The following is a 226,969-nucleotide window of genomic DNA, read 5'->3' on the forward strand; positions in this document are numbered from 1 at the left end:
CAAGGCCGACGGCTACATGGACAACCTGAAACTGGTCACCGTGTCGCAAGACCAGGCGCCGGTGCAGGTCGAGCTCAACGGTCTGACCCTGGCCAGCAACCTCACCAAGAGCAGCTACGGCTACTACACCGGGGAAAACACCCTGGAAGTGACCAGCAGCAAAACCACCTTCGGTGCCAAGCCGATGGTGCTGGGCGTGAAGAACTTCGAAATGAAGAACCGCACCGAAGAAAGCGGCAGCAACGCCTCGGGGCGTGCCGACTACAAAATCGGCGAAGTGACGCTCAACGACAAGAAAGTCGGTTCGGCGGCCATGGCCATGAGCCTGAAGAACCTCGACATTCCGTCGACCATGTCGCTGATGCAGATCTACCAGACCAAATTGCAGCCATACGAAAAAGCTGCCGCCGAGGCCGCCGCGCAGGGTTTGCCGGCACCGGAGCTGAATCTGACCGAAGCGGAAAACGCCCAGGTCAAAGCCGATCTGCAGAAGTTGCTGGCGGCCGGCCCGCAACTGGCGCTGGAGAACCTGTCGTTCAACACCGCCAACGGTGAAAGCCGCGCCAATCTGGTGATCGACCTGACCAAGCCGCAATCGATGGATCTGCCGCCGGATCAACTCGGCAAGCAACTGATCGCGCTGCTCGACCTGAACATTCAGGTATCCAAGCCGATGCTGGTCGATCTGCTCAGCGTGCAGGCGCAACTCGATGGCCAGACTGACGCCAAAGCCATCGTCGACCAGTCCAAGGAAGCGGCGGACATGTTCGCCGGCATGGCGGTCGGCTCGCAACTGGCTGTCGCCGACGGCACCAACGTGGTGACCAAACTGCATTACGCGGCCAATCAGGTCGAATTCAACGGCCAGAAGATGACCGTCGAGCAGTTCATCGGTTTCCTCATGAGCAAGTTTGCCGGCGTCACCCAAGAGCAATAAACCCAACCGCGCCCCCCCCCAGACGCCCGGCCCCTGTGTGAACAGGCGCTGGGCGTTTTGCTGTACAGATTTTGTACAGATGGACCGATTCTGAACAAATATTGCGTTGTGAAAATTCGCTCTCGCTTGCGTGCAGACTGCCTCACCAAGCTTGGCCGAAGGCTGTTTTTGTCGGCCACCGTTACGAATGGGCAAGGAGGGCATTGCGACCCGGCTGGCCATGTAAGGATGCTGACAAATGCCGCGTATTGATGGCCCTGTATTACATCGTGGTTTACGCCCTTTGTTCCGATTCGCCCTGTGCAGCCAGTTGCTCTGGCCGCTGCTGGCGTTGGCCGACACACCCTACGACGAGATGGTGCGCGATGCCCGGGCCGGGCATTACACGCCTGCGTTGACCGTGCTGCGTCAGGTGCCGCCTGGCCAGGCCAGCGACGGCCAGGTCAGCGATCATCTGCAAATCGCCAGTTGGGCCGGGCTCGATGCCGAAGTGGTCAAGGTCTATGAAACCCAAGGCCGTGACCGCGTTCTGCCGGTGCAGGCGCTGACTGCCGTTGCGCGTGCCTATCGCAACCTCAAGCGCTGGGATCAGGCCATCCAGGTGTACAACAAGGCGCTGGCGCTGGAGCCGGACAACGCCGACCTGCAACTGGGTCTCGCGCTGACCCAGGCCGATTCCGGCAAACCCGATCAGGCCGTCACCCGCGCCCAGGCGCTGGTCGCCGCCAAACCCGACGATCCGTCACGCCGTCTCGCCTTGGGCTACGCACTCGGTCGCGCCGGCAAACAGTACGACGCACTCTTCGAATACGATCAGGCCTTCATCCGCGCCGGCAACAAGCCGGAAGTTGCCCGCGAGTACGTGGTCGCCCTGCAAAAGGCCCGCCTGCCAGAACCGGCGCTGCGGCTGGCCAGTCAACGTCCCGGCCTGATTGATCCGGTGACCTTGCGCCGCCTGGAAGGCGATCTCGCCGCCGAACGCGTGCGCCTCGCCGAACTGGCCACCCGCAGCGAGAAGGAACGCTACGTCATCGCCGACCGCGCGCTGGCCGATTACGACAAATTGCTCGCAACCTGGACCCCTGACGCCACTGCTCACGATGACGTGACGCGCTGGCGCATCGACCGCATGGGCGCGCTCAAGGCGCGGGCGCGCACCGCCGACGTCATCAGCGAATATCAAAAGCTGCAAGCCGAAGGCGTGGAGATTCAGACCTATGCCCTGCGCTGGGTGGCAGCGTCTTATCTCGATCAGCGTGAGCCCGAGACTGCCACCGATCTGTATCGCCAGGTGCTTTCGGCGCCGGACGCCGATGTCGGTGATCGTCTTGAGGACAGCACTGCGCTGTATTACTCCTTGCTAGAAAGCGACCGCGCCGATGAAGCGCGCAAGGTCGCTGAAGACGCAGCGAAAGCCCAGCGTCCGCGCGTCGAGCTCAAAGGTCTGCCCATCGGCAACCCCAACGATGAATGGATGGACGCCCAGCAACTCGCCGCCCAGGCCGGCACCTATGGTTCCGACCTGCCTCACGGTGAAGAGCGTTTGCAGACGCTGGTCGATCAGGCGCCGGGCAACCTTGGCTTGCGTCTGGCCCAGGCCGATCTTTACCTCGCCCGACAGTGGCCGCGCCGCGCGGAAAATCAGCTCAAGGAAACCGAAAGCATGGCCCCGCGCGATGCCGGCCTGGAGGTCGCTCAGGCACGCACCGCGATGGAGTTGCAGGAGTGGCGGCAGAACGATGCGCTGGTCGACGACGTGGTCGCGCGCTATCCGGACAACCGCCAGGTGCAGCGTCTGGCTCGCGAACGGGAAGTCCATGACATGGCCGAACTGCGCGTCGAAGCCTACGGCGGCAAGGCCAACGGTGGCGGCAGCGGCGATGCCGGTGCGGTCAGCGGCAGCCGTGATTTCGGTATCCAGAGCACGCTGTACAGTCCGCCGATCAACGAAGACTGGCGTGTCTTCGCCGGGGCCGGTTATGCCACCGGTGATTTCGCCGAAGGCACCGGCCACCATCGCTTCCAGCGTGTCGGCCTGGAACGGCGCACCCGTGACATGACCCTCGAAGCCGAGGTGTCGAATCACGATTACGGCTTCGGTGACAAACAAGGCGCACGCCTGGCGATAGCCCGCGACATCAACGATCACTGGCAGTACGGCGGCAGCCTCGAATACCTCTCGGCGGAAACGCCGCTGCGCGCGCTCAACAGCGACATCAAGGCCAATGGCGGCAGTGCGTTCCTGCGCTGGCGCGCCAACGAAAGTCGCGAGTGGCGCGTGTCGGTCAGCCCGTCGCACTTCAGCGATGGCAACAACCGCGTCGAAGCCTTGGTGACCGGGCGCGAGGGTATCTACACCGCGCCGAACATCCAGGTCGACGCTGGTCTGGAAGTCGGCACCAGCCACAACTCGAAATCCGACGACGTGCCCTACTTCAACCCGAAGTCGGACTTCAGCGTGATGCCGCTGGTCAACGTCAACCACGTGCTCTACCACCGCTACGAGACTTCCTGGAGCCAGCAATTCCAGGCCGGCGCGGGCACTTACAGTCAGCGCGACCACGGCACCGGCGGCATGGCATTGCTCGGTTACGGCCAACGGTACGCCTGGAACGACGTGTTCGATGTGGGCGGCATGTTCAGTGTGATCAACCGGCCTTATGACGGTGATCGGGAAACTGATCTGCGTCTGCTTGTCGACCTCACTTTCCGCTTCTAGAAGAGTTTGAAGATGCCTTTTATCTCGCGTTTCATCCTTCTGCTGGGAGCGCTGCTGGTCAGCGCCTGCGCCCAGCAAGCCCCGGCCTTCGCGCCGCCCTCCGAGCGCCCGGTCGCGGCCAGTGAACAACCGTGGCCAAAAAACCACGTGCTCGGCATCGCCTATCACGATGTCGAAGACCGTGATCCTGATCAGGCCGTGGTGGCGGTGCGCACCGAGCGCATGATCGAGCAGCTCGCCTGGCTGCGCGAGAACGGCTACAAACCAGTGACCGTCGACCAGATCATGGCCGCACGCAATGGCGGCCCGGAGCTGCCGGCGAGAGCGGTGCTGCTCAGCTTCGACGACGGTTACGCCAGCTTCTATACCCGCGTGCTGCCAGTGCTGCGCGCCTACAACTGGCCAGCCTTGCTGGCGCCGGTTGGCACCTGGATCGACACGCCGCTCAATCAACCGGTGGATTTCGCCGGCACGCCGCGTAACCGTGAGAACTTCCTGACCTGGCAGCAGATCCGCGAAATTTCCAGGTCCGGGTTGGTAGAGATCGCCGCTCACACCGATGCCAACCACAAAGGCATCCTTGGCAACCCGCAGGGCAACCTGCAGCCGGCCGCCGCGACCCGGCGTTATGACCCGGTGACCAAACGCTACGAATCCGAAGCCGATTTCCAGGCGCGCATTCGCACCGACGTGAAAAACATTTCCGAGAAGATCCGCAAGGCCACCGGTTACAAACCACGCGTCTGGGTCTGGCCGTACGGCACCGCCGACGGTACGTCGCTGACCGTGGTTGGCGAGGAGGGCTACGAAATGGCCCTGACCCTGGACGACGGCCTCGACACCCTCGATAACCTGATGAGCGGGCCGCGCTTTCTCGTCGCGTCCGATCCTGATGGCGAGCATTTCGCCAACAGCATCGTCTCGGTGCAGGCCGAAGCGCCGATGCGCGTGGTGCATGTCGATCTCGACAACGTCTACGACCCGGACCCGGCCCAGCAGGACATCAACCTCGGCAAACTGGTGCAGCGCATGGCTGACCTGGGCGCCAGCACGGTGTTTCTGCAAGCCTTCGCCGATCCCAAGGGCGATGGTCTGGTGCATTCACTGTACTTCCCCAACCGTCACTTGCCGATGCGCGCGGACCTGTTCGACCGCGTCGCCTGGCAACTGCGCACCCGTGCCCATGTGAAAGTCTTTGCATGGATGCCGGTGCTGAGTTTCGAACTGGATTCGAAGCTGCCGCGTGTAACCCGCTGGGACCCGAAAACCGCCATCACCTCGGTCGACCCGAAGCAGTACAAACGGCTGTCACCGTTCAATCCCGAAGTGCGCAAGATCATCGGTGAAATCTATGAAGATGTGGCGCGGCTGACCTCGGTCGACGGCATTCTCTACCACGACGATGCGGTGCTCTCGGATTTCGAGGACGCCAGCCCGGATGCCCTGAAGGCCTATGCCGCTCAAGGTCTGCCGGGTTCGATTGCTGCGCTGCGCGATGATCCGGCGGCGATGCAACGCTGGACGCGTTTCAAGAGCCGCTACCTGATCGACTTCACCAACGAACTGACCGCGAAAGTCCGTGCGATTCGCGGCCCGCAAGTGCTGACGGCACGCAACATCTTCGCCGAACCGATGCTCAATCCGGAGAGCGAAGCGTGGTTCGCGCAGAACCTCGACGACTTCCTCGCCACCTACGACTGGACGGCGCCAATGGCCATGCCGTTGATGGAAAAACAGACGCTGGCCGAGTCCGGCCCGTGGCTGGAAGAACTGGTCGCCACGGTGAAGAAACGTCCCGGCGCGCTCAACCGCACCGTGTTCGAATTGCAGGCGCGTGACTGGAACCAGAAGGATCAGGCCGATATCGACGCCGTGCATCTGGCGGACTGGATGGGCCGGCTCAAGCGTCAAGGCGCAACCAGCTTCGGTTACTACCCGGACAACTTTCTCGACAACCTGCCAGACCTGAAAACCGTAAGGCCTGCACTCTCCAACAAATGGAATCCATAACATGCTGGATAGACTGTTAGCCCTGCTTGTTCTGGCGATTGTCCTTGGCGTTCCGCTGGGGCTGATCTTCCTCGTGACCGGCCAGTTCCTGATGTCGTTCGTGTTCTTCTACCCACTGTTCATGTCCGGGTTGTGGATCGCCGGCGGCCTGTATTTCTGGCTGCACTGGGAGCGCCACTGGCCATGGCAGGACGACACGCTGCCGCCACCGCTGGAAGGCGAGCCGCTGATTTCGATTCTGATTCCTTGCTACAACGAAGGCGATAACGCTGCCGATACCATTTACGCGGCGCTGGCCCAGCACTACCCGAACATCGAAGTGATCGCGATCAACGACGGCTCCAAGGACAACACCGCCGAAGTGCTCGATGCGCTGGCCAAGGAAGATCCGCGACTGCGGGTTCTGCATCTGGCGGAAAACCAGGGCAAGGCTGTAGCCCTGCGCATGGGCGCGATCGCTGCGCGCAGCGAGTATCTGGTGTGCATCGACGGCGACGCCTTGCTCGCGCCGAACACGGCGGCTTACCTGGTCGCACCGATGCTGGATAACGCACGTCTTGGCGCAGTGACCGGCAACCCGCGCATCCGCACGCGTTCGACCTTGATCGGGCGGGTGCAGGTCGGCGAGTTCTCCTCGATCATCGGCCTGATCAAACGTACGCAACGGGTCTTCGGGCGCATCTTTACCGTCTCCGGGGTGATCGTCGCGTTCCGCCGCACCGCGCTGAACCGGGTCGGCTACTGGAGCCCGGACATGATCACCGAAGACATCGACATCAGCTGGAAGCTGCAACTCGATCACTGGAGCATCTTCTACGAACCGCGCGCCCTGTGCTGGATCCTCATGCCGGAAACCCTCGGTGGCCTGTGGAAGCAGCGTCTGCGCTGGGCTCAGGGCGGCGCCGAAGTGCTGTTCAAGAACATTCGCGGCATCTGGCAGTACCGCCATCGCTACCTGTGGCCGCTGCTGTTCGAATACTGCCTGTCCACCGGTTGGGCCTTCACTTTCCTGCTGTCGGTGATTTTCTGGGGCATGGGCAAGTTCATGGTCATGCCCGACGCGATCGCCGTGGATCACCTGATGCCACCGGCCTTCACCGGTCTGTTGCTGGCGTTTGTCTGCCTGGTGCAGTTTGCCGTCAGCATCGTCATTGACCGGCGGTATGAGCCGGGTCTGGGCAAGACCATGTTCTGGGTGGTCTGGTATCCGTTGGTGTTCTGGCTCGTCAGTCTGCTGACCACCCTGGTCAGTTTCCCCAAAGTGTTGTTCAGCCAACACAAAAAACGCGCGCGCTGGGTCAGTCCTGATCGGGGCATTCGCCCGCTGGGCGACGACCAGGAGGAAGTCATCAAATGAAAATTATCCGCACTCGCCAGCGGCCCTTTCTGGTGGTGATCGACGTGATCCTCACCGTCCTGGCCTGGGTTGGCCTGCTGTTCCTGCTGGTACGCGGGTTATGGCCGTTGATCGAAACCACCGGCGGCCCGCGCATCGATCATTCGGCGTTCGACGCCTTGGGCACTTTGCAGGTTTATATGTGGGTGGCGCTGGTCAACGCGGTGATCCTGATCGGTTGGGCGCGTTACCAGCAACGCAAAAGCCGCAGCTTCGCCCAGCGCCGTTTGCCGTCGCCGGTAATTGGTGATGAAGGTCTGAGCAAGAGTTTCAAGTTGTGCGACGAGCGTTTCCAGAAACTGCGCACGCCGGGGGTGATGACCATTCATAACGATCAGGACGGCGACATCAGCCATGTGGAAACGCATTTCTGGCCGTTACAGCAGCAGGCCTTGCCCGCGCCGCTGGGGCAACAGCGGGTGATCTTTCTGCATGCCGATGGCGATGATCAACGCGAGCCGGTAAACCGCCTGACGTGACCTCCACTGTAGGAGCTGCCGAAGGCTGCGATCTTTTGATTTTGCTTATGTAAAAACAAGATCAAGAGATCGCAGCCTCGTTGCACTCGTCAGCTCCTACAGGACCGGTGTCAGGCCTGAATCAGCGTCCAGGCCTCTTTGATCCGCAGAGGTTGCTTCATCCGCTCGGCCAGCAGCGCCATTGCGCGTTGCTTGTCGCAGGCCACCGCCGCAACGACGATGCCGTCTTTTGCAAACAGGCCAATGAACGGCGGCTGTTCCGGCTCACCGCTGAACTCGACCTCGTCCCATTCCTGCGCGTGGCCGAGATAGTCGTAGTTCTTGCCAAAGTGGTAGGTCCAGAAAAACGGCACATCCAGATAATGTTCCTCGCCACCGAGCATGTTGGCCGCAGCGATGCGCGCGTGTTGCTGGGCCAGGCGCCAATGCTCAATGCGGGTTGGCTGGCCGTTCAACGGAAACGTGGCGATATCACCGATGGCCCACAGGCCATCGCTGACGCGCATGCCGTCATCGACACGCAAGGATTGGTCTTCTTCCTTGGGCAATGATTCGAAAGGTTCAGTGGCCGGGTGAACGCCGACGCCGGCGAGAACCAGATCTGCCGCCAGCTTCAAGCCATTATCGAGCAGCACGCCCTCGACCTTGTCCTCGCCAAAGATCTCCGTAGCCTCGTGTTCGCTGATGAACTTCACCCCGTGCTCTTCGTGCAGGGCGCGAATCGCCTTGCCCACGGCCTCGCCGAATTGCTTGGCAAACGGGATTGCATGGCGTGCCAGCACGGTGACGTCGAGGCCGAACTCGCGCAGGGCTGAGGCGCATTCGAGAGCAATAAAACTGTCGCCGATGATCACCGCGCGCTGGCCCGGTTGAGCGGCGTTGATGATCTGTTCAGCCTGTGCTTTCGAACGCAGGACGAAGACGTTGGCCAACTCGGCACCAGGCAACTGCAATGGATTGGGCGCGCCACCGGTGGCGAGTACAGCGGCGTCGTAGCGCAGGATGCCGCCGTTGTTCAGATGCAGCGTTTTGCCTGGGGCGTCGAGTGAAGTTACTTCGCCTTGCACGCGCTCAATCCGTTGCGCTTGATAGAACGCCTCATCGCGTAGCGGCGGCACTTCTTTCGGCGACATCTCCCCGGCGAGAACAAATTTGCTCAACACCGTGCGGTCGTAGCCGGCATCCGGTTCGCCATCGACCAGCACGATGCGTCCGCCGAAACCCTTCTCCCGTAGCGCCGCCGCGCAAGCCGTGCCCGCCGCCCCGGCGCCGACCACCACGAACGTTCTTGGGTCGTCAGCGGGCGGGGTGTGCGGGTCGGGCAGGGGCTGGTCATCGACCCAGACTTCATCGCCGCGCAACTCCAGCGGATAGCGCTTGAGACTGTCCAGCGATGGCGGCTCGCACAGGCCACCGTCCTCGGCGCGGTACGCGGCCTTGTGCCAGGGGCAGATCAACCTGCCGTGACACATCGCCCCCTCGGCCAACGGTGCGCCGGCATGTGGACACAGGCCCTGAAACGCCCGCAACTCGCCGTTGGCACGCAGCAGGACGATCTTGCAGTCGCCGATTTCGACTTGCAGGCCACGGTCTTGCGGGACATCGGCGAAACGGGCGACACGGTGCAGGGACATTTTCGGCTTCCTCGCAGGCATTTCTCTTGTGAGTTGGCGGCGCCGCGCGAGGTTCAGCCATTTGCTACTGCCAAGGCACGAACGGTACAGCTATAGTTTGCGGGCCGACGACGGCCTCACTGCACAAGGTGCTCCCGGAATGACCCGATTGACCTCTCTCAACCCATGGCTGGCGGCCATCGCCGTGACCCTTTGCGTGCAGTTCCCGGCACAGGCCCAGGAGCGCTTCACCCTGAGCATCCCCGGCGTGTCGGATAACCGTCTGTTCACCTCGGCAGCAGCAAGTGACGCACCCGGTTGCGGCGGCAAGAACCAGTCGCCGGCGCTGAGCTGGAACGCCGGCCCGGCCGGGACCCAGAGTTACGCCATCGTCATGCACGACCCGGATGGCCAGAAAGGCCTGGGCGTCGATCACTGGATTCACTACGGCATCAAACCCACCACCCACCAGATCGCGGCCGGCGTCGGTGCCAAATCCGCCCTCGAAGGCGTCGGCGGCACCAACAGCAAAGGCAACACCCATTACATGGGCCCATGCCCGCCAGTGGGCGATAGCGCGCACCACTACATCATCCAGATCTACGCCCTCGACCTCGCCCCGGACGCCCTGCCGGCTGGCCTGACCCGCGCCGAGCTGATGGAGAAAATCAAAGGCCATGTGCTGCGCAACAGCAGCGCGGTGCGGCGTTATCACCGCTGAGGCTCGGCCGCTCACGGGCGGCTGACTGCCCTGATTCCCCAGCCATTTGGCATTGCCCTGCGAAAACGCGCACTATCGAGCCATTGCCAATGCGCTGGAGGACACCGTGGCAGCAAAAATCGACCGCATCGCCCAGCTACTCAACTGCCCGGAAAAGGGCGAACAAATGCGGCGTGCAGTAACCGAGACACGTAAGGAATTTCTGCTGAATCAACCGGAAGAAGACCTCGTTGAAGAAGACGAGGTATTTGACGAGGCTGAGGAGGAGGGGGATGACGACGATGAATATGACGAGTTTGACTGGACGACGGAGTGACGGCGTTCCAGCGATCTTGTCATCGCCCACAAAAAAGCCCCGGACCATCATAGTCCGGGGCTTTCTCGTTTGATTCATGGTGCACCAGGCGGGATTCGAACCCACGACCCCTGCCTTCGGAGTCCTAAAAGCCGACGTTTAGAATCAATACGTTAGCGCGGATTAGCTGGGAAATCAAAGGGTTGTATTAGCTTGGGTTAGCAGGTTTTCGCCTCGTTTAGCTGGGCGAGTGTGGCAAATTTGTGGCATTCCGGTCAGTGGTTAAGCCTCTCCGGACATCTATTGACTGGACTCATCCAAAGTAGCCAGTTGTGAAGCGCATTAGGCGGCCAAAAGCGAACTGATTAACTTCTGCTAGGTATGAAGCTCGAGGTTATCTAAGGAAGCAGGGGGCGATTCACCCCCATTTTTCATGATGCGCTGTCCACCATCTGGCTAAGCGTTGCACAGTGGATTGGCAAGTCAGCCAACCGCTTGTTAGAGAGCCCAATAGAGATGGCAGGAGCGCAGATTGCTATTTTCTGACGTCATCTTTCTAGTTTCAGCAGCCTAAGTATTTCGGCAGGCTTATCCCATTCACCGTATGGGAACCAGATGGGTGTAATTCCGTGATCTGCCATATACCGGTCTCTTTCAATTCGTTCATCTGCATCGTTGGGCGCCACCATAATCGCAAAATGCTCTGGCAAGAACTCCGGCGCGGAGTCATGAGCTTCTTTCAAAACAGTAAGGTATCGATCAGAGATAAGGCTGCATCCAACGAAAAGAACGGTAAAGCTCCCGAAAATCCTCTTTAGAGCATTAGGTATGGGGAGAGTGTAATCAATTACTTCATTACCGTATCCGAGGTTATACTCGGCCCGCGTCAGTATGCGATCCCGCTGCTCATCGATATTCCCATGCAGCTTTAGGAGGTACTTATCGCTTCGGTATATGGCTTTCAAGAATCTTCCAGTGCTATCCCTGCCGACGACCTTCTCCTCAAATGGGTGTTTTTCAGCGTGGCACTTTTCTAAGACACGATCAAAGTTTGTGGTTATGTAGCAGCCATCAAATAGGCCCATTAGCTCTAGAGAGGGGCTTAGAGATGGGCTTATGCGGCCGCCCTCAAATTGAGTCGTGAAATCCCTTTGGAAAACGTTGATGCTTAAGCGTGTTATAACTTCGTCCATGAGCTGTTCGTGTTGCCCGTTTCTTAATCGCGCCTTTACATCAGCTTCATCAAATCCAGAGCGGATCGCTTGACTAATTATGTAGTCGGACCACGCAGGGCAGCCCGCGGATACCGAAAATCCCGCGCCAACAAAAGGAACTACAGTTGCTCGATGCCTCACCAAATTGAGGAGCTTGTCATACGCACCATCGTTAGTTGGGAAGTCGCCAAGCATTAATACTTCGTGGCGCTTGATAGCGATGTCATCCTTAACTAACTGCCGGTACGTTGGGAGGTCCGAGACAAATAGTGCGGCGCTCACTGGGGAAATTGGTTGTTCTTCGCCGTCGGGTTTTCGAAGGATAAGTTCATATCCTTCGATGTCTCCATCATCTAAACGTCTGTTAAAGTCATCATTTAACTCAAATTCTTGGCTCTCGGTTGCGTGCTCGGCATAGTGGAAAAGTAAATCCCTAAGATTCATTGTGCTACCCCGATCTTAAACACCGCATCTGTAAGGTCTAGCTGGGTTGTCTTAGCAAGGCTGAGGCTGGCCTTGAGATGGTCGCACAGGGTCACCAGCTCATCGACTTTTTTGGTGATGCGTTGTTGCTCAAGCGTAGGGCTCAAAGGAACTAATAACTCTTCCCACTTCGAACGGTTTATGATCGGTGTTGCCGATCCCGTTGACTTCCGAATGATCGAATCATAAAAAATATCGGTTGATACAGCAGCGAAAAGATATTTTGATGAAACAAAAATTGGCCTTATTGAGTTTATTTGCTGATTGAATGCCAGTCTTTTGTCCACAATCGCCGCCTTCCCAATGGAGCCTCCAATGCAAACCATGAGAATGTCATTTGGCACGGCCTCCATGCTTTCAAACAAGCCTTCTTCTGAGACTGATTTCTCAGAAAGAAGCAGCTTGCCCTGAGGTGAGATCTGGCCCGGTCCAATAAATGGAATATTTCCCTCGAAAAACTCTGGCTGACTTGTGCTAGGTGTCTTCCCGGTTGAGCATATGCCAACTTGACCAAGTCTTACCCACTCCCATCCCTTAGGCAAAGCAAAGGGCTTTTCCTCTTCGCTAATCGGTGGCTGGGGTTTTTCCTTCTTGATTTTGCGCTCCTTTACCAGCTTCGCTTTTTCGGCGGCGATTTTCTTCAGAAGCTCACTGGCGGGTTCTTCGTTGGGGTCTTGCAGGACGAGTTTTCCCATCACGGCCAGTTGCAGAATGGTCTGCTTGAGCCGGTCGATGCTCTGTTCGGTGGTGAACAGGGTGTTGAAGTGGGAGGCGATGCGTTGCCAGGCGCTGGTGACTTGGGCGTTGTTATTCGCTTGAGTGAGACCAATAAGCAGGGCTTCTACCAGCGTTTGGTGGGCAGTACGACTGCTTTCAGTCTGCTGCTCCAGCTGATCACACAGCGCCATTAGTTCGTCGACTTTGGCGACAATGCGGTGTTGTTCGGCTAACGGGGGTAGCGGGATCGTTATCGCATCGACATCACTCAAGCGAAAACTATTCTTTACTCCTCGCTGTGGTTCATTAAATTGAAAAGATGCAAGTGGGGAACGCAATACTTCAGGGAAATACCGACCTCTGCACAATGGAAGAAATCTAACTAGGCACGTGTGTTGATTTATGTAAGCTTCACCAAAGTCTTCGGGAATCCTGCCCAAATTTCCTACTTCGCCGGTTATCGAGATAAGCAGGTCGTGCGCTTCTAGCCGTGTTCGATTTCCTTCACCGTTTTGAGGAGGATTCACGAATCTTAGGTTATCTAGTCGAAGCTCATAGCTGCCCTTTGATAGGTTCCCCATAGTTACGAATATGGCGCCATCATCAGAAAGGTACTGGGCCCAATCACGAGATCCAGATGTTATGAGCTGAGAGACGTTCGAAATTCTCGCCCACTCCCACCCCGCCGGCAACGCAAACGGCTTTTGCTCTTCACTAATTGGGGGAAGCGGCTTTTCCTTCTTTATTTTGCCTTCCTTTACTAGCTTCGCTTTTTCTGCAGCGATCCTCCTTAATAACTCACTGGCAGGCTCGTCGCTCGGATCTTGAGGCACCAGCAGGCCGCGCACGGCAAGCTCCAGAATCAGTTCGCGAAGTTTCTTGATGCCGTAAAGTTCGATCTTGTTGGAGGAGCCCCTGCCAGCGGCAGATTTGCGCTTGATGGTAGAGGTCCATAGGTCCAGATGTTGGGTAACGAGTTGCTCAACAGCCACCATGTTCATTTCTCTCCAGCCAAAGCAGCTGCCAGAATTGCCCTGAGTTGATCGCGTAGGCTCTGGATTTCCGCCTGCTGGGCCTCAAATTGGGCCAACAGCTCTTCTGGGTCGTGGCTAATCTGCTCGCCCACATGCGGATTCTTGATATCGAGGTTGTAGCTGCGGGCGGTAATGTCCTCGATACTCACCTTCCAGGCCTGCTGGGTTTCTATGCGGGTCTTGAAGCTATCGGCCTCGCTGCCCCACCATGCACGCTCGGTCTCGAACTCTTCAAACTGCATGGGACGGGACTTGTTGTAGCTGCTCACGCCTTCCGGGTAGGGGTGCTCGTAGAACCACACTTCCTTGGTGGCTGGCCACTCGCTTTCCGGCTTCTTGGTGAAGAAGAGGATATTGGTTTTGATGCCTGTGTAGGGATTGAACACGCCATTAGGCAGGCGAACGATAGTGTGAAGGTGGCACTGTTCCAGCAGTATCTGTTTCAGGCGGGTTTTCATTCCCTCCCCAAACAGGAAACCATCCGGAAGCACCACGGCAGCTCGGCCATTATTCTTCAGCAGCTTTACCACCAGGGCCATAAACAGGTCCGCGGTTTCGCGGGTGCGCAGTGTGGCAGGGAACTGGTTTTCCACGCCGTCTTCTTCCATGCCGCCAAAGGGGGGGTTGGTGACAATTACGTTCACCCGGTCGGCCTCGCCGTAATCCTTATAGGCACGGCGACTGAGCATGTTGTCGTGCTCGATCTGGGTGGGTGTATCAATTCCGTGGAGAATCATGTTGGTGGTGCACAGCATGTGTGGCAGGGCCTTTTTCTCCACACCGTGAATGCTGCCGACCATCACGGCTTCGTCATCGTTGTTTTTTACATACTTTGCGCGCTTGTGTTCGATGGTGCAGGCGAGAAAACCGCCGGTACCGCAGGCCGGGTCCAGTACGCTTTCAGCCAGTAACGGGTCCACCCGATCCACAATGAACTTAGTGACGGCACGCGGAGTGTAGAACTCGCCGGCATTGCCCGCGCTTTGCAGGTCTTTGAGGATCTGCTCGTAAATGCTGCCGAAGGTGTGGCGGTCCTGTGTGTTGTTGAAGTCGATCTCGCAGATCTTGTTGATGACCTGTCGCATCAGTGTGCCCGACTTCATGTAGTTGTAGGCATCTTCAAAAACATTGCGAACCACCAGTGCCCGTGCACCGGTTTCGCCGCTAACGTTTAGCTTGGTTTTCAGGGTGGGGAAGAGTTGCAAGTTGATGAAGTCGCTGAGCTCGTCGCCGGTCATGCCCTCAGGATCAACTGCCCAGTTGCGCCAGCGCAAGTGCTCGGGAAGGGGGGATTTGTAGTCATCTTCCAGCAGTTCAATTTCGGCTTCGCGGTCATCATAGATTTTCAGGAAGAACATCCATACCAGCTGGCTGATGCGCTGCGCGTCGCCATCCACGCCGACGTCCTTGCGCATGATGTCCTGAGTGGATTTGATAATACCGCTGACGTTACTCATTTAATTTCCTGAGGTCTTTAAGGGGGCTGTCTGGATCAGTTGGCTTGTTTGAAAAGCTCGTTTTCCAGCGCCTGAACTGCTTGTTCGTAATTAGCTTTGCCGCCGAACACACCGTTGATGATTTCCATCGGAGTGCCGATCCGCTTGAAGGGGTCGAGCTTGAGCACATTATTGTTTTCAATGCTGGCGACGCCTTCGTCGGCATATTTGTCCAATAGAGCCTCCAGTACGGCGCGGGCTTGCTCACCATACTCGATGAAGTAGTTGCGCTTTTTCACGTTGCTGGCGCGTTCACGGCGGGTTAGCGGCGGCTGGTCGAAGGCAATGTGGCAGATCAGGTCGAAATCGCCGTAATCATTGCCCACTTCCTGCGCCAGCTTTGGCAGCTCAATGCCGTATTCGGCCAGCGCCTCGATAATTGCCGCCTTCTTTTTGGCACCGCTCCACTTCTGCAGAAAATCATCCAGCGAGGTGAACTCCTTGCGAATATTCTTACGGCTGTAGTCGCGGTAGCTTTCGGTGACCATCTGGCCGTCTTCGCCTAGGAATTCCACCCGCTCGTTGAGGATACGGACCTCTACGCCGCTTACATGGAATTTCCTGACACCCTCGTCCTCCTCGCCGTCATCGCCTTCGTCCTCTTCATCCGGCATCGGATCCGGCGGTACCGGGTCATCACCATCATCCGGTTCGTAGATCACCACGGGCTCGCCATCAAAGTCTGGGTCTTTGAACAGTTCAGTGGCGCGCTTAAAATCCATGATGGTGAAGAAATACTTGTTCTTTGACTCCTCGATGCGGGTGCCACGACCGACGATCTGCTTGAAAGTGGTCATGGAGTTCACGGTTTTGTCCAGTACGATGAGCTTGCAGGTCTTGGCATCCACCCCGGTGGTGAGCAGTTCCGAGGTAGTGACAATCACCGGGTATTTGCTTTCCGGATCTATGAAATTATCCAGCTCGGCCTTGCCCTCTACGCTGTCACCGGTGATGCGCATCACGTACTTGCTGTTTTTCTTGGCCAGCGGCCCAGCGGCATTGACAATGGCCTTGCGCATGCGCTCGGCGTGGTCGATGTCTTCACAGAAGATAATGGTTTTCTGGTAAGGATCCGTGGCGAGCATAAGCTTCATCACCCGCTCGGCCACTAGCTTGGTGCGCTTGTTCAGCACCAGTATGCGGTCCATGTCGACCTGGTTGTATTCGCGCTGCTCGATCTCATTGCCGAGGTCATCCTTCATACCGGGCGGTGGTGTCCAGCCGCGGATGTCCTTGTCGATGTCGATGCGCACCACCTTGTAGGGGGCGAGAAAACCGTCCTGGATACCCTGCTTCAGCGAGTAGGTGTAGATCGGCTCTCCAAAATAGGTGATGTTGGAAGCGTATTTGGTTTCCTTCGGTGTGGCGGTCAGACCGAGCTGGATCGCGCCGTCAAAGTACTCAAGGATCTCCTTCCACGCGGAATCCTCGTTGGCGCTGCCGCGGTGGCACTCGTCAATCACGATGAGATCGAAGAAATCCCGCGAGACGGTTTTGAAGATCTTGTCTTCCTCATACGGGCCGGTGAGCGCCTGATACAGCCCCAGATATACTTGGTAGGAGGGGTCTATCTTGCGGCTCTTGATCTTGGTCATCACCGGGCCAAAGGGCTTGAAGTCGTTGACCAGGGTCTGGTCGGCGAGAATATTGCGGTCCACCAGAAACAGGATGTGCCGTGCTTTCTTGGCCTTCCATAGCCGGTAGATGATTTGGAAAGTGGTGTAAGTCTTGCCGGTGCCGGTGGCCATGACGAGCAAGAGGCGTTTTTTACCCTGCGCTACCTTTTCCACAACACGGTTGATGGCTTCGGCCTGGTAGTAACGCGGCTCCTTGTTGGAGCCATCGTCGTGATAGGGCTCGGTGACCAGTGCTTCCTGTTCGTCTTCAATTCCGCGAAAGAGCTTGTAGCGCGCCCAAAGCTCGTCCGGTGAGGGGAAGCCTTCCAGCGCAAATTCGATTTCTATGTCTTCGCCTGGAGCCGCGGACTTGTTGTGGCTGGCAAAGCCGTCTCCATTGGAACTGAAAGCGCAGGGCACCTCTAGGATATCGGCATAACCCAACGCCTGCTGAAGTCCATGGCTGACAGTGAAGGTATTGTCTTTGGCCTCCACCACCGCCACCGGTACGCCCTTCTCCTTCTGTAGGACGTAATCCGCAAACTTCTTCTTCTTCTTGTTGCGAGAGGACAAGTTGCCACGCACCACCACCGGGCCAGGTGTGAGGGTGACTTCTCGACGGATCTGCGTCATTTCATCCCAGCCGGCCTTGGAAAGGGCTGGGGTAATGAACTTGGCTTTGATGTCCGCTTCGCTGAGCTCTTTCTTTTCTTTGCTATCCATTGCTTTCTCATTCGACTGACAGCACCTGTGCGCTTAAACACGGCCGTATTGATTAATCCGGTAAAGTTTACCGAGTTGCTACGTACTTTCTAGCCTCGCTCGATGCCAAATCGACAGCTACAGAAGGCAGGGGTGACGTGGTCGTCGCTCAGTACCTATCGGTTTGTTTGGCGCATTTGCATTTCTCCACGCATGCGATGATTTCCGGAGATGCCAACAGCTGGATAAGGGGAAGCAGGTGACGCCTACTGCTGGGCCTTCCATCCGGCTCGGAGAATTATTCAAAACAGGCCAAAGCTCGTCGCTAGCTTGGGGGGAGTGAATAGGGCCTGCCTCGTTGGAGAACTCAATGCCTCATAGTTAGGCCAGTATCGTTTGGTGGGATTCGTTTGCTTTTGGCCGATTTCTGCCAGCATGCCGCATGCAAGTGGGATTGGATGCATACATTATCCCTTGGAAAGTGCTTGCTCATACGTTTTTGAAAAGCTTGAGAGATCAGTCTTAAGGACGAGACAAAGATCGCGGAGCTGAACAATATCGAGCCTTCTGACTCCTCGTTCCACATCACTCATAAATGACTGCGGTCTTCCCAGGGCTGCGGAGCACTGTGCTTGAGTCATACCGGACTCGACGCGCATACGTTTCAATACTTGAAGAAAAACTTCGTGCTCACGTCGATAGATCGCTTTGGTCATGGCCGCGTATCTGTAGGGGCGGCCTGCCAAGCTATATCTGCTTTTAAGATATCTGATTATCGGATATTTTATTATTGAGCATTTGCAATGAGGACAAGTGATGAGGCAGATTTGGGAGCTACTTCGAGTGCTTTGGATTGTTGGAGGCCTACCGGTTGGTGGGTTGCTGCTGGTTGTGGTGGTTTTGTGCGGTTTCAACCTACCGTTCTTTTTGGGATTTTCTGACGGTGCTGATCCGGCCATTCGATGGTTATTCTGGGCTCTGGCTTTATACTTCGTCGGAGGGGGCTGGTTGTTTTGGCGTGTTAACCAACGATATGCGGATAAGCTGAAGCAACTGGTTGCAAGTTTCCGTAATGCAGGTTTTCAACCGCAGCTCGAAGTATTCGCAAAAATTAACGATGCCTACCTCGGTATCGATGGTTCTGCACGCAGGCTGCTGGCCTATCCAGTCAAAGGCGCAGAGCATTTCTTTAGGTTCGATGAAATTAATTCTTGGCGGATCGTCCCGGTAGGGAAACACAATCATCGGTTGGAGGTGCTGACCAGCAATCTTGATGTTCCTGTGTTCAGCCTCGTTTTGAGGCCGACAGAGGTACTCGATACTGAGGCTAGACTCGATACCTTGCTTGGCACCTAGTGGCGGCGCTGGACTACCGTTCCTGAGAGTCAGTTCATCATTCAGTAGGAGCAATCTATGAGCAATCCCGTCAGAAGCACTCCTGTGCTGACAGATATCATTCGACTGGAGCAGGCGAATGCGGTGATGCGCTCGGCTAATCTGGCCCTTGCACGCGATGATGTCGCCACCCTTTCTGCTCTCGGATTCTCTGTTCAGCACATCGGAGAGCTTAAGAAAAAAGGTGGATTCCGCTCTTCCTCGATGGCACAAAACACAAGAATGATTACACGCCTTCGTAAGATGGGAGACTCGTATGCTCAGTAACAGCACGCCGTTATCTATCGCTGCCAATGTGTTGGCGCGTGCGACCCTTGAATCTGTTCTGCGCTCTCCGTCTTATCACGCCCGTGGCTGGCAAATACTTGATCGTTGGGCGTTTGACTGTCCAGAGCAGCTTCGTAAGCTGGAGGCGGACGGAGAGGTCATCTTGTTGGGAAGATTGTTGGAGCAACAGGAAATCGAGCATCAAGTGCTCAGCTCGATGGCAGGGTTGGAGCAGTGCAGTCATGGTCTAGCAGAGTACGAAGTCCTCGCATTGCGTGACATAAACACGGAGCTGTGAATCAGTAGAGTGCCAACTATTTTTTCAACACCCGATACGCTTAATGGCTTCGGTGATCTCAACCAAGATATTTGCGTACTCCTTGGAAAGCGCGCCGTTGCCCTCTGTGAACAGATGCTTCTGAAGGCCACCTAGGCGCCGCAATTCATTGATTACGTGGGAGTCAATTTTGCTTCTGGTCTGTCGCTTCAATGCGGCGGCCAGCACGAACTGACCAACACTCATTCCGCTGTCGTGGGCTTTCTCGCGTACCAGTGCTTCTTCTTCCTCGAAACAACGAATTGCCGGCAGCCATCCTGTGCGTCGGCGTTGTTCGCTAAGGCTCATGAGCTTTCCTTTTCCAGGTGTTGGGGTCTCGGGGCTTGCCCTGAGTAGGGAAGGTAGGCAAGCAAAGGGAGTGTAACGACTGGTGCGCGCCGATTGTGAGTCGCCAGGAACTGGCGGTATCACAAACCCTACCTTGTCCTAGTCTTTCCTCTCAAAACTCAGATGATCTTTGCACTAACCGGTTAAGTCCGGGATGCAAGAGGCGTTGGCATTTAGGAGACACTACAGGTACGGAAAAAAGGCGAATTTAAAACGATTACATAAGCAAAGAATGCATTAGCCATAAGGGCTGAAGATGCGACGATTGGATGGCGAGAAAGACGCTAGAGCGACAGATAGGATTTACCGAATTGCCCCTGGCCTTGAGTGACTTTCTGATACCGAGGGCGGGTATAAACAGCATGCGTGCACGCTTGACGTTGATGAGCGTGAGACGATTTTGGGACGGTTGTGGTGATGCGGAGGCACAAAGGCTACAGTGATGAATCTGAGGTGGCTATTTGACACTGGTGTGTAGATCTCAGGTAATTCTCTCGAGATACTTTGGAGATAGTTATGGAACAGTCCAGTGATTCCGAAAGTAGCTTCGCCGAGATTATGGATCTGAAGCGCTCCAATCGTGAGCGGTTGATCCGTGCTATCCAGAACGCCTCCCCCGAAGAGCTCGAGATTTCTGCTCAGCGCATCAAGGAAGTTCTGCTTGACTCTGTTAATCCAAGCCAGCGCCGACAGCGCATTGCCCCGCCAGCGTTCGCTAAGAGCTAATAGCTCCTCACGTAGCGAAAGATTCTTGCGAGAGTGGCGGCATGCGGGTCGTCGTTTTCATTGCGGAGTTCGCAGGTTTCACAGAGTAGTGCGAGATCATTATCAATTAATGATCAGGCTGGCTGCGACTGCTCAGGCTCTGCATGGGCGGTCGTAGGCAGCAGCTGTCTTTTGAATTCACTCCACGATCATCAGGCACAGACCTCAAACATAATTTTCCAAACTCCGGATAACATGCGGCTTACCACATTTGCCCACGCTGGCAACCTTGCGAAGGGAATCCTGATGTCCGTTCCTACATACGACAAATTCATTGAGCCGATCTTGCGCTACCTGGCGGCGAATCCGGAAGGCGCGACAGCACGCGACGCGCATGAAGCTGCTGCCCAGGCTTTGAATTTATCTGAATCACAGCTTCAAGAGCTGATTGCGAGTGGGCAAGCGACCTATAAGAACCGCGCTGGATGGGCTCACGACCGTCTCAAGCGCGCAGGGTTATCCTCCAGCGCCAAACGAGGCTATTGGAGGCTCACCGAAGCTGGCACTGCTTATTCTACACAGCACCCGTCACCGCTCACGGCGGATCAGGTTGAACAACTCGCCATCCGCTTCATGGACGTGAAGCTTAGGAGCCCCACAGATGCCGTCCCACTAGATGGGCTAGAGCAGGGTGCAGATACACCGATATCAGCAACTGTGAGCCCGGACGATCGGTTGGAACAGGCTCTGCGTGAGCTACGCGATGCAACAGCAGCGGATCTACTGGATAACTTGCTACAAGTCAGTCCCAACCGCTTCGAAGTTATTGTGCTCGACGTGTTGCACAGCCTTGGCTACGGGGCTAGCCGAAACGATTTGCAGCGTGTTGGTGGTAGCGGAGATGGCGGAATTGACGGGATAATTTCGCTTGATAAGCTCGGGCTGGAAAAAGTCTATGTCCAAGCAAAACGCTGGCAAGGCACTGTAGGCCGTCCTGAGTTGCAAGCTTTCTATGGAGCACTTGCCGGGCAAAAGGCCAAGCGAGGGGTATTTATCACTACGTCGGGTTTCACTGCCCAAGGCATCGACTTTGTCCGCTCAGTGGAAGGCATGGTGCTGGTGGATGGCATCCGACTGGTCAATCTGATGATGGATCACGAGGTTGGGGTAACGTCCCGGCTTCTAAAACTACCGAAACTGGATAGCGATTACTTCGACGAGGAATGAGGATTTTGGACCTCGTCATAGTTTCTCGGCACCGGGGGCGGCGCTAGTAAACGAGCACTGGACACTAGTGCTCCGATGATCAAAAAACCATTATCAATCAGACTCCAGCTCGGTGCTTAGGTGGATGCCCATCACCTTTGACTTGCGATATTTCAGCGGCTCCGCATTGATCTCCAGGGCGACAAGTCGACTTGCAGCGATGACTAAGCTGTTGAAGCGGTCATTGTGAACGGCGACATATACGATGAGTTTTTTGCCAGTCGCCTGCATGGAACCGATGCAGCGAGGAACCGACTTGTCGCTTAGGAGTAATGGGTCAACGTATAGGTAGCATTCTAGGGCTGGGTATTTAAATGCTTCAGGGTATCGGACGGAGCCGTAAAGCTTGATCGCAGTATGCTCTGAATAATGGTGACCGATTGGCCTGGTATCGGTCGGCGTGGCCATGCTGAACGACCAGGACATATCCCACCCCCATATCCGAGCTTGGCAAATTATCCGCTCAACGGTGGTACGACTCCGGTTAGCCATAGCATTCATCTTCCGCGTTTGAGCCGGCTGCGGACATTCCCTCTACTGCTCGTTAGGGGCTGAACTTCCGTCCGAGATCCGATTATTACTGATTAGGTTCAGATTAGTTTTAGAGGGGCACATGCTGCGGCCTTTGTGCTGTCAGGCTGACAGGCACTATTGACTGTGGATAGCCTACCTTTTGGAACGGGCTACGCTACCCGCCGTAACGGTAAGCGTTACCTGCCAGAACGGTATTCTCTACCCGCTAGAACGGCACGCATCATTTTTGTTCTTTCCACCTTCATGAGATGTCGGAACTGTGTCTGGCTTTCCTGTCTTTGGACGTGTACCAAATCGCCTCGAATGGCGTACTCGAATGATTTACCGTGTTTGTTGTAGGCAGCGCTCAAAGCGTCGAACGCGCGACATAACGTTTGGGTAAATTTCCAGATTTCGCGGGCTTCGCTTCCACAGAGCTGGTGCAGCGTGCTTACTTTTAGTCCGTAAGCTTTTGCATGGCTCGAATAAAATCCATGAAGCCATTGGGCGAGTGGCTGGCCATCCAATGCAGACCGAATACTCCAATCGATGTAACTGAAGCCAGACTTGGAGAACAGTGCGTTTAGCCTGGCGTCAAGGATTACGACGTATTCCAAGCTATTCTCGTCCTTATAGAAGTGCTTGATCAGGCTGCCGGTGTAGGAAATATCACCCTGCACTACCTCAACGGTGCACGCTGCCAATCGCAGCACGCGATCGTGCAGCAGTTTCCTATTCTTACCCGTGTCGGTCTTTTTCATGAGTTTAAGCACGCCGTAAGCCTTGTAGCGGAGCTCCTGGCCTAGCCTTTGCCGTCGAGAGAGGTGCAACACGCTTAGCCATACGGAAAGGTCAATCTGGTCGAGACGCGTTCCTGTATAAGAAATCTGCACGCCCCCGATTGAGTTAATCGCCACCATTTTTAGATCAGTCCGACTGCCCTTCCTTACTGCTCCGAAAAGGGCCGACCGCAAGAACGCATTCGGTACGCCGCGAACCTCATCCGGCCATGTTCTCAGCGTTGGGGTTGTAATCGCAGGCTTTGGCTTGAGCTGCGCCTTGTTAGCAGCTCTTGCTCGAGCTTCAAGTTTGGCGAGTTGTGCAAGACGCCTGCTCCCTGAATTCGTGATGTCATTCGTACGGAGCTCTGGCGGCATTAGCGGCTCGTTTATAAACGAAGTGACCACTGCTTAATTTTGAATGGAGGCAGGTGTGCGAGTGCTCATTTTCTAGCCTCTACTTGCTCTTTTTTTGTAGGGCGGCCAACTCGATTTTCTGGCGTAGTTTTTAACACTGCCTTGACTGGCGAAGCCGAAGCGCATTCGGGACCATGGCGCATCCACTGGCGAAGATCGCCGAGACGCCAGCGTAGCCGCGATAGTCCCGGAAGGGGATCAAGCCCCGGCAGTTTGCGCTGACGCACGGTTAACACGCTGAATCCTGTTAGCGCCGCGACCTCGGCTACGCCTATCAGCACGTCATCTGAAAGCTTCTGGATTTTTTGAATGGTTTCGTAATCGACGCTCATCACTACTGTCGCTCGGTTGCTATGGAGTACGTGCAGCTTTCGCCAATCGAGGACCGATCAACTAGGACACCTTTTTGACAGATGCGGCTGTTAGCCAAAGAATGGGTACATGCAGCCATCATCCTTTGAATCCGATATCAATCCCGAAGAAGTCTTTCAGCTCGTTTTCCGTGAGATAGAAAATCACCAGGAAACCGGTCGGAAAAACTTTGTTGTCCGTGTTCCGGTGGATCTGGTGGAGTACCTGTTCTCCGGGATATTGCAGAAGTCTGGTATGTCGAAGGTCGCGCTTGAGCGATTGCTTACGGACCTCGGGATTTACGGTTTCAAGGACGCAGATGGGCGGATTCTGCGGCGGTATCTGAGTGGCCAAACGCGCATGGCTTGGGATACCTACCAGCGGCTGTTGTTTTGGGCTTTATCGAAGGCGTGGGTCAGCGATTGGGTTTTTCGTGACTTGCTGCTGAGGACGTATCTGCGGGAGGCGGCTCAGCTCAGTGCGCGCAATATTCTGAACACTCTAAAGCGCCGGGTATCGATCTCGGACTTAACCCGTGAGCAGGTTATCGAGTGTTTCAACGAGGTCTATCTGCTTAAGCAGAGGGAGCGCGAGGAGATCGCGCTAAACCGTGTTCGAACGGATTCAGAGCTCAGGGAGCTAGCGCGCTCCCTGAGGCTTGAGATTATCGACTGACTGTCAGGCTGGCTTCGCCGTGAGTTCTTCTGCGGTGATGTTGTAGTGCTGCTTCAGCATGGTTACTTCACTGTAGCCCGTCAGGAACTCAAATTAGATTGGTCAATGGATAGGCTCCAGCAGCTCGGAAACATTTTTAAGCGCTCTAAGCCATTCACGATCAATGAGCGCCTTCAGTTCTTCCTGCAATTTTTGACGAGACTCATTATCGAACCATTCGCGGTTATGGATGGCTACGCGAGATTTGTATCCTGGTCCCAATCCCCATTCGTGCATGCAAGCCTGCCAGAAAGCGGGGTCGTCTTTTAATGCGTCTTTGAATACTGTTTGACCCATTAGTTGGGTTTTGCGCAAGAGATCTTCATAGCTTGTGATCAGAACCCGTTCTGCTTGTGTAATAAGTTCTTTTGCCTCTGTGTAGCGGGGGGTTGCAGCCAGCAACCTGCAGTGCCCCGTGAATTGCTCTACGATCTTGCTAAGGGCGACAACGGCAATACGGCGGGCGCCGTAACCGATGTGGTGAGAATAGCTAAGTTGAGCCCATTCCCCTTCTCGTCGAACAGCGGCTCTTACTGTGGCCGCATAAGCGATTTGTATCTGGGCCAGCAAGCTTTCTTCGACCTGGGCATTTACTGTGGGTACAGAATCATTGGCGTTTATCCAGGTATGTAACGTTTCGCTGGCATCTCGAAGTACTGCTCGAACTCGCTCTTCGCCATGATTTTTCAATACCTCGCGTGCGCCATTCGTGGCGGCCAAAGTCCGCGCTCTGAACGCTCTTCGAGCTTCAGTTAACCTTGAAATTAAAAAATCTTGAGCTTGATTGGCCGTATCCTCATTCGCGTTATAGAAGCCAATGGCCAAGTCGTGCAAGCCGAGGGGCTCGAGAGCCAAAGAAGCCTGCTCCGCTTTCAAGTCATAGCCTTCATCGGCGGATTCCACCGGAGTTCCGGTCGCGTCATCTTTCATCGCCATTGCTTCGCTTGGGCGCGGAAGCACTAGCAGGGCAGCATTAATGTCTAAGTGCCTCACTCCAGCGTCTTTCGCACGTTCGAGCAAGAGCCTGGCCTCGGCAGACGGAGCGTTGTTGAATGGTGAGCAAAGCACGGCGAGAGTATGCGGGTCATCCAAATGAACCTCGATATCCTCTCGCGCAGCAGTCCGGTCAATACCCTTGGTATCGATGATGCGAACTGTCAAATCAGTAGTGTTGAGCAGGCGGTCAGGAACAACTACTTCAATGCGCTTTGGAAGGGTGACTTCTGGATGTCTTCCGTTGTTAATCGCAGAGAACGTGTCCCTTAGCCATACCTTGGGTGACTTTCCAGATGCGCTGTCATACCAAATGTCCCGGCGGTCTCGGCGATGGAGCTCCATGCGGCTCAGAACTTCAACGAGAAACTCGCGAGGTGTCTTGTATATCTCTGCTAGCTCCTTTGCCGGGTCTTTGAGGATGCGTTTTCCATCTGCACCTTTTAGGCGCTGCACGGCCAAGCCAGCCATGTTGCGCAAAGCTCGGGCAACTTCCTTTGAAATGCCTTGCGACTCAGCCGCACCGTCATCGTCCTGATGCGCATTACTTTTCAGAATGTGGTCTACAAGATCGCTTACGTCCTGCCGGATTTCATCATCGCTTCTGGGTTCAATTAGAAGGCCATAGTCTGGGCCTGTACGCAGATGGACTTCGCATACGGTGATCCCGCCACCGCCTACCTCAAGAATCGGAGTAGGTGATCCGTCTTCTTTTGGGAACACTAAGCCAGTCATTTGGCAGATTGCTGTGGATTTACCCACGCCGATACTGCCGATAAAGGCTATCTGGTGGTCACGCTTTAGGAGGAGGCCTGCGCAGCGATTTAACTCTTCAATGTATTCAGAAAGACGGCTTTCAAACGCATGAGGTGTGTCGGGACGATTGCGAAGCTCAACGAGCTCTGCAGCGACCAGTTCTGCTTCCCATAAAATCTCCTGCTCGGGATGATCAAGGGGAGGGCGTGGTAGCACAATCCAATTCCTTTGGAGTGCTTGTGCAAGGTCGGTAGCCTCAGGTGTGCCGATTTGCATCAGGATGTCCTGAGCTTCCGCGGCTGTAATAGAGCGCTCACCACTTTCTATACGTGATAAGACAGCGGGGCTCAAAGAGACGCGTTTTGCTAGCTCTCCTTGTTTGAGGCCGGCTCTGTCTCGAACCTGCATGAGATGTCTTCCGACTTCAGCAGATCCTGCGGAGGTTTCTTGCTCGTTCATGGGCACACCTATGAAATGTTGTTAGCTGATTGTGGCAACATTTCATTTTTAATCAATTAAATTATGAAAAATTTCTTAAGGCGTAAATTGCTCTCGGTTGGCTTCATAGGTGTATGGGGTAGCTGGCTGTGCAAAATTCTGTCCGTCCTCAATTCGCGGAATCGCCCTTGGGATGCAGATCGTGAGTAGGTTATCGAATGTCTTAAAGTGGTCACGAGCTAGCTTCAACTGCTCGAACGATGAGCAAAGCAGCGAGCGGGCACACTCCCAAGGCTTGAATGATTTTCAAGCAAGTTTCGCCGCGAGTTCCTCTGCTGTGATGTTGTAGTAGCGCTTTAGCATGTTCACCTCGCGGTGTCCCGTCACGCTGGCAAGCTCGATCAAATTGGGAAGTTTGGTGGCCAGCCGGCAGGTGGCCTCATGGCGTAGGTCGTGGAAACGCAGGTCGAGCAGAAAGTCTTCCTGGGGCGTTACCAGGGCGCGTTCGCAATCTCCTAAGTATTTCGTCCTTGCTCGCTCCAAACCGCGTGTGAAGGCCTTCTTGAGGGCGTCTGCGGTGGTGGGGAAGACTCTGCCGCAAAGTGAACGCGGCAAATCCTTTAGCAGCTGAATAGCTCTCGGGGAGAGTGGGACGGTTCTTGGTAGCCCGTTCTTGGTCGCTGGAAGATGTGCGGTTTTACGATCCAAATTCACATGCTTCCAGCGCAACTCGAATAGCTCGCCACGGCGCATGGCTGTCTCAATTGCGAGTTGCACGATCGACCGTATCCAAGGATTGTGCGAAGCATCTGCATAGGTGCCATCTGCACGGCGCTCCCGAAGCTCCAAAGCGCCTAGGATGTACTGCTCCTCAATCGGGTCCAGGCGTCGCGAGCGTTCGTCGTTATAGCTAGGGCGGCTGACCATCCGCACCGGGTTCTCAGCGAGGTGAATTCCCCATTCCCGGCGAGCGACTTCAATCACGCACTGAAACAAAGCCAGCTCACGTTTTACCGTATTGCCCTTCCGGATCTTCAGGCGTTCGTCACGGTAGCGGGCAAAGTCGGAGGAGGTGAGGGTGGCGACGATGCGTGTCGCCAGCGGGTGGCGCTTAAGCGCTTCCAAGCGTTTGATTTCCGAGTAGGCACCTTTGTGCTTCGGAGCGATTTCGGAGATGTAGCGATCAATGAGTTGATGAAAGGCGGTGCGTTCAGCCTCGACGCGAGAGACAAAAATGCCTCGGTCGATTTCGCTTTCGATCATGCGCGCCCAGGCTTGGGCATCGGCTTTGGTTTCGAAGGTTTTTCTTTGGGCTGGATAGCCCTTACGACGGATTTGCGCTTCCCACTGATACTCGCCGCGATTCCTGATTGTTGCCATTTCGACCATTCCCGCCACGTTCAAGTGTGGCAAATTTGTGGCAAAAACGACTTTCAGGACTAGGACAGGTTTCTGTCAGGAGCGCTATCCCCTTGTAATACAAGGGAAAGAAGATGGTGCACCAGGCGGGATTCGAACCCACGACCCCTGCCTTCGGAGGGCAGTACTCTATCCAGCTGAGCTACTGGTGCGGCGGGCGACATCATACCTAGGTCGGCTCGGGGCGTCCATGCCGGGTTTGGCGGGTTTTGTCAGTGTGCGTGTCGGCGCAAAATCGCTGCATTCCTTAAAGCGGTAACGTCCTGCAAAACCCTCGCTTGGCGCTTTGGCGGGGTTGATCTAAGGTTTTTCCTGCGGCACGGGTTTTCAGTACGTTGATCTGAAAAGCGGCATTTTTGTTCTTTTTTTCGAACGACCTATTGTCCTTTACCCCCTTTGAACCTACGATCCGTTTGAGATTTCAAACGCTCTTTGGCGGGATGTTGCAGCGCAAGTGCGCCCGGTCGTGCACTGTTGATGCGCCACAATCCGCTCACTGATTTCCCTGACGGCAGCCTTGCGAGGCGCCTTTCTACAATCATAATTTGCTCCGCGCAGGCCGCGGTGCTGTTAAGGAAAGCCGACATGCAGCTTAAAGACACCCAGTTGTTCCGCCAGCAAGCCTTCATCGATGGCGCTTGGGTCGATGCCGACAACGGTCAGACGATCAAGGTCAACAACCCGGCCACCGGCGAAATCCTCGGCACCGTGCCGAAGATGGGCGCCGCTGAAACCCGCCGTGCCATTGAAGCTGCTGACAAAGCGCTGCCGGCCTGGCGTGCGCTGACCGCCAAAGAGCGTGCCGGCAAGCTGCGTCGCTGGTTCGAACTGATGATCGAGAACCAGGACGACCTCGCGCGCCTGATGACCCTCGAGCAAGGCAAGCCGCTGGCCGAAGCCAAGGGCGAAATCGTTTACGCCGCATCGTTCATCGAGTGGTTCGCCGAAGAAGCCAAGCGCATCTACGGTGATGTGATTCCGGGCCATCAGCCGGACAAGCGCCTGATCGTCATCAAACAACCGATCGGCGTCACCGCCGCGATCACCCCGTGGAACTTCCCGGCGGCGATGATCACTCGTAAGGCCGGCCCGGCGCTGGCCGCCGGTTGCACCATGGTGCTCAAGCCAGCATCGCAAACTCCATTTTCCGCTTTCGCCCTGGCCGAACTGGCTCAGCGCGCGGGCATTCCTGCGGGCGTGTTCAGCGTGGTCTCCGGCAGCGCTGGCGACATCGGCAGCGAGCTGACCAGCAACCCGATCGTGCGCAAACTGTCCTTCACCGGCTCGACCGAAATCGGTCGCCAGTTGATGGCCGAATGCGCCAAGGACATCAAGAAAGTCTCGCTGGAACTGGGCGGCAACGCGCCGTTCATCGTGTTCGACGACGCCGATCTGGATAAGGCCGTCGAAGGCGCGATCATTTCCAAGTACCGCAACAACGGCCAGACCTGCGTCTGCGCCAACCGTCTGTACATTCAGGACGCGGTCTACGATGCGTTCGCCGAGAAGCTGAAAGTGGCTGTGGCCAAACTGAAGATCGGCAACGGTCTGGAAGACGGCACCACCACCGGCCCGCTGATCGACGAAAAAGCCGTGGCCAAGGTTCAGGAACACATCGCTGACGCCGTAAGCAAAGGCGCCACCGTACTGGCGGGCGGCAAGGCGATGGAAGGCAACTTCTTCGAGCCGACGATCCTGACCAACGTGCCCAAAAACGCGGCCGTGGCCAAGGAAGAAACCTTCGGTCCGCTGGCGCCGCTGTTCCGCTTCAAAGACGAAGCCGAAGTGATCGCCATGTCCAACGACACCGAATTCGGTCTGGCTTCTTACTTCTACGCGCGTGACCTCGGCCGTGTGTTCCGTGTCGCCGAAGCGCTGGAATACGGCATGGTCGGCGTCAACACCGGGCTGATCTCCAACGAAGTCGCGCCGTTTGGCGGCATCAAGGCTTCGGGCCTGGGTCGTGAAGGCTCCAAGTACGGCATCGAAGACTACCTGGAAATCAAATACCTCTGCCTGGGCATCTAAGCCGGGAAAGGGATCGCTGCAAACGCAAAGGGCACGAGAGCGCTGTCCCTTTGCGTCGTTTCAAACAGGAATTTTCTCTGCGGCCAGGAACGCCGTGGCAGTCGATCATCGCATGCTGCTACCGCCGATTTCTCCCGCTTCATCCTTGAACCACGCCGCCCGATGAGCGGCGAATGAGGACTGTAATGAGCAAGACTAACGCTGAACTGATGGCCCGCCGCACCAATGCCGTACCTCGTGGTGTTGGCCAGATTCACCCGATCTTCGCCGAGTCGGCAAAGAACGCCACCGTGACCGACGTTGAAGGTCGTGAGTTCATCGACTTCGCCGGCGGTATCGCTGTACTGAACACCGGCCACGTGCACCCGAAAATCATCGCCGCCGTGACTGAACAGCTGAACAAGCTGACCCACACCTGCTTCCAGGTGCTGGCTTACGAGCCCTACGTTGAGCTGTGCGAAAAAATCAACGCCAAGGTGCCGGGTGATTTCGCCAAGAAAACCCTGCTGGTTACCACGGGCTCCGAAGCCGTCGAAAACGCCGTGAAGATCGCCCGTGCTGCTACTGGCCGTGCCGGCGTGATCGCGTTCACCGGCGCTTACCACGGTCGTACCATGATGACTTTGGGTCTGACCGGTAAAGTCGTGCCGTACTCGGCGGGCATGGGCCTGATGCCAGGCGGCATCTTCCGCGCGCTGTATCCGAACGAACTGCACGGCGTGAGCATTGACGATTCGATCGCTTCCATCGAGCGCATCTTCAAGAACGACGCCGAGCCGAAAGACATCGCTGCAATCATCATCGAGCCGGTGCAGGGCGAAGGCGGTTTCTACGTCGCGCCGAAGGAATTCATGAAGCGTCTGCGCGCTTTGTGCGACCAGCACGGCATCCTGCTGATCGCTGACGAAGTGCAGACTGGCGCTGGCCGTACCGGCACCTTCTTCGCCATGGAACAGATGGGCGTTGCCGCCGATCTGACCACTTTCGCCAAGTCCATCGCTGGCGGCTTCCCGCTGGCCGGCGTGTGCGGCAAGGCCGAATACATGGACGCCATTGCTCCGGGCGGCCTGGGCGGCACCTACGCCGGTAGCCCGATCGCTTGCGCCGCTGCGCTGGCAGTCATGGAAGTGTTTGAAGAAGAGCAACTGCTGGACCGCTGCAAGGCTGTCGGCGAGCGCCTGGTCACCGGTTTGAAGGCGATTCAGGCCAAGTACCCGGTCATCGGTGAAGTGCGTGCGCTGGGCGCAATGATCGCGGTCGAGCTGTTCGAAAACGGCGACAGCCACAAGCCGAACCCGACTGCCGTGGCTGCCGTGGTGGCCAAGGCGCGTGACAAGGGCCTGATCCTGCTGTCCTGCGGCACTTACGGTAACGTGCTGCGTGTGCTGGTTCCGCTGACGTCGCCAGACGAGCAACTGGACAAAGGCCTGGCGATCATCGAAGAGTGCTTCTCTGAACTCTGATCCGCTCGCGTGACCCGCTCGACAAAAACCCGCTTCGGCGGGTTTTTTTCGCTCCTTGAAACACATCGGACGGGTTTGCGCTGTATCGAATCGCCAGCATTGGCTAAGGTTCAGACATTGCAAGGAGAGCGCGCATGACTGCCGTTGATTTACCCGCCGTACCCCGGGTGTTGATTGCCGAGGCCGATCCCTGGTCCCGTGACCTGCTCAAACAAGTGCTGCTCAATGTGCGCTGCGATGCGCGCCTGGATTTGTGTGCCGATGGCCAGCAGGCAATGTCGTTGCTCAGCGAGGTGCCCTATGACCTGGCCATCGTCGATTGGGAGCTGCCTGGCATCGACGGATTGCATGTGCTGCGCAGCGTCCGCCAGCGCAAACGCAATCCGCCGTTGCCGTTCATTCTGATGAGCAGCCGCAACGACAGCGCCAGCGTGCGCGAAGCGATTCCGCTCGCGCCGACGGCGTACCTGACCAAACCGTTGAACATGGAAGGCCTGACCGAACGCTTGCAGGGGTTGCTGCTCAACGCTGGCGAAGCAGTGGTTTGCGAAGTGCCGGCACTGGCGCCGGGCATGACCCTGTCGGTGTTCCTTGAACGGCGTCGCGAGCAGGCCGATGGCGCGCCGTTGATGACCGACGTGCAAGTGGCGGTCAAGCGCAGCCTCAATCCCGAGGGGCTGGACCTCAAACTGCTGGAAGAAGAGGTCCGCACCGATCCGCAGATTACCGCCGTGCTGATCGCAGCCGCCAACAGTGCCGCGCAACACTACGGCGCGCCGGTGCAAACCCTGGCCCAGGCGCTGCACCGACTCGGCACCGGGCAAAGCATGAACCTGATTCTCGGGCTGGCGCTCAAACGCAGCGCGCGGCTCAGCGATCCATGCCTGGCGGATTACGCCGAGCGCTATTGGGGGCTGTCACTGCACACGGCGGAATACGCCCGCACGCTGGCGCGCCTGCTCGATCTCGATCAGGAGCGCTGCTATTGCGCGGGCATGCTGCATCGGCTCGGCGATCTGGCGCTGCTGCGCTGCCTGCAGGAATGGCAGCAGGCCGGCGGCGAGCTGGACGAGTTGGAGGAGGTCGGTGAAGCGTTGGCGAAGTTTGGCGCCTCTTATGGCTCGGCATTGCGCACCCGCTGGCGTCTGCCGCTGGAGTTGCGCGAATTGATTGCTTCGGCCTACCAGCTCGGTGGTGGCGTTTACAGTCGCGAGGCGCTGGTGATGCACATGGCTGCGCAGATGGCGCGGCTGACCGAGCACGAAGGCGTAGAGGAGCTGGCGAAGAGCCGGACGGCGCGGTTGCTCAAGATCGGGCTGCCGGAGTTGATGCGGATGCGCAAATGACAGATCACCACATTCCAATGTGGGAGCGAGCCTGCTCGCGAAGGCGCCAGCGCAGGCAACATTTTTGTTGAAGGTGCAGGCCTCATCGCGGGCAAGCCCGCTCCCACAGGAATTGCGGCAGCCACAAAATACGGATCAGGCCGCAATGATCCGGTTCTTGCCCTGCCGTTTCGCCTCGTACATCGCGGCATCCGCGCGGGCGAACAGGCTGTCCAGGCTCTTGTCTTCGTCGGTGAGGTTGGTCAGGCCCTGGCTAACTGTGATGCTGAATGCTTGGCCGTCGTGGTTGAAGCGCAGTCGCTGGATCTCCTGTTGCAGGCGCTCCGCCACTTGCACGGCCATCTCCGGCGCGCAGCCGGGAAACACCGCGGCGAACTCCTCACCGCCAATCCGCCCGAACAGGTCGCCACGGCGCAATGAGCCGCGCCCGCATTCGGCGATCCGTTGCAGCACATTGTCGCCTTCGGGGTGGCCGTAGCTGTCGTTGATCACTTTGAAATCGTCGATGTCCAGCAGCAGGAAGGCCAGCGGCGTGCCTTGGCGGCGCGCCTCGGCGAACTCGCGGTGGGCGCATTCGAAGAAGTGGCGGCGGTTGCTGCTTTGCGTCAGCACATCGGTGGTGGCCAAGCGTTGCAGCTCGGTTTCCATATGTTTTTTGTCGGTGATGTCTTCGGCGATGCCGACGATGATCACCGGCTGCCCGGGCTCGTCCTGGCGATTTATAAAGCATTTGTCGCTGAGCCAGCGCACCTGGCCATCGGCCGCGATGATGCGGTACTCGCGATCTTCCACCGCACCTCGGTGCAGGACTTCGGCGAGGCTCTGCTCGGCGTACTCCAGATCATCGGGGTAAATGCTGTCGCGCCATTGGTTGTAGTCCGCCAGCAACAACGCGGCGGAACGGCCGAAGATCCGTTCATAGGCCGGACTGACGTACAGCACCTGGCGGGTTTCCCAGTTGAAAGCCCAGAGTACGGCGTTGACGCTGACCAGCAGCGAACTGATCAATTGTTCGCGCTCGCTCAGGCGCGCAACTTCGCCTTGCGCGTGCATCAGCGCCATCAGCGTTTGCGCGGCCTCGGGCCATTGGGTGAAGGATGTGTCTTTCTGGTTGTTGTTGACCATCGGCACAAATCTCAAAGGGCGCGCCGCAATGTCGACAACGGCCACAGGACAACCCGCCGGAATGGCGAAGTGTCTTTGAGATAGAGGATTTTCGGCGAAGTTCCCGGCCATTACCGAGTCCCGCCGGGCGGCGGGGTTAAGGAGGCGACGTGTGCAACGAGGCTGCGATCTTCGAGATCACAGCCTCGTTGCAGGTCAGGCAGTCGCAGGACGCAGCGAGTAGGTTTTCAGCTGATCAGCAAAGTCACGCAACGACTGGATGCCACTGGCCTCGGCCTCGTGAATCCATTCCTTGATGGCGGCCAGCATGTCGTGGCCATTGGAACTGGTCTTGACCCAGATCTGCTGCAAAGCCAGGCGTTTTTCGTAGATCACTTTCAACGCCTGGCTGTGTTCGAGCATGGTCTGGATGCGCAGGTGATGACGGTCTTCCAGCAGGCTGGTTTCCCGCGACAGCAGGCGTTTTGCCCGGTGGAACTGGTGACGCACCGAATGATCGACCTTGGCCAGCTCTTGCTTGACCAGCGGACCGATCACCAATTTGCGGTATTGGGCCATGATCTGGAAGCGGTTGTTGAGGATCGCCATGGCGGTGTCCATGTCCAGGCTGCCCTTGCCTTCGACGCGGTGGGCAATCGGTGCGACCCGCTGCACCTTGGCCAGGCGCAGGAAGCAGAAGACCTTGATCCACGCCCAGCCGAGGTCGAACTCCCACTTCTTCACCGACAGCTTGGCCGAGTTGGGGTAGGTGTGATGGTTGTTGTGCAGCTCTTCGCCGCCGATCAGGATGCCCCACGGCACCAGATTGGTTGCCGCGTCACGGCATTCGAAGTTGCGGTAGCCGACGGCATGGCCCAGACCGTTGATCACGCCGGCGGCCCACACCGGAATCCACATCATCTGGATCGCCCAGATGGTGATGCCGATGGTGCCGAACAGCAGCAGGTCGATTACGCCCATGATCGCCACGCCCAGCAGCGGATAGCGGCTGTAGACGTTGCGTTCAATCCAGTCTTCCGGGCAGTTCTTGCCGTAGATGCGCAGGGTTTCCGGGTTCTGCGCTTCGCTGCGATACAGCTCGGCGCCGGTGCGCAGCACCGTGGACAGGCCCTTGATGACCGGGCTGTGCGGGTCATCTTCGGTTTCGCATTTGGCGTGGTGTTTACGGTGGATGGCGGTCCACTCGCGGGTGTTCTGCGCCGTGGTCAGCCACAGCCAGAAACGGAAAAAGTGCTTGAGACCCGCATTCAGCTCGAGCGAGCGGTGGGCCGAGTAACGGTGCAGATAGACCGTGACGGCAACAATCGTCACATGGGTCATCAGCAGGGTGACCGCGACCAGTGACCAGGCCGACAAGCCAAGAAAACCTTCGTACCACATAGGCTATAGGGCCCTCGATAAAGATAAAAACAGCCGTTGCATTATCACTAAGCACACAGATAAAACCAGTCGCCCTTTCAGATAAGAAGTCGCTGAATGTTTCTTCACCTATAATTCCAACCTTTTTGTAGGGACATGGACGGCCGAATGTCTGCGACTTACCGCGATGCCTTGCGTGCAGCGCTGCTCTACCTCGTACTCGCCGCCGTGTGGCTGCAGGTTTCCGATCATTTATTAAGCAGATTCTTCGATGACTCCAGTGCGCTGGCCCGCTGGCAACTGATCAACGGTTATTTGCTGGCAGCGGTCAGCGCCGGGCTGATTTTTCTGGCGCGGGCGCGGCTGTGTCGGTTTCTCGGCATCGGTGCCCGCCTGCGCGAGCGCCACAGCGACCGGGAGCGCCTGCGTCAGGCGGCCGCCGTGTTCGATTGCACCCGCGAAGGCGTGCTGGTAACCGATCACCGTGGTCTGATCGTTCACGTCAACCGCGCCTTTATCGAGATCACCGGTTATCGGCGCGACGAAGTCATCGGCCAGCAGCCGAGTCTGTTCAAGTCCGGCCATCATCCGCCGGGCTTCTATCAGGCGATGTTCGCCACCCTAGAGGCTGAAGGTGAATGGAGCGGCGAGATCTGGAACCGGCGCAAGACCGGCGAGATTTATCCACAGTGGCAGACCATTCGGGTGATTCACGATGATTTCGGCCGGCTCAGCCATTACGTGGCGGTGTTTTCCGACATCAGTGCGATCAAGGATTCCGAGTCCGAGCTCAAACACTTGGCGCATCACGATCCGTTGACCGATCTGCCCAATCGCCTGCTGTTCAGCGACCGCGCCGAGCAGGCGCTGGCGTCGGCACAGACACACAAGCGTGGCTGCGCGCTGCTGATGCTCGATCTGGATCATTTCAAGATGATCAACGACAGCCTCGGGCATAACGTCGGCGATCGGTTGCTAAAAGCGGTGGCGACGCGTTTGCAGGAACTGTTCGGCCACGGCATTACCTTGGCGCGGCTCGGCGGTGACGAGTTCGCGGTGCTCGCGGAAAGTTGTCCACAGCCGGCCCAGGCCGCCGCGCTGGCGCAACGGACTCTGGACGCGTTGAAGGAGCCGGTGCTGGTAGATGGCGATCAACTGTTCATCAACGCGAGCATCGGCATCAGCCTGTTTCCCAGCGATGCCCTCAGCGCCGAGCAGTTGTTACGCAATGCCGACAGTGCGTTGTTCAAGGCCAAAAGCAGCGGGCGCAATGGCTACGCGCTGTACACCGAAGAACTGACCGCCCATGCCCAGCAACGGGTCGAAATCGCCTTCGAGCTGCGCCGCGCACTGGAGCAGGAGGAACTGCGCGTCTACTACCAACCGGTGCATGACCTGCAAAGCGGCCGTCTGGTCGGCGTCGAAGCACTGGTGCGCTGGCAGCATCCGCAGCGCGGGCTGGTGTCGCCGGCGGAATTCATTCCGATTGCCGAGCGCACCGGGCTGATCGCCGAGATCGATGGCTGGGTGATGCAGCAGGCCTGCCGACAGATGTGCCAATGGCAGCAGAGCGGTGTAGTGCTGGCGTTCGTCGCGGTGAATGTCTCCTCGCGGCTGTTTGCCCGACGTGAGCTTTTCCAGCAGGTAGCGCAGGTGCTGCACGACACGGGGCTGGATCCGGCGTATCTGGAACTGGAAGTTACCGAAAGCGCGGTGATGGATGATCCGGAAGTGGCGCTGGAACAGATGCATCGCTTGCGCGAGCTGGGTGTGCGTCTGGCCATCGATGATTTCGGCACCGGCTATTCGTCGTTGCTGCGGCTCAAGCGCCTGCCGGTGCAGAAACTCAAGATCGATCAGGGCTTCGTCGCCGGGTTGCCGTGGGATGAGGATGACGTGGCGATTGTCCGGGTGATCATCGCGCTGGCGCGGAGCATGGGTATGCAGGTGCATGCCGAGGGGATCGAGCAGGCTGAGCAAGCGACATTTCTGTTGGCGCAGGAATGCGATCTGGGGCAGGGCTACTGGTTTGGGCGGCCGGTGTCTGCGGATCGGCTTGATTGGGCGAAAACGCCATTGATTGGCTGAAAAGGCCTATATGGCTATCACCGACCTTGTGGTGAGGGGATTTATCCCCGTTGGGTCGCGTAGCGGCCCCAAGAAATGGGACTGCTACGCAGTCCAACGGGGATAAATCCCCTCGCCACAAGTTCTTTTGACGACTTCAAATCAGCGCAAACCCCTTGCCCACTCTCATATTGTTTTCTGGTTATATAAACATTCTTAAATAGTCTTTTTAAGAATATCCGTGCCTCTCTTATATTGCTCCCACGCCGAACGCAGTGCCGCCCACTGCCAGGCAAATCCCCTTCAAAGGAGCAGCACCATGAGCGCATCCCTTCGCAGCGTTGACGGTCAGGACGAAGCCACGATCTTGCGTGAAATCCAGAGTGCCCTGCGCGATCTGCGGTTCGGCGCAGTGGAGATCACTGTGCACAACGCGCAAGTCGTACAGATCGAACGCAAAGAGAAATTCCGTTTGCAGCAACCCGGTAAGCAACCGGGCTGAGCTGAAGATCAAAAGATCGCAGCCTTCGGCGGCTCCTACAGGGGGCTGTGTGCAGGAGCTGGCCAAGGCGGCGATCTTTGAAACGGGACCGATTCCAGCAATACATAAGAACAAGCCACCACCAGGAATTCCAGGAGCTTTCACCATGTCGTCGATTCGCCGTTATGCTTTGGCCGCGCTGGCCAGTGCCGTGTTTGCCGGTTCCGCCGTTGCCAAGGATTACGAGCTGCTCAACGTGTCGTATGACCCGACGCGCGAGCTGTATCAGGAATACAACGCCGAATTCATCAAGTTCTGGCAGCAGGATCATGCCGGCGACACGGTGAAAATCCAGCAGTCCCATGGCGGTTCGGGCAAGCAGGGCCGTGCGGTGATCGACGGTCTGCGTGCTGACGTGGTGACCCTGGCCCTGGCCGGTGACATCGATGAAATCGCCAAGCTCGGCAAGAGCCTGCCCGCCGACTGGCAGAAGCGTCTGCCGGAGGCGAGCACGCCGTACACCTCGACCATTGTGTTCCTGGTGCGCAAGGGCAACCCGAAAGGCATCAAGGACTGGGGCGATCTGGTCAAGAACGATGTCTCGGTGATCACACCAAACCCGAAAACCTCGGGTGGCGCGCGCTGGAACTTCCTCGCCGCGTGGGCCTATGGCTTGAAAGCCAACGGCGGAGATGAAGCCAAGGCCAAGGAATACGTACAGACCCTGTTCAAGCACGTGCCGATCCTTGACACCGGCGCCCGTGGTTCGACCATCACCTTCGTCAACAACGGTCAGGGTGACGTATTGCTAGCCTGGGAAAACGAAGCGTTTCTGGCGCTGAAAGAAGACGGCGGCGCAGACAAGTTCGACATCGTCGTGCCGTCGCTGTCGATCCTCGCCGAACCACCCGTGGCGGTGGTCGACAAGAATGCCGAGAAGAAGGGTAACGCGCAGATCGCCGAAGCCTACCTCAAACATCTGTACAGCCCGGCCGGCCAGGAAATCGCCGCGAAAAACTTCTATCGTCCACGTGACAAGGACGTAGCGGCCAAGTACGCCCAGCAGTTCCCGAAACTGGAACTGGTGACCATCGACAAGGACTTCGGCGGGTGGAAATCCGCGCAGCCGAAATTCTTCAACGACGGCGGCGTGTTCGACCAGATTTATCAGGCGCAGTAATCTCGCCTTCAACCGGCCTGATGTCTGGGCACATGACATGTGGGACTGAGCTTTTGTGGTGAGGGGATAAGTCCCCTCACCACAGGGCTCACTCCCACATTGATGCGTTTTCAACCAGGGACTTTTATGTCGCGTCGTATCTCCCCCGTCATACCCGGCTTCGGGCTGACGCTGGGTTACACCTTGGTGTACCTCAGCCTGATTGTGCTTATCCCGCTGGCGGCGATGTTCGTCCACGCCGCCCAGCTGACCTGGGATCAGTTCTGGACGATCATCTCCGCACCGCGGGTGCTGGCGGCGTTGAAGCTGAGCTTCGGTACCGCGCTGTGTGCGGCGATCATCAACGGCATCATCGGCACGTTGCTGGCCTGGGTGCTGGTGCGCTACACCTTCCCCGGGCGCAAGGTGATCGATGCGATGATCGATCTGCCGTTCGCCCTGCCGACCGCTGTGGCCGGTATCGCGCTGACCGCGCTGTACGCGCCGGCCGGGCTGGTCGGGCAGTTCGCTGCCGATCTCGGTTTCAAAATCGCCTACACCCCACTGGGCATCACCCTCGCACTGACCTTCGTCACGCTGCCGTTCGTGGTGCGCACGGTGCAACCGGTGCTGGCCGATATTCCCCGTGAAGTCGAGGAAGCGGCGGCGTGCCTGGGTGCGAAGCCATGGCAGGTATTTCGCCACATTCTGGTTCCGGCACTGCTGCCCGCCTGGCTGACCGGTTTTGCGCTGGCGTTCGCGCGTGGCGTCGGCGAGTACGGTTCGGTGATTTTCATCGCCGGCAACATGCCGATGAAAACCGAGATCCTGCCGCTGCTGATCATGGTCAAACTCGACCAATACGATTACACCGGCGCTACCGCCATCGGCGTATTGATGCTGGTGGTTTCCTTCATCCTGTTGCTGCTGATCAACTTGCTGCAGCGGCGCATCGAAACCCCATAAGGAGGCGCGAACATGTCCCAATCGTCCATTGCGGCCGCCTCTTCGGCCAACGCAGCGCGGCGTGGCAGCGCCACTTCGCGCAGAGTCCTGATCGGTCTTGGCTGGCTGATCTTTTTCCTGTTTCTGCTGCTGCCATTGTTCATCGTGGTGTCGCAGGGTTTGAAGAATGGCCTCGGTGCGTTCTTCACCGCGATCTTTGAGCCGGACGCGCTTTCGGCACTGAAACTCACCGTATTCGCGGTGCTGATTTCGGTGCCGCTGAACCTGGTGTTCGGCGTCAGCGCGGCGTGGTGCGTGAGCAAATACTCGTTCCGTGGCAAGAGCATGCTGGTGACGCTGATCGACCTGCCGTTCTCGGTGTCGCCGGTGATCGCCGGTCTGGTCTACGTGCTGATGTTCGGTGCGCAGGGCCTGTTCGGGCCGTGGCTGCAGGATCACGACATCCAGATCGTCTTCGCCCTGCCGGGCATTGTGCTGGCGACGATTTTCGTCACCGTGCCGTTCGTGGCCCGTGAACTGATTCCGCTGATGCAGGAACAAGGCACCCAAGAGGAGGAAGCCGCGCGCCTGCTCGGTGCCAATGGCTGGCAGATGTTCTGGCACGTCACCGTGCCGAACATCAAGTGGGGCCTGATTTATGGCGTGGTGCTGTGTACCGCGCGGGCCATGGGCGAGTTCGGTGCGGTGTCGGTGGTTTCCGGGCACATTCGCGGGGTGACCAACACCTTGCCGCTGCACGTCGAGATCCTCTACAACGAATACAACCACGTGGCCGCGTTCGCCGTGGCGAGCCTGTTGCTGATCCTGGCGCTCTTCATCCTGCTGCTCAAGCAGTGGAGCGAAAACCGTATCAACCGCCTGCGCGCCAGCGCCGCGGAGGAATAATTCATGTCGATCGAAGTGCGTAACGTCAGCAAGAATTTCAACGCGTTCAAGGCGCTGGACAACATCAGCCTGGATATCCACAGCGGTGAACTGGTCGCGCTGCTTGGCCCGTCGGGCTGCGGCAAAACCACCTTGCTGCGCATTATTGCCGGTCTGGAAACCCCGGATCAGGGCAACATCGTTTTTCACGGCGAGGACGTTTCCGGCCACGATGTGCGTGATCGTAACGTCGGTTTCGTGTTCCAGCATTACGCCTTGTTCCGCCACATGACGGTGTTCGACAACGTCGCGTTCGGCCTGCGGATGAAACCGAAAAACCAGCGCCCGAGCGAAAGCCAGATCGCCACCAAGGTTCACGAACTGCTGAACATGGTGCAACTGGACTGGTTGTCGGATCGCTACCCGGAGCAGTTGTCCGGTGGCCAGCGTCAGCGCATCGCGTTGGCCCGTGCCCTGGCGGTGGAACCTAAAGTGCTGCTGCTCGACGAACCGTTCGGCGCCCTCGACGCCAAGGTGCGCAAGGAACTGCGGCGCTGGCTGGCGCGGTTGCACGAAGACATCAACCTGACTTCGGTGTTCGTGACCCACGACCAGGAAGAAGCGATGGAAGTCGCCGACCGCATCGTGGTGATGAACAAGGGTGTGATCGAGCAGATCGGCTCACCGGGCGACGTCTACGAAAACCCGGCCAGCGATTTCGTCTATCACTTCCTCGGCGATTCGAACCGCTTGCTGTTGAGCGACGACAACCACGTGCTGTTCCGCCCGCATGAAGTGTCGTTGTCCAAGCATGAGCTGGAAGATCACCATGCCGCTGAAGTGCGCGATATCCGGCCGTTGGGCGCGACCACGCGGGTGACGTTGAAGGTTGAGGGGCAGACGGATTTGATCGAGGCCGAAGTGGTGAAAGACCACGACAGCCTGATCGGGTTGGCCAAGGGTGAAACCCTGTTCTTCAAGCCGAAGGTCTGGCAGAAAGTCGCCAATATTTAAAGGCAAAAGCTTCGCGAGCAGGCTCGCTCCCACAGGGAAAACTCATTCCAAATGTGGGAGCGAGCCTGCTCGCGAATACGATCTAGACAGCAGCGCGATTCGGATTGACCCGCACCACCCCCGCCCGCAACTCGATCTCTTGTTTCAATTCCTGCCGCATCCCCAGCAGAAACGCCAACTCAGCCACAACGAACAACGGCCCGACAATCAGCCCGCTGATGTCATCGACAAACGCCGGTTTGCGCCCCTCATAGTGATGCCCGACAAACTGGATCACCCAGCCGATCACGAACATCGCCAGGCCGCTGCTCAGCCAGACCATGGTGCTCTGCTGCGCCAGTGCATGCCCGGCCCACACCGACAGCCCCATCAGTACTGTCATCAACACGCCAAGCTTCAACTCCAGACGCAGGTAAAACCACGCCGAGGCCAGCGCCACCACAACGGCTGGAGATATCCACAGCCCGCCCAGCTCCCACTGCGGCCGTGACAGCAGGACAGCCACCGCCACCACGATCAGCGGAATGCCGATAAAGTGGCTGGCAATGTTGCGCGGGTCGCGGTGGTAGGCGGCGTATTGACTGAGGTGGTCGACGAGGCTTTTCATTGTTGTTCCTCCAGTGGGGTTGAATGCATCATCCCTCGGGATCCGCGTTCGCTCTGTCGGGCAGGCGACACTCCAGGAGTGGTTATGCAAATTCGTGCACGGTTGCTCAGCGGCCAGTGGTTCAGCCATTTGCCTGCATCTTTTCAGGATAGCCTGCTGGCGCTGGCCCGGGAGCGGCGGCTGACGGCGGGACAACGACTGTTCCAGCGTGGCGATGCGCCGTGCGGTCTGTATGCAGTGCTCGATGGCGCAGTGCGCATTGGCGCGGTCAGCGAGCAGGGCAAGGAGGCCTTGCTGAGTCTGGTGGAAGCGCCGCACTGGTTCGGCGAAATCTGCCTGTTCGATGGCCAGCCTCGCACTCACGATGCCTATGCAGTCGGGTCGTGCACCTTGCTGAATGTTCCGCAAGCGGCATTGCTCAAATTGCTCGACGAACAGCCGCAGCATTGGCGGCATCTGGCGCTGCTGATGAGCCACAAATTGCGCTTGGCCTTCATCAATCTCGAACAGCTGAGCCTGCTGCCAGCCCCGGCGCGTCTCGCCCATCGGCTGCTGATGATTGCCGAAGGCTACGGCGAACTCGACGCACCACGCCGGACGCTGCAACTACCGCAGGAGCAGTTGGCGGCGATGCTGTCGCTGTCGCGGCAGACCACCAATCAGATCCTCAAGGATCTGCAGGGGCAGGGGATTATCGGGCTCGCATACGGCGAAATCGAAATTCTCGATGCGGTGAGATTGCGTGCCTTGGCCACGATCTGAAAACTGAAACCGATCCAATGTCGGAACTGGCACCTGTGGCGAGGGGATTTATCCCCGCTGGGGCGCGAAGCGGCCCTGAAAAAAGGCACTGCTGCGCACTCCAGCGGGGATAAATCCCCTCACCACAAAGGCTCACTCCTACGAAGGATCTGCGTTTGGATTACGAACCGCGATAGGTCGAGAAACCGTACGGGCTCAGCAGCAGCGGGATGTGGTAGTGCTGATCGGTCTGCTTGACCTGGAAGATCACCGGAATTTCCGGGAAGAACGTCTCGTGCTTGATCTTCTGGTAGTACTCGCCGGTCTTGAACACCACGCGGTATTCACCGGCTTCGAATGGCTGTTTGGCCGGGAACAGTTCGGCGATCCGCCCTTGTTCGTTGGTGGTACCTTGGGCCAGTGGCTGCCAGTTTTCGCCGACGTGTTTTTCCAGGGTGACGTTGATGCCCGGTGACGGCAGGCCGTTTTCCAGGTTGAGCACGTGCACGCTCAGCGGATTGCCGGCGGCCATCGTCAGGCTGGAAACAGCACTCAGGCCGAGGGCGGCGAGAGTCATGCGCAGGGTGGTCATGGTGGATCTCCTTAGTGGGAACGGGTGATGGTCAGGCCGGCTTTGTCGGCGGCGGCGCGGGCGCAGTTTTCGTCTTGCTCACCGCCGCCGGAACCGGCCACGCCCATGGCGCCGACCAGTTCGCTGCCGGCGAACAACGGAATGCCGCCGCCGAGCAAAAGCAATTCATCGAGGGTGTTGAGGTTGGCGGTTTCCGGGTTGCTGCGGGCGCGCTCGGCGAACAGCCGCGTCGGCGTCTTGGTCGACAGCGCGGTGTAAGCCTTGCGTTGGCTGGCGGCGGTGTTGTGCGGGCCAACGCCGTCACTACGCAGAGTCACCAGCAGGTTGCCGCCACGGTCGAGCACCGACACCGTGCCGGTGCAACTGCTCATCGCCTTGTCCGCCAGCCAGCGTGCGGTTTTCAGGTCGAGATCGGCGTGGCGCGGCAGTTCTGGCGTGGCACTTGCTGCGCCGCTGAGGCCGAGGATCAGGCTGGCGACAAGGTATTTGACGGTCATGTGCAGGCTCCGGTTGGGAAGGTCTGCACCTTAACCGGCGCACTTCGTCAGAACTCCGTCAGGCGGATTACAAGTTTGTAATGGGCAACGGCGCCGAACACGCCTAGCCTGTGTACCTGATCAATCGAGGTGTGCCATGCGTTTGCTGGTCGTAGAAGATGAAGCCAAAACCGCCAATTTCCTCGCCAAGGGCCTGGGCGAGTCGGGTTTCGCCGTGGATGTGGCGCTCAATGGCCTCGACGGCCGCTATTTTATCGAGCAGCAGGAATACGACCTGATCATCCTCGACGTGATGCTGCCCGGCCTCAACGGCTGGCAATTGCTCCAGCTGATTCGCCAGCGCGGCGCCACACCGGTGCTGTTTCTCACCGCCAAGGACGCTATCGAAGACCGTGTGCGTGGTCTTGAGCTGGGCGCAGATGACTACCTGCTCAAACCCTTCGCTTTCGCCGAACTGCTCGCGCGCGTGCGCACGCTGCTGCGGCGCGGGCCGATGCGCGAAGCCGAGTCGTACAGCATCGCCGACCTGGAAATCGACGTATTGCGCCGACGGGTCAGTCGCGGCGGCCAGCGCATTGCCCTGACCAACAAGGAATTCGCCCTCTTGCAACTGCTCGCCAGCCGCCAGGGCGAAGTGCTTTCGCGCACGCTGATCGCCTCGCAAGTGTGGAACCTGAATTTCGACAGCGACACCAACATGGTCGAAGTCGCCGTCCGGCGTCTGCGCGCCAAGGTTGATGATCCGTACATGCCGAAACTTATCCACACCGTGCGCGGCGTCGGTTATCAACTGGAAGCGCCGGACGATGTGGAGTAAGTCGATCGCCTGGCGATTGGCACTGGCCTTCGCCATGGTCTGCGCGCTGGTGCTGAGCGCAATCGGCGTGTTTCTCTACCGCTCGCTGGCCTCGGAATTGGCCTTTCGTGATGACATGGCCTTGCTCGGTCGCCTCGAGCAAGTACGCGCCTTGCTCGCCGACAGCGACAGCCTCGACGCCTTGCAGGCACGGCCACGGTTGTATCAGAACATGCTCGGTAATCTCGACAGTCTGCTGCTGGTGCGTCGGGCCGACGGCTCCAGCGTGATCGCGATCAACCCGCGTCAGCGTGAACTGCCCGCGCTCAATGCATTACCGCGAGAGCAAATGCCGCAGCGCCGTGACGTGCTCACCTGGCAGGCCAGCGACGGCGCCGAATTGGCCTTGCTGTCCGGCCAGGCCCAAGGCCCCAACGGTGAAACCCTCACGGTGATCGCCGGCAAAGTGCTCACCGAGCGTGAGCAGATGCTCGGCAGTTATCGCCTGCGTCTGTACCTGTCCGTCGGCCTCGGCGCGGTGCTCGCGTTTGCTCTGGGCCTGTTATTGCTGCGGCGTGGCTTGCAGCCCTTGCATCAGTTGAGCGAAGCGGTGCGCAGTATCGATCTGCGCAGCCTCGATCGACGCCTGCCTACCGAGGGCACGCCGACCGAACTGCGCGAGCCGGTGCACGCGCTCAACACCATGCTGGCGCGGCTGGACGACAGCGTGCAGCGCCTGTCGCAATTCTCCGCCGACCTCGCCCACGAAATCCGCACCCCTCTGCACACCTTGCTCGCCAGCAACGGCCAGGCCCTGAACCATCCGCGCAGCACGGCCGAATATCAGGAAGTGCTGGCCTCGAACATGGAAGAGTTCGAACGGCTCAAGCGCATGGCCGAGAACCTGATGTTCCTCGCCCGCGCCGAACAGGCCGAACGTGCGCTCAATCTGCATACACTGGACTTGCGCAACGTCGGCGACGAACTCTGCGATTACTTCGAAGCCCTGGCCGATGACCGCGACCTCCAACTGCAAAACCGCATGCACGGCGAATTGCTCGCCGACCAGCAACTGCTGCAACGCGCCCTCGGCAACCTGCTGGCCAACGCCGTACGCCACGCCGACCCCGACAGCCTGATCAGTCTGCAACGCCGCGATGAACCGGGTATGTGCTGGCTGCAAGTGCACAACCACGGCCCGGTCATCGCGCCTGAGTATCTGGGCAAACTGTTCGACCGTTTCTACCGCGTCGATCCTTCACGTGCGGAACCGGGAGATTCGGGTGGGCTGGGTTTGGCGATCGTGCAGTCGATCATGCAGTTGCATGGCGGGCAGGTGCGGGTGAGGAGTGATGTGGGGGGGACGGTGTTTGAGTTAGGGTTTGCGGGGCGGTGTTAAGACGTTAGCGATGGCTGACCATCTACGCTAAGCTCAATTAATTGCATTGCTTATGATGCAGTTAATTTTTTTTAGTGGATTTGCATTGTAAACAATGCATCTGGGGCGGTGATGGAAAAAATTGGCGAGTTGATCAGAAGCTTGCGTAAGGCTGAAAAGCTGTCCCAGCAAGCTTTGGCGCAGCAATACGGCATGAGCCGCGCAACAATCTCGGGGATTGAAAACAACACAATCTCGGAAATCGGTCTGCGTAAAGTCGAAGCGATTCTTAACGGATTCGGCTACGGATTGGCCGCAATCCCCCGCGCCTCTCGACGGCCGACACTCGACACGCTGCGCAAGGTGAACTTCCATGACTGAGGCATTGGACCGCTTGCAGGTCTGCGTCGGCGGCCATGAGGTTGGAAGATTGGGGCGCGGGCACGCAGGTGTCGACAGCGTGTTCAGCTATCGGGACGATGCGATTGATGAAAATGCCGTTTCGCTGACCATGCCGACACGCCTGGAAAGTTATGGTTATGAACGCGGCATTCATCCGATATTCGAGATGAATCTTCCTGAAGGTGCGTTGCGCGATGAGTTGGTCCGGCGTTTCAGCAAAGCCGTGCGCGGCTTCGATGACTTCGCTTTACTAAGTATCGTCGGCCCTCATCAACTCGGGCGTCTTTCGATCGCGAGCGCATCGACAACTGATCGTCCACCTGAAACCTCGCTGGCTGAATTGTTGGTTCATGACGGTGCGCAAGGTTTGTTCGAGGATCTTTTGCAGACTTACGGGCAGTATTCCGGAGTTTCAGGCGTGCAGCCCAAAGTGTTGGTGCGTGACAGTGCCGCTGCAATAGACCGACTGACGCACCGAGGCTCGACTCATCTGGTCAAAGCCTTCCGTGCCGAAGAGTATCCCGAGCTGGCAACCAACGAATATTTCTGCCTGCGCGCTGCGCAACTTTGTGGCCTCGACGTGCCGCATTTCGAACTCAGCGAGCATGGCAAGTTTCTCGTCATCGAGCGTTTTGACTTGAGCGACACCGGAAACCTCGGTTTCGAAGACTTTTGCGTGCTCAACGGCTGGCCGTCGAAGGCCAAATACGATGGCTCTTACGAAGGAGTCGCACGGCAGATCAAGGCGTTTGTTTCGCCCTCATTACTCAAGCACGCACTGGAAGCTTTCTTCAAGATTGTCGCTTTATCGGCGGCATTGAAAAACGGCGATGCCCACCTGAAAAACTTTGGCGTGCTCTATGAGGATTGTGGCGAGCGCGCATTGGTCAGGCTGGCTCCGGCGTACGACATCATCACCACGTCGGTGTACATCAAGAGCGATAGCATGGCACTGCTGTTGGGCGGTTCGAAGGCGTGGCCCAAGCATAAAATGCTTACCAGGTTTGGTCGTACGGCCTGCAATCTAAGTGAAGCGCGTTGCAACCAGTTACTGCAAATGGTCGCGCAGGGTGTACAGCAAGCGCTGGGCGAAATGGCGGAGTACAGCGCAAATCATCCTGCCTTCGCAGAGGTGGGCGCTGCAATGATCGAACAATGGTCGGCCGGTCTGGCGCGCAGCCTGCGCAACAGTTGAAACTCAGCGCAACTGATCGCGAAACTGCCCCGGCGTCATCCCGGTCCAGCGCTTGAACGCGCGGCTGAAGCTGCTGGTGTCGGCGAATCCCAGCAGATAGCTGACTTCACTCAAGGAACACTGCGGGTCACGCAGGTGCAGCAACGCCAGATTCTCGCGGCTTTCGTTGAGCAGGGTATCGAAGCGACAACCCTCATCCGCCAGATGCCGCTGCAGGCTGCGCAGGCTCAGGTGCAAGGCCTGGGCGATGCGCTCGGCGCTCGGTTCGCCTTCGGGCAGTTGTTCTTCAATGGCATCGCGCACCTTGCGCTCCCAGGTCAGCGGTTTGAGCTGGGCGAGGGTGCGTTTGAGTACGGCTTCGTTGTGCTCGGCCAGTTCCGGGTTGGCGTCGTCGAGGTGGCTGTCGAAGTCGCCGAGGGCGAATTCCAGGCGGTCTTCGGTGGCGGAAAAATACACTGGCGCGCGGAAGACTTTGTGCCATTGCTGGGCATCGCTCGGTTCGGGGCGGCGCAAGTACACCGCCAGCGGTGCGTAGTCACGGCCGAGGCGATTGCGGCAGGTGCGTACGTAGATCGCCGCGAAGGCGTCGATGGCTTCGACGGCCGGCGCCGGGTTGCCGGGCGGGATTTTCAGGCGAAATTGATAACGGTCATTGCTACGGCTCAGCTCCAGCTCCAGCGCATCGCTGACCACTGGGTGATAGCGCACGATGCGCTCGAACACTTCGCGCAAGCTGCCGCTGGCCACCAGCGCATAACCGAGCGCGTGGAACGTGGTCGGGCTGACGAAACGCGACACGCGCAAGCCCAGCGCCGGGTCGCCGCTGGCCTGCACGGCGAGTGCCCACAAGCGCGTGGTGCCGGACAGCGGATAGCGCGCGTTTGGGTCGTCCATCAGCGCTGGGTCGAGCCCGGCCTGTAGGCACAAGGCAAGGCTGTCCAGCCCGAGCGCGTCGAGTTGTTTGCGCAAGGCGCGGGTCCAGCTGGCGAGGGAGGTCGGTTCCTTCATGCTGATTGGCGCGTCCGGTCAACAGGTTGGCGTTCTTGGCTAGCGCGGATCGAACCCCGGCAAGGCACGATGCATTCATCTTAGACCCGAGGATGGAAGCATGGACGGTACTTCTGCAAGCCCTGAACGACTGAATGCGGCGCAGCGCTCGGTACATATTCGCCAAGTGGTGTTGGCCAAGGGTGCGCAATTGCGTGAGCGCTACCCGATTCTTCAGCATCAGGACGCCCTCGGTGCGGGGATTCTGGCGTTGGCGCTGGCCGGGATGATCGGCTCGGCGGCGCTGTACATCACTGGCCATATGGCCTGGTGGGTGTGCCTGCTGTTCAATGCTTTTTTCGCCTCGCTGACCCATGAGCTGGAACACGACCTGATCCACAGCATGTACTTCCGCAAGCAGCGCGTGCCGCACAACCTGATGATGGGCCTGGTCTGGCTGGCGCGACCGAGCACGATCAACCCGTGGATCCGTCGTCATCTGCACCTCAACCATCACAAGGTTTCCGGCACTGAAGCCGACATGGAAGAGCGCGCAATCACCAATGGCGAGCCGTGGGGGTTTGCCCGTCTGCTGATGGTTGGCGATAACGTCATGTCGGCGTTTATCCGCCTGCTCCGCGCCAGGACCTGGGCACACAAGTGGAGCATCGCCAAACGCGTGCTCAAGGTCTACGCACCGCTGGCGCTGCTGCATTGGGGCGCGTGGTATGTGTTTCTCGGCTTTCACGCGGCCAATGGCATTGCGCATTTGCTCGGCTCGCCCATCGAATGGTCGGCCACCACGCTGTCGGTGATGCAGGTGATCGATATCGCCGCCGTGGTGATCATCGGCCCCAACGTGCTGCGCACTTTCTGCCTGCACTTCATCAGCTCGAACATGCATTACTACGGCGACGTCGAACCGGGCAATGTGCTGCAGCAATGCCAGGTGCTGAACCCGTGGTGGCTGTGGCCGTTGCAAGCGTTCTGCTTCAACTTCGGCAGCAGTCACGGGATTCATCATTTCGTGGTCAAGGAGCCGTTTTACATTCGTCAGATGACCGTGCCGGTGGCGCACAAGGTGATGCGCGAGATGGGCGTGCGGTTCAATGATTTCGGCACGTTTGGCCGGGCGAACCGGTTTGTGCGCGGAGATGAGGAAGTGGTGTCCGGGGAGGCGGTGGAGGCCTGAAAGATGCCCCTCACCCTAACCCTCTCCCAGGGGAGAGGGGACTGATCTAGCTGTTTATGCTGGATACATCGACCTGAAATTTCGAGCCGACCTCAGGTTGGAAAAGCATGAAGATCTGCTCCCTTTCCCCCTCCCCCTCAGGGAGAGGGCTGGGGGTGAGGGGGGCTTTTGATCTTGGTTCAATCCGGCTGAAACGGCGAAGCACTGAGGATCACCCCGGTCTCTTCTACATACCGCTGCCAATGCCCGATCAGGTCAGTGAGTTTCTGCGGCTGACTCAACGCCAGATCATGAATCTCCCCTGGATCATTCGCCAGATCATAAAGCTGCCAGGTCGCTGGCCCGACCGGCCCGGGGATCCATACCGCTTTCCACGAGCCCTGGCGAATCGCCCGGCGTCCGAACAATTCCCAACCGGTGACCGTATGCTCGTCATGCACCTGCGCGGTCTCGCCGGACAGGAAGCCCAGCCACGACTTGCCGCGCAGTGGCGCCACGGCTTTGCCTTTCCACTGTTTGCCCGGATGCCGCACGCCAGCCAGATCGAGAATGGTCGGGGTGATGTCCATCACCGTGCCGAAACCATGGCTGATCTGCCCTTTCAGCGGCAATTGTGGATAGTGCAGCAGCGCCGGCACGCGGATCCCGCCCTCGGTGGTGAAAGCCTTGAACAAGCGTGACGGCGCGGTTGCCACTTGCGCCCAGTTCGGCCCGTACCAGACGTAGGAATTGGCCCGGCCGATGTTGTCGAGGCTGTTGTCGTAATGCTGGTTGAGGTAGGTCATCAGCTCCGGGCCGAATTTGGGGAACGCTTCCAGCAGCGCGCCTTCGGCACCGTTGTCGGACATGAACAGGATGAAGGTGTTGTCGAGCTGGCCTTGCTGGCGCAGGTAATCGACGACCCGGCCGATGTTCCAGTCCATGCGCTCGACCATCGCCGCGTAGACCTCCATGGCTCGTGCGGAAATCTGCCTTTGTTCATCGCTCATCGCGTCCCACTGCGCGCTGAGCTGAATCAGCGGGTGCGGTTCGACGTCTGCCTCGATCAGACCCAGTGCCTTGAGTTTTTCCAGGCGTTCGAGGCGCAGCACTTGTGGGCCGGCGTCATAGCGGCCACGGTATTTCTCGACGATCTCGGCCGGTGCCTGCAGCGGCCAGTGCGGCGCGGAGAAGGGCAGGTAAGCGAAGAACGGCCGGGTCTGATCGCGTTCCTTGAGGTACTGCAGCAGCTTGTCGCCGAAGGCATCGGAGGAATAGAAATCCTTCGGCAACTCGTCAACAAACTGATCGTCCTCGATGTACAGCGCCGGGGTGGATTTCAGCAGGCCCGGCGTTTGCTCATCGTAGGTCGGCTCGAAACCATAGTGGTTGGCAGCGCCCGGCAACAGTGAAAACGAGCGCTCGAAACCGCGCGCATGGGGCGCCAGTTCAGCCTTCAGACCCAAATGCCATTTGCCGCTCATCAAGGTTTGATAGCCGGCCTCGCGCAGCAGCTCGGGCAGGGCGACGACGCGGTCATTCAGGTAGCCTTCGTAGCCAGGTTTGCCGATCAGTTCCGGGGTCAACGCTTCGGCCATGGTGCCGATGCCGGCGATGTGGTGATCGGTGCCGGTCAGCAGCATCGAGCGCGTCGGCGAGCAGGTCGGTGCGGTGTGGAAATCGGTCAGGCGCAGACCGTTCTCGGCCAGCGCATCGAGGTTCGGCGTAGCGATTTCGCCGCCGAACGCACCGATGTCGGAAAAGCCTAGGTCGTCGGCCAGAATCACTAGAAAGTTGGGACGTTGCGGCATCGCGAAACTCCTGTTCAGCAGGCAATGAACGTCAGCGGCAGATCGCGGATCTGCACCGGTGCGCTCGGTTGGTAATGGTCATCACTGGTCAGCTCGTGCAGCAGTTCTTCGCGCAGCTGATGAAAGTCGTAACTGCTGCGCTGGCGCGGGTGCGGCAGGGCGATGTCGACCACTTGCTTGATCCGCCCCGGACGCGGCTCCATCACCACCACGCGATCGGCCAGAAAAATCGCTTCCTCGACATCGTGGGTCACCAGAATCGTGGTGATCTTTGCTCGTTCGCGGATTGCCAGCAGTTCGTCCTGCATTTGCTGGCGGGTCAGTGCGTCGAGGGCGCCGAAGGGTTCGTCGAGCAACAGGATTCGCGGGCTGGCGACGAGGCCGCGCGCGATCGCCACGCGTTGCGCCATGCCGCCGGAGAGTTGATGCGGATAGGCTTGGGTGAAATCACTGAGGCCGACCAGTTCGATGAAATCCTTGATGCGTTGTTGTTTCTGCGCCCCGCTCAGCGGTTCATTGACCAGGCCCAGGCCGATGTTGTCGGCGACTGTCAGCCACGGAAACAGACGATGTTCCTGAAAGACGATACCGCGCTCGCCGCCGATGCCGCTGACGGCCTTGCCATCGACACTGATGTGCCCGCGAAACTCGGTGTCGAGGCCGACCAGCAAACGCAGCAAAGTGGATTTGCCGCAGCCGCTGGAGCCGACGATGGCGACGAATTCGCCCTCGGCAATGTCCAGGTTGAATTCGCGAATCGCCTCCAGTTCGAAACCGTTGACGGCGAAGGATTTGCCTACGTGGTTGAAGCTGACAATCGGTGCGTTCATGCGTGTCTCCAGCGGGTCGCGCGAATTTCCAGGCGTTGGCCGATCAGGTTGAGCAGGGCGCCGGTGAGGCCGACAAGCAGCATGCCGGCCATGATCAGATCCATGCGCAACAGCTGCTGCGCGCCGATCATCTGGCTGCCGATGCCGCCATTGGACGGCATGAAATATTCAGCGCCGATGGTGCCGAGCCAGGCGTAGATCAGGCTCAATCTGAGCCCTGCGAAAATCCCCGGCGCAGCACCGGGAAGGACCAGTCGACGCAGGCGCTGGCCGAGGCTCAGGCGCAGCACTTGCGCGGCTTCGTTGAGTTGCGGCGAGAGGTTGGCGACGCTGCGCTGGGTGGCGACGAACAGCGGAAAGAAAGCAGCGAGGGCGACAAAGACCCACTTGGCCAGTTCGCCGAGACCGAACCACGCGGTGAGCAGTGGCACCCAGGCGAAAATCGCAATCTGCCGCAGTGCGGCGAGTGTCGGGCCGAGCAGGCGTTCGCTGAAACGCGACAGGCCGAGGAGCAAGCCCAGGGCGAAGCCGAGGCCGCCACCGATCAGCAAGCCGCCCAGGGTGCGGCTCAGGCTCAGCGCCATGCCGTTGACCAGCGTGCCGTCGAGCAGTCCGTCCCATGTCGTGCTCAGCACAGCCGCAGGGCTGATCAGAATATTCGCGTCGACCCACTGCTGATCATTGGCCGTTTGCCAAAGCGCCAACAAGCCCAGCGGCAACAGCCACGGTTGCAGGCGTTGCCAGCCCTGATAGCGCGGGCCGCGAGTGATTTGCGCGGTGGCCGGGTGCGGCCAGTGCACCAGTCTGCGGTCGAGCAGGCCGATGCCGCGATCCATGGCCACACCGATCAGACCGATGACCACGATGCACACGAACACGATGTCGAGCATGAACAGCTGCCGCGCCCAGACCATCAGATAGCCGATGCCTTCACTGGAGGCCAGCAGCTCGACCGCCAGCAACGAGGTCCAGCCGGCGGCGAATGCCAGGCGCACACCGGCCATGAACGCCGGCAACGCCGCTGGGAGCACCAGACGCCGAATCAGCAGAAGCGGCGGCAGGCGCAGCACGGCGGCGGTTTCGCGCAGTTTCGGTTGCGCATCGCGCACGCCAACCAGTGTGTGCAAGGTCACCGGCACCACAATGGCCTTGATCAGCACCACCAGTTTCAGCACTTCGCCGATGCCGAAGAACACCATGAACAGCGGAATCCACGCCAGCGTCGGCACCTGCGCCAATCCGGCGAATGTCGGAAAAACCAGGCGCTCCAGACGTCGACTGAAGCCCAGTGCGGCGCCAAGCACCGCGCCGGTCGAAACGCCTGCCAACAAGCCCCAGAACAACCGTTGCAGGCTGATCCACAAATGACTCCACAACTCGCCTTGGGCCAGTTCCACAGCGCTGCTCCACACCAGCGATGGCGCCGGCAGGATCTGCTCGCTCATCCACTGATTGCGCGCGGCCAGCCACCACAGGACGAACAGGCTGACGGGCAACAGCCAGGGCAACAGGCGTTGATTCAGGCTCGGCCAGGTGCGACGGCTTTTCAGCGGCGGCGCGGCCAGCGGCAGGCTGAGCAGAGATTGACGGGCCATGGGTGACCTCCGTTGTCGGGTTGCATGGCGAACCGCTTTTCATGTGGGAGCGAGCCTGCTCGCGAATGGCTGTTTCAGGCAGCACTGATGTCGGCTGGTATGGCCTATTCGCGAGCAGGCTCGCTCCCACACTGGGTTTCGTCATATATGAAACTGATCTAACAAAGTTGCGTTCGATGCTATCGGGAGATAAGCGAATCCATTTAAGGCTTGCCTGCTTACGCGCATCCAATGCATTCGAAGAATATTTTCGATGCTGTTAATGCATATCGCGCTGCAAACCGCACACGCCCTCGCTTAGCTCATATGGATATAAAAATGTGCATTTATAGTATTTAAGTGAAGGTGTGCATCCGGCCTACTTTCGGCTCCTCAGCGATCAAGGAGCCGCACCCATGAACCTTCCCTTCAAACGAATCATCAGCCTGCTGGCCGCCCCGGCGCTTGCAGGCTTTCTTGCGCTTGGCGCCCAAGCCGAAGAACTCAAGGAAATCCGCATCGCCGTGCCCGACCTCAGCGCCGGCACTCAACACAGCGGCGGCGGCATCGTCGATGTGCTGCGCGATCAGCAGATCTTCGAAAAGGCCTTCGCCGAGCAGGGCATCAAGATCCAGTGGAGTTTCTTCAAGGGCGCCGGGCCGGTGATCAATGAGGCGTTTGCCAATGGGCAGGTCGATCTGGCCTATCTCGGTGATCTGGCCGCGATCATCGGCAAGTCCAACGGTCTGGACACGCGCCTGCTCAGCGCCACGGCGCGTGGGGTCAAGCAATACCTCGGCGTGGTGCCGGGCTCGGGAATCAAGACCTTGCAGGATCTCAAGGGCAAACGCGTGGCGATCTTTCGCGGGACGGCGACGCAGCTGTCGTTCGATGCGGCGCTGGCCAGTCAGGGCCTGAGCGAGAAGGATCTGAAGGTCATCAATCTGGATTTCAACGCGGCGGTTTCGGCACTCGCGGCCAAGCAGATCGATGCCTCGTGGGGCAGCTCCGCGCTGAGTGCCTTGCAAGCCAAAGGCCTGGCGGAATTGCCGCTCAACACCAAGGACCTTGGCGGCGCTGGCAGCGTGCAGGCGGTGCTGCTGGGTAATGGCAAGTTTGTCGACGCCCATCCTGAGGTCATTGCGAAACTGCTCAAGGCGCAGCAGCAAGCGGTCGAGTGGCTGACGCAGGACAGCAACAAGGACGCCTATGTGCAGCTGGTATCAGGGCTGGCCAGTTATCCGCCGGTGATTCTGGCTCAGGATCTGAAGGACCAGAATCTCAGTGAGATTTTCCCGTCGACACTGGATCCGGTGTTCTTGAGCGGCCTGCAGGACAAGGTCGACCTGGCGGCGCAGCAGAAGCTGATTCGCAAGCCGTTCAAGATCAGCGATTGGGTGGCGCCAGAGCTTTCTGCAGCCAGGCTTTAGCTTCCAGATCGTTCCCACGCTCCGCGTGGGAATGCAGCCGAGGACGCTCCGCGTCCTTTGTGACGCAGAGCGTCACGGGATTCATTCCCACGCAGAGCGTGGGAACGATCGGCGTGTGCCACGAAGGTTTTCAGACGGCGACGCTGACGTCCTGCCGATCCAACGCGATCAACGTCTCGATCATTGCCCTCGCTGCTGGTGATAGTCGAAACCCGGTGCGGCTGACGATGCCGCAGCGCGCGTTCATCGTTTCGAGGTTCTGCGGCAGGTTGCGCCAGTGCAGCAGCACCAGCGAGCCCTTGGCGACATCCTCGGCAAACGCCTCCTCGGTACCGACACCTATCGCATTGGATTGCAGCACCACTTTGACCAGTGCCGGAAAGTGCTCGGTCTCGATGGTCGGCGAGAAATCGATGCGCCCGCTGAGATTCGCCAGCAACTTGCGAATGCCCGGCGGGATCAGTGTGGCGGCCAGCGGGTAGTCGAACATGTCGTTGGTCGACAGGCTTTCCTTGGCCAGCAACGGATGCCCCGGCCGGCAGAAAAACACGCCGCGCTTGGGCGTCAGCGGTTGCGTCTGGAAATTCGGGTCGGACTCGAAATGGCGGATGTCGGCGATGAAGAATTCGATCTCTTCGCGGCTCAGCGCACGGCTGAGTTTTTCCCAGTTATCCACTTGAAAACAGGTGCGCACTTTCGGGTGCGCATTGATGAACTGCGCCACCGCATCCGGCACCAGTTTCACTGCCGGCGCCGGGCCGCAGCCGAAGTGCACTTCGCCAGCGTCGAGCTTGGTCATCTGCGTCACTTCGGCGCTGAGCAAAGCTGCGCCCTGCACCAGGCTCAGGGCGTGTTGCAGCACCACCTGGCCTTCGGGCGTAGGGCGCAGATCCTTGTTGCCGCGATCGACCAGCACGCAACCGAATTCCTGCTCCAGCCCCTGAATGCTGCGGCTGAACGCCGGTTGAGTGATGCCCATGGCGTCTGCCGCACGGACAAAACTGCGGTGTTCGTTAAGGGCGATGAAGTAGCGCAACTGGCGAAGATCCATATGCTTTTCCGGCATCCTAAAAATAGCTCGAAGGCATTTGCGACGAGGGTTGCTTGAGGTTTTAAATGCAAGCTCTTATTCCGTCAACGAAGCATGTGATTATCTATTAGATGTAAATGGAATATAGATAGAGCGTTGTTTCGCTGCCGTCAAAACCGCAAGCCGTCGATGAGGGTCTTCCCATGAGCAATGCCGCACTCGCTGTAAAACCCGTTTCTCACGCGCTGGAAATTCACCCGGTGGCCGGTCGTATCGGTGCCGAAATCCGCGGCGTTCACCTGTCCGGTGAGCTGGACGCCGCCACTGTCGAAGCCATCCAGCAAGCCTTGGTCGAATACAAAGTGCTGTTCTTCCGCGAGCAGACGCAACTCGACGATCAGCGTCAGGAAGCCTTTGCCCATCTGCTTGGCGAACCGGTGGCGCACCCGACCGTGCCGGTGCGTGAAGGCACTCGCTACCTTCTGGAGCTGGACGGCGCCGAGGGCCAGCGCGCCAATTCCTGGCACACCGACGTGACCTTCGTTGATGCCTATCCGAAAGCATCGATCCTGCGCTCGGTGGTTGCGCCGGCATTCGGCGGCGATACGCTGTGGGCCAACACCGCGACCGCTTACAGCGGTTTGCCGAGCGAGCTGCGTGAGCTGGCCGACAAACTGACCGCTGTGCACAGCAACGAGTACGACTACGCCGGGGCGAAGCCGGACGTCTCGGCAGAGAAGCTGGAGCGCTATCGCAAAGTCTTCACCTCGACCGTCTACGAAACCGAGCACCCGGTGGTGCGCGTGCACCCGATCAGCGGCGAGAAGAGCTTGCTGCTGGGGCATTTCGTCAAACGCATCAAAGGTTATTCACAGGCCGATTCGGCACACCTGTTCGGCTTGCTGCAGAGCCATGTGATCCGCCAGGAAAACACCGTGCGCTGGCGCTGGCAGGCTGGAGATGTGGCGATCTGGGACAACCGCTCGACGCAGCATTACGCGATTGATGATTACGGCACCCAGGATCGCGTGGTGCGCCGGGTGACGCTCAAGGGCGAGGTGCCGGTGGGGGTGAATGGGCAGCGCAGCCAGACCATCAAAGGTCGTGATTGAAGATCAAGAGCCCCTCACCCCAGCCCTCTCCCAGAGGGAGAGGGAGCCGACCGAGTTATCTCGCGTTATGCATCGACCTGAAAGACCTTATCGATTATGGATTCGGTGAAGCTGGATCAGGTCGGTGCACCTCTGAAATATCCCCCATTCAGTCCCCTCTCCCTCCGGGAGAGGGTTAGGGTGAGGGGCTCTTCCCGCTACCAAACACCAATCTGAACAACCTTCTCGGTTTCCGGTTCGCCATAACGAAACCGCTGCCCGCGCAAATCGATCTCCGGATGGCTGATCGTCGTCCGCCGCTTCAACCCCCTCATCCACTCAAACAGATATCCGGCATGCTCCTCGCGCACCGCCGCGTATGCCGGGTCCTCACCCAGATCATTCAGCTCCTGCGGATCATTCAACAGATCAAACAGCTGCGGTCTAAACCCGTCGTACGCCAGGTATTTCCAGCGCTCGCTGCGCACCATGGTCATGCGGCAACGGTCGATCGGCTGGCCGAGACGTTCCCGCGCCGGGGCCTGGAAGGCGTAGTCGTATTCGCTGATTGCATAGCGGCGCCAATCGGGATTTTCCCCGTGCAGCAACGGGATCAATGAACGCCCTTCAAGCCGATGCTCTGCTGCCGGCAATCCCAGTGCTTGAAGAAATGTCGGCAGCGCATCGATGGTTTCTGCCAAGCGCTCATCGACAGTGCCGCGAGTGACATCCGCCGCCCCCCGAGGATCGCGCACGATCAACGGCACACCCACCGCCTGCTCCAGCAAAAACTCCTTCTCGCCGAGCCAATGATCGCCGAGGAAATCGCCGTGATCGCTGGTGAACACGATCAACGTGTCATCCCAGCGCCCGTTGCTCTGTAGAAAATCGAACAGTCTCCCCAACTGATCATCCACTTGCTTGATCAGGCCCATGTAGGTGGGGATTACATTCAATCGTACTGAATCGCGGGAGAAGTTGCGGCTTTCCTCATGTTGGCGAAAGGCAGTGTATACGGGGTGTTTGCTGGCTTCGGAGAGCGTCGCGCGGATCGGTTGCAGAATCGATTTCGTACTGTACAAGGCGTGGTATGGCGACGGTACGATATATGGCCAATGTGGTTTGATGTACGAGAGGTGTAAACACCAGGATTTCTCGCCTTGCTCAGCGATGAAGTCGATGGCCCGAGTTGTAGTGTAGACAGTCTCTGAGTGTTGCTCGGGAATTCGTGCTGGCAAATTCGCATGACGCATTTTCCAGCCGCTGAGGATTTCACCGTTCTCGCCTTCGGCGGCATTCGCCCAGTCGTGCCAGGGATTCTTGCCATCGAAGCCCTGCGCGCGCAGGTATTGGGTATAGGGCGCGGATTCGCGCTTGTCGTCGAATGACGGATCGTCGGGGTAGATGCCGTCGTGGCGCAGGTACGGTTCGAAGCCGAGCTCATTGAGCAACTCGGCTTGCGCGCTTTGCGGGTTGATCGCCAGCCGCTGCAAGGCGTCGACATTGGCCGTCGCATGGGTCTTGCCGACCAGCGCGGTGCGGATGCCGTGAGGTCGCAGGTAATCGCCGATCGTTAATTCATCCAGCGGCAACGGCACCGAGTTCCAGGCCACTTGATGACTGCTGACATAGCGCCCGGTGTAGGCCGACATCCGCGACGGGCCGCAGATCGTGCCTTGGGTGTAGGCACGGCTGAAACGAACGCCTTCGGCAGCGAGGCGATCGATGTTCGGTGTGTGCAGATACGGGTGTCCGTAGCAGGACAGGTAATCGCGGCGCAGTTGATCGCACATGATGTACAGCACGTTGCGCACGGGGTTGGATGGGGTGGGCATGGAGTTCACCGGTCAGTGGGACAGGTGAGGGTTTTCGCTGTCGGTGAGGGTGTTCGGCAAGTGCATTTGGGGAATGAGTTTTATGCAGGGTATGCATTGGTGCCTGCGCTGCCGCTATCGCCGGCAAGCCAGCTCCCACATGTAATGGGGGGTTCACATTATTTGTGCTCGGCGTGAACCATGTGGGAGCTGGCTTGCCAGCGATAGCGGTGGATCAGACAGCGAGATTCTGCAGCGAACAAACCTCCTCATCATGCTGATCAATCTCTTTGATCTGCTCGATCATCGCTTCGGCTAACGGTGACAACCGATACCCGGCGCGGCTGACAATCCCATAGCGGGTGTACAGCTCCTCCAGATCATCCGCCAGGCCTTCGATCTTCAAACAGACCAGCTCACCCTTGGCCAGATGCAGCGCATCGGAATACGCGCCGACAATTCCGATCGCCTCCGAACGCAGCACCACGCTCAACAGCGTCGAACCGTTTTCGCATTCCACATTCGGGGTGAAATCAGGGCGGCCGCTGAGGTCGACGATGACCTTGCGCAGGTTCGGCGGGCGAATGCTTACGGCCAGTGGATAACTCAGCAACTGCTCGGCGGTGATGCGTTCGAACGCCGTCAGCGGATGCCCGGCGCGGCAGCAGAAATTCCATTTGCGCGCCCGCAGGCGGTGGGTCTGGTAATCCGGGTCGGCCTCGAATTGTCGGGTATCGGCGACGAAAAATTCGAACTCTTCGCTGAGCAGGCGTTTGCTCAGGCTCTGCCAGTCATCGACCTGAAACTGCACCCGTGCTTTCGGGTAGCGACCGATGAACGCGCCGATCGCGCGCGGGATCAATCCGGCCGCCGGCGCCGGCCCGCAACCAAAGCGCAACTCCCCGGCTTCGAGGCCGTTGAACTGGCTGATCTCGTTGGCCATCTGCTGCGCACCACTGACCAGTCGCCGTGCGTGTTCGAGCAGCACATGGCCCTGTTTGGTCGGCGGCAATTCCTTGCGCCCACGGTCGACCAACTGACAGCCGACGCTGTGTTCCAGTGCTTGGATGCTGCGGCTGAATGCCGACTGCGACAGGTTCACCGCCTGCGCGCCAGCGACGAAGCTGCGTTGTTCAGCGAGCGCGATGAAGTGACGAAGTTGGCGCAAGTCGATATGCATTTTTCACATAAAAAATATCCGGGAAATGCATTGGATATGCATTAGGTCGACTCCTTATAAAGGCAATCTCTTATGCAGTAAATATTTGTAAATCCATAAATAAATAACTTAAAAGAATATGCAGCGCTGAAGATGTCTGTGTGTTTTTTGACCAGGAGCCGCGCCATGAGTCCGTTGAACCTTGCGTCCCCCCCATCAACCCGACGGCTCAAACGCCTGCCTTTGGCCCTGTTGCTGGCAGGCAGCGCCAGCTGGACTCACGCTTATGCCGCAGAAACCGAAACACCGGCGCCGGTTCCGGCAGGCACAGCGGCGGCCAATGGTTCACAGCTGGAAACGGTGACCGTCACCACCCGCCGCCGCGAAGAAAGCTCGCAAGACGTGCCGACGCCGATGAGCGTGGTCAGTGGGCAGAATCTGGAGACGCAACGGGTTTACCGGATTCAGGATTTGCAGCAACTGGTGCCCAGCGTCAACGTCGCTTACATGCATGCGCGGCAGTCCAGCGTGTCGATCCGTGGCCTCGGTAACAACCCGGCCAGTGATGGCCTGGAAGGCAGCGTTGGCCTGTACATCGACAACGTTTATCTGGGCCGTCCGGGTATGGCAGTGTTCGACTTGATGGATATCGAGCAGCTTGAGGTCTTGCGCGGGCCGCAGGGCACGCTGTTCGGCAAGAACACCACCGCCGGGGTCATCAATATCAGCACCCGCGCGCCCAGTTTCACGCCTGAGCGCAGCATCGAAACATCGGTCGGCGAGGACGGTTATTTCCAGACCAAGGGCACGATTTCCGGGCCGCTCAATGATGAGTTGGCCGGACGTTTTTCCGCCTATCGCACGCGCAGTGACGGCGACATCAAGAACGAATATGACGGCCACGACCTCAACGGCGGCTCCCGCGAGGGCTTCCGCGCGCAGCTGTTGTTCAAGCCCAATGAAAATTTCAATCTGCGCTGGATCGGCGATTACAACGAAGAAGATTCCAGTGCCGGCACCCGCGTGCTGTACAACACCGGGCCGACCATCAACGGCGTCAATCTGTATGAATCGCGGGCCAGCGCGGCCGGGGCGACGCTGGTCAACGGCCGGCATCGCAAGGTCAATCTCGACAATGACCAGCACGTCACCGTGCATCAGGGCGGCACGTCGGTGGAAGCCAATTGGACGTTGCCGAGCGACTTCACCCTGACCTCGGTCAGTTCGTATCGCTTCTGGAATTTCACCCCGCGCAACGACGATGGCCTCAACGTGCCGGCCAGTTACAACGCTGGCGTGTCGGTGGAAGACAAACAGTATTCGCAGGAATTTCGCCTGGCCTCGCCCAAGGGCGAGTTCTTCGATTACGTGGTCGGCGCCTACTATTTCGGCTCGGACCTGGACAACAAATCCTTCGCCTATTACGGCCCGCAAGCGGATATCTGGAACGGCACGCCGGCAGGCGCCCTGGCCAACGTCAGCAGCGTCGGCAACGGCCATATCAAGACCGACAGTTTCGCCCTGTTTGCCCAAGGCACCTGGCACCTGAGCGAGCGGCTGGATTTCACCGCCGGGGTGCGTGGCACCTACGAGGAGAAAAACGCCTCGGTCGGCCGCAACGCGCCGGTCGGCGGTGTAGCTGTGGCCGGCGCGGCAGCCAATGCGCGTCGCGGCCGTGCCGGCGTCTACGATTCCGGAGACTTGAATCAGTACAGCTCCAGCCCCTCGGGACTGCTCAACCTGAGCTATCGCATCACCGACGATGTGCTCGGTTACGCCACGCTGTCCCACGGCGAGAAATCCGGCGGGGTCAACCTTGCGGTCGGCTCCGCACCTACCGCTGGCGCCGACTCGTTATTGATCGGCACCGAGCGCGCCAACAACGCCGAACTCGGCTTCAAAAGCACCCTGTGGGATCGCCGCCTGCAACTCAACGCCAACGTGTTCTGGACCCAGGTCAACGCTTACCAGACCAACGCCTACGACGCCGCCAACCGCGTGCAATACCTGACCAACGCAGGCTCGGTGCGCTCGCGTGGCATCGAGTTCGAAAGCAGCTTGGTGCCGCTGCGTGGCCTGACCCTGAATTTCAACGGCTCGTACAACGACGTCAGCTACCTCTCGTACAAGGATGCGCCGTGCCCGCCGGAAGTCAGCCAGGCCCCGGGTGCACCGGCCTCGTGCGACCTCAGCGGCCATCAAGTGGTCGGCGCGTCGAAATGGATCGGCAACGCCAACGGCGAATACAAATGGAATCTGGCTAACGGCTTCGAACCCTACGTCACCGGCAGCTATGCGTTTCGCTCCAAAGCGGTGGGCACGGTCGAGGATTCCGATTACGGGCAGATACCCAGTTACGCGGTGGTCAACCTTTCCACCGGCCTGCGCGGCGATTTCAATCAGGGCCAGTGGGATGTCTCGCTGTGGCTGAAGAACGCCTTCGACAAAACCTACTACACGACCCTGTGGACCGGCGGTAACGGCGGCTATGAAGGCCTGCTCGGCACCCCGCGAACCCTCGGCGTTACCGGTCGCTACGACTTTTAATTGAGCTTTCAAGGCGCTGACCTGGACATGGCCGTTCAACCAATCCTCAGCGGCGCCGGCAAGCAGACGCAGCTGATCGACAGTGACGGCGGCAATCGCGCCTAACGTCGGCATTCAGCGAACCAAAACCAGCGTTTTAAGGCGTTAACGGATGCCGTATCCGAATACTTTTCATGCCGCAAAAGCATGAGGTTTTTGGCAGATCGCTGCAGCCCTTGTGGTGCGCGGCTTCGGTGAAAACGGGCGATTTGCATATTCCTTGAAGGCCTATGCATAACGTCAAAGATTACTTTCGGTGATAAGCGACCACAGCCAATGATTGCCCCATCGACTACGCCGTGGGGGCTTCAAGAATGGCGGGTCGATCGCTTTGGCTCGTAGAACGAAAGAGACCGCAGGGAGTTGAACAATGGGCAATGTCCAGACCGCCGCCAGCGCAGGGGAATTGCTGTGGCGGCACACGCCGGGTGGCGAACTGGTCGATCTTGGCCGGCCGCACCGGATGCCGTTGGGACAGTTGCGTTTGCAACGTGCGCCCAAGGGCATTTTGAGTCGGCGCGAAACCCTTCTGCTCGGTGTGCTCGCGTTGATTGTGCACGGTGCGGTGATTTATTGGGTCAGCCAGAAACCGACGCCGGTGCTGCCGGTGGTACCGCCGGAAATTCCGCCGATGACTATCGAGTTTTCTCGCCCGGCTCCGCCCGCGCCGCCGGTTGTTGCGCCGCCACCACCGGCGCCCGTGGTCGAGCCGCCACCGCCAGTGGAGGACGAGTTGGCGGTGAAACCGCCGCCGCCCAAGCCGATCGCCAAACCCAAACCGGTGGTGAAACCGCCGCCCAAACCGGCGCCAAAGGCAGTAGAGCAGCCGCCAGCGCCAGCGCCAGCGAAACCGATAGCGCCCGTCGCCGCACCAGCGCCGGCTGCGCCACCGGCACCGGCGCCCGTTACCCCGGCTTCAGCCAACGCTGCGTATCTGAAAAATCCGGCGCCGGAATACCCGTCGCTGGCCCAGCGGCGCGGTTGGGAAGGCACGGTGTTGTTACGGGTGCATGTGTTGGCCAGCGGTAAACCGGGCGAGATCCAGATTGCCAAAAGCAGTGGCCGGCAGCAGCTCGACGACGCAGCGCTCAACGCTGTAAAGCGCTGGAGTTTCGTTCCGGCCAAGCAGGGTGATGTCGCCCAGGACGGCTGGGTCAGCGTGCCCATCGATTTCAAGATTCATTAAACCGAAACCAAATTCGCGCGAAATGTTTACACGAGGGAACACATCATGACGTTACTGGCATCTCCACTGGAATCCATCGAAAGCGCGGTGATCTGGCTGCTGGTGGTTTTTTCCGTTGCCACTTGGGGCCTGGCGTTGCTCAAGGCTGTGCAGTTCGGTCGTCTGAAAGCGCAGGATCGGCGCTTTCACAAACGTTTCTGGGCGGCGTCGAGTCTGGATGCCGCGGCAGAGTTGAGCGAAACCCAGCCCGGCGCCGCAGCGCGAGTGGCGCAGGCTGGCTATGCAGCGATCCAGGTGGGCGAGGCGCCGCAGGCGAATGATCTGAGCCAGGCGATCAACCATCAGGATCGCCTCGAGCGTGCCTTGCGCCAGCAGATCGTCCGCGAACGGCGTTCGCTGGAAACCGGTCTGGCGGTTGTCGCGAGTATCGGCAGCACCTCGCCGTTCATTGGTCTGTTTGGCACGGTGTGGGGAATCATGGAGGCCTTGAAAGGCATCAGCGCCGCCGGTTCGGCGAGCCTGGAAACGGTGGCCGGGCCGATCGGTGCGGCACTCGTCGCGACCGGCGTGGGCATCGCCGTCGCGGTGCCGGCGGTGCTGGTTTACAACTATTTTTTGCGAAGGCTGAAACTGACCGCCGCGGATCTCGATGACTTCGCCCACGACTTCTACAGCCTGGCGCAGAAGAGCGCGTTCCGCGTGCTGATCCACCCGACCGCACACAAGGTGGCAACGTCGGGCAACGCGGCAAAAGTGAAGGAGGCCTCCTGATATGGCCTTCTCCACGCAAGACACGGATGAGGTGCTCAGTGAAATCAACGTGACGCCGCTGGTAGACGTGATGCTGGTGCTGCTGGTGGTGTTTATCGTCACCGCGCCGCTGCTGACCAACGCGATCCCGATCAACCTGCCGAAGACCGAAGCGGTGGCGCCGGTCGAGCAGAAGGATCCGCTGGTGGTGAGCATCGACGGCGTCGGCAAACTGTTTATCAACAAGGACGAGATTCAGCCCGACTTGCTCGAATTCAACCTCAAGTCGGCCAAAGCCAAGGACCCGGAGGTGCGCGTGCAATTGCAGGCCGATGACGGGGTGAATTACGGCGAAGTGGCGCGAGCCATGGCTTCGATCGAACGGGCGGGGATTACCAAGTTGTCGGTGATTACTGCGCGGTGACAGATTTCGTTTTTCCGGGGCCGTCTCCTTGGCAGGGTGCGGCCCTTTTTTTGCGTTCAGTTTTTGAAAAGCCCCTCACCCTAGCCCTCTCCCGGAGGGAGAGGGGACTGACCGGGTTGTCTGGCGGCTATACACCGATATGAGAAATCCAGTCGAACTCAAGATTTGAAGAGCCTGAAGATCAGCTCCCTTTCCCCCTCGCTCCTTGGGGGAGAGGGCTGGGGTGAGGGGGAAGAATCTCACGCCCTACACAGATCACATATTCGATACAGGTCTTAATAAATAGCTTCTTATTCCTTAACGAATATAACTCCTCTCCCTATACTCGACCCGGAACAGACACGACGCAGGAGAGCTTCCCCATGCGCAACGAATCAATCCGCTACCTGATTGTGCCGGGCTGGCAAGGATCGCCAGAAGATCATTGGCAAAGCCATTGGCAGAACAGCCTGCCGAACAGCGCACGGGTGGAACAGGCCGATTGGCTGACGCCGCGCCGTGAGGACTGGGTCGCCGCGCTGGCCGAAGCGATTGCCGCCGACAGCACGCCGGTCATTCTCATCGCTCACAGCCTCGGCTGCATCACCGTTGCCCACTGGGCGGCGACTGCGCCGCTGCAATACCTGCGTCAGGTGCGCGGGGCGTTGCTGGTTGCGCCGGCCGATGTCGAGCGTCCTGCCTGTGCGCCGGCACTGCGCAATTTCGCGCCGATCCCGACGGATCTTTTGCCGTTTCCCAGTCAGGTCGTCAGCTCCGACAACGACGCCGCCGTCAGTGCCCCGCGCGCGCTCGAACTGGCACGCAACTGGGGGGCGGAGGCGGGGATTCTTGCCGGTGCCGGGCACATCAACGTCAAGTCCGGGCATCAGCGTTGGGAGCAGGGTTTCGCCTATCTCTATCGCCTGCAAAACCGCCTGGAAGACCACGCCCGCCGTCGCGCCTGATCTAATTTTTCAACGCCCCCGTCGGCTGGCGGTTTTGGGCGGGAGCCTACCATGAGTTTTGAAACCTTCGGTCAGCCCTTGCTGACCTTTCCCGATGCGGAAAAGAGCCCCCTGAGCATTCGCGCCAAGGCGCTGGTGTTCGTCGACCCACGCTCGCGGCAATTGCGCGAGGAGTTGGAGCAGTTGGCTCCCCGTTCGATTTCAGTGTTGATTCGCGGTGAGACTGGCACCGGTAAAGAGCTGCTCGCCCGGCATATCCATCGCGCCAGTGACCGCAGCGGTCTGTTCGTTTCGGTGAACTGCGGCGCGATCAGCCCGACCTACGCCGACGCCGAACTGTTCGGCTACGCCGCCGGCAGCTACAGCGGTTCGGCCAGCAGCCGCGCCGGCTGGTTCGGTTCGGCCAACGGCGGCACCTTGTACCTGGATGAGATCGGCGATTTGCCGCTGCCGATTCAGGTCAAGCTGCTCGCGGCGCTGGAAAATCACGAAGTCACCCGCGTCGGTGCGCATCAGCCGAGCCCCGTGGATGTGCGTCTGGTGGCGGCGACCAGCATCGATCTGGCCCAGGCCGTGGACGCCGGGAAATTTCACGAGCGGCTCTATCACTATCTCAGCGAGGGTCATCTGGAGCTGCCGGCGTTGCGCGCGCGGACCGGCGACATCCTCTCGCTGGCCGAGTATTTCCTTGGCATCTACAGCCAGCGTCTGGACCTGCCCGTGCCGCTGATCAGCGAAGCCGCGCAACATGTGCTCGAACAACACGGCTGGCCGGGCAACACCCGCGAACTGGAAAACGTCATCCACTTCGCTCTGCTGGTCAGCACCGGCGACGAGATCCTGCCGGAACATCTGAACCTGCCTGACGCGTCTGCGCCGCAGGTTCAGATCGAACGTCTGGTGAGGCAGACCCACATCGGCGGTAGCAGTGCAGAGCGTAAGGCCTTGAAAGATTGGCTGATTCGCTTGAGCGAGGCGGTATAAGCATTTTCTTCAGCATGAACAAAATGGAATATGAAGCTGAATAAACGTTATTGTCCGGGAATAAAAAATCCGGGTATTGTCCGCCTCACGCCAGCGATATCACTTCACTGGCACACGTATTAAATGCCGTCGTCGATGACGACCGTGATTTTCGATAAGGACACTGCATGAAAAAGGTTCTGTTGTTTACCGCATTGGCGGCTGCGCTGACGGCTTCTTTCGCCAACGCCGGCGAGAAACTGGTGGTTGCCGCAACGCCGGTGCCCCACGCTGAAATCCTTGAGCTGATCAAACCGACCCTGGCCAAAGAAGGCGTCGATCTGGAAATCAAGGTCTTCACCGACTACGTGCAGCCGAACGTACAGGTTGGCGAGAAGCGTCTGGACGCCAACTACTTCCAGACCAAGCCGTATCTGGACAGCTTCAACCAGGGCAAATACAAGGATGACAAATCCAAGTACCTGGTGACCGTGCAGGGCGTACACGTTGAACCGTTCGGTGGCTACTCGAGCAAGTACAAAACCTTGGCTGAACTGCCGGATGGCGCCACCATCGCCATCCCGAACGAAGGCAGCAACAGCGGCCGTGCGCTGATCCTGCTGCAGAAGGCCGGTCTGATCGAACTGAAAGATCCGAAAAACGCTCTGGCAACGCCGAAAGACATCGCCAAGAACCCGCACAACTTCAAGTTCAAGGAACTGGAATCGGCGCTGCTGCCGCGCGTGCTGAAAGAAGTTGATCTGGACATGATCAATACCAACTACGCGCTGGAAGCCAAGCTCAACCCGCAGAAAGATGCGCTGGTGATTGAAGGCGCTGACTCGCCATACGTGAACTTCCTGGTGGCCCGTGAGGACAACAAGAACAGTGACGCGATCCAGAAACTGGCCAAGGCCCTGACCAGCCCGGAAGTCAAAGCCTTCATCGAGAAGAAGTACAGCGGCGCGGTATTGCCGGCGTTCTGATCTGACGCTTGAGTGAATCCGCTTCAGACGTGAAAACGCCGATGGCCAGTGATGGTCATCGGCGTTTTTGTGTGTCTTGAAAAGCCCCTCACCCTAGCCCTCTCCCAGAGGGAGAGGGGACCGATTGGGGGATGCTGTAGAGGCCCGCCGACCTGTTCGTGCGTCGCTGAATCCATAATCGACTCGGTTCGTCAGGTCGATGTACGACGAAAGACACCACGGTCGGCCCCCTCTCCCTTCGGGAGAGGGTTGGGGTGAGGGGCTTTCGACTTACGCTGTAGTCTTCAACGCCCGGCGCAACGCCCTGAGCAATTTCACGATGTCCTGCGGATCCAGCCGCTGCGGCACTTTTACGTCCATGTTGTTCTTCCTTGTGGTGGATGGGCCGGAGAGTCTGGCCAAAAGCTGTGGGTCCTTGGAGGTCTTTCCTGAAAAAAAGATCCGTCCTACAGCGCAAGGAAAAATAGCCGTCTTATTCCTTCCCGGCAAACCCGCAGAATAATGTTTAAGCGAGATGAATGTGGGCAGCCCAGATGGGCTAAGCAAAATTCGGTCACCCAATATGTGCGCAAAGAGCTGAGTGATGACACCCGGCCTGAGAGTGTGATTGGTGAAGGGGGCAAGTGGTTGGGGTGATTGCCCGTTGGATCAGCGGTGAGGCTCGCCCCTCACCCCAGCCCTCTCCCAAGGGAGAGGGAGCCGATGTCTGGGCTTTTCAAAATCAGGTTCGACTTCAGGCTTTCAGGTCGGCGTAACTCTCGCAAACAACTCGGTGAAGTCCCCTCTCCCTCTGGGAGAGGGTTAGGGTGAGGGGCTTTTCGCTGGCACCCTCAATCCGGCCACTGCCACGCCGGCTCATCCAGCACCCGCTGCCCGACAATCCCGGTCTGGCCCAGCGTCTTCTCCAGCACGATGCAATTGCATTCCGGGTCTTCCTGCAACGCCGAGATCAATCGTCGCGCATGTGACACCACCCACACCTGACACTGCTCCGAAGCGCGAATGATCAGCCGCGCCAGCGCCGGCAGCAGGTCCGGGTGCAGGCTGGTTTCCGGTTCGTTGAGCACCATCAGCGATGGCGGTCGTGGGGTCAGCAGGGCGGCGATCAGCAGCAGATAACGCAAAGTGCCGTCCGACAGCTCTGCCGCTGACAGCGGTCGCAACAAGCCTTCCTGATAAAACTCGATAGCGAAACGGCCACCGGCCAACAATGCGATATTCAGCCGCGCGCCGGGAAACGCATCGCTGATCGCCGCGCTCAGTGCTTGCGGATCGCCAATCTCGATAATTGTCTGCAAGGCCGCCGCCAGATCACGGCCATCGTGGTGCAGGACGGGCGTGCGCGTGCCCAGTTGCGGCTGACGCACCGGCGCGTCGGCATCGCTGCGAAAGTGATCATAAAAGCGCCAGCGCCGGATGAATTCGCGCATCTGAAACACTTCCGGCGAGCTGCGCAGATTGCCGACCTGATCGAACAGGCTGTCGAAGTTCGGCGTGTGTTGCGCCAGCACATCCCAGGCGCGACCTTCACGGGCGCGGATCATCGGGCCGTTGCGGTCGACCAGCAGGCTCGCCGGGCGAAACACCGGGCCGGCCCAGATGCACTCACGCTTGATTTCCGGGTCGAGGGAAAAGCATGAAGTGCTCGGCTCCGGCAGGCCCAGGCCGATGGCGTAACTGAAATCCTCGCCGGCAAATCCCAGGCGCAACCTTTTCACGCCTTGGCGCACCGTCGGCTCGATCGCCACCTCACCGTTGCGCATGCGCCGGCTGATGGTTTCCGGCCCGGCCCAGAACGTCGATTCCAGCCCGCCCTCACGCGCCAGTGCATTGACCACACCGCCCTGGGCGGTTTCCGCCAGCAGGCGCAAGGCGCGGTAGAGGTTGGACTTGCCGCTGCCGTTTGGCCCGGTAATCAGGTTCAGGCGCCCGAGCGGAATCACCAGTTTGTTGATCGAGCGGTAATTGGCCACGGCCAGGGTGTTGAGCATGAAATCCTTCTCCGGGTCACTGCGATACGCGGGCAGCATACCTTTAATGAGATAAATCTGGTGTTGGCGTCCGCAACCGTGGAACCCTGTTCTAAGCTCTGAAGTCGTATCGTCTCGACAGCAGCATTTAAGGCCAAGGAGTGTGCATGGCGGGTCCCGGATTGAAAGTGCTGATGGCCGTGAGCGCCATGGCGTTGCTCACCGCTTGCGGCGACAAGAAGCCTGCTGAGGAATACTTGCCACGGGTCTTTGTGCAAGAGGTCGAACCGGCCAACTACGCCGCAGCGGTGACCCTCACCGGTGATGTGCAGGCGCGGGTGCAGACCCAGCTGTCATTTCGCGTCGGCGGCAAAATCATCCAGCGCATGGTCGATGTCGGCGACCGCGTCACGGCCAAACAGGTGCTGGCCAAACTCGATCCGAAGGATCTGCAGACCAACGTCGATTCCGCTCAGGCCCAGGTCGTCGCCGAACAGGCCCGCGTGAAGCAAGCGGCAGCCGCTTTCGTGCGTCAGCAAAAACTCCTGCCCAAGGGCTACACCAGCCAGAGCGAATACGATTCGGCACAAGCCGCGCTGCGCAGCAGTCAGAGCGCATTGAGCGCGGCGCAGGCGCAGCTGGCCAACGCCAAGGACCAGCTCGGCTACACCGCGCTGATCGCCGATGCACCCGGGGTGATCACCGAGCGCCAGGCCGAAGTCGGCCAGGTGGTGCAGGCCACCGCGCCGATTTTCAGTCTAGCCCGCGATGGCGACCGCGACGCGGTGTTCAATGTCTACGAATCGCTGCTGGCCGAGCGTCCGTCCGATCGTTCGATCGTGGTCAGCCTGCTCGACAATCCCGAGATCAAGACCACCGGCACCGTGCGTGAAATCACGCCGTCGGTGTCGGCGCAATCGGGCACCGTGCAGGTCAAGGTCAGCCTCGACAAGCTGCCGCCGGGCATGCAACTCGGTTCTGTGGTCAGCGCCACCGCAAAAGGCACCGGCAAATCGGCGGTGGAACTGCCCTGGTCGGCGCTGACAAAAAACGTCAGCGACCCGGCGGTATGGCTGGTCGATGACAAGGGTGAAGCGCAGTTGCACACGGTCACGGTCGGTCGCTACCTGACCGGCAAAGTGATCATCAGCGAAGGCCTCAAGGGCGGCGAGAAAGTCATTGTCGCCGGCGGCCAGTTGCTGCACCCCGGCATGAAAGTCGAGATTGCCGAAAACACCTACAAGGATCTGCAACCGGGAGCGCAGCCATGAAGCGCCTCGGACTGTTGTGCATGGCGCTGCTGCTGGGCGCCTGCTCGGAAAAGGAAACCCCGCCGGAACCGGTACGTCCGGTGCTCTCGGTCACGGTCAAAGCGCTCAACGAAGAAAGCCTCGGACGCTTTGCCGGCAGCATTCAGGCGCGTTACGAGAGCAACACCGGTTTCCGCGTCGGTGGACGCATCGCCAGCCGCAACGTCGATGTCGGCGCCGAGGTGCAGAAGGGCACCTTGCTCGCCACCCTTGATCCGTCCGATCAGCAAAACCAGTTGCGTTCGGCGCAGGGCGATCTGGCGCGGATCCAGGCGCAGCTGATCAACGCGCAGGCCAATGCACGCCGTCAGCAAGCGCTGTTCGATCGCGGCGTCGGTGCGCAGGCGCAACTGGACGTCGCCAACACCGATCTGAAAACCACTCAGGCCTCGCTCGATCAGGCACGCGCGGCGGTCAGCCAGAGCAAGGATCAACTGAGCTACACCGAGCTGCGCTCCGATCACAAAGCCGTGGTCACCGCGTGGAACGCCGAAGCCGGGCAAGTGGTAACTGCCGGCCAACAGGTGGTGACGCTGGCGCAGCCGGACATCAAGGAAGCGGTGATCGATCTGCCCGATACGCTGGTCGATCAGTTGCCCAGCGACGTGGTGTTCTCGGTGGCCGCGCAACTCGACCCGAGCATCAACACCACGGCGATCATCCGCGAGATCGAACCCCAGGCGCAAAGCGCCACGCGCACCCGCCGCGCGCGCCTGACCCTGTCGGATACGCCGGACGGTTTCCGCCTCGGCACCGCGATCAGCGTGACCCTCAGCTCGGCGATCAAGCCGCGCATCGAACTGCCGGTGACGGCGTTGCAGGAAGCCGACGGTAAAACCCGGATCTGGGTCATCGACACGCAGAACAAAACTGTCAACCCGCGCGACGTCAGCGTGGTCAGCCGTGGCGACAACAGCGTGGTGCTGGCCGGTGGCGTGCAAAACGGCGAGCGCGTGGTCAGCGCCGGCGTCAACAGTCTCAAACCCGGACAATCGGTAAAACTTGACGAGGACAGTCAATGAAAGGCTCTTTCAACCTCTCCGAATGGGCCTTGAAGCACCAGTCATTCGTCTGGTACCTGATGTTCGTCGGACTGCTGATGGGGGTGTTCTCCTACTTCAATCTCGGCCGCGAAGAAGACCCGTCATTCACCATCAAGACCATGGTGATCCAGACCAAATGGCCGGGCGCGACCCAGGAAGAAACCCTCAAGCAGGTCACCGACCGCATCGAGAAAAAACTCGAAGAGCTCGATTCCCTCGATTACGTGAAAAGCTACACCCGCCCCGGCGAATCGACGGTGTACGTGTACCTGCGCGACACCACCAGCGCTGAGGACATTCCGCAAATCTGGTACCAGGTGCGCAAGAAGATCGACGACATTCGCGGCCAGTTTCCCCAGGGCATTCAGGGGCCGGGGTTCAACGATGAGTTCGGTGACGTGTACGGCTCGGTCTACGCCTTCACCGCCGACGGCCTGACCATGCGCCAGTTGCGCGATTACGTGGAACAGGCGCGGGCCGAGATCCGCAACGTGCCGGGGCTGGGCAAGATCGAAATGGTCGGCCAGCAGGACGAAACGATTTACCTGAATTTCTCCACGCGCAAACTTGCCGCGTTAGGTATCGACCAGCGCCAGGTGGTGCAGAGCCTGCAATCGCAGAACGCGGTGACTCCGGCCGGGGTGATCGAGGCGGGGCCGGAGCGGATTTCCGTGCGCACCTCGGGCCAGTTCGAGTCGGAGAAAGATCTGGCCGAGGTCAATCTCAAGCTCAACGATCGCTTCTATCGTCTGGCCGACATCGCCGAGATCAGCCGTGGCTACGTCGACCCGGCGACACCGGAATTCCGCTTCGACGGCAAACCGGCGATCGGCCTGGCGATTGCCATGCAGAAGGGCGGCAACGTTCAGGAATTCGGTAAGGCGCTGCACGAGCGAATCGACCAGCTCACCGCTGACTTGCCTGTCGGCGTCGGCGTGCACACCGTTTCCGATCAGGCGGTGGTGGTGGAAGAGGCCGTCGGCGGTTTCACCAGCGCGCTGTTCGAAGCGGTCATCATCGTGCTGGTGGTGAGCTTCATCAGCCTCGGCGTGCGCGCCGGTCTGGTGGTGGCCTGCTCGATTCCGCTGGTGCTGGCCATGGTCTTCGTGTTCATGGAATACAGCGGCATCACCATGCAGCGGATTTCCCTCGGCGCGCTGATCATCGCCCTCGGTCTGCTGGTGGACGACGCGATGATCACCGTGGAAATGATGGTTACGCGCCTGGAAATGGGCGAGAGCAAGGAGCAGGCGGCGACGTTCGCCTACACCTCGACGGCATTCCCGATGCTCACCGGTACGCTGGTGACCGTCGCCGGTTTCGTGCCCATTGGTCTCAACGCCAGTTCGGCGGGTGAATATACGTTCACGCTGTTTGCGGTGATTGCCGTGGCGATGATCGTCTCGTGGGTGGTGGCGGTGTTCTTCGCACCAGTGATTGGCGTGCACATCCTCAGCGACAAGGTGAAGGCCCACGATGCCGAGCCGGGTCGCGTCGGTCGCGCCTTCAACGGTGGTCTGTTGTGGGCCATGCGCAATCGTTGGTGGGCGATCGGCGTCACCGTGCTGTTGTTCGTGCTGGCGGTGTTCTGCATGCGTTTCGTGCAGAACCAGTTCTTCCCCGCTTCCGACCGCCCGGAAATTCTGGTCGACCTGAACCTGCCGCAAAACGCCTCGATCGACGAAACCCGCAAGGCGGTGGACAAGCTCGAAGCGACGCTCAAGGGCGACCCGGACATCGTGCGCTGGAGCACTTACATCGGTCAGGGGGCGATCCGTTTCTACCTGCCGCTGGACCAACAGTTGCAGAACCCGTACTACGCGCAACTGGTGATCGTCAGCAAGGATTTCGAAGCCCGCGAGGCACTCAGCCAGCGCTTGCGTGAGCGCCTGCACAAAGACTTCGTCGGCATCGGCAGCTACGTGCAGGCTCTGGAAATGGGCCCGCCGGTGGGGCGTCCGATTCAGTATCGAGTCAGCGGCAAAGACGTCGATCAGGTGCGCAAACACGCCATCGATCTGGCCACCGAACTGGACAAGAACCCGCACATCGGCGAGATCATTTACGACTGGAACGAGCCCGGCAAAGTCCTGCGCATCGACATCGCCCAGGACAAGGCGCGGCAACTGGGACTGTCGTCAGAAGATGTGGCCAACCTGATGAACAGCATTGTCAGCGGCTCACCGTTGACCCAGGTCGATGACGATATCTACCTGATCAACGTGGTCGGTCGCGCCGTGGATTCCGAGCGCGGTACCCCGGAAACCCTGCAGAACCTGCAGATCGTCACGCCGAGCGGCACCTCGATTCCGCTGCTGGCGTTCGCCACCGTGCGCTATGAACTGGAACAACCGCTGGTCTGGCGTCGCGACCGCTTGCCGACCATTACCATCAAGGCCTCGGTGCGCGACGAGATTCAGCCTACCGATCTGGTGAAACTGCTCAAGCCGTCGATCGATGCTTTTGCCTCGAAACTGCCGGTCGGCTACAAGGTCGCCACCGGCGGCACGGTCGAGGAAAGCGGCAAGGCCCAGGGGCCGATTGCCAAGGTGTTGCCGCTGATGCTGTTCCTCATGGCAACGTTCCTGATGATCCAGTTGCACAGCGTGCAGAAGATGTTCCTGGTCGCCAGTGTGGCGCCGCTGGGGTTGATCGGCGTGGTCCTGGCGCTGGTGCCGACCGGCACGCCGATGGGCTTCGTGGCGATCCTGGGGATTCTCGCGCTGATCGGCATCATCATCCGCAACTCGGTGATTCTGGTGACGCAGATCGATGAGTTCGAGCAGAAAGGCTATGCGCCGTGGGACGCGGTGGTCGAAGCCACCGAACACCGGCGCCGACCGATCCTGCTGACCGCAGCGGCAGCGAGCATGGGCATGATCCCGATCGCCCGCGAAGTTTTCTGGGGGCCGATGGCCTACGCGATGATTGGCGGCATCGTCGTGGCGACCCTGCTGACGCTGCTGTTCCTGCCGGCGCTGTATGTGGCCTGGTACAAGATTCGCGAGCCTGAAAAAGAATCTTCCTGAAGCAAAAGCAAAAGATCGCAGCCTTCGGCAGCGCCTACAGGGAAACGCATTCCAACGTAGGAGCTGCCGAAGGCTGCGATCTTTTGATCTTCAATCAACTCGACGCCACACGCTCGCCAGCCACGGCTGCTGTTCGCGCGGCAAGCCCGCAGGCCGGTAATAATGCTCCAGCTCGACAAACCCCGCCGCCGTCAGCAACCCGCGCCAGGCCTCGAGATCGTGATACGAGCCGTAGCGCGGCCCGTTCCAGCCCTCTTGGTTGTCGCCACGCGGATTGGAACTGAACAGCACGCCACCCGGTTTCAAGGCGTCGTGCAATTGCCCCAGCACTTGCGGCAACACCTGCAGCGGCACATGAAACAGCACGGCATTGGCGAAGATCCCGTCGAAGCGCTCGGCGGGTAGATCAAGCTTGAGAAAGTCCTGCTGCCAGACTTCGCAACCGCTGTCTTCGCGGGCCATGCGCGCGAATTCCTGTGAGCCATCAAGGCCGATCGCGACGTGGCCCATGCGCGTGAAGGTTTGCAAATCCCGCCCCGGCCCGCAGCCGAAATCGAGAATCGTGAAAGGTGCTTCACCGTGAATGTGGCGCAGCAAGGCCTCGATGTTCTGGCTTACATCGTGGTCACGAGTGCCTTCACGGAAATCCTCAGCCACCGAGTTGTAGTGACCAAGGGTGGTGGCGGTGATCTGTTCGAGGTCGCTGGGCGTTTGCTTCATGATCGATGCTGTATTGGCGGCGTGAGGGCGGACTATAAGCCTTTTCACCGGCAAAAAAACGCCGCCTGCGCTGGGGCCAGTGCAGGCGGCAATGGGTGCCAGGCTTCAGTGCTGCTTCGCTCCCAGACAATCGATCGAGCGGTCCATCATCGCCTTGGCCATTTCCAGCAGATGCCAGACCGAAAACACCATGGCCCGATCCGCGCCCCCGAGCTGGTCACCGCATTGATGGACGGTCACCGAGGCGCAGCGCAGCAGATCGGCAACATACAGTTGGGCGTCCTCCAGCGTCACATCTTCGCTGATGCTGTAAACGCGTTTCTGTCCCGCCAACGTGACCTGATTGCCGGCCAGATGCGAGTCGACGGCGCGGCACAGTGCAGAGCGATCCTTGAGCAAATCCTCGGTGAACCGCTTGCTTGAGGTAAGGCTGAGTGGCGGATCGGCAAGATTTTTTTCCATGGGTAAACTCCTGACTTCAAGTGGGAGCCAACCATTTCGCGACTAAACGAGCAGGACGGCGGCTGCACGCGGATCAGTCGCCGGCCGGACAACTGAATCCAGTCACCGCAAAACAGTGACGACCGGAGATTAGCTACAGGATATTTCGGGTACAAGCGGGCAAAATATTCTAGGAATCGTCCTGCAAACCCCCGTGGTTCGGGCTGGCGAAACGACAAAAGTGGTGTAGGAAGCATCTGATTTTTGCGAAGGGCGTTGCCTAAGATAACGCGATCACAAGGGCCTGATTGATGGCCACCTGCCGCCATCGACCTTAGCGCTTATTCAGTCCTCGCGCCAGCCTGTCTGAATGACCGCATGGGTGCGCAAACCTGAATGCAACTGGTAGTTCTTACAGTATCGGGATGGAGAAAACTGGTTCAGTCTCGGCGTATAGACATCAGGGACTCGCGTAGCCGTGAATACCCGCCATGACACCGCCACTCCGACCTTGTCGGTCATTGACCCGCGCGCACTGGTGGTTCGCAGCGTTGCCTATTGCCGACACCCGGATAAAGCCGACATCGAATCGCGCATCACCCGGCAGATCTTTGATGAGGCGGGGCGTCAGGTAGCGTCGTGGGATCCGCGTTTGTACGGCGTTGCGCCCAAGCCGAATCTGGCCACACTCTACGCATTGAGCGGTCAAGACTTACTCGCAGACAGCGTCGACGCCGGTTGGCAGGTGCGGCTGTTGAATGAAGCGGGCTCGATGTGTTCTGGCTGGGATGCGCGGGGCAGTCAGAGTCACCGCCAATACGACGATCTGCTGCGACCGCTAGCCCTCACCGAGCAGGCGCACGACGGGCAGCCTCGCGTGGTCGAGCGCTGGACCTATGCAAAAGCCACCGATGATCACGCACAGCACAACCAGTGCGGTCGACCAATCCGCCACGACGACCCGGCCGGCAATCGGCATTTCGATGGCTACGGCCTCGGTGGCGCAGTGGTGGTGGAGTCGCGACGCTTTTTGATCGAGCTCGAGACGCCTGACTGGCCGCTCGAACCCGACCGGCGGGATGACTATCTCGAGGAAACAACCTACGTCACCCGGCAGACTTTCACTCCAACCGGCGAGTTGCAGCATCACACCGACGCGGTTGGAAACCTCAGAACGCAGCATTACAACATCGCCGGGCAAGCTTGCGCGACCAGGCTGTTGCAGGCCGGCGAGGGCAGGCAGCCGAAGTGCCTGGTCAGCGCGATTCGCTACAACGCGCAGGGTTAGATCGAAAGCGAAACGGCCGGCAACGGCGTCATCGCCCGCGCCGAATACAGCCGCGATGACGGCCGGTTGCTGAGACTGCTCGCCAGTGTCGGCACGCATCCTCCGTTGCAGGATCTGAATTACGTCTACGATCCGGTGGGCAACATCGTCAGCCTGGAAGATAAAACCCAAGCCGTGTCCTGGCTCAACAATCAGCGCATCGATCCGGTCAGTCGGTATCGCTACGACAGCCTTTATCAACTGGTCGAGGCCAGCGGCTGGGAAGTCAGCCAGCCCAGTCATGGCCCGGCCTTGCCTGAGCTGCTGCCAACGCCGCTGGATCCTAATCAACGGCGCAACTACACGCAGAAATTCGACTACGACGCAGCGGGCAACCTCATCACTCGCCATCACAGCGGTGCGCCGGGTTTTTCGATGTACACCTCCCATCGCAGCAACCGAAGCCTGGCGCAGCGCGACGATGGTTCCTTGCCCGGGGAAGCGGAGATAGCGCTGGGATTTGATCCGGCGGGTAATCAGTTGGAGTTGCAACGTGGTCAGGCCATGTGCTGGAACGTACGCAATGAGTTGAGCCGGGTTGTGTTGCTGAAACGTCCGAATGAAAGCGATGACTACGAATGTTATGGCTACGACGAGCCGGGGCATCGGTTGCGTAAAACGACTGTCAGCCAAGCGTCCGGTCAGACGCTGACGGTAGAAGTTCGTTATCTGCCGGGGCTTGAGATTCATCGCGAAGTCGATGGTGTCGAGCGACATGTCTTCAGTGTCGACACCGGGCGCAATCAGGTACGACTGCTGCACTGGCCAAGCGGGGTGGAAAGCGACCAACTGCGTTACAGCCTCAATGATCATCTTGGTTCCAGCGCGCTGGAATTGGATGATGGTGCGGGGATTTTGACTCAGGAGCACTATTACCCGTTTGGTGGCACGGCGTGCTGGGCGGGTAAGAATTCATTGACGGTGAAAAACAAAACGATTCGCTACTCAGGCAAAGAGCGGGATGCGACCGGTCTTTACTATTATGGATATCGTTATTACGCGCCGTGGTTACAACGCTGGACAAGTCCCGATCCTGGCCGAGATATCGATGGAATCAATCTTTACGCAATGCTAGGAAATAGTCCGCTGATTTTCGTTGATGAACAGGGGACGGTCAGAGGTTTGAGTAGCGTTTTGAGCGGCGAAAGTGACGCGGAGCATGCGCGCAGGGCCCATTTCAAATTGCATTTGCTCCCCAGCATCATGGCTAGAAAGGACACGGATAAGAGTTCTGCCATTGGCAAAATTAAAAAGCTGGCGCGCATCCAGAGCGATGTGGCTGCGGATGAATTGCTGGAAGCCGCTGTTGATGTCATATCCAGGGCGAAACTGACTTTCAATATCAATCCGGAAAGCATCCCTGATCTAGAAGGTGATGGCCTCATGAATATGTGGCATCAAGGGGTTAAACCAGGTTTTGCAACGGAGATCCGGGATGGTTTCGAAATGGGCATGTTTGACTATGCTCATTCCCCTTCCAGAATAATAAAAGAGTATGGCTCGCTAGATCATCCGAAATTCAATGGGGATTTCAGGCCTGTTTATGGGGCTTTGAAACTCTCTGCCGGTCTGGCCAGCGCGGGTGGCGCTTCAGCCTATGGGGCTGCTGCCTTCCATCTGAAAGATGAGTCACGTAAATATATGACGTTGACCGGAGTCGACAGCTTTGATCTGAAGCCTTCAATCAATAATCTGGCTTCATTTGGAAATCTGTATCCAGTGTTTCACCAAATGCAATCCAAAACGTGGCAAGTATTGACAAGGATTATGTCGGGTGTCGAAACGGGTCTGGCTTCGCCTGATGAGTATGTGGAGTGGCAATCTCATAACAGCGTGAAGTGGAAAGACATGACGAGTCTGATTTTTCAGACAAGAGAAAACATGGAAAACACGCTTGATCAGGGAAATACCCGGGCTTTTCTGAAAAAAAATTCGATTACTCCAGGTTATGTCGGGTGAACACTCACGGTAGCGCCACCAGTTCGCATCCGATGGTGGGCGCTGGCGTCCCAGCCATCGGAAGCAAAGAGTCTGCTTCACCGCTTGTTCAACCCCCGAGCCAACCGATCCCCACCCAACTGAATCACCGCCACCAGCGCCACCAGCAAGACGATCACCGTCAACATGATCTGGCTGTCGAAGCGCTGATAACCGTAGCGGTAAGCGATATCCCCCAGCCCACCAGCACCAATTGCCCCAGCCATGGCCGACGAATTGATCATCGTCACCAGGGTGATGGTGAAACCGCCGACAATCCCCGGCAGCGCCTCGGGCAGCAGCACATGCCAGACGATATGCCAGCGCCGGCAACCCATGGCCTGCGCGGCTTCGATCAGACCATGGTCGACCTCGCGCAGACTCACTTCGGCGATCCGTGCGAAGAAGGGCGTTGCGGCGATTGTCAGCGGCACCACAGCGGCCCACACGCCATAGGTGGTGCCGACGATCAGGCGGGTGAACGGAATCAGCGCAACCATCAGAATCAGGAACGGGATCGAGCGGAACAGATTGACGAATGCACCCAGCGCACGGTTCAACAGCGGCGCCTCATAGATCCCGCCCTTGTCGCTGGTGACCAGAATCACCGCCATGGGAATCCCCGCCAGCAGCGCGATCAACGACGACACGCCAACCATCAGGAAGGTGTCGATAAAACCCTGCAGCAAGCGATCAAACCACATAGCCCAATACCTCCACTCGTTGCGCCCATTGCCCGGCGCGTTCGCGCAATTGCCCGGCGCTGAACGCCGAGCCGCTGACGGCCAGCAACAGCTGCCCCAGTGCGTGACCCTGAATCCTTTCCACGCCGCCCTGAAGCAGCTTCACTTGGCCACCCAACGCCGCAAACAACGCGGCCAGATCCGGCTCATCAGCGGCACTGCCGGTGAACTGCAAACGCAACACCACCGCTGCATCAGACGCCGTGGATGCCGCCTGCAAACGGCTTTGCAATTCTTCCGGCAAGGCGTGTTGCAGCGGCGCGAGCAAGGTCTGGCTGACCTCGTGTTGCGGATTGCCGAACACTTGCCACACCGGCCCTTGCTCGACCGCATGGCCATGCTCAAGCACGACGACGCGATCGCAGATCTCGCGGATCACTGCCATTTCGTGAGTGATCAGCACAATGGTCAGGCCGAGGCGTTTGTTGATCTCGCGCAACAGGCCGAGGATCGACTGCGTGGTCTCCGGATCGAGTGCCGATGTCGCTTCATCGCAGAGCAGAATGTCCGGGTCATGCACCAGCGCGCGGGCGATGCCGACACGCTGCTTCTGCCCGCCGGAGAGTTGTGCCGGGTAGGCCTTGTGCTTGCTTTGCAGGCCGACCAGTTCGAGCAGTTCGCGCACCTTGTTGTCGCGCTGTTCCTTCGGCACGCCGGCGACTTTCAGTGGCAACTCGACGTTCTGCCAGACGGTCTTGGCCGACATCAGATTGAAGTGCTGGAAGATCATGCCGATACGCCGGCGCAGAGCGACGAGGCGGTCTTCATCGAACTCGCCGATATCGACCTGATCGATCAGCACCCGCCCCGACGTTGGCTGTTCCAGGCGATTGATCGTGCGGATCAGCGACGACTTGCCGGCGCCGCTGCGGCCGATGATGCCGAACACTTCACCACGCTGAATCGCCAGGTCGATGCCCTGCAAGGCCGCGACCGGACCTTGCCGGCCGTCGTAGGTTTTGCCCACGCCAATAAAGCGTACGTGGGCGCGATTCAACTCGGGGTGCAGCTCGGTTTTTTCAGCATTGTGTGGCTCTGGAAGCTCCAGTCGCCGTTGGATCGCGGCAGTCATGTTCAGCTTTCCCAACCGGCCTGATAGAGCTTGCCGTGGGCCTTGTCCAGTGCCGCGCGAACGGCCGGCGAATGCTGATAGATGTCGACGAACTTGATCAGGCGCGGGTCGGTTTTGCTCTTCGGCTGGATGACGAACTGGATCACGTATTCCTTGTGATCGAGACCGTCGAACAGCAGTGCCGAGCCGGCATCGAAGGTCTTCGCCAAGCGGATATAGGCTGGATAACCCTGGACCAGGTCGGCGTCGTCGTACGCGCGCACCAGTTGCACGGCTTCGACCTGAAGAATCCTGATCTTCTTCGGATTGGCGACGATGTCGTCTTCGGTGGCTTTGTAGCCGACGCCCGGTTTCAGGCTGATCAACCCGGCCTTGGCGAGCAATTGCAAACCGCGTCCGCTGTTGATCGGGTCGTTGGCGATGGCGACGCTGGCGCCTTCGGGCAGCTCATCGAAGCTTTTGTATCGCTTCGAATACAGACCGACGTTGTTAATGATCCCAGGAGCGAATGGCACCAGATCGAAACCGGACGCGGCTTTGGCGTTTTCCAGGAACGGAATGTGCTGGAAGTAATTCACATCGATGTCGCCAGCGGCGAGGCTGACGTTGGGCGCGATCCAGTCGGTGAATTCCACCAGTTCGACTTGCAGGCCCTGTTTGGCGGCCTCTTCGACGGCGGCCTCCAGCGGAATCGCAAACGCGGCGGTGGTGCCGATTTTCAGCGGCGCATCGGCAGCAAACACCGCCGAGCTGAACAGGCCGAAGGCCAGGGCCAGTGCTTTGACTGGGTGGGACAGGGTTTTTTTGGTCATGATGAGTTTTCCAGTCAGTGCATAAGATTTGTGGTGCCTGTTGTGGCCTCATCGCTGGCAAGCCAGCTCCCACAGGTTTTGTGTGCGCCGCAGACCCTTGTGGGAGCTGGCTTGCCAGCGATGCTTTTAGCGTCGGTACGAAGAGCCGGCATGTTGCTCAGGCAACTGCGCCTCACCGTGAAACAACTTCTCGCGTAAGGTCCCGCCCTCATATGCAGTCTTGTACGAGCCGCGCCGCTGCAGCTCGGGAATCACCAGTTCGATGAAATCGACATAGCTTTCCGGGGTGACGATGCGGGTCAGGTTGAAGCCGTCCAGACCGGTCTCGGCGATCCACGATTCGAGTTCATCCGCCACCTGCTCGGGCGAGCCGACCACGGTGATGTAGCGGCCACCGAGGGCGTGCTGGTCGAGCAATTTGCGCCGTGTCCAGTCGTTGTTCTGCAGGTTTTTCGTCGCCGACTGAATCGCGTTGCTCTTCACGTACTGGATCGGTTCGTCGATTTCGTACTGGGCAAAGTCGATGCCGGTGGAGGCGGAAAAATGCGCCACGCCGGCCTCGGCACTGGCGTAACTCAGGTACTCGGCATGCTTGGCCCACGCCGCTTCTTCGGTGGCGCCGACGATCACATTGAGGCCCATGAACACCTTGATGTCTTGAGGATTGCGCCCGGCTTCGACCGCGCTGGCACGGACCTTGTCGACCTGCACTTTGGTCGATGGTTTGTTCTGGCCGCTGATGAATACGCACTCGGCATGACGCCCGGCGAAGAGCAAGCCGCGATCGGAGCTGCCGGCTTGGAACAATACCGGCGTGCGCTGCGGTGACGGCTCGCAGAGGTGATAACCCTCGACCTGATAGAACTCGCCCTTGTGCTCGACCTTGTGCACTTTTTCCGGATTGGCGTAGATACGCTCCTCGCGGTCGTTGAGCACCGCGCCGTTCTCCCAACTGCCTTCCCAGAGCTTGTACAACACCTGCAGATACTCTTCGGCCTGGTCGTAGCGGCGGTCATGTTCGACCTGTTCGCGCAGGCCCATGGCTTTGGCGGCGCTGTCCAGATAACCGGTGACGATGTTCCAGCCGACCCGGCCGCGACTCAAATGATCGAGCGTCGACATGCGTCGGGCGAACAGATATGGCGGCTCGTAAGTGAGATTGGCGGTCAGGCCGAAGCCGAGGTTTCTGGTGACGGCTGCCATCGCTGAAACCAGTAGCAGCGGATCGTTGACCGGCAACTGGATCGACTCTTTCAGCGTGACGTCCACCGAGTTCTGGTAGACGTCGTAGACGCCGACGATGTCAGCGATGAACAAACCATCGAACAATCCACGCTCAAGCAACTGCGCCAGTTCGGTCCAGTATTCGATCGTGTTGTAGCGGGTCGAAGTGTCGCGCGGATGCGTCCACAGGCCGTGATTGATATGGCCGATGCAGTTCATGTTGAACGCGTTGAGCAGAATTTTCTTTTTCGCAGCGCTCATCAGATCGTCCCTCGCAGCGGAGGGTTTTCGTCGTTGAGGTAATAATTGCCAACTGCGTGATATTTCCAGCGCACTGGGTCATGCAGGGTATGCACTCGGGCGTTGCGCCAGTGGCGGTCGAGGCCGTGTTCACTCAGCGTCGCCTGGCTGCCGGCCAGTTCGAACAGGGTGCTGCCGGCGGCGAGGGAAATTTCCGTGCTGATCGCCCGCGCTTCGGCAACCGCGATCGATGCGGCGGCGACGGTTTCGGCGTTGGTTTCGGCTTGCGCGGCATCGAGGATTTCGCCGGCACGTTCGAGCAAGGCTTCGGTGGCGTGCAACCGAATGCTCAAGTGGCCGAAGCTCTTCAATGTCAGCGGATCTTCGGTGGCCTTGTCGTTGCCGGAATCGATCCACGGACGGGTTTTGCTGCGCACGAAATGCAAGGCATCTTCGAAAGCGGCGCGGGCAATGCCGGTGTCGATCGCGGCGTGGAGAATCTGCGCCAGCGGGCCGACCGTGGTCGGGCGTTCGAAAGCGCTCTGGAACGGCAGCACATCTTCAGCCGCTACATAGACATCTTCGAACACCACCGAGCCACTGCCAGTGGTGCGCTGGCCGAAGCCGCTCCAGTCGTCGATCACCGTCAGGCCCTTGCTCTCGCGCGGGACGAAGGCCAGTTGCTGTACGCCGTTTTCATCGACCACCGACGTCGGAATGCGCTGCGCGTAAATCGCCCCGGTCGAGTAGAACTTGCGACCGTTGATGCGATAACCAGCGCCGTCGCGTTCGAGGCTGGTGACGCGGTCGTGAGCGGTTTTGGTGCCCAGTTCTGCCAGCGCATTGCCGAAGCGTTGACCGGCGAGGACCTCGGCGTACAGACGTTGTTTCTGTTCATCGCTGCCATTCACGCGCAGCACTTCCAGTGCGTAGAAATGGTTCTGCGGAATTTGCCCGAGTGAACCGTCGGCCTGCGCAATCAGGGCGATGACTTTGGCCAGGGTGACGTTGGAAACACCTGCGCCGCCATATTCCTTCGGCACGCTGATGCCCCACAGGCCGGAGCGGGAAAACACTTCCAGTTCTGCCAATGGCAGGCGGCGTTCGCGGTCGCGCAGGGCGCTGTCGCGTTTGAAATCTTCGGCCAGGTCGCTGGCGACGATCAGGGCTTGCTCATCGCTGGTGATGAGCGCGACGTGATGGGAAAGCGTCATAGGGGGTTCTCCAGATGACTGGTCGTCTCAGATCCAGGAATGGCGAGCCGGCAAAGTGCCGTTCAGGCGATAGGCGCCGACTGCGTGATATTTCCAGCGCACCGGGTCGTGCAGGGTGTGCACGCGGGCGTTGCGCCAGTGGCGGTCGAGGTTGAATTCGGCGAGGGTCGCGCGGCTGCCGGCCAGTTCGAAGAGCTTTTCGCTGGCCAGCAGCGAGATCTCGGTGGTCAGTACTTTTGCTTCAGCCACGGCGATCGAAGCGCGAGCAGCGGACTCAGCAGTGAGTGGCGCCGCGTGAACCTGATCAAGCACTTGTCCGGCCTTGCGCAGCAGCGCTTCGGCGGCGTGCAGTTCGATTTTCAGTTTGCCGATATCGGCGATCACGTAGAGGTCATCGCTGGCGCGCTCGACCTTGGCGTCGATCCATGGCCGCGCGCGGCTTTTGACGAAGTCGATGGCGTCGTCGATAGCACCGCGTGCGATGCCGGCGTCGATGGCCGCTTGAATCAGCTGCGACACTGCCCCTTGGGTGTTCGGCTTGTCGTTGATCTTCCAGTTGTCGATGACCAGGCTCGACTCGACGCGCACGTTGTTCAGCAGGATCGTGCCGCTGGCGGTGGTGCGCTGGCCGAAACCCGACCAGTCATCGACGATGCGCAAACCTGGCGTGCCGCGACGGACGAAGGCCAGCACTTGCTTGCCGTCATCGTTGAGCGCTTTCACCGCGACCCAGTGGGCGAACAGGGCGCCGGTGGAGTAGAACTTCTGGCCGTTGATCACGTAGTCGTCGCCATCTGCACTGATTCGCGCCTTCAGTTCCAAGGTATTTTTCGTGCCGCGTTCCGGGCCGGCATTGCCGATGCGCCAACCTTCCAGAACACTCTGGAACAGCTGCTTTTTCTGCGCTTGGGTAGCGGTGCCGAGCACCAGATGGATGATGCCGAACTGGTTTTGCGGAATCTGTCCGAGCGCCGGGTCGGCGGCAGAAATGATCGCGAATACTTCAGCCAATGTGACGAAGGAAACCTGCGGGCCACCGTATTCGCGCGGGATGGCAATGCTGCCCAGACCGCTGCGGGTGAACTGTTCGATTTCCGACCATGGCAGCTTGCGCTGACGGTCGCGTTTGGCCGCCTGCACGCGGGCGGCCTGCGCCAGCTCGTGGGCGGCCTTGATGGCTTGAGCGTCGTTGCGCAGTACTTGCGCGGGCAACAACAGTGGGGCGATGTCCAGATCGGACTGCAGATTCGCATCTGCCAGACTGGACATCAGTGCCGCTCCCTGGCTGCACGCAATGCCCTGGCGATCTGCACTGGGGTGATTGTGTTCCGGACCATACCTACCTCACATCTCATGAAAAACGCCGCGAAGGGCGGCGATTGAAAGAATGTCCGGTGGTCCGGTGCATATACCCTAAGCGTGTATAAAAATTAAATGAACTAACTTTTAGGAATATGCATAGAAGGGTGGATGTTCGGCTTGGTTAACGAGGTTCAGGTGAGAGATAACTGACCTCCCACCTTGAGCAGGTCTCACTTGGTACGTGATTCAGCGGCCTTGAATTCGGGCTTCAACGGGACTTTCACGTACGGATTCACGCAACCGATTTTCAGTGTGCGCGGCGGTGCCCAGCGCGAGTTGTTACCGACCCGGTCGAGGATGCAGTACGTCACGTCCAGCCGCAGGTCTTCGCCCGCTTCGACAATGACCGCCGGTGGCACCCAGACCTGAATCGGCAGCCCGACATCGGCCGCAGTGAGCGCCGCCAGATCCATGCGCACATCGCCCCAGCGCAGGGTGATGGCGTCGTCTTCGGCCATGTTCAGATAAGGCTCGATAGTCAGCGGCACGCCGCGTTTGATCTGGCTGGGGTTGACGCCCTGGCGGCGAATCGCTTCGGGGATGATCACCGGTGCCAGTTGCTGGTTTTCATCTTCGCAGTGCGCAGCGGGCTGGCCACCCGGGCAATCGAGTTTGACCTGTATCCGCGTCGTTGCCGAAAGCGCGGGGCCCTGGCCGACCTGCATCACGCGGTAGTGAATGCGCGCGGTGCCATTGGCAATGAAACTCTCCGGCACCCGCAGGCTGACCGACTCGCCCACATCGGCCGCGCTGAGGACTTTCGAAGCGACATAACATTTGTTCCAGAACAGTTCGATCAGATCGCCATCGTCCATGCCGCAGTAGGGCGGCACGTCGATGAGCAGGTGAGCTGCCGTTGCCAGGTTGATGCCGGTTTTTTGTGCGCATGCCAGCGTTGGCGCTGCAAGTTCGGGTGTGTGCGAAGTGCGGGTCATCGGTTTCTCTCCTTGAAGTCTTGCAGCGAAATCCGTTTCTGGAAAACAAAAAAGGCGCGAATCAACTGGCAATAAAAGCGACAAGTATTTGCTCGGTATTAGTGCGGGTTGTTTGAACTAATGGGCGCCGGTTGCCGACTAGATAAAAGTCTGCGGAGAGGGGTGTCAATAGAGGGGATTAGTTAATGCGTAAATTACAAGTTAATCAGAAAGCTCCTACGTCATCGAGGCACTAAGCCTAGGCGTAAGCGCGAAATCAGCTACAGATAAACAGCGGTTTCGCGGCGTTTTGTGCGGGTTCGTTCACCGGCAAACGTGTGGAAATATGACGAGTCGAGAACGTGCGTCATCGTTGCGCAATGTATATCTGCGCGCACAAGTAATAAATGTTTAGAAGAATGAAATGCCGGGGGAGGGATAACTTCCGTCCGTGGAAGTTGAGGGCTGTGGCAGAGAAAGTTCTCAGGCGTGATTCAGAAACTTGCTGAGAAACTGTTTGGTGCGTTCTTCTTTCGGGTTGGCAAACAGTGCCTTGGCTTCACCTTGTTCAACAATTACGCCCTTGTCGAAAAACACCACGCGATTGGCCACGTCACGGGCAAAACCCATTTCATGGGTGACAATCACCATGGTGCGATTTTCTTCGGCAAGACCGCGAATGGTCGCCAGCACTTCGCCGACCAGTTCCGGGTCGAGGGCGGAGGTCGGTTCGTCGAACAGAATGACTTCCGGCTCCATCGCCAGCGCCCGGGCAATTGCCACGCGCTGTTGCTGTCCACCGGAAAGCCGGCGCGGATACGCGTCCTCCTTGCCGGCAAGCCCCACTTTGGTCAGCAGCTTTTTACCCAGAGCAACTGCCTGGTCGCGCGGCATCTTCTTGACCACGATCGGGCCTTCGATGACGTTTTCCAAAGCGGTGCGATGGGGGAACAGGTTGAAGTTCTGGAACACGAAGCCGACGTGCTGGCGCAGGTTGCGCACCAGGCTTTGCTGCTGGTTCAGCGGGCGGCTGGTATCGATTTCGATATCGCCGACCTTGATCCGGCCGCTGGTGGGTTCTTCGAGGAAATTCAGGCAACGCAGGAACGTCGTTTTCCCCGAACCACTGGGACCGATGATCGCGACGACTTCGCCTTCCTTTACCTCAAGGTCGATGCCGTTGAGCACGACCTGTCCCTTGAATTGCTTGGTCAGTTTTTCCACGACAATCATCGCGTCAGGACTCCTGGTCGTGCCGATTGACCCGCTCTTCCAACTTGTTCTGCAAGTGCGAAAGCACCGTGGCCAGAATCCAGTAGATCAGCGCGGCGGCAAGATACATGGTGAAGACTTCAAAAGTCCGGGCGGTAATCAGCTGCGCCTGACGGAACAGCTCCGGCACCTGAATGGTCGCGGCCAGCGCCGTGTCCTTGACCAGCGAAATGAAGCTGTTGCCCAGCGGCGGCAATGCCGTGCGCATCGCTTGCGGCAGGATGGCCCGGCGCAGGGTCTGCGCGCGGGTCATGCCGATACTCGCAGCGGCTTCCCACTGACCGCGTTCGATCGAACCGATCGCGGCACGGAGGATTTCACAGGCGTAGGCGGCCATGTTCAGCGAGAAACCGATCAGCGCTGCTGGCAGCGGATCAAGCTCCATGCCCAGTTGCGGCAAGCCGTAATAGATCACGAACAACTGCACCAGCAACGGCGTGCCGCGAAAGAACGACACGTAGATGCGGGCCAGCCAGCTGACCGATTTGAAGCGCGACAGGCGCATCAGCGCGAGGCCGAAGCCCAGCAGCAGACCGAAGAACATCCCGCCGAGGCTGAGGACTACCGTGTAGTACGCGCCCTTCAACAGAAAGGGCGCGGAATCCAGCGCGAGTTGGAAAGCCTCTTCCATTATTTAGTGACGTCTGCGTTGAAGTATTTCTTCGACAGTTTCTCAAGAGTGCCGTCAGCACGCAGTTCGTCGAGCGCCTTGTTCACCGCAGCCAGCAGTTCAGGCTCGCCTTTGCGCAGGGCGATACCGGATTCCTGACGCGAGAAGGCCTCACCGGCAGCCACGGTTTTCGGGGCTTTCTTGGCGTATTCGAGGGCAGCCAGACGGTCGATCAGGATGGCATCGGTACGACCGTTGTTGAGGTCGGCGAACTTGGTCGGATCATCGTCGTAGGTGCGCACGTCAGCGCCCGGCACGTTGGCGCGGACCCACTGCTCGTAGTTGGTGCCCAGGCCGACACCGACTTTCTTGCCGGACAGGTCAGCGGCGGTCTTGATGTTCAGCGCCGACTCTTTGCTTTTCAGCACGAGGGCCTGAATGCCGGAGACGGTGTAGGGTTCGGAGAAGTCGTACTTCTTCTTGCGCTCGTCGGAGATGGTCACTTGGTTGACCACCAGATCCAGACGCTTGGATTCCAGTGCGGCGAGGATGCCGTCCCATTTGGTCGGCTGGATCTTGGCTTTGACGCCGAGTTTCTGCGCCAGGGCTTCGGACAGCTCCACTTCAAAACCCGACAGCTTGCCGTTCTCGTCGACATAGCTGAACGGGGGGTAAGTGCCTTCCAGGCCGACGTTGAGAACGCCCTTGTCCTTGATCTGTTGCAACTGCTCACCGGCCACTGCCTGACCGATCAGGCCGGCGCTCAGTGCCAGACCCAGCGAACCGACCAGCAGAGTGCGACGTAGTGCGGAAAAATTCATGACAAGCCCCTGTGTTTTCTTATGGAAGACGCTTAAGGAATGTAGGCAAATTGGTGATTTGGACGACAGCGCTATCCTGCCTTAGAGCAGCTTAAGCGTCTCGCCCGAAATTCGCCTGCGGCGAGACTATAAGATGTGATCGTTAGACTTGAAAATACTTAATATCAATTTTGATATTCACTTTCTGCATAAGATCATTCCCACGCTCTGCGTGGGGAACAATCACCATCTCTTGATCTGCTCTTACAGAAAATCCTTGTAGGCAAACAACGCTGGCGCGCCCCCGGTGTGCAGGAAGATGACCGGGCCGTCATCGAATCGCTGCCGGCCAATCCCGTCTAACAGGCCGGCCATGGCCTTGCCGGTGTACACCGGGTCAAGCAACAGACCTTCCTGAGCCGCCAACAGTTTCACCGCCGCCAAAGTCCCGGCATTCGGTTCGCCATAACGTGGGCCGAAATATTCGTCCCACAGCTCGACCTTGAAGCTGGCCGGCAACTCGACGCCCAGCAGCTCAGCGGTGCATTCGGCCAAACCCTGAACCTTCGGGCGCTGATCTTCTTCACTGCGCGAAACGGTCACGCCGATCACCGGCAGTTGCGGCAGCACCTCACTCAGCGCCAGTCCGAGACCACTGTGAGTACCGGCACTGCCTGAAGCCAGCACCACAGCGGCGAAATCGAGGCCGCTGTCCTTGATCTGCTCGGCCAGTTCCAGCCCGGCGCGCACATAACCCAGAGCACCAAGGGCGTTGGAGCCGCCGATCGGCACCAGATACGGCTTCTTGCCGTTGCTGCGCAGGCGCACGGCGAGGGCGGCCAGTTGTTCGTCGGCATTGTCGAGGTTGTCGACCAGCTCGACTTTGGTGTCGAAAAGATCCAGCAGTAAGCGGTTGCCGTTGCCGGTGTAATTTTCGTCATCAGTGCCCAGCGGGTTTTCCAGCAGCGCCACACAACCGAGGCCGAGTTTCGCGGCCAGCGCGGCGGTCTGGCGCACGTGGTTCGATTGCAGCGCACCGGCCGTGATCAGCGTGTCAGCACCTTGCGCGAGCGCGTCGGCGGCCAGGTATTCGAGTTTGCGCAGCTTGTTGCCGCCCATCGCCAGCGGCGTCAGGTCATCGCGCTTGACGTACACCTCGCGACCAAGCCAGGTGGACAGGCGTTCGAGTTTTTCCAGCGGAGTAGGGTGGCTCAGCAGTTCGAGACGGGGGAAGCGTTGCAGCTGTTGTTTGATCATGAGTCCGTACTGGCGCAGAAGAATGAAAGGACTATAGGCACGCGATTTTGCCCGGGCAACCGCCAATCGCTTATAGCCAAATGGACTGAGGCCAGCACTATCGGTTCTTAATTCGTCGGCAAAGGCATGCCGTAAAGTAGGCGCCGATGACGCGGCCAGACAGTCCGGCCGCCCGTGAGGAGTCTTTACCGTGAGCGAGCGTTCCAGCCATTGGCAATTGCAGACCATCGTCAGCCAGCTGCGCAGCGCGCGGGATCAGTGGCGCGCACAGAATGGCCGGGCTTCAGGGGAGCAGGGCGGCCGCGAATTGCCATCGCGAGCGGCGATGGCGGAAATCCTCGAGGCGCTGTGTGGCGCGCTGTTCCCGATGCGTCTGGGGCCGGTCGATCTGCGTGAAGAAAGTGAAGACTTCTACGTCGGCCACACGCTTGATGTAGCGCTCAATGCATTGCTGGCGCAGACGCGCCTGGAGCTGCGTTACGTTGCCCGCCACAGCGCGCAGGACGACAGTGAAGTCGAGACCCGCGCCATTCAGATCGTGCAGGATTTCGCCTTGGCCTTGCCGGGCCTGCGCACGCTGCTCGACACCGATGTGCTGGCGGCTTATCACGGCGACCCGGCGGCACGCAGCGTTGACGAAGTGCTGCTGTGCTATCCGGGCATTCTTGCGGTGATTCACCATCGCCTGGCGCACCATTTATACCGTGCCGGGCTGCCGCTGCTGGCGCGGATCAGCGCGGAAATCGCGCACTCGGCGACGGGCATCGATATCCACCCGGGCGCGCAGATCGGCCGCAGTTTCTTTATCGATCACGGCACAGGCGTAGTGATTGGCGAAACCGCGATCATTGGCGAACGGGTGCGCATTTATCAGGCGGTGACTTTGGGTGCCAAGCGCTTTCCGGCGGATGAGGACGGCCAATTGCAGAAGGGCCATCCGCGTCACCCGATCGTTGAGGATGACGTAGTGATTTACGCCGGGGCGACGATTCTCGGACGGATCACCATCGGCAAGGGCTCGACCATTGGCGGCAACGTCTGGCTGACGCGCAGTGTGCCGGCGGGGGCGAATCTGACGCAGGCAAATCTGCAGCATGATGACGGGACGCAGAAGTAGGCCGTGGAATCCTTTTCCCCTCACCCCAGCCCTCTCCCGGAGGGAGAGGGGGCCGACCGAGGTGTTTTGCGTCATACATCGACCTGAAATACCGGGTCGATTATGGATTCGGCACGGTTTCCTCAGGTTGGCGCACATTCTGAACATCCCCCAATCAGTCCCCTCTCCCTCTGGGAGAGGGTTAGGGTGAGGGGCTTTTGATTCTTGCTTGGCGCAGTGAACGAATCTCACAAAACCCGCGTCATAAACCTCCTCGGGCGCTGTAGGAAACCTACCGCCCAGCCCTGCGATTAGTCCTTACCGCCCCATTCATGTTTAACTTGAACGTTCATTCAAGTTAAACCGGTGGTTCGCTGCCCGCTCACAACAGGAGGCTTGCCTTTGCTGAGTCCGATCATTTCAGCCACGTTTCAACCCTTCGAGGTGCACCTTTCATGAGTGCATCGTCTACCCCCGCCAGCGGTCTGGTGCGCATGAATCCGCCGGTGTTCTACTTCGCCGCGACGGTCATTCTGCTGTTTGGTCTTGTCGTCATCGCCATCCCCGAGCAGGCCGGCGCCTGGTTGCTGGAAGCGCAAAACTGGGCGGCCAACACGGTCGGCTGGTACTACATGCTCGCGATGACCCTGTATCTGGTCTTCGTGGTGGTCACCGCCTTATCCGGCTACGGCAAGATAAAACTCGGTGCCGACCACGACGAACCCGAATTCAGTTACCTGTCCTGGGCCGGCATGCTGTTCGCCGCCGGGATCAGCATCACGCTGTTTTTCTTCTGCGTCTCCGAACCGCTGACCCACATGCTCCAGCCACCGCAAGGCGACGCGGGCACGGCGGATGCGGCACGCCAGGCGATGCAGATCCTGTTCCTGCATTGGGGCCTGCATGGCTGGGGCGTGTTTGCCTTCGTCGGCATGGCGCTGGCCTATTTCGCCTATCGGCACAATCTGCCGCTGGCCCTGCGTTCGGCGCTGTATCCGCTGATCGGCAAACGCATCAACGGCCCGATCGGCTATGCGGTGGACGGCTTCGGCATCATCGCCACGGTGTTCGGTCTTGGTGCCGACATGGGCTTCGGCGTGCTGCATCTGAACTCCGGGCTGGACTACCTGTTCGGCATCGCCCACACGCAGTGGATTCAGGTCGGCCTGATCACGCTGATGATGGGTGCGGCGATCATTGTGGCCGTCTCCGGCGTCGACAAAGGCGTGCGGGTGATGTCGGACATCAACATGCTGCTGGCCTGCGGGCTGCTGCTGTTCGTATTGTTTGCCGGGCCGACACAGCACCTGCTCAACACCCTGATCCAGAACGTCGGCGATTACCTCGGCGCGCTGCCGATGAAGAGTTTCGACCTCTACGCCTACGACAAACCGAGCGACTGGCTGGGCGGCTGGACCGTGTTCTACTGGGCCTGGTGGATCGCATGGTCGCCGTTCGTGGGCCTGTTCATCGCGCGGATTTCCCGGGGCCGCACCATCCGTGAATTCGTCTTCGGCGTGCTGTTGATTCCGCTCGGTTTCACCTTGGCGTGGATGTCGATCTTCGGCAACAGCGCCCTGGATCAAGTGCTCAATCACGGCATGAGTGCGCTGGGCATGTCGGCCATCGACAATCCGTCGATGAGCATTTATCTGCTGCTGGAAACCTATCCGTGGAGCAAGACTGTCATCGCCGTGACGGTGTTCATCAGCTTCGTGTTCTTCGTGACCTCGGCGGATTCCGGCACCGTGGTGCTCTCCACCCTGTCGGCGAAAGGCGGCAACCCGGATGAAGACGGGCCGAAATGGCTGCGGGTGTTCTGGGGTGCGATGACCGCGCTGATCACCAGCGCACTGCTGTTTTCCGGCAGCATCGATGCGTTGAAGTCGGCGGTGGTGCTGACCTCATTGCCGTTCTCGTTGATTCTGCTGCTGATGATGTGGGGCCTGCACAAGGCGTTCTATCTGGAGTCGCAGAAGCAGATCGCGCAGTTGCATTCGCTGGCGCCGGTCTCCGGTTCGCGGCGTGGCACCGGTGGCTGGCGTCAGCGCCTGAGTCAGGCCGTGCACTTCCCGTCCCGCGACGAGGTGTACCGCTTCATGGAAAGCACCGTCCGCCCGGCGATCGAAGAAGTGACCGCCGTGTTCGTCGAAAAAGGCCTGCACGTGGTTACCCAGCCGGATCCGGCGCATGACAACGTCAGCCTGGAAATCGGTCATGGCGAGCAGCATCCGTTCATCTATCAGGTGCAGATGCGCGGCTACTTCACGCCATCGTTCGCGCGCGGCGGCATGGGTTCCAAGCAACTCAACAATCGCCGCTACTACCGCGCCGAAGTGCACTTGAGCGAGGGCAGTCAGGACTACGATCTGGTCGGCTACACCAAAGAGCAGATCATCAACGACATCCTCGACCAGTACGAACGGCACATGCAGTTCCTGCATCTGGTGCGTTGACCGACGGCTGCGCGCCGGGTCTGCTCAGGACTCGGCGCTCAGCAGCATGAACAGCACCATTGCTGCTGCCGGCATGCCGAATACCGCGCTGCCAAGCGCTATTTCCGTACCCAGCGGCCGCCCGCATGAACTACGCCGACTGCGCCATTGATCAGGGTCATCGCAAGCCATAGCGCTGCGAAGCGGTAGGCCATGGTCTGGCGGCTGAAGCCAATGGGGGTCGCCGATGTAAAGCATCAGTGCGAGCAGGACCAGGCCGGAGAAAGTGATGATGGTGATGTGCATGGCAGTTTTCGCCTGGTGAATGGGTGTTGCCTGATTGGCCGCCTTCGCGAGCAGGCTCGCTCCCACAATGGATCTCGGCTGGACATGAATTTCATGTTCACAGGAGAACTCTGTGGGAGCGAGCCTGCTCGCGAAGGGGCCAACTCGGTGTCACTTTGAGCATGGCCAATCCAGCGAGGCTGAAGCGCAGGAAAAAATGTGAAACGTTTCAGCAATTGGTCGAACCGGAGGTCGGCGTCGCGCCGCTTGGGCGTATGCTGGACGGGTTGTTCAGAACTGAATATGAAGGCCGCACGCTGCGGCAGAACCTGGGGCTGGTTCGACCTGCAAATCGCTTTGCATGATTGATGGGGCTTTTGTGGCGAGGGGATTCATCCCCGTTCGGCTGCGAAGCAGTCGTAAAACCAGCGCATTCGGTACACCAGATTCACCGAGGTTTCAGGTTTTGGGGCGGCTTCGCCACCCATCGGGGATAAATCCCCTCGCCACAAAGGTGTCCGGTTTCTGATGACTAAAAGACAGACAAGAGAGGATTCGATGACTTACACCGCTGCCGAAAACCGCTACGACTCCATTCCTTACCGCCGCGTCGGTCGCAGCGGTCTGGTGCTGCCGGCCTTGTCGTTGGGCCTGTGGCACAACTTTGGCGACAGCACGCCGATCGAGACCCAGCGTGCCTTGCTGCGCACCGCGTTCGATCTGGGCATCAATCATTTCGATCTGGCCAACAACTACGGCCCGCCATACGGCAGCGCCGAGATCAATTTCGGTCGCCTGCTGCGCGAAGACTTCAAGCAGTATCGCGACGAGCTGATCATCTCCAGCAAGGCCGGTTGGGACATGTGGCCCGGCCCGTATGGTCAGGGCGGCGGTTCGCGCAAATACGTGCTGGCCAGCCTCGACCAGAGCCTGCAACGCCTCGGTCTGGACTATGTGGACATCTTCTATTCGCACCGCTTCGACCCGGACACCCCGCTGGAAGAAACCGCCAGCGCCCTCGCCACCGCTGTGCAGCAGGGCAAGGCGCTGTACATCGGTATCTCGTCCTATTCCGGGGTGAAAACCCGCGAGATGGCCGCGCTGCTGAAAGAATGGAAAGTGCCGCTGCTGATTCATCAGCCGGCGTACAACCTGCTCAATCGCTGGGTGGAAAAGGATCTGCTCGACACCACCGATGAACTCGGCACGGGCGTCATCGCGTTCACGCCGCTGGCGCAGGGCTTGCTCACCGACAAATACCTCAACGGCGTGCCGGCCGATGCGCGAGTCAATCGCCCGGGCGGCGGCTCGCTGCAGGCTTCGCACTTGTCCGAGGCCAACATCGCTCACGTGCGAGCGTTGAACGAGATCGCCCAGCGTCGCGGCCAGAGCCTGGCGCAACTGGCACTGGCGTGGACCCTGCGTGATCCACGAGTGACCTCGGCACTGATCGGCGCGAGCCGGCCGGAGCAGATCATCGAGAACGTCGGGGCGCTGAAGAATCTGCATTTCAGTGCTGAAGAGCTGGCGGAGATTGACCGGTTTGCCCAGGAGGGCGGGATCAATCTTTGGGAGAAGCCTTCGACGGCGGAGTGAGCCACCCTCACCCCAGCCCTCTCCCAGAGGGAGAGGGAGCCGACCGAGGTGTCTTGCGTCTTACATCGACCTGAAATACCGAGTCGATTATGGATTCAGCAAAGTACGTTCAGGTCGGCGTACTTCTACAGCATCCCCAATCAGTCCCCTCTCCCTCCGGGAGGGGTTAGGGTGAGGGGCTTTTGCCTTTAAAAGGGCTCAGCGAAAAAACGGCACATCCCCCAACACCGTCGCCCGCTGCATCACCCGCCGCGCCGGGCGGTAATCATCCACCGCGTAATGCTGCGTCACGCGGTTGTCCCAGAAGGCGATGTCGTCCTTCTGCCAGCGCCAGCGAATGGTGAATTCCGGCCGTGTCGCGTGGGCGAACAGAAACTTCAGAATCGCCTCGCTCTCGGTTTCCGACAATTCGTTGATCTTTGAGGTAAATCCTTCATTGACGAATAGCGAGCGCCGCCCGCTCACTGGGTGGGTGCGAATCACCGGGTGCGACAGCGGCGGATTCTTGCGCCGCGCTTCTTCCCACTGCGCCAGCGCCTCAGGCGTGTTGCCGTAGCGCTCGAGCGGAAACGATCGGGTGAAATCGTGGGTCGCTGTCAGCCCTTCGAGCAGGGTTTTCATCGGCACCGACAGCGCTTCATATGCCGCGATTCCGCTGGCCCACAACGTGTCGCCACCGAACTCCGGCAGCAACTTGGCGCTGAGCACTGCGCCCATCGCGGGCGTTGGCAGGAAGGTCACGTCGGTGTGCCAGATCGCGTTATCGCGCACGTCGGTGACGGCGGTGTCGAGGATCAGCACTTCCGGTTGTTCCGGCACGTTCGGGTAGATCGGGTGAATGTGCAGGTCGCCGAAATAATGCGCGAAGCGTGCCTGCTGTGCCGGCTCGATCGGCTGGTTGCGGAAGAACAACACCTGATATTTGAGCAACGCCTGTTCGATGGCGTCGCGGTGTTCCAGGCTCAGCGGCTGGCTGATGTCGACGCCACTGATCTGCGCGCCGAGGGCCGAGCTTAACGGGGTGATGTTGAGGGTGCTCATGGTCTTTCTCTTCAATTCGGTGAAACCACCCTTTGTAGGAGCTGCCGAAGGCTGCGATCTTTTGATCTTGTTTTGGTCAAAACCAAAGTCAAAGATCGCAGCCTTCGGCAGCTCCTACAGGTGTGATTCAAAAATGCTTCAGTGCGCCTGGCCGTGCCATGGCACCAGTCTGCGCTGCAATGCGCGCAGGCCCATTTCCATGGCGAAGGCGATCAGGGCGATGACCAGAATTCCCAGCACCACGACATCGGTGACCAGGAATTGCGCGGCCGACTGCACCATGAAACCCAAGCCGCTGGTGGCAGCAATCAGTTCGGCCGCAACCAGGGTCGACCAGCCAACCCCCAGGCCAATGCGCACGCCGGTGAGAATGTCCGGCAGAGCGCTGGGCAGAATCACATGGCGAATCAACTGCACGCGCGTTGCGCCCAACGACTGCGCCGCGCGCAGTTTTGCTGGATCAACCGTGCGCACACCCGTCGCGGTGGCAATCGCAATCGGCGCAAAAATCGCCAAGTAGATCAGCAGCACTTTCGACAACTCGCCAATGCCGCACCAGATCACGATCAGCGGCAGATACGCCAGCGGCGGGATCGGGCGGTAGAACTCGATCAGTGGATCGAGCACACCGCGAGCGATGCGGTTGGCGCCAATGGCAATGCCCACCGGCACGGCGGTCAGAATGGCAAAAACCAGACCAAGGCCGATGCGGCTCAGGCTCGCGCCCAGGTGCTGCCATAACGTCGAATCCATGTACCCCGAGGTCGCCAGCAACCAGCCCTTTTGCAGCACGGCAGAGGGTGGCGGCAGGAACAGCGGTTCGATCAGGCCGGTCGCGGTCACCGCCCACCAGATCGCCAGCAGGCCGAACAGGGTCAGCAGGCTGATCCAGCGAGTGCTGAGGCACCGGCGCACCGGGATGCTCACCGAAGGTGTTTTCACCGCCGCAGCGGAAACGTCGTAACTGCTCATGCGCGCTCCTGCCGGGGTACGGCGCTGCGTTGCGAGAAGACTTTGCTCAGCACGTGCTCGCGGGTTTCGATAAAACGCGGATCGGACTTGATCGCGCGGGCCGACTCGCCAGCGGCATAACGCTGACCAAAATCCAATTGCAGGCGCTCGACGATCTGCCCCGGATTCGGTGCCAGCAGAATCAGGTCCGTGGCGAGGAACACCGCTTCTTCAATGTCGTGGGTAATCAGGAAAACCGGTTTGGCAGTGCGCTGCCAGACTTGCAGCAACAGCTCCTGCATCTGCTCGCGAGTGAACGCATCAAGCGCACCGAACGGCTCATCCATCAGCAGCACGCGCGGATCGGCGGCGAGGGCGCGGGCGAGGCCGACGCGTTGTTTCTGGCCACCGGACAATTGCCAGATGCGCCGGTCTTCGAAGCCGGCAAGATCGACCAGCGCGAGCATTTCACGGGCGATTTTTTCCCGCTTGTCCTTGCCGACACCGGCCAGTTCGAGGCCGAAGGCGACGTTGGCCAGTACGTCCTGCCAAGGCAATAAAGCGTCGTCCTGAAACACCACGCCACGTTCGGCGCTCGGGCCTTTGACCGGCACGCCGTCAAGGGTGATGCGCCCGGCACTCGGCTCGACGAAGCCGGCAATCAGGTTCAACAGCGAAGTCTTGCCACTGCCGGACGGGCCGAGGGCGACCAGCAATTGCTGCGGCCCCAGGGTCAGAGAAATATCCGCCAGCACCGGCTCCGGGCTGCCCGGGTACTGTGCGCTGATGCGCTCCAGCTGTAGCAAGGCCATCGCTGTATCTCCCGATCAGTTGGTGATGTATTTGGCGCTGACGTAAGGCGCGTAGTCCGGCAGCACGGCTTCGACCTTGCCTTGCTCCTTGAGGAACGCGGCGGTGTCGGTGATGGCTTTGGTGGTCGGCGCGCCGAGGTCACTGACCTGATCTGCCGCCAGCGGGTAGACGTTGCCCTGCAACAGCAATGGAATGTCGCTGGCCTTGGCGCCGGAGAGTTTGACCAGTTTGTCGACGTTGCTCTGGTTGGCCAGCCAGGCCTGCGGATCCTTGCGGTAAGCGGCGTAGGCGTCGAGGGTGACCTTGGCGAACGCGGTGACGATTTCCGGGTGCTTTTCGGCGAAGTCTTTGCGCACGATCCACGCGTCGAAGGTCGGCGCGCCGAACTTGGCCAGTTCGCCGGAAGTGATCAGCACTTTGCCGTTCTCCTTGGCGACGCCCAGTGCCGGATCCCACACGTAAGTGGCGTCGATGTCGCCGCGTTTCCATGCGGCGATGATGGCTGGCGGCGCGAGGTTGAGCACGGTGACTTTCGACGGGTCGATGTTCCAATGCTTCAGCGCGGCGAGCAGGCTGTAGTGCCCGGTGGACACAAACGGCACGGCGATTTTCTTGCCGATCAGATCCTGCGGAGTCTTGATGCCGGAACCGTCGCGCGCGACCAGTGCTTCAGCGGCGCCGATCTGCGTGGCAATCAGGAAGGTTTCGACCGGCACTTTGCGCGTGATCGCGGCGGTCAACGGGCTCGAACCGAGATAGCCGATCTGCACATCGCCGGACGCGATGGCGGCTATGATGTCGGCACCGTTATCGAATTTGCGCCAGCTGATATCGGCCTTGGTGGCTTTCTCGTAGGCGCCGTCGGCCTGAGCGACCTTGGCCGGGTCGACGGTAGTCTGGTAGGCGACGGTGAGATCGGCCGCCTGGGCCAGGAAGCTTGCAGCGGCCAGCGAGGCGGCGGCGAGCAGGCGAAGCGGGAAATTCAGTTTCAATTGAGAGCTCCAGATCAGGCGACCGAATGTCGGCATGAGTGGAGACTAAATGATCTAAGAATCGCGAAATAAATAACTTTTTCGAATGAGCTTATGAGCGGAAAAATCTAAGGATAGGAGAGGGTGTGGGGATTTCGGATGATTCGTTCGACGTCAGAACTTTGCCCCCTCACCCCAGCCCTCTCCCCCAAGGGGGCGAGGGGGAAAGGGAGCTGATCTTCATGCTTTTCAAGGCCTGAGTTCGGCCCGGTATTTCAGGTCGGTGTAGCTCGCAAGAACAACGCGGTCAGTCCCCTCTCCCTTTTGGGAGAGGGTTAGGGAGAGGGTTAGGGTGAGGGGCTTTTAATTGCTGATGGCGAGGATGCTCGCCTGATACGCGCCAACAAACACATCGAAATCGCCAACCTCGTTCTGTTCAAGCTCGGTCTGCTGCGCCAGCGATGCGCGCGCCAGTTCTTCAAACTTCGCTTGCTCGTCAGCCGCCAAAGGCTCGCTGCGGAAGAACTCGGCGTGGGTCTGGCTCTGGCGCAGGGAGAACTGCGCAAAGCTTTCCTTGTGCTCAGCCATGGCCGCCAGCACCTGCGCCGATGGGGTCAGGGACGGGTCGTTGACCTTGGCCAGTTGCGCATCCAGCGCCTTGCTGTGGGCATCGCCGCCGACGCTCTGGTCGAGCATCGCCGCCAGCGGAGCAATCTGTTCCAGCAGTTCGGCCGCCCATTGCTTCATCTCGACCGGTTGACCGTCACGCTGCAATTGCAGGCCCGGACGGCGACCTTCCTTGACCACGCTGAGGAAGTTCGAGGTGGCGTTGCCGCACGAAGTGTTGGTCAGCAGCGGGCTGTCGTTCAGCGCGCAGTACAGCAGGAAGGCGTCGATGAAGCGCGATTCGGTGAGGTCGATGCCCATCGGCAGAAACGGGTTGATGTCCAGGCAGCGCACTTCGACGTACTGGATGCCGCGCGCCATCAGCGCCTGGATCGGCCGCTCGCCGGTGTAGGTCACGCGTTTCGGGCGGATGTTGGAGTAGTACTCGTTTTCGATCTGCAGGATGTTGGTGTTGAGCTGCACCCACTCGCCATCCTTGTGCGTGCCGACTTCCACGTATGGCGCGTAGGGCGTGGCCACGGCTTCGCGCAGGCTGTCGGTGTAGCTCGCCAGGTCGTTGTAGCACGGTGTCAGGCCGGCCTGGGCATTGCTCTGATAACCGAGATCGCTCATGCGCAGGCTGGTGGCGTACGGCAGATACAGCGTGTCCGGATCGAGCTGCTCGAGCTGATGCGAACGCCCGCGCAGGAAGCCGGCGTCCAGCGCCGGCGAGGCACCGAACAGGTACATCAGCAGCCAGCTGTAGCGACGGAAGTTGCGAATCAACGCGATGTAGGAAACCGATTGGAAATCGCGGTCGGTGCCGACGAAACCTTCGGCCTCGCGCAGCAATGGCCAGAGCTGTTCCGGCAGGGAAAAGTTGTAGTGAATCCCGGCGATGCATTGCATGGTCTTGCCGTAACGCAGGGCCAGGCCCTTGCGATAAACGTACTTGAGCTGACCGATGTTGGAGGTGCCGTAATAGGCGATCGGAATATCTTCCTCGGCCGGCAACGGGCACGGCATCGATGGACTCCACAGGTACTCGTTGCCGAGTTTGCTGTAGGCAAAACGATGAATCTTGTCCAGGCTCGCCAGCGTGTCGGCAGGATCCGGCAGGGCAGGCGTAATGAATTCCAGCAGCGACTCGGAGTAGTCGGTGGTGATCTGTTCGTTGGTCAGCGCGGAACCCAGGGCTTCGGGGTGCGGCGTTTGCGCCAGGCGACCTTCACTGGTCACGCGCAGGCATTCACGTTCGATACCGTGCAGGCACTGCTTGAGCAGAGAGAGGTTAGCGCGCTCGCCGAGCAGAGCCAGGCGGCGGTTGAGAAGTTCGCTCAATTTGGATTCCTTCACGCGTCAGTCGCCCCAATATGGGGGTGGGCAAGACGGTCTACAAGGGTGAAGTTGAAACTGGCGTTATCGCCTGGTTTTCTAGCCTGTCAGCCGCACACATGAACCCGTAGGAGCTGCCGAAGGCTGCGATCTTTTGATCTTGCTGTTGAAAAACAAAATCAAAAGATCGCAGCCTTCGGCAGCTCCCACAGGATTCGTTGCGCCGAAATTAACTCAAAATGATGAGCAACATCTACAGGACAGCGAAGGTGCCTTGCGCTTTTGCGACCAGTTTGTCGCCCTGCACCACCTCGGCTTCGACCACCAGCGTGCGCCGGCCCGGGTGGATCACCCGCGCCGTGCACAGCACCTCGCCGTCGGAAACGGCGCGGATGTAGTTGATCTTGCATTCGATGGTCGCACTCTGCTGATCGAAGCCATGGCTGCTGGAACAAGCCAGGCCCATGGCGATGTCGACCAGACTGAACAGCGCGCCGCCGTGCAGTTTGCCGCCGCGGTTGCGCAGTTCGGGCTCAAGCGCCAGGGCGACTTGCGCCACCCCGGTTTCGAGACTGTGCAGGCGACAGCCCAACAGCTTGAAAAACGCGCTCTCGACGAGCCCGGCCGGCATTTCCATCAGCGTTTCTTCAACTGCTTGGCGTTGGCGAACAGCGAGGCCATCGCATTGTTCACCGGCGCGGCGGTGGTGGTTTCCTTGCGCGGCGCGTTGCCCGAAGACTGGCGCGGTGCCGAGCCCGGACGCGAGCCACGGGCGCCATCGATTTTCTCGCCGGGAGTGTCGCTCATGCGCATCGACAGACCGACGCGTTTGCGCGGGATATCGACTTCCATGACCTTCACTTTCACCACGTCACCGGCCTTGACCGCTTCGCGCGGGTCCTTGATGAACTTCTCCGACAGCGCCGAGATGTGCACCAGACCATCCTGATGCACGCCGATGTCGACGAATGCACCAAATGCCGTCACGTTGGTCACCACGCCTTCAAGGATCATCCCCAGTTGCAGGTCCTTGAGGTCTTCGACGCCTTCCTGGAATTCGGCAGTCTTGAACTCCGGACGTGGATCGCGACCGGGTTTTTCCAGTTCTTGCAGGATGTCGGTGACGGTCGGCAGACCGAACGTTTCGTCGGTGAATTTCTTCGGGTCCAGACGCTTGAGGAACGCGGCATCGCCGATCAGCGAGCGAATGTCGCGGTCGGTTTCAGCGGCAATGCGCTGCACCAGTGGATAGGCTTCCGGGTGCACCGCCGACGAATCCAGCGGGTTGTCGCCGTTCATCACGCGCAAGAAACCGGCGGCCTGTTCGAAGGTTTTCTCGCCCAGTCGCGCGACTTTCTTCAGCGCTGCACGGGTCTTGAACGCGCCGTGTTCGTCACGGTGAGCAACGATGTTCTGCGCCAGCGTCGCATTGAGGCCGGAAATCCGTGCCAGCAAGGCCACGGAGGCGGTATTCACATCCACGCCCACGGCGTTTACGCAGTCCTCGACCACGGCGTCCAGACCGCGCGCCAGTTTCAGCTGCGAGACGTCGTGCTGGTATTGGCCGACGCCAATGGATTTCGGATCGATTTTCACCAGCTCGGCCAACGGATCCTGCAGGCGACGGGCGATCGACACGGCGCCACGGATCGACACATCGAGGTCCGGGAATTCCTTGGCCGCCAGTTCCGACGCCGAGTACACCGAGGCGCCGGCTTCGGAAACCATGACCTTGGTCATTTTCATAGCTGGATATTTTTTGATCAGCTCGATTGCCAGCTTGTCGGTCTCACGGCTGGCAGTACCGTTGCCGATGGCGATCAGGTCCACCGAATGCTTGGCGCATAGCGCGGCGAGGATGGCGATGGTCTGATCCCATTTGTTGTGCGGCACGTGCGGGTAAACCGTGGCGTGGTCGAGCAGCTTGCCGGTCGAATCGACCACGGCCACCTTGCAGCCGGTACGCAGGCCCGGGTCGAGGCCCAGCGTCGCGCGCGGGCCGGCCGGAGCGGCCAACAGCAGGTCGTGCAGATTGTGCGCGAAAACGTTGATCGCCTCGGTTTCGGCGCCATCGCGCAACTCGCCGAGCAGGTCGGTTTCCAGGTGGGTATAGAGCTTGACCTTCCAGGTCCAGCGCACCACTTCACCGAGCCATTTGTCCGCCGGGCGGTTCTGGTTCTGGATGCCGAACTGCTGAGCGATCATGCCTTCGCAGGGGTGAATCGTGCCGGGCAGCTCATCGCCGACTTTCAGCGCGGAGCTGAGAATGCCTTCGTTGCGGCCACGGAAAATCGCCAGGGCACGGTGCGATGGCATGCTTTTCAGCGGCTCGTCGTGTTCGAAGTAATCACGGAACTTGGCGCCTTCCTCTTCCTTGCCGGCGATGACGCGGGCACTGAGGATCGCTTCCTGTTTGAGGAAATTACGCAGCTTTTCCAACAGGCTGGCGTCTTCTGCGAAGCGCTCCATGAGGATGTACTTGGCGCCTTCCAGCGCAGCCTTGACGTCGGCCACACCTTTTTCGGCATCGACGAAGCGTGCGGCTTCGGTTTCCGGCGTCAGGTTCGGGTCGTTGAACAAGCCGTCGGCCAGTTCGCCGAGGCCGGCTTCGAGGGCGATCTGGCCCTTGGTGCGGCGCTTCTGCTTGTACGGCAGGTACAAGTCTTCGAGACGGGTTTTGGTGTCGGCGAGCTTGATGTCGCGTTCCAGAGCAGGGGTGAGCTTGCCTTGCTCTTCGATGCTGGCGAGGATGCTGATGCGCCGTTCGTCGAGTTCTCGCAGGTAGCGCAGGCGCTCTTCCAGATGACGCAACTGAGTGTCATCGAGGCTGCCGGTGACTTCTTTCCGGTAACGGGCGATGAAGGGGACGGTAGAACCTTCATCGAGTAGCGCGACGGCCGCTTCGACCTGTTGTGGGCGTACGCCGAGTTCCTCGGCGATGCGGCTGTTGATGCTGTCCATAAAACCACCTGACATAGTATGAAAGCAGGCTCGCAGGCACGCAGATAATGGCCTGGAGGCTGATTGAGCGGCTGGAAAATTGCCGCTGCCTGGATCAAGAAGCTGCCCATTGACCCGTGAAATCGAACAGTTACTGCACAGGGCCGGAAAAAATACCGGCCACTTACGGTAACGATTCAGACGTTGCCTGGCGCAAAACGCCGCGCATTATAACCAGCGTTCTGTCATTCGGGGGCGTTGCAGGCTGTAGGCATAAACCTCGGTTTTCTGGCAGTGAAGGAAAAATCTGCTAACAATGCACACGGTGCGTATAACGGCAGCTACGCCATAATGCGCGCCGAGCTAAAAGGAGCATCCAATGAGCAGCACAGCACAAACTGCTGAAGGCGAAAAAATTCTTATCGTTGATGACGATCCGGGGCTGAGCAGCCTGCTGGAGCGTTTCTTCGTCAGCAAGGGCTACCGTGCCCGTACCGTTCCGAACACCGAGCAGATGGACCGTCTGCTGGCGCGTGAAGTGTTCAATCTGGTCGTTCTCGACCTGATGCTGCCGGGCGAAGACGGCCTGACCGCGTGCCGCCGTCTGCGCAGCGCGAACAACCAGATTCCGATCATCATGCTCACCGCCAAGGGCGATGAGCTGAGCCGTATCAAGGGCCTTGAACTGGGCGCCGACGATTACCTGGCCAAGCCGTTCAACCCGGACGAGCTGATGGCGCGGGTCAAAGCGGTATTGCGCCGTCAGGCCGCACCGGTGCCGGGCGCGCCGGGCAGTGAAGACGAAAACGTCACCTTCGGTGATTACGTGTTGTCGCTGGCGACCCGCGAGCTCAAGCGTGGCGATGAAGTGCACATGCTCACCACCGGTGAGTTCGCGGTACTCAAGGCGCTGGTGATGAACGCCCGTCAGCCGCTGACCCGCGACAAGCTGATGAACCTCGCCCGTGGCCGTGAATGGGATGCGCTGGAGCGTTCCATCGACGTGCAGATCTCGCGTCTGCGCCGCATGATCGAACCCGATCCGTCGAAACCGCGCTACATCCAGACTGTCTGGGGCGTGGGTTACGTGTTCGTACCGGATGGCACCGCCACCAAGTGATCGGTGATTTGTAGGAGCGGGTCTGCAAGGCTCTGGTCGCACGGCCATTGCCACAGACTCGCAATCCGCAATATGCGAGCATTGCTCGCTCCTGCAAGTGTGTAGCGGTTAAAGATGAAAACCCCCGTCTGGTTCCCCCAAAGTTTTTTCTCCCGCACCCTCTGGCTGGTGCTGATCGTCGTGCTGTTTTCCAAGGCGCTGACCCTGGTTTATCTGTTGATGAACGAGGACGTGCTGGTGGATCGCCAATACAGCCATGGCGTCGCTCTGACGCTGCGCGCCTATTGGGCCGCCGACGAAGAGAACCGCGCAAAAATTGCCGATGCCGCGACCCTGATTCGTGTGGTCGGCGCCGGTGTGCCGGAAGGCGAACAGCACTGGCCGTACAGCGAAATCTACCAACGTCAGATGCAGGCGGAACTGGGTGCCGACACCGAGGTGCGTTTGCGCATGCACTCGCCGCCGGCATTGTGGGTGAGGGCACCGAGCCTGGGCGATGGCTGGCTGAAAGTGCCGTTGTATCCGCACCCGCTGCGCGGCCAGAAGATCTGGAACGTGCTCGGCTGGTTCCTCGCCATCGGCCTGCTTTCTACGGCGTCGGCATGGATTTTCGTCAGCCAGCTCAACCAGCCGTTGAAGCGACTGGTGTATGCCGCGCGGCAACTCGGCCAGGGCCGCAGCGTACGTCTGCCAATCAGTGATACGCCGAGCGAAATGACCGAGGTTTATCGCGCCTTCAACCAGATGGCCGAGGACGTCGAACAGGCCGGACGCGAGCGGGAGCTGATGCTGGCGGGGGTTTCCCACGACTTGCGGACACCGCTGACGCGCTTGCGCCTGTCGCTGGAACTGATGGGCGATCACACCGACCTCACCGACGACATGGTCCGCGACATCGAGGACATGGACGCGATTCTCGACCAGTTCCTCGCGTTCATTCGCGACGGTCGTGACGAGTTGGTGGAAGAGGTCGACCTCAGCGATCTGGTGCGCGAAGTCGCCGCGCCATACAACCAGAACGAAGAGAAAGTGCGCCTGCGTCTGGAACCGATCCAGCCGTTCCCGCTGCGTCGTGTGTCGATGAAACGCCTGCTCAACAACCTGATCGGCAATGCCTTGAACCATGCCGGTACCGGCGTTGAAGTAGCGGCGTATGTATCGGGAGATACCAGCGCGCCGTATGTGGTCCTTAGCGTTATGGACCGTGGCGCGGGTATTGATCCGTCCGAGCTTGAAGCGATCTTCAACCCGTTTACCCGAGGTGATCGGGCTCGCGGTGGCAAAGGCACCGGGCTGGGGCTGGCGATCGTGAAAAGGATTGCGGCGATGCATGGCGGCAATGTCGAATTGCGCAACCGGTCCGGGGGGGACTGGAAGCGCGGGTGAGATTGCCGTTGGGATTGATGTTGCCCCGAGATGCGGTGTAACGGCGGAAAAAAGATCGCAGCCTGCGGCAGCTCCTACACGAAATGCATTCCCCTGTAGGAGCTGCCGAAGGCTGCGATCTTTTGCTTTAGCCCTTGCCCTTGGTGCGGGTCATATTCGGCCCGCCATTCTTTTCCAGATGCTCGATGATGATTCCGGCGACATTCTTGCCCGTAGTGGTCTCGATGCCTTCCAGTCCCGGCGACGAATTCACTTCCATCACCAGCGGACCGTGATTGGAGCGCAGGATATCCACACCCGCCACCGCCAGGCCCATGACCTTGGCAGCGCGTAACGCGGTCATGCGTTCTTCCGGGGTGATCTTGATCAGGCTGGCGCTGCCGCCGCGATGCAGGTTGGAACGAAACTCGCCCGGTTTGGCCTGGCGCTTCATTGCGGCGATCACCTTGTCGCCGACCACGAAGCAGCGGATATCCGCGCCGCCGGCTTCCTTGATGTATTCCTGGACCATGATGTTCTGCTTGAGACCCATGAACGCTTCGATCACCGACTCTGCCGCCGTGGCTGTTTCGCACAGCACCACGCCGATGCCCTGGGTGCCTTCCAGTACCTTGATCACCAGCGGTGCACCGTTGACCATGGCGATCAGGTCGGGAATGTCGTCAGGCGAGTGGGCAAAACCGGTGACCGGCAAACCGATTCCGCGCCGCGACAGCAGTTGCAGCGAACGCAATTTGTCCCGCGAACGGGCAATGGCCACAGACTCGTTGAGCGGGAACACGCCCATCATTTCGAACTGACGCAACACCGCGCAGCCGTAGAACGTCACCGATGCGCCGATCCGCGGGATCACCGCGTCAAAACCTTCCAGCGGTTTGCCGCGGTAATGGATCTGCGGCTTGTGGCTGGCAATATTCATGTAGGCGCGCAAGGTGTCGATCACCACCATTTCATGCCCGCGCTCGATTCCGGCTTCGACCAGACGGCGGGTGGAATACAGACGCGGATTACGCGACAGCACAGCGATCTTCATGCAACACCTGTGGAGGAGGTAGATACCGGGAACACCGGCTTGTCTTGTACATATTTGATGCCCGGATTGACCACCAACTGGCCATCGATCAGGGCTTTGGAACCGAGCAGCAGGCGATAGCGCATGGACTTGCGGCAGGCCAGAGTGAACTCCACCGGCCAGACCCGATCACCCAGGGCCAGCGTGGTGCTGATCACATAGCGCACCTGCGCATGGCCGTTGGAACTCTTGATGGTTTTGCGCGTGACCAGCGGCGCTTCGCAGCGCCGGTGACGCAACTGCACCACCGTGCCGAGATGCGCAGTGAAGCGCACCCATTTCTCGCCGTCGCGTTCGAAAGGCTCGATGTCGGTGGCGTGCAGGCTGGAGGTGCTGGCGCCGGTGTCGATTTTTGCGCGCAGGCCCGCAACTCCCAAACCCGGGAGCGCCACCCACTCGCGCAGACCGACAACGGTCAAATGATCAAATGTCTTCAAAGAAAAAAACCAAGGGTTAACGCTTCCAGGCCCCGTCCGGCACCTGGGCCAACGCTTTGAACGCAGGTCTGGCGAACCAGTAGCCCTGCATCAGGAATATTCCACAGTCCGCGAGGAAATCCCGTTCCCCGGCGCTTTCTATGCCTTCGGCAATGACTGTAACGTCCAACTCCGCACACATTGTGACAATCCCCCGAACGATCACCTGACGGACACGGTCCTGGTCAACATCGCGGATCAGCGCCATGTCGAGTTTGATCAGATCCGGTTGGAAATCAGCCAACAGATTGAGCCCCGAATAGCCGGCACCAAAATCGTCGATGGCGGTCTTGAAGCCGAATTCGCGGTATTCACGCAGAATATTGGTCAAATGGCGATAATTATCTACGTGCTCGATTTCCAGAGTTTCGAAAATCAGTCGGTCGATCGGAAAGTTGTGTTTGCGTGCGGCCTCCAGTGTGCTGCGAATGCATAGCTCTGGACGGTAGACGGCGTTGGGCAAAAAGTTGATCGACAAGTGTGTCTGCATATTAAGGCTCGCTGCGCCTTCGATGGCGCGGGTCCGGCAGAGCTGGTCGAAACGGTAGCGGTTGTCTTCTGTAACCTGATTTAACACCGACAGTGCACCTTCCCCTGACACGCCTCGCACTAGCGCTTCGTGGGCAAATACCGATTGATCGCGCAGGTCGACAATCGGCTGGTAGGCGAAGGCAAAATCGAAATCCAGCGGTTCGCTTTGCTGGCAGCCCTGGCAACCGCCCCTGGGTGAGGTCAACGAAGTTGGAAATTTAGTCACGCGGTCACTCCAGGCCGGTCGGGCGGCGAAGATCACAGTCAATCTGGAGGGCCGAGTTCTTGCGCCCGACAGAAACGGTAGTACAGTTCCGACTACTGGCTGAGCGAGGAATTCATATGGGACAGAAGCAGGAGGAGGACGACAAGGTCCGTCTCGATAAGTGGTTATGGGCGGCGCGTTTCTACAAGACGCGTGCTCTGGCCAAAGCAGCAATCGAAAGCGGCAAGGTGCATTGTCGTGGCGAGCGCTGCAAGCCGGGCAAGGAGCCGCGCATTGGTGATGAGTTCGAGATTCGCACCGGCTTCGAAGTGCGCACGGTGAGGGTCGAGGCATTGTCGATCGTGCGTCGTGGCGCACCCGAGGCGCAAACCTTGTACGCGGAGACCGAAGCGAGTGTCGCCAAGCGTGAAGCGGCTGCGGCGATGCGCAAGGCGGGCTCGTTGGGCGTGAGCACCGATGGCAAGCCGAGCAAGAAGCAGCGGCGGGATCTGTTCAAGTTTCGCGGTAGCAGCAACGAAGATTGAAACGTTGTGCCGGCCTCTTCGCGAGCAGGCTCGCTCCCACATTCGATCGAGTCGTCTGTGGCAGCGAGCCTGCTCGCGAATCGAGTACGACGCGGTATCAGGCGCTACGCACCACACTCATCCGCGACACCATCGGCAGCTTGCCCAGCAACGCGAAAATCGGCGCGGTCAGCTTCAACCAGAAGTTCGACGCGTGATAGGCAAACGGCGTGTAGTAACCCCAGCCCAACGCCCACACCGCCAGCAGCAAGCCGCCGATGTAGTCGTCCTGACCCCAATGCGCGCCGGCCACCAGACGCGGCAACATGAACAATACGGCCAGACCCCAGACCGTTAGAAATTGTCCGACGGTGCGGCTGAACACGCCCATGAACAACGCCCAGATCAACAACACCGAGGCATGATCACCGGGGAAACTCTGGCCGGAACGGTCCTTCAGCTCCCAGGTTTTTTCCAGGTGCGGAAAGTAATCGCTGATGTGCACGGCGCCCTCAAGCACCATTGACGGGCTGCTGTGCTGCCAGCCCATGTGATCGGCGAATTTGGAAAACAGCGCGCGGATCACCACCATCAGCAGCAGGATCGAGAAAAAACCGAAGAACGCGCGACGCACGTCGATCGCCCTGAAAACCCAATCGCCCTTGATCAGCAGCGTCAGCAGAATCAGTCCGACGACGATGTCGAACGGGCGCAGACTTGCAATTGCCCAGATGTGGAGCCATATCGGGTTGCTGGCCAGCGGCGCATTCAACGAGCGGAACAGCCACTCGTCGAAAATCACACACAGCATCTGACCGGTAGGCCATAACCAGAAAGCCAGTAGCGCCAGCGGCACTACGTTACACAGAACCAGCCGGCCGAGGTTCCACCTTGATTGGAACAAACCCGGATTGTTCATAAAATGCCTCCCATGGCGAAAAAGCGCCGGCACCAAAAAAAGTGCCAGCAAGCGCAAATTTTCACGTTTTGTAACCATTTTGTCATCACATTCAGATACCCAGACCTATGACCGACCTAGCGGATACCGATTTCACTCAACGCTTCATCTTCGATGACAGCGACACTCGCGGCGAACTGGTAGCGCTGGAGCGCAGCTACGCCGAAGTCCTCGCCAAACACCCGTACCCGGAGCCGGTCGCGCAGTTGCTCGGCGAACTGATGGCGGCCGCGTCGTTACTGGTCGGCACGCTCAAGTTCGATGGCTTGCTGATTTTGCAGGCGCGCTCGGAAGGGCCGATTCCGCTGCTGATGATCGAGTGCTCCAGCGAGCGTGAGATCCGTGGTCTGGCGCGTTACAACGCCGAGCAGATCGCGGCAGACGCGACCCTTGCCGACTTGATGCCGAACGGTGTTCTGGCCCTGACCGTCGACCCGACTGTTGGTCAGCGCTATCAGGGCATTGTTGATCTTGACGGCGAAACCCTGTCGGACTGTTTCACCAACTATTTCGTCATGTCGCAGCAGGTTGGCACGCGCTTCAAGCTCTTCGCCGACGGTCGTCGTGCCCGTGGCATGTTGCTGCAACAACTCCCCGCCGATCGCTTGAAAGACGAAGAGGACCGCGCCGCCAGCTGGCAGCATCTCACCGCGTTGGCCAGCACTCTGAGCGCCGATGAATTGCTCAGCCTCGACAACGAAACCGTGCTGCATCGCCTGTACCACGAAGAGCAGGTACGTCTGTTTGATGTGCAGCATCTGCGCTTCAGTTGCAGCTGCTCGCGGGAACGCTCCGGCAATGCGCTGGTCAGTCTTGGGCTGGAAGATGCGCTGGCGCTGGCCGCCGAGCAGGGCGGCAAAGTCGAGATAGATTGCCAGTTCTGCAATCAGCAGTACCTGTTCGACGCGGCCGATATTGCTCAATTGTTCGCTGGCGCGGGCGTCGATACGCCGTCAGATACCCGTCACTAAAACGGTTCAGCGCAGGTAAATTCACTGCGTAATGACGGAATATCGCCGTTACGACGGGAGGACCCTACTCTTTTTGGGCTTTTCTGGCATAATCCGGCCCACTTTTTTCGCGGTAGTAGTGCACGACTTTCTACTACAAAACGTTTGGAGCACACTCGGCCACTGGCCGACGGGGAACCTCATGACGCAAGCCAATAACGCCGTGTACACCGATCTGAGTGTTGATGATCTGGTAAAAGAAGCCCTGAATCGCGGTGAAGGCGAGCTTGCCGATACCGGCGCTCTGGTTGTTCGCACCGGTCACCGCACCGGCCGCTCGCCAGTCGACCGTTTCATCGTTGAAGAGCCTTCCACCCAGGCCGCTATTGCCTGGGGCCCGATCAACCGCAAGTTCCCGGCCGACAAGTTCGATGCCCTGTGGGCTCGCGTCGAGGCCTTCAACAACGCGCAAGAGCACTTCGTTTCCCACGTGCATGTAGGCGCGGCGGAAGATCACTACCTGGCCGTGAAAATGACCACACAGACTGCCTGGCAGAACCTGTTCGGTCGTTGCCTGTTCATCAACCCGGCCCAGTACAACCCGGCTGGCCGTGAAGAATGGCAAGTGCTCAACGTTGCCAACTTCGAGTGCGTGCCTGAGCGTGACGGCACCAACTCCGACGGTTGCGTGATCATCAACTTCGCGCAGAAGAAAGTGCTGATCGCTGGCATGCGTTACGCCGGCGAGATGAAGAAAGCCATGTTCTCGGTGCAGAACTTCCTGCTGCCGGCCGCTGACGTGCTGCCAATGCACTGCGCTGCCAACATCGGCGAAGACGGTGACGTGACCCTGTTCTTCGGTCTGTCGGGCACCGGTAAAACCACCCTGTCGGCCGACGAAAGCCGTTACCTGATCGGTGACGACGAACACGGCTGGGGCGAAGGCGTGGTGTTCAACATCGAAGGCGGTTGCTATGCCAAGTGCATCGACCTCTCCGAGAAGAACGAGCCGGTTATCTGGAAAGCCATCAAGCACGGCGCGGTGCTGGAAAACGTCGTCATCGACGACGCCAAGCACGCCGATTATGCCGATGTCAGCCTGACCCAGAACAGCCGCGCCGCCTACCCGCTGGAGCACGTTGCCAAGCGTTCCGAGAAGAACCTGGGTGGCGAGCCAAACGCGGTGATCTTCCTGACCTGCGACCTGACCGGCGTACTGCCGCCAGTGTCGATCCTCAACGAAGAGCAAGCGGCCTACCATTTCCTTTCCGGCTACACCGCACTGGTGGGCTCGACTGAAATGGGTTCGGGCAGCGGCATCAAGTCGACCTTCTCCACCTGCTTCGGCGCACCGTTCTTCCCGCGTCCGGCTGGCGAATACGCCGAACTGCTGATCAAGCGCATCCGCGGCTTCGGCTCCAAGGTCTACCTGGTCAACACCGGCTGGACCGGCGGCGGCTACGGCGTCGGCCAACGCTTCAACATCCCGACCACCCGCGCGGTGATCGCAGCGATCCAGAGCGGCGCTCTGATCGGTGCTGCCACCGAGCACCTGGACACCATCAACCTCGACGTGCCTCTGGCCGTACCAGGCGTCGACACCAACCTGCTCAACCCACGCAACACCTGGGCTGACAAGGCGGCGTACGACGAGGCAGCGAAAGCACTGGCCGGTCTGTTCATCGAGAACTTCAAGAAGTTCGAAGTGAGCGACGCGATCAAGGCGGCTGGGCCGAAGTTGTAAGTAGTAGTTTGCAGTGAATAAAAAACCGCCCTTTGGGGCGGTTTTTTCATGGGCGAAGATTTGGGTAAGCTCATCTCAACGGCGGTTCGTCACTTGCCATGTAGCAGTATTCATTCATTTTTGGCCTGATACGGCCAGAGTAATGCCACTCAACAGTACTGCAACATGATCCTCTAATTAAGGCCATTGCTGCCGTGCATGCATGACACGCAGCACTTCCACCCGGTCTTTTTTGATTGCGTAGACGATGACGTAGTTGGCGGCCGCAACGATTTCACGTGTTCCGAGGACCCTGCCCTTTCGGTACAAGGTTGGGCGCTGTCTTGCTATTTCCCCTTTTGATTCGAACATTTCATCGAGATCCGCAGCAGCGTCTGGGTTGTCCTGACCGATTCGGTCCATTATCCGGTCTCGGTCAGCAAGCGCTTCCGGGCGCCAGACCAACCTCATCAGCGCCCTCGTTGACGCAGGGCATCACGCTTGGCGGCGAATATTCGGCGAGCATCTTCATCGCTGATACTTGGCCTTGGATCATCGATGCTGATCTGCACCTGTCGCTTGAACCATTCCTCATAAGCGGCCGCTTCATGGGTTTGTTTCAACGCTTCAGAGCGATCAGGCCTGGCGTAGGTTTTCAGTTGCAGCGGGTCATAGCCGGAGGCATCCACGTTGAATTGGCTGATGCCCAAGCCCTGCAGATAGGTCACAAGCGTCTCCAGCCTCTTGAACAGGCGCACCTGACCACTGCGTTGTGCTGTCAGCGCGCATTTGCGGCTGCCTTGCCGAATCTCGACCGACCAGCCTCCTGGTTTCGCGACGATAATTGTGCCGCTCACAGAACCGTTTTCGACCAAGCGAACGAGGGCGCTGTGATCGATGATTTCAGTGCTGGCCATAAATGCGAGCCCTTCGCTGAGTAATGGCTCCCATCGTACGCAATCAATAGTAGTTTGCAAATTTTGACTCCTGGTGCTGGACACGGCGTGTGCAGCGATGATGTTTCGTTTGTTACTTGGCCGGGGGCATCTGACTTGCAGCAGGTCCCAGCCGTCCTGTGTCAGCAGGTACAGGGCGTGGGTGATGTGGGTGTCGCTGCCAAAGCAGCGACACCCACGACTATAGGTTCGCACCACCCGCTCGCGATAGCCGACAAGGCATTGCGTGAAGTAGGAACGGGACGAACAATTCGCCAGACGTTGCTACCGATTCTTAAACGCTTTTCAACGCAAATGTTGGTAGCCAGAAATATCCAGCAGGCTTGTGGTCAGTCCTGTTGCCGGCCGGTAGATCGTGCCTTTGACTGCCGAGAACGGCACGCCTTTGCTGCCCAGCGAGACATAGCGCTCGCCTTTGTCCTGTTCGGTGAAATAGGTGTAGGACTGGCTGTGCATCTTCTTGTAGCGGGCTTCGTCGCTGACGATGGTGCCGGTGAAGCGCAGCAGGTCGGCATCGCTCAGATTGAGCGTTTTGCTCAGTGGCACGCCCCAACGCTTGAGGCAGATTTCCGCCAGATGGCGAACGATGCGGCCGGGCTCGATCAGCGCCTTGAGGTCGCTGCTGTTGGTGGGATCGCCGCCGAGGGCCGTGGCGTTGCCGGCGAGGGTGGCGTGGCGACCGGCCATTGGATAGATCGAGGTTTTGGTGCCGGTAGCGGTTTGCGGGATCACGCAGCTGAAGCCTTTTGAGCGCTCGTCGCGGGCATAGAAGGCGATGTATTCCTTGACGTTGGATTGAAGTTTGACGCGGTTTTCCTGGAAGTTGCCGATGCCCGGGACTGGATCAATCGCAAATATATTCACCGGAATATGTTTGAGTGCAGCGTCCTGGAACATCGCATTGGCGAGCATGTGGCAACTGATACCGCCACGGCTCCAGCCGACCAGATTGACTCGCGCAGGAATAACGCCGTCCTTGCGGAAAGTCTTGATGATTTGTTCCTGCAACTTCTGTTGCGTGATACTGCGATCGCCATAGTTATACTGGCGCCAGAACCAGGAGCCCTCCACTTTTACATCTTCAATAGGAATGCCTGCGGCTTTCAGACGGTTATATTCTAACTCGGTCAGTTGTTTACGCTGCCAGTCGCATTTGCCTTTGATAATGTTCACAGCGTGCTGCACGTTTTCATCCCAGCCTTTGCCGAACAGGGTGCCGGAAAGGCCGTATTCAGAGGTCTTGGTGAACAGGTCGTCGGCTTGCAGATTGCCGCTGCCAGGGCCATCGACGACGATCCACTCGGCAAATTCGCGTCCGCTGTGGTGTGCAGCGAGCGTAGAAACGATTTCGCCGTCCCAGAAGCTTTTATGTTTGTCATCAAATTTGTTGGAGCCGGTGCCGCAGAAAAATATTGTTAAAGTTGTCATTTCGTTGCTCTTGCATATGTATAAGAGCAGTCAAGTTAGTTTTAGGTGGTGTAAAAAATAAAGGGCGCTGTTGTATCTGTGTTTGTAATGTGAAGTTTGTTATATATATGTAGCTGAGCTTTTCGAAAGTATGTCGAGGCGCTTCGATTGTTAAACGCTTGGTTTTCGCTTCCCATGTATCATTCAGTATCGATTCAACCCCGACCTTTTCTCGACTCGCTGCGATCGCCCGCTAGGCTTTGGGCATGGCAGCAGTCAAAGGAGTGACAGTAAATGCACCACACCCTGGAACAGGTTTTTGGTTATCCACAGTTTCGCCCCGGTCAGGAGGCCGCTGTCAGCGCGGTGCTGGCGGGGCGTTCGGCGGCGGCGATCTTTCCCACCGGCTCCGGCAAATCGCTTTGCTACCAACTGCCGGCACTTTTACTGCCACACCTGACATTGGTGGTCTCGCCGTTGCTGGCGTTGATGCAGGATCAACTGGCGTTTCTCAAGTCCCGCGGCATCTCGGCAGGCAGTATCGATTCGGCGCAGAGCCGCGAGGATGCCAACGACGTCATGGCCCGTGCGCGTTCGGGCGAGCTGAAGATTCTGATGATCTCCGTCGAGCGGTTGAAGAACGAGCGCTTCCGCAATTTCCTGCAGCAGGTGCCGATCTCGTTGCTGGTGGTCGACGAGGCGCACTGCATTTCCGAATGGGGCCACAACTTTCGGCCGGACTATCTGAAACTGCCCGACTACCAGCGTCAGTTCAACATTCCGCAGGCTTTGCTGCTCACCGCCACGGCGACACCAAAAGTCATCGCCGACATGCAGGCCAAATTCGCCATCGCCCCGGCAGATGTGGTGACCACCGGATTTTACCGGCCTAACCTCAACCTGCTGGTCGAGCCTGTACGCGGTCAGGACAAGCGTCGGCGTCTGGTCGAATGGATGAGCGCGCGTCCCGGGCAACCGAGCATTGTCTACGTGACGTTGCAGAAGACCGCCGAGCACATCGCCGAGCATCTTCAACGCAACGGAATCCAGGCCGAGGCATACCACGCAGGTTTGCCCCACGATCAGCGTGAAGACATTCAACGCCGCTTCATGGCCGGGCAGTCCAATTGCATTGTTGCCACCATTGCCTTCGGCATGGGCATCGACAAGAGCGACATCCGCAACGTCGTGCATTTCGATCTGCCCAAATCCATCGAAAACTACAGCCAGGAAATCGGCCGCGCCGGGCGTGACGGGCAGCTCTCCGACTGCCTGGTACTGGCCAACCGCGACAGCCTCAATGTGCTGGAAAATTTCGTCTACGGTGATACGCCCGAACGCGACGGGATTCATTATGTGCTCGAAGAGCTCAAAGCCTCAGTGCCGGACGGACAATGGGAGTTTTTGCTTGGGCCATTGGCGGATCAGAGCAACATTCGCTCGTTGCCGTTGAAGACTTTGCTGGTGCAGCTGGAACTGCGAGGCCTGATCGCGCCGCGCTACGCTTATTACGCTGAATACCGCTTCAAATATCTGCTTGAGCCTGAAGCATTGCTTCAGCGCTTCGAAGGCGAGCGCAGGGATTTCGTTGCGGCGATCATCAGGACGTCCACGCGAGCACGCACCTGGGCCACAGTAGATTTCGAAGCGATGTTTTCGCAGTATTCCGCCGAGCGCAATCGCGTGGTGACAGCGCTTGATTACTTCCAGGAAAAAGGCTGGGTCGAGCTTGAAAGCAAGCAAATGACCGAGGTTTACAGCCTGCTGCAAAGTGATTTTGCCAGCGACGCCCTGAGCGCTGAGCTGCACGAGTATTTCACCCGCCACGAACAGACTGAAGTGGCGCGGATTCACGCCATGCTTGAGGTGTTTGCCACCGAACGCTGCCTGGGTTATCGCCTGGCCGAGTATTTCGGTGACCACAATGCCCCCGAGCGTTGTGGCCATTGTTCGGTATGTCACGGCCAGATCGCGCGGTTGCCGGAGCCGTCGCCATTGCCGCCGCTTGTGGATAAAAACTTCGCGCAGCTGTGTGGTGAATTTATCCACAGGCATGAGCAGCAAACAGGGCGTATTCCATCGGCCGAACGCCTAACGCGGTTCCTGTGCGGAATCAGCGTGCCGTTGTTCACCAAACTCAAGGCGCGGGCGATACCGGGTTTTGCTGCGTTGGAAGAATACCCCTACGCGCAGGTTCGCGAGTGGGCGCAAGAGCACCTTTGATCCCTGTAGGAGCTGCCGAAGGCTGCGATCTTTTGATGTTGATTTTTTCAAGATCAAAAGATCGCAGCCTTCGGCAGCTCCTACTTCAAGTGTCATCAAGGCAGAGCCTCCATCCATCCGCTGAATGTCGATCATCACGCTAATAAACTTCAAAAACCGCCGTTGCCTGACTAAGGTTGGAATCTGTCTTCGGGCCACCCACAAGAGAACAACATGAGCCAGACATCCTTCGAAATCCAGCAAGCTGCCGTGATCGGCGCGGGCACCATGGGCCGTGGCATCGTCATGTGCCTGGCCAATGCTGGCGTGAACGTGCAGTGGGTGGATAACAATCCACAGATGCTTGAGCAGGCGCTGACGACGGTCGCCGAAACCTATGCACACAACGTGCGTCAGGGCCGCATCGATCAGGCCGAAGCGGGTGCGCGAATTGCTCGCGTATCAGCAGCGGCGGATTACGCATCGATTCGCAATGTCGATCTGGTGATCGAAGCGGTGTACGAAAACCTTGAACTGAAGCAGAAGATCTTTCGCGAGCTGGATGGCTTGCTCAAGCCCGAGGCTTTGCTGGCGAGCAACACCTCGGCGCTGGACATCGACGCCATCGCGGCTGCGACCCGGCGCCCGGAACAGGTGCTGGGTCTGCATTTCTTCAGCCCCGCGCACATCATGAAATTGCTGGAAATCGTGCGCGGTGCGCAGACCTCGCCAGCGGCGCTGGAGGCCGCGCTGGCACTCGGCAAGCGCATGGGCAAGGTCAGTGTGGTGTCGGGCAACTGCCACGGTTTTATCGGCAACCGCATGCTGCATCCGTATGTACTGGAAGCGCGCAAGATGCTTCTCGAAGGCGCTTATCCACAGCAGGTGGATACCGCGCTGCAAGGCTTCGGCTTCGCCATGGGGCCGTTTCGCATGTACGACGTGGTTGGCATCGATCTGGAATGGCGTGCTCGAGAGCTAGCTGGCAAGGGGCAGGATGCGCCCGAAGTTCAGGTGGATAACCGCCTGTGCGAGATGGGCCGGTTCGGGCAGAAGTCCGGTAACGGTTATTATCATTATGAGCCGGGCAGTCGCCAGGCCGAGCATGATCCTGAGGTCGATGCATTGGTACTGCGGGTCAGCGAAGAGCTGGGTTTCCAGCGTCGCGACATCGGTCCCGAAGAAATCGTTGAGCGCTGTTTGCTGGCTCTGGTCAACGAAGGCGCGAAGATTTTGCAGGAAGGCATTGCCGGCTCGGCCCATGACATCGATCTGGTGTACTTGAACGGCTATGGTTTTCCAGCGGATAAGGGTGGGCCGATGGCGTGGGCGGATCGGCAGGGGCTAGCGGATATTCATCAGCGCTTGCTGGCGCTGGAGACACGCCAGGGCGATCAGTGGAAGCCGGCGCGGTTGATTGGCGAACTGGCGGCGCAGGGGAAGGGGTTTGCTGATCGTTGACACCAGTCGGCTGTGCTGACGCCTTCGCGAGCGGGCTCGCTCCCACAGGTAAAGTGTTCGTCATCACGATCAAATTCAATTAAGAGAATGCGAGAACCCTGCATGAATCAACGCTGCGACTACCCCCACTTCCAGCCCATCACCACACGCTGGCATGACAACGACGCCTACGGTCACGTCAACAACGTTACCTACTACAGCTTCTTCGACACGGCGGTGAATACCTACCTGATTCAGGTCGGTGGCCTGGATATTCATGACGGCGAAGTGGTGGGGTTCGTGGTCAGTTCCGCCTGCGATTACTTTGCCTCGATCGCTTTCCCGGATCTGATCGAGATCGGACTGCGGGTCGGCAAGCTGGGCAACAGTTCGGTGCAATATGAATTGGCTGTGTTCAAGGTCGGCGAAAGCGAGGCGTGTGCGGCGGGACGGTTCGTGCATGTGTTTGTCGATCGGGCGAGCAATCAGCCGGTGCCGATTCCTGCCGGTTTGCGCGGGGCGCTGGAGCGGCTGGTGGTCTAGACGCGCAAAAAAAATCGCAGCCCAAAAGCTGCGATTTTTTTGTTCAAGCCTTCGCCTTAGTGGTGGCGATAGTACTTGTGATGCTTGCGGTGGCCGTAGGCATGGCCGCGACCTGGATGACCACGGTCGCGGTAGTAGCGACGGTCATCATGGCGACGGTCGTAACGACGATCATCGTCGTCACTCTTGTTGCCCATGTAGTTACCCAGTGCACCACCTGCGCCGCCACCAGCGGCGGAGCCGATCAGGCTGCCGGTGGTGCCGCCGAGACTACGGCCAACCACGTTACCGCCGGCTGCACCCAGTGCACCGCCGATGGCCGCTTCGCCACGGCTGCGCTTGTCTGCACCGACCGCACTACCACCCGCGCCGCCCAGGGCTGCGCCGATGGTGGAACCTGTATTGCCGCCTAACGATTGACCGACGACCGAGCCAAGAACCCCGCCCAATGCGCCGCCCACACCTGCTTCGGTGGTGCCTCCGGCAGAAGCGAAGCCACTGACCAGGCCAAGGGACAACAAGAGAATCGAGGAGAACTTCATAGAGGATGAGCCTCAAAGGGATGACGGCGCCGATCCTGAGGCTCTGCATTGGGCGTGACAATCAAAATCCGACGAATAACACGACTTGTATACAATAATGCAAGTTACTGTTTTTTCACCGGAACTTAACCGATTTTCGCCGGTCTTTAGCTACTTCGGACAGGCCGTTTTCATGCAGAAACGGCCTTTTTTGTGGGCGGTCGAAAATCTTTGCCACGGCAGATCTGTTGACAGGTCGATCGCACTCGCGAGCAGGCTCGCTCCCACCTTTGAAATGCATTCCAAGTGTGGGAGCGAGCCTGCTCGCGAAGGGGCCGGATCTGGCTCCGCGGTTAAGCGGATTTAGCCATGATCAACCCAGTCTCACTCGCCGCTTCCAGCCGGATCGCAATGAACTTCGACGTCGGCGTGTGGCTGCCATCCCCCGTACTTTCCAGCGGCACCAGCGGATTGACCTCCGGATAGTACGCCGCCGCCTGCCCCGCAGGAATATCGAACGCCAACAATGTAAAACCTTTCACCCGACGCTCGCGACCGTCGTCCCAGATCGACACGATGTCGGCCTTCTGCCCCGGACGGAAGCCCAGGCGAATGATGTCGGCCTCGTTGGCGAACAGCACGTCACGCTGGCCCTTCACGCCACGGTAGCGGTCGTCGAGACCATAGATCGTCGTGTTGTACTGATCGTGGGAACGCATCGATTGCAGGATCAGATCCGGCACCTGCCCAGTGGCACGGGTGCGTTCGTGAACCAGATCTTTCGGCAACTGGTTGGCGCGGAAATTGGCACGGCCCGATGGCGTATTCCACTTGCGGGCGCCAGCCGAGTTGCCCAGATAGAAGCCGCCCGGGTTTTTGATCTTGTCGTTGAAGTCTTTGAAACTCGGGATGGTGTCGGCGATCAGTTCGCGAATGCGCCCGTAATCGGCTACCAGCCAGTTCCAGTCCACCGGTTGGCTGCCCAAAGTCGCGGCAGCGATGCCGGCGATGATCGACGGCTCCGAGCGCATCTGGTTCGACAGCGGCTGCAACTGGCCGTTGGAAGCGTGGACCATACTGAACGAGTCTTCCACGGTCACCGCTTGCGGGCCTTCGGTCTGGATGTCGATGTCGGTACGGCCCAGGCACGGCAGGATCAGCGCGTCTTTACCGTGAGCGAGGTGGCTGCGGTTGAGTTTGGTGCTGATCTGCACTGTCAGGTCGCAGTTGCGCAGTGCTTCGAAGGTGCGCGAGCTGTCCGGCGTGGCCTGGGCAAAGTTGCCGCCCAAGCCGATGAACACCTTGGCGCGACCTTCGGCCATCGCATGGATTGCCTCGACCACGTTGTGACCGTTATGACGCGGCACCTTGAACTGGAAGCGACGCTCCAGCGAATCGAGGAACGCCACCGGTGGACGCTCGTTGATGCCCATGGTGCGGTCGCCCTGCACGTTGCTGTGACCACGCACCGGGCACAGACCGGCGCCAGGTTTGCCGATATTGCCGCGCAGCAGCATCAGATTGGCGATTTCCTGAATGGTCGGCACCGAATGACGGTGCTGGGTGATGCCCATGGCCCAGCACATGATCACGTTCTTGCCTTTGGCGTACATGCGCGCAGCTTGCCCGATCTCGACCAGGGTCAGCCCCGATTGCTCGACGATCTGCTCCCACGAGGTGTCATCGACAGTGGCGAGGTACTCCAGCACGTTGGCGCTGTGGGCATTGAGGAAGTCATGATCGAACACCGCTGGCTCACCAGCTTTCTGCGCATCGCGTTCCCATTGCAGAAGGAACTTGGCCATGCCGCGCAGCACCGCCATGTCACCGCCGAGTGCCGGGCGGAAGTACGCAGTGTTGGTCGGCTTGTCGCCGTTGGTGAGCATTTCGATCGGGTGCTGTGGATGCTGGAAGCGCTCCAGACCGCGCTCTTTCAGCGGATTGATGCACACCACCTGGGCGCCGCGTTTCACCGCTTCACGCAACGGTTCGAGCATGCGCGGATGGTTGGTGCCAGGGTTCTGGCCCCAGACGAAAATCGCGTCGGCGTGTTCGAAGTCGTCGAAGGTCACTGTGCCTTTGCCGACGCCGACACTCTGCGCCAACGCTACGCCGCTGGCCTCGTGGCACATGTTCGAACAGTCAGGGAAATTGTTGGTGCCGTAAGCCCGCACGAACAGTTGATACAGATACGCCGCTTCGTTGCTGGCACGCCCCGAGGTGTAGAACTCTGCCTGATCCGGGCTCGGCAGATTGCGCAGGTGCTTGCCGATCAGAGCGAAGGCATCTTCCCAACTGATCGGCTTGTAGCGATCGGACTCGGCATCGTAGACCATCGGCTCTGTCAGGCGACCCTGATATTCCAGCCAGTAATCGCTCTGCTCCAGCAGCGAAGTGACGCTGTGCTTGGCGAAGAATTTGGCATCGACGCGACGCTTGGTCGCTTCCCAGTTCACCGCTTTGGCGCCGTTCTCGCAGAACTTGACCATGCCGCTCTCCGGCGAATCACCCCAAGCGCAACCCGGGCAGTCGAAGCCGCCGTTCTGGTTAGTCTTGAGCATCATGCGCAGGTTTTTCAGGGCGTTGTCGCTGGTCAGCCACGCCTGGGCCACACTGATCAGGGCGCCCCAGCCGCCGGCGGCACCTTTGTAAGGCTTGTAGCGCGGGACAGGTTTCTGGTCGGCTTGATGATGTTGGCTCACGCTTGATTCTCCATCGCGGGGCTGTACACCCGCGGCGCACTTTTCTGCGGCAGGTGGATGAGATTGAGGTTGTGGCGCCGGGCCCATTGCACGGCAAGGCCGGTAGGCGCCGACAGGCTGACCAGGGTCTGGATGCCGGCACGCAAGACTTTCTGGATCAATTCGAGGCTGCAACGGCTGGTGACAATCGCCAGCCCGCCCTCTGTGGATATCTTCTGGCGGATCAGTCCGCCGATCAGCTTGTCGAGGGCGTTATGCCGACCGATGTCTTCACGACCGAGCAGCAGTTCACCACTGGCGTTCATGAACACCGCCGCGTGCACCGCGCCGCAGTGCTGACCGAGCGGCTGGAACGCGCCGATGCGCTGGCGCAAACCGTCGAGCCATTCGATCGGTGGCAAGGCTGCGCCCGGCAATACCTTGAGATCAGGCAGTGCCTGTTCGACCGCTTCGACGCCGCACAGTCCGCAGCCGCTGGTGCCGGCCAACTGCCGACGCTGCTGTTTGAGGTTCCAGAACGCGCGGTTGGCAATGGTCACTTGCGCGTATTGCGCCGAGCCTGCGCCTGTCAGTTGCAGATCGTAGATATCGCTGGCGTCTTCGATGATGCCGCTGCCGAGGCTGAAGCCGACAATGAAGTCTTCCAGATCGGTCGGGGTCACCAGCATCACCGCCTGGCTGATGCCGTTGTAGGCGATCGCCAACGCGACTTCCTCGGCCAGCGCGGTGCTGGCCGATGCCTCAAAGGGTAGATCGCTGTAGCTGTAGGTCTGGCTGGCGGCTGGCGCGGGCGTTTCAATTGCTGGCGCCGCGCAGGCTGGGCGCTTGGCGTTCATGGCATCACCGACGGTTTGATCTAGGTCAAGACTAGGCGCGGCAAGTTGTCGCGTCTAATCGCTATTACCGATCTACCGATAGATGCCGTCGATCAAGCGTCTTTTGACGATTTCTGATAAAGCGCGAAACAGGCTTCTGCCAGCGCTGAACGCGGCGCCCCACGGCGCATGATCAGGCCCAGCGGGGCGAGGGTGTGGGCATTTTCGATCGGTTGCAGGCGCAGGTGATCGGCGAGGGTTTCCGCGCCGCCGTCGAGGGGCATGATTGCGCAGCAAAAACCGCCGTGGACTGCTTGCAGCAGTTGATGCACGGCGTCGGTTTGCAACAGCGGTTGCGGCGTCAGGCCACGGCTGTGGAAGTTGTGGTCGATGGACTGGCGAAAATGCATGCCGCTGGTGAGCATGCACAGCGGCAGTTCGATCAGCGATTCCCAGCTCAGGGGTTCATCGCCGAAACTGAACGAGCGCTCGTCATAGAGCAGGCCCATGCGCGTCTCGTTGAAGGCCAGCGAATCGAAGCGCTCGCTGTCCAGACGCTCCAGATACGACACGCCAATGTCGATGCGGTTGTTCGCCAGGTGTTCGAGCACCTGCTCGGAGCTCAGCGAAGACAGCTCGAAACGCAGGTCCGGGTGCGCCGCGTGCAGTCGTTGCATCAGCGGCAAGGGATCGAAACTCGACAGCGGCACCACGCCCAGGCGCAGCGTACCGATCAGATTGCCGCGACAGGCCGCCGCTTCCGCCTGCAAGCCGTCATAGGCTGCCAGCACCGTACGCGCCCACGCCAGCACGCGTTCGCCCGGTGCGGTGAAGCCTTCGAAGCGCTGGCCGCGATTGACCAATGGCAGGTCGAGTTCTTCCTCGAGGCTGCGCAAGCGCATCGACAGGGTCGGCTGGGTGATGTGGCAGCGCGCGGCGGCCTGGCCGAAATGGCGGGTTTCGTCGAGGGCGATGAGGAATTTCAGTTGCTTGATGTCCATCTTCGCTCCGGGCGGTTGGCGGGGTGTGGCGATTCTACCGCCAGCGGCGCGGCAGCGTCATTGGTCGGACTGGAACCGGGTTTGGCCGGGGTGGTCTAGGCTTGGACGACTGGAACCCAAATCAAGGAGTGTGCGCTATGAGTCTGTTGAGCTTTGTGAAAGAGGCCGGTGAGAAGCTGATTGATCTGTTGACCCCAGGCAATGCCAATGCGAGTGAGCAGTTGAAGGAACATATCAGCAAGGTCGGGTTGGGCAATCCCAACGTGCAGGCGACCGTGGATGGCGACAAGGTGACGGTGACCGGTGAAGTGGCGAGCCAGGAAGAGAAGGAAAAGATTCTGCTCGCGGTGGGCAACATTGCGGGCGTAGGCAGTGTCGATGATCAGATCACGGTGACCGGACCGGTCGTCGTGGCTGCCGAGTTTGTCGAGGTCAAGGCAGGTGACACGCTCAGTGCGATCTCCCTGCGCGTCTATGGCAATGCCAACCAGTACCAGAAAATCTTCGATGCCAACAAACCGATGCTCAAGGATGTGAACAAGATCTATCCGGGACAAAAACTGCGCATTCCGAAATAACGCAGTCATGTAGGAGCTGCCGAAGGCTGCGATCTTTTGACTTGGACTTTAAAAAAAGCAGATCAAAAGATCGCAGCCTGCGGCAGCTCCTACAGGGGTCAAAGCCCTGCAATCAAATCGCGGTAATCCTCGACTGCGGCAAACTCCGCCGTGTCCTTCGGCCCTTTGCGGCTGTCCGGTTCTTTCACCGCCAGCAAGTGCGCCACGCCAAAATCCCGCGCACTGCGCAGGATCGGCAAGGTGTCGTCGATAAACAGGCTGCGCGCCGGGTCAAAACCGATGTCCGCCTGCAAGGCATCCCAGAACTGCGGGTTCTCCTTGGGATAACCGTAGTCATGCGAGCTGATCAGCCGCTCGAAGTACGGCGCCAGTTCGATCCGTTCCAGTTTCAACGACAGCGAATCGCGGTGCGCGTTGGTGATCATGATCACCCGTTTGCCGGCGCGTTTGATTGCGCCGAGAAAGGTATCGGCATCGGCGCGCAGGGCGATCAAGTGGGCAGTTTCCTGTTTCAGTTCGCGCACCGACAATTTCAGTTCCGCGCTCCAGAAATCCAGGCAGTACCACTGCAACTGGCCAGCGTGGCGCTCGAACAACGGCTGCAATTCCAGCTCGGCCATGGCCCGGCTGATGCCGTGCAGTTCGGCGTAGCGCTGGGGCAGGTGTTCGAGCCAGAAATGGTTGTCGAAGTGCAGATCCAGCAGCGTGCCGTCCATGTCGAGCAGGACGGTATCGATCTCGGACCACGGTAAAGAAGGCATGGCAACGTCTCGAACGGTGAAAAGATATCCGACGCAAACAATCGGGAAAGCCGCGTTATAGTAGCGCGTTCACGCCAAGGAGCTTTGCATGCGCCAGAAACCCACCGTACTCGCCCGCGAGATCGTCGCCACCAGTCGCCTGTTTCGCGTCGAAGAACTCAAGCTGCGATTTTCCAATGGCGTGGAGCGCACTTACGAGCGTCTGGTCGGCAAGGGTGCGGGCTACGGCGCGGTGATGATCGTCGCGATGCTTGATGCCGAACACGCAGTGTTGATCGAGGAATACTGCGGCGGCACCGACGAATACGAACTGTCTCTGCCCAAAGGCCTGATCGAGCCGGGCGAAGACGTGCTGGCGGCCGCTGAGCGGGAACTCAAGGAAGAGGCCGGTTATGGCGCGCGTCAACTGGAACATCTGACCGAGCTGTCGCTGTCGCCCGGTTACATGAGCCAGAAAATCCAGGTGGTGCTGGCCACCGACCTGTATGAAGAGCGGCTGGAAGGTGATGAACCGGAGCCGATGCGGGTCGACAAGGTCAACCTGCGCGAACTGTCGGCGCTGGCGCAGAATCCGCAATTTTCCGAGGGCCGCGCCTTGGCGGCGCTGTATTTGACCCGTGACCTGCTGAGCCAGCGCGGGGTGTTCAGCTATGAGTGAGACGTCGATGAATTTTCCCCATCCGCTGATGGCACCTGTGGTTGCGCTGGCTTTACAGGCTGGCGAGGCGATTCTGCCGTTCTGGCGCGCCGGCGTTGAAGTCACGGCCAAGTCCGATGATTCGCCGGTCACGGCCGCCGACCTGGCCGCCCATCACCTTATCGTTGCCGGGCTGACGGCGCTGGATCCGAGCATTCCGGTGCTGTCCGAAGAGGACGCCGACATCCCGCAAAGTGTTCGCGCCGGTTGGCAGCGCTGGTGGCTGGTGGATCCGCTGGACGGTACCAAGGAGTTCATCAGCGGTAGCGAGGAATTCACCGTCAACATCGCGCTGATTGAAAATGGCCGGGTGGTGTTTGGTGTGGTGACGATGCCGACCAACGGTCGTTTTTATGTCGGCGGCGCCGGATTTGGAGCCTGGCGTGGCGACGAGGGCGGTACGCCGACGGCGATTCAGGTGCGCGATGTGCCTGCGCCGGGCGAGGCGTTTACCGTGGTCGCCAGCCGTCGACATTCCAGTCCCGAGCAAGAGCGTTTGCTGGCCGGGTTGAGCGCCAGTCTTGGTGAGTTGCAACTGGCCAATATCGGCAGTTCCTTGAAGTTCTGTCTGTTGGCCGAAGGTGCTGCTGATTGCTATCCGCGACTGGCGCCGACTTCGCAGTGGGACACGGCGGCAGCGCAGGGCGTGCTGGAAGGGGCGGGGGGCGAGGTGCTGGATTTGAAGGGTGAAGCGTTCAGTTATCCGCCGCGAGAATCGCTGTTGAACGAGTTCTTTCTGGCGCTGCCGGCGAAGGCTGCGTGGCGCGGACGGTTGTTGGAGTTGGCCCGAGGCTAACTGCCTGATCCGCAATTCCCCTCACCCCAGCCCTCTCCCCCAGGAGAGGGAGCCGACCGAGTTGTCTGGCGCTATGCATCGACCTGGAGAATCGAGTCGATTGTGGATTCGGCGAAGCAGTTTCAGGTCGACGTAAATCTGTAGCATCCCCGTATCGGTTCCCTCTCCCTCGGGAGAGGGCTAGGGTGAGGGGCTGTTGATCTTCAACGGTGCAAAACGTACTGCCCGGTAAATCTCACCGCCTCGTCCTCACTTCCCGCATTCAGTATCCGCGTATCCAGCGTCAGCCGCGCCCGTCCATAACGCCGATACATCGCCACAAAGCGTTTCCACACCGCGGCCTCCGGCGCCGGGCAAATGGCCATGGCGTCTCCCGTCACCGGCAGCGGATAACTGATCTGCCCTTCCTGAATGACGATATGTCCGTCGGCAATCCCTTCTTCCTTCAAACGTAAATGCAACCAGCCCCAACCGGCCAGCACCGCTGCGCAATACAGGCTGCCGCCAAACATGGTGCTCTTGTGATTGACGTTGGGCGCGAGCGGCAGGTGCAGGCTCAGTTGCTGCTCGCGCCACTCAAGCACCTCGAGGCCCATTTCGGCGGTCAGCGGAATGTCGTGATGCAGCACCGTTTGCAGGTATTCGCTTTCGCTGCTCATTCGTTGTCTTCCCCGTGGCTGCTGTCGCCGAAATTCAGACCGTGTTTGCGCAGCTTGTCATGCAGGGTCTTGCGCGGAATACCCAGAGCTTCGGCGAGGCTGCGCACCGAGCTGTGCGAGCGCGCCAGTTCGGCGGCTATCAACGATTTTTCGAAGTTTTCGACTTGCTCGCTGAGGCCGCCGCTGACCACTTCTACAGGCGCGCCGCCGCTGCCATCAGCGCTGTTGTCCAGTGCCAGTTCAAGGCCGAGGGCGAAGCGTTCGGCGGCATTTTGCAGTTCACGTACATTGCCTGGCCAAGTGTGGCGCAGCAGCAGGGCGCGGTGTGCCGGTTGCAGCTCGTGGGGCGGCAAGCCGTGACGGGCGCTGGCTTCATCGGCGTAATGCTGGAACAACACCAGTGCGTCTTCGCCGCGTTCGCGCAACGGCGGGATGCGCAGCGGCGCGACGTTGAGGCGGTAATACAAGTCGGCGCGGAAGCGGCCCTGATCCGCCGCCTGGCGCAGGTCTTCCTTGGTCGCGGCGATGACGCGGATGTCCAGCGGGATCAACTGATTGCCGCCCAGGCGCTCGACGACCCGCTCCTGGAGCATGCGCAGCAGTTTCACTTGCACGTCCATGCTCATGCTTTCGATTTCGTCGAGAAACAGCGTGCCGCCGTTGGCGAATTCGAATTTGCCGATGCGACGCTTCTGCGCGCCGGTGAAGGCGCCGGGCTCGTGGCCGAACAGCTCGCTTTCCACCACCGATTCGGCCAGGGCGCCGGCGTTGATCGCCACGAACGGGCCGTTGCGGCGGCTCGACAAATCGTGCAGCGCGCGGGCCACCACCTCTTTGCCGGCACCGGTTTCGCCGAGGATCAGCACGTCGGCCTTGGTCGCCGCCAGCGCGCCGATCTGTTCACGCAGGCGCAGCATTGGCGTCGAATGGCCGACCAGCCGAGCGCTCAATTCGTTGCGGTCGCTCAAGGCCAGACGCAGGCTGCGGTTGTCCAGCACCAGCCGCCGTAGCGCGAGGGCGCGACGGACGCTGTCGAGCAGTGCATCGCTGGCAAAGGGCTTTTCCAGAAAATCGTAAGCACCGGCGCGCATCGCTTGCACTGCCAGCGGTACGTCGCCATGGCCGGTGATCAGCAGCACCGGCAACTCGGGATCCTGTGCATGCAACTCGCTCAACAGTTCGAGGCCGTCCATGCCCGGCATACGGATGTCGCTGACCACCACCCCCGGCCAGTCTCGCTCAAGTTGCGCGGCCAGCCCTTTGGCTTCGGACAGCGGCAGAATTTTCAGGCCGGCCAGGTCCAGGGTCTGGCCGAGAGCCTGGCGCAAGTGCGGATCGTCGTCGATCAACACTACCTGGATGCGATTGTCGATGGTCATGCACTTCGATCCTCGGACGGTTGCAGGCTGACTCCGGGCGCGCCGGCGCGCAGGCGCAGGGTAATCAGGGCACCGCCTTGTTTGTGGTTGGCGAACGACAGCTCGCCACCAAAGGCGCGCATCAGCGTTTCACAAATGGCCAGTCCCAGACCCAGACCCTGTGTGCGGGTCTTGGTGGTGTAAAAGGGCTCGCTGGCGCGGCCAAGAGCTTCCATGCAGAACCCGGGGCCATTGTCGCGAATGTACAGATTGACGCCGTCGGCGGTGGCTTCGGCACTCAGCCACAACTTGCGCGGCGGGCCTTTTTCGGTGAGCGCATCGAGGGCGTTGGCCAGCAGATTGCCGAGCACCTGGCGCAGTCGGGTTTCGCCGGCCTCGACCCACAGCGTGGCTGCGGGCAAGTCGCGGATCAGTTCGACTTCCATGCTGCGGCGACGTTTGGCGAGTAATGCCAGCGCATCGTCCAGCGCCGGTTGCAGAGCGACGCTTTCCGGTGCGTGGCGATCGCGCCGAGCGAAGGCACGCAAGTGGGCGATGATCGAGGCCATGCGCCCGGTCAGTTCGCTGATCAGCTTGAGGTTGCCGCGCGCGTCCTCGGTGCGCTGATGATCGAGCAGCACTTCGGCGTTTTCCGCATAACTGCGAATCGCTGCCAGCGGTTGATTGAGTTCGTGGCTGATACTCGCCGACATGGTCCCCAGTGCCGACAATTTGCCGGCCTGAACCAGATCGTCCTGAGCGCGCACCAGCTCCTGCTGGGCGTGCTCGCGCTCAAGCACTTCCTGCTTCAAACGGCGGTTGAGGCCTTCCAGATCGCTGGTACGTTCGGCCACCCGGCCTTCCAGTTCGCGGCGCGCCTTGGCCTCGAAGGCGATGCGCTCCAGATAATGCCGGCGACGTTGCATCATCAAACCCACCAGCAGCATCACCACCAACAGTGTGGCGCCGCCGATCGCGACCACCGTGCGCACCGGACGATCAATCAGCGTGCGCGGGGCGAGGATGCTCACGCTCCAGCCGGTCTCGGCGATGTCGTGGGTCTGCGTCAGCCAGGCGTCAGGGCTCAGGTTCAGCGGCCGGGGTTCACGGGTCGGATAGGGCTGGATCGCAGTGATCGCGGCGCGCTCGGCATCGCTCAACTCGCGAGTGGAGCGGAAACGCCATTCCGGGCGCGACGTCAGGATGACCACGCCGTTATGGTCGGTCACCAGCAGTTGTTCCGGGGTTTTGCCCCACAGGCTTTCCGTGTGGTCGAGGTCAACCTTGATCACCAGCACGCCGATGATTTTCTCGCCGCTGCGCACAGCCGCGGCGAAGAAATAACCGCGCTTGGCCGAGGTGGTGCCGAGGCCGAAGAAGCGTCCGAGGCGCCCGGCCATGGCTTCACTGAAATACGGGCGGAAGGCGAAGTTGCGGCCGACGAAGCTGTCGCGTTTGTCCCAGTTCGACGCCGCCAGTGTCTGGCCGGAGGTGTCCATCAGATACATGACTTCAGCGCCGGTCTGCGCAGCGATGTTTTTCAGCAGGCGATTGGCGTTGCCTTGGGTCACGCCGTCGTCCGGCGCACCGAGCACCGCGCGCAGGGCCGGCAGATCGCCGAGAATCTGCGGCAACACTTCATAGCGATGCAGGGTGCCGAGTAGGTTGGCGACGTACAGATCGAGGGTCTGGCGATTCTGTCCGGCGAGTTCGCTGCGGTAATAGCGTTCGGCGAGATGTTCCAGCGGCCACAGCAGCGGCGCCAGGCACAGGGCCAACAGCGCGAGGCTGCGCCAGCGGGGTCTGCGGGGAAGCGGTGGTTTCATGTGCCGGATACGCCTGAGGTGACAGGCGCATTATGCCCGGCCTCAGGCGAAGACGTCAGCGTCCTTGAGCAGCGCAGCCGCCTGGTCCTTGGCCGACAGCTTCGGCGCTTCCTCCAGTTGCCAATCGATGCCCAGCGCCGGATCGTCCCAGCGAATGCTGCGCTCGGAAGACGGGTCGTAATAGTTGGTGGTCTTGTAGAGAAATTCGGCGAACTCGCTCAGCACCACGAAACCGTGAGCGAAACCTTCCGGTACCCACAGCTGGCGATGGTTTTCCGCCGACAGGCGCACCGCCACCGACTTGCCGAAATGCGGCGAACTGCGACGGATGTCCACCGCCACATCAAGCACTTCACCCGCGGTCACGCGAACCAGTTTGCCCTGGGTGTTCTGCAACTGGTAATGCAGGCCACGCAGCACGCCTTTTTGCGAGCGCGAATGGTTGTCCTGCACAAATTGCGTATCCAGACCGGTGGCGTCCTGAAACGCTTTGGCATTGAAACTCTCGTAGAAAAAACCGCGCTCGTCGCCGAACACCTTGGGTTCGATGATCAGAACACCGGGCAGATCGGTGGTGATGACATTCATGAGGATTTCCATAGACAGGTGTGAATGGCCGACATTCTTGCGCAAAGTGCTGCAGGGCGCGAGCGTTCGGTTTGAATTGGGCCGTTCAGTCACGCTGGGGGTTGCGTAACCGCCAAGGCAATGGCGATATAAGCGCCTAATAAAATTTCAGGGGTCGTTTCATGCCGCTCGCCACGTTGATTCATCGCGCCAGTTTGCCCGGTCCGCAGGTTTCAGAGGCGCAGGCGCTGCAATGGCTGGCCGAACATTACGGGCTCAGCGGCACGTTGCAGGCGCTGGGCAGCCAGCAGGATCTGAATTACCGCGTCGACAGCGCAAATGGGCGCTTCGTGTTGAAAGTCTGTCGTGGCGACTACGCTCTTGTGGAACTGCAAGCCCAGCACGCAGGCCTCAATTATCTGGCCGAGCAGTCGGCGATCAAGGTGCCGCGCGTCATCGCAGCCAATAACGGTGCGGATCTGTTGTCGTTGCAAGCCAATGGCGAAACGGTGCATGTGCGGTTGTTGGAGTACATCGACGGGCAGCCGTTGACCGATTTCGATCATCTTGGCCAGGACGTGGTTGCCGGGTTTGGCCGACTCTGTGGCGAGATGGATCTGGCGCTCGCAGGCTTCGATCACCCGGGCCTTGAACGCACCTTGCAGTGGGACGCGCGTCACGCCAACGCTTTGATCAGTCATCTGTTGCCGGTGATCTCGGACGTGCAGCAGCGTGCGGTGATCAGCGCTGCCGCCGAGCAGGCCGAGCGCCGTTTGCAGCCGCTGCTGGACAAGCTGCCGGTGCAGGCGATTCACATGGATATCACCGATGACAACGTCGTCTGGGCGCGTGATGCCCAGCGGCATTGGCAATTGCAGGGGGTGATCGACTTCGGTGATCTGGTGCGCACCTGGCGCATCACTGATTTGTCCGTGACCTGTGCGGCTTTGCTGCATCACGCCGATGGCGATCCGTTTGTCATCCTGCCGGCGGTCAAGGCGTATCACGCGGTCAATCCGTTGCAGTACGCAGAACTGCAAGCGCTGTGGCCCTTGATCGTGGCGCGGGCGGCGGTGCTGGTGCTCAGTGGCGAGCAACAGGTGAGCATCGATCCCGCCAATACTTATAGCCGCGACAATCTCAGCCACGAGTGGGAAATCTTCCGCGTCGCGACCTCGGTGCCACTGGAGCTGATGGAAGCGGCGATTCTCACCGCCGTGGGACAGACCGTGCCGGAGGCTGAAAACACAGAATTTGCACCATTGTTGCCCGGGCTGGTCGGGCGTGAATTTGCGCTGATCGATCTGGGCGTGTTGAGTCCGCATTTCGAAGCGGGCAATTGGGAGCAGCCGGGCATTGATCAGCGCTTGCTGACAGAAGCAGCAGCGGTCCATGGGCTGGCGGCGACGCGTTATGGCCAGTACCGCTTGTCACGCACCCGCCCGGACAGTGCGACTGAACCGGATACGTTCCCGTTGCATGTCGAATTGCGTGTGCCGACCGGAAGCGAGGTGCAAGCACCGTTCCCCGGCGTTCTGAATCAAGCGGCAAACGGGGCGCTGCAACTCGATGGCCCGCAGTTCAGCGTTCGCCTGTGGGGCGTGACGCCAGTTCTTGGCCATGACGCGGCACTGGATCGAGGCCAGAAGCTCGGTACGGTCACGGGCCCGCTGCTAGTGCAGATGTGCCGGGGAGCAGAACTCGACGCGCCGCTGTTCTGCACGCCGTCCCGTGCATCCGCATGGCAGGCGGTGTGCCCGTCACCGGCGACTTTGCTCGGGTTGGCCTGCGACGCCGAGCCTGAGCTGGACGCGAAAACCCTGCTCGAACGCCGCGATGCCAGTTTTGCCCGCACGCAAAAACACTATTACGTTGACCCGCCCCGCATTGAACGCGGCTGGCGCAATCACCTGATTGATATGCAGGGCCGCTCCTATCTGGACATGCTCAACAACGTCGCCGTCCTTGGTCACGGCCACCCGCGCATGGCGACGGTCGCGGCGCGGCAGTGGTCGTTGCTCAATACCAATTCGCGTTTCAACTACGCGGCGGTCGCCGAGTTTTCCGAGCGCTTGCTGAAGCTGGCGCCGAAGGGCATGGATCGCGTGTTCCTGGTCAACAGCGGCAGTGAGGCCAATGACCTGGCGATTCGTCTGGCCTGGGCCTACAGCGGCGGGCGCGACATAATCAGTGTGCTTGAGGCGTATCACGGCTGGACGATCGGCGCCGATGCGGTATCGACGTCGATTGCTGACAACCCGAAGGCGCTCGAAAGTCGCCCGGACTGGGTGCACCCAGTGCCGGCGCCGAACACTTATCGCGGCGAATTCCGTGGCGCGGATTCGGCGCCGGATTACGTGCGCAGCGTCGAACATCACCTGCAAAAACTGGCCGAGCAAAAGCGGCAACTGGCCGGTTTCATCTGCGAGCCGGTCTACGGTAATGCCGGGGGTATTTCTTTACCGCCGGGCTATCTGCCGCAGGTGTATGAAAAGGTCCGCGCGCAGGGCGGGGTGTGCATCGCTGACGAAGTGCAGGTCGGTTACGGGCGCATGGGCCATTTCTTCTGGGGCTTCGAAGAGCAGGGCGTGGTGCCGGACATCATCACCATGGCCAAAGGCATGGGTAACGGCCAGCCACTTGGCGCGGTGATCACCCGCCGGGAAATCGCCGAGGCGCTGGAGGCCGAAGGTTATTTCTTCTCGTCGGCGGGCGGCAGTCCGGTCAGTTGCCAGATCGGCATGGCGGTGCTGGATGTGATGGAGGAGGAAAAGCTCTGGGAAAACGCCCAGGTCGTCGGCGGTTACTTCAAGGCGCGCCTGGAAGCGTTAATCGATAAACATCCGCTGGTCGGCGCGGTGCACGGCTCCGGGTTTTATCTGGGGCTGGAGCTGATCCGCAATCGGCAGACGCTGGAACCGGCAACCGCCGAGACAGCGTTGCTGTGTGACCGCCTGCGCGAGTTGGGGATCTTCATGCAGCCGACGGGCGATGACTTGAACATCCTCAAGATCAAGCCACCGATGGTGACGTCGCGCCAGAGCGTGGATTTCTTCGTCGAAATGCTGGATCGGGTGTTGAGCGAAGGTCTGTAAGCAAGGCACATCCCCTTTGAGAGCGAGCCTGCTCGCGAAAGCTGTGTATCAGTCGCCACATGCGGTGACTGACACAGCCCATTCGCGAGCAGGCTCGCTCCCACATTTGTTTTAACTCTCAAGTTCGATTTGTATCGATTTAATTAGCGTTCAAGCGAAGAGATTACTTATTTAGAGCTTTTAAAGCCGATATTTATCGGTTATAAATTCGCCATTGCTCCGGCATGGCGATCTCTTGTCCGGTGCGCGCGTTTTCTTTTCGGTTGAATTCTTCGACCGTCAAAGCACTAGCCCGGAGATGATTCATGAGCCGTATCGTTACCGTCGCCGCCACGCAGATGGCCTGTTCGTGGGACCTGGAAGCCAACCTCGAAACCGCTGAAAGACTGGTCCGTGAAGCCGCCGGCAAAGGCGCGCAGATCATCCTCATCCAGGAACTGTTCGAGGCACCGTACTTCTGCCAGAAGCCCAATCCGGATTACCTGCAACTGGCAACGACGGTTGAAGAAAACGTCGCCATCAAGCATTTCCGGAAAATTGCCAAAGAGCTGCAAGTGGTGCTGCCGATCAGCTTCTACGAACTGGCCGGGCGTGCACGCTTCAACAGCATCGCGATCATCGACGCCGACGGCAGCAACCTCGGGATTTATCGTAAAAGCCACATTCCGGACGGCCCGGGCTATCACGAGAAGTATTACTTCAACCCGGGCGACACCGGCTTCAAGGTGTGGAATACCCGTTACGCGAAAATCGGCGTCGGCATCTGCTGGGACCAGTGGTTCCCGGAAGCGGCGCGCAGCATGGCCCTGCAAGGCGCGGAAATTCTCTTTTATCCAACCGCGATCGGCAGCGAGCCGCACGACAAGACCATTTCTTCGCGCGACCACTGGCAGCGAGTGCAGCAGGGCCATGCCGGCGCCAACCTGATGCCGCTGGTTGCCAGCAACCGCATCGGCAATGAAGAGCAGGACGGCTACGACATCACCTTCTATGGCTCTTCGTTCATCGCCAACCAGTTCGGCGAAAAAGTGCAGGAGCTGAATAAAACCGAAGAAGGTATTCTTGTGCACACGTTCAACCTCGACGAGCTGGAACATATTCGCAGCGCGTGGGGTTCATTCCGCGACCGCCGGCCGAATCTGTACGGCGCGTTGAAAACCCTCGACGGTTCCCTGGAGTCCTGATGACCACATTGAAAAGTACCCCGCGCGCCGACGGCTTCTACATGCCGGCCGAGTGGGCGCCACAAACCCAGACCTGGATGATCTGGCCCGAGCGCCCGGACAACTGGCGTCTGGGTGGCAAACCGGCGCAGGCCGCGCACGCCACAGTGGCCAAAGCCATCGCCCGCTTCGAGCCGGTGACCGTTGCCGTCTCCGCCGGCCAATACGAAAACGCCCGCGCGCGCCTCGACGTGCCGAATATCCGCGTGGTGGAAATGTCCAGCGACGATGCCTGGGTTCGTGACAGCGGCCCGACCTTCGTTATCAATAACCATGGCGAAGTGCGCGGTGTGAACTGGGATTTCAACGCCTGGGGCGGTTTCGATGGCGGCCTGTATGCACCGTGGAACCGTGATTCGCAGGTCGGCGGCAAGATCCTCGAGATCGAACGCAGTCCACGTTACCGCACCGAAGGTTTCGTGCTCGAAGGCGGTTCGATTCATGTCGACGGCGAAGGCACGCTGATCACCACCGAAGAATGCTTGCTCAACCGCAATCGCAACCCGCACCTGAGCCGCGAAGAAATCGAAGCCGTACTCAGCGACAACCTGTCTGTGGACAAGATCATCTGGTTGCCGGATGGCTTGTTCAACGATGAAACCGACGGCCATGTGGATAACTTCTGCTGCTACGTGCGTCCGGGCGAAGTGCTGCTGGCGTGGACCGATGATCCGCAGGATCCGAACTACCCGCGCTGCCAGGCCGCGATGCAAGTGCTGCAAAGCAGCACCGACGCCAAGGGCCGCCCGTTCACGGTGCACAAAATGCCGATTCCGGGGCCGCTGTACGCGACCGAAGAAGAGTGTGCCGGCGTCGATGCGGTGGACGGTTCGCAGGAGCGCAACCCTTCCGTGCGCCTGGCCGGCTCCTACGTGAACTTCCTGATCGTCAACGGTGGCATCATCGCGCCGAGCTTCGACGACCCGATGGATGCCCCGGCCAGGGAAATTCTGCAGAAGCTGTTCCCGCAGCACGAAGTGGTGATGGTGCCGGGCCGTGAACTGTTACTGGGTGGCGGCAATATTCACTGCCTTACCCAACAGCAGCCAGCGCCGCACAAAGAGTGAGTTGAGTCGTAACAGCTTGAGTTGATTAACAAATCAGCCAGGCAATGATTAGCTCGCTCAGCATGAAAGCAAGCCCGCGGCCCGTCAGGACCGCGGGCTTGTTTGTATCCGCCGGTCGACATTCGAGTCGCCTTGGCATAGCTCTTGTATTGCTCCTGATGCACTAGGGAGGGAGGGGAACTTCAACAGTTCTGTCACAAACCTTGGATAACGTAGCCGCTCACGAACGGGGAGAGAGCGCTGAAATGAACGCCGAAGTGAACGTAATCAGCGAGCGGACTGTGCATCCCATGGCCGTCAACGGCGAATCGCTCCAGCTTGTCGCGCACTGGTTGAAGTCCAATGGAACGCGTCAGATCAGAGAACCTGATCCGCGCCGGATGATGATCGAGCGTTACCCCGCTGGCCTGTTCAGCGAGGCCGAGCTGGAAGCCTTGTGGGATGTGATGGAAGGATAGGAACAACAGGGATTGGTCAAAAAGCGCTGCCGGGATGGCGGCGCTTTTTTTGGCCTGATTTTTATCCACAGGCATTCAAAAGTGGGAGCGAGCCTGCTCGCGATGACGTCAGCCCTGCCAATGACTTTATGCGCGTTCGCGAGCAGGCTCGCTCCCACAGTTCAGAACTCCCTGCTTAACCTCATTTTTCTGCAACCGCCCAGCAAAAAAATTACGTTTCTTAGACGTTTTTCGCCTATTTAAAGACGATTCTTGAAATTGACACACAGTTCAGGGCGCGGCTACGATTCGGCCCAACGCCTGTGGCTAACCGCCATGACTCAAAATAAGGAGCAGGCCCGCCAGGACGTTACGTCGGCGGGCTTTTTTGTTTCGGGGTGAATACAAGAGTGCAGAAAGCGCCGTTTCAGCCGTTCGACACAGCGCGTTTCAACCCGTAATAAGGAAAACAAAATGTTGAACAAGCGAATCAGTCTGATCGCACTGGGGATGTTGAGTGCTACACAGGCCATGGCTAACGACCAGGCCGAATCCAAGGGTTTCGTTGAAGACAGCAGCCTTAAAGTGCTGTTGCGCAACGCCTACATCAATCGTGATTACAAAGACGGTAACAAGGACAAGGCCGAATGGGGCCAAGCGGCCATCGTTACGTTCTCGTCGGGCTTCACCCAAGGCACCGTCGGTGTCGGTGTGGACGCTTTCGGTCTGTACGCATTGCGCCTGGACGGCGGCAAGGGCCGTAGCGGCGCTGGCGGCATCGACTTCTTCAAACAGGAAAATGACGGTCGTGCGAACCACGACATCGCCAAGGGCGGTGCTGCGGTCAAGTTTCGTGTATCCAACACCGTGTTGACCTATGGCGACCAGATGCCGGCCCTGCCGGTGCTGAGCTACGACAACGTGCGTCTGCTGCCGGAAAGCTATACCGGTACGTTGATCACTTCCCGTGAAATCCAAGGCCTGGAATTGAACGCCGGGCGTTTCACTGCCGAGTCGCGCAAAAGCGATGAAGGCCGTGACAGCGGCGGTCTGAAGTCGATCAACGTGTTGGGCGGCAGCTATCAGTTCACCGAACACTTCAAAGGCGCGCTGTACGCCTCCGACGTTGAGGACGTCTTGAAGAAACAGTACGTGAACGCCAACTACGTGATTCCGTTCAACAAGGATCAGTCGCTGACCCTGGATTTCAACGGCTATCGCACCAAGCTGGACAGCTCGTACGTACGCGAAAACACCGTGCCGGGCGAAAGCATCGTCACCGGTCGCGACAACAAGATCTGGAGCCTGGCAGCCACCTTCGCCACCGGCCCGCACTCGTTCACCGTGGCGCATCAGCGTTCTACTGGCGACAGCAACCTCGGTTACGCCTATGGTGGCTACCAGAAAGATCAGGGCCGTGTTGGCGACGGTGGTAACTCCATCTATCTGGCCAACTCCTACTGGTCCGACTTCAACGCCGAAGACGAGCGCAGCTGGCAGCTGGGTTACGGCCTGGACTTCGGTTCGTTCGGCGTTCCGGGTCTGAGCTACAACTTCGCTTACGTGCGCGGCGACAACATCACCACGTCCACCAGCGAAGGCGGCACCGAGCGCGAAATTTTCAACCAGTTCAAGTACGTCGTGCAGAGTGGCCCGGCCAAAGACTTGAGCGTGAAGTTGCGCAGCTCGATCCTGCGCGTGTCGCAGAAATCCAGCGAGTACAACGTCAGCGGTAACGAGCTGCGTGTATTCGTGGACTATCCGATCAACATCTTCTGATGATCGATCCGCTGTAAGAAAAATGAGAAAACCCCGATTCGTTCGGGGTTTTTTTTCGCCGGTTTTTCAGCGAAAACCGCAAATAACCGGTGTTCTTGTCATGTAAAAGTCGTTTTTCAAGCGCTGCAGATTCCGTTTCAAGCAGTGCTTCAAATGCCTGAAATTCTTTCTCATGGACGCAAATTCTCCACCCAATAGATTAGGGCGTTCAACGCAGCGGAGAATTTGGTAATGATCGTTTTGAACAGAGAAGTGGGCGAATCGCTACGGCGCGACAAGTTTGTCAACGTCCAGGGTGGTGACTTCAATCTCTACGGTCATTTTGCCGACTTCGTCAGACTGACCAAAAGTTGGGAAAACATGGAGCCAGACAGCTACTACGGTCAGGCCGAAGCCGGCATGCGTTATCGTCGTTACAGCGACTTTGAATACAACCCGAAAACTCGCGAGCTCAAGCAACTTGAGCATCGCGCCTATGTGCAATCGAAAGAGAACAACGCTTACGTCGGTGGCGTGGTGCGCCACTTCCAGGACTTTTCCGAGGAAGTGATCTCCTCGCCGGTGATGCGCAGCCTGATCGACACCGATTTCGAAGTGTACAAAAGTGTCCTGCCGGAAGAGTTGCACGATGAAATCTGGCAGTGCCAGATCCATCAGATCCGCATCGAGATCAAACCCGGCAAACAGCTGGAAATCACTCCTGAAGGTATTCATTGCGACGGCTATCCGTTCAGCGGTGTGCACTTCTGGGGCCGCAGTAACGTAGAGGGTGCCGAGAGTCGACTGTACGACATCCACGAGCATCAACTGGCGGCGACCACCTACGAGGAAATTCTCGATACCACCTTCTTCCTCGATCGCGACATGCGCCACTACGTGACCCCGGCGCGCAATACCCACACCCATGCCATGGCGTACCGGCAGATTCTGGCGATTTCCTTCTCGCGGCCCGGGACCGCTTTCGACATTGTTCGCTAATCAGATCACCCCAATCGACGGCGTCGAGTGCTCGACGCCAGTGGTACTGCGCCGCGCCACCGCCAAGGATGCGCAACGCATGGAGCGCTTCTTCCGCCAGTTCGACGAAGTGTCGTTCTGCGAATGGCAGGACGCCAAATGCCTGCGCGGCGTGTTGATCCAGAAAACCACCACGGCGTATCTGGCGTTCGATGTGGCTGGCGAGATCGTCGGCGCGGTGCTCGGCGGCATGCTCGGCAGTCGCGGCACGATCAATCATCTGGCCGTGAGCCCGCGCTACCGCAGCCAGGGCGTGGGCCAGCGTCTGGTTGAAGCAGCGTCGTCCGACATGAAACGGGTCGGGGTGCTGCGGATGTTTCTGTTCGTCGACGATGCTAACCTCGCGGGCAAGCGATTCTGGGCTGCCCAGGGTTTTTGCGAGCCTCACGGCGAACGAACATTTGAGAGGGATCTATGAATGAAAGGTCCGGCAGCGCGCCGCTGATGGCGACTCATCAGCCGTCGCGCACGTTTGCCGAAGCCAGCCCGGTGGTCGCCGGGTATTTCACCGTGTCGTTTGTCTTCGGGCTGATGGCGGTCAACGCCGGCCTGCCGATGTGGCTGCCAGTAGCGATGTGCTTGTTCGTCTATGCCGGCGCTTCGCAGTTCGCCGCGCTGGCGCTGATCTCCAGCGGCGCCTCGCTGACGACCATTGTGCTGACCACTTTCCTGATCAATGCGCGGCACATGCTGATGTCGGTGTACATGGCCAAGGCGCTGCGCGCCCTTGGTTTGAGCCGCATGGAGCGTTGGGCTTACGCCGGTGGCCTGACGGATGAATCCTTCGCCTTTCACAGCGTCAAGCTTGGCACGGGCGCACCGGTCAATGTGCGTTACCTGATCGGCTTCAACCTGTTCTGTCACACCTCGTGGGTGCTCGGCGGTCTGCTCGGTGCGGTCTGCGCGCAGTACGCGGCGCACTTGATCAAGTATCAGCTCGACTACGCGCTGACGGCGATGATGCTCTACGTGCTGGTCTCGCTGTGCAACACGCGCAACAAACTGATTGCCGCCGCTGCCGCCGTGGTCTGCATGGGTGCGCTGAGCCTGATCGGCAGTTCGCCCTTCAACGTATTTATCGCCACGTTTGTGGGCTGCGGAGTGGGTGTATGCCTGACCAAACGTTCCTGATTCTGGTGGTGGTGCTGATGATGGCGGTGACATTCCTGCCGCGCGCCTTGCCGCTGCAGATCAACACCGACCACTGGCCGCCCTTCGTGGCACGGGCGCTGGAATATCTGCCGGTGGCGATCGTCGCTGCGATCAGCCTCACACCCCTGTTGATCAAGGATCGGCAGATCCAGCTCGATCGCCCGGAATTCTATGCTGCGATTCCGACGTTGCTATGTGCGTATTTCAGCAAAAACCTCTTTCTCAGTGTGGCGGTGGGGACGGCTGCGTACATTGCGCTCGGCTCGTTCATGTAGCGGCAGATCAACGACGTCGTTCAGCGCCTGGTGCGACAGCTCCGGATTGTTTACCGCCAGGCGCACTTCGAGGAAATCCTCGAAACCGGGAAAAATCGTCAGACCGTTCTTCTGCGCCGCTTCACGCGAGACCATGCCGACCGCATCCATCTGCGGGATCAACGACAGCGTCAGGGTTTCGCTGCAGGAATAGACCATGCGCTGGCCGTTCTCGTGATTGCCCAGCCCGGCGTCGAGAAACCGCAAGAAGCTGTGGGAATACGGACAATCTTCCGCAGGACGCACCTGAAACTTGTTGCCCAGCAAGGTCAGCGGATCGTTCTCCTGACCGCAATGCGCACCGACCACCTGCACCTGCACCTCGGGCAGCACGATGCTCGGCAGCCCCGGCCGCTGCGGGCCGATCAGCACGGCAAGGTCGAAATCTTCGTTCCTCAGCTTGCTGAGGTTTTCCATCGACTCGGCGTAGCTGAATTCCATCTGGTAATCGGGAAACACCTCAATCAGGCGTCCGATCATGCGTCGGTTGAAATCAGGCGACAGGGTGTTGTTCAACGCCACCTTCAACGTGCGCTGCCCGGGCACCTTCAGCGCCTCGACTTTTTCTTCCATTTGTCGCGTGGCGATCAACACTTTGTCGATGTAAGGCGTGAGCTCCGTACCTTGCGGCGTCAGCGTCAGGCCCTTGTTGGAGCGGCGAAACAAGCGGAAACCGAACTGCTCTTCGACCTTGTTCAACTGTGCGGCCAACGCCTGCACGGTCAGGCACGAATGCTCGGCTGCAGCCGACAACGAGCCGGTCTGCACGATGCGCATGAGGTTGCGTAAGGTTCTGCTATCCATGGGTAATGCCCTCTGAAGTGGGCTGGGTATTGTTGTTTACGAAACGACCGAAACGGCGCCATATGCCGGCTATATTCCTGCACCTGAGCATAGTTGTCGCGGATTTAGTAGCGAATTGATTTCCCCGCCGATGGCTGGAGGCTGACAGAGGATCGGGGTTTTTGCTGGGGTGGGGGTGATGAAGGTCAAAAAAGTGCGTGGTTTTGGTGCGCGGTGAGATTTTTTTCGAAGAGAAACAGCTTACATCTTCCTAGCTTTTTGCCTGCGTCATACGCAGATAGGTCTCAGGTAAAGTAACGATTCAGCTGATAGCGCCCAACAGTCAAAGGAGTTGAAATTCATGTCTGGCATGCGAGCCATGGTGGTAGATAACCACCTATCAACTTCGCATTGACCCACAAAGATCACTCCGAACACAATGCAGAGGTAGCGCTGATGTAGCTACAAAACCACGATGAGGTAATTGAAATGGCTGCACTACTGAAAACTACCGATGTGCGCTGCCGCATTGATGAGGATTTGAAAGCGCGTGCCACTGAAGTCTTGAACGCTTGCGGGCTGAGCATTAGCGACGCCATGCGACTTTTTCTGCGACAGGTTGTTGCTACTCAGGGGCTTCCCTTCGAGGTGCGAGTTCCATCGGAGAAGACGGCCCGCGCAATGATGGAAGCACGAGAAATCCGTCAGCGTTTCGACTCGATAGACGACATGCTAAGGAATGCTGATGGCGAAACAGGAGAAAACGCAAAAACGCGTTGATCGGCCTAAACAGTTTGCACAGACTTCTGAATTCAAGAAGTCTTGGGATCGTTTAGGGAGTCATTCAGAACTGTTTAAATAGCGCAGAAAAACATAAGCCGACTTAACTCCGGCTTCTGTGCGTTTGATTGCTACGATTCGTTCATTTGTGTATCAAAACGCTAAAAAATTACAGTTATGTACTAGTCTTCAGCTAAGACAAAAAATCAGAGGCGTCTATGCCTACCTCATCCCCAGCTCTCACCCCACGCGAACAACTCGACGCCCCCGAAGCCGGCCGGGTTGCGCTGGAGTTCTTCTTCAGCCTCATGGAGCATTGGGGCTGTAGCGCCGAGCAACAACGCACCCTGCTCGGTGGAGTCGGCAACACCACGTTCTATAAATACAAACACCTGCCAAACATACGCCTGCCCCATGACACCCTCGAGCGCATCTCTTACCTGATGGGTATTCACAAGGCGTTGAGCATCATCTTCAGCAATAGCCGCGAGCGCGCCTACGATTGGGTCAGCAGCCCGAACACCGCGGCACCGTTCAACGGCAAAACCGCCCTGGATTACATGCTGGCGGGCCGGGTGGTCGATATCGCCGATGTACGCCGCTACCTCGACGGAGTGCGCGGTTGAAAGCGCCGGCGCTGGTCGACGTGCCATGGCCACGCGCCTATCGCATCGTCAACAGCAGCTTCCCGCCGATTGCGCTGTTCGAAGACGTCCTCGACCCCGAGGACCTCGAAGTTGCCTACGCCATCGAAGCGCTGACCAATGATCGCCTGATCGAACAGGCCGGCGTCCTTGCCCGCGTACGTCCCGAAGATCGTCTGTCCGGCCCCGGTTCCAGCCCGGTGATGGCCGCGTTCACTCACGTCGGCAAACGCAGCCGTTTCAGTGACGGCACCTTCGGCGTCTATTACGCCGCCAGCAGCCAGGCTGCGGCCATCGCTGAAACCTGTTTTCACCAGGAACGCTTTCTCGCGGCGACCCAGGAAGCCGATCTCGAATTGACCATGCGTACTTACATCAATCAGGTGATCAAGCCGCTGCACGACGTTCGCCATGGCTTTGATCATCTGCATCAGCCTGATCCTGAAGCCTATGGCCCATCACAGCTGTTCGCGCGGCAACTGCGCGACGCCGAGTCGTGGGGCTTGCTTTATAACAGCGTGCGGTTGCCTGGGCATGAATGCGTTGCGGCGTTCCGTCCGCCTGCGGTTTCGATTCCGAAGCAGGGCAAACACTTGCGCTATTTCTGGAGCGCAAGTGAGGGCAGAATTTCGTTTGTGTTCGAGGTCAGTCAGGTCTGAATTATCGCTTTGACTTCGTCGAGTGTTTTGACCGGAATGACGCCGGAAGGAATTCGCGAAGAGGGCGACAAGTTGTAAACGGCAAACTCTTTGCCGACGACTTTGTCGGACATGAGTTTCAGAGATGGAAGTATTCTGGAATGAAAATGCTGATCCAGACCGCACGGCGAGATAGAGCTTCCATCAGTCTCGTAAAAGCGCCCCGCGGACTGGTTCATATCCGCTCCCACCAAAATCACCTTTGAAAAGCCTGCGTGATAGGCAAGTTGGAGTGCGAGATACAAGACTGTGCGGGCATCAAAAAAACCATGGGCCAGGTTTTTGCTGAACCCGATACTGCGGTTTCGACTACCCCAAACAGCTCGATTACGTACCAGATCCTGGTTGTTGCGCAGTAGCCATTCAGTCAAGGTTGGTTTGGGCGCTTTCTTGAGCAAATAGAGATCACCTGTCGGTTCAACAATCAGTTCCTGAGCCTGGTTAGCCCACACAGCTACACGCTGACTAGTGCGCATCGCATAGGCAAACAGTTCAGGTTGTTGTAGCGAAAAACTGGTATCGGTGCATGCGTAGAAGAACGGCTTTATGCCTGTTCCCATGAACATGGATATCGCACCGTTCACCGTGATCATCGGGATGTCGGCAAACTGTTCGATGGGAAAATCTTTCGCGGAGCTGCCCGAAACGATGATGAATGCAGCGCCGTGAGCAATGTTTCGACAGTCAGAAAAGTCCCTGATTTGCGAACGTGCGGAGCCGTTTGGCGTTTCTGATGTTGAGTTCATCGATGGTCTCTTGGTCCATGTCATGCATTCAGTCCGTTGTGCTGACGTGATGAAGCGGGATGACTCTTCCACAGCGCCGCGCTTTGTAAGGGAGTGTTGCGCTCGGCGTTAGTTCCCAATTGGCTGCGGGGCGGCCGATGCGTTGGCCAAGAACGCTCCAGTGGCTGGCGGGTTATCTGGATAGATGCAGGAGGGAAGTCGGATATGTCCGCGCATCAAGGGATCTTGAGGAAGGCCGGCATGTTTTCGGCAGGGCTGAAATGCAAAAAGCCCTCGCATCAACGAGGGCTTCGAATGGCGGTTTGCATCAATGCCTTTCTGGTGGCGAATCCATTACTTCCCCACATCATCGATCAATGCCTTGCTTAGCTCGTGCAGATACTGCGAGGCATAAGCGCGGACTTTGCAGAATTGGGAGCAGGGGCGCAGGCAACCGACGGGTGCAGCGCAGACTCTCTTGCGGGTCGCAAGTCAGCATCCTGAGGCGTTGCGGGATTTGCATCCTGCCCGATCCCCATTTTGGACGTCTTGGCTGACTCAGAAACAACAAAGCCCCTGCATTTCTGCAGGGGCTTTGTTTTGTATGGTGCCGGCACCAGGAGTCGAACCCGGGACCTACTGATTACAAGTCAGTTGCTCTACCAACTGAGCTATACCGGCGTGTGGGCGACGATTATAGCGGTTGGGTAGATCCTGTAAACCCCTGAATTCAGACTATTTTTGCATTCCGGAAAAATCAGGCCCTGCGCAAATTTATGCGCTGCTTTTGTACCTCACGCGTAGTAAGACATTTATACAGGGCGTACGGGTCAGCTTCGGCTTTCATGACCTCGCAATTATTCACTCGGCTAGCCCAATATTCGTCGGTTATGTCGTTTTGATTGGCAGCTTATGCACAACTGAGAGGCGCGGATACTGGCTTATGCGAGGTGTTGTGAACCCATTCTCATCTTGTTCGCAAATCCCTGTTTTACAGGTTTTTTATTCATGTGAACAAAAAATGACCAGTGTTGTTAACGCGACGAAACAGGCACAGATATTGGATCCACGGAAAATCCATCAACAGAGTTATCCACAGGCTGTAGTATTTTCAGCGCGTTCGGCGAGCAGCAGTAAGTTACGCGGTGTGAGTGAGATGTTGCAAAAGGTGCCGAGGCGTACGACGTATCCCTGTTCTGCGAGGAAAAGCGCCCGATCCAGATTCAGCCAAAGCTCCAGCGGTCGGCGGAACAATCCGCGCAGCAATTCGAGATTGCGAACTTCGGCCAACCGCTGCCAACCGGCTGCTTCGAGTTCGGGCCAATCTGGCTCGCCGACTGTGGATAACTCTTTGAGCACAGCCAGATCGCGACAGTAAGCAGCGAACGGTTTGTCCAGCCAGGCGCTGGGCAGGGAGGGCGTTGGCAGGTATTCGTCGACGCCGCGCAGTTGCCGTTGCAGCAAGTCGAAGGCCAGTCTTCGGGCCATGGAAGTGTCACGCTGGCGTCGAACTCTTGCACCGGCGGTGACGGTTTCGTTCATCGGCAGCGCCAGATCTTCCAGCGAGAGCTGTAGAAGCGATGCCGATCCTGCGCAGGACAAGGCCTGGTCTTCGTTACGACTGATGCGGTTGTAACAGCACGGTGCGATCGCCATTTGCTGGCAGCCGGCAGCACTGGCCAAATGCATCAAGCGCACGTGCAGATCACCGCAGGCGTGGAGGGCGACGGGGGTGTGGGCGGCGTTCAATACGGCCGGGGCGTCTGCCGCGAGTACATCCTGTTCGACATGCAGGGCGTGCAAGTGATGACGCTGACTCAGTGCCTGACCGCTGGCGACCAATAAAGGATCGTATTCAACGCAAGTCAGTTGCTGCCCCGACCCCATTAAGCGCCGTCCCAAGTGCCCTTTGCCTGAACACCAATCCAACCAATGCGTCGGTGGCGAAGCGAAAGACAAGCGACCGGCAAACGCCTCGATCTGCTGCCACTTGCGCCCGGGCACATCGACATTCAAGCGATGCCCGGCAGCCTCAAGCGCATGCCCCGGCAACTCACCGACCGCACTCAACTCTGCCGACAACTTCGCCAATGAAGCGAACGGCTCTGGCGCATCGACAAGATCAGCAGGATGGTTATGCGCGCGTTCTGCGGCTTCCAGCGATCGCTTGCGTAGCCACGCAGACAACTCCGGGTAGGACGCTTCCCATGGAAGTTGTAGGTGAGTGAACGGTCGAGGTTTCCACAGCGCCTGATGCTCAATCAGAAAAGCATCCAGCGCCGTGAAACGGGCGAGTAGGGCCTCGCCCGTCAGCACGTGGGAAGTATCAGCGGCCTTGGCAGGCATCGACGCGCAGCCAGCGTTCCAGCAGCTTGAAGCCGCGAACCAGCACGTAAGCCATGACCAGATAGAACACACCGGCGGCGAAGAAGATCTCCACCGGCAGATAAGTGCGGGCAATGATCGTGCGGGCCATGCCGGTGAGTTCCAGCAGGGTCACGGTGCTGGCCAGGGCGCTGGCCTTGAGCATCAGGATCACTTCGTTGCTGTAGGCCGGCAGGCCGATGCGCGCAGCACGGGGCAGGATGATGTAGAACATCGCTTTGGGCCTGGACATGCCCAGGGCCCGCGCGGCTTCGATTTCACCGGGTGGAATCGCCTGAATGGCACCGCGCAGAATCTCGGCGATGTACGCCGCCGTGTGCAAGGTCATGGTCACGGTCGCGCACCAGAACGGATCGCGCAGGTAGGGCCACAACGCGCTTTCACGCACCGCGTCGAACTGCGCCAGGCCGTAATAGACCAGGAACAGCTGCACCAGCAACGGCGTGCCCCGGAAAAAGAAGATGTAGGCGTAAGGCAGCGAGCGCACGTACCAGCGCTTCGAAGAGCGGGCGATGCCCAACGGAATGGCGAGCAGCAGGCCGGCAATGACCGCGATGGCGACCAGTTCCAGCGTCAGGGTCGCGCCCTGTGCCAGTTTTGGCAGCCACTTGATGATGACTTCCCAGTTCATTGCGCGCTCCTCGCAAAGCCGCGGGCGGCGCGTTTTTCCAGCAAGTGCATGCCGGTCATCGCCAGCACTGTCAGGCCGAGGTACATGATCGCCGCGACCATATAGAAGGTGAATGGTTGTTTTGACACGGTCACACCGATCTGCGCGTGACGCATGATTTCTTCCAGACCGATGACCGATACCAGCGCGGTGTCTTTCATCAGGATCATGAACAGGTTGCCCAGGCCCGGCAGGGCGATGCGCCACATCTGCGGCATGATCAGCCGGGTGAAAATCCGCCATTTCGACAGGCCCAGGGCCTGGCCGGCTTCACGGTGGCCCTTGGGAATGGCCAGCAGGGCGCCGCGAAACACTTCCGTGGCGTAGGCGCCGAAGCACAGGCCCAGTGCGATCACACCGGCGGCAAAGGCGTTGAGTTGCAGGTCGGGGTTGCCGAAGTACTCACCGAGGGCGCGCATCAGGTTGACCGTACCGAAGTAGATCAACAGCACCCAGAGCAATTCCGGGACGCCGCGCACCAGTGTCGAGTAGGTACCGCCAAGCCATTGCAGCGGCTTGTACGGGGAAGTCTTGGCCAAGGCGCCGAGCAGGCCGAGCACCAGGCCCAGGCACAGGGCGGTGAGGGCCAGTTGGACGGTCATCAGCGCACCAGCGGCGAGCGCCGGGCCGAATCCGTAGAGGTCGATAATCATGGGTTTCTGTTCAAATTGCGGCAGGCAAAGTCGGGAGCCGGCGCCGCTTCATCGCGGCGCCGGTCCCACAGGTCAGATCAATAGATGCTGAACGGGAAGTACTTGTCGTTGATTTTCTTGTAGGTACCGTCAGCGACGATTTCCTTCAGCGCGGCGTTCAGCTTGTTGCGCAGTTCGTTGTCACCCTTGCGCACGGCGATACCGATCTTGTCGCTTTCCACTACCGGGTCGCCCTTGAACTCGTAGTTCTTGCCAGCGTCGGTTTTCAGCCAGTCATAGTTGGCGTACTTGTCGGCGAGGATCGCGTCGACACGACCGGAGGTCAGGTCGAGGTAGGCGTTTTCCTGGGTGTCGTAGAGGCTGACCTTGATATCGTCACCGTAGGTGTCTTCCAGCCAGGTGCCGGCCAGCGTTGCGCGCTGGGTGCCGATGGTCTTGCCCTTGAGCGAGTCCTTGTCGGTTTTGAAGTCGACGTTCTTCGGCGCGATGAACTGCAATTTGTTCGAGTAGTACGGGTCGGTAAAGTCCACTGCGGCTTTGCGATCTTCGGTGATCGACAGCGAGGAAATCAGGAAATCGAACTTCTTCGCGTTCAGCGCCGGAATGATGCCGTCCCAGTCGGAAGTGACGACGGAACATTCGGCTTTCATCTTCGCGCACAGGGCGTCGCCGATTTCCTTGTCGAAGCCGACCACTTGGCCGCTGGCGTCTTTATTGTTGAACGGCGGGTAGGCCGCTTCGATGCCCATCTTCAGGGTTTCAGCCATGGCACCGGCGCTGAACGCGAGGGTGACGGCGGCGGCCAGGAAGACCTTTTTGAAATTCTGCATGCATGTTGCTCCGTTAGCGGTTGCTGGACATGAATTGTTTGCAGCGCGCCGAAAGCGGGTTGTCGAACACCTGCTGTGGCGATCCTTGCTCTTCTATAAGGCCCTGATGAAGGAACACCACTTCGCTGGAAACCTGGCGGGCGAAGCCCATTTCGTGGGTCACGAGCAGCATGGTGCGGCCTTCTTCGGCCAATGCGCGGATGACACTAAGTACTTCCTGAACCATTTCCGGGTCAAGCGCGGAGGTCGGTTCGTCGAACAGGATCACCTTCGGCTGCATCGCCAGCGTGCGGGCGATCGCTGCGCGTTGTTGCTGACCACCGGACAATTGCGCCGGGTAGGCGTGGCGCTTGTCGGCGATGCCGACCTTGGCGAGCAACGCTTCGGCGGCTTCGATGGCTTCGGCCTTGCTCTGGCCGAGCACGCGGCGCGGGGCCTCGATGACGTTGTCGAGCACGCTCATGTGCGGCCACAGATTAAAGTTTTGAAATACAAAACCAATCTCCGAGCGCAGACGATTGATCTGTTTGCCGTCGGCGGCGACCAGTTCGCCGTTCTTCGCGGCTTTAAGCTTGAGTTCTTCACCGGCCACCAGGATCTGGCCCTGGTGCGGGTTTTCCAACAGGTTGATGCAGCGCAGGAACGTGGACTTGCCGGAACCGGAAGAGCCGAGGATCGAGATCACGTCGCCGTCGCGGGCGGTCAGCGAGATGCCTTTGAGCACCTCCAGCTGTCCGTAGCGTTTGTGCAAGTTGCGGATTTCAAGCGCGGGCGTGGCCTCAGCCATGTGCGTTCCTCATATATGTTGCGCTCCTGCTGTTGGCGGGCCTTCCTGGCGAGGCGGCCAAGCTAGCATAGCGTTTCAATGGCAGCCAACAGCGCTACGAGCGGTAAACGGGTGGCATGTGGCGGGTTGTCGCATCGGCGCAGCAGACTGTCGCCCCGTCAACAACCGAACGGGTGTTTGATCGTGTAAACCCGTGGGTGCCGCGTAAAAAAAGGCGCGATGTTGCCAGCTTTGGCGGGGTGTTGGAAGCGCTATCCGGCCGAACGTTCCTTATTCGCCCTTTTTCTGTGCGCCGCACACTTTTTCTGTGTGTTTCTGGTGCGCGGATTCGTCTTGAAAGTGAGTCGCCGGGTAACGTTCTGGCGAATAGCCATTAAACTCAAGGACTTGCATCGGATGCCGGAGCCCCCGGCCCTCAAGGACTTGAAACATTTTGGCGCAAATATTGCGTGCAGAATAAGGAACAGGCCGTTGGATTCTTTTTACGAGAAAGAATTTACAGACGCGCCGGACGCACTCGCTTTCCTTGCAAAGGTAGTCTCTATGAGCAGTACCCCAAGCTCCACTGGCCTCGAACAGGGGCTCAAACCGCGTCATGTGACCATGTTGTCGATCGCCGGTGTGATCGGCGCCGGTCTGTTCGTCGGCTCCGGCCACGCCATCGCTGCCGCCGGCCCGGCCGTGCTGCTGGCCTACGCCGCTGCCGGTACTCTGGTGGTGCTGGTGATGCGCATGCTCGGCGAGATGGCCGTGGCTTCGCCGGACACCGGTTCGTTCTCGACTTACGCTGATCGCGCGATCGGTCACTGGGCCGGATTCACCATCGGCTGGCTGTACTGGTGGTTCTGGGTGTTGGTGATTCCGCTGGAAGCCAACGCCGCCGCGACCATCCTGCATGCGTGGTTCCCGGGTGTCGACATTTGGGCTTTCGCGCTGGTGATCACCATGCTGCTGACCGTGACCAACCTGTTCAGCGTGAAGAATTACGGTGAGTTCGAGTTCTGGTTCGCCCTGATCAAGGTGCTTGCGATCATCGGCTTCATCGGCCTCGGCCTTGCAGCGATTTTCGGCTTCCTGCCGACCAGCCAGGTCAGTGGCGTTTCGCACCTGTTCGACAGCGGCGGCTTTCTGCCCAATGGCATGGGTGCTGTGCTGGGCGCGATCCTGACCACCATGTTCTCGTTCATGGGTACCGAAATCGTCACCATCGCGGCGGCGGAATCGAAAGACCCGGGCAAGCAGATTTCCAAGGCGACCAATTCGGTGATCTGGCGGATCGGCCTGTTCTATCTGGTGTCGATTTTCATCGTGGTTGCGCTGGTGCCGTGGAACGATTCTACCTTGGCCAACCTCGGTTCCTACCAGACCGTACTTGAGCGCATGGGCATTCCCAACGCCAAGATGATCGTCGACATCGTCGTACTGGTCGCAGTGACCAGTTGCCTGAACTCGGCGCTGTACACCTCGTCGCGCATGCTGTTCTCCCTCGGCAAGCGCGGTGACGCCCCGGCCATGTCGACCCGCACCAACAAGAGCGGTACGCCTTACTGGGCGGTGATGTTGTCGACCGGCGCAGCGTTTCTCTGCACCTTCGCCAACTATGTGGCTCCGGCCGCGGTGTTTGAATTCCTCCTGGCCAGCTCCGGCGCCATCGCCCTGCTGGTGTACCTGGTGATCGCCTTCTCGCAACTGCGCATGCGCAAGCAGCGCATGGCGCGCGGCGAGAAAATCGTCTTCAGCATGTGGCTGTTCCCGGGTCTGACCTGGGCGGTGATCATCTTCATCGTCGCCGCGCTGACCATCATGCTGTTCCAGGAAGCCCACCGCGTGGAAATCCTTGCCACGGGCCTGCTGAGTCTGATGGTGGTGGCTGCCGGTCTGCTGGTGTCGCGCCGGCGCAAGCTGGAGAAACGTGGTGCGGTGGTGTTGAACTGAGTCGTAACGCGTGATGTAAAAACGGCCGCTGTCAGGGATGACTAGCGGCCGTTTTTGTTTCTGAGCTTTCCAGTCAGGTTAAACCCAGTCCTCGATTCGCAAACCGGAAACGCGTTGAAACTCCCGTACGTTGTTCGTCACTACAATGAGTCCAAGTGAGCGTGCGTGGCCAGCGATCATTTGGTCGTATGGCCCGATCGGCGTTCCAGCCTTCGCGAGTTCAGATCGAACCATCCCGGCCTGTGCGGCTGCGTCGTTATCGAAAGGCAAGACATCCAGTCGCGCGACAAATCCTTCAACAATTGCCAGATTTTTCTCCGGGGCCGCCGACTTTTCAGCACCGTAAATAAGCTCCATAAGCGTGATAGCGCTGATGCACAACTGCCCGGAATGTCGATTGAAGGCTTCCCGGACAATTTGTGGTTTGTTCTTGATGGTGAAGATGCAGATATTTGTATCCAGCATGTACTTGATCATCAGAACGACTCGCGCTCCTGTTCAGTGGGTTGCTCACGGTTAGCCATGAAATCAGGGCTGACGCTGTCGCCATCAAACCAGCTATCCCAGCTTTCTCCAGCAGGCGTAATGACGCGTGTTCTGCCAATCGCGATGACTTCCACTCGTTTAACGTCGCCGGGCATCGCAACTGCCTTTGGCAGTCGGACTGCCTGACTTCTGTTGCTCATGAAAATTGTGGTCTGCTCCATATTCGAGCTCCCGGGTCTGTTCCTGTGATTAGCTCAGGATAGATCGTGCTGGGGATATGTCAATGGGATATACATCGTCACCGGACAAAGAGTAGCTAGGCCATCCAAACAAAAACGGCCGCTGTCAGGGATGACTAGCGGCCGTTTTTTGTTTCTGAGAAGGGCTTATTCGCTCTTGTCTTCCTGGGTGTCTACCGACTTCCCATAAGCATCCAGCGCCACGCCGAAATCCGTAATGAACTGCGGCTCGCTCAGCCAGGCCTGGGCCTGTTCGATGGTCATGCCGTCGGCCCACATGCGGTAGTCGATGAGCATATCGGCGGCCAGGTGGGTGGCGGCCATGCCTTCGTTGTCGGCGTTTTCCATGTCGAGCAGTTCAGGATGGTCGACGATGATGAAGGCCAGTTCGCGCAGCAGGGTCAGCAGCATTTCGTTGCGGCTGACGGCTTCGGCGTCGCGCATTTTGCTGAACATCGCCAGGGTGTATTCCGGGATCGGCTCGGCGAGGTGGCCGAGCTCTTCGTCCTGATCCAGCGGTTTGCGCCCGACCATACGGATCTGCTTGGCTTTGGCCTTGGCGCGTTTAGCGCGTTTCTGTTGCTTGTTCAGGGATGCCATGGGAGCTCAGTTCTTCTGTTGGGTTTGTGCAGCGATCGCGTCGGATGCCGCTACGTAGTCAGCCTGGAATGCCGGAGATTCGATCCACGCCAGCGCGCCGGCCTCGTCGGTTTCCTGCGACCACTGGCGATACTCGATCAGCGCGGCGAGGATGAAATCCATCGCGCCTTCTTCGCCTTCCTGCTCGTACACCAGTTCCAGTAGCGGATCTTCGAGGAACGCGCTGCACATGGCTTGCTGACTGATCTTTTCGGCGTCGATCATTTTCTTGAACAGCTCGGTCAAGTCCACCGATTCGAAGTCGATGCGGTCGTCGTTCGGGTCCAGCTCGACCGGCGCTTCGGCGCGCTTGGTGCGGTTCTGCTTGGCCTTGGCTTTGGCCCGGGTGGCGCGTTTTTGCTGCTTGTTGGCGGAGGCCATGATGTGTTCCGTCGTGCGTTGAGAGGGGCTCAGCTGCGTGGCACTTGTCGGCCGGGTGTATCGGCGGCCAGTGCGCCGGTCTGCAGCCAGGTCAGAGCAATGGGCCATAGTGTGGCTTGGTATGCGCTGCGAAAAAAGCCGAAATGTCCGACTTGTCGTTCGCCGATGTCCTGCGGCGCAATGCGCAGATGGGTTTTTGCCGCGTTGCTGAAGTAGCCGAGCAGGCGTTCGATCGCCGGAGTCGTGCCGTAAGGGTCGTCGCTGAGGCTGATAGCCAGGGTCTGCGCGCGGACGTTGGCGAAGGGCACGGCGCCCGTTTTTTTCATTAGCGCGCGACCGCTTGGGCGTTGCTCGTAACGTGCGGTGGGTGTGCTCCAGTCGCAGACTACGCCGGTTGGCGTGTCCTCCAGCCAGCCGATCCGCTTGCCTGGAAAATAGCCGCAGAGCAGCGTCATCAAAGGCATGACCACATGCCACTTGCCGAACATCCGCCAGCGCTGTTCGGGGGCGTAATCGCGCCAGTAAGCGAACTGCGCACCGACGGTTACCAACCGTCGGATCACCTTGCCCGACTCCGCCAAGCCCGCCGCGCAACCGCCGAAACTATGGGCGACCACATTGATTGGCTGACCGGGAAACTCCCGCTGCGCGCGTTTGAGCATCGCTTCGAAATCCAGCGCGCCCCAGTCGGTCCACGAGGCACGCAGCCCTTTGATCGATTCGCTGCGTGATTCGCCAATGCCCCGGTAGTCGTAGGTCATGACGTCGAAGCCGTGACTGAACAGATAGGCTGCGAACCTTGAGTAATGGCGACAGCGCACGGAGGTGGCGGCGTTGATGACGACCACCGGGCGCTGTGGATCGGGCGAACTGTGGCGCCAGGTGAAGCCGCCGAGTGCGTAGCCGTCGGCTGCGTTCTCTATGAACGATTCGCCAATGGTTACCGGGTCGGTCGAAAGGCATTTGTTCATAAGGGCTCGGCCTTTGCGAAGGTGGATCGAGAATGAGCCTGGAACTGGCGCCGAGCAACATACGGAACGCAGTGCGTTCCGAATTCAATGTGATCGAATTCGTGACGCGCTGCGTCACGATTTACATAAGTCCGAGAGACAGTTCATTTCACATCCGCTCCAGTTCATGCAACGCGCAGCGGCGTAATGCCAACATGACAGCGTTCGAATGCGCCGTCGCGCAACAGGCAATCTGGTTTAACCGATATGCCGAGTCAGCAGGTAAAGCAGTCACGAGCGAAAGGCGCGAGTACAGTCCCGCGCCCAGTATTTTGTGACGTAAGGAAGCGCTGTTTTGAAAGGGATTCTGCGAATTGGCTGTGTCATAGGCCTGGCACTGCTGTTGGTTGGCTGCGGAACGTTTATCGGGCGCTTGAATGATGGTCTGTCCGACGCCGAATATTACCGAGGGGTCGATGGCGGCCTACACCTGCTCGGTGTTCGGGGAGGAGGCAGCGATGGCATGCCGGCAGCGATCATCTGTTACATGATGATCGTCTGCCCGGTCATCACTCTTGTATCCCTGCCAGTGGATGCCGCTGTGGATACAGTCTTGTTGCCCGTCGATTACATCAACACTCTGTGAAGGCGGCATGCACTATTGACTTGTGCGCTTGCCCTTCGGCCTCTGCTCACGCACCCGCCCTTTGCGATAAATCCACAGCCCGAACACACCGATGGCCAACATGAACGCGGTCCAGAAGCTCTGCCACATGAACTCGAACCAGTATCGCCGAGGTTGCAGTGCCAAGGTGTAGGTGCTGCGCGGTCCGCGATTGTTGGTGGTGATGGAACCGCTGACCCAGCTCTCGATAAGCGTGTAGATCGACAGACACACGGCAAAGGCGATCAGCACTCCCGCGAGCACCGTCAGCCAGAATGTCCAGTGGCTCGGGCGATACGGCGGGGGATGCGGCAAGCGAATACGGGTTCTTTTCTGATTCATAAGCGAGGCTCGCGCAAGTCGGTCAGGAAACTGCCAGCTCTTGCAGCTGTTCAGTCGGCATCTGCCGCGGGCTCGTCGGGCGTGCGGCAAGGTGGGCGCATTCGGCGATCACCTTGAGAATGCCGATCACCGCCGGGGTCAGCGCAGTGCCGAGGCAGATGCGCACGCCTGTGGAAGCCTGGCCATCGGCGAAAAAGATCCCGCTGCCAGCCACGTGGCAACCACGCTCCGTGGCCAATTGCTGCAGCGCAGACATGTCGGTGTGTGCCGGCATTTCGACCCAGTGGATGAAGCCGCCGCGCGGTGGCACATAGACGGTCCCTAACGGGAAATCCGTGCGCACCAGCGCTTCGACAAAACTCGCCAGCGAGGACAGTTGCGATCTCAATCTGGCGCAGTGTTCGTCCATGTAGCCACGGCCGATAAATTCATTGAGGACGTTTTGCGCAAGGCTGGAAACGGCCAGGTTGCGCGAAAACATCTGCGCGAGGATGGCATTGCGGTATTTGCCGGCCAGACACCAGCCGACGCGATAACCCGGCGCGATGGTTTTGGAAAAGGACGAGCAGTAGATCGTCTGGCCGCTGCTGTCGTAGCTCTTGAGGGCGCGCGGCCGATCAGCTTCGGGCACCAGGTCGAAGAAGATGTCGTCTTCGATGATCGGCACATCCGCTTCCCGGGCGATCCGTGAAAGTCGCGCGCGCGCTTCGTCGGGCATGATGAAGCCACGCGGATTCTGCAGCGTCGGGTTGAGAAAAATCACCGCGACCTTTTTTTGCTTCAGCGCTTCTTCCAGATGATCGACATCCAGGCCCGTGCGGCCGTCGGTGCGGATCGGCAGGGCGCGCATGCCCAGGCGTTCGATGGTCTGCAGAATGCCGTAATAGGTCGGGGTTTCGATGGCTACGGTAGCGCCTTTCGACGCGACGGCTTCGAGGGCCAGTTCGAGAGCGATGGTGTCGCCCGACGTCACCAGAATATCGTCCGGCCCGCAGACTACACCGCGGGTCAGCATCAGGCCGGCAATACGCCTTCGCAGCGCGGGAAGGCCGGGTGGCGCGACCAGGCCGCTCAGCGTGTTGTCAGTCTTGGCGGCCAGCACCGAGAGGCATTTGTTGAGCAACACGTTGGGCGTGAGATCGCTGTGCAGGACGGCCGAATTCAGCGATGCGGTGGTGCGCGAGGCCGCCTCGGAGAGCATCGCAACCACCGCATGATTGACGTTGACGGTGACACTGGAAAAGTCGAAAGCGCCGGACGGTTTCGCCCGCCCTGATGCCGAGACGAAGTAGCCGACGCGCGGTACCGTCGAGACGTAGGCGTCGGCCTCGAGATCGGCCAGCGCCCGCTGCACCGTGGTGATGCTGGTCTCGAACATCCGCGCCAGAACGCGGATTGACGGCAGTTTGGCTTCGGCCGCCAGGTCACCGCTGTCGATCTGGCGAATAATCCAGTCCTTGACTATCCGCCAGCGCTTGTCCGGCAAATCAAACCTGTCCATAAGTTCTCTGTGATGATTCGAAACAATTCACAGAAAGTAGAGCAAAACGATCCCCGTTGCAGCAACTATGACGATGTTCAGCGCCACCAGACCGAAGGCGAAGCGGATCAGGCTGTTTTCTTCCTGGCGGTTGGCCCCGGCAAGTCCGGTGATCAATGACAGGATCGACAGCGAGCCAAGTGCGCCATGGCCGGCGGCGCTGTTGACCATTGCCGCCAGCCACGCCCCGTGTTCGCTGCTCAGCGCGGCAATGGACGGCATCACCAGCGTGTTGCCGCCGACGTTGGAGCCGGTGACATAGCCGGCAATCCCTGCCAGCAGGGCGATCGTCGGTGCCAGCGAAATACCCGACATGGATTGCAATGCGCTTTGCGCCTCGACGAGGAATCCGGCGTTGACCATCACCTGGGACAGCAGCAGGAACAGGAAGATTGTCGTGACCGGAAACTTCGCCCGGTTCAACAGCGCTTGCCAGGGAAAACCGGCGCCTGCGGTTTGCCTGAACGCCATCAGCACGGTCACGATCAGCAGCGCCAGCCCTGGAGACGCCAATGGCTTCCATGAAACGTGTTCGCCCCTGACAACCCACAGGCCATCCCAGCCCGACAGCACGAACAGTCCGCGCGACGCCACAATCACTCCCAGCAAGGCCAGATAAGGCCATGCCGCGCTCGGCCAGCGCACCAGTTTTTTCCGTTGCGCCCAGGAGATGCCCAGGCCGACGCAAGCCACGGCCAGCCCGGCCAGCACACCGGAGACTTCCGGGCCGACCCACAGGTTGATGGAAAACAGCACGGCAACGAACAGGGCGGTCACGACAAGCAGCCCCAGCCACGCTGTGATCCTGCGGATGCCGGCCTGCCACAAGGCCAGCGACGCCAGGCAGAGGAACACCGGCGCGCTGATCAGCGCTGAATGGCTACCGAGGGTTTGCGCCGGCAAATGTGCCAGCAGGGCGCCGATCACCGTTGCCAGACCCAGCGTGCCCCACGGCATGATCACCATGCCGGCGAGGGCGATTTTCATCCCCGACTGGCGAGTGAAAAGCCCCATCAGCAGCGGCACCGTGGCGATCAGCGAAACGCCGAAGCCGGTCATCGCTTCCAGCAGCGGCGCCAGGCCCAGGGCGATGAAAATCACCTGCGCCGGGGGTGTCCAGCCGAGTTCCTTGACCCACGCGCCGATGGCCTGTGGCGCGCCGCCGCGCTCGACCAGAATGACGAAGGCCAGCCCCGGGACGATTACGCACGCGGTGCTGAGAAACAGGATCGTGGTGTCCTGAAAAATCGCCGAGGAGATGGCCGCCGACACCGGCCCGGCAGCGCCCAGCGCCCACAGCACCAGCACCAGCACCACACCGGCCAGCGCGGCCTGTACCGGCGGACGCCGGAGGATCAGGATCAGCGCGATCACCAGCGCGATCGGTGACATTTGCAGCAAGAGAGAGCTCATAGCGGTTTCCTTGGCTTAATCGTGCGTCTGTCCGCTGTACTCGGTCGCCCGCATGGACGCGCGCTGGCAGAACGTCTGATACCACTCGCTCAGGCGTGCTTGCGCCGAGAAGTCCGAGAGTTGACGGAAAGCGATCCAGTCCAGCGCGGTCGCCAAGGCGATGTGGCCAACGGTGATCGGGCCATTGAGGTCGACGTGCTCTTCGATGAAGCGATACGCCTCCTTGAGTTTGTAGGCCTGGCCGTCCGCGTACGCCGGATAGCGCAAAGCCTCGGGGCGCCGCTCGACTTCCCAGCGCAGCTTGATGCCGACGTCGCACATGCCCTGCGCCAATGCCTGCAGGCGCAGCGCCTTGTAGCGCTCGGGGCCGCTGGCCGGGATAAATTTACGGCCATTGCTCAGGTCATCGAGGTATTCGCAAATCACGATGGAATCGAACAGTGCGCTGTCGTCGGGCAGCATCAGCACCGGCACTTTACCCAAGGGGTTGGCCTGGTAAATGGTCGCGTTCGGTGAAGTCGGGCTGGTCTCGTGATGTATCACCTCAAGGCTCGATGCGATGCCAAGTTCGTGAGCCAGCACCAACACCTTGCGGGCGTACGGCGAATGCGTCTGATAATAGAGTTTCATGCGCGAGTTCCTGTCTCAAGGATGGCGGTGGCGACTCGATGGGCGTCCATGAACAGCCGCGAAGGTGCGCCCGCCGAGGTGACGTAGTGGTTGTAATAACAGGAGCCTTCAGCGAGCGGACCCAGCACCCAGATGTCACGCACCGTTTCGCCGCTGTTCGACTTGGGGTTGGACGCCGCGTCGACATCGATGCCGTCGATGCCCGGCACATCGGTGCGTGGACGCACAAGGCCCAGGCGCGCGAGGTCGCGCACAGGTGCGCAGTCGCTGTGGGTGACGCCGCTGCTCTGGACGTAACCGGCGACTCGCTTGAAGTGATCGATCGCGGGGCGTGAGCCGGGCTTGAGAAAGGTCAGCAAACCGGCATCACACAGCGCGAGCAGATCGGCGTGGCGCTCCTTCTGCGGGCCGGCGACCAGACGGTTGATCGCCTTGTGCCAGCGGCCATAGAACTGCCGATGCGAATCTTCGGTGAGCCCATCGAAATCGACCGCCTCACGCAGCCGGTCGCGCAAGTCGCGCCAGACTTCGATGGCGGCTTTGATCGGCGACGCGCCGCGTCCCAGACGTGCTTCATGCAAGTCGGCTTCGAGGGTGTCGTAAATCCATGCGTGATAGTTGTAAGGCGTCACGCTGTCGGGCAGTGCGTGGCAGATCAGCTCCAGCGGATTGATTGCCCCGGCAATCGTTTCGAACTCGCGCAGCAAAGCTTCGCAGGCGACAACCCCTGCTGGGCCGACAACGCTGACGGTTCTGAGCTGCTCAAGCAGCTGTTGTGGCGCTGAAGGTTTATGCAGAACGGCGACCGCAGCGGCACGCATCTCCAGCAGCATCAGCGGGAGAATGTCCCGTTCGAAATCCAGCCGGCGGTTGTGCGCGTTGACCCGCAACGATTCGATACGCTCGCTCGTGAGCAGCACGGCGCTATGGCGGGGGAAGCCGATCAAGCCATTGGGACGCGTGCGAAACGGCAGCCCGTCCCGCGACTGAATGAAGATCACCGGCTCCTGACCCGAAGGCTGGTAAGTGTGACTGCCATCAGCCATGGGTTTGTAGATCCCGCCTCTGCCAGCCGTCAGCGCCGCCAGGGTGTCCATGGCGCCCAGGCCCAACCCTTCGATCAACACCGTTTCGCCGGGCTCGACGGTGGTGAGGCTGCCCGGCAGCGGGTAAACGTTGTCGACCCGGTTCTGCCCCGCCAGGCGCAGGCGTCCGGTGTGGCCAACGGTCAGCACCAGACGATCCACCGCCACCGCAGCGCCTTCTGCGGTTAGCAGAAGGTATTGCTGATTCTCGTTGCGCTCGACCGCCGTGACCTGATGCCGATGCAGATTGACCGTGACCCAGGCGGGTGCGGTCGCGAGGATCCGCGTGAAGGCGTCGGCCAGATAAGCGCCGAGCAGGTGCCGTGGCAGAAAATCCTCCGGCTCGACGTCGCGACCGTCGGCGGCGAGCAGGCCGCTGTCGGGGTCAACCTTGACGCGCTGTGTTCGGCACCACACGAGAAAGTCCGGCCCTGGCCGTTCCCGGGCGTCGGTCAGATCACCGAACGCTGCTGCGTCGGGAAATACCCCGAGCTGACCGGCGACGGTGTTGAGCAGCAGGTAGTCCGGTTGATCGGGCCAGTGCGCGCCGCTGCCGAGCACGTTGGGCTCGAAGATGTCGATGAACACCGGTTGTTGCGGGCGTTCCTCGGCGCGGCTCAACAGGCGCTCGAATATCGACAATCCGCGCGAACCGCAGCCGACCAGGCCGATGTGCACAGGCGCCTTCACCATCTGCGCTCCTCGCCAAAAAATGAGGGGATGGCAATTGCCGTACCGGCCGCCACCGCAATGTCGTGGATCATCCGGCCAATCGCGAGATCGAGAATGCCCATGCCGAATGGCGAATAGATCAGCGGTTTGTCTTGGGCGACATGCAGGTCACCGCGAATCAGCTGCGCCACTGTGCCGGTGACAAAGTCGCGATGGCCGTATTGCTGCTCGGCCAGATGCGGTGAGGTATTGGCCTTCAGGCAATGGGTGATGTCGTCGAAGTAGTTGTAACTTTCCTCGATGATTTCGGCGCCGATATCCCGCAGCGAGATGTTCAGAACAATCTGCCCCGGGCGGAACGTGCCCCGGCCTTTTACGTAGGGCTCGCCCGCGCTGGTGGCGAACACCACGATGTCGGCTGTCAGTGCGTCTTCGAGCGACAGCAGACGCACATCCGGCAGGCCCAGTTGTTCGCCAAATTCCGCGAGGGCTTGCGCCGATTCGGCGTTGAGATCGTGAATGCCCACGCTGTCGAAGGACCAGTCGTCCGCGACGAAAGTCTCGAGGATATTTCTTGAGATTACCCCGCCACCAATGATCGAAAGTGTCGCCGCGTGGCGGTTCTGGCCATTCAGCCACCAGGCACCCAATACCGCCGACGCCGCCGTGCGCACGGCACTGATCAGCGCACCTTCGAGCAGGGCGTAGGGATAACCGGTCTGCGGGTCGTTGAGAATCAGCACGGCAGATGCGCGCGGAATGCCTGACTTGATGTTGTCGGGATAACTGGCAATCCACTTGATCCCGGAGACGGATTGATCGCCCTTGCTGTCGACGATGGCCGCCGGCAGCGCAATGATCCGGTTCGCCGGTTGCGCAGGGAAACGCAGAAAATAACTGTCGGGGTTAACGGTTTCGCCACGCTCGTGGGTCAGGTAGGTCTGCGCCACCATGTCGATGGTTGCATGCCGCAGCCCGTTGAGGATGTCTTTGACGACAGCGCCGGGGATGACGTGGAACGGCTGGATCGGATTCTGTGTGGTCATGAGGATTACGCCGAGAGTGCCAGAGCGATTTCAGGGAAAAGGGGCTGCAGTGCGGTTGCGCCGATCCGCTGGGTGACCCAGTCGTCGGAGTAGATGGTTTCGAGATAGCGCTCACCCATGTCGGGGGAGATCGCCACCACGACATCGTCGGGCCGGATATGCGGCGCCCACTGGCGGATGCCGGCGAGCACAGTGCCGGTGGAGCCGCCGAAGAGCAGGCCGTAGCGTTGCGCCAGCCAACGGCAGACCTTGATCGTCTGTTCCTCGGGAATCGACAGGAAGTCGTGAATGCCCGACGACTCGAATATCTCCGGCAGGCGGCTGGTGCCGAGCCCCGGGATATGGCGCGTGCCGCCCGGCAGGCCGAACGTCACCGAGCCGACGGTATCGACGGCAATGACTTTGGTCTGCGGATGATGTTCGGCGAAGTAGTTCTTGCAGCCCATTAGCGTGCCAGTGGTTCCCGCGCCGACGAACAGGTAATCCACCTGGGGAAACTTGCGCGCGATGGACCCGGCAGTCGCTTGATAGTGGGCGAGGGGGTTGGTCGGATTCTTGTACTGGTTGAGCCAGATGTAGTCGGCGTTGTCAGCGACCAGTTGTTCGATCAGGCGAATCCGCGAATTCAGGTAACCGCCGTTCTCGTCACGCTGATCGACCATGAGCATTTGCGCGCCAAGGGCGTGAATCAGCTTGCGGTTCGGCGCGGAAATATTCGGGTCGATTACGCAAACGAACTTGTAGCCCTTGGCGGCGCAGACCATAGCCAGCGCAACGCCCAGATTCCCCGATGAGGATTCGATGAGGCGCGTCTTGTGGTTGATCAGTCCTCGGACTTCAAGATCAGTGATCAGCGCGTGCGCGGTCTTCAGCTTGATGGAGCCGGCGGGATTCAGTCCTTCGATTTTCAGCTGGATCGTTGCGCTGCAAAGATCGCCGATCTGCACATAACTGTCTTCATTGATGAGTTGCTTGATCATACGTCGTCCGTTTCGCTCTTTTGCCGGGCGCACGGGGGCGCCAGCATTCATCCTGGAATGTTTGAAAAGCAGTAACTGCAGTCCGCCTGTGGGTTGGGTTCAGATTTTTTTGCTGGACAGGAAGTGACCTTGCGGGCGACGCCGATCGATTCAAAAAATCAGGGTTTGCGCTCTGAGGGCTACAGGAGTCCAGAGTGTTGCGGGGCGCAAAGTAGAGCCAGTCATTGGCTCGCCAAGGCTTGCTTGAAGTATTGGCGAAACGCCATCTACACGGAGAGATACAGATTTCGGGTTTTTTCCAGTACAGCTGGAATCCGGGTGTATCGAAGGGGACGAGGGGAGGGGAATCAAATCGCAGGCATAAAAAAACCCTGAATCTTGCGATTCAGGGTTTTCGGTATTTGGTGCCCAGAGACGGAATCGAACCGCCGACACGGGGATTTTCAATCCCCTGCTCTACCGACTGAGCTATCTGGGCAACGGGGCGCATTAAAAGGGTTTTTCAGATTTACGTCAACGACTTTTTGAAAATTTCTTAAATTAATTCCGTCGCTTACGAAATATACCGGTTATTCGGCTGGCGGCACGTAGCCTTCGGCCTTGGCGTATTCCTCGCCGGAGAAGTACTTGTCCATTTCGCCCTGCAGGTATTTGCGATCGTCGGCGTTCATCATGTTCAGGCGCTTTTCGTTGATCAGCAGGGTCTGGTGTTTCTGCCAGTCGGCCCAGGCCTTGGCCGAGACGTGGTCAAAAATATCCTGGCCCTTGGCGCCCGGGAAAGGGGCGCGCTCCAGCGCGGGCAGTTCTTCTTTGTACTTGCGGCACATTACGGTGCGGGTCATGGCGATTCTCCTGCATTCAATACGGCGGCCGCGCGTTCGAGCAAGGTCTTGACCGGGGCAGCAAGGCCCAGGCGCGGCGGGGTGGCGAGGTTATACCAGAGCCAGTCGGCCTCGGCCACGTGATGGCTGGCTTCCTGCACCTGAACCAGCCACGGTTCGATGGACAGCTGGAAGTGGCTGAAGGTGTGAATCAGGCTCGGCAGCGCCTGCTGCTGACCCATGGTCAGCGAGTGCTGATCGGCCAGATGTTGCAGATCTTCCAGATCATCCAGCTCCGGCAGGCTCCACAAACCGCCCCACAGTCCCGTCGACGGGCGGCGGTAAAGCAGAATCGCGCCTTCGCCGTTGGCGAGCATCGGCATCAGCGTGCGTTTCTGCGGGATGGCCTTGCGTGGCTTGGGAATCGGATAACGTGTTTCCAGACCAAGCATGTGCGCTTCACAGCCACGCTTGAGCGGGCACAGCAGGCAGCTCGGCTTGCTGCGCGTGCAGAGTGTGGCGCCAAGATCCATCATCGCTTGGGTGTAAGCGTTGACCCGATCGTGCGGGGTGAAGCGCTCGGCGTTGGCCCACAGCTGTTTGGCGACTTTCGGTTCGCCGGGGTAGCCCTCTTGCGCCGTGAAGCGCGCCAGCACGCGTTTGACGTTGCCGTCGAGGATCGGCGCGCGCAGGCCCATGCTGATGCTGGCGATCGCCCCCGCGGTGGACAGGCCGATGCCCGGCAGCTCGGTGAGTTTTTCCACGTCGCGCGGGAATTCGCCAGCGTACTGGCTGACGACGATCTTCGCGGTCTTCTGCAGATTGCGTGCGCGAGTGTAGTAACCCAGCCCGGTCCACAGGTGCAGCACCTCGTCTTCCGGCGCTTCGGCCAGCGCTTCGACTGTTGGCAGCGCCGCCATGAAACGCTCGAAATAGTTGAGCACGGTGCTGACCTGAGTCTGCTGCAACATGATCTCGGACACCCAGACCCGGTACGGATTGATGTCCTGCTGCCACGGCAAATCGTGGCGGCCATGGCGGTCGAACCATTCCAGCACCGCCGTGGAAAACTGCTCCGCTGTCATCGCTTGAACAGCCCCTTCAATGCGTTTTTCAGTTCCGGACTGACTTTGTCGCCCAGTTTCTCGTCGATCTTTTCGCTGAGTTTGTTGCCGGCCATTTTGCTGGCGACCTGACCAAGACGGTCATTGTCGACACGGCAGGCCTTGGCGCCCAGTTCCAGCGGGCCACGGCAACGCAGTGGCCACTCGATGCCGACGAACTTCTCGCCGACCTGACAGGCCGGGTCGGGCATGGCGCTGGTATCGCCCTCGACGATGATGCCGACGCGGTAATCCATGCCGAGCACGCGCAGATCGATGTCGCCGTCACCGTTGACGGTCATGCCGGGGATGCGCACTTTCAGGTCGGGGTTGCTGGCGACGCCGTTGCGCACGGTCAGGTTGCCCTTGAGCTCCTCGAACGGCGTGTCCTTGCCTCGTGGCTCGCCGCTCAGGGTCTTGCGGTTGAGGGTGGCGATGCCTTTGCACAATTGCTGTTCAAGGTTGGCGTTGAGCAGCACGCCGTTGTTGATGACGAAACTGGCGTTGCCGTTCAGCGTATCGATCAGCGCCTGCTGGCTGTTGCCGCTGCCGGTGAGGCTGCTGGTCAGCGTTACCAGACCTTTGACCGGCGGAGTCTTGCCCTGGCTTTCGATGATTTTTTCAGCCGGCACACGGTTGAGCCGGGTCTGCAGGTTGAGCACCGGCGCGCTTGGGCGTACGTCGAGTGTGCCGTTGGCGACGAAGCCGCCGTTGTACAGATCACCGCTCAGGTTAGTCAGCGTCAGCAAGCCGCCCTGGCCGGTGGCTTTGAGCGCGGCGTTCTGGATCGGCAGCTTGTCGAGGGTCAGTTGGCCGAAGGTCAGGTCGGCATCGACGTCGAGTTTGGCCAGGCGTTCGACCGGCAGCAGACGCTCGGTGCTCCAGGCGGTTTTGCTCGGTTTGTCCGGCAGCGGCGTGGTACCCGCGACGGCGCCGGCCTCGGTGCTGGCGACTTCGGCCTGACGGGTTTGCGTGGCGCTGTTGGCCTGAGCCGATTTCGGTGGCAGGTAGCGGTCGACGTTGAACGTGTCGGCCTTGAGAATCGCGCGCAGCGACTGTTTGGCGAAGTCCTCGACGGAGATGCGGCCACTGAAGCTGCTGTCATCGAGTTTCAGGTTGATGTTGTCGAACGACAGGCTGGTCGGGGTGGCCGCAACGCGGCTGACCAGTTCGACCTTGCTCAGGCTGCCTTCGCCCATCGCCGGCAGTGTCTGGCCGATACTGTCGACGAATTTCGCCAGATCGAACTGGGCGATGGAAATGCCGCCGCTGATCTGTGGCGTCTTGTCGAGGTCGTTGGCTTTCAGCTCGCCCAAGGCGCGCAACTGGTTGGCGGAAATCTTGATGCCGGTCCATTCGGCGACGTTCGCTGCCTTGTCCAGCAATAACTGGCCCTGAGCAGAGAAGGTCATGGTTTTGCCTTGCAGCGGATCGCCAGCGAGCTCGCCAGTGAGTTTCAGGTCTTCAAACTTGTAGCGTTGCAGGGCGCGCTCGAAGCGCAGCTCGCCGTTGAGCTCGGTGCGCACGCGCAGCACCGGTTGATTGGTGCCGAGGAACGCGGTGGCTTTCACCGGGATATTGGTCGAATCGTGTACCGGGCCGGTGCTCAACTGAATGCTTTCGGCACTGAACTGCTTGCCGGTCAGCTCATCGGTGTATTCAACGCGGGCGTTGTTGACGGTCAGGCTGTCGATGTCGAGGCGGATCGGTTGCGCCGGTTTTTCCACGGCGACGGTCGGCTCGCTGGCGGTCGTGCCCGTTGTGGCGGGTGGCGTCGAGCCGGGTGCCACTGGCACCTTGCCGATGTCTTCCCAGTTGCCGTGGCCGTTCTTGTCGCGGTTCAGGCGCAGGTTGAGGCCTTCGACGCGCACGTCGCTCATCTGCACTTCGCGGCGCAACAACGGCAGCACGCGCACGGACAGGCCGAGCATCTGCAAGTCGGCAAACGGTTCGGCAGGCTTGGCCAGGGTGGCGACGCTGGCTTCGTGCAGTTCCAGACCAAGCCACGGGAACAGGCTCCAGCCGATATCGCCATTGAGCGTCAGCTCGATGTGGGCCTTGTCGCGGGCAATCTGGCGGATCTCGTCTTTATAGTCGTTGGGATCGAAGAGGTGGGTCAGGGCAAAGCCTGCCGCCACAATGATCAGCAACAGCCCGAGAAGTACCAGACCCAGGATTTTGCCGAACGCTTTCATGGGCGAGTCCTTGTAGTTAGTCGAATTGGTCATATGGCCGGGGAGTATAGCGCTGCCGGCGCCCGGTTCGGTGTGGCGTCATCTGCCGAGGGTCGGCGGCGGCACCTGCAACTTCGCCACAGGGCCTGCGCTTGAGGATGCCCGGCGGGCGCCAGAGGGCGCAATCCGGCCCCCGCTTGCGACGCCATTTTTTGCGCTTGGTTCACCAGTCGTTCAGCCCCGCCAAGGCGACGGGTAACTTTTCGCACGCATAAATGGGACAAGTAGCAAATGCACCTATCGGTGTCAGGCACCTGAACAACATCCGGCATGGTAACCCCATTGAAATGCCGTCTGTAGGAGCTGCGGAACGCTGCGATCTTTTGATTTTGGCATTTTCAAAAAGATCAAAAGATCGCAGCGTTCCGCAGCTCCTACAGGGGGCGAACACAGGTGACAGAAAAAAGGTGATATCAGTTTGGTTTTTCTGTCACCTGAGAATGGTAACCTTCGCCAGTTCGTCCGCCCGTCTGCGACTTAACGTCGCGCCTTCAAGGAGCTTCACCTAAAAAAACGGTCATGCCTGCGTGCATAAGGCCGAGGGTGAGCAGTGGCTGGCGAACCATACTAACAATTGGGGGATACACAATGAGCACGAGCATCACGGCGGACGGCCTCAAAGCCGACCAGCCTGCGTTCCTGTCCAAGGAACGCATCATCGCCAAGCCCGGTTTCAACCGTTGGCTGGTTCCACCGGCCGCTTTGGCCATTCACCTGTGCATCGGCATGGCCTACGGCTTCTCGGTGTTCTGGTTGCCGCTGTCCAAGGCGCTGGGCGTTACCGCGCCGGTGGCTTGCGCGCCGGACATGAGCTTCATCGCACAGGTATTTTCGTCGAACTGCGACTGGCCGATCTCCATGCTCGGCTGGATCTACACGCTGTTCTTCATCTTCCTCGGCTGCTCGGCAGCGATCTGGGGTGGCTGGCTGGAACACGCCGGGCCTCGTAAAGCGGGCGTGGTCTCGGCCTTGTGCTGGTGCGGCGGTCTGCTGATTTCCGCGCTGGGTATCTATACCCACCAGATCTGGCTGATGTGGATCGGCTCCGGCGTGATCGGCGGTATCGGTCTGGGCCTGGGCTATATCTCGCCGGTGTCGACCCTGATCAAGTGGTTCCCGGACAAGCGCGGCATGGCAACCGGCATGGCGATCATGGGCTTCGGTGGCGGCGCGATGGTCGGTGCACCGTTGGCGACTGCACTGATGAGCCACTTCGCATCGCCAGAAGGCGTGGGCGTATGGCAGAGCTTCGTGGCCATGGCGGCCATTTACTTCGTGTTCATGATCGGTGGCGCATTGTCCTACCGCGTGCCGCCAACCGGCTGGAAGCCTGAAGGCTGGACCGCTCCGGCGAAGAAAGCTTCCAACGCCATGATCACCAACCGTCACGTCCACGTGAATGTAGCCTGGAAAACTCCGCAATTCCGTCTGGTCTGGCTGGTGCTGTGCCTGAACGTGTCGGCGGGTATCGGTATCCTCGGCATGGCTTCGCCACTGTTGCAGGAAGTGTTCGGCGGCAAACTGCTGGGCGTCGATGTGCCGTTCGGTCAGCTCGACGCTGGCCAACTGGCCTCGATCGCGGCGATCGCAGCGGGCTTCACTGGTCTGCTGAGCCTGTTCAACATCGGTGGCCGCTTCTTCTGGGCCTCGTTCTCCGACTACCTGGGGCGCAAGAACACCTACTTCGTGTTCTTCGCGCTGGGTTTTGCCCTGTACGCGCTGATTCCGAACATGGGCCATCTGGGCAACGTTGCGCTGTTCGTGGCGGCGTTCTGCATCATCCTGTCGATGTACGGCGGTGGTTTTGCCACGGTTCCGGCGTATCTGGCCGACCTGTTCGGTACACAGATGGTCGGTGCGATCCACGGTCGTCTGCTGACTGCCTGGGCCGCTGCCGGTGTGCTCGGTCCGGTGCTGGTGAACTACCTGCGTGAATATCAGTTGAGCATCGGCGTGGAACGCGCTGCCGCTTACGACATCACCCTGTACATCCTCGCCGGCCTGCTGGTTCTGGGCTTTCTGTGCAATCTGATGGTGCGCCCGGTGGCCGACAAGTACTTCATGACCGACGCTGAACTGGCCGCCGAACAGGCGCTGGGCCACGACAAAGGTGCTGACGCCAGCACCGTTCTGGAGTGGAAAGCGGCGCCGGGCACCAAGCCTCTGGCGATCGCGGCATGGCTGTTGGTGGGTATTCCGTTGGCGTGGGGTGTGTGGGTGACCCTGCAGAAGACGGCGGTACTGTTTCACTAAGGTGTTAGCTGAATAAACGCCGAACCTGTGGGAGCGAGCCTGCTCGCGAAGACGGAGCACCGGTCGACATCAATGTTGGCTGGCCTGCCGCATTCGCGAGCAGGCTCGCTCCCACATTTGTTTCTGGCATGCCTGTAATGGCTTGTATGGACATGTCTACCCGCGACAGCCGGGCGTTCTATCCGTCAGGCATCTCACCTCTCGTGTTTCTGTTTGCCTCCTGCGTGCCTATAATGGCTGCCTTTTTCGCCCAATGATTTTGCGGAGCTGGTGATGGCCGAACGTAAGGCGTCTGTCGAGCGCGACACTCTGGAAACCCAGATCAAAGCCTCGATCAACCTTGATGGCACCGGAAAGGCCCGATTCGATATCGGTGTACCTTTTCTTGAGCACATGCTGGATCAGATCGCCCGTCACGGGTTGATCGACCTGGATATCGAATGCAAGGGCGATCTGCATATCGACGACCACCATACGGTGGAAGACGTCGGTATCACCCTCGGCCAGGCGTTCGCCAAAGCCATCGGCGACAAGAAAGGCATCCGTCGCTACGGCCATGCCTACGTGCCGCTCGATGAAGCGCTGTCGCGCGTGGTGATCGATTTCTCCGGTCGCCCGGGCCTGCAGATGCACGTGCCGTACACCCGCGCCACCGTCGGTGGTTTTGACGTTGACCTGTTCCAGGAATTCTTTCAGGGCTTCGTCAACCACGCGCTGGTCAGTGTGCACATCGACAACCTGCGCGGCACCAACACTCACCACCAGATCGAAACCGTGTTCAAGGCTTTCGGCCGCGCCCTGCGCATGGCCGTCGAGCTGGACGAACGCATGGCCGGGCAAATGCCGTCGACCAAAGGCGTTTTGTAATGCAGACGGTTGCAGTTATCGACTACGGCATGGGCAATCTGCACTCGGTGGCCAAGGCTCTTGAGCACGTCGGCGCCGGCAAGGTGCTGATTACCAGCGACGCGAACGTGATTCGAGAAGCCGACCGTGTGGTATTCCCGGGCGTTGGCGCGATTCGCGATTGCATGGCGGAGATCCGTCGCCTCGGCTTCGACTCGCTGGTCCGTGAGGTCAGCCAGGATCGGCCGTTCCTCGGCATCTGCGTCGGCATGCAAGCCTTGCTCGATACCAGCGAAGAGAACGCCGGCGTCGACTGCATCGGCCTGTTTCCGGGCGCGGTGAAATTCTTCGGCAAGGATCTGCACGAAGACGGCGAGCACCTCAAAGTCCCGCACATGGGCTGGAACGAGGTAAAGCAGAAGATCAGTCACCCGCTGTGGCACGACATCCCCGACCTGGCGCGTTTCTATTTCGTGCACAGCTACTACATCGCCGCCGCCAATGCGCGTCAGGTTGTAGGCAGCGGCCATTACGGTGTCGATTTCGCCGCAGCGCTGGCCGACGGTTCGCGTTTCGCCGTGCAGTTCCACCCGGAGAAAAGCCATACCCACGGCTTGCAACTGCTGCAGAACTTCGCTGCGTGGGACGGTCGCTGGTAAATGGCTGTCAAGAAATCCAGACCGCCGATCCTGACCCTCACTCCCGAGCAGGAGAGCGAGGCCAATCGCAAGATCCAGCGGTTCATGGAAGACCGTTTCGAACTGGACCTGGGTTCGTTCGAAGCGGCGGAAATTCTTGAGCTGTTTACCCGCGAGATTGCTCCGCACTATTACAACAGGGCGATTTTCGATGTGCAGACCCACCTCAAGGAACGGTTTGAAAGCATCGAAAGCGACCTGTGGGCGCTCGAGAAAAACTGATTCCCGAGCCAAGCTGAACATTCCAATTTTAAGGTTTGCCAGATGCTGATTATTCCCGCTATCGATCTCAAAGACGGTGCCTGCGTACGTCTGCGCCAGGGCCGCATGGAAGATTCCACGGTGTTCTCCGATGACCCGGTGAGCATGGCTGCCAAGTGGGTGGAGGGCGGTTGCCGCCGTCTGCATCTGGTCGACTTGAACGGCGCGTTCGAAGGCCAGCCGGTCAACGGCGAAGTGGTTACCGCAATCGCCAAGCGTTACCCGACCCTGCCGATCCAGATCGGTGGCGGCATTCGTTCGTTGGAAACCATCGAGCATTACGTTAAGGCGGGCGTGAGCTACGTGATCATCGGCACCAAAGCCGTAAAAGATCCGGCGTTCGTTGCTGAGGCCTGCCGCGCCTTTCCGGGCAAGATCATCGTTGGCCTGGATGCCAAAGACGGTTTCGTCGCCACCGACGGCTGGGCGGAAATCAGCACCGTGCAGGTCATTGACCTGGCCAAGCAGTTCGAGGCTGACGGCGTATCCTCGATCGTTTATACCGATATCGCCAAAGACGGCATGATGCAGGGCTGCAACGTACCGTTCACCGCTGCGCTGGCCGCTGCCACCAGGATTCCGGTGATCGCTTCCGGCGGCATCCATAACCTGGGTGACATCAAGTCGCTGCTCGACGCCAAGGCACCGGGCATCATCGGCGCGATTACCGGCCGGGCGATCTATGAGGGCACTCTCGATGTCGCCGAAGCGCAAGCTTTCTGCGATTCGTACCAAGGCTGAGGACTGACCATGGCGCTGGCCAAACGCATCATCCCTTGCCTGGACGTGGACAACGGCCGGGTCGTCAAAGGCGTGAAGTTCGAGAACATCCGCGACGCCGGTGACCCGGTGGAAATTGCTCGTCGCTACGACGAGCAGGGCGCCGACGAGATTACCTTTCTCGACATCACCGCCAGCGTCGATGGCCGTGACACCACGCTGCATACCGTCGAGCGCATGGCCAGCCAGGTATTCATCCCGCTGACCGTCGGCGGTGGCGTGCGTACCGTGCAGGACATCCGCAATCTGCTCAATGCCGGCGCGGACAAGGTGTCGATCAACACCGCCGCCGTGTTCAACCCCGAGTTCGTCGGCGAGGCCGCGCAGCATTTCGGCTCGCAGTGCATCGTCGTTGCCATCGACGCCAAGAAAGTTTCCGGTCCCGGCGAAACCCCGCGCTGGGAAATCTTCACCCACGGCGGGCGCAAGCCGACCGGTCTCGACGCAGTCGAGTGGGCGAAGAAAATGGAAGGCCTCGGTGCCGGCGAGATCCTCCTGACCAGCATGGATCAGGACGGCATGAAAAACGGTTTCGACCTCGGCGTGACCCGCGCCATCAGCGACGCGCTGGGCATTCCGGTGATCGCTTCCGGTGGTGTCGGCAATCTGCAGCATCTGGCCGATGGCATTCTCGAAGGTCATGCCAGTGCGGTGCTGGCGGCGAGTATTTTCCACTTCGGCGAATACACTGTGCAGGAAGCCAAGGCCTACATGTCGCATCGCGGCATCGTCATGCGCTAAAGCGTACAGGCCAGTGGACAGCATGGCGCGCCCAAGGCACTCTTGGGCACGCCATGGATTCCGGTAGCCCGACATGATCAAACGCCTGCTTGTTGTTCTCGCCAGCGCCTCGTTGTTGTTCATCAGCAATGCCCGGGCCGAAACCAGTCCCGACACCGATCTGGTGCTGCTCACCGAGAACTTCCCGCCGTACAACATGGCGAAGAACGGCAAGAATTTCGCCCAGGGCGACAACATCAACGGCATTGCCACGGACATCGTTCGCGAGATGTTCCAGCGCGCCGGCCTCACTTACAGCCTGACCCTGCGTTTCCCCTGGGAGCGTGTCTACAAACTCGCCCTGGAGAATCCCGGCTACGGGGCCTTCGTCATGGCGCGCCTGCCCGATCGCGAAAGACTGTTCAAATGGGTCGGCCCAATCGGCCCGGACGACTGGATCCTGCTGGCCAAGGCTGACAGCAAGATCACCCTCGAAACCCTCAATGATGCGCGCAAATACAAGATCGGCGCCTACAAGGGCGATGCGATTGCCGAGACGCTCACCAAGCAAGGCCTCAAACCGGTAGTAGTGCTGCGCGATCAGGACAACGCAAAAAAACTGCTCAATGGCCAGATCGATCTGTGGGCCACGGGTGATCCTGCCGGCCGTTATCTGGCGCGGCAGGATGGCGTGACCGGCCTGAAGACCGTGCTGCGCTTCAACAGCGCCGAGTTGTATCTGGCGCTGAACAAGGACGTCTCCGATGAGGTGGTCAACAAGCTACAGACCGCGCTGGATCAGTTGCGCAAGGAAGGCGTGGTCGATGAAATCATGGCGCGCTATCTGTAACGGCTGACTCGTCGGGCTCTGGCAGGGAGGCGCTGATTTCACCCTCGGTCGCAGGCGCAAGCACAGTCTGATCTTCGACCGCCTCCGGCTCAGTTGCGACGATGATTTCAGGCTCGGTGGGTGCGTACTGGCTGATGTGCAGGCTATTGCCATCGGTGTAGATGAAACCCTCCGTCACTGCCGTGCCGTCCGCGCGCACCAGTCTGTATTCGCTCTGGGCCAGGTAGGCGGCCACTGAGCGGTTTTTGTCCACCACCGCAACCACTTCGATGGTCGCTGTATTGAGCCATTCATTCGAATGCAGTTCGCATTGGGTGAAATCGTGGCCCAGCCGTGCGGAAAACATCAGCGCGCCGTGCTGTCGGGTTTGCCATTGGGCGCCGAATTCGATGGATGTGGTCTGGGTGAAAGTACGCAAGCCGCCAGTACGCTGGGCGCGCTGCGCATTCCACCTGAATATCTGGCTGTCGTTGCCACTGTTGCGTGCGTGACCGACGAGGATGTAGCGATCCTTGCGTTCAAGCAGATAGAAGGGCGAGTGACGCCATTGCTCAGCGGCGGTGTAACGCGGATCGTTGACCGTGAACCAGGGGAGGCTGGCGGTGTAAGTCGCATCGTCCGTTGGCTCTACAGGTGTTGGCGTCTCGCCGCAGAGCACCGGTGGCGATGGGCGTGTAGACATCTGCAGGCCGATCTGCAAGCGCAAGCAGTAGACCGGGAAACTGGCCGGTCGGGTGTAGTCACTCAAGCTGAAAAAACTGCCCGATGCCAAGTAGACTTCGCCCGGCAAAGCGGCTGGAGGAACGGCGCTCCAGGTGCTGAGGCGCTGTCGGGCCTTGCTGCCCTTGTCGTCCCAGATCAGATCGGTGGTATTCGACGCGATCACCAGGTCTTCGCGAACGCACCGCACCGCGTTGAGCGACGGTTTTTCATGATCGTTCGAGCACACCGACCCCAGCGCTACGTAGCCTGCGGGAGCTAGCGGTCGCCAGATCGACAGATCTCTTTTCGAGCCTGATCCGGAGTCCTTCCAGACCAGCTCGTAATCATCGGGACGTCGCAGTGCCCTGCCTTTGGTGGGGTCATTGCTGGCAATGTCTGCCTCACAAACAACCGCGACCACGCGTTCACCGTTGATGTTGCCAACGCCTCTGGTGACGAAGTCGCCCAAGGGGAAATAACCGGGCAGCGCGTCGGGAGCCGGGGTCGGGCGCCAGAACGACGCGGGTCTGGCCGACAAACCGTTGGTATCCCAGATGCGCAGAAATTCTGTTGTGAAGTTGATCAGCAGGTTATCGATGCGGATCGGTTCAGTCCGCCCAACGGGCGGGATAATCGGGGCGTTGTTTGTCATGGGCACTCCTGATAGTTGCAAGCGACTCAAAGGAGTCGCGACCTGTTGCAGGTCTCACTATCCGGAAGGGGGAGGGGCGTTCGGTGGTAACTATGTATTGCAACGTGACCGGGTGTTACCGGTAAACGCCATCCTTGCCATGGCCAGCCATGGCGCGGTTGCTGCGCACGCTGATCATCTGCCTGATATCGATCCAGTCGATGCCCTGCGATTTGAGCTTGGGTAATTCGCGCTCGAGCACCGCCAGGGTCTGCGGATACGGATGGCCGATCATCACCGCTGAACCCTGTTTGTGCGCCAAGGCGATCGCGGTCTGCAACTGAGTGGCAATGGCCGCTTCGGTGCGCTCATCATCGAGAAACACGTCTCTGGAAACGCTGGCCAGGTCGATCTTCTGCGCCTGCTGCGCAGCGACCGTTTGAGCGCTGGTGCGGCTGTCGACGAAGAACTTGTGCCGACGCTGCAATTCGCCCATCAACCACGCCATCGCCGCAGGCTGCGCGGTCATGCGGCTGCCCATGTGATTGTTGATGCCGGCAGTGAACGGGACTTTTTCAAACGCGGCATTCAGGCGTTTCTGCAGCTCTTCAATGGGCAGTTCGGGGTGCCAGGCGTAGGGCCCGGTGGCCGGGTCCATGGGCATGTGCAGGATGACGATCTTGCCGGCGCGATGGGCTTCGCGGGCAAATTCGGTGGCGTGGGGGGTATCGGGCATGATCGCCGCCGTGACCGGGCCGGGCAGGGCGAGCACGCGACGATCCCGGGGCAGGTTCTGCCCCAGGTCATCGATGATCAGTGTCAGGTAGGCCTTGTGCGGCGAGGAACTGGCGGGCTCTGCTTGGGCAAGACCCGCCAGACAGCACAACAGAACGCAGAGGGAACGCAGCAACATCCTCAGCGGCCGGACGTGATGCTCAGGCCTTTGAGCAGGCTCAGGGCCTGGGCCAACTGGTAATCGTCATCCTGCGGCATCGCTTTGGCCTTGCCGCCGGAACCGCTCGGTTTGTCGGCGCCGCCGTTGCCGTTGCCCAGGTGACCTTGCAGATCGGCTTCCTTGAAGTATTCGCTGTCGGCTTCGTTGGTGATCTTCGCGCGGCGCACTTCGATGTCCGGCACGATGCCCTGAGCCTGGATCGAGCGGCCGTTCGGCGTGAAATACAGCGCGGTGGTGATCTTCAGCGCGCGGTCGTTGTTCAGCGGCAGCACGGTCTGCACCGAGCCCTTGCCGAAACTGGTGGTGCCCATGACCACGGCACGTTTCTGGTCCTGCAGGGCGCCGGCGACGATCTCCGAAGCCGAGGCACTGCCACCGTTGATCAGCACGACCATCGGTACCGCTTCGCTCTCGTCCTTGCCGGTGGCGGAGAAGCGCAACTCGGAGTTGGCAATGCGGCCCTTGGTGTAGACGATCAGACCTTTGGTGATGAAATGGTCGACCACTTCCACCGCCGATTGCAGCACACCACCCGGGTTGTTGCGCAGGTCGAGGATGATGCCGTTGAGCTTCTTGCCGTTGTCCTTGCGCAGTTTGGCCAGAGCCTTGGAGACTTCTTCGCCGGTCTTGACCTGGAACTGGGTGATGCGGATATAGCCGTAGCCCGATTCCAGCAGCTGCGCCTTGACGCTCTTGACCTGAATCACTGCACGGGCCAGGGTCACGTCGAACGGCGTGCCGCCATCGCGAACCAGGGTCAGGGTGATTTTCTGGCCGATCTTGCCGCGCATCTTGTCGACGGCTTCGGTCATGGTCTGGCCACGGGTTGGCTGGCCGTTGATCTTGACGATGAAGTCACCGGCCTGGATGCCAGCCTTCGACGCTGGCGTGTCATCAATCGGCGAGACGACCTTGATGAAGCCGTCTTCGGCGCCGACTTCGATGCCCAGACCGCCGAACTCACCACTGGTGCTTTCCTGCAGTTCGGTGAAATCTTCCGGGCCAAGGTAGGCCGAATGCGGATCGAGGTTGCTGAGCATGCCCTTGATCGCGTTTTCCAGCAGGGTCTTGTCGTCCACAGGCTCGACGTACGCGGCTTTGATCCGGTCCATGACCTCGGCGAAGGTGCGCAGCTCTTCCAGTGGCAACGGCGCCTTGGCGGTCGCGGCAGTGCCTGCCGGAGCGACGGTCGGGGCCGGTTGCGCGGCGAACGCCAGAGGCGCGCCGATCACCAGGGCGATCGTCAGGGCCAGCGAGGTAAGGCGGGACAAATGCAGCATGTCGAACGAACTCCTGAATTAGGTGGTGCGCTTATCCTTGCGCACGGCACCATTGCGCCGGATCACTCGGGTGACCCTGCTGACGAATTGCGAAATACAGCGCTGGCGTGTCCTGACCGCCACTGTTACCGACAGTGGAAATCGACTCGCCCGCCTTGACCACATCACCCGCCGACTTGAGCAGCGTCTGGTTGTGGCCGTAAAGACTCAGAAAACCGTTGCCGTGATCAAGAATCACCAGCAAACCGGCACCGCGCAGCCAATCGGCGAACACCACGCGCCCGCCGTGTACGGCGTGCACCTGGCTGCCGGCGGAGGCGCTGATCATCACGCCATCCCACTTGGTGCGGGCGTCGTCGCCACGGCTTTCACCGAAGCGTGCGAGTAATCGACCATCAACCGGCCACGGAAGTTTTCCCCGCGTTGCAGCAAAAGGCCCGCCAAACGTTTCGCCGCTGCTCGATACCAGCGCGCCGGGGCTTGATCTGGCGGGTTTTCGTGGGGCGTCGCTGTTTTCAGCCTGCGCCTCACGCAAACGCTTTTTTTCCGCTTCCTGCTGGGCGATCAGCGCTTTCTGCCGCGCTTCTTCTGCCTCACGAGCCTGTCGGGCCAGGGTTTCTTCAATGGTTTTAAGGACTTTAGACAGGTCTGCCTGATCCTGCTCGCGGGCGGCGAGTTTCTGATCGCGGGCCTTGACGTCGTCATTGAGTCTGGCGAGAACCTGCTGGCGCTCCTTGCGGACTTTCTCGAGTGCTTCGCGCTGCGTGTCGAGGTCGCTTTTCTGCACCAGCAACTGCGCTTGCTGCAGACCGATGTCTTTTTCGACATTGGCCAGCTGGCGCAGGGTTTCGTTGAAGTTCTTCAACTGCTCCAGGCGTGCCTGGCTCAGGTAGTCGTAATAGGTGAGGGTGCGGGCGAATTTCTCGGGATTCTGCTGGTTGAGCAGCAGCTTGAGGTATTCCTGGCGGCCGTTCTGGTACGCCGCTCGGGCCTGAATGGCGATCAGTCGCTGCTGTTCAGTGCGCGCGCTCTGGAGTTTTTTTCTCTGCATCGAGCCGCTGCAGCTCGGATTCGCTCTTCTGCAGTTCTTTCTGCAGCGCGTCGACCTGCTTCTGCAGCTTGCCCATCTCGGTTTCAGTGCCCTTGAGCTCTTTCTGCACGCCGGACTTTTCTTCCTGCAGCTTGCCCAAGAGTTTTTTCAGCTCGGCGATATCCTGACGCGTGGCGTCCAACTGCTGTTGGGTTTGCGCGCGCTCGTCGGCGAAGGCCGGCTGGAGCAGACAGGTCAGAGCAAGGGCGATCAGGACGCGAAGCATAGGGGCGGGCGGCACCAGGGTAAGGGACGGCCTAGTATGCCCGCCCGAGGCTGCAAAAAAAACGCCCAATTGGGGCTGTGTGATAACTGGCTGGAGATACAGCTGAAAATAATCTTCGAAACCAGCACAAACCACTGTGGGAGCTGGCTTGCCAGCGATGGCGGCTGCACATTCAACATAAATGCTGGCTGTCAGCTTGCTATCGCTGGCAAGCCAGCTCCCACAGGGTTTTTGCGGTGTTTTCCGGATTCGGCTCAGACCAGAATCGAAGTCCCGGTCATCTCCGCCGGTTTTTCCAGACCCAGCAGCATCAGCATGGTCGGCGCTACGTCCGCCAGCACGCCGCCTTCGCGCACTTTCAGGTCGCGTTTGCCGACGTAGATGAACGGCACCGGCTCGGTGGTGTGCGCGGTGTGCGCCTGGTGGGTTTCTTCATCGGCCATTTTTTCGACGTTGCCGTGGTCGGCAGTGATCAAAGCTTCGCCGCCGACTTTTTCCAGCGCCTCGACGATGCGACCGACGCAGGTGTCGAGGCACTCGACCGCTTTGACCGCTGCATCGAACACACCGCTGTGGCCGACCATGTCGCCGTTGGCGTAGTTGACCACGATCACGTCGTAGCGCTGGTTTTCGATGGCGTCGACGATACGGTCGGTGACTTCCGGCGCGCTCATTTCCGGCTGCAAGTCATAAGTAGCGACTTTCGGCGACGGGATCAGGATGCGCTCTTCGCCCGGGAACGGTTCTTCACGACCGCCGGAGAAGAAGAAGGTCACGTGAGCGTACTTCTCGGTTTCAGCGATGCGCAGCTGGGTCTTGCCGTTTTTTGCCAGGTAATCACCAAGAACGTTTTCCAGGCTGCCGGCGGCGAAGGCCGACGGTGCCGGAATACTTGCGGCGTACTGGGTAAGCATGACGAAACCGGCCAGTTTCGGCTGACGGGCGCGCGCGAATTCCTTGAAATCGTCTTCGACAAACACCCGGGTCAGCTCGCGGGCGCGGTCGGCACGGAAGTTCATGAACACCACGGCATCGCCGTCTTCGACTTTGACCGGCTCACCGATGGAAGTGGCTTTGACGAATTCGTCGCTTTCGCCACGGGCGTAGGCGGCTTCGAGACCTTCCTGAGCGGTGGCGGCGTTGAATTCGCCGTTGCCGTCGACGATCAGGTTGTAGGCCTGGGCGACGCGATCCCAACGGTTGTCGCGGTCCATGGCGTAATAGCGGCCGATGATGCTGGCGATCCGGCCTTTGCCCAATGCCTGGAACGTCGCGTCGAGCAGTTCGATCGACGAGGCAGCGCTTTTCGGCGGCGTGTCGCGGCCATCGAGGAAGGCGTGCAGATAGATTTTTTCGGCGCCGCGCTTGAAGGCCAGCTCGGCCATGGCGATCAGGTGATCCTGATGGCTGTGCACGCCGCCATCGGACAGCAGGCCCATGAAGTGCACGGCTTTGCCGGCGGCCACGGCTTTATCCACAGCGGCGCAGATGGTCGGATTGTCGAAGAATTCGCCGTCGCGGATCGCTTTGGTCACACGGGTGAAGTCCTGATACACCACGCGCCCGGCGCCGAGGTTCATGTGGCCGACTTCGGAGTTGCCCATCTGGCCATCCGGCAGACCGACGTCCATGCCGCTGCCCGAGATCAGGCCGTTCGGCACGGTGGCCCACAGACGATCCAGCACGGGTTTCTTTGCCGCGAACACAGCATTGGATTCGGGGCTGTCGCTGTGACCGAAGCCGTCGAGAATCATCAGGACCAAAGGTTTGGGCGTAGTCGTCATGGAATCCACTCGTGGCTGATAAAGAAGAGGGCGATGGAAAACGGAGTTGGAGTTTAAAGCGAAGTTCCGACCGCGTCACCGCCGGACGGGGTTTGGCCGACCATAGTGGCTGTGTATACTGGCCGACATTTTAACGCCCTGGAACCTCCTTCGATGGTTGCTCACCTGATTGAATTTGCCACTAACCACTACATTCTTGTCGGTATCTTCGTCGTACTTCTGGCTCTGTTGCTGGCGCACACGATGCAGGGCGGCGGCAAGAGCCTGAGCACCGGCGAACTGACCGCACTGGTCAATAAAGACGCAGGCGTGGTGGTGGACATCCGTCCGGCCAAGGATTATGCCGCTGGCCACATAGTCGGCGCGGTGAACATCCCGCAAGACAAACTGGCTGCCCGCGTCGGCGAGCTGGAAAAGCACAAGGCCAAGACCATCATTCTGGTCGACGCCCTCGGTCAGACCGCCGGCACCCACGCCCGCGAACTGATGAAGTCCGGCTTCACCGCCGCCAAGCTGTCCGGCGGGATTTCCAGCTGGAAAGGCGACAACCTGCCGCTGGTGAAATGACATGAGCGAAGTCATCGTCTATTCCAGCGATTACTGCCCTTACTGCTCGCGCGCCAAGCATCTGCTCGCCAGCAAAGGCGTGGCCTTCGAAGAGATCAAGGTCGATGGCAAGCCGCAGCTGCGTGCCGAAATGACCAAAAAGGCCGGGCGCACGTCCGTGCCGCAAATCTGGATCGGCGCAAAGCACATCGGCGGTTGTGATGATTTATACGCTCTGGAGCGCGCCGGCAAACTCGACGCGCTGCTCAAGGGCTGAACGGCTGCACCCACGTACAGCACTCCCTAAAAGACCCAAGATCGATAAGGATCTGAGATGACTGACCAACAGAACACTGCAGCCAGCGAAGAAGAAACCGCACCGCAATTCTCCTTGCAGCGCATCTACGTACGCGACCTGTCCTTCGAAGCCCCGAAAAGCCCGGCGATCTTCCGCCAGCAGTGGGATCCGGCGGTCGGTCTGGATCTGAACACCCGCCAGAAAGCGCTGGAAGGCGATTTCTACGAAGTGGTGCTGACCCTTTCCGTCACCGTGAAAAACGGTGAAGAAGTGGCCTTCATCGCTGAAGTGCAACAGGCCGGTATCTTCCTGATCAAGAATCTGGACGCGGCTTCGATGAGCCACACCCTCGGTGCATTCTGCCCGAACATCCTGTTCCCGTACGCCCGCGAAACCCTGGACAGCCTGGTCACCCGCGGTTCGTTCCCGGCGCTGATGCTGGCCCCGGTGAACTTCGACGCCCTGTACGCGCAAGAGCTGCAGCGCATGCAGGAAAGCGGCGAGACCCCGACCGTTCAATAAAGGCTCGGATACGCATCGCGGGCAAGCCCGCTCCCACAGGTTTTGCACATTCCTGTGGGAGCGGGCTTGCCCGCGATTGTTTTGGTCAGGCGAAAACTATTTGAAGTCGTTCTGCCGCCACGCTTCGTACACGGCGACCGCCACGGTGTTGGACAGGTTCAGGCTGCGGCAGCCTTCGCGCATCGGCAGGCGCAGGCGCTGTTCGGCGGGCAGGGCGTCGAGCACGTCCGCCGGCAGGCCACGGCTTTCCGGGCCGAACAGAAACGCGTCGCCGGGCACGAACGCGGCATCATGGAACGGTCGCGAACCCTTGGTGGTGAAGGCGAACACGCGCGGGTTGCCCAGACTTTCCAGACAACTGGCCAGGTCAGCGTGACGCTGCAACGTGGCATATTCGTGGTAGTCGAGACCGGCACGGCGCAGGCGCTTGTCGTCCATCTCGAAACCCAGTGGTTCGATCAAATGCAGGTGGCAGCCACTGTTGGCGCACAGCCTGATAACGTTGCCGGTGTTCGGCGGAATTTCTGGTTGAAAAAGGATGACGTGAAACATGCACGGCTCCGAAGGTAAAGATGAGCGGCATTCTACGCCGCCTGTGGACAACCGTTCGAAACTATTCCCGCGAGTCATCGGCTCGCTGGCGATTGTCGGCTTGATGATCGGCTTGATGATTGGCCGTCTGACGACGCCCGATCCAAGCGTGCTGGAGCGTGTCGAGGTCACCGATGGCGGCCTGGTGGTGTGGTTCAACAACGAGCCGAAACTGCACGGCGAGATTATCGATGGCACCGTCGCGCTGCTGTTTCAGGCCGAAGGTCGACCGCAGAAGGGCCAGCTCAGGCTCAACGGCAAGGACGTCAACTGGCGCACGCGCAAAAGCGATGGAGGGTTATTGCTGACGGTGCTGGCAGCGCGCCCGTTGCAGGGCGACTGGGTTGGCAGCGAGGTCGATGATCGTTGGCGGCTGGAGATCCGCTTGAGCGAGCCCTAGGGGCAAGTCCTCATCACTGGGCGCGCTCCGACACTGTTTGAGGTCGTTTCCCACTGCGGCCGTCTCCCTTTCCCATCTCCGTCCGATGCTCGTCCACGCTATCGTTTGCCCCTTCAAACGGCAGGATGCCGAAACCCGTCGTCCCCTTGCTCGACTGCATGGGGCGTCTTTTTCAAGGATGAAAACATGCCAGTAAAACCCCCTCGCGGTGGCGGTACCCACGTGGACGTTCCGGACAGCCTGCATCGGGCTGCGGACGCCGACATTTCGCTCCACGGCCACCCGGGTCGCACAGGCGTCGATGTGAATTTTGCTTCGCATCATTTGCTGCCGCGCGCCGAATCATCCAGTGATGCGACCCTGGGTGCCATACCCCCTGCCGCGGCCGTTGTGGTGCGCGCACTCGCAGAAGGTATTCGCCCTCCCGCTACCCAGCCTTCGCTGGACAATTACGTCACCAACGCCCGAGCGATACTTCCACAGGTCAACAGTGAGGGTTTGCGGGTGATCAGTCGGCGAACCTACGCAGACTTGGTCAACGGCGACCTGGTGCCTGTCGCAGTGGATCCTGCGACGGGTCTGTATCGAGCCCGGCGGCCAAGCGAGTTGCTCCCATCCGGCCCGGTGATGCTGCGCGATGTGCACAGCGGACTTTGGTATGCGCGTGAAGTCGTGGAACCAACTACCCGGGAGCAGATCCGCAAGTACCTGCCCGACACGACCGACGAGGACGCGGATGCCTTCATCGCCCGGTTCGATGACAAGGACGTGGCAGAGCTTGAGCTCAAGCATATTCAGCTTGGGCTGGCGCAATTGGACTCGACGCGTTTTGACCTGCCGATCAGTCGAGGTCGCATTTCATCGGACAAGGAGTTACATGAGGCGCGGAATATATGGGCGACGTTTCGCCAGTTGTACCGATGGCAAGGTCAGCCCGAACAGCGCGTCTACCGTGACGGGCGGCATGTGGGCTTCAAGCTGGAAATCGATCTGACGATATGGCCAGTTCAAAAACCGCTTTCCTTGAAATTCAGCTCAGTGATTTCTCTGACTTTAAGAGGCCATGGCCGGCTGGACCCGGACGTGTTTTGCGCACAGTTTCCCAATCTTGAAAGTCTGACCATTACCAGTCAGGCAATCGAAGTGGAAGGGCGGTTTCAAGGATGGAACGTGATCGAACGGGCTTATTCGAAATTCAGGCTGGATTCGCGCTTTGCCGAGCAATTGAAAAGATTCCCGCGTTTGCAAAGGCTGCACCTGCAGGACTGTGAATTGACGTCTGACTTTTCCGTACGAGGCCTTGCCAGGCTAAACGAGCTATGGCTTTGCAACACCTTCGAGGCCCCGGTGAACAGCCTGGACATGCAGATGCGGCATCAGGAGCAAGTCACCTTTTTGCAAGTGGCAGCTGATATCAGAGGGATGACTGAACTGCGGGTGCTGGATCTGAGCCGCACCGGAATACACCTGCTGCCTTCCGGACTTGAGGCCATCGACGTGGCGTCGACGCTGGAAGTGTTAAAACTGGGGGGCAATCCGCTTTCGACCAGCCCCTCACTCGAACACATGACCGCACTGCAGGAGCTGGATCTTTCCAATACACGATTGCAAAGATTTCCCGAGGGCATTACCGACAGGATTCCCGCAAGAGAACTGAATCTTGCGGACAATCACATCAGGTCGATCCCCGAATCCGTGGAGCTCAGAGCGGGCTTCAATCTCATCGGCAATCCGATAATGGACCCGGCCTCTTTACGGCGGTTGATACGAGCACGTGTAGAGACAGGCACCGATATCTGGCTTGGGCAGGAAAGCAGCGATGTAACTGCCGATCTCTGGCTACGCAATGTGCCACAGGAACAGATAGCGGAAAAACAAGCGCTGTGGGACAGGCATAACGCCGCAATGCCACTGGCAGTGACCGGCATTCTTCGTCGACTGAGTCGAACGCCCGAGTTTCACGTGGAGCGCCCGCTTCTGCAGCGGCGCGTGTGGTGGTTTCTGGAAATGTATGACAGCGCCGAAGTCAACGAGCGGGCCAGGCTCGACGCCATTCTTTATACGGAAACGAGTCCCGGGAGAATGCTGGACAGGCTGGAGAATGAAATCCGCAACTATGACGGAGGGCGACAGAGTCAGCCGCTGCACCCTTTGCCCAAGCGGCCCAGGTTCGAGTAACTCGCAGGGGTACGCAGTGCGGATGCAAAAGCGGCAAACCTCGACCCGTCTGTAACAGCAATGCCACCCCCCCATCGTCTCTGGGATAAATGCCAGGGACGACTTTCAAGGATGAAAACATGCCAGTAAAACCACCCCGCAGTGGCAGCACCCGCGTGGACACGGATGTTCACCCGGCTATGACCCGACGTCTGGACAAGGATTTCGCACTGGTGCGCACTCCCGATCTCAATGGCACCGCCCCCTGGGTTCGTGGCGATGATCCGAAGCTGCGGGGCAGCTTGCCGGGCGATGTTGTCGGCGCGGACAGGACCTTGCCGACGCCGATGGTCGAGGTTCGCCCTGCGCCGCACACCAATCCAAGTCCTCCCGTCATCGCCAGGTCGCTGGACAGTTACGCAATGCGATCACCGGCCGGACTGCCGGCAGCTGACGGTGACGGCTTCAGGCTGTACAAAAAACGTCAGTATGTGGATGTGTCTGGCGGCGGCATCGTTCTGGTAGGGGTGGATCCGGACAGCGGATTTTATCGCGCTCGACTCCCCAGCGAGTTGCTGCCCACCGGTCCATGGATGTTGCGGGATAGCCGCAGCGGCCTCTGGCATCCGCACAACGACTTCAACGCACGCACCGATCCTCTGACCGCTGCGGGTTTGCAGGGATTTCGCAGCGGGCTGGATCTCAGCGGCGTCGCCCCCGGCAGCGACGGCGTGGTACGTCACGCTGGCAAGCTCTACGTGGTCATTGATCAACAGGCGTATCAGGTTTTGCAGGATCTTGCTGCGTCTCGCCCGGAATACAAGGTCTGGCGTCTGGTTGATCCCAGTCATCCCGGCGCCACCGACAGCGCAAACATTTATCGCGCCAGCCTCGGCGGTGAGACGCTGGCCATTACCCGGAACGAGCGCAATACCTGGGTTTCCATCCTTCCTGGTTTACGCGGGGGCATGCAGCGCAATGAGGCTGCAGGTGCCAATCCGTTCAACTTTCATCGCCCCTGGCTCACTGACTCCGGCCCTTCACGGGGGCAAGCGGCGGTTGCAGACGCGACCACGCGGGCGCAGGTAAAACGCTATTTCGCCGACTCCACCGATCAGCATGCCGATGATTTCATTGCCCGATTTGCTGAGGCAGGTGCGGCTGAGGTGGAGCTAAAACGGCTACAGCTTGAGTTTCCTCAACTCAACCGTGAGGTCACTGCGTGGGAGACTGCCTACAGGGGTGACAGCAGTGCCGAGCGCATTCGGCGACTGGCAATAGGTGCCAGCGTGCGTCGATTGTTCAAGTGGCAGGGCGACAGTTCGGAAAAAGTCTACCGGGATGGCCGGCTGATCGGCTTCAGGTTGAAACTGGATTTGGGCGCGCGGGGGAATTTCGCCCTTCCGGTTTTTTCGACTCGACTCGGATCTGTTGTGTCTCTTGGCCTGGAGGGACGCACCTCTAGGAATCTGGGAGATCTGTTGTCGATGTTCCCGCGCATGGACACCTTGCAAACACGCAGAATCGACGGCCAGAAATTGCTTGCCCAACTCGACAAGCTCCCACAGTTGAGAGTCCTGGAAATTCGTGAAAGCAGTCTGTTGCTGTCGTCGACAGGCCTCGACCACTTCGCCACATTGACCGGGCTGGAAGAGTTGAGCCTGATCAACTGTGGTATCTGGCCCGATCTTTCAGTGCGAGGGATGACCGGGTTACGGGTATTGCGCGCACGTTCCTGTGGCTTGCTCCGTCTGCCTTTCGGATTGGATGAGGTGGCCGTGGCGTCACGGTTGCAGGTGCTTGATCTGTACCACAATCCCGAACTGCGACATCCGCCTGATGTGACTCTGATGTCCGAATTGCGAGTATTGGATCTGTCCCATACCCGCATATCCGCGCCGCCACCCGGGCTTGGCATGCAGAGCGGTCCTTCGCAACTCCAGGTCTTGAATTTATCCAGCACCCCACTCGCCGCGGTGCCGTCGCTCAGCGCAATGTCGGCGTTGCTGGACGTTGACCTGAGCCATACCGCGATAAAAACTTTCCCGGACGGCGTGAACTCCGAGGTTCCCCGAGCACGTCTGGATCTGAGTTATACCCGGATCGAATCAATCCCCGAAGCTGTTGAACTCAGGGAGGGTTTCAACCTTACCGGCACGTTGATTTCCGATCCTGTCTACTTTCGGCGATTGATTGCTGCACGTCGGCAAACAGGAACGGACATCTGGTTGGGACGAGCTTCGAGCCATCTGGTCATAGACCACTGGATGCACAATGTTCCACAGGCGCAACGCGCCGCCCGGATTTCCCTCTGGGACTCGTTAATCGATCAGACGAATGTTGCCATGATGGGCAAAATCAGAGAGCTGGTCCGCACGCCTGAGTTTCAGGTTGAGCGGCCGCTTCTGCAGCGTCGGGTCTGGGCGTTTCTGGAACATTTCCAAAAGGCGAGTCTTGGTGAGCAAGACGCTTTGCGGGACATCGCGATAACGGAGTCCAGTCCCGGAAAAATGCTGGAAAGGCTCGAAGAGGAAATGACGAAGTTCGACTCAACCTGGCAGCACCAGCCCCCGCATCATTTGCCCAAGCGGCCGCGGCTTGCATAGGGGGGTGCAAACCGCAGGCGGCACGATGCCGGCATCATCACCCCTGCACAAAAGCGCAGGCTGATGACGTTCGGCCTGCCCTGCCGTTCCCACATTTGCTAGCGTCATTTCCCACCGGAGCCGTCTGTTTTTCCGCTGCGCGTCAACGTTTACGCAGGCTATCGTTGGTCTTCCCAGCTAACCGGCAGGATGCCGACCCCCCCGCCTGAGCATGAATGGCGGGGCGACTTTTCAAGGATGAAAAAACATGTCAGTAAAACCACCTCGCGGGGGCAGCACCCACGTTGATACGGATGTCCACACGTTCCCGAAGCGAAGCTCGGACAAGGATTTCACAGCGGCGGATATGCCCGTCCGCGATGGCACGGTCCCCTGGGCTGGTCTCGATGATCTGATGTCGCTTAGCACCAAACCTGGCGACGACGCAGGCCCGAATACGATCCTATCGGCGCCGGTGGTCGAGGTTCGCCCGGCACCGGAGGTTGCTGCCATCTCTCCTGTGATACACCGGTCGCTGGAGACTTACCGGATAACATCAACCACCGAATTGCCTGACGCTGATGGCGAAGGCTTCAGGCTGTACAAAAATCGCCGTTATGTTGACGTCCCTGGCAGTGGCCTCGTTCTCGTCGCAGCTGATCCGGATACGGGATGGTATCGCGCTCGACATCCCGGCGAGTTGTACCCTTCCGGCCCATGGATGTTGCGCGATAGCGAAAGCGGCATCTGGCATCCGCACAGCGACTTCAGCACCCGCACCAACCCCCTGACCGCCCAAAGCCTGGATGGCTTTCATGCCGGGCTGGATGTCAGTAGCGCACAATCGGGCAGCGATGGCGTGATACGTCACGATGGCAAACTCTATGTGGTCATCCATGAGCAGGCGTATCAGGTGATGCAGGATCTGGATGCCTCCCGCCCGGAATACAGGGTTTGGCGCCTGGTCAAACCCAACGATCCCGTCGCTGCCGACAGCGTGAACATTTACCGCGCCAGCCTGGGCGGTGAAACCCTGGCGATCACCCGCAGCGAGCAGAACACCTGGGTTTGCATCCTCACAGGTTTGCGCGGTGGGATGGATGGCGCTGCTCAAGCACCTGCCAACCCGTTCAACTTTCACCGCCCCTGGCTCACCGGCGCAGGCCCCTCCGGGGGGCAGCCGCCGGTTCTGGTTGCGACCACACGGACACTGGTCAGACGCTATTTTGCTGATGCGACGGATCAACATGCCGATGATTTCATCGCAAGGTATGGGGAAGCGGGTGTGGCAGAAGTCGAACTCAAGCGGCTTGAGCTGGAGTTTCCTCGATTGAACCGTGAGATCACTGCCTGGGAGACGGGTTACAAAGGCCAGGACATTGCCGAACGCAGGCGCCGGCTGGCAATAGGGGCCAACGTGCGTCGGTTGTTCAAATGGCAGGGAGAGCATTCGGAAAAAGTCTACCGCGACGGGCGACTGGTCGGTTTCAAGCTGGAGCTCGACCTGGGAAGTCGGCGCAATCTGGCGCTACCGGGTTGTTCCGTTCCGCTCAGATCCGTCGTATCTCTAGGCCTGGAAGGAAGTCCTTCGAAAAGTCTGGGAAAATTGTTCTCGATGCTTTCCCACATTGAAACCCTCGAAATCCGCAGATTCAATGGCAAGTGTCATGAACTGTTGGCCGAAATCGATAAACTCCCGACGTTGAAAGTCCTGACGATGCAGGAAGCCAGACTATGGCTCCCGTCGGACGGCCTTGAGCATTTCACGCGATTGACCCGTTTGCGGGAGTTGAGCCTGACGCACTGCAGTATCTGGCCGCTTTTTTCAGTGCGTGGCATGAGCGAGTTGCGGGTCTTGCGCGCACGTTCCTGTGGTTTGAGTCGTCCCCCTGTCGGGCTGGATCAATGGCCCGTGGCGTCACGGTTGGAGGTGCTTGACCTGTACCATAATCCCGATTTGACAGAAGCACCTGATGTGACTCGCATGTCCGGATTGCGAGAGTTGAATCTGGCCAATACGTTCATAACCTCGCCGCCGCCCGGGCTTGGTTTGCAGAACGGTCCGTCGCGGCTGGAGATATTGAATTTGTCGGAAAGTCGGCTGGCTGTGGCGCCCTCACTGCGGGGAATGACGGCGTTGCGGGAAGTCGATCTCCACCGAACTCGTATAAGAGAATTCCCGGACGGCGTGACATCCGATATTCCCAGGACACGTTTGAATCTGGCCTATACCGCGATCAGAGCCATTCCCGAAACCATTGAGCTGAGAAAAGGGTTTGACCTGACTGGCAGTCCGATTGCCGACCCCGCTTCTCTTCGACGATTGATAGCTGCACGTCGGCAGACGGGTACCGATCTGTGGCTGGGGAGAATCGAGGCTGATTTGGCGGACAGTCCATGGCTGCACCATGTCCCCCAAACGCAACGCGCTGAAAAGTCTGCCCTGTGGGATTCATTTGTCCTTCAAGTGAACCCCGCAATGATCAAACAACTCAGAAATCTGGTGCGTACGCCGGAATTTCAGGTTGAGCGTCTGCTTTTGCAGCGCCGGTTCTGGTCGTTTATTGAAAGCTTCCAAAAGGCCAGCGTAGGTGAGCAAGAAAGTTTGCTGAACATTGCGTCTACTGAACCCAGCCCGGGGAAAATGCTGGACAGGCTGGAGGAGGAAGTAAGGAGGTTTGACCCGACATGGCAAAACCAGCCCCCACATCATGTGCCCGAGCGCCCCAGGTTCGAATAAGGGCGGGACGCATTGCGGTGTAAAAGCGGGAATCCCTGACCTGCCTGTATCAGGGTTCCCAAAAGCATGGGCTTCGCTTGCAGCGTCAGCCCGGTGTAAAGAGGGAACCCCCGGCCTGCCTGTACCAAGGATCCCAAAACGGTGGGCTCGCTGCTTTGCGCTGTGAGCCCGGTGTAAAGAGGGGAATCCCCGGCCTGCCTGTACCAAGGTCCCCGAAACGGGTGGTGAATCGAATCACCTGAGATAGATATTGCAGGCGGCGTGCCAGGTTTTGATTTGCTGTAACAAAAAATGCTTCGAAAACGCGAAAGCCCCGGAATACGGGGCTTTCGCTTATTTCAAGTCTGGGTTTTTCGGCACTTCGGAACTGGGCGATGAGAATCGGGCTCTGCGCGATCACGGGTCATCGTGCATTGATGCGGTGCACGGTGGCCCTCACCCTGACCCTCTCCCAAGGGAGAGGGGACTGACCGAGTTGCCCGGTCAAGTTACGCCGACCTGAGATACCGAGCCGAACCCAGGCCTCGAAACCACCCGAGATTGCTCCCTTCCCCCGGGAGAGGGCTGGGGTGAGGGGGATCGATCCTGAGTGCACGGCAACCCTTAAGCGTTAACCCTCTTCCCCCTCGTCATCATCCCCACCATCAACCTTCATCCCCAGTTCCTTGATCTTGCGCGTCAGGGTATTGCGCCCCCAACCCAGCAGCACCGCCGCATCACGCCGACGTCCTGCGGTGTGCTTCAAAGCAGTCTCGATCATGATCCGCTCGAACGCCGGCACTGCGCTGTCGAGCAGGCTCGACTGGCCGCGGGCCAAGGCCTGATCCGCCCACTGGCGCAGGGCCTGTTCCCAGTTGGTCACTGGCGCCGAATCCTGCGGCAGGTTGAGCAGTTCCGGCGGCAAATCGCTGATGTGCACTTCACGGCCGGAGGCCATGACGGTGATCCAGCGACAGGTGTTCTCCAGCTGGCGCACGTTACCTGGCCACGGCAGGTTTTTCAGGTATTCCTCGGTCTCGCTTTTCAGCAGCTTCGGCTCGACCGCCAGTTCCTGCGCGGCGCGGCTGAGGAAGTGCCGGGCCAGGGTTGGAATGTCTTCACGACGATCCGACAGGCGCGGGATGTGGATGCGGATCACGTTCAGGCGGTGGAACAAGTCCTCACGGAATTTGCCGGCGTGGACAAGTGTTTCGAGATTCTGGTGGGTCGCGGCGATGATGCGTACATCCACCTTGACCGGTACATGGCCGCCGACGCGGTAGAACTCGCCATCGGCCAGCACGCGCAACAGACGCGTCTGGGTGTCCGCCGGCATGTCGCCGATTTCATCGAGAAACAGCGTGCCGCCGTCCGCCTGTTCAAAACGACCGCGACGCAAATTCGCCGCGCCGGTGAACGCGCCTTTCTCGTGGCCGAACAGCTCGGATTCCATCAGATCCTTGGGGATCGCCGCCATGTTCAGTGCAATGAACGGCGAGGCCGCGCGTGGGCTGTGGCGGTGCAGGGCGTGGGCCACCAGTTCTTTACCGGTACCGGATTCGCCGTTGATCAGCACGGTGATGTTGGAGTGGCTCAGGCGCCCGATGGCGCGAAACACTTCCTGCATCGCCGGCGCTTCGCCGATGATTTCCGGGGTGCGGGTCAGCGCCGGCACCACTTCCAGGCCTTGCTGTTCCTGGGCATGTTGATTGGCGCGTTTGACCAGCGAAACCGCTTCATCGACGTCGAACGGCTTGGGCAGGTACTCGAAAGCACCGCCCTGATAGGAGGCGACAGCGCTGTCCAGATCGGAGTGAGCGGTCATGATGATGACCGGCAGCCGTGGGTGCTGTTCGCGAATCCGCGCCAGCAGATCCAGGCCACTGGCGCCCGGCATGCGGATATCGGAAATGATCACGTCCGGCTGCTGCCGGGCCAGACGACTCATCACGCCATCGGCGCTGTCGAAGCTCTGGGTGGTCATGCCTTCCTGCTGCAAGGCCTTTTCCAGGACCCAACGGATAGAACGGTCGTCATCGACGATCCACACGGTTTCACTACGGCTCATGTCGATGTGGCTCCTTGTTCCAGTGGCAGGAAGATCGAGAAGGTGGTGTGGCCTGGATGGCTCTCACACTCGATCAGGCCCTGGTGCTGACTGATGATGTTCTGGGTAATGGCCAGGCCCAGCCCGGTACCGTCCGGGCGGCCGCTGACCATGGGAAAGAAAATGGTTTCCTGCAGTTCCGCCGGAATGCCGGGACCGTTGTCGATGATCTCGATCTTGGTCACCAGACGATGGCGGATGTGGCCGATGGTGAACTGGCGCATGGCGCGGGTGCGCAGGCTGATGCGGCCCAGGCGCAGCTCGTTCTGGCTGCTGATGGCCTGCATCGCATTGCGCACGATGTTCAGCACCGCCTGAATCATTTGCTCGCGGTCGATCAGGACGTCGGGAATGCTCGGGTCGTAATCACGCACCAGGGTGATGCAGCCCTGGCTTTCGGCTTCGACCAGATGGCAGACGCGTTCGAGCACTTCGTGGACGTTGCACATGGCCAGCGACGGCAGTTTGTTCGAGCCGAGCATGCGATCGACCAGATTGCGCAGGCGGTCGGCCTCTTCGATGATCACATTGGTGTAATCGCGCAGGCTTTCCTCCGGCAGTTCGCGGGCGAGCAATTGCGCTGCGCCCCGGATGCCGCCGAGGGGGTTCTTGATCTCATGGGCGAGGCCGCGCACCAGCATCTTGCTGGTTTCCTGCTTGGACAGCTGCGCCTCTTCCTTGGTGATGCGCAACAGGCGATCACGCGGGTGCACTTCAAGCAAAAGCAAAGTCTCGCCGTTGCTGAGGATTGGCGTGACCGCGTAATCCACGGTCAGCGTCTGGCCGGTGAGGGCGGTGAGCATCGCTTCACGCTTGGTGAACGGGTGCGCCTGCTCCACCGCCTGACGCAGGGAATTGAGCGCCTCGGGGGATTCGGTGAACAGCTCGCTGATGAACTGGCCGTGGCTGCGCTGACCGCTGACGGCCAACAGCATCTCCGCCGCCGGGTTCATGTACTCCAGGCGCAATTCGGCGTCGAGCAGGATGGTCGCCGTGGTCAGGTTGTCGAGCAGCAAACGGTGAATAGCGTCGCTTATGGTCATCTGGACCCCTTTTGGAGCAAGGCGTGCGCGAGAACAAAGCGCTGATGTCGGGAAAATGCAAAAACCAAACCAAGGCTCCGAAAAGAAGCGTTTAACCCCTGAAACAGGCGTTTGACGCGCGTTTGTATGGCACGAAGCCAGCTCAAACGGGAAGTTTCGAACCAAAATGGGTTGGGTTGTGGGCGAGATGCAGTTTAGTGCACCAATAGAGTGCGCGCGGCTGGCGGAGGTTAAAAGAAGCGCAGGAATGGATTTTTCGGCTCTTCAGGTTTGTCCTTGAGCGGACATTCCGGGCGCACGCCATAGTCGTCGGCAACGCAGGGTTTGACCTGACGTTTCTGCGCGAGGGAAATGCGCAGCATGTGGAACGGCTGATTGGCGGTGCGTTCCACGGTACGCCCGGCGGCGTCGAGGATTTCGATCGAAAGGCTGTGGCTGCCGCGATCGATATTGCTCAGCGCAAATACCGGGCTGACGCCGGGCTCGCCAGTGGCCTTGCCATCCAGCAGCAGGCGATAACGATGGCCGCTTTGCAGGCCGGGCTCGCTGGTGACGCTGACGATCAGCTCGCCGGCGCTGCTGCGCAGAGTGGCATCGGGCTCCGGGATCAGAATGCGCAGCATGTCGTAGTGAAAGGGCGCTGGTTCGGCGGATTTTTTCGCTGTGGTGATCGGCGCTGCGGTGTTGGCAGGGACAGCCATGCGATTGCTCGTCGCGATCGGCACTCGCTTGGCGTTGGCGCGTGGCTGGTCGGTATAGACGCGGTTGCCCTGCGCGTCGACATAGGTAAAGACCTCCGCCAAGGTGTACGTCGACATCAGCGCCAGAACGAGTACCAGCCCCGCGCGGATCATGGTCTATGCACCCGTTGCACGGTGAAGACGGCTGGCGGGCTCTGCTGAATGACGGTCTGGCCGTCGATCACCTGCACGGCCAGGCGATGCTCGCCGCGATCGATGTTCACCAACTGCAAAACCGGTACGTTGCTCGGCTGGCCATAGGGCTCGTCGTCCAGCACCAGTCTCAGTTGATGCGGCGATTGCAGGCGCGGTTTGATCAGGACATTGACCGTAAAGGTGCCGTTGTTGGCGCGCAGCGCCTCGTCAGTGGGCAGACCGGCGAGTTCGAGGATTTCATAGGCGTTGCGCGGTGGTTGCGGTTGTTCTGCGGTGGGTGATTGCGGCGCGCTCGGTGCTTGCGGCTCGACCCGATTGAGCGGCGGCAGCTCGACCGGTTGCGCCTGCACGCCGTCCGGCGGCTGATTGCTGTACGCCGTGTTGCCGTTGGCGTCGGTGTACTTGTAGATCTGCCCGGCGGCGGGCAGAGCGATCAGCAGCAGAATGTAGAGAAACGTGCGACCCATGAAATCGACCGGGGTTGGAAGCGATGGGTAGCAGCATAGGACAGGTGCGGCGGTTGGCCCAACTGGCGACACATCCAAAGATCATTCAGACACCATGGATCCCCTGTGGGAGCGAGCCTGCTCGCGAAGGCGTCGCATCAGTCACCATCATCTTCAATGACCCACCGCTTTCGCGAGCAGGCTCGCTCCCACAGGGTAAATGAACTGTGCCGGGCAATAAAAAAGGCCTCCCGAAGGAGGCCTCTTTTGTCACGCCGCTTACGCAGCGCTACCGGATCAGCAGCTGTAGTACAGCTCATATTCCAGTGGGTGCACGAAGGTGCGAACCTTGATTTCTTCTTCCGATTTCAGCGCGATGTAAGCGTCGATGAAGTCATCGGAGAACACGCCGCCCTTGGTCAGGAACGCGCGGCCCTTGTCCAGCTCTTCCAGGGCTTCTTTCAGGCTGCCGCAAACCTGTGGGATCTCTTTCGCCTCTTCAGGCGGCAGGTCGTACAGGTTCTTGTCGGCGGCATCGCCTGGGTGGATCTTGTTCTGGATACCGTCCAGACCGGCCATCAGCAGTGCTGCGAAGGCCAGGTACGGGTTGGCAGCCGGATCCGGGAAGCGTGCTTCGATACGGCGGGCTTTCGGGCTCGACACGTAAGGAATACGGATCGAAGCGGAACGGTTGCGAGCCGAGTAGGCCAGCATTACCGGAGCTTCGAAGCCTGGCACCAGACGCTTGTACGAGTTGGTCGCCGGGTTGGTGAAGCCGTTCAGGGCCTTACCGTGCTTGATGATGCCGCCGATGAAGTACAGAGCGGTATCGGACAGGCCGGCATAGCCTTCACCTGCGAAGGTGTTCTTGCCATCTTTCCAGATCGACATGTGTACGTGCATGCCCGAACCGTTGTCGCCGTACAGTGGCTTCGGCATGAAGGTCGCGGTGCGGCCGTAAGCGTCAGCAACGTTGTGCACAACGTATTTCAGGGTCTGAACTTCGTCAGCTTTCTTCACCAGGGTGTTGAACTTGACGCCGATTTCGTTCTGGCCGGCAGTTGCCACTTCGTGGTGGTGAACTTCAACCGACTGACCCATTTCTTCCAGTGCGTTGCACATGGCGGTACGGATTTCGTGGTCGTGGTCGAACGGTGGAACCGGGAAGTAGCCGCCTTTCACGCCTGGACGGTGACCCTTGTTGCCGCCCTCGATGTCCTGGTCGGACATCCACGAACCTTGCTCGGAGTAGATCTTGAACATCGAGCCGGAGATGTCCGACTTGAATTTCACCGAGTCAAAGATGAAGAACTCAGGCTCCGGACCGGCGAATACGGTGTCACCGATACCGGTGGCTTTCAGGTGCTCTTCGGCGCGCTTGGCGATCGCACGTGGGTCGCGATCGTAGCCCTGCATGCTCGAAGGCTCGATGATGTCGCACACCAGAATCAGGGTTGGGTCTTCGGTGAACGGATCGAGCACGGCAGTTTCGTCGACCGGCATCAGGATCATGTCGGAGGCTTCGATGCCTTTCCAGCCGGAGATGGAGGAACCGTCGAACATCTTGCCGACTTCGAAGAAGTCGTCATCCAGCGCATCGCGAGCCGGCATGGTCACGTGGTGCTGAGTGCCTTTGGTGTCCGTGAAGCGCAGATCAATCCACTTGACGTCATGATCTTTGATGAGTTGAACCGACTTCGACATAGTGTCCTCCGGGTGAATTAGGGCGGGTAGTGGATGCCCTTAATAATGGTGATGCCGGCGCGAATACTCTGCCAAGGCAACCTGCCTCACAAGGGAGCAAATTGCATGCCAGTGCCCCAGCATGGGTTTTTTGCCCCAAATTCACGCTTATTAAGGCGTGCGAGGTACTGAATCGACAAATCCCGCCCCTTAATGTTGCGTTTAAATTCAGAAATGACCTGTTTTGGTGCAAGCAAAACCTTCTGCACATTAACTGGTTAAACCTTGAGCAATTTCCGCTATAATCCGCGCCCCCCTTTTTCGGCTGGCCGTTCGCGCGCTGTTTTCATGAAACTTATCGTAAAAGTCTTCCCCGAGATCACCATCAAAAGCCGACCTGTCCGGACGAAATTCATCCGCCAGTTGGCCAAGAACATCCGCACCGTGCTCCGTGACCTGGACCCGGCCGTGGTGGTGAACGGCGTGTGGGACAATCTCGAGCTGGAAACCCGCGTTACTGACCCCAAAGCCTTGAAAGAGATGGGCGAACGCCTGACCTGCATGCCGGGTATCGCGCATTTTCTGCAGATCGACGAGTACCCGCTGGGCGACTTCGACGACATCACCGAAAAGTGCAAACAGCACTACGGCGATGCACTGGCCGGGAAGATTTTCTCGGTGCGCTGCAAGCGCGCAGGCAAGCATGCCTTCAGCTCGATGGACGTGGAAAAATACGTCGGCAGCAAGCTGCGTCGCGAGTGCGGTGCGGCCGGAATCGACCTTAAAGCACCGCAAATCGAAGTCCGTATCGAAGTTCGCGACAAACGGTTGTTCGTGATTCACAGCCAGCACAACGGCATCGGCGGCTACCCGCTCGGCGCGTTGGAGCAGACGCTGGTATTGATGTCCGGCGGCTTCGATTCGACCGTGGCGGCTTATCAGATCATGCGTCGCGGCCTGATGGCGCACTTCTGCTTCTTCAATCTCGGCGGGCGTGCCCACGAATTGGGCGTGATGGAAGTCGCGCACTTCATCTGGAAGAAGTACGGCAGCTCGCAACGCGTGCTATTTGTCAGTGTGCCGTTCGAGGAAGTGCTGGGCGAAATTCTCGGCAAAGTCGATAACAGTCATATGGGCGTGGTTTTGAAGCGTATGATGTTGCGCGCCTCGTCCGAGATCGCCGAACGCCTGCACATCGATGCACTGGTGACCGGTGAAGCGATCTCCCAGGTGTCGAGCCAGACGCTGCCGAACCTGTCGGTGATCGACTGCGTGACCGACAAACTGGTGCTGCGGCCGCTGATCGTCGCGCACAAGCAGGACATCATCGACACCGCCAACGAGATCGGCACCGCCGATTTCGCCCGGCACATGCCGGAATACTGCGGCGTGATTTCGGTCAACCCCAAGACCGCCGCCAAGCGTGGCCGGGTTGAGCACGAAGAGAAAGAATTCGACATGGCGGTACTCGAGCGCGCGCTCGCCAACGCCAAACTGGTGCCGATCGATCGGGTAATCGACGAGTTGGGCCAGGATTTGCAAATTGAAGAAGTCAGCGAAGCGCTGGCCGGTCAGATCGTCATCGACATCCGCCACCCGGATGCCGCCGAGGATGACCCGCTGGAGCTCGCCGGCATAGAGGTACAGACGATGCCGTTCTATGCAGTGAACGCACGTTTCAAGGAACTGGACCCTACTCGCCAGTACCTGCTGTATTGCGACAAAGGCGTGATGAGTCGCCTGCATGCCCACCATTTGCTCAGTGAGGGGCATGCCAATGTGCGCGTTTATCGACCGAGCTAAGTGCCCGGGGCTGTTTGCCTGTGGCCTGCGTCACCGGCCCCCCGACACCGCCGTCAAGCTGTAACGGCCATGCCGGACACTACTGCTAATCGCTGCCATGACTTGTCAGCAAACCGAATCCTCTGATCGAGATACACAAGTGATCGAAAATCTACGCAACATCGCCATCATTGCCCACGTTGACCACGGTAAAACCACCCTGGTAGACAAACTCCTGCGTCAATCCGGCACCCTGGAGCGCAACGAGCTCAACGACGAGCGCGTGATGGACTCCAACGACCAGGAAAAAGAGCGCGGTATTACCATTCTGGCGAAGAACACCGCCATCAACTGGAACGGCTACCACATCAACATCGTGGACACCCCGGGCCACGCCGACTTCGGCGGCGAAGTTGAACGCGTAATGTCGATGGTCGACTCCGTTCTGCTGCTGGTTGACGCTCAAGACGGCCCTATGCCGCAAACCCGTTTCGTGACCAAGAAGGCTTTCGAAGCCGGCCTGCGTCCAATCGTGGTCATCAACAAGGTTGACCGTCCAGGCGCGCGTCCGGACTGGGTTCTGGACCAGATCTTCGACCTGTTCGACAACCTCGGTGCGACCGAAGAACAACTGGACTTCCAGGTTGTTTACGCTTCGGCCCTGAACGGTATTGCCGGTCTGGACCACACCGCCATGGCGGAAGACATGACTCCGCTGTACCAGGCAGTAGTCGACCACGTTCCGCCTCCGGCCGTTGACCGTGACGGCCCGTTCCAGATGCAGATCTCCGCTCTGGACTACAACAGCTTCCTGGGTGTTATCGGTGTTGGCCGTATCGCTCGTGGTCGCGTCAAGCCGAACACCCCGGTTGTCGCTATCAGCGCTGACGGCAAGCGTCGCAACGGTCGTATCCTGAAGCTGATGGGTCACCACGGTCTGCACCGCATCGACGTTGACGAAGCAGCAGCTGGCGACATCGTCTGCATCAGCGGCTTCGACGAGCTGTTCATCTCGGACACTCTGTGCGATATCAACACCGTCGAGGCGATGAAGCCGCTGACCGTTGACGAGCCAACCGTTTCCATGACCTTCCAGGTAAACGACTCGCCATTCTGCGGTAAAGAAGGCAAGTTCGTGACCTCCCGTAACATCAAGGATCGTCTGGACAAAGAGCTGCTGTACAACGTTGCACTGCGCGTTGAAGAAGGCGACTCGGCTGACAAGTTCAAGGTTTCCGGCCGTGGTGAGCTGCACCTCTCGGTACTGATCGAAACCATGCGTCGCGAAGGCTTCGAGCTGGCCCTGGGCCGTCCTGAAGTGATCATCCGTGAAGTCGACGGCGTGAAGCAGGAACCGTTCGAAAACGTCACCATCGACATCCCTGAAGAATCCCAGGGCAAGGTCATGGAAGAGATGGGTCTGCGTAAGGGCGACCTGAGCAACATGGTGCCGGATGGCAAGGGCCGTGTTCGTCTGGAATACAACATCCCTGCTCGCGGTCTGATCGGTTTCCGTAACCAGTTCCTGACCCTGACCAACGGTGCTGGCATCCTGACCTCGATCTTCGACCGTTACGCTCCAGTGAAGTCGGGCCACATGTCCGGCCGTCAGAACGGCGTTCTGGTTTCGGTTGAAACCGGCAAGGCTCTGACCTACTCGCTGGAAACCCTGCAGGCTCGTGGCAAGCTGTTCGTAGAACACGGCCAGGAGATCTACAACGGTCAGATCGTTGGTCAGAACAGCCGCGACAACGACCTGGGTGTGAACCCAACCAAAGGCAAGAAGCTCGACAACATGCGTGCTTCGGGTAAAGACGAAACCATCGCTCTGGTCCCACCTGTTCGCTTCACCCTGGAACAGGCTCTGGAATACATCCAGGAAGACGAGCTGTGCGAAGTCACGCCTAAGTCGATCCGTCTTCGCAAGAAGATCCTCGACGAAAGCGAGCGTACCCGCGCTGCCAAGAAAGCCAAGGCGTAATTCAGCCCTGGAATAAAAAACGCCCCCGGTCGCGAGACCGGGGGCGTTTTTGTTTGTCTGGCGTTTAGCGATATTTGTGCTGGCCCCATCGCTGGCAAGCCAGCTCCCACAGGGTTTTGGGTCGTATATAAAATATGTGTTCGACCACAATCATTGTGGGAGCTGGCTTGCCAGCGATGGCGGCCGGTCAGCCGCTGAAAATCTCAAGGCCGATCAAAATTTGTCGATGGCCCGGAAATTCTGCACCCGCTCGACTTCTTTCGGCTTATAAGCGCAATACCCCGGCCGCGGCCCGATCTTCGGGTGGTTGCGGCAGGTGTCCGGGCGCTTGTCATAAATGGTGCACAGGCGGGTTTTACGATCCAGGTAATAGCAGTCGTTGTTGCTCATGCGCTGCAGGGTGAAGATCCCCGACTTCTGATTGAAGCGCTCGACCAGACCTTCCTTTTGCAGACGCTTGGCGATGTTCTTTGGCGGATCGCCCAGTTCGAACTCGTCGACCACACCGATGCGCACCAGATCCTTGATCTTCACTTCGACCGGCAGCGTGCAGCAGCTGGACATGCACGAGCCGCACATCGGCGCCGAGTATTTGGCCCACGTATCGAGACGATCAATCTCGGCGGCGGCGATCAGGTTGGGCTTCATCATCGGGAGTTACCAGGCGTGTATGCATCAGGGCGCGCGATCATACCGGGAGCGGTGGAATTTTGAACAACCTTTCGCCGGATATTTTCGCAACGACTGCAATTTGCCCGACAGGACGGCACGGCCCCTGCATTCATTGGCTCATCCGCCAGGGTTATGTCGGACTGGTGCACAGTCCGCGCAAATACTGCCGAACCAGAGCCGTTACCGCCGGTCAGACCGTCTAGGCTCAGAAAATTCCCGCTCGCTCGAGGTCCTGTTGATGACTCAAGAACCACTAGTTCGCGAAGCAGAGGTGGCCGCGTTCCGCGACGCCGTCCTGACCAAACTCACCTACGCCGTGGGCAAAGACCCCGATCATGCCTTCGACCATGACTGGTTCGAAGCCATCGCCCTGGCTGCGCGTGATCACATGGTCGAACACTGGATGGACCACACCCGACAGATCTACCGCAAAGGCCAGAAGCGGGTTTATTACCTCTCGCTGGAATTTCTCATCGGCCGTTTGCTCTACGACAGCCTGAGCAACCTCGGCCTGCTCGACGTCGCCCGTGAAGCGTTGACCGAACTGGGCGTCGATCTGGAGCGCATTCGTCTGCTGGAGCCCGACGCGGCGCTCGGTAACGGCGGCCTCGGTCGGCTCGCGGCGTGTTTCATGGAAAGCATGTCCACCCTCGGCATCGCCGGCCATGGCTATGGCATTCGTTATGAGCATGGCTTGTTCCGTCAGGCGATCGTCGATGGCTGGCAACAGGAACAGACCGAGCACTGGCTGGATTTCGGCAACCCGTGGGAATTCGAACGGCCGGAAGTGGCCTACCCGATCGGCTTCGGCGGCAGCGTCGAAACCGTCACCGATGCCTCCGGCAAGACTCGTCAGGTCTGGTCGCCGGCGGAAACCGTGCGCGCAATTGCTTATGACACGCCGGTGGTCGGCTGGCGCGGGGCGAGCGTCAACACTCTGCGCCTGTGGCGTGCCCGCGCCATGGAAGACCTGCACCTGGAACGCTTCAACGCAGGTGACCACCTGGGCGCCGTGGCGGAAGTGGCCCGCGCCGAGAGTATCTCCCGCGTCCTTTATCCGGCCGACAGCACCGAAGCCGGGCAAGAACTGCGCCTGCGTCAGGAATACTTCTTCGTCGCCGCTTCGTTGCAGGATCTGCTGCGCCGTCACCGCAACATGCACACCTCGGTGCTGACCCTCGGTGATCACGCGGCGATCCAGCTCAACGACACTCACCCCTCGATTGCAGTGGCCGAGCTGATGCGCCAACTGGTCGACGTCTACGACGTCGCGTGGGACGCAGCATGGCAAGTCACCGTCGACACGCTGTCGTACACCAACCACACGCTGCTGCCGGAAGCACTGGAAACCTGGCCGGTCGGGCTGATGGAACGCATGCTGCCACGGCACATGCAGATCATTTACCTGATCAACGCACAGCACATCGATTCGTTGCGGGCCAAGGGCATTCATGACTTCGACGTGTTGCGTGCGGTGTCGCTGATCGAAGAAGACAACGGCCGCCGGGTGCGCATGGGCAACCTCGCGTTCCTCGGTTCGCATAGCGTCAACGGCGTGTCCGGTCTGCATACGCAGTTGATGCGCAAAACCGTATTCGCCGAACTGCACAAGCTCTATCCGGAGCGGATCAACAACAAAACCAACGGCATCACCTTCCGCCGCTGGCTGTATCAGGCCAACCCGGAACTGACCTCGATGCTGATCGACGCTCTCGGCCCGGATGTGCTCGACCATCCCGAAGAGCGCCTGCTCGAACTTGAACCGTTCGCCGAGAAAACCGCGTTCCGCAAAGCCTTCGCCGAGCAGCGTTTGCACAGCAAGAAGGCGCTGGCCTATCTGATTCACGAGCGCCTCGGGATCGCGGTCAACCCGGCGGCGATGTTCGACGTGCAGGTCAAACGTATTCACGAATACAAGCGTCAGTTGCTCAACCTGATGCACACCGTGGCGTTGTATCAGGCGATTCGTGCCGAGCCGGAAGTCGACTGGGTGCCGCGCGTGAAGATCTTCGCCGGTAAAGCGGCGGCGAGTTATCACCAGGCCAAGCTGATCATCAAACTGACCAATGACATTGCTCGGGTGGTGAACAACGATCCGACCGTGCGTGGCCTGCTGAAAGTGGTGTTCCTGCCCAACTACAACGTCAGCCTGGCCGAAAGCATCATCCCGGCGGCGGACTTGTCCGAGCAGATTTCCACCGCCGGTTTCGAGGCGTCGGGCACCAGTAACATGAAGTTCGGCCTCAACGGCGCGCTGACCATCGGCACCCTCGACGGTGCCAACGTGGAAATGTGCGAGCGCATCGGTGCCGAGCACATGTTCATCTTCGGCCTCAGTGCGCAACAGGTTGAGGCGCGCAAGCAGAACCACGAGTTCAGCGCCGTACCCGACATCGCCGCCTCCCATCGTTTGAACGATGTGCTGCAAGCGATTCGCAGCGGTGTGTTCTCGCCGGACGATACCTCGCGTTATACCGGGCTGATCGACTCGTTGATCGACTATGACCGCTTCCTGGTCTGCGCCGACTTCGACTCCTACTGGGAAGCGCAGAAGCGCGTCGATGCGCACTGGCACGACTCGCAGAACTGGTGGCGTTCGGCGGTGCTCAACACCTCGCGGATGGGCTGGTTCTCTTCCGACCGGACGATTCGCGAGTACGCCACGGATATCTGGAAAGCGCTGGAGTAACTTTCCCCGACAAATCTGCGCAAGGCCCAACGTTTGTTGGGCCGGATCGATATACTGAGCGCCGGTTAAAAGGCATCAATCACCGCCGTACCCTGTGGCAGCGAGCCTGCTCGCGAAGCGATCGTCGACTTAAACAGAAATGTTGGCTGACAATCCGCCTTCGCGAGCAGGCTCGCTCCCACACGGTTTGTGCCTAGACTGAAGACATCGCCGGACTCGCCCCGCCCCGGGGCTGCTTAGGGATATCGACCATGCAATGGATGTTCATGTTGATCGGGCTGGTGCTCGGTGGACTGCTCGACGAGTCATTCAGTGGTGCGCTGTTGGGTGCGCTGCTGGGGCTGGTCATCGGCCAGATGCTGCGCATCGCGCGCCTTGGCTCGCAGGCGGCGGAGCAACAGCGTCAACTCGAGCAGGTGCGCGAAGCCTTGCAAGGCGTGGCTCAGCGGCTGTTTGTGCTGGAAGGTTCGCCCTCGCATGCGCCCGCGCCGCCACCTGAAGCCGAGCCAGTCGCCGCACCCGTCGACGTGGCTGAGCAGGCTGCCCCGACCCCTGAGCTGATCTGGGAACTGCCCCCCGAACTCGAACCGGTCTCCGCCGTCGCCCGCGAAACCACCCAGCCGCTGCCGGCCGATGCCTGGCGCGCCGAACCGGCTCCCGTTGCACCACCGCAAAAAACCGCCGAACCCCGTGGCCCGAACCTGATCGAACGCGGCATCAGCGCTGCGCGCAACTGGCTGTTTGGCGGCAACACCGTGCTGCGCGTCGGTGTGGTGCTGCTGTTTTTCGGTCTGGCGTTTTTACTGCGTTACGCCACCGAAGGCATGGTGGTGCCGATCGAGTTGCGTTACGCCGGTGTTGCGGCAGCGGCGTTCGCCTTGCTTGCGCTGGGCTGGTGGCTGCGCCGACGCAATAGCAACTATGCGTTGATGCTGCAAGGCACCGGGATCGCGGTGTTGTACCTGACGGTGTTTGCGGCGATGCGTCTGCATCCGTTGCTTGATCCGTCCGCTGCACTCGGTTTGCTGGTCGCGGTGACGGTGTTCTCGGCCATTCTGGCGATCACTCAGGATGCACTGGGGTTGGCCGCAGCGGCAGCGTTGGGCGGTTTCGCCGCGCCGATTTTGACTTCTACCGGCGAAGGCAATCACGTCGCACTGTTCAGTTATTTCGCCTTGCTCAACGCCGGCATTCTCTCCATCGCCTGGTTCAAGGCCTGGCGCCTGCTCAACCTGATCGGTTTTGTCGGGACCTTCGGTATCGGTTTCGCCTGGGGTCTGCGTTCCTACACCCCGGAACTGCTGTGGAGCACCGAGCCGTTTCTGATTGTGTTTTTCCTTATGTACCTCGCCATCGGCCTGCTGTTCGCCCGGCGCAAATTGCGCGAGATGGCGGATGCCCCGCCGGACGCTGACCGCGAGGCGTTGCTGCAATGGTCGGCCCGCAAGGGCGATTACGTCGACGGCACCATGCTGTTCGGCCCGCCGATCATTGGCTTCGGTCTGCAGTTTGCGCTGGTGCAGCATCTCGAATTCGCGGCGGCGTTCAGTGCTCTGGCGCTGGGCATGATCTATATGGCACTGGCCAAAGTTTTGATGGGCGGGCGGGCGATGCTGCTGGGCGAAACCTGCCTGGCGCTGGGGGTGATTTTTGCCAGCCTGGCGATTCCGCTGGGGCTCGATGCGCGCTGGACGTCTGCGGCGTGGGCCGTGGAAGGCGCGGGGATTTTCTGGCTCGGCTTGCGTCAGCATCGACCGTTTGCCCGGGCCTTTGCCTTACTGCTGCAACTGGGTTCGGCACTGGCGTTTCTCAGCCAGCTGCAACTCGGCGAGAGCAGCCTGCTCGACGGCGCACCGCTGGGCGCGCTGATGCTTGGCGCCGCGCTGCTGTTCAGTTTCTTCCAACTGCGCAAGGCTACGCCCGAGCAAACATTGCCGTGGGAAAGGCAAGGACTGCCAGTGCTGGCGTGTCTGGGCCTGACGTTCCTGTATCTGCTGGCACCGTTGTTCCTGTTCATCCAGGGCACGGCGATCAGTTGGGCCTTGGCCGGGTTGGCGACTTTGTTCGTGGGGCTGCGGATTCAATCACGCACATTCCTGTTTACCGCGTTTGCCGTGCAGTTGCTGGGCGGCGCGTTGTTCCTGCTGCGCCTGCAAACTGCCGGTGAAGATTCGGCGGCGGTGTTCAGCGCTGGCTGGAGCGGTTTGCTCAGTGCGTCCTTGATCGGACTGGCCTTGATTGGCGGCATGCTGCTCGCGGCTCGCGATGAGATGGTGCGCGCTGATGCGCGTCTGCTGCGCGGCTTGTCGGTGGTGTTGCTGGCGGGGTTGGTGCTGATCAATCTGGCGGTGCTGTTCGTGCTGCCGTGGCAAACCGCGAGCGCGGTGTGGGCGGCCAGCGGTTTGCTGATCATCTGGCTGAGCCTGTACCTGCAACAGCGTCTGAGTTTCGTTTTCGGCCTGCTGTTGCAGGTGATCGGCGGCGCAGCGTTTCTGCTCGCCGGCCCCGAATGGCTCGGGTCGCTGTCTAGCGAAGAGTTGAAACCGTTGGCCCATGGCGGCTTCTGGACGCCACAGGTGCTGGGGCTGGCCGCGCTGATCGGCGCGTGGCGCTTGCAATTGGGCAACCATGCCACGGCTTTTGATGCCTTGAGTTTGCAGCGCTTGTCGCAAGTGCTGCTGGTCTGGGGCGCCGGTTGGTGGACGCTGGCGTGGGTCAGCGAGATCCTGCGATTCGCTTCGCCGAACCTGCAAGGCACATTGTTGCTGCTGGTCGCTGCGATCAGTGTTGCGCTGTGGACGCTGTTGTCGCTGCGTCTGAAATGGCCGGCGCTGGGGTTGCTCTGCACCTTACTGATTCCGGCGGCGGCGCTGGTTTTGCTCGGCGCTTGGCATTCGCGCTACCACCCGGCCGCCGACTTCGGCTGGCTGGCGTGGCCGGCGCTGTTCGCGGTGCACTTCTTCAGCCTGTGCCGCTTGGCTTCGCTGTTGCCGGCGCGCGCATTGAGCGCGGCCCATGTGTTCGGTTGCTGGCTGTTGATTGGGGTGCTGGCGCTGGAGTTGCGTTACGGCCTGCTGTTGTTGGCCGAGCAGTACAACGCGTGGCGGTGGCTGGGCTGGGCGATTCTGCCGAGCCTCTATCTGTTGCTGATGGCTGCTCCCCGTTCGTGGCCGTGGCCGGTGGCCGCATTTGCCCGCGAGTACCGCTTGTACGCAGCGGCACCGCTGGCGGTGCTGATGCTGGCGTGGTTCTGGCTGGCCAATGGCGTCAGCGATGGCAATGCCGAACCATTGCCTTACGTGCCGCTGCTCAACCCATTGGAGCTGGGTCTGCTGTTTGCGCTGTTCGGCGTTTATGCCTGGTCGCGCAGCGCCGTCGCGCAGCTGTCGATCCGTCAGGATCATGCCGACAAGGCTACGCAACTGATCGCCGGTGTGTCGCTGTTTGCCTTCTGCACCGCACTGGTCACCCGCGCCGCGCATCACTGGGCCGGCATCCCGTTCGAGCTTGATCAACTGCTCGCGTCGATGCTGGTGCAGGCCGGCCTGTCGATCGTCTGGACGTTGATGGCGCTGGGGCTGATGATCGGCGGCCATCTGCGCCATCGCCGCGAAGTCTGGCTGATCGGCGCGGCGCTGATCGCGCTGGTGGTGGCCAAGCTGATTTTTGTCGAACTGAGCAACCGTGGCGGCCTCGCCCGGATCGTCTCGTTTATCGGCGTTGGCATGTTGCTGCTGGTGGTCGGCTACTTTGCGCCGCTGCCACCCAAACGCGTCGAGGCTGAACCGGCGGCGGACAAACCCGCGCCGGAAACCGAAGGAGTTGCATCTTGAGTCGCATGCTGAATCTGGGTTGGTTGGCGCTGGGCGTGGTGATGGTCGCTGGCGCTCAGGAAAAACCGGCGGACTTCGCCACGCAGTTGCCGTTGACGGTGAGCGGCAATGGCCCGTGGTATCGCCTCGACCTGCCGCTGAGCGCGCAATTGCAGGCGCGCCAGACCGATCTCAGCGACCTGCGTGTGTTCAACGCCGCCGGCGAAGCGCAGGCCTACGCCTTGGCTCGCGAATCGGCGCAGACCCGCGACGACGGCAAGCTGCACGAGGTCAAATGGTTCCCGCTGTACAACGCCGCCGACGCCAGCGAGCGCGCGCCGAATGTGCGCGTGCAGTCGACCACCAACGGCACCCTGGTCGAAGTGCAACCGTCCTCGCAACTGGAGGCGGGCGAAGAAGTGCTGCGCGGCTGGCTGCTCGATGCCAGTGCGATCAAGGCACCGTTGCAGCAGTTGATCCTCGACTGGACCAGCGAGCGCGACGGTTTCCAGCGTTTCAGCATCGAGGCCAGCGACGATCTGCAGCACTGGCAGTCATGGGGCGAGGGCCAGGTGGCACGGCTGACCTTTTCCGATGAGCGCATCGAACAGCACGAAGTGACCCTGCCGGGGCAGACCGCGCGCTATGTGCGCCTGCTGTGGGAGTCGCCGGGTTCGGCGCCCGTCCTGACTTCGGCGCAATTGAAAAGCAGCGACCCGCGCAACCTGCCGCTGCCTTTGGTCTGGTCGCCCAGCGTGGCCGGCAGCAGCACCAAGTCCGGGGAATACATCTGGCAGTTGCCGATGGGGCTGAATGTCGAGCGGGTGCAGATCGAGCTGAAACAGCCGAACAGTCTGGCGCCGGTCACGTTGGCCGGCCGGCGCGAGAGCAACTTGCCGTGGCAGCCACTGAGCAGCGGTTTGCTGTATCGCCTGAGCCAGAACAATCAGGACGTGGTCCAGAACGAAATCCCGCTGTCCGGGCAGACCGTGCAGCAACTCAAGCTGACCGTGGATGAGCGCGGCGGCGGTCTGGGTGAGCAGGCGCCGGACCTGAAATACGCGGTGCGCGCCACGCAGGTGATCTTCCTCGCCCGGGGCGAAGGGCCGTACAGCCTGGCCTTGGGCAATGCCACGGTGAAAACGGCGAACCTGCCGCTGGCAACGTTGATTCCGGATTTCAAGCCAGAAAAGCTGGCGAGCCTGGGCAAGGCGACGGTGCAGGACGAAGCGAAGGCCACGCAAACTTCGGCGGCGACGACGGCTGCGGTGGCCGGGACTAATTGGAAGAAGTTCGGCTTGTGGGCAGTGTTGCTGCTCAGTGTGGTGTTTCTCGGGGCGATGGCGTTCAGCCTGTTGCGCAAACCGCCAGCCAATACCTGAGCATGGCCGGCGCTGCGCGCCAATCGCTGGCAAGCCAGCTCCCACAGTGACTCGGTCGTTCACATATTTTGTGTACACCACACATCCTGTGGGAGCTGGCTTGCCAGCGATGGCGGCCGGTCAAACAACAAAATCATCAAACTGCCGCTATCACTCAATCACCACCCGCCCCATTTCCAACTACGCTCAAGCCGACACCTGAACTCTCCACCAACAATCACGTCTCATACAGGCAAATACACCCAGGCGCACGTTAGCCGGCGTCTTCGCTCGCTAGGTTTTCAGACTCCCTGTAAACTGCGCGGGTTTTCCGCCCCCCATTCCACCGGAGCCGTCCATGTCCCGCGTTACCTTGAGTCGCTATTTGATTGAGCAGACCCGCAGCAACAACACTCCTGCCGATCTGCGCTTTTTGATCGAAGTGGTAGCGCGTGCCTGCAAGGAGATCAGCCACGCCGTGTCCAAAGGCGCCCTGGGTGGTGTTCTGGGCAGCATGGGCACCGAGAACGTGCAAGGCGAAGTGCAGAAGAAGCTCGACGTGATCTCTAACGAGATCCTGCTCGAAGCCAACGAATGGGGCGGTCACCTGGCCGGCATGGCGTCCGAAGAAATGGACAACGCCTACCAGATCCCGGGCAAATACCCGAAAGGCGCATACCTGCTGGTCTTCGACCCACTGGACGGCTCGTCGAACATCGACATCAACGCCCCGGTCGGCACGATCTTCTCGGTATTGCGTTGCCCGAACGAATACCTGAGCCAGAACGAGCCGCTGAACGAAAAAGCCTTCCTGCAGCCAGGCACCCAGCAAGTGGCCGCCGGTTACGCCATCTACGGCCCGCAGACCATGCTGGTGCTGACCCTGGGCGACGGCGTCAAAGGCTTCACCCTGGACCGCGAAATGGGCAGCTTCGTACTGACTCACGAAGACATCACCATCCCGGAAACCACCCAGGAATTCGCCATCAACATGTCCAACCAGCGCCACTGGGAAGCCCCGGTACAGCGCTATGTCGGCGAGCTGCTGGCCGGTGAAGAAGGTCCGTTGAAGAAGAATTACAACATGCGCTGGGTCGCGGCAATGGTCGCTGACGTCCACCGCATCCTGACCCGCGGCGGTCTGTTCATGTACCCGCGCGACAGCCGCGAGCCGTCGAAACCGGGCAAGCTGCGCCTGATGTATGAAGCCAACCCGATGTCGTTCCTTGTCGAACAAGCCGGCGGCGCGTCCACCGACGGTCACCAGCGCATTCTCGACATCCAGCCGGAAGGCCTGCACCAGCGCGTTGCAGTGTTCCTCGGTTCGAAAGAAGAAGTCGCCCGCGCCACGGCCTACCACAAGGAATAAACCATGCACGCGCCCTGGCAGCCGTTACTCGACTGGTGGTTCGGACACGCCGAATCAGCCAGCGAAGTAGCGGCCGAAAAGGGCAAGTTGTGGTTCGGCAAGCGAAACAGCCAAGACCTCGAAGCGCAGACGCGTTTCGGGGTCTTTGTCGATCAGGCCCTGGCCGGCGAATTGACTGAGTGGACGCAATGTCCCGAAGGCTGGCTGGCGGTAGTGCTGCTGCTCGATCAGCTGCCGCGCATGATCTATCGCGACACTCCCAAAGCCTTTTCGGGTGATCTGCGCGCACAGAAGCTTGTCGCGCAAGGCATTGCAGCGGATTTCGATCGGCAGTTGAAACCGATTCAGCGTGTGTTCATTTATCTGGTGTTCGAACACTGCGAAAACCTCGCGGTGCAGAACGAAGCCGTTTCCAGATTTATTGAATTGGTGGCTGAACAGCCAGAGTCGGAGCGGGCGGTGTTTGCCGATAACCTGGACTATGCCGAGCGGCATCGGAAGGTGATTGCCCGGTTTGGCCGGTTTCCGCATCGCAATGCGGTGTTGGGGCGGGAGTCTACGTCTGAGGAATTGGAGTTCCTGTCCAGGCCCGGCTCAAGATTCTGAATCTTCAGTGCGGCTTATGCCGCTTTCGCGAGCAGGCTCGCTCCCACAATTGAAATGCATTCCACTGTGGGAGCGAGCCTGCTCGCGAAGAGGCCTGAGGCTGCAGCTTAGATCCTGAAGCTGCCGACCAGATGCTTCAACCGCGCCGCCTGCTGCTCAAGGTCCGAACACGCGCGCAACGTCGCCTGCAAGTTCTCCACGCCTTCCTGATTCAGCGTGTTGATCTCGTTGATATCAACGTTGATCGACTCGACCACGGCGGTCTGTTCTTCGGTCGCGGTGGCTACCGACTGGTTCATCCCATCGATTTCGCCGATGCGCTGGGTCACGCTGCCCAGGCGCTCGCCGGCCTGGTTGGCGATGCCGACGCTGCTTTCGCTCTCGCGTTGGCTCTCGGTCATGATGGTTACCGCCTGGCGTGCGCCGACCTGCAGCTCTTCGATCATCTTCTGCACTTGCTGCGCCGAATCCTGGGTGCGGTGCGCGAGGTTGCGCACCTCATCGGCGACCACGGCGAAACCGCGTCCGGCCTCACCGGCACGCGCGGCTTCAATGGCGGCGTTGAGTGCGAGCAGGTTGGTCTGCTGGGAAATGCTGGTGATCACTTCGAGAATCTGGCCGATGTTCACCGTGTTGCTGTTCAGCGTTTCGATGTTGCCGCAGGAGTCGCTGATCTTCGCCGACAGTTGTTGCATGGCGTAAATGGTTTTATCCACCACCTGCTGGCCGTCGACCGCGAGGCTGCGCGCATCGCTGGAGTGCTGCGAGGCGAGCGCGGCGTTCTGGGCGATTTCCTGGGCGGCGGCGCCGAGCTGATTGATCGCGGCGGCGACGCTGTTGGTGCGGCTGGCCTGCTGGTCGGAGTTGTACATCGACGAGTTCGAGGCAGCGACCACACGCAGGGCGACTTCGTTGACCTGGCCGGTGGCCGAGGACACTTCGCGGATCGACGTATGAATGCGTTCGACGAAGCGGTTGAACGACGTACCCAGCGCGCCGAATTCATCATTGCCGTGAATCACCAGACGTTTGGTCAGATCGCCTTCGCCTTCAGCGATGTCATGCATCGCACGGCCCATGGTCAGCAGCGGTTGCATCAGCACGCGAATCAGCATGCCGAGCAGGCCGATGATGATCAACACGGCGATGACCATGGCGATCAGTGCCGAGGTGCGGAATTCGCTGAGCATCGAGAACGCGGTGTCTTTGTCGAGCACCAGCGCCACGTACCAGTCAGCCGATGGCACGCCGTTGACGTGGGTGAAGGAAATCAACTGGGTCTTGCCGTCGAACTCGACTTCTTTCAGGCCCGGGCTGACTTTGGGCGCACCGTTCGGATAAGCCTCGGCCAGTGTTTTGAGCACCAGCTTGCTGTCCGGATGAATCAGGATTTTCCCTTCGGCGCTGACAATGAATGCATGACCGTGGCCGCCGAAGTTCAGCGAGTTGATGATCGCGCTGACGCTGGTCAGATCGATGTCGGCACCGGCGACGCCGAGCATTTGGCCCTGACGCTGCACCGGGGTGGCGACGGTGATGACCAGTTTGCCCGACGAAGCGGCTATGTACGGTTCGGTGACGATGGTCTGCTGCGCGCTGTTGGCCGCTTTGTACCAGCCGCGCGCGCGTGGATCGTAGTCCGGCGCACGGTTGCCGGCCGGCACCGAGAACATCACGCCGTCAGCGCCACCGAAATAGCTGAGCTGGAAATTGCCGGTGTAGGCGGGCAGGTCGATGATGCGCTTGAGGCTGGCGGGCGCGTTGCCGTCGACTGTGACCTGCTGCGACAGCGATTGCAGCAGTTGAATGCGGCTTTCCAGCCAGGTCTGGATGTTGCTGGTGGTCAGGCTGCCCAGTTCCTGCATGGTCGCTTCGGTGCTGCTGCTCAAGGCCTGACGCTGGCGATAGTCGTTGAAGAAGATGAAACAGGCGAACGCAACGGCCACCACAAGGGCGGCAGCCAACAGAATTTTGTGGCTGAATTTCATGTTTCTGGTCATCGAATGAACTACCGCGAAGGGGCTGGTCAAGAAAGGGCGGCAATTTGCCATATTCGGCAGCGTTGCGCTGCTCTTATTTCGACCGCGCCGCGCCAAAGATTAGGCGTTTGCAGGGAAAGTCGACGAAATGCTCGACGGCTTCACAAAGTTTTTGATTTACCGACAAAAGCCGGACGGGCGGGCTGATAAATAGGCGTTCGGTCACGGAACCAGATGACACTTTTCTCTTCTAAGCTTCTGGTTGGCACCATGCCATCCCCCCTCGTTCCAGGAGTTTCACCATGTCGCTGCGATCTATCGCCCTGCTGTCGTTTTGCGTGCTGTTGGCCGCATGCAGCAAGGTCAATCAGGAAAACTACTCCAAGCTCTCGGCCGGCATGGCCAAGTCCGAAGTGGAAACCCTTCTCGGCAAGCCCACCGATTGCTCGGGCGCGCTCGGTATGTCCAGCTGCACCTGGGGCGACAAGAACAGCTTTATCAGCGTGCAATACGCCGGTGACAAAGTGCTGATGTTTTCCGGCCAAGGCCTGAAGTAAACCGGGGCTTCGCGCCCACGGAGAAAAAAATGAAGCGGTTATTGCTGATCCTTTTTGCTGGCCTGGTACTGGCTGGCTGCGCCACTTCCGGCGTCGACCCGTTGGCGCCCAAGACCGTCAACAGCGTCAATCTCAAGCGTTATCAGGGCACCTGGTATGAACTCGCACGCTTGCCGATGTACTTCCAGCGCCACTGCGCGCAATCCGAAGCCCATTACACCCTCAAGCCTGACGGTAATGTCGGCGTGCTCAACCGTTGCCTGACTCCGGAGTGGCAGTGGGAAGAAGCCAAGGGCACGGCTTATCCACAAGTGCCGGGCAAGACCGACAAGCTCTGGGTCGAATTCGATAACTGGTTCTCGCGCCTGGTGCCGGGTGTGGCGAAGGGCGAGTACTGGGTGTTGTATGTCAGCGACGATTACAAGACCGCCATCGTCGGCGATCCGAGTCGCAAGTACTTGTGGCTGCTGTCACGCACACCGACAGTCAACGGTGTAGTGCGTGAAGAATTGCTGAGCAAGGCGCGTCAACAGGGTTACGACACCACACGCCTGATCTGGCGGGCGTCGGATCGGCAGATGGCCAAGACCTCCAATTAAGCCGCTATACAAATCAAATGTGGGAGCGAGCCTGCTCGCGAAGAGGGTGTATCAGTCGACATGAATATTGACTGATACACCGCGTTCGCGAGCAGGCTCGCTCCCACAGTTTGGTTTTGGGTCAGCCCAAGAGATCGCGCAGGACCTGGGTGAAGGCTCGGGCGCTTTCCTCTTCGCCAGCATGCCGGCCATCACGCACCACCCATTGACCATTGACCAGCACATCGCGCACCTGGCGATCGCCGCCGGCGAACAACCAGCGATTGAGAATCCCGTCCCCCGCAGCCGTCGCCAGATACGGATCGCTACCGTCCAGGACAATCCAGTCCGCGCGCTTGCCCACTTCCAGCGCACCAATCGGTTGACCCAGCGCCTGCGCGCCGCCGTCCAGCGCCGCGTCATACAGCGTGCGGCCGACCATCGGCTGCTGCGCGCCATACAAGCGATTGCGCCGCTGGTCACGCAGACGCTGGCCATATTCCAGCCAGCGCAATTCTTCCACCACGCTCAGCGACACATGGCTGTCGGAGCCAATGCCCATGCGCCCGCCCTGGGCAAGAAAGTCCACCGCCGGGAAAATCCCGTCACCCAGATTCGCTTCAGTGGTCAGGCACAGCCCGGCGATCGCGCGACTGTTGGCCATCAGCGTGACTTCTTGCGGATTGGCGTGGGTTGCGTGGACCAGACACCAGCGCTGATCGACTTCAGTGTTCTCGTACAGCCATTGCAGCGGACGACGACCGCTCCAGCTCAGGCAATCGTCGACTTCCTTTTGCTGTTCGGCGATGTGTATGTGCACCGGGCATTGTTTGTCACTGGCCGCCAACACTTCGCTGATTTGTTGTGGCGTCACCGCCCGCAGCGAGTGGAAACACAGGCCCAGCGATTGCGCCTTTTGCTGCGCCAGTAATGGCTGCAACCGCGCTTGCAGATTCAGATAGTTTTCAGTGCTGTTGATAAAGCGACGCTGGCCATCGTTTGGTGTCTGCCCGCCGAATCCGGAATGACTGTAGAGCACTGGCAGCAGGGTCAGACCGATGCCGCTTTCGCTGGCGGCCTGACTGATGCGCAGTGCCAGTTCGGCAGGATCGGCATACGGCTGGCCGTTGCTGTCGTGGTGCACGTAGTGAAATTCGGCGACCGAGGTGTAACCGGCCTTGAGCATTTCGATGTACAGCTGACGGGCGATGATGCCGAGCTGATCCGGGCTGATTTTTCCGACGAGGCGGTACATCAGATCGCGCCAGGTCCAGAAACTGTCGTTGGGGTTGCCGGCCACTTCGGCCAATCCAGCCATGGCACGCTGGAAGGCGTGGGAGTGCAGATTGGGCATCCCCGGCAGCAACGGCCCGCGCAGCCGCTCGGCTTCGTCTGCGCTGGAATCGGCCTGGATTCGGGTCAACAGGCCATCGGCGCTGACCTCGAGACGTACATTGTTGGCCCATCCGTTAGGCAGCAGTGCGCGTTCGGCAAAGAAGGCGGACATCGTTCGGCACCCCATCGTGTGTTATTTGTATATACATATACAGACGTTTGCCTGCCCGGTAAACTCCGGCAAGCTAGTCACTTTCATCCAATGAACAGGGATCAACCGTGCCGACTCCGCCTCCAGTTTCTCCGTTGGCCGCGAACATGGGCGACAGTCCGGCGCCCTTGTACGCCCGCGTCAAACAGATGATCACCCAGCAAATCGACAGCGGTAACTGGCCGCCGCACTACCGCGTGCCGTCGGAAAGCGAATTGGTCAGCCAGCTCGGCTTCAGCCGCATGACCATCAACCGCGCCCTGCGCGAGATGACCGCCGACGGCCTGCTGGTGCGCATGCAAGGTGTGGGCACGTTTGTCGCCGAACCGAAGAGCCAGTCTGCGCTGTTCGAGGTGCATAACATTGCCGACGAAATCGCCTCGCGCGGCCATCGCCACACCTGTCAGGTCATCACCCTCGAAGAAGAGGCCGCCGGTTCCGAACGCGCGCTGGCGCTGGACATGCGCGAAGGCCAGAAAGTCTTCCACTCACTGATCGTGCATTACGAAAATGACATCCCGGTGCAAATCGAAGACCGTTTCGTCAACGCCCTGGTCGCGCCGGAATACCTCAAGCAGGATTTCACCCTGCAAACGCCCTATGCCTATCTCAATCAGGTCGCGCCGCTGACCGAGGGCGAGCACGTGGTCGAAGCGATTCTTGCCGAGCCGTCGGAGTGCAAGTTGCTGCAGATCGAAAAGGGCGAGCCGTGTCTGCTGATCCGTCGGCGGACTTGGTCGGGGCGTCAACCGGTGACGGCGGCACGTTTGATTCACCCGGGTTCCCGCCATCGTCTGGAAGGGCGCTTCCACAAATGAATGAAATAAAGGTTCTACGCGCCGAAGGCTACCCGCGCATGCCGTGGAAAAACGGCGGCGGCAGCACCGAGGAAATCACCCGTGATGCCGGCGCTGGCCTGGACGGTTTCGGCTGGCGCCTGTCAATTGCCGACATCACCGAATCGGGCGGTTTCTCGACATTCGCCGGTTACCAGCGAGTGATCACCGTGTTGCAGGGCGACGGCATGACCCTGTGCGTCGACGGTGACGCTACCCGTCCACTGTTACCCTTGGACCCGTTTGCTTTCAGCGGCGAAAGTCAGGTGTCCTGCACCTTGCTCGGCGGTGCGATTCGCGACTTCAATCTGATCTACGCGCCGCAACGTTACAGCGCGCGGTTGCAGTGGTTGGCCGGCGAGCAGCGGTTCTTCAGTTCGGCATCGACAGTGCTGGTGTTCAGTGTCAGTGAGCTGATGGACGTGCGTGTAGGCGACGGCGTTTCACAGCTCGGTCGGCATGATTGCCTGCAGCTGGACGGCAACAGCGGGCTGGTCGAAGTCTCTACCAACGCCGCATGCTGCGTGATCGAACTCCTCCACAACTGAACACACCCCTGTGGCGAGGGGATTTATCCCCGCTGGGTCGCGAAGCGGCCCCATTCCTGATTTAAAAAAGCGGTCTGCTGCGCAGCCCAGCGGGGATAAATCTCCTCGCCACAAAAGCCATCCCCACTCTTGTTTCCCTTCCGCGCACCAACTTGTTACCGAACGCCCCAGCGTGGCGCAAAACCACGCTGTCGTAGCCAATCCCAACCTCCCCAAAATAACTGCGAAGAAAATTTCATTCACGCCAGAACCCTCGATTCAGGCGCTCTCCAGCCCTACCCCTGATTTTTCCTGAACACTCCTCCAGCAAGTTGGCCGCTTGATTGCATATGCTTGTATGTACAAGTAAAGACGTATGCGTATGAGTCGTCCGAGACTCTCCGCAGCGTCCACTGATTCGCTTGTCGCGCAGCACAGCGCGCAGGCTGCTGCCCACTGCCAGGGTTGGTTTGAATTGATCGCTGAGGAGTCTTTTTCGTGACTGACAATACCCAGAACAGCAACAAGTTTCGTGACGTGCAGATTCGCGCCGCACGCGGTAACACGCTGACCGCCAAGAGCTGGCTGACCGAAGCGCCGCTGCGCATGTTGATGAACAATCTCGACCCGGAAGTCGCCGAGAACCCGAAAGAGCTGGTGGTCTATGGTGGCATCGGCCGCGCTGCGCGGAACTGGGAGTGCTACGACAAGATCGTTGAAAGCCTGACTAATCTGAACGACGACGAAACCCTGCTGGTGCAATCGGGCAAGCCGGTCGGCGTATTCAAGACTCATAGCAACGCGCCGCGCGTGCTGATCGCCAACTCCAACCTGGTGCCGCACTGGGCGAGCTGGGAACACTTCAACGAACTCGACGCCAAAGGCCTGGCCATGTACGGCCAGATGACCGCCGGCAGCTGGATCTACATCGGCAGCCAGGGCATCGTTCAGGGCACCTATGAAACCTTCGTCGAAGCCGGGCGCCAGCATTACAACGCTGACCTCAAGGGCCGCTGGGTGCTCACCGCCGGCCTCGGTGGCATGGGCGGCGCGCAACCGCTGGCCGCCACCCTGGCCGGCGCCTGCTCGCTGAACATCGAATGCCAGCAGGTCAGCATCGATTTCCGCCTGAAGAGCCGTTACGTCGATGAGCAAGCCAAAGACCTCGACGACGCACTGGCGCGCATCGACAAATACACCAAAGAAGGCAAAGCGATTTCCATCGCCCTGCTCGGTAACGCTGCCGAAATTCTCCCGGAACTGGTCAAGCGCGGCGTGCGCCCAGACATGGTCACCGACCAGACCAGCGCCCACGATCCGCTCAATGGCTACCTGCCGGCCGGCTGGAGCTGGGACGAATACCGCGCCCGCGCCAAGACCGAACCAGCCGCTGTGATCAAAGCCGCGAAGCAGTCGATGGCTGTGCACGTCAAAGCCATGCTGGAGTTCCAGAAGCAGGGCATTCCGACCTTCGACTATGGCAACAACATCCGCCAGATGGCCCAAGAAGAAGGCGTCGAAAACGCTTTCGATTTCCCGGGCTTCGTGCCGGCCTACATCCGTCCGCTGTTCTGCCGTGGCATCGGCCCGTTCCGTTGGGCGGCGCTGTCGGGTGATCCACAGGACATCTACAAAACCGACGCCAAGGTCAAAGAGCTGATCCCGGACGACGCGCATTTGCACAACTGGCTGGACATGGCCCGCGAGCGCATCAGCTTCCAGGGTCTGCCGGCACGTATCTGCTGGGTCGGTCTGGGCCAGCGCGCCAAGCTCGGTCTGGCCTTCAACGAAATGGTCCGTAGCGGTGAGCTGTCGGCACCGGTGGTGATCGGTCGCGACCACCTCGACTCCGGCTCGGTGGCCAGTCCGAACCGCGAAACCGAATCGATGCAGGACGGTTCCGACGCCGTCTCCGATTGGCCGTTGCTCAACGCACTGCTGAACACCGCCAGCGGCGCGACCTGGGTCTCCTTGCACCACGGCGGCGGTGTCGGCATGGGCTTCTCGCAGCATTCGGGGATGGTGATCGTCTGCGACGGTACCGATGAGGCTGCCGAGCGCATTGCTCGTGTGCTGCATAACGACCCGGCGACTGGCGTCATGCGCCATGCGGATGCCGGTTACCAGATCGCCATCGACTGCGCGAAAGAGCAGGGGCTGAATCTGCCGATGATCACTGGCGGGTAACACGCTCTGGTTTTATGTGGGAGCGAGCCTGCTCGCGAAGGCGTCGTGTCAGTCGCTACTGCTGTGCCTGATACACCGATTCGCGAGCAGGCTCGCTCCCACAGAGGAATTTCAGTGAACCCGAATAGCAATCCACAGAGGTTGAATCATGGCGGTTAACAACGAACGTGCAGGCAGTACTCCGTTGATCGAAAGGCGTTCGATCGACTACATCCCGGAAGCGGAAAGACACGGTCGTCTGTTCAGTCAGTTCACCCTGTGGATGGGCGCCAACCTGCAGATCACCGCGATCGTCACCGGGGCCTTGGCCGTGGTGCTCGGCGGTGATGTGTTCTGGTCGCTGATCGGTCTGTTGATCGGTCAGTTGCTCGGCGGTGGTGTGATGGCGCTGCATGCCGCGCAGGGACCGAAACTGGGCTTGCCGCAGATGATCTCCAGTCGTGTGCAATTCGGCGTTTACGGCGCTGCGATTCCGATCGTGCTGGTGTGCCTGATGTACCTCGGCTTCACCGCCACCGGAACGGTGCTGTCCGGGCAAGCGCTGGGCCAGTTGTTCGGTGTCAGCGACAGTGTAGGCATCCTGATTTTCGCCAGCGTCATCGTGCTGGTCACGGTGCTTGGCTACCGGGTAATCCACTGGATCGGCCGCGTCGCCAGTGTGATTGGCGTGATCGCTTTCGTGTTCCTGTTCTGGCGGCTGATGAGCCAGACCGACGTTGGTGCGCTCCTGCAGATTCGTCATTTCAGCTGGAGCAGCTTTCTGCTGGCGGTGTCGCTGGCTGCGTCCTGGCAGATCGCTTTCGGCCCGTATGTGGCGGACTACTCGCGTTACCTGCCGAGCGCCACTTCATCGGTGAAAACCTTTTTCGCCGCTGGTGCAGGTTCGGTGATCGGCGCGCAAGTCGCGATGGTTCTCGGTGTATTTGCCGCCGCGTCGGCCAACGGTCAATTCGCTGGCCATGAAGTCGCCTACATCGTCGGCCTCGGCGGTACCGGCGCCACTGCCGCGCTGCTGTATTTCAGTATCGCGTTCGGCAAGGTGACCATCTCGACGCTGAACTCTTACGGCAGCTTCATGTGCATCGCCACCATCATCAGTGGCTTCAAAGGACACCTGACGGTTACCCGCATGCAACGGCTGGTGTTCGTGCTGTTCATCGTCGGTGCGGCAACCCTGATTGCCTTGCTCGGACAGCACTCGTTCCTCGGTGCGTTCAAGTCGTTCATCCTGTTTCTGCTCGCCTTCTTCACCCCGTGGAGCGCGATCAATCTGGTCGACTACTACTGCATCACCCGCGAGCGCTATGACGTGCCGGCGCTGGCCGATCCGAACGGTCGCTACGGCCGCTGGAACCTGCTCGGTATCAGCGTCTATGTGTTCGGCGTGCTGGTGCAGTTGCCATTCATCTCGACCAAGTTCTACACCGGCCCACTGGTGGCCGCCCTCGGTGATGTCGACATTTCCTGGATCATCGGCCTGGTTCTCCCGGCCGCCGTCTATTACTTCTGCGCAAAGAAATGGCACAGCACCGTGCCCGACCGCCTGATTCTGCCGGTCGAGCAGAACAGCACCCAACAAGCAAAAACGAGCGGGGCCGGTCGCGCTGCGGCGCAGGCCTGATCTGGACGTGGACCAGGCTGGATGCCTCTTGAACTGCCGTAAGCCCATTCATGATTAGGAGCGTCACGACAATGAAATCGAACAAGACCCTGCTGACCACATTGCTGTCCATGGGCCTGTTGGCCAGTGCCGGCGCGACGCAAGCCGCCGGCTGGTGCGAATCGGGCAAACCGGTGAAATTCGCCGGGCTGAACTGGGAGAGCGGCATGCTCCTGACCGACGTGCTGCAAGTGGTGCTGGAGAAAGGTTACGGCTGCAAGACCGACAGCCTGCCGGGCAATTCCATCACCATGGAAAACGCCCTGAGCAGCAACGACATTCAAGTGTTCGCCGAAGAGTGGGTCGGCCGTAGCGAGGTCTGGAACAAGGCCGAGAAGGCCGGCAAGGTCATCGGTGTCGGCGCGCCAGTGGTGGGTGCTGTCGAAGGCTGGTACGTGCCGCGTTACGTGATCGAAGGCGACGCCAAGCGCAAGCTCGAGGCGAAGGCCCCGGACCTGAAAAACATCGCTGATCTGGGCAAGTATTCCGCCGTGTTCAAGGATGCCGAAGAGCCGTCCAAGGGCCGCTTCTATAACTGCCCGGCCGGTTGGACCTGCGAGCTCGACAACAGCGAAATGCTCAAGAGTTATGGCCTGGAAAACAGTTACACCAACTTCCGCCCAGGCACAGGACCTGCGCTGGATGCGGCGGTGCTGTCGAGCTACAAGCGTGGCGAGCCGATCCTCTTCTACTACTGGTCGCCAACGCCGCTGATGGGCCAGATCGATGCAGTCAAACTGGAAGAGAAACCCGGCGTCGACAAGACCGTCAGCATCAAGGTCGGCCTGTCGAAAACCTTCCACGACGAAGCCCCGGAACTGGTCGCCGTGCTGGAAAAGGTCAACCTGCCGATCGACCTGCTCAATCAGAACCTCGGCCGCATGGCCAAGGAACGCATCGAGTCGGCAAAACTGGCGAAAATCTTCCTCAAGGAACATCCTGAAGTCTGGCACGCATGGGTGAGCGACGACGCAGCCAAGAAAATCGACGCGGCCTTGTAGGTCAGGTTTCCCCGGCTGCCAGCCACGGCAGCCGGACGCTTGATCGCAACCCCTTGATTGAGAGTCCCTTATGTTTCCCGAAAGCTTTACCTTTTCCATCGCCGACTGGGTCAACGGTTGGGTCGATTCGCTGGTGACCAACTACGGCGACGTGTTCCGGCATATCTCCGACACGCTGTTGTGGGCCATCGTCAGTCTCGAAGGTTTGCTGCGTGCGGCGCCGTGGTGGTTGATGCTGGCAATCGTCGGTGTCATCGCCTGGCACGCCACGCGCAAAGTCGTGACCACCGCCGTGATTGTCGGTCTGTTGTTTCTGGTGGGCGCGGTCGGCCTCTGGGACAAACTCATGCAGACCCTGGCGCTGATGATGGTCGCGACGATCATTTCGGTGCTGATCGGCATCCCGCTGGGGATTCTCTCTGCACGCAGCAATCGCCTGCGTTCGGTGCTGATGCCGCTGCTCGACATCATGCAGACCATGCCGAGTTTCGTTTACCTGATTCCGGTGCTGATGCTGTTCGGCCTGGGCAAGGTGCCGGCGATTTTCGCCACGGTGATCTACGCCGCGCCCCCGCTGATTCGCTTGACCGATCTGGGCATTCGCCAGGTCGACGGCGAAGTCATGGAAGCGATCAATGCCTTCGGCGCCAACCGCTGGCAGCAACTGTTCGGCGTGCAACTGCCGCTGGCCCTGCCGAGCATCATGGCCGGGATCAACCAGACCACGATGATGGCCCTGTCGATGGTGGTGATCGCCTCGATGATCGGCGCCCGCGGCCTCGGTGAAGACGTACTGGTGGGCATTCAGACGCTCAACGTCGGCCGTGGTCTCGAAGCCGGGCTGGCGATCGTGATTCTCGCGGTGGTCATCGACCGCATCACTCAAGCGTACGGTCGGCCACGCCATGAGGTGAGCAAATGAGCAATGCAAGCGTGAGCAAGATCGAAGTGCGCAACGTCTTCAAGATTTTCGGCAACCGCGCCAAGGACGCGCTGGCCATGGTCGGCCAGGGCAAGAGCAAGGACCAGGTGCTCAACGAAACCGGTTGCGTGGTCGGCGTTAATGACTTGTCGCTAAGTATCGGCACTGGCGAAATCTTTGTGATCATGGGCCTGTCCGGCTCGGGCAAATCCACCCTGGTGCGCCACTTCAATCGCCTGATCGACCCCACCAGCGGGGCGATTCTGGTCGATGGCGAGGACATCCTGCAGTACGACATGGACGCCCTGCGTGAATTTCGCCGACACAAGATCAGCATGGTGTTCCAGAGCTTCGGCCTGCTGCCGCACAAGACCGTGCTCGATAACGTCGCCTACGGCCTGAAAGTACGTGGCGAAAGCAAGCAGGTCTGCGCCGAACGCGCGTTGCACTGGATCAACACCGTCGGCCTCAAAGGCTACGAAAACAAATACCCGCACCAGCTCTCCGGCGGCATGCGTCAGCGCGTCGGCCTCGCCCGTGCATTGGCGGCGGACACCGACATCATCCTCATGGACGAAGCGTTCAGTGCGCTGGATCCGTTGATCCGCGCCGAGATGCAGGACCAGTTGCTGGAACTGCAAAAGACCCTGCACAAAACCATCGTCTTCATCACCCACGACCTCGACGAAGCCGTGCGCATTGGCAATCGCATCGCGATTCTTAAGGATGGCCGGTTGATCCAGGTGGGCACGCCAAGAGAGATCCTGCACTCGCCGGCGGATGAGTATGTCGACCGGTTCGTACAGCGGCGCGCGGCGGTGGTCTGAGACTGAGTGGCCGTTGTGGCGAGGGGATTTATCCCCGTTCGGCTGCGAAGCAGTCGTAAAACCGGCCACTGCGGTCTGTCTGACGGATTTGCGGGCATGGTTTGGGGCGGCTTCGCCACCCAACGGGGATAAATCCCCTCGCCACAGGGTTACTTGCATCAACAGAATTGGTATGAGGTTTTAGATGTCCCAGGCTGAAAAAATCGCTATCACAGGCAGCCCTCTGCGTTGGCAGGACGTGGTCGCCGTTGCCCGGCACGGTGCGCCACTGGAACTGTCCAGCGAAACCTGGGCGCGCATCGATAACGCTCAGGCCATCGTCCAGCGCATCGTCGCCAGCGGCGAGCGCGCCTATGGCGTCAACACCGGTCTGGGCGGTCTGTCCAACGTCTCGCTGCAGGACGAACAGCTCAGCCAACTCTCGCGCAACACCTTGCTCAGCCATGCCTGCGGTGTCGGCCCGGTGCTCAGCGACGAGCAGACCCGCGCGATCATCTGCGCTGCTGTTCACAACTACAGCCACGGCAAGTCCGGCCTGCATCGGCGTGTGGTCGAAGGGCTGCTGGCGCTGCTCAATCGCGGCATCACCCCGCAGGTGCCGTCGCAGGGTTCGGTGGGTTACCTGACGCACATGGCGCACATCGGCATCGCGCTGCTCGGCGTTGGCAATGTCAGTTATCGCGGGCAGATCATTTCGGCGCAAC

199 protein-coding genes, 3 tRNA genes and 5 pseudogenes (2 of these 207 only partly in view) are annotated in these 226,969 nt (G+C 59.6%); 104 read left to right on the forward strand and 103 right to left on the reverse strand.

All coding sequences use genetic code 11. The features are described 5' to 3' along the window. The 5 genes from AB4N85_RS22610 to pgaD all read left to right on the forward strand — a co-directional run. On the forward strand, positions 1 to 937 hold the 3' portion of the coding sequence (locus AB4N85_RS22610) for a YdgA family protein (RefSeq protein ID WP_310219463.1). Its footprint begins 569 nt before the window's first position; the window shows 937 of its 1,506 coding nt (coding positions 570–1,506); its start codon lies off the left edge, out of view; its stop codon occupies positions 935 to 937. A gap of 238 nt (positions 938 to 1,175) precedes the next feature. Further along, on the forward strand, positions 1,176 to 3,656 hold the full coding sequence (gene pgaA, locus AB4N85_RS22615) for a poly-beta-1,6 N-acetyl-D-glucosamine export porin PgaA (RefSeq protein WP_460065946.1): 2,481 nt from the start codon (positions 1,176 to 1,178) through the stop codon (positions 3,654 to 3,656). A 12-nt stretch (positions 3,657 to 3,668) separates the two neighbouring features. After that, the gene (gene pgaB, locus AB4N85_RS22620) at positions 3,669 to 5,666 is read left to right on the forward strand and encodes a poly-beta-1,6-N-acetyl-D-glucosamine N-deacetylase PgaB (protein ID WP_460065948.1); all 1,998 of its coding nucleotides are present in this window, start codon (positions 3,669 to 3,671) and stop codon (positions 5,664 to 5,666) included. Between the two features lies 1 nt (position 5,667). Continuing rightward, complete coding sequence (pgaC, locus tag AB4N85_RS22625) at positions 5,668 to 7,023, forward strand: poly-beta-1,6-N-acetyl-D-glucosamine synthase (RefSeq protein ID WP_305381948.1); 1,356 nt, start codon at positions 5,668 to 5,670, stop codon at positions 7,021 to 7,023. Continuing rightward, entirely contained in the window at positions 7,020 to 7,541 is a 522-nt protein-coding gene (pgaD, locus tag AB4N85_RS22630) for a poly-beta-1,6-N-acetyl-D-glucosamine biosynthesis protein PgaD (protein WP_122611182.1), read from the forward strand. Before pgaC ends, pgaD begins: the two co-directional genes overlap by 4 nt. A 110-nt stretch (positions 7,542 to 7,651) precedes the next feature. On the opposite strand, the gene AB4N85_RS22635 is transcribed toward pgaD, so the two are convergent. Further along, positions 7,652 to 9,175, reverse strand: coding sequence for an FAD-dependent oxidoreductase (locus AB4N85_RS22635; protein WP_460065951.1), 1,524 nt, complete (start codon positions 9,173 to 9,175; stop codon positions 7,652 to 7,654). 139 nt (positions 9,176 to 9,314) lie between these two features. On the opposite strand from AB4N85_RS22635, the gene AB4N85_RS22640 reads away from it, so the two are divergent. After that, positions 9,315 to 9,875 carry a YbhB/YbcL family Raf kinase inhibitor-like protein gene (locus AB4N85_RS22640; RefSeq protein WP_016772253.1) on the forward strand — a complete coding sequence of 187 codons (561 nt, stop codon included), beginning with the start codon at positions 9,315 to 9,317 and terminating at the stop codon, positions 9,873 to 9,875. A 46-nt stretch (positions 9,876 to 9,921) separates the two neighbouring features. Further along, positions 9,922 to 10,191 (forward strand): hypothetical protein, encoded by a 270-nt coding sequence (locus tag AB4N85_RS22645; protein ID WP_181424955.1) that lies wholly within the window; start codon positions 9,922 to 9,924, stop codon positions 10,189 to 10,191. A 527-nt stretch (positions 10,192 to 10,718) separates the two neighbouring features. Here AB4N85_RS22645 and AB4N85_RS22650 read toward each other — a convergent pair. The 5 genes from AB4N85_RS22650 to AB4N85_RS22670 all read right to left on the reverse strand — a co-directional run bounded on the left by AB4N85_RS22650 (position 10,719) and on the right by AB4N85_RS22670 (position 18,148). Then, positions 10,719 to 11,828 (reverse strand): SIR2 family protein, encoded by a 1,110-nt coding sequence (locus AB4N85_RS22650; protein WP_460065955.1) that lies wholly within the window; start codon positions 11,826 to 11,828, stop codon positions 10,719 to 10,721. After that, positions 11,825 to 13,585 (reverse strand): restriction endonuclease subunit S, encoded by a 1,761-nt coding sequence (locus AB4N85_RS22655; RefSeq protein ID WP_186748102.1) that lies wholly within the window; start codon positions 13,583 to 13,585, stop codon positions 11,825 to 11,827. The genes AB4N85_RS22650 and AB4N85_RS22655 overlap by 4 nt, the downstream gene beginning before the upstream one ends. Further along, positions 13,582 to 15,075, reverse strand: a complete 1,494-nt coding sequence (locus AB4N85_RS22660; RefSeq protein ID WP_186748103.1) for a type I restriction-modification system subunit M — start codon at positions 15,073 to 15,075, stop codon at positions 13,582 to 13,584. Before AB4N85_RS22660 ends, AB4N85_RS22655 begins: the two co-directional genes overlap by 4 nt. A gap of 35 nt (positions 15,076 to 15,110) precedes the next feature. Further along, on the reverse strand, positions 15,111 to 17,453 hold the full coding sequence (gene hsdR, locus AB4N85_RS22665; RefSeq protein WP_186748104.1) for an EcoAI/FtnUII family type I restriction enzme subunit R: 2,343 nt from the start codon (positions 17,451 to 17,453) through the stop codon (positions 15,111 to 15,113). 446 nt (positions 17,454 to 17,899) lie between these two features. Then, a complete protein-coding gene (locus tag AB4N85_RS22670) occupies positions 17,900 to 18,148 on the reverse strand; it encodes a helix-turn-helix domain-containing protein (protein ID WP_460065959.1) in 249 nt (82 codons plus the stop codon). A gap of 100 nt (positions 18,149 to 18,248) precedes the next feature. Between AB4N85_RS22670 and AB4N85_RS22675 the strand changes: the two genes are divergently transcribed. Genes AB4N85_RS22675 through AB4N85_RS22685 form a run of 3 tightly spaced genes read left to right on the forward strand, consistent with a single transcriptional unit; the run spans position 18,249 to position 19,392 of the window. Next, positions 18,249 to 18,788 (forward strand): hypothetical protein, encoded by a 540-nt coding sequence (locus AB4N85_RS22675; RefSeq protein ID WP_460065962.1) that lies wholly within the window; start codon positions 18,249 to 18,251, stop codon positions 18,786 to 18,788. Between the two features lie 57 nt (positions 18,789 to 18,845). Continuing rightward, positions 18,846 to 19,094 carry a hypothetical protein gene (locus AB4N85_RS22680; RefSeq protein ID WP_460065964.1) on the forward strand — a complete coding sequence of 83 codons (249 nt, stop codon included), beginning with the start codon at positions 18,846 to 18,848 and terminating at the stop codon, positions 19,092 to 19,094. Beyond that, complete coding sequence (locus AB4N85_RS22685; RefSeq protein WP_460065965.1) at positions 19,084 to 19,392, forward strand: hypothetical protein; 309 nt, start codon at positions 19,084 to 19,086, stop codon at positions 19,390 to 19,392. Before AB4N85_RS22680 ends, AB4N85_RS22685 begins: the two co-directional genes overlap by 11 nt. A 24-nt stretch (positions 19,393 to 19,416) precedes the next feature. On the opposite strand, the gene mobA is transcribed toward AB4N85_RS22685, so the two are convergent. Continuing rightward, positions 19,417 to 19,719 carry a plasmid mobilization protein MobA gene (gene mobA / locus AB4N85_RS22690; protein ID WP_178903070.1) on the reverse strand — a complete coding sequence of 101 codons (303 nt, stop codon included), beginning with the start codon at positions 19,717 to 19,719 and terminating at the stop codon, positions 19,417 to 19,419. A 555-nt stretch (positions 19,720 to 20,274) separates the two neighbouring features. On the opposite strand from mobA, the gene AB4N85_RS22695 reads away from it, so the two are divergent. Together AB4N85_RS22695 and AB4N85_RS22700 are read left to right on the forward strand one after the other, a co-directional pair. Continuing rightward, entirely contained in the window at positions 20,275 to 20,484 is a 210-nt protein-coding gene (locus AB4N85_RS22695; protein WP_460065968.1) for a hypothetical protein, read from the forward strand. 285 nt (positions 20,485 to 20,769) lie between these two features. Beyond that, a complete protein-coding gene (locus AB4N85_RS22700; protein ID WP_460065970.1) occupies positions 20,770 to 21,690 on the forward strand; it encodes a restriction endonuclease in 921 nt (306 codons plus the stop codon). A gap of 93 nt (positions 21,691 to 21,783) precedes the next feature. Here the strand turns inward: AB4N85_RS22700 and AB4N85_RS22705 are convergent, their stop codons facing one another. From AB4N85_RS22705 to AB4N85_RS22715, 3 genes are all read right to left on the reverse strand, one after another. Next, positions 21,784 to 22,155 (reverse strand): hypothetical protein, encoded by a 372-nt coding sequence (locus AB4N85_RS22705; protein WP_460065973.1) that lies wholly within the window; start codon positions 22,153 to 22,155, stop codon positions 21,784 to 21,786. Positions 22,156 to 22,439: 284 nt separating this feature from the next. After that, positions 22,440 to 23,399 carry a plasmid replication initiator TrfA gene (gene trfA / locus AB4N85_RS22710; protein ID WP_460065975.1) on the reverse strand — a complete coding sequence of 320 codons (960 nt, stop codon included), beginning with the start codon at positions 23,397 to 23,399 and terminating at the stop codon, positions 22,440 to 22,442. A gap of 65 nt (positions 23,400 to 23,464) precedes the next feature. Next, positions 23,465 to 23,770, reverse strand: coding sequence for a helix-turn-helix transcriptional regulator (locus AB4N85_RS22715; protein ID WP_460065977.1), 306 nt, complete (start codon positions 23,768 to 23,770; stop codon positions 23,465 to 23,467). A gap of 109 nt (positions 23,771 to 23,879) precedes the next feature. Here AB4N85_RS22715 and AB4N85_RS22720 point away from each other — a divergent pair, with 109 nt between their 5' ends. Beyond that, the gene (locus AB4N85_RS22720) at positions 23,880 to 24,464 is read left to right on the forward strand and encodes a hypothetical protein (RefSeq protein ID WP_460065979.1); all 585 of its coding nucleotides are present in this window, start codon (positions 23,880 to 23,882) and stop codon (positions 24,462 to 24,464) included. Between the two features lie 102 nt (positions 24,465 to 24,566). Here the strand turns inward: AB4N85_RS22720 and AB4N85_RS22725 are convergent, their stop codons facing one another. The 3 genes from AB4N85_RS22725 to AB4N85_RS22735 form a co-directional block, all read right to left on the reverse strand. After that, positions 24,567 to 26,711: a helix-turn-helix domain-containing protein gene (locus AB4N85_RS22725; protein WP_460065981.1), complete on the reverse strand. Its 2,145-nt coding sequence runs from the start codon at positions 26,709 to 26,711 to the stop codon at positions 24,567 to 24,569. 285 nt (positions 26,712 to 26,996) lie between these two features. Continuing rightward, positions 26,997 to 28,070: a site-specific integrase gene (locus AB4N85_RS22730; RefSeq protein WP_460065983.1), complete on the reverse strand. Its 1,074-nt coding sequence runs from the start codon at positions 28,068 to 28,070 to the stop codon at positions 26,997 to 26,999. Positions 28,071 to 28,184: 114 nt separating this feature from the next. Further along, positions 28,185 to 28,261 (reverse strand) — tRNA-Arg (locus AB4N85_RS22735). 433 nt (positions 28,262 to 28,694) lie between these two features. Here AB4N85_RS22735 and gabD point away from each other — a divergent pair. From gabD to AB4N85_RS22750, 3 genes are all read left to right on the forward strand, one after another. Next, positions 28,695 to 30,137 carry an NADP-dependent succinate-semialdehyde dehydrogenase gene (gene gabD / locus AB4N85_RS22740; protein WP_024011131.1) on the forward strand — a complete coding sequence of 481 codons (1,443 nt, stop codon included), beginning with the start codon at positions 28,695 to 28,697 and terminating at the stop codon, positions 30,135 to 30,137. Between the two features lie 185 nt (positions 30,138 to 30,322). Continuing rightward, entirely contained in the window at positions 30,323 to 31,600 is a 1,278-nt protein-coding gene (gene gabT / locus AB4N85_RS22745; protein WP_016772251.1) for a 4-aminobutyrate--2-oxoglutarate transaminase, read from the forward strand. A 134-nt stretch (positions 31,601 to 31,734) separates the two neighbouring features. Beyond that, positions 31,735 to 32,946, forward strand: a complete 1,212-nt coding sequence (locus tag AB4N85_RS22750) for a response regulator (protein ID WP_016772250.1) — start codon at positions 31,735 to 31,737, stop codon at positions 32,944 to 32,946. A gap of 135 nt (positions 32,947 to 33,081) precedes the next feature. Here AB4N85_RS22750 and AB4N85_RS22755 read toward each other — a convergent pair whose 3' ends face one another. Then, a complete protein-coding gene (locus AB4N85_RS22755) occupies positions 33,082 to 34,071 on the reverse strand; it encodes a GGDEF domain-containing protein (RefSeq protein WP_122508376.1) in 990 nt (329 codons plus the stop codon). 195 nt (positions 34,072 to 34,266) lie between these two features. Continuing rightward, positions 34,267 to 35,451, reverse strand: coding sequence for a delta-9 fatty acid desaturase DesA (gene desA, locus AB4N85_RS22760; RefSeq protein WP_122508377.1), 1,185 nt, complete (start codon positions 35,449 to 35,451; stop codon positions 34,267 to 34,269). 147 nt (positions 35,452 to 35,598) lie between these two features. Here desA and dibA point away from each other — a divergent pair, with 147 nt between their 5' ends. The 6 genes from dibA (at position 35,599) to AB4N85_RS22790 (ending at position 41,981) form a co-directional block, all read left to right on the forward strand. Continuing rightward, on the forward strand, positions 35,599 to 37,518 hold the full coding sequence (dibA, locus tag AB4N85_RS22765; protein WP_460065987.1) for a phosphodiesterase DibA: 1,920 nt from the start codon (positions 35,599 to 35,601) through the stop codon (positions 37,516 to 37,518). Between the two features lie 298 nt (positions 37,519 to 37,816). Continuing rightward, positions 37,817 to 37,999, forward strand: a complete 183-nt coding sequence (oscA, locus tag AB4N85_RS22770; protein ID WP_041477433.1) for a sulfur starvation response protein OscA — start codon at positions 37,817 to 37,819, stop codon at positions 37,997 to 37,999. 145 nt (positions 38,000 to 38,144) lie between these two features. Next, a complete protein-coding gene (locus AB4N85_RS22775; RefSeq protein WP_024011134.1) occupies positions 38,145 to 39,158 on the forward strand; it encodes a sulfate ABC transporter substrate-binding protein in 1,014 nt (337 codons plus the stop codon). Between the two features lie 126 nt (positions 39,159 to 39,284). Further along, entirely contained in the window at positions 39,285 to 40,103 is an 819-nt protein-coding gene (gene cysT / locus AB4N85_RS22780) for a sulfate ABC transporter permease subunit CysT (protein ID WP_016772245.1), read from the forward strand. Between the two features lie 12 nt (positions 40,104 to 40,115). Continuing rightward, complete coding sequence (gene cysW / locus AB4N85_RS22785; RefSeq protein ID WP_041477435.1) at positions 40,116 to 40,988, forward strand: sulfate ABC transporter permease subunit CysW; 873 nt, start codon at positions 40,116 to 40,118, stop codon at positions 40,986 to 40,988. Positions 40,989 to 40,991: 3 nt separating this feature from the next. Further along, a complete protein-coding gene (locus AB4N85_RS22790) occupies positions 40,992 to 41,981 on the forward strand; it encodes a sulfate/molybdate ABC transporter ATP-binding protein (RefSeq protein WP_056786991.1) in 990 nt (329 codons plus the stop codon). 82 nt (positions 41,982 to 42,063) lie between these two features. Here AB4N85_RS22790 and AB4N85_RS22795 read toward each other — a convergent pair whose 3' ends face one another. Further along, the gene (locus AB4N85_RS22795; RefSeq protein WP_460065991.1) at positions 42,064 to 42,588 is read right to left on the reverse strand and encodes an Mpo1 family 2-hydroxy fatty acid dioxygenase; all 525 of its coding nucleotides are present in this window, start codon (positions 42,586 to 42,588) and stop codon (positions 42,064 to 42,066) included. Positions 42,589 to 42,672: 84 nt separating this feature from the next. Here AB4N85_RS22795 and AB4N85_RS22800 point away from each other — a divergent pair, with 84 nt between their 5' ends. Next, positions 42,673 to 43,350: a Crp/Fnr family transcriptional regulator gene (locus tag AB4N85_RS22800; RefSeq protein ID WP_460065993.1), complete on the forward strand. Its 678-nt coding sequence runs from the start codon at positions 42,673 to 42,675 to the stop codon at positions 43,348 to 43,350. A gap of 160 nt (positions 43,351 to 43,510) precedes the next feature. Here the strand turns inward: AB4N85_RS22800 and uraH are convergent, their stop codons facing one another. Together uraH and AB4N85_RS22810 are read right to left on the reverse strand one after the other, a co-directional pair. Beyond that, a complete protein-coding gene (gene uraH, locus AB4N85_RS22805) occupies positions 43,511 to 43,921 on the reverse strand; it encodes a hydroxyisourate hydrolase (RefSeq protein ID WP_056786996.1) in 411 nt (136 codons plus the stop codon). An 11-nt stretch (positions 43,922 to 43,932) separates the two neighbouring features. Further along, a complete protein-coding gene (locus AB4N85_RS22810; protein ID WP_460065995.1) occupies positions 43,933 to 44,418 on the reverse strand; it encodes a GlcG/HbpS family heme-binding protein in 486 nt (161 codons plus the stop codon). Positions 44,419 to 44,554: 136 nt separating this feature from the next. Here AB4N85_RS22810 and AB4N85_RS22815 point away from each other — a divergent pair, with 136 nt between their 5' ends. The 4 genes from AB4N85_RS22815 (at position 44,555) to AB4N85_RS22830 (ending at position 48,189) form a co-directional block, all read left to right on the forward strand. Continuing rightward, on the forward strand, positions 44,555 to 45,235 hold the full coding sequence (locus AB4N85_RS22815; protein WP_041477440.1) for a heavy metal response regulator transcription factor: 681 nt from the start codon (positions 44,555 to 44,557) through the stop codon (positions 45,233 to 45,235). Then, positions 45,225 to 46,613, forward strand: a complete 1,389-nt coding sequence (locus AB4N85_RS22820; RefSeq protein ID WP_460065997.1) for a heavy metal sensor histidine kinase — start codon at positions 45,225 to 45,227, stop codon at positions 46,611 to 46,613. Before AB4N85_RS22815 ends, AB4N85_RS22820 begins: the two co-directional genes overlap by 11 nt. A 111-nt stretch (positions 46,614 to 46,724) precedes the next feature. Continuing rightward, entirely contained in the window at positions 46,725 to 46,973 is a 249-nt protein-coding gene (locus AB4N85_RS22825; RefSeq protein WP_460065999.1) for a helix-turn-helix domain-containing protein, read from the forward strand. Further along, positions 46,966 to 48,189 (forward strand): type II toxin-antitoxin system HipA family toxin, encoded by a 1,224-nt coding sequence (locus AB4N85_RS22830; protein WP_460066001.1) that lies wholly within the window; start codon positions 46,966 to 46,968, stop codon positions 48,187 to 48,189. The genes AB4N85_RS22825 and AB4N85_RS22830 overlap by 8 nt, the downstream gene beginning before the upstream one ends. Before the next feature lie 3 nt (positions 48,190 to 48,192). Here the strand turns inward: AB4N85_RS22830 and AB4N85_RS22835 are convergent, their stop codons facing one another. Next, the gene (locus tag AB4N85_RS22835; RefSeq protein ID WP_460066003.1) at positions 48,193 to 49,197 is read right to left on the reverse strand and encodes an AraC family transcriptional regulator; all 1,005 of its coding nucleotides are present in this window, start codon (positions 49,195 to 49,197) and stop codon (positions 48,193 to 48,195) included. Positions 49,198 to 49,297: 100 nt separating this feature from the next. Here AB4N85_RS22835 and AB4N85_RS22840 point away from each other — a divergent pair, with 100 nt between their 5' ends. Then, positions 49,298 to 50,368, forward strand: coding sequence for a fatty acid desaturase (locus AB4N85_RS22840; RefSeq protein WP_460066005.1), 1,071 nt, complete (start codon positions 49,298 to 49,300; stop codon positions 50,366 to 50,368). 179 nt (positions 50,369 to 50,547) lie between these two features. Here the strand turns inward: AB4N85_RS22840 and AB4N85_RS22845 are convergent, their stop codons facing one another. The 3 genes from AB4N85_RS22845 to AB4N85_RS22855 are packed head-to-tail and all read right to left on the reverse strand — an operon-like array spanning position 50,548 to position 54,583. Then, on the reverse strand, positions 50,548 to 52,158 hold the full coding sequence (locus AB4N85_RS22845) for an arylsulfatase (RefSeq protein ID WP_150743119.1): 1,611 nt from the start codon (positions 52,156 to 52,158) through the stop codon (positions 50,548 to 50,550). 14 nt (positions 52,159 to 52,172) lie between these two features. After that, positions 52,173 to 52,988 carry an ABC transporter ATP-binding protein gene (locus tag AB4N85_RS22850; protein WP_076564976.1) on the reverse strand — a complete coding sequence of 272 codons (816 nt, stop codon included), beginning with the start codon at positions 52,986 to 52,988 and terminating at the stop codon, positions 52,173 to 52,175. Beyond that, positions 52,985 to 54,583: an ABC transporter permease gene (locus tag AB4N85_RS22855; protein ID WP_460066009.1), complete on the reverse strand. Its 1,599-nt coding sequence runs from the start codon at positions 54,581 to 54,583 to the stop codon at positions 52,985 to 52,987. The genes AB4N85_RS22850 and AB4N85_RS22855 overlap by 4 nt, the downstream gene beginning before the upstream one ends. 395 nt (positions 54,584 to 54,978) lie before the next feature. Between AB4N85_RS22855 and AB4N85_RS22860 the strand changes: the two genes are divergently transcribed. Then, the gene (locus AB4N85_RS22860) at positions 54,979 to 55,992 is read left to right on the forward strand and encodes an ABC transporter substrate-binding protein (protein WP_460066011.1); all 1,014 of its coding nucleotides are present in this window, start codon (positions 54,979 to 54,981) and stop codon (positions 55,990 to 55,992) included. A 130-nt stretch (positions 55,993 to 56,122) separates the two neighbouring features. Here the strand turns inward: AB4N85_RS22860 and AB4N85_RS22865 are convergent, their stop codons facing one another. Next, a complete protein-coding gene (locus AB4N85_RS22865) occupies positions 56,123 to 57,043 on the reverse strand; it encodes a LysR family transcriptional regulator (protein WP_095181123.1) in 921 nt (306 codons plus the stop codon). A 182-nt stretch (positions 57,044 to 57,225) separates the two neighbouring features. Between AB4N85_RS22865 and AB4N85_RS22870 the strand changes: the two genes are divergently transcribed. Continuing rightward, positions 57,226 to 58,134 carry a TauD/TfdA dioxygenase family protein gene (locus tag AB4N85_RS22870; RefSeq protein ID WP_056787022.1) on the forward strand — a complete coding sequence of 303 codons (909 nt, stop codon included), beginning with the start codon at positions 57,226 to 57,228 and terminating at the stop codon, positions 58,132 to 58,134. A gap of 197 nt (positions 58,135 to 58,331) precedes the next feature. Here AB4N85_RS22870 and AB4N85_RS22875 read toward each other — a convergent pair whose 3' ends face one another. Together AB4N85_RS22875 and AB4N85_RS22880 are read right to left on the reverse strand one after the other, a co-directional pair. Continuing rightward, positions 58,332 to 59,948, reverse strand: coding sequence for an alkaline phosphatase family protein (locus tag AB4N85_RS22875; protein WP_460066014.1), 1,617 nt, complete (start codon positions 59,946 to 59,948; stop codon positions 58,332 to 58,334). A gap of 214 nt (positions 59,949 to 60,162) precedes the next feature. Further along, positions 60,163 to 61,107 (reverse strand): LysR family transcriptional regulator, encoded by a 945-nt coding sequence (locus tag AB4N85_RS22880; RefSeq protein ID WP_460066017.1) that lies wholly within the window; start codon positions 61,105 to 61,107, stop codon positions 60,163 to 60,165. A gap of 165 nt (positions 61,108 to 61,272) precedes the next feature. Between AB4N85_RS22880 and AB4N85_RS22885 the strand changes: the two genes are divergently transcribed. The 7 genes from AB4N85_RS22885 to AB4N85_RS22915 all read left to right on the forward strand — a co-directional run bounded on the left by AB4N85_RS22885 (position 61,273) and on the right by AB4N85_RS22915 (position 68,925). Further along, entirely contained in the window at positions 61,273 to 63,633 is a 2,361-nt protein-coding gene (locus tag AB4N85_RS22885; protein WP_460066020.1) for a TonB-dependent receptor, read from the forward strand. A 409-nt stretch (positions 63,634 to 64,042) separates the two neighbouring features. Then, a complete protein-coding gene (locus AB4N85_RS22890; RefSeq protein ID WP_252868601.1) occupies positions 64,043 to 64,858 on the forward strand; it encodes an energy transducer TonB in 816 nt (271 codons plus the stop codon). A 45-nt stretch (positions 64,859 to 64,903) separates the two neighbouring features. Beyond that, positions 64,904 to 65,629 (forward strand): MotA/TolQ/ExbB proton channel family protein, encoded by a 726-nt coding sequence (locus tag AB4N85_RS22895; protein ID WP_041477454.1) that lies wholly within the window; start codon positions 64,904 to 64,906, stop codon positions 65,627 to 65,629. Between the two features lies 1 nt (position 65,630). After that, positions 65,631 to 66,032: an ExbD/TolR family protein gene (locus AB4N85_RS22900; protein ID WP_056787038.1), complete on the forward strand. Its 402-nt coding sequence runs from the start codon at positions 65,631 to 65,633 to the stop codon at positions 66,030 to 66,032. A 362-nt stretch (positions 66,033 to 66,394) separates the two neighbouring features. Continuing rightward, on the forward strand, positions 66,395 to 66,976 hold the full coding sequence (locus AB4N85_RS22905; protein WP_041477456.1) for an alpha/beta hydrolase: 582 nt from the start codon (positions 66,395 to 66,397) through the stop codon (positions 66,974 to 66,976). 51 nt (positions 66,977 to 67,027) lie between these two features. Beyond that, entirely contained in the window at positions 67,028 to 67,960 is a 933-nt protein-coding gene (locus tag AB4N85_RS22910) for a sigma 54-interacting transcriptional regulator (protein ID WP_095181118.1), read from the forward strand. 167 nt (positions 67,961 to 68,127) lie between these two features. Next, positions 68,128 to 68,925: a MetQ/NlpA family ABC transporter substrate-binding protein gene (locus AB4N85_RS22915; protein ID WP_041477458.1), complete on the forward strand. Its 798-nt coding sequence runs from the start codon at positions 68,128 to 68,130 to the stop codon at positions 68,923 to 68,925. A gap of 830 nt (positions 68,926 to 69,755) precedes the next feature. Here AB4N85_RS22915 and AB4N85_RS22920 read toward each other — a convergent pair. Then, the gene (locus tag AB4N85_RS22920; protein ID WP_056787044.1) at positions 69,756 to 70,916 is read right to left on the reverse strand and encodes an AAA family ATPase; all 1,161 of its coding nucleotides are present in this window, start codon (positions 70,914 to 70,916) and stop codon (positions 69,756 to 69,758) included. A gap of 146 nt (positions 70,917 to 71,062) precedes the next feature. On the opposite strand from AB4N85_RS22920, the gene AB4N85_RS22925 reads away from it, so the two are divergent. From AB4N85_RS22925 to AB4N85_RS22935, 3 genes are read left to right on the forward strand one after another with little or no spacing between them, the layout of a single operon-like run. Next, the gene (locus tag AB4N85_RS22925; RefSeq protein WP_041477459.1) at positions 71,063 to 72,166 is read left to right on the forward strand and encodes an efflux RND transporter periplasmic adaptor subunit; all 1,104 of its coding nucleotides are present in this window, start codon (positions 71,063 to 71,065) and stop codon (positions 72,164 to 72,166) included. After that, the gene (locus AB4N85_RS22930; RefSeq protein ID WP_041477460.1) at positions 72,163 to 73,227 is read left to right on the forward strand and encodes an efflux RND transporter periplasmic adaptor subunit; all 1,065 of its coding nucleotides are present in this window, start codon (positions 72,163 to 72,165) and stop codon (positions 73,225 to 73,227) included. The genes AB4N85_RS22925 and AB4N85_RS22930 overlap by 4 nt, the downstream gene beginning before the upstream one ends. After that, positions 73,224 to 76,277 (forward strand): efflux RND transporter permease subunit, encoded by a 3,054-nt coding sequence (locus AB4N85_RS22935; RefSeq protein WP_056787048.1) that lies wholly within the window; start codon positions 73,224 to 73,226, stop codon positions 76,275 to 76,277. Before AB4N85_RS22930 ends, AB4N85_RS22935 begins: the two co-directional genes overlap by 4 nt. Positions 76,278 to 76,367: 90 nt before the next feature. On the opposite strand, the gene AB4N85_RS22940 is transcribed toward AB4N85_RS22935, so the two are convergent. Then, positions 76,368 to 76,997, reverse strand: coding sequence for a class I SAM-dependent methyltransferase (locus AB4N85_RS22940; protein ID WP_460066028.1), 630 nt, complete (start codon positions 76,995 to 76,997; stop codon positions 76,368 to 76,370). A 105-nt stretch (positions 76,998 to 77,102) separates the two neighbouring features. After that, the gene (locus AB4N85_RS22945; protein WP_041477463.1) at positions 77,103 to 77,459 is read right to left on the reverse strand and encodes a DUF6124 family protein; all 357 of its coding nucleotides are present in this window, start codon (positions 77,457 to 77,459) and stop codon (positions 77,103 to 77,105) included. Between the two features lie 457 nt (positions 77,460 to 77,916). Between AB4N85_RS22945 and AB4N85_RS22950 the strand changes: the two genes are divergently transcribed. Both AB4N85_RS22950 and AB4N85_RS22955 read left to right on the forward strand, forming a co-directional pair. Next, positions 77,917 to 78,726 (forward strand): hypothetical protein, encoded by an 810-nt coding sequence (locus AB4N85_RS22950; protein WP_252868602.1) that lies wholly within the window; start codon positions 77,917 to 77,919, stop codon positions 78,724 to 78,726. 66 nt (positions 78,727 to 78,792) lie between these two features. Then, on the forward strand, positions 78,793 to 80,724 hold the full coding sequence (locus AB4N85_RS22955) for an RHS repeat domain-containing protein (protein WP_252868603.1): 1,932 nt from the start codon (positions 78,793 to 78,795) through the stop codon (positions 80,722 to 80,724). 77 nt (positions 80,725 to 80,801) lie between these two features. Here the strand turns inward: AB4N85_RS22955 and AB4N85_RS22960 are convergent, their stop codons facing one another. From AB4N85_RS22960 to AB4N85_RS23010, 11 genes are all read right to left on the reverse strand, one after another. Further along, positions 80,802 to 81,446 carry a methionine ABC transporter permease gene (locus tag AB4N85_RS22960; RefSeq protein ID WP_016772208.1) on the reverse strand — a complete coding sequence of 215 codons (645 nt, stop codon included), beginning with the start codon at positions 81,444 to 81,446 and terminating at the stop codon, positions 80,802 to 80,804. Beyond that, positions 81,436 to 82,557 carry a methionine ABC transporter ATP-binding protein gene (locus AB4N85_RS22965; RefSeq protein ID WP_252868604.1) on the reverse strand — a complete coding sequence of 374 codons (1,122 nt, stop codon included), beginning with the start codon at positions 82,555 to 82,557 and terminating at the stop codon, positions 81,436 to 81,438. The genes AB4N85_RS22960 and AB4N85_RS22965 overlap by 11 nt, the downstream gene beginning before the upstream one ends. Before the next feature lie 2 nt (positions 82,558 to 82,559). Next, positions 82,560 to 83,369: a MetQ/NlpA family ABC transporter substrate-binding protein gene (locus AB4N85_RS22970; RefSeq protein WP_056787060.1), complete on the reverse strand. Its 810-nt coding sequence runs from the start codon at positions 83,367 to 83,369 to the stop codon at positions 82,560 to 82,562. A gap of 126 nt (positions 83,370 to 83,495) precedes the next feature. Beyond that, complete coding sequence (locus AB4N85_RS22975; RefSeq protein ID WP_236168235.1) at positions 83,496 to 84,854, reverse strand: LLM class flavin-dependent oxidoreductase; 1,359 nt, start codon at positions 84,852 to 84,854, stop codon at positions 83,496 to 83,498. After that, the gene (locus tag AB4N85_RS22980; RefSeq protein WP_252868605.1) at positions 84,854 to 86,047 is read right to left on the reverse strand and encodes an SfnB family sulfur acquisition oxidoreductase; all 1,194 of its coding nucleotides are present in this window, start codon (positions 86,045 to 86,047) and stop codon (positions 84,854 to 84,856) included. Before AB4N85_RS22980 ends, AB4N85_RS22975 begins: the two co-directional genes overlap by 1 nt. Positions 86,048 to 86,074: 27 nt before the next feature. Then, positions 86,075 to 87,316, reverse strand: a complete 1,242-nt coding sequence (locus tag AB4N85_RS22985) for an SfnB family sulfur acquisition oxidoreductase (RefSeq protein ID WP_150637903.1) — start codon at positions 87,314 to 87,316, stop codon at positions 86,075 to 86,077. Positions 87,317 to 87,579: 263 nt separating this feature from the next. Then, positions 87,580 to 88,344: a hypothetical protein gene (locus tag AB4N85_RS22990; RefSeq protein WP_236168232.1), complete on the reverse strand. Its 765-nt coding sequence runs from the start codon at positions 88,342 to 88,344 to the stop codon at positions 87,580 to 87,582. A 462-nt stretch (positions 88,345 to 88,806) separates the two neighbouring features. Beyond that, complete coding sequence (gene tcyN, locus AB4N85_RS22995) at positions 88,807 to 89,556, reverse strand: L-cystine ABC transporter ATP-binding protein TcyN (RefSeq protein ID WP_076565047.1); 750 nt, start codon at positions 89,554 to 89,556, stop codon at positions 88,807 to 88,809. A 4-nt stretch (positions 89,557 to 89,560) separates the two neighbouring features. After that, entirely contained in the window at positions 89,561 to 90,226 is a 666-nt protein-coding gene (gene tcyL / locus AB4N85_RS23000) for a cystine ABC transporter permease (protein WP_016772200.1), read from the reverse strand. Beyond that, positions 90,226 to 91,026 carry a cystine ABC transporter substrate-binding protein gene (gene tcyJ, locus AB4N85_RS23005; RefSeq protein WP_016772199.1) on the reverse strand — a complete coding sequence of 267 codons (801 nt, stop codon included), beginning with the start codon at positions 91,024 to 91,026 and terminating at the stop codon, positions 90,226 to 90,228. The genes tcyL and tcyJ overlap by 1 nt, the downstream gene beginning before the upstream one ends. A 243-nt stretch (positions 91,027 to 91,269) precedes the next feature. Next, positions 91,270 to 92,262: a D-cysteine desulfhydrase gene (locus AB4N85_RS23010; protein WP_460066036.1), complete on the reverse strand. Its 993-nt coding sequence runs from the start codon at positions 92,260 to 92,262 to the stop codon at positions 91,270 to 91,272. Positions 92,263 to 92,452: 190 nt separating this feature from the next. On the opposite strand from AB4N85_RS23010, the gene epsC reads away from it, so the two are divergent. Then, positions 92,453 to 93,379: a serine O-acetyltransferase EpsC gene (gene epsC / locus AB4N85_RS23015; protein WP_024011175.1), complete on the forward strand. Its 927-nt coding sequence runs from the start codon at positions 92,453 to 92,455 to the stop codon at positions 93,377 to 93,379. Positions 93,380 to 93,852: 473 nt separating this feature from the next. Next, a complete protein-coding gene (betT, locus tag AB4N85_RS23020) occupies positions 93,853 to 95,814 on the forward strand; it encodes a choline transporter BetT (RefSeq protein ID WP_167333564.1) in 1,962 nt (653 codons plus the stop codon). 24 nt (positions 95,815 to 95,838) lie between these two features. Here betT and AB4N85_RS23025 read toward each other — a convergent pair. Next, positions 95,839 to 96,099 (reverse strand): annotated as a pseudogene (locus tag AB4N85_RS23025) (hypothetical protein). Between the two features lie 161 nt (positions 96,100 to 96,260). Here AB4N85_RS23025 and AB4N85_RS23030 point away from each other — a divergent pair. Further along, positions 96,261 to 96,443: a hypothetical protein gene (locus AB4N85_RS23030; RefSeq protein ID WP_252869576.1), complete on the forward strand. Its 183-nt coding sequence runs from the start codon at positions 96,261 to 96,263 to the stop codon at positions 96,441 to 96,443. A 193-nt stretch (positions 96,444 to 96,636) separates the two neighbouring features. After that, positions 96,637 to 97,674 carry an L-glyceraldehyde 3-phosphate reductase gene (gene mgrA, locus AB4N85_RS23035; protein WP_076565051.1) on the forward strand — a complete coding sequence of 346 codons (1,038 nt, stop codon included), beginning with the start codon at positions 96,637 to 96,639 and terminating at the stop codon, positions 97,672 to 97,674. Between the two features lie 198 nt (positions 97,675 to 97,872). On the opposite strand, the gene tauD is transcribed toward mgrA, so the two are convergent. From tauD to AB4N85_RS23070, 7 genes are all read right to left on the reverse strand, one after another. Further along, complete coding sequence (gene tauD / locus AB4N85_RS23040; protein ID WP_252868607.1) at positions 97,873 to 98,715, reverse strand: taurine dioxygenase; 843 nt, start codon at positions 98,713 to 98,715, stop codon at positions 97,873 to 97,875. 138 nt (positions 98,716 to 98,853) lie between these two features. Continuing rightward, the gene (gene tauC, locus AB4N85_RS23045) at positions 98,854 to 99,687 is read right to left on the reverse strand and encodes a taurine ABC transporter permease TauC (protein WP_252868608.1); all 834 of its coding nucleotides are present in this window, start codon (positions 99,685 to 99,687) and stop codon (positions 98,854 to 98,856) included. After that, positions 99,684 to 100,478 (reverse strand): taurine ABC transporter ATP-binding subunit, encoded by a 795-nt coding sequence (tauB, locus tag AB4N85_RS23050; protein ID WP_041477476.1) that lies wholly within the window; start codon positions 100,476 to 100,478, stop codon positions 99,684 to 99,686. The genes tauC and tauB overlap by 4 nt, the downstream gene beginning before the upstream one ends. Positions 100,479 to 100,493: 15 nt before the next feature. Beyond that, complete coding sequence (gene tauA / locus AB4N85_RS23055) at positions 100,494 to 101,471, reverse strand: taurine ABC transporter substrate-binding protein (RefSeq protein ID WP_024011179.1); 978 nt, start codon at positions 101,469 to 101,471, stop codon at positions 100,494 to 100,496. A gap of 342 nt (positions 101,472 to 101,813) precedes the next feature. Continuing rightward, complete coding sequence (gshA, locus tag AB4N85_RS23060; RefSeq protein WP_041477477.1) at positions 101,814 to 103,397, reverse strand: glutamate--cysteine ligase; 1,584 nt, start codon at positions 103,395 to 103,397, stop codon at positions 101,814 to 101,816. A 247-nt stretch (positions 103,398 to 103,644) separates the two neighbouring features. Next, positions 103,645 to 104,028 (reverse strand): PaaI family thioesterase, encoded by a 384-nt coding sequence (locus AB4N85_RS23065; RefSeq protein WP_052392141.1) that lies wholly within the window; start codon positions 104,026 to 104,028, stop codon positions 103,645 to 103,647. After that, positions 104,028 to 106,352, reverse strand: coding sequence for a Tex family protein (locus AB4N85_RS23070; RefSeq protein ID WP_252868609.1), 2,325 nt, complete (start codon positions 106,350 to 106,352; stop codon positions 104,028 to 104,030). Before AB4N85_RS23070 ends, AB4N85_RS23065 begins: the two co-directional genes overlap by 1 nt. Positions 106,353 to 106,710: 358 nt before the next feature. On the opposite strand from AB4N85_RS23070, the gene ompR reads away from it, so the two are divergent. Together ompR and AB4N85_RS23080 are read left to right on the forward strand one after the other, a co-directional pair. Continuing rightward, on the forward strand, positions 106,711 to 107,451 hold the full coding sequence (gene ompR, locus AB4N85_RS23075; protein ID WP_016772186.1) for an osmolarity response regulator transcription factor OmpR: 741 nt from the start codon (positions 106,711 to 106,713) through the stop codon (positions 107,449 to 107,451). Positions 107,452 to 107,565: 114 nt separating this feature from the next. Then, positions 107,566 to 108,878, forward strand: a pseudogene (locus tag AB4N85_RS23080) (ATP-binding protein). 86 nt (positions 108,879 to 108,964) lie between these two features. Here AB4N85_RS23080 and rimK read toward each other — a convergent pair. From rimK to rimA, 3 genes are read right to left on the reverse strand one after another with little or no spacing between them, the layout of a single operon-like run. Continuing rightward, on the reverse strand, positions 108,965 to 109,870 hold the full coding sequence (gene rimK, locus AB4N85_RS23085; protein WP_024011184.1) for a 30S ribosomal protein S6--L-glutamate ligase: 906 nt from the start codon (positions 109,868 to 109,870) through the stop codon (positions 108,965 to 108,967). Beyond that, the gene (rimB, locus tag AB4N85_RS23090; RefSeq protein ID WP_016772184.1) at positions 109,867 to 110,346 is read right to left on the reverse strand and encodes a retropepsin-like aspartic endopeptidase RimB; all 480 of its coding nucleotides are present in this window, start codon (positions 110,344 to 110,346) and stop codon (positions 109,867 to 109,869) included. Before rimB ends, rimK begins: the two co-directional genes overlap by 4 nt. A 16-nt stretch (positions 110,347 to 110,362) precedes the next feature. After that, the gene (gene rimA / locus AB4N85_RS23095; RefSeq protein WP_150638092.1) at positions 110,363 to 111,142 is read right to left on the reverse strand and encodes a S6 modification regulatory phosphodiesterase RimA; all 780 of its coding nucleotides are present in this window, start codon (positions 111,140 to 111,142) and stop codon (positions 110,363 to 110,365) included. A gap of 116 nt (positions 111,143 to 111,258) precedes the next feature. On the opposite strand from rimA, the gene AB4N85_RS23100 reads away from it, so the two are divergent. Continuing rightward, a complete protein-coding gene (locus tag AB4N85_RS23100; RefSeq protein WP_016772182.1) occupies positions 111,259 to 111,666 on the forward strand; it encodes an RNA-binding S4 domain-containing protein in 408 nt (135 codons plus the stop codon). Between the two features lie 97 nt (positions 111,667 to 111,763). Here AB4N85_RS23100 and AB4N85_RS23105 read toward each other — a convergent pair whose 3' ends face one another. Continuing rightward, positions 111,764 to 112,564 carry a phosphatase PAP2 family protein gene (locus AB4N85_RS23105; RefSeq protein ID WP_252868611.1) on the reverse strand — a complete coding sequence of 267 codons (801 nt, stop codon included), beginning with the start codon at positions 112,562 to 112,564 and terminating at the stop codon, positions 111,764 to 111,766. Positions 112,565 to 112,671: 107 nt separating this feature from the next. Between AB4N85_RS23105 and hslO the strand changes: the two genes are divergently transcribed. Beyond that, positions 112,672 to 113,574, forward strand: coding sequence for an Hsp33 family molecular chaperone HslO (hslO, locus tag AB4N85_RS23110; RefSeq protein ID WP_252868612.1), 903 nt, complete (start codon positions 112,672 to 112,674; stop codon positions 113,572 to 113,574). A 181-nt stretch (positions 113,575 to 113,755) separates the two neighbouring features. Further along, positions 113,756 to 115,297, forward strand: coding sequence for a phosphoenolpyruvate carboxykinase (locus tag AB4N85_RS23115; protein WP_016772179.1), 1,542 nt, complete (start codon positions 113,756 to 113,758; stop codon positions 115,295 to 115,297). Between the two features lie 177 nt (positions 115,298 to 115,474). Here the strand turns inward: AB4N85_RS23115 and AB4N85_RS23120 are convergent, their stop codons facing one another. The 3 genes from AB4N85_RS23120 to AB4N85_RS23130 all read right to left on the reverse strand — a co-directional run bounded on the left by AB4N85_RS23120 (position 115,475) and on the right by AB4N85_RS23130 (position 117,660). Further along, positions 115,475 to 115,747 carry a type II toxin-antitoxin system RelE/ParE family toxin gene (locus tag AB4N85_RS23120; protein ID WP_056787114.1) on the reverse strand — a complete coding sequence of 91 codons (273 nt, stop codon included), beginning with the start codon at positions 115,745 to 115,747 and terminating at the stop codon, positions 115,475 to 115,477. Then, positions 115,747 to 116,193 (reverse strand): antitoxin PaaA2 family protein, encoded by a 447-nt coding sequence (locus tag AB4N85_RS23125; protein WP_252868613.1) that lies wholly within the window; start codon positions 116,191 to 116,193, stop codon positions 115,747 to 115,749. The genes AB4N85_RS23120 and AB4N85_RS23125 overlap by 1 nt, the downstream gene beginning before the upstream one ends. A 324-nt stretch (positions 116,194 to 116,517) precedes the next feature. Further along, positions 116,518 to 117,660, reverse strand: coding sequence for a lipase family protein (locus AB4N85_RS23130; protein WP_150741777.1), 1,143 nt, complete (start codon positions 117,658 to 117,660; stop codon positions 116,518 to 116,520). Positions 117,661 to 117,933: 273 nt separating this feature from the next. Here AB4N85_RS23130 and AB4N85_RS23135 point away from each other — a divergent pair, with 273 nt between their 5' ends. The 3 genes from AB4N85_RS23135 (at position 117,934) to AB4N85_RS23145 (ending at position 121,824) form a co-directional block, all read left to right on the forward strand. After that, a complete protein-coding gene (locus tag AB4N85_RS23135) occupies positions 117,934 to 119,862 on the forward strand; it encodes a RecQ family ATP-dependent DNA helicase (RefSeq protein WP_252868614.1) in 1,929 nt (642 codons plus the stop codon). A gap of 213 nt (positions 119,863 to 120,075) precedes the next feature. Then, positions 120,076 to 121,302 (forward strand): 3-hydroxyacyl-CoA dehydrogenase, encoded by a 1,227-nt coding sequence (locus AB4N85_RS23140; RefSeq protein WP_252868615.1) that lies wholly within the window; start codon positions 120,076 to 120,078, stop codon positions 121,300 to 121,302. A gap of 102 nt (positions 121,303 to 121,404) precedes the next feature. After that, complete coding sequence (locus AB4N85_RS23145) at positions 121,405 to 121,824, forward strand: acyl-CoA thioesterase (protein ID WP_071174077.1); 420 nt, start codon at positions 121,405 to 121,407, stop codon at positions 121,822 to 121,824. Between the two features lie 56 nt (positions 121,825 to 121,880). On the opposite strand, the gene AB4N85_RS23150 is transcribed toward AB4N85_RS23145, so the two are convergent. The 4 genes from AB4N85_RS23150 to AB4N85_RS23165 form a co-directional block, all read right to left on the reverse strand. Then, positions 121,881 to 122,366: a glycine zipper domain-containing protein gene (locus AB4N85_RS23150; RefSeq protein WP_039756448.1), complete on the reverse strand. Its 486-nt coding sequence runs from the start codon at positions 122,364 to 122,366 to the stop codon at positions 121,881 to 121,883. Between the two features lie 332 nt (positions 122,367 to 122,698). Continuing rightward, on the reverse strand, positions 122,699 to 125,047 hold the full coding sequence (locus AB4N85_RS23155) for an FdhF/YdeP family oxidoreductase (RefSeq protein ID WP_252868617.1): 2,349 nt from the start codon (positions 125,045 to 125,047) through the stop codon (positions 122,699 to 122,701). Continuing rightward, complete coding sequence (gene fdhD, locus AB4N85_RS23160) at positions 125,044 to 125,883, reverse strand: formate dehydrogenase accessory sulfurtransferase FdhD (protein ID WP_016772170.1); 840 nt, start codon at positions 125,881 to 125,883, stop codon at positions 125,044 to 125,046. The genes AB4N85_RS23155 and fdhD overlap by 4 nt, the downstream gene beginning before the upstream one ends. Positions 125,884 to 125,975: 92 nt before the next feature. Continuing rightward, positions 125,976 to 126,863: a LysR family transcriptional regulator gene (locus AB4N85_RS23165; protein ID WP_252868618.1), complete on the reverse strand. Its 888-nt coding sequence runs from the start codon at positions 126,861 to 126,863 to the stop codon at positions 125,976 to 125,978. A gap of 137 nt (positions 126,864 to 127,000) precedes the next feature. Here AB4N85_RS23165 and lysM point away from each other — a divergent pair, with 137 nt between their 5' ends. Further along, on the forward strand, positions 127,001 to 127,441 hold the full coding sequence (lysM, locus tag AB4N85_RS23170) for a peptidoglycan-binding protein LysM (RefSeq protein ID WP_123585632.1): 441 nt from the start codon (positions 127,001 to 127,003) through the stop codon (positions 127,439 to 127,441). Between the two features lie 98 nt (positions 127,442 to 127,539). Here the strand turns inward: lysM and yrfG are convergent, their stop codons facing one another. Continuing rightward, entirely contained in the window at positions 127,540 to 128,202 is a 663-nt protein-coding gene (gene yrfG / locus AB4N85_RS23175; RefSeq protein ID WP_095181091.1) for a GMP/IMP nucleotidase, read from the reverse strand. 88 nt (positions 128,203 to 128,290) lie between these two features. On the opposite strand from yrfG, the gene nudE reads away from it, so the two are divergent. Then, positions 128,291 to 128,860 carry an ADP compounds hydrolase NudE gene (nudE, locus tag AB4N85_RS23180; protein ID WP_016772166.1) on the forward strand — a complete coding sequence of 190 codons (570 nt, stop codon included), beginning with the start codon at positions 128,291 to 128,293 and terminating at the stop codon, positions 128,858 to 128,860. A gap of 7 nt (positions 128,861 to 128,867) precedes the next feature. Continuing rightward, positions 128,868 to 129,695, forward strand: coding sequence for a 3'(2'),5'-bisphosphate nucleotidase CysQ (gene cysQ, locus AB4N85_RS23185; protein WP_095181090.1), 828 nt, complete (start codon positions 128,868 to 128,870; stop codon positions 129,693 to 129,695). Between the two features lie 203 nt (positions 129,696 to 129,898). Here the strand turns inward: cysQ and AB4N85_RS23190 are convergent, their stop codons facing one another. Genes AB4N85_RS23190 through rfbC form a run of 4 tightly spaced genes read right to left on the reverse strand, consistent with a single transcriptional unit; the run spans position 129,899 to position 134,126 of the window. Next, positions 129,899 to 130,354 carry a thioesterase domain-containing protein gene (locus AB4N85_RS23190; protein WP_056787139.1) on the reverse strand — a complete coding sequence of 152 codons (456 nt, stop codon included), beginning with the start codon at positions 130,352 to 130,354 and terminating at the stop codon, positions 129,899 to 129,901. Further along, complete coding sequence (locus tag AB4N85_RS23195; RefSeq protein ID WP_041477494.1) at positions 130,351 to 131,733, reverse strand: sigma-54-dependent transcriptional regulator; 1,383 nt, start codon at positions 131,731 to 131,733, stop codon at positions 130,351 to 130,353. The genes AB4N85_RS23190 and AB4N85_RS23195 overlap by 4 nt, the downstream gene beginning before the upstream one ends. Continuing rightward, positions 131,730 to 133,538 (reverse strand): sensor histidine kinase, encoded by a 1,809-nt coding sequence (locus AB4N85_RS23200; RefSeq protein WP_095181088.1) that lies wholly within the window; start codon positions 133,536 to 133,538, stop codon positions 131,730 to 131,732. Before AB4N85_RS23200 ends, AB4N85_RS23195 begins: the two co-directional genes overlap by 4 nt. 42 nt (positions 133,539 to 133,580) lie before the next feature. Then, on the reverse strand, positions 133,581 to 134,126 hold the full coding sequence (gene rfbC, locus AB4N85_RS23205) for a dTDP-4-dehydrorhamnose 3,5-epimerase (protein WP_252868619.1): 546 nt from the start codon (positions 134,124 to 134,126) through the stop codon (positions 133,581 to 133,583). A gap of 161 nt (positions 134,127 to 134,287) precedes the next feature. Between rfbC and AB4N85_RS23210 the strand changes: the two genes are divergently transcribed. From AB4N85_RS23210 to AB4N85_RS23250, 9 genes are all read left to right on the forward strand, one after another. Then, complete coding sequence (locus AB4N85_RS23210) at positions 134,288 to 137,200, forward strand: aminotransferase (RefSeq protein WP_252868620.1); 2,913 nt, start codon at positions 134,288 to 134,290, stop codon at positions 137,198 to 137,200. Between the two features lie 305 nt (positions 137,201 to 137,505). After that, positions 137,506 to 138,384 carry an N-carbamoylputrescine amidase gene (gene aguB / locus AB4N85_RS23215; protein WP_041477498.1) on the forward strand — a complete coding sequence of 293 codons (879 nt, stop codon included), beginning with the start codon at positions 137,506 to 137,508 and terminating at the stop codon, positions 138,382 to 138,384. Beyond that, positions 138,384 to 139,490, forward strand: coding sequence for an agmatine deiminase (aguA, locus tag AB4N85_RS23220; RefSeq protein WP_150741769.1), 1,107 nt, complete (start codon positions 138,384 to 138,386; stop codon positions 139,488 to 139,490). The genes aguB and aguA overlap by 1 nt, the downstream gene beginning before the upstream one ends. A gap of 245 nt (positions 139,491 to 139,735) precedes the next feature. After that, complete coding sequence (locus AB4N85_RS23225) at positions 139,736 to 139,948, forward strand: hypothetical protein (RefSeq protein WP_056787152.1); 213 nt, start codon at positions 139,736 to 139,738, stop codon at positions 139,946 to 139,948. A 453-nt stretch (positions 139,949 to 140,401) separates the two neighbouring features. Then, complete coding sequence (locus tag AB4N85_RS23230; RefSeq protein WP_252868621.1) at positions 140,402 to 141,706, forward strand: OprD family porin; 1,305 nt, start codon at positions 140,402 to 140,404, stop codon at positions 141,704 to 141,706. A 231-nt stretch (positions 141,707 to 141,937) separates the two neighbouring features. Further along, positions 141,938 to 142,684 carry a 2OG-Fe dioxygenase family protein gene (locus AB4N85_RS23235; protein WP_041477502.1) on the forward strand — a complete coding sequence of 249 codons (747 nt, stop codon included), beginning with the start codon at positions 141,938 to 141,940 and terminating at the stop codon, positions 142,682 to 142,684. A 79-nt stretch (positions 142,685 to 142,763) separates the two neighbouring features. After that, positions 142,764 to 143,141: a GNAT family N-acetyltransferase gene (locus AB4N85_RS23240; protein ID WP_016986309.1), complete on the forward strand. Its 378-nt coding sequence runs from the start codon at positions 142,764 to 142,766 to the stop codon at positions 143,139 to 143,141. Continuing rightward, entirely contained in the window at positions 143,138 to 143,854 is a 717-nt protein-coding gene (locus AB4N85_RS23245; RefSeq protein WP_016772152.1) for an AzlC family ABC transporter permease, read from the forward strand. Before AB4N85_RS23240 ends, AB4N85_RS23245 begins: the two co-directional genes overlap by 4 nt. Beyond that, complete coding sequence (locus tag AB4N85_RS23250; RefSeq protein ID WP_041477503.1) at positions 143,833 to 144,150, forward strand: AzlD domain-containing protein; 318 nt, start codon at positions 143,833 to 143,835, stop codon at positions 144,148 to 144,150. Before AB4N85_RS23245 ends, AB4N85_RS23250 begins: the two co-directional genes overlap by 22 nt. Here AB4N85_RS23250 and AB4N85_RS23255 read toward each other — a convergent pair. Continuing rightward, positions 144,067 to 144,993, reverse strand: coding sequence for a LysR family transcriptional regulator (locus tag AB4N85_RS23255; RefSeq protein ID WP_252868622.1), 927 nt, complete (start codon positions 144,991 to 144,993; stop codon positions 144,067 to 144,069). The genes AB4N85_RS23250 and AB4N85_RS23255 overlap by 84 nt on opposite strands. A 468-nt stretch (positions 144,994 to 145,461) precedes the next feature. Here AB4N85_RS23255 and AB4N85_RS23260 point away from each other — a divergent pair, with 468 nt between their 5' ends. The 3 genes from AB4N85_RS23260 to AB4N85_RS23270 all read left to right on the forward strand — a co-directional run bounded on the left by AB4N85_RS23260 (position 145,462) and on the right by AB4N85_RS23270 (position 147,055). Then, positions 145,462 to 145,752 carry a type II toxin-antitoxin system RelB/DinJ family antitoxin gene (locus tag AB4N85_RS23260; protein WP_056787159.1) on the forward strand — a complete coding sequence of 97 codons (291 nt, stop codon included), beginning with the start codon at positions 145,462 to 145,464 and terminating at the stop codon, positions 145,750 to 145,752. A gap of 218 nt (positions 145,753 to 145,970) precedes the next feature. Then, entirely contained in the window at positions 145,971 to 146,378 is a 408-nt protein-coding gene (locus tag AB4N85_RS23265; RefSeq protein WP_150741767.1) for an MbcA/ParS/Xre antitoxin family protein, read from the forward strand. 11 nt (positions 146,379 to 146,389) lie between these two features. Further along, on the forward strand, positions 146,390 to 147,055 hold the full coding sequence (locus tag AB4N85_RS23270) for an RES family NAD+ phosphorylase (RefSeq protein WP_435406353.1): 666 nt from the start codon (positions 146,390 to 146,392) through the stop codon (positions 147,053 to 147,055). Here AB4N85_RS23270 and AB4N85_RS23275 read toward each other — a convergent pair. Together AB4N85_RS23275 and AB4N85_RS23280 are read right to left on the reverse strand one after the other, a co-directional pair. Beyond that, entirely contained in the window at positions 147,046 to 147,864 is an 819-nt protein-coding gene (locus AB4N85_RS23275) for a lipopolysaccharide biosynthesis protein (protein ID WP_252868624.1), read from the reverse strand. The two genes, AB4N85_RS23270 and AB4N85_RS23275, sit on opposite strands and share 10 nt — an antisense overlap. A gap of 309 nt (positions 147,865 to 148,173) precedes the next feature. Continuing rightward, on the reverse strand, positions 148,174 to 148,269 hold the full coding sequence (locus AB4N85_RS23280; RefSeq protein WP_353954831.1) for a DUF3077 domain-containing protein: 96 nt from the start codon (positions 148,267 to 148,269) through the stop codon (positions 148,174 to 148,176). On the opposite strand from AB4N85_RS23280, the pseudogene AB4N85_RS23285 reads away from it, so the two are divergent. Further along, a pseudogene (locus AB4N85_RS23285) lies at positions 148,238 to 148,339 on the forward strand (helix-turn-helix domain-containing protein); the annotation flags it as partial. The gene AB4N85_RS23280 and the pseudogene AB4N85_RS23285 sit on opposite strands and share 32 nt — an antisense overlap. An 85-nt stretch (positions 148,340 to 148,424) precedes the next feature. On the opposite strand, the gene AB4N85_RS23290 reads toward AB4N85_RS23285, so the two are convergent. The 6 genes from AB4N85_RS23290 to AB4N85_RS23315 form a co-directional block, all read right to left on the reverse strand. After that, a tRNA-Thr gene (locus AB4N85_RS23290) sits at positions 148,425 to 148,500 on the reverse strand. Positions 148,501 to 148,908: 408 nt separating this feature from the next. After that, positions 148,909 to 150,165 (reverse strand): methyltransferase, encoded by a 1,257-nt coding sequence (locus AB4N85_RS23295; protein ID WP_252868625.1) that lies wholly within the window; start codon positions 150,163 to 150,165, stop codon positions 148,909 to 148,911. Beyond that, positions 150,146 to 150,835: an ABC transporter permease gene (locus tag AB4N85_RS23300; RefSeq protein WP_016772145.1), complete on the reverse strand. Its 690-nt coding sequence runs from the start codon at positions 150,833 to 150,835 to the stop codon at positions 150,146 to 150,148. The genes AB4N85_RS23295 and AB4N85_RS23300 overlap by 20 nt, the downstream gene beginning before the upstream one ends. Beyond that, entirely contained in the window at positions 150,832 to 151,527 is a 696-nt protein-coding gene (locus AB4N85_RS23305; protein WP_016772144.1) for an ABC transporter permease, read from the reverse strand. Before AB4N85_RS23305 ends, AB4N85_RS23300 begins: the two co-directional genes overlap by 4 nt. Positions 151,528 to 151,604: 77 nt before the next feature. Then, the gene (locus tag AB4N85_RS23310) at positions 151,605 to 152,357 is read right to left on the reverse strand and encodes an ABC transporter substrate-binding protein (protein WP_095181077.1); all 753 of its coding nucleotides are present in this window, start codon (positions 152,355 to 152,357) and stop codon (positions 151,605 to 151,607) included. A 13-nt stretch (positions 152,358 to 152,370) separates the two neighbouring features. Further along, positions 152,371 to 153,144 carry an ABC transporter ATP-binding protein gene (locus AB4N85_RS23315; RefSeq protein ID WP_236168220.1) on the reverse strand — a complete coding sequence of 258 codons (774 nt, stop codon included), beginning with the start codon at positions 153,142 to 153,144 and terminating at the stop codon, positions 152,371 to 152,373. A gap of 543 nt (positions 153,145 to 153,687) precedes the next feature. Here AB4N85_RS23315 and gabP point away from each other — a divergent pair. Continuing rightward, positions 153,688 to 155,079, forward strand: a complete 1,392-nt coding sequence (gene gabP / locus AB4N85_RS23320) for a GABA permease (RefSeq protein ID WP_150637946.1) — start codon at positions 153,688 to 153,690, stop codon at positions 155,077 to 155,079. Positions 155,080 to 155,157: 78 nt separating this feature from the next. Here the strand turns inward: gabP and vapC are convergent, their stop codons facing one another. From vapC to AB4N85_RS23345, 5 genes are all read right to left on the reverse strand, one after another. After that, on the reverse strand, positions 155,158 to 155,556 hold the full coding sequence (gene vapC / locus AB4N85_RS23325; RefSeq protein WP_016772140.1) for a type II toxin-antitoxin system tRNA(fMet)-specific endonuclease VapC: 399 nt from the start codon (positions 155,554 to 155,556) through the stop codon (positions 155,158 to 155,160). Next, positions 155,556 to 155,786 (reverse strand): type II toxin-antitoxin system VapB family antitoxin, encoded by a 231-nt coding sequence (gene vapB / locus AB4N85_RS23330; protein ID WP_024011210.1) that lies wholly within the window; start codon positions 155,784 to 155,786, stop codon positions 155,556 to 155,558. The genes vapC and vapB overlap by 1 nt, the downstream gene beginning before the upstream one ends. A 165-nt stretch (positions 155,787 to 155,951) precedes the next feature. Continuing rightward, a complete protein-coding gene (locus AB4N85_RS23335) occupies positions 155,952 to 156,404 on the reverse strand; it encodes a hypothetical protein (RefSeq protein WP_150741762.1) in 453 nt (150 codons plus the stop codon). 6 nt (positions 156,405 to 156,410) lie between these two features. Further along, on the reverse strand, positions 156,411 to 156,824 hold the full coding sequence (locus AB4N85_RS23340) for a hypothetical protein (protein ID WP_236168218.1): 414 nt from the start codon (positions 156,822 to 156,824) through the stop codon (positions 156,411 to 156,413). A 29-nt stretch (positions 156,825 to 156,853) separates the two neighbouring features. Then, positions 156,854 to 157,795 carry an alpha/beta hydrolase family protein gene (locus AB4N85_RS23345; protein ID WP_323620149.1) on the reverse strand — a complete coding sequence of 314 codons (942 nt, stop codon included), beginning with the start codon at positions 157,793 to 157,795 and terminating at the stop codon, positions 156,854 to 156,856. 32 nt (positions 157,796 to 157,827) lie between these two features. On the opposite strand from AB4N85_RS23345, the gene AB4N85_RS23350 reads away from it, so the two are divergent. Then, positions 157,828 to 158,112: a hypothetical protein gene (locus AB4N85_RS23350; RefSeq protein ID WP_323620148.1), complete on the forward strand. Its 285-nt coding sequence runs from the start codon at positions 157,828 to 157,830 to the stop codon at positions 158,110 to 158,112. Positions 158,113 to 158,129: 17 nt separating this feature from the next. Further along, positions 158,130 to 158,420 carry a YceK/YidQ family lipoprotein gene (locus AB4N85_RS23355; RefSeq protein ID WP_252868627.1) on the forward strand — a complete coding sequence of 97 codons (291 nt, stop codon included), beginning with the start codon at positions 158,130 to 158,132 and terminating at the stop codon, positions 158,418 to 158,420. 12 nt (positions 158,421 to 158,432) lie between these two features. Here AB4N85_RS23355 and AB4N85_RS23360 read toward each other — a convergent pair whose 3' ends face one another. The 12 genes and pseudogenes from AB4N85_RS23360 to AB4N85_RS23415 all read right to left on the reverse strand — a co-directional run. Next, positions 158,433 to 158,780 carry a hypothetical protein gene (locus tag AB4N85_RS23360; RefSeq protein WP_460066064.1) on the reverse strand — a complete coding sequence of 116 codons (348 nt, stop codon included), beginning with the start codon at positions 158,778 to 158,780 and terminating at the stop codon, positions 158,433 to 158,435. Between the two features lie 22 nt (positions 158,781 to 158,802). Further along, on the reverse strand, positions 158,803 to 160,281 hold the full coding sequence (locus tag AB4N85_RS23365) for an aminotransferase-like domain-containing protein (RefSeq protein WP_460066066.1): 1,479 nt from the start codon (positions 160,279 to 160,281) through the stop codon (positions 158,803 to 158,805). A gap of 27 nt (positions 160,282 to 160,308) precedes the next feature. Beyond that, positions 160,309 to 161,733 carry an L-lactate permease gene (locus tag AB4N85_RS23370; protein WP_252868629.1) on the reverse strand — a complete coding sequence of 475 codons (1,425 nt, stop codon included), beginning with the start codon at positions 161,731 to 161,733 and terminating at the stop codon, positions 160,309 to 160,311. Positions 161,734 to 161,748: 15 nt separating this feature from the next. Next, complete coding sequence (locus AB4N85_RS23375) at positions 161,749 to 162,363, reverse strand: glutathione S-transferase family protein (protein ID WP_056787214.1); 615 nt, start codon at positions 162,361 to 162,363, stop codon at positions 161,749 to 161,751. Then, positions 162,360 to 164,141: an FAD/NAD(P)-binding protein gene (locus AB4N85_RS23380; protein WP_252868630.1), complete on the reverse strand. Its 1,782-nt coding sequence runs from the start codon at positions 164,139 to 164,141 to the stop codon at positions 162,360 to 162,362. Before AB4N85_RS23380 ends, AB4N85_RS23375 begins: the two co-directional genes overlap by 4 nt. After that, on the reverse strand, positions 164,135 to 165,166 hold the full coding sequence (gene sbnB / locus AB4N85_RS23385; protein ID WP_150637960.1) for a 2,3-diaminopropionate biosynthesis protein SbnB: 1,032 nt from the start codon (positions 165,164 to 165,166) through the stop codon (positions 164,135 to 164,137). The genes AB4N85_RS23380 and sbnB overlap by 7 nt, the downstream gene beginning before the upstream one ends. 5 nt (positions 165,167 to 165,171) lie before the next feature. Next, a complete protein-coding gene (gene sbnA / locus AB4N85_RS23390) occupies positions 165,172 to 166,146 on the reverse strand; it encodes a 2,3-diaminopropionate biosynthesis protein SbnA (RefSeq protein ID WP_252868631.1) in 975 nt (324 codons plus the stop codon). Between the two features lie 402 nt (positions 166,147 to 166,548). Next, a tRNA-Phe gene (locus AB4N85_RS23395) sits at positions 166,549 to 166,624 on the reverse strand. A gap of 91 nt (positions 166,625 to 166,715) precedes the next feature. Then, positions 166,716 to 166,988 (reverse strand): oxidative damage protection protein, encoded by a 273-nt coding sequence (locus tag AB4N85_RS23400; protein ID WP_041477523.1) that lies wholly within the window; start codon positions 166,986 to 166,988, stop codon positions 166,716 to 166,718. After that, a complete protein-coding gene (mutY, locus tag AB4N85_RS23405; RefSeq protein ID WP_041477524.1) occupies positions 166,985 to 168,052 on the reverse strand; it encodes an A/G-specific adenine glycosylase in 1,068 nt (355 codons plus the stop codon). Before mutY ends, AB4N85_RS23400 begins: the two co-directional genes overlap by 4 nt. Then, the gene (locus AB4N85_RS23410) at positions 168,049 to 170,298 is read right to left on the reverse strand and encodes an AsmA family protein (protein WP_460066070.1); all 2,250 of its coding nucleotides are present in this window, start codon (positions 170,296 to 170,298) and stop codon (positions 168,049 to 168,051) included. The genes mutY and AB4N85_RS23410 overlap by 4 nt, the downstream gene beginning before the upstream one ends. A 45-nt stretch (positions 170,299 to 170,343) precedes the next feature. Next, positions 170,344 to 170,537 (reverse strand): annotated as a pseudogene (locus tag AB4N85_RS23415) (acetyl-CoA sensor PanZ family protein); the annotation flags it as partial. 355 nt (positions 170,538 to 170,892) lie between these two features. On the opposite strand from AB4N85_RS23415, the gene AB4N85_RS23420 reads away from it, so the two are divergent. The 7 genes from AB4N85_RS23420 (at position 170,893) to AB4N85_RS23450 (ending at position 176,712) form a co-directional block, all read left to right on the forward strand. Beyond that, a complete protein-coding gene (locus tag AB4N85_RS23420; protein ID WP_252868633.1) occupies positions 170,893 to 172,557 on the forward strand; it encodes an OFA family MFS transporter in 1,665 nt (554 codons plus the stop codon). 273 nt (positions 172,558 to 172,830) lie between these two features. After that, on the forward strand, positions 172,831 to 173,424 hold the full coding sequence (hisB, locus tag AB4N85_RS23425) for an imidazoleglycerol-phosphate dehydratase HisB (RefSeq protein ID WP_016772125.1): 594 nt from the start codon (positions 172,831 to 172,833) through the stop codon (positions 173,422 to 173,424). Continuing rightward, a complete protein-coding gene (gene hisH / locus AB4N85_RS23430; RefSeq protein WP_056787225.1) occupies positions 173,424 to 174,062 on the forward strand; it encodes an imidazole glycerol phosphate synthase subunit HisH in 639 nt (212 codons plus the stop codon). The genes hisB and hisH overlap by 1 nt, the downstream gene beginning before the upstream one ends. Continuing rightward, entirely contained in the window at positions 174,063 to 174,323 is a 261-nt protein-coding gene (locus AB4N85_RS23435; protein WP_056787227.1) for a DUF2164 domain-containing protein, read from the forward strand. A gap of 42 nt (positions 174,324 to 174,365) precedes the next feature. Then, complete coding sequence (gene hisA, locus AB4N85_RS23440) at positions 174,366 to 175,103, forward strand: 1-(5-phosphoribosyl)-5-[(5-phosphoribosylamino)methylideneamino]imidazole-4-carboxamide isomerase (RefSeq protein ID WP_056787231.1); 738 nt, start codon at positions 174,366 to 174,368, stop codon at positions 175,101 to 175,103. Positions 175,104 to 175,112: 9 nt separating this feature from the next. Continuing rightward, complete coding sequence (gene hisF, locus AB4N85_RS23445) at positions 175,113 to 175,883, forward strand: imidazole glycerol phosphate synthase subunit HisF (RefSeq protein WP_016772122.1); 771 nt, start codon at positions 175,113 to 175,115, stop codon at positions 175,881 to 175,883. Positions 175,884 to 175,956: 73 nt separating this feature from the next. Further along, the gene (locus AB4N85_RS23450) at positions 175,957 to 176,712 is read left to right on the forward strand and encodes a substrate-binding periplasmic protein (RefSeq protein WP_041477526.1); all 756 of its coding nucleotides are present in this window, start codon (positions 175,957 to 175,959) and stop codon (positions 176,710 to 176,712) included. Here the strand turns inward: AB4N85_RS23450 and AB4N85_RS23455 are convergent. The 5 genes and pseudogenes from AB4N85_RS23455 to gpmI all read right to left on the reverse strand — a co-directional run bounded on the left by AB4N85_RS23455 (position 176,693) and on the right by gpmI (position 183,380). Continuing rightward, a complete protein-coding gene (locus AB4N85_RS23455; RefSeq protein ID WP_095181062.1) occupies positions 176,693 to 178,066 on the reverse strand; it encodes a Vps62-related protein in 1,374 nt (457 codons plus the stop codon). The genes AB4N85_RS23450 and AB4N85_RS23455 overlap by 20 nt on opposite strands. Before the next feature lie 115 nt (positions 178,067 to 178,181). After that, a complete protein-coding gene (locus tag AB4N85_RS23460; protein ID WP_252868634.1) occupies positions 178,182 to 178,958 on the reverse strand; it encodes a divergent polysaccharide deacetylase family protein in 777 nt (258 codons plus the stop codon). A 2-nt stretch (positions 178,959 to 178,960) separates the two neighbouring features. Beyond that, positions 178,961 to 180,280 (reverse strand): S41 family peptidase, encoded by a 1,320-nt coding sequence (locus tag AB4N85_RS23465; protein ID WP_039756590.1) that lies wholly within the window; start codon positions 180,278 to 180,280, stop codon positions 178,961 to 178,963. Between the two features lie 31 nt (positions 180,281 to 180,311). Continuing rightward, positions 180,312 to 181,596: pseudogene (locus AB4N85_RS23470) on the reverse strand (murein hydrolase activator EnvC family protein). A gap of 254 nt (positions 181,597 to 181,850) precedes the next feature. Further along, complete coding sequence (gene gpmI / locus AB4N85_RS23475) at positions 181,851 to 183,380, reverse strand: 2,3-bisphosphoglycerate-independent phosphoglycerate mutase (RefSeq protein ID WP_095181060.1); 1,530 nt, start codon at positions 183,378 to 183,380, stop codon at positions 181,851 to 181,853. A 153-nt stretch (positions 183,381 to 183,533) separates the two neighbouring features. Here gpmI and AB4N85_RS23480 point away from each other — a divergent pair, with 153 nt between their 5' ends. The 3 genes from AB4N85_RS23480 to secB are packed head-to-tail and all read left to right on the forward strand — an operon-like array spanning position 183,534 to position 184,746. Next, positions 183,534 to 183,947: a rhodanese-like domain-containing protein gene (locus AB4N85_RS23480; RefSeq protein WP_016772116.1), complete on the forward strand. Its 414-nt coding sequence runs from the start codon at positions 183,534 to 183,536 to the stop codon at positions 183,945 to 183,947. 1 nt (position 183,948) lies between these two features. Next, complete coding sequence (gene grxC / locus AB4N85_RS23485) at positions 183,949 to 184,203, forward strand: glutaredoxin 3 (protein WP_016772115.1); 255 nt, start codon at positions 183,949 to 183,951, stop codon at positions 184,201 to 184,203. A gap of 57 nt (positions 184,204 to 184,260) precedes the next feature. Continuing rightward, entirely contained in the window at positions 184,261 to 184,746 is a 486-nt protein-coding gene (secB, locus tag AB4N85_RS23490) for a protein-export chaperone SecB (RefSeq protein WP_016772114.1), read from the forward strand. A gap of 96 nt (positions 184,747 to 184,842) precedes the next feature. Here the strand turns inward: secB and AB4N85_RS23495 are convergent, their stop codons facing one another. Further along, positions 184,843 to 185,298, reverse strand: a complete 456-nt coding sequence (locus AB4N85_RS23495) for a tRNA (cytidine(34)-2'-O)-methyltransferase (protein ID WP_016772113.1) — start codon at positions 185,296 to 185,298, stop codon at positions 184,843 to 184,845. Between AB4N85_RS23495 and AB4N85_RS23500 the strand changes: the two genes are divergently transcribed. From AB4N85_RS23500 to AB4N85_RS23515, 4 genes are all read left to right on the forward strand, one after another. After that, positions 185,297 to 185,737: a hypothetical protein gene (locus AB4N85_RS23500; RefSeq protein ID WP_056787242.1), complete on the forward strand. Its 441-nt coding sequence runs from the start codon at positions 185,297 to 185,299 to the stop codon at positions 185,735 to 185,737. The two genes, AB4N85_RS23495 and AB4N85_RS23500, sit on opposite strands and share 2 nt — an antisense overlap. 186 nt (positions 185,738 to 185,923) lie before the next feature. Next, positions 185,924 to 187,915, forward strand: coding sequence for a leucine-rich repeat domain-containing protein (locus tag AB4N85_RS23505; protein WP_252868635.1), 1,992 nt, complete (start codon positions 185,924 to 185,926; stop codon positions 187,913 to 187,915). Between the two features lie 119 nt (positions 187,916 to 188,034). Further along, entirely contained in the window at positions 188,035 to 190,500 is a 2,466-nt protein-coding gene (locus tag AB4N85_RS23510) for a leucine-rich repeat domain-containing protein (protein ID WP_460066079.1), read from the forward strand. Between the two features lie 247 nt (positions 190,501 to 190,747). Continuing rightward, on the forward strand, positions 190,748 to 193,219 hold the full coding sequence (locus AB4N85_RS23515) for a leucine-rich repeat domain-containing protein (protein WP_252868637.1): 2,472 nt from the start codon (positions 190,748 to 190,750) through the stop codon (positions 193,217 to 193,219). Between the two features lie 610 nt (positions 193,220 to 193,829). Here the strand turns inward: AB4N85_RS23515 and ntrC are convergent. The 5 genes from ntrC to glnA form a co-directional block, all read right to left on the reverse strand. Further along, positions 193,830 to 195,266 carry a nitrogen regulation protein NR(I) gene (gene ntrC / locus AB4N85_RS23520; RefSeq protein WP_016772108.1) on the reverse strand — a complete coding sequence of 479 codons (1,437 nt, stop codon included), beginning with the start codon at positions 195,264 to 195,266 and terminating at the stop codon, positions 193,830 to 193,832. Further along, on the reverse strand, positions 195,263 to 196,348 hold the full coding sequence (glnL, locus tag AB4N85_RS23525) for a nitrogen regulation protein NR(II) (protein WP_024011230.1): 1,086 nt from the start codon (positions 196,346 to 196,348) through the stop codon (positions 195,263 to 195,265). Before glnL ends, ntrC begins: the two co-directional genes overlap by 4 nt. Positions 196,349 to 196,578: 230 nt before the next feature. Continuing rightward, positions 196,579 to 197,202, reverse strand: coding sequence for a DUF4124 domain-containing protein (locus tag AB4N85_RS23530; RefSeq protein WP_122747959.1), 624 nt, complete (start codon positions 197,200 to 197,202; stop codon positions 196,579 to 196,581). Further along, positions 197,199 to 197,711 carry a DUF4124 domain-containing protein gene (locus AB4N85_RS23535; protein WP_252868638.1) on the reverse strand — a complete coding sequence of 171 codons (513 nt, stop codon included), beginning with the start codon at positions 197,709 to 197,711 and terminating at the stop codon, positions 197,199 to 197,201. Before AB4N85_RS23535 ends, AB4N85_RS23530 begins: the two co-directional genes overlap by 4 nt. 276 nt (positions 197,712 to 197,987) lie before the next feature. Next, on the reverse strand, positions 197,988 to 199,394 hold the full coding sequence (gene glnA, locus AB4N85_RS23540; protein WP_016772104.1) for a type I glutamate--ammonia ligase: 1,407 nt from the start codon (positions 199,392 to 199,394) through the stop codon (positions 197,988 to 197,990). Between the two features lie 327 nt (positions 199,395 to 199,721). On the opposite strand from glnA, the gene thiI reads away from it, so the two are divergent. Both thiI and typA read left to right on the forward strand, forming a co-directional pair. Further along, the gene (thiI, locus tag AB4N85_RS23545) at positions 199,722 to 201,176 is read left to right on the forward strand and encodes a tRNA uracil 4-sulfurtransferase ThiI (protein ID WP_024011233.1); all 1,455 of its coding nucleotides are present in this window, start codon (positions 199,722 to 199,724) and stop codon (positions 201,174 to 201,176) included. Positions 201,177 to 201,315: 139 nt separating this feature from the next. Continuing rightward, positions 201,316 to 203,136: a translational GTPase TypA gene (typA, locus tag AB4N85_RS23550; protein ID WP_016772102.1), complete on the forward strand. Its 1,821-nt coding sequence runs from the start codon at positions 201,316 to 201,318 to the stop codon at positions 203,134 to 203,136. A gap of 213 nt (positions 203,137 to 203,349) precedes the next feature. Here typA and AB4N85_RS23555 read toward each other — a convergent pair whose 3' ends face one another. Continuing rightward, positions 203,350 to 203,787: a YkgJ family cysteine cluster protein gene (locus tag AB4N85_RS23555; protein ID WP_016772101.1), complete on the reverse strand. Its 438-nt coding sequence runs from the start codon at positions 203,785 to 203,787 to the stop codon at positions 203,350 to 203,352. A gap of 259 nt (positions 203,788 to 204,046) precedes the next feature. Between AB4N85_RS23555 and AB4N85_RS23560 the strand changes: the two genes are divergently transcribed. The 5 genes from AB4N85_RS23560 (at position 204,047) to AB4N85_RS23580 (ending at position 213,645) form a co-directional block, all read left to right on the forward strand. Beyond that, positions 204,047 to 206,497 (forward strand): glycogen/starch/alpha-glucan phosphorylase, encoded by a 2,451-nt coding sequence (locus AB4N85_RS23560; RefSeq protein WP_041477535.1) that lies wholly within the window; start codon positions 204,047 to 204,049, stop codon positions 206,495 to 206,497. 251 nt (positions 206,498 to 206,748) lie between these two features. After that, positions 206,749 to 210,330, forward strand: coding sequence for a DUF2339 domain-containing protein (locus AB4N85_RS23565; protein WP_252868639.1), 3,582 nt, complete (start codon positions 206,749 to 206,751; stop codon positions 210,328 to 210,330). Then, positions 210,327 to 211,691: a DUF3999 domain-containing protein gene (locus AB4N85_RS23570; protein ID WP_252868640.1), complete on the forward strand. Its 1,365-nt coding sequence runs from the start codon at positions 210,327 to 210,329 to the stop codon at positions 211,689 to 211,691. Before AB4N85_RS23565 ends, AB4N85_RS23570 begins: the two co-directional genes overlap by 4 nt. 337 nt (positions 211,692 to 212,028) lie before the next feature. Further along, complete coding sequence (locus AB4N85_RS23575; protein WP_016772098.1) at positions 212,029 to 213,039, forward strand: class 1 fructose-bisphosphatase; 1,011 nt, start codon at positions 212,029 to 212,031, stop codon at positions 213,037 to 213,039. A 3-nt stretch (positions 213,040 to 213,042) separates the two neighbouring features. Then, complete coding sequence (locus AB4N85_RS23580) at positions 213,043 to 213,645, forward strand: DUF924 family protein (protein ID WP_252885164.1); 603 nt, start codon at positions 213,043 to 213,045, stop codon at positions 213,643 to 213,645. Between the two features lie 107 nt (positions 213,646 to 213,752). On the opposite strand, the gene AB4N85_RS23585 is transcribed toward AB4N85_RS23580, so the two are convergent. Next, positions 213,753 to 215,645, reverse strand: coding sequence for a methyl-accepting chemotaxis protein (locus AB4N85_RS23585; RefSeq protein WP_460066087.1), 1,893 nt, complete (start codon positions 215,643 to 215,645; stop codon positions 213,753 to 213,755). A gap of 281 nt (positions 215,646 to 215,926) precedes the next feature. Here AB4N85_RS23585 and AB4N85_RS23590 point away from each other — a divergent pair, with 281 nt between their 5' ends. Continuing rightward, the gene (locus tag AB4N85_RS23590) at positions 215,927 to 216,181 is read left to right on the forward strand and encodes a hypothetical protein (protein WP_016772095.1); all 255 of its coding nucleotides are present in this window, start codon (positions 215,927 to 215,929) and stop codon (positions 216,179 to 216,181) included. A 29-nt stretch (positions 216,182 to 216,210) separates the two neighbouring features. Beyond that, positions 216,211 to 216,780, forward strand: a complete 570-nt coding sequence (locus AB4N85_RS23595) for a lipocalin family protein (RefSeq protein WP_016772094.1) — start codon at positions 216,211 to 216,213, stop codon at positions 216,778 to 216,780. Between the two features lie 121 nt (positions 216,781 to 216,901). On the opposite strand, the gene AB4N85_RS23600 is transcribed toward AB4N85_RS23595, so the two are convergent. Beyond that, positions 216,902 to 218,266, reverse strand: a complete 1,365-nt coding sequence (locus AB4N85_RS23600) for a formimidoylglutamate deiminase (protein ID WP_460066092.1) — start codon at positions 218,264 to 218,266, stop codon at positions 216,902 to 216,904. Between the two features lie 146 nt (positions 218,267 to 218,412). On the opposite strand from AB4N85_RS23600, the gene hutC reads away from it, so the two are divergent. The 8 genes from hutC to hutH all read left to right on the forward strand — a co-directional run. Beyond that, positions 218,413 to 219,123, forward strand: a complete 711-nt coding sequence (gene hutC / locus AB4N85_RS23605) for a histidine utilization repressor (RefSeq protein ID WP_162803449.1) — start codon at positions 218,413 to 218,415, stop codon at positions 219,121 to 219,123. Further along, complete coding sequence (locus AB4N85_RS23610; RefSeq protein WP_460066095.1) at positions 219,120 to 219,689, forward strand: HutD/Ves family protein; 570 nt, start codon at positions 219,120 to 219,122, stop codon at positions 219,687 to 219,689. Before hutC ends, AB4N85_RS23610 begins: the two co-directional genes overlap by 4 nt. A gap of 477 nt (positions 219,690 to 220,166) precedes the next feature. After that, the gene (hutU, locus tag AB4N85_RS23615) at positions 220,167 to 221,855 is read left to right on the forward strand and encodes a urocanate hydratase (protein WP_016772090.1); all 1,689 of its coding nucleotides are present in this window, start codon (positions 220,167 to 220,169) and stop codon (positions 221,853 to 221,855) included. Between the two features lie 148 nt (positions 221,856 to 222,003). Beyond that, the gene (locus AB4N85_RS23620; protein ID WP_460066098.1) at positions 222,004 to 223,476 is read left to right on the forward strand and encodes a purine-cytosine permease family protein; all 1,473 of its coding nucleotides are present in this window, start codon (positions 222,004 to 222,006) and stop codon (positions 223,474 to 223,476) included. A gap of 71 nt (positions 223,477 to 223,547) precedes the next feature. Next, positions 223,548 to 224,516, forward strand: a complete 969-nt coding sequence (locus tag AB4N85_RS23625) for an ABC transporter substrate-binding protein (protein WP_130887639.1) — start codon at positions 223,548 to 223,550, stop codon at positions 224,514 to 224,516. Between the two features lie 70 nt (positions 224,517 to 224,586). Beyond that, the gene (locus tag AB4N85_RS23630) at positions 224,587 to 225,438 is read left to right on the forward strand and encodes an ABC transporter permease (protein ID WP_016772087.1); all 852 of its coding nucleotides are present in this window, start codon (positions 224,587 to 224,589) and stop codon (positions 225,436 to 225,438) included. Next, positions 225,435 to 226,265: a quaternary amine ABC transporter ATP-binding protein gene (locus AB4N85_RS23635; RefSeq protein ID WP_016772086.1), complete on the forward strand. Its 831-nt coding sequence runs from the start codon at positions 225,435 to 225,437 to the stop codon at positions 226,263 to 226,265. The genes AB4N85_RS23630 and AB4N85_RS23635 overlap by 4 nt, the downstream gene beginning before the upstream one ends. 184 nt (positions 226,266 to 226,449) lie before the next feature. Then, positions 226,450 to 226,969 carry the 5' portion of a histidine ammonia-lyase gene (gene hutH / locus AB4N85_RS23640; protein ID WP_252868647.1) on the forward strand. The gene runs 1,004 nt beyond the window's last position, so the window shows 520 of its 1,524 coding nt (coding positions 1–520); its start codon is at positions 226,450 to 226,452; its stop codon lies off the right edge, out of view.

The organism is Pseudomonas sp. H1_G08, from assembly GCF_054681355.1.

What these genes read in the sequence shown, in the direction of transcription:
- pgaA (WP_460065946.1), top strand. Translation starts at nt 1,176, where the DNA reads ATGCCGCGTATTGATGGCCCTGTATTACATCGTGGTTTACGCCCTTTG.
- pgaB (WP_460065948.1), top strand. Translation starts at nt 3,669, where the DNA reads ATGCCTTTTATCTCGCGTTTCATCCTTCTGCTGGGAGCGCTGCTGGTC.
- pgaC (WP_305381948.1), top strand. Translation starts at nt 5,668, where the DNA reads ATGCTGGATAGACTGTTAGCCCTGCTTGTTCTGGCGATTGTCCTTGGC.
- pgaD (WP_122611182.1), top strand. Translation starts at nt 7,020, where the DNA reads ATGAAAATTATCCGCACTCGCCAGCGGCCCTTTCTGGTGGTGATCGAC.
- AB4N85_RS22635 (WP_460065951.1), bottom strand. Translation starts at nt 9,175, where the DNA reads ATGTCCCTGCACCGTGTCGCCCGTTTCGCCGATGTCCCGCAAGACCGT.
- AB4N85_RS22640 (WP_016772253.1), top strand. Translation starts at nt 9,315, where the DNA reads ATGACCCGATTGACCTCTCTCAACCCATGGCTGGCGGCCATCGCCGTG.
- AB4N85_RS22650 (WP_460065955.1), bottom strand. Translation starts at nt 11,828, where the DNA reads ATGAATCTTAGGGATTTACTTTTCCACTATGCCGAGCACGCAACCGAG.
- AB4N85_RS22655 (WP_186748102.1), bottom strand. Translation starts at nt 13,585, where the DNA reads ATGAACATGGTGGCTGTTGAGCAACTCGTTACCCAACATCTGGACCTA.
- AB4N85_RS22660 (WP_186748103.1), bottom strand. Translation starts at nt 15,075, where the DNA reads ATGAGTAACGTCAGCGGTATTATCAAATCCACTCAGGACATCATGCGC.
- hsdR (WP_186748104.1), bottom strand. Translation starts at nt 17,453, where the DNA reads ATGGATAGCAAAGAAAAGAAAGAGCTCAGCGAAGCGGACATCAAAGCC.
- AB4N85_RS22670 (WP_460065959.1), bottom strand. Translation starts at nt 18,148, where the DNA reads ATGACCAAAGCGATCTATCGACGTGAGCACGAAGTTTTTCTTCAAGTA.
- AB4N85_RS22675 (WP_460065962.1), top strand. Translation starts at nt 18,249, where the DNA reads ATGAGGCAGATTTGGGAGCTACTTCGAGTGCTTTGGATTGTTGGAGGC.
- AB4N85_RS22680 (WP_460065964.1), top strand. Translation starts at nt 18,846, where the DNA reads ATGAGCAATCCCGTCAGAAGCACTCCTGTGCTGACAGATATCATTCGA.
- AB4N85_RS22685 (WP_460065965.1), top strand. Translation starts at nt 19,084, where the DNA reads ATGCTCAGTAACAGCACGCCGTTATCTATCGCTGCCAATGTGTTGGCG.
- mobA (WP_178903070.1), bottom strand. Translation starts at nt 19,719, where the DNA reads ATGAGCCTTAGCGAACAACGCCGACGCACAGGATGGCTGCCGGCAATT.
- AB4N85_RS22695 (WP_460065968.1), top strand. Translation starts at nt 20,275, where the DNA reads ATGGAACAGTCCAGTGATTCCGAAAGTAGCTTCGCCGAGATTATGGAT.
- AB4N85_RS22700 (WP_460065970.1), top strand. Translation starts at nt 20,770, where the DNA reads ATGTCCGTTCCTACATACGACAAATTCATTGAGCCGATCTTGCGCTAC.
- AB4N85_RS22705 (WP_460065973.1), bottom strand. Translation starts at nt 22,155, where the DNA reads ATGTCCTGGTCGTTCAGCATGGCCACGCCGACCGATACCAGGCCAATC.
- trfA (WP_460065975.1), bottom strand. Translation starts at nt 23,399, where the DNA reads ATGCCGCCAGAGCTCCGTACGAATGACATCACGAATTCAGGGAGCAGG.
- AB4N85_RS22715 (WP_460065977.1), bottom strand. Translation starts at nt 23,770, where the DNA reads ATGAGCGTCGATTACGAAACCATTCAAAAAATCCAGAAGCTTTCAGAT.
- AB4N85_RS22720 (WP_460065979.1), top strand. Translation starts at nt 23,880, where the DNA reads ATGCAGCCATCATCCTTTGAATCCGATATCAATCCCGAAGAAGTCTTT.
- AB4N85_RS22725 (WP_460065981.1), bottom strand. Translation starts at nt 26,711, where the DNA reads ATGAACGAGCAAGAAACCTCCGCAGGATCTGCTGAAGTCGGAAGACAT.
- AB4N85_RS22730 (WP_460065983.1), bottom strand. Translation starts at nt 28,070, where the DNA reads ATGGCAACAATCAGGAATCGCGGCGAGTATCAGTGGGAAGCGCAAATC.
- gabD (WP_024011131.1), top strand. Translation starts at nt 28,695, where the DNA reads ATGCAGCTTAAAGACACCCAGTTGTTCCGCCAGCAAGCCTTCATCGAT.
- gabT (WP_016772251.1), top strand. Translation starts at nt 30,323, where the DNA reads ATGAGCAAGACTAACGCTGAACTGATGGCCCGCCGCACCAATGCCGTA.
- AB4N85_RS22750 (WP_016772250.1), top strand. Translation starts at nt 31,735, where the DNA reads ATGACTGCCGTTGATTTACCCGCCGTACCCCGGGTGTTGATTGCCGAG.
- AB4N85_RS22755 (WP_122508376.1), bottom strand. Translation starts at nt 34,071, where the DNA reads ATGGTCAACAACAACCAGAAAGACACATCCTTCACCCAATGGCCCGAG.
- desA (WP_122508377.1), bottom strand. Translation starts at nt 35,451, where the DNA reads ATGTGGTACGAAGGTTTTCTTGGCTTGTCGGCCTGGTCACTGGTCGCG.
- dibA (WP_460065987.1), top strand. Translation starts at nt 35,599, where the DNA reads ATGTCTGCGACTTACCGCGATGCCTTGCGTGCAGCGCTGCTCTACCTC.
- oscA (WP_041477433.1), top strand. Translation starts at nt 37,817, where the DNA reads ATGAGCGCATCCCTTCGCAGCGTTGACGGTCAGGACGAAGCCACGATC.
- AB4N85_RS22775 (WP_024011134.1), top strand. Translation starts at nt 38,145, where the DNA reads ATGTCGTCGATTCGCCGTTATGCTTTGGCCGCGCTGGCCAGTGCCGTG.
- cysT (WP_016772245.1), top strand. Translation starts at nt 39,285, where the DNA reads ATGTCGCGTCGTATCTCCCCCGTCATACCCGGCTTCGGGCTGACGCTG.
- cysW (WP_041477435.1), top strand. Translation starts at nt 40,116, where the DNA reads ATGTCCCAATCGTCCATTGCGGCCGCCTCTTCGGCCAACGCAGCGCGG.
- AB4N85_RS22790 (WP_056786991.1), top strand. Translation starts at nt 40,992, where the DNA reads ATGTCGATCGAAGTGCGTAACGTCAGCAAGAATTTCAACGCGTTCAAG.
- AB4N85_RS22795 (WP_460065991.1), bottom strand. Translation starts at nt 42,588, where the DNA reads ATGAAAAGCCTCGTCGACCACCTCAGTCAATACGCCGCCTACCACCGC.
- AB4N85_RS22800 (WP_460065993.1), top strand. Translation starts at nt 42,673, where the DNA reads ATGCAAATTCGTGCACGGTTGCTCAGCGGCCAGTGGTTCAGCCATTTG.
- uraH (WP_056786996.1), bottom strand. Translation starts at nt 43,921, where the DNA reads ATGACCACCCTGCGCATGACTCTCGCCGCCCTCGGCCTGAGTGCTGTT.
- AB4N85_RS22810 (WP_460065995.1), bottom strand. Translation starts at nt 44,418, where the DNA reads ATGACCGTCAAATACCTTGTCGCCAGCCTGATCCTCGGCCTCAGCGGC.
- AB4N85_RS22815 (WP_041477440.1), top strand. Translation starts at nt 44,555, where the DNA reads ATGCGTTTGCTGGTCGTAGAAGATGAAGCCAAAACCGCCAATTTCCTC.
- AB4N85_RS22820 (WP_460065997.1), top strand. Translation starts at nt 45,225, where the DNA reads ATGTGGAGTAAGTCGATCGCCTGGCGATTGGCACTGGCCTTCGCCATG.
- AB4N85_RS22825 (WP_460065999.1), top strand. Translation starts at nt 46,725, where the DNA reads ATGGAAAAAATTGGCGAGTTGATCAGAAGCTTGCGTAAGGCTGAAAAG.
- AB4N85_RS22830 (WP_460066001.1), top strand. Translation starts at nt 46,966, where the DNA reads ATGACTGAGGCATTGGACCGCTTGCAGGTCTGCGTCGGCGGCCATGAG.
- AB4N85_RS22835 (WP_460066003.1), bottom strand. Translation starts at nt 49,197, where the DNA reads ATGAAGGAACCGACCTCCCTCGCCAGCTGGACCCGCGCCTTGCGCAAA.
- AB4N85_RS22840 (WP_460066005.1), top strand. Translation starts at nt 49,298, where the DNA reads ATGGACGGTACTTCTGCAAGCCCTGAACGACTGAATGCGGCGCAGCGC.
- AB4N85_RS22845 (WP_150743119.1), bottom strand. Translation starts at nt 52,158, where the DNA reads ATGCCGCAACGTCCCAACTTTCTAGTGATTCTGGCCGACGACCTAGGC.
- AB4N85_RS22850 (WP_076564976.1), bottom strand. Translation starts at nt 52,988, where the DNA reads ATGAACGCACCGATTGTCAGCTTCAACCACGTAGGCAAATCCTTCGCC.
- AB4N85_RS22855 (WP_460066009.1), bottom strand. Translation starts at nt 54,583, where the DNA reads ATGGCCCGTCAATCTCTGCTCAGCCTGCCGCTGGCCGCGCCGCCGCTG.
- AB4N85_RS22860 (WP_460066011.1), top strand. Translation starts at nt 54,979, where the DNA reads ATGAACCTTCCCTTCAAACGAATCATCAGCCTGCTGGCCGCCCCGGCG.
- AB4N85_RS22865 (WP_095181123.1), bottom strand. Translation starts at nt 57,043, where the DNA reads ATGGATCTTCGCCAGTTGCGCTACTTCATCGCCCTTAACGAACACCGC.
- AB4N85_RS22870 (WP_056787022.1), top strand. Translation starts at nt 57,226, where the DNA reads ATGAGCAATGCCGCACTCGCTGTAAAACCCGTTTCTCACGCGCTGGAA.
- AB4N85_RS22875 (WP_460066014.1), bottom strand. Translation starts at nt 59,948, where the DNA reads ATGCCCACCCCATCCAACCCCGTGCGCAACGTGCTGTACATCATGTGC.
- AB4N85_RS22880 (WP_460066017.1), bottom strand. Translation starts at nt 61,107, where the DNA reads ATGCATATCGACTTGCGCCAACTTCGTCACTTCATCGCGCTCGCTGAA.
- AB4N85_RS22885 (WP_460066020.1), top strand. Translation starts at nt 61,273, where the DNA reads ATGAGTCCGTTGAACCTTGCGTCCCCCCCATCAACCCGACGGCTCAAA.
- AB4N85_RS22890 (WP_252868601.1), top strand. Translation starts at nt 64,043, where the DNA reads ATGGGCAATGTCCAGACCGCCGCCAGCGCAGGGGAATTGCTGTGGCGG.
- AB4N85_RS22895 (WP_041477454.1), top strand. Translation starts at nt 64,904, where the DNA reads ATGACGTTACTGGCATCTCCACTGGAATCCATCGAAAGCGCGGTGATC.
- AB4N85_RS22900 (WP_056787038.1), top strand. Translation starts at nt 65,631, where the DNA reads ATGGCCTTCTCCACGCAAGACACGGATGAGGTGCTCAGTGAAATCAAC.
- AB4N85_RS22905 (WP_041477456.1), top strand. Translation starts at nt 66,395, where the DNA reads ATGCGCAACGAATCAATCCGCTACCTGATTGTGCCGGGCTGGCAAGGA.
- AB4N85_RS22910 (WP_095181118.1), top strand. Translation starts at nt 67,028, where the DNA reads ATGAGTTTTGAAACCTTCGGTCAGCCCTTGCTGACCTTTCCCGATGCG.
- AB4N85_RS22915 (WP_041477458.1), top strand. Translation starts at nt 68,128, where the DNA reads ATGAAAAAGGTTCTGTTGTTTACCGCATTGGCGGCTGCGCTGACGGCT.
- AB4N85_RS22920 (WP_056787044.1), bottom strand. Translation starts at nt 70,916, where the DNA reads ATGCTCAACACCCTGGCCGTGGCCAATTACCGCTCGATCAACAAACTG.
- AB4N85_RS22925 (WP_041477459.1), top strand. Translation starts at nt 71,063, where the DNA reads ATGGCGGGTCCCGGATTGAAAGTGCTGATGGCCGTGAGCGCCATGGCG.
- AB4N85_RS22930 (WP_041477460.1), top strand. Translation starts at nt 72,163, where the DNA reads ATGAAGCGCCTCGGACTGTTGTGCATGGCGCTGCTGCTGGGCGCCTGC.
- AB4N85_RS22935 (WP_056787048.1), top strand. Translation starts at nt 73,224, where the DNA reads ATGAAAGGCTCTTTCAACCTCTCCGAATGGGCCTTGAAGCACCAGTCA.
- AB4N85_RS22940 (WP_460066028.1), bottom strand. Translation starts at nt 76,997, where the DNA reads ATGAAGCAAACGCCCAGCGACCTCGAACAGATCACCGCCACCACCCTT.
- AB4N85_RS22945 (WP_041477463.1), bottom strand. Translation starts at nt 77,459, where the DNA reads ATGGAAAAAAATCTTGCCGATCCGCCACTCAGCCTTACCTCAAGCAAG.
- AB4N85_RS22960 (WP_016772208.1), bottom strand. Translation starts at nt 81,446, where the DNA reads ATGTGGTTTGATCGCTTGCTGCAGGGTTTTATCGACACCTTCCTGATG.
- AB4N85_RS22965 (WP_252868604.1), bottom strand. Translation starts at nt 82,557, where the DNA reads ATGACTGCCGCGATCCAACGGCGACTGGAGCTTCCAGAGCCACACAAT.
- AB4N85_RS22970 (WP_056787060.1), bottom strand. Translation starts at nt 83,369, where the DNA reads ATGACCAAAAAAACCCTGTCCCACCCAGTCAAAGCACTGGCCCTGGCC.
- AB4N85_RS22975 (WP_236168235.1), bottom strand. Translation starts at nt 84,854, where the DNA reads ATGAGCGCTGCGAAAAAGAAAATTCTGCTCAACGCGTTCAACATGAAC.
- AB4N85_RS22980 (WP_252868605.1), bottom strand. Translation starts at nt 86,047, where the DNA reads ATGACGCTTTCCCATCACGTCGCGCTCATCACCAGCGATGAGCAAGCC.
- AB4N85_RS22985 (WP_150637903.1), bottom strand. Translation starts at nt 87,316, where the DNA reads ATGTCCAGTCTGGCAGATGCGAATCTGCAGTCCGATCTGGACATCGCC.
- AB4N85_RS22990 (WP_236168232.1), bottom strand. Translation starts at nt 88,344, where the DNA reads ATGACCCGCACTTCGCACACACCCGAACTTGCAGCGCCAACGCTGGCA.
- tcyN (WP_076565047.1), bottom strand. Translation starts at nt 89,556, where the DNA reads ATGATTGTCGTGGAAAAACTGACCAAGCAATTCAAGGGACAGGTCGTG.
- tcyL (WP_016772200.1), bottom strand. Translation starts at nt 90,226, where the DNA reads ATGGAAGAGGCTTTCCAACTCGCGCTGGATTCCGCGCCCTTTCTGTTG.
- tcyJ (WP_016772199.1), bottom strand. Translation starts at nt 91,026, where the DNA reads ATGAATTTTTCCGCACTACGTCGCACTCTGCTGGTCGGTTCGCTGGGT.
- AB4N85_RS23010 (WP_460066036.1), bottom strand. Translation starts at nt 92,262, where the DNA reads ATGATCAAACAACAGCTGCAACGCTTCCCCCGTCTCGAACTGCTGAGC.
- betT (WP_167333564.1), top strand. Translation starts at nt 93,853, where the DNA reads ATGAATCCGCCGGTGTTCTACTTCGCCGCGACGGTCATTCTGCTGTTT.
- AB4N85_RS23030 (WP_252869576.1), top strand. Translation starts at nt 96,261, where the DNA reads ATGGCCAATCCAGCGAGGCTGAAGCGCAGGAAAAAATGTGAAACGTTT.
- mgrA (WP_076565051.1), top strand. Translation starts at nt 96,637, where the DNA reads ATGACTTACACCGCTGCCGAAAACCGCTACGACTCCATTCCTTACCGC.
- tauD (WP_252868607.1), bottom strand. Translation starts at nt 98,715, where the DNA reads ATGAGCACCCTCAACATCACCCCGTTAAGCTCGGCCCTCGGCGCGCAG.
- tauC (WP_252868608.1), bottom strand. Translation starts at nt 99,687, where the DNA reads ATGAGCAGTTACGACGTTTCCGCTGCGGCGGTGAAAACACCTTCGGTG.
- tauB (WP_041477476.1), bottom strand. Translation starts at nt 100,478, where the DNA reads ATGGCCTTGCTACAGCTGGAGCGCATCAGCGCACAGTACCCGGGCAGC.
- AB4N85_RS23065 (WP_052392141.1), bottom strand. Translation starts at nt 104,028, where the DNA reads ATGGAAATGCCGGCCGGGCTCGTCGAGAGCGCGTTTTTCAAGCTGTTG.
- AB4N85_RS23070 (WP_252868609.1), bottom strand. Translation starts at nt 106,352, where the DNA reads ATGGACAGCATCAACAGCCGCATCGCCGAGGAACTCGGCGTACGCCCA.
- ompR (WP_016772186.1), top strand. Translation starts at nt 106,711, where the DNA reads ATGAGCAGCACAGCACAAACTGCTGAAGGCGAAAAAATTCTTATCGTT.
- rimK (WP_024011184.1), bottom strand. Translation starts at nt 109,870, where the DNA reads ATGAAGATCGCTGTGCTGTCGCGTAATCCGCGTCTGTATTCCACCCGC.
- AB4N85_RS23100 (WP_016772182.1), top strand. Translation starts at nt 111,259, where the DNA reads ATGGGACAGAAGCAGGAGGAGGACGACAAGGTCCGTCTCGATAAGTGG.
- AB4N85_RS23105 (WP_252868611.1), bottom strand. Translation starts at nt 112,564, where the DNA reads ATGAACAATCCGGGTTTGTTCCAATCAAGGTGGAACCTCGGCCGGCTG.
- hslO (WP_252868612.1), top strand. Translation starts at nt 112,672, where the DNA reads ATGACCGACCTAGCGGATACCGATTTCACTCAACGCTTCATCTTCGAT.
- AB4N85_RS23115 (WP_016772179.1), top strand. Translation starts at nt 113,756, where the DNA reads ATGACGCAAGCCAATAACGCCGTGTACACCGATCTGAGTGTTGATGAT.
- AB4N85_RS23120 (WP_056787114.1), bottom strand. Translation starts at nt 115,747, where the DNA reads ATGAGGTTGGTCTGGCGCCCGGAAGCGCTTGCTGACCGAGACCGGATA.
- AB4N85_RS23125 (WP_252868613.1), bottom strand. Translation starts at nt 116,193, where the DNA reads ATGGCCAGCACTGAAATCATCGATCACAGCGCCCTCGTTCGCTTGGTC.
- AB4N85_RS23130 (WP_150741777.1), bottom strand. Translation starts at nt 117,660, where the DNA reads ATGACAACTTTAACAATATTTTTCTGCGGCACCGGCTCCAACAAATTT.
- AB4N85_RS23135 (WP_252868614.1), top strand. Translation starts at nt 117,934, where the DNA reads ATGCACCACACCCTGGAACAGGTTTTTGGTTATCCACAGTTTCGCCCC.
- AB4N85_RS23140 (WP_252868615.1), top strand. Translation starts at nt 120,076, where the DNA reads ATGAGCCAGACATCCTTCGAAATCCAGCAAGCTGCCGTGATCGGCGCG.
- AB4N85_RS23145 (WP_071174077.1), top strand. Translation starts at nt 121,405, where the DNA reads ATGAATCAACGCTGCGACTACCCCCACTTCCAGCCCATCACCACACGC.
- AB4N85_RS23150 (WP_039756448.1), bottom strand. Translation starts at nt 122,366, where the DNA reads ATGAAGTTCTCCTCGATTCTCTTGTTGTCCCTTGGCCTGGTCAGTGGC.
- fdhD (WP_016772170.1), bottom strand. Translation starts at nt 125,883, where the DNA reads ATGAACGCCAAGCGCCCAGCCTGCGCGGCGCCAGCAATTGAAACGCCC.
- AB4N85_RS23165 (WP_252868618.1), bottom strand. Translation starts at nt 126,863, where the DNA reads ATGGACATCAAGCAACTGAAATTCCTCATCGCCCTCGACGAAACCCGC.
- lysM (WP_123585632.1), top strand. Translation starts at nt 127,001, where the DNA reads ATGAGTCTGTTGAGCTTTGTGAAAGAGGCCGGTGAGAAGCTGATTGAT.
- yrfG (WP_095181091.1), bottom strand. Translation starts at nt 128,202, where the DNA reads ATGCCTTCTTTACCGTGGTCCGAGATCGATACCGTCCTGCTCGACATG.
- nudE (WP_016772166.1), top strand. Translation starts at nt 128,291, where the DNA reads ATGCGCCAGAAACCCACCGTACTCGCCCGCGAGATCGTCGCCACCAGT.
- cysQ (WP_095181090.1), top strand. Translation starts at nt 128,868, where the DNA reads ATGAATTTTCCCCATCCGCTGATGGCACCTGTGGTTGCGCTGGCTTTA.
- AB4N85_RS23190 (WP_056787139.1), bottom strand. Translation starts at nt 130,354, where the DNA reads ATGAGCAGCGAAAGCGAATACCTGCAAACGGTGCTGCATCACGACATT.
- AB4N85_RS23195 (WP_041477494.1), bottom strand. Translation starts at nt 131,733, where the DNA reads ATGACCATCGACAATCGCATCCAGGTAGTGTTGATCGACGACGATCCG.
- AB4N85_RS23200 (WP_095181088.1), bottom strand. Translation starts at nt 133,538, where the DNA reads ATGAAACCACCGCTTCCCCGCAGACCCCGCTGGCGCAGCCTCGCGCTG.
- rfbC (WP_252868619.1), bottom strand. Translation starts at nt 134,126, where the DNA reads ATGAATGTCATCACCACCGATCTGCCCGGTGTTCTGATCATCGAACCC.
- AB4N85_RS23210 (WP_252868620.1), top strand. Translation starts at nt 134,288, where the DNA reads ATGCCGCTCGCCACGTTGATTCATCGCGCCAGTTTGCCCGGTCCGCAG.
- aguB (WP_041477498.1), top strand. Translation starts at nt 137,506, where the DNA reads ATGAGCCGTATCGTTACCGTCGCCGCCACGCAGATGGCCTGTTCGTGG.
- aguA (WP_150741769.1), top strand. Translation starts at nt 138,384, where the DNA reads ATGACCACATTGAAAAGTACCCCGCGCGCCGACGGCTTCTACATGCCG.
- AB4N85_RS23225 (WP_056787152.1), top strand. Translation starts at nt 139,736, where the DNA reads ATGAACGCCGAAGTGAACGTAATCAGCGAGCGGACTGTGCATCCCATG.
- AB4N85_RS23230 (WP_252868621.1), top strand. Translation starts at nt 140,402, where the DNA reads ATGTTGAACAAGCGAATCAGTCTGATCGCACTGGGGATGTTGAGTGCT.
- AB4N85_RS23235 (WP_041477502.1), top strand. Translation starts at nt 141,938, where the DNA reads ATGATCGTTTTGAACAGAGAAGTGGGCGAATCGCTACGGCGCGACAAG.
- AB4N85_RS23240 (WP_016986309.1), top strand. Translation starts at nt 142,764, where the DNA reads ATGGAGCGCTTCTTCCGCCAGTTCGACGAAGTGTCGTTCTGCGAATGG.
- AB4N85_RS23245 (WP_016772152.1), top strand. Translation starts at nt 143,138, where the DNA reads ATGAATGAAAGGTCCGGCAGCGCGCCGCTGATGGCGACTCATCAGCCG.
- AB4N85_RS23250 (WP_041477503.1), top strand. Translation starts at nt 143,833, where the DNA reads ATGCCTGACCAAACGTTCCTGATTCTGGTGGTGGTGCTGATGATGGCG.
- AB4N85_RS23255 (WP_252868622.1), bottom strand. Translation starts at nt 144,993, where the DNA reads ATGGATAGCAGAACCTTACGCAACCTCATGCGCATCGTGCAGACCGGC.
- AB4N85_RS23260 (WP_056787159.1), top strand. Translation starts at nt 145,462, where the DNA reads ATGGCTGCACTACTGAAAACTACCGATGTGCGCTGCCGCATTGATGAG.
- AB4N85_RS23265 (WP_150741767.1), top strand. Translation starts at nt 145,971, where the DNA reads ATGCCTACCTCATCCCCAGCTCTCACCCCACGCGAACAACTCGACGCC.
- AB4N85_RS23275 (WP_252868624.1), bottom strand. Translation starts at nt 147,864, where the DNA reads ATGACATGGACCAAGAGACCATCGATGAACTCAACATCAGAAACGCCA.
- AB4N85_RS23295 (WP_252868625.1), bottom strand. Translation starts at nt 150,165, where the DNA reads ATGCCTGCCAAGGCCGCTGATACTTCCCACGTGCTGACGGGCGAGGCC.
- AB4N85_RS23300 (WP_016772145.1), bottom strand. Translation starts at nt 150,835, where the DNA reads ATGAACTGGGAAGTCATCATCAAGTGGCTGCCAAAACTGGCACAGGGC.
- AB4N85_RS23305 (WP_016772144.1), bottom strand. Translation starts at nt 151,527, where the DNA reads ATGATTATCGACCTCTACGGATTCGGCCCGGCGCTCGCCGCTGGTGCG.
- AB4N85_RS23310 (WP_095181077.1), bottom strand. Translation starts at nt 152,357, where the DNA reads ATGCAGAATTTCAAAAAGGTCTTCCTGGCCGCCGCCGTCACCCTCGCG.
- AB4N85_RS23315 (WP_236168220.1), bottom strand. Translation starts at nt 153,144, where the DNA reads ATGGCTGAGGCCACGCCCGCGCTTGAAATCCGCAACTTGCACAAACGC.
- gabP (WP_150637946.1), top strand. Translation starts at nt 153,688, where the DNA reads ATGAGCAGTACCCCAAGCTCCACTGGCCTCGAACAGGGGCTCAAACCG.
- vapC (WP_016772140.1), bottom strand. Translation starts at nt 155,556, where the DNA reads ATGATCAAGTACATGCTGGATACAAATATCTGCATCTTCACCATCAAG.
- vapB (WP_024011210.1), bottom strand. Translation starts at nt 155,786, where the DNA reads ATGGAGCAGACCACAATTTTCATGAGCAACAGAAGTCAGGCAGTCCGA.
- AB4N85_RS23335 (WP_150741762.1), bottom strand. Translation starts at nt 156,404, where the DNA reads ATGGCATCCCTGAACAAGCAACAGAAACGCGCTAAACGCGCCAAGGCC.
- AB4N85_RS23340 (WP_236168218.1), bottom strand. Translation starts at nt 156,824, where the DNA reads ATGGCCTCCGCCAACAAGCAGCAAAAACGCGCCACCCGGGCCAAAGCC.
- AB4N85_RS23345 (WP_323620149.1), bottom strand. Translation starts at nt 157,795, where the DNA reads ATGAACAAATGCCTTTCGACCGACCCGGTAACCATTGGCGAATCGTTC.
- AB4N85_RS23350 (WP_323620148.1), top strand. Translation starts at nt 157,828, where the DNA reads ATGAGCCTGGAACTGGCGCCGAGCAACATACGGAACGCAGTGCGTTCC.
- AB4N85_RS23360 (WP_460066064.1), bottom strand. Translation starts at nt 158,780, where the DNA reads ATGAATCAGAAAAGAACCCGTATTCGCTTGCCGCATCCCCCGCCGTAT.
- AB4N85_RS23365 (WP_460066066.1), bottom strand. Translation starts at nt 160,281, where the DNA reads ATGGACAGGTTTGATTTGCCGGACAAGCGCTGGCGGATAGTCAAGGAC.
- AB4N85_RS23370 (WP_252868629.1), bottom strand. Translation starts at nt 161,733, where the DNA reads ATGAGCTCTCTCTTGCTGCAAATGTCACCGATCGCGCTGGTGATCGCG.
- AB4N85_RS23375 (WP_056787214.1), bottom strand. Translation starts at nt 162,363, where the DNA reads ATGAAACTCTATTATCAGACGCATTCGCCGTACGCCCGCAAGGTGTTG.
- AB4N85_RS23380 (WP_252868630.1), bottom strand. Translation starts at nt 164,141, where the DNA reads ATGGTGAAGGCGCCTGTGCACATCGGCCTGGTCGGCTGCGGTTCGCGC.
- sbnB (WP_150637960.1), bottom strand. Translation starts at nt 165,166, where the DNA reads ATGACCACACAGAATCCGATCCAGCCGTTCCACGTCATCCCCGGCGCT.
- sbnA (WP_252868631.1), bottom strand. Translation starts at nt 166,146, where the DNA reads ATGATCAAGCAACTCATCAATGAAGACAGTTATGTGCAGATCGGCGAT.
- AB4N85_RS23400 (WP_041477523.1), bottom strand. Translation starts at nt 166,988, where the DNA reads ATGACCCGCACCGTAATGTGCCGCAAGTACAAAGAAGAACTGCCCGCG.
- mutY (WP_041477524.1), bottom strand. Translation starts at nt 168,052, where the DNA reads ATGACAGCGGAGCAGTTTTCCACGGCGGTGCTGGAATGGTTCGACCGC.
- AB4N85_RS23410 (WP_460066070.1), bottom strand. Translation starts at nt 170,298, where the DNA reads ATGACCAATTCGACTAACTACAAGGACTCGCCCATGAAAGCGTTCGGC.
- AB4N85_RS23420 (WP_252868633.1), top strand. Translation starts at nt 170,893, where the DNA reads ATGAGCACGAGCATCACGGCGGACGGCCTCAAAGCCGACCAGCCTGCG.
- hisB (WP_016772125.1), top strand. Translation starts at nt 172,831, where the DNA reads ATGGCCGAACGTAAGGCGTCTGTCGAGCGCGACACTCTGGAAACCCAG.
- hisH (WP_056787225.1), top strand. Translation starts at nt 173,424, where the DNA reads ATGCAGACGGTTGCAGTTATCGACTACGGCATGGGCAATCTGCACTCG.
- AB4N85_RS23435 (WP_056787227.1), top strand. Translation starts at nt 174,063, where the DNA reads ATGGCTGTCAAGAAATCCAGACCGCCGATCCTGACCCTCACTCCCGAG.
- hisA (WP_056787231.1), top strand. Translation starts at nt 174,366, where the DNA reads ATGCTGATTATTCCCGCTATCGATCTCAAAGACGGTGCCTGCGTACGT.
- hisF (WP_016772122.1), top strand. Translation starts at nt 175,113, where the DNA reads ATGGCGCTGGCCAAACGCATCATCCCTTGCCTGGACGTGGACAACGGC.
- AB4N85_RS23450 (WP_041477526.1), top strand. Translation starts at nt 175,957, where the DNA reads ATGATCAAACGCCTGCTTGTTGTTCTCGCCAGCGCCTCGTTGTTGTTC.
- AB4N85_RS23455 (WP_095181062.1), bottom strand. Translation starts at nt 178,066, where the DNA reads ATGACAAACAACGCCCCGATTATCCCGCCCGTTGGGCGGACTGAACCG.
- AB4N85_RS23460 (WP_252868634.1), bottom strand. Translation starts at nt 178,958, where the DNA reads ATGTTGCTGCGTTCCCTCTGCGTTCTGTTGTGCTGTCTGGCGGGTCTT.
- AB4N85_RS23465 (WP_039756590.1), bottom strand. Translation starts at nt 180,280, where the DNA reads ATGCTGCATTTGTCCCGCCTTACCTCGCTGGCCCTGACGATCGCCCTG.
- gpmI (WP_095181060.1), bottom strand. Translation starts at nt 183,380, where the DNA reads ATGACGACTACGCCCAAACCTTTGGTCCTGATGATTCTCGACGGCTTC.
- AB4N85_RS23480 (WP_016772116.1), top strand. Translation starts at nt 183,534, where the DNA reads ATGGTTGCTCACCTGATTGAATTTGCCACTAACCACTACATTCTTGTC.
- grxC (WP_016772115.1), top strand. Translation starts at nt 183,949, where the DNA reads ATGAGCGAAGTCATCGTCTATTCCAGCGATTACTGCCCTTACTGCTCG.
- secB (WP_016772114.1), top strand. Translation starts at nt 184,261, where the DNA reads ATGACTGACCAACAGAACACTGCAGCCAGCGAAGAAGAAACCGCACCG.
- AB4N85_RS23500 (WP_056787242.1), top strand. Translation starts at nt 185,297, where the DNA reads ATGCACGGCTCCGAAGGTAAAGATGAGCGGCATTCTACGCCGCCTGTG.
- AB4N85_RS23495 (WP_016772113.1), bottom strand. Translation starts at nt 185,298, where the DNA reads ATGTTTCACGTCATCCTTTTTCAACCAGAAATTCCGCCGAACACCGGC.
- AB4N85_RS23505 (WP_252868635.1), top strand. Translation starts at nt 185,924, where the DNA reads ATGCCAGTAAAACCCCCTCGCGGTGGCGGTACCCACGTGGACGTTCCG.
- AB4N85_RS23510 (WP_460066079.1), top strand. Translation starts at nt 188,035, where the DNA reads ATGCCAGTAAAACCACCCCGCAGTGGCAGCACCCGCGTGGACACGGAT.
- AB4N85_RS23515 (WP_252868637.1), top strand. Translation starts at nt 190,748, where the DNA reads ATGTCAGTAAAACCACCTCGCGGGGGCAGCACCCACGTTGATACGGAT.
- ntrC (WP_016772108.1), bottom strand. Translation starts at nt 195,266, where the DNA reads ATGAGCCGTAGTGAAACCGTGTGGATCGTCGATGACGACCGTTCTATC.
- glnL (WP_024011230.1), bottom strand. Translation starts at nt 196,348, where the DNA reads ATGACCATAAGCGACGCTATTCACCGTTTGCTGCTCGACAACCTGACC.
- AB4N85_RS23530 (WP_122747959.1), bottom strand. Translation starts at nt 197,202, where the DNA reads ATGATCCGCGCGGGGCTGGTACTCGTTCTGGCGCTGATGTCGACGTAC.
- AB4N85_RS23535 (WP_252868638.1), bottom strand. Translation starts at nt 197,711, where the DNA reads ATGGGTCGCACGTTTCTCTACATTCTGCTGCTGATCGCTCTGCCCGCC.
- glnA (WP_016772104.1), bottom strand. Translation starts at nt 199,394, where the DNA reads ATGTCGAAGTCGGTTCAACTCATCAAAGATCATGACGTCAAGTGGATT.
- thiI (WP_024011233.1), top strand. Translation starts at nt 199,722, where the DNA reads ATGAAACTTATCGTAAAAGTCTTCCCCGAGATCACCATCAAAAGCCGA.
- AB4N85_RS23555 (WP_016772101.1), bottom strand. Translation starts at nt 203,787, where the DNA reads ATGATGAAGCCCAACCTGATCGCCGCCGCCGAGATTGATCGTCTCGAT.
- AB4N85_RS23560 (WP_041477535.1), top strand. Translation starts at nt 204,047, where the DNA reads ATGACTCAAGAACCACTAGTTCGCGAAGCAGAGGTGGCCGCGTTCCGC.
- AB4N85_RS23565 (WP_252868639.1), top strand. Translation starts at nt 206,749, where the DNA reads ATGCAATGGATGTTCATGTTGATCGGGCTGGTGCTCGGTGGACTGCTC.
- AB4N85_RS23575 (WP_016772098.1), top strand. Translation starts at nt 212,029, where the DNA reads ATGTCCCGCGTTACCTTGAGTCGCTATTTGATTGAGCAGACCCGCAGC.
- AB4N85_RS23580 (WP_252885164.1), top strand. Translation starts at nt 213,043, where the DNA reads ATGCACGCGCCCTGGCAGCCGTTACTCGACTGGTGGTTCGGACACGCC.
- AB4N85_RS23585 (WP_460066087.1), bottom strand. Translation starts at nt 215,645, where the DNA reads ATGACCAGAAACATGAAATTCAGCCACAAAATTCTGTTGGCTGCCGCC.
- AB4N85_RS23590 (WP_016772095.1), top strand. Translation starts at nt 215,927, where the DNA reads ATGTCGCTGCGATCTATCGCCCTGCTGTCGTTTTGCGTGCTGTTGGCC.
- AB4N85_RS23595 (WP_016772094.1), top strand. Translation starts at nt 216,211, where the DNA reads ATGAAGCGGTTATTGCTGATCCTTTTTGCTGGCCTGGTACTGGCTGGC.
- AB4N85_RS23600 (WP_460066092.1), bottom strand. Translation starts at nt 218,266, where the DNA reads ATGTCCGCCTTCTTTGCCGAACGCGCACTGCTGCCTAACGGATGGGCC.
- hutC (WP_162803449.1), top strand. Translation starts at nt 218,413, where the DNA reads ATGGGCGACAGTCCGGCGCCCTTGTACGCCCGCGTCAAACAGATGATC.
- AB4N85_RS23610 (WP_460066095.1), top strand. Translation starts at nt 219,120, where the DNA reads ATGAATGAAATAAAGGTTCTACGCGCCGAAGGCTACCCGCGCATGCCG.
- AB4N85_RS23620 (WP_460066098.1), top strand. Translation starts at nt 222,004, where the DNA reads ATGGCGGTTAACAACGAACGTGCAGGCAGTACTCCGTTGATCGAAAGG.
- AB4N85_RS23625 (WP_130887639.1), top strand. Translation starts at nt 223,548, where the DNA reads ATGAAATCGAACAAGACCCTGCTGACCACATTGCTGTCCATGGGCCTG.
- AB4N85_RS23630 (WP_016772087.1), top strand. Translation starts at nt 224,587, where the DNA reads ATGTTTCCCGAAAGCTTTACCTTTTCCATCGCCGACTGGGTCAACGGT.
- AB4N85_RS23635 (WP_016772086.1), top strand. Translation starts at nt 225,435, where the DNA reads ATGAGCAATGCAAGCGTGAGCAAGATCGAAGTGCGCAACGTCTTCAAG.